At 71.9% G+C, this 230,686-nt stretch carries 183 protein-coding genes and 2 pseudogenes (1 of these 185 cut by a window edge); 100 read left to right on the top strand and 85 right to left on the bottom strand.

The window, feature by feature from the left end; all coding sequences use genetic code 11:
* The 9 genes from IE99_RS31080 to IE99_RS31770 form a co-directional block, all read left to right on the top strand.
* Positions 1-1,116, top strand: partial view of a restriction endonuclease subunit S gene (locus IE99_RS31080; RefSeq protein ID WP_084219388.1) — the 3' portion only. Its footprint begins 78 nt before the window's first position; only the last 1,116 of its 1,194 coding nucleotides appear in the window; its start codon lies beyond the left edge, outside the window; the stop codon is at positions 1,114-1,116.
* A gap of 156 nt (positions 1,117-1,272) precedes the next feature.
* Positions 1,273-1,545 carry a WXG100 family type VII secretion target gene (locus IE99_RS0109030; protein ID WP_030166584.1) on the top strand — a complete coding sequence of 91 codons (273 nt, stop codon included), beginning with the start codon at positions 1,273-1,275 and terminating at the stop codon, positions 1,543-1,545.
* 72 nt (positions 1,546-1,617) lie between these two features.
* Positions 1,618-2,973 (top strand): hypothetical protein, encoded by a 1,356-nt coding sequence (locus IE99_RS0109025; RefSeq protein ID WP_157610160.1) that lies wholly within the window; start codon positions 1,618-1,620, stop codon positions 2,971-2,973.
* Positions 2,939-3,172 carry a hypothetical protein gene (locus IE99_RS31780; protein WP_211258762.1) on the top strand — a complete coding sequence of 78 codons (234 nt, stop codon included), beginning with the start codon at positions 2,939-2,941 and terminating at the stop codon, positions 3,170-3,172. The genes IE99_RS0109025 and IE99_RS31780 overlap by 35 nt, the downstream gene beginning before the upstream one ends.
* A gap of 12 nt (positions 3,173-3,184) precedes the next feature.
* A complete protein-coding gene (locus IE99_RS31775) occupies positions 3,185-3,757 on the top strand; it encodes a hypothetical protein (protein WP_157610156.1) in 573 nt (190 codons plus the stop codon).
* A gap of 162 nt (positions 3,758-3,919) precedes the next feature.
* Positions 3,920-4,183 (top strand): prefoldin domain-containing protein, encoded by a 264-nt coding sequence (locus IE99_RS31075; protein ID WP_084219387.1) that lies wholly within the window; start codon positions 3,920-3,922, stop codon positions 4,181-4,183.
* Between the two features lie 161 nt (positions 4,184-4,344).
* On the top strand, positions 4,345-4,617 hold the full coding sequence (locus IE99_RS0109020) for a WXG100 family type VII secretion target (protein ID WP_030166575.1): 273 nt from the start codon (positions 4,345-4,347) through the stop codon (positions 4,615-4,617).
* A 218-nt stretch (positions 4,618-4,835) separates the two neighbouring features.
* Positions 4,836-6,191, top strand: a complete 1,356-nt coding sequence (locus IE99_RS0109015; protein ID WP_030166572.1) for a hypothetical protein — start codon at positions 4,836-4,838, stop codon at positions 6,189-6,191.
* A gap of 37 nt (positions 6,192-6,228) precedes the next feature.
* The gene (locus IE99_RS31770) at positions 6,229-6,765 is read left to right on the top strand and encodes a hypothetical protein (protein ID WP_157610152.1); all 537 of its coding nucleotides are present in this window, start codon (positions 6,229-6,231) and stop codon (positions 6,763-6,765) included.
* 38 nt (positions 6,766-6,803) lie between these two features.
* Here the strand turns inward: IE99_RS31770 and IE99_RS32380 are convergent, their stop codons facing one another.
* On the bottom strand, positions 6,804-7,502 hold the full coding sequence (locus IE99_RS32380) for an HAD family hydrolase (protein WP_281176513.1): 699 nt from the start codon (positions 7,500-7,502) through the stop codon (positions 6,804-6,806).
* 172 nt (positions 7,503-7,674) lie between these two features.
* Positions 7,675-8,097 (bottom strand): ATP-binding protein, encoded by a 423-nt coding sequence (locus tag IE99_RS0109005; RefSeq protein WP_030166568.1) that lies wholly within the window; start codon positions 8,095-8,097, stop codon positions 7,675-7,677.
* 113 nt (positions 8,098-8,210) lie between these two features.
* Between IE99_RS0109005 and IE99_RS30165 the strand changes: the two genes are divergently transcribed.
* Positions 8,211-9,023, top strand: a complete 813-nt coding sequence (locus tag IE99_RS30165) for a helix-turn-helix domain-containing protein (RefSeq protein WP_051712304.1) — start codon at positions 8,211-8,213, stop codon at positions 9,021-9,023.
* Positions 9,020-9,223: a DUF397 domain-containing protein gene (locus tag IE99_RS31065; RefSeq protein WP_084219384.1), complete on the top strand. Its 204-nt coding sequence runs from the start codon at positions 9,020-9,022 to the stop codon at positions 9,221-9,223. Before IE99_RS30165 ends, IE99_RS31065 begins: the two co-directional genes overlap by 4 nt.
* Positions 9,224-9,295: 72 nt before the next feature.
* Here IE99_RS31065 and IE99_RS0108995 read toward each other — a convergent pair whose 3' ends face one another.
* Positions 9,296-10,246, bottom strand: a complete 951-nt coding sequence (locus IE99_RS0108995; RefSeq protein WP_030166563.1) for a zinc-binding dehydrogenase — start codon at positions 10,244-10,246, stop codon at positions 9,296-9,298.
* A gap of 279 nt (positions 10,247-10,525) precedes the next feature.
* On the opposite strand from IE99_RS0108995, the gene IE99_RS0108990 reads away from it, so the two are divergent.
* Together IE99_RS0108990 and IE99_RS0108985 are read left to right on the top strand one after the other, a co-directional pair.
* A complete protein-coding gene (locus IE99_RS0108990) occupies positions 10,526-13,777 on the top strand; it encodes a type I restriction endonuclease subunit R (RefSeq protein ID WP_037558993.1) in 3,252 nt (1,083 codons plus the stop codon).
* 53 nt (positions 13,778-13,830) lie between these two features.
* Positions 13,831-14,562 carry a M48 family metallopeptidase gene (locus tag IE99_RS0108985; protein WP_211258761.1) on the top strand — a complete coding sequence of 244 codons (732 nt, stop codon included), beginning with the start codon at positions 13,831-13,833 and terminating at the stop codon, positions 14,560-14,562.
* Between the two features lie 29 nt (positions 14,563-14,591).
* Here IE99_RS0108985 and IE99_RS0108980 read toward each other — a convergent pair whose 3' ends face one another.
* Positions 14,592-15,803, bottom strand: a complete 1,212-nt coding sequence (locus IE99_RS0108980) for a sensor histidine kinase (protein WP_030166552.1) — start codon at positions 15,801-15,803, stop codon at positions 14,592-14,594.
* A gap of 282 nt (positions 15,804-16,085) precedes the next feature.
* Between IE99_RS0108980 and IE99_RS0108975 the strand changes: the two genes are divergently transcribed.
* Positions 16,086-18,161, top strand: coding sequence for an MMPL family transporter (locus IE99_RS0108975; RefSeq protein WP_245623120.1), 2,076 nt, complete (start codon positions 16,086-16,088; stop codon positions 18,159-18,161).
* A gap of 55 nt (positions 18,162-18,216) precedes the next feature.
* On the top strand, positions 18,217-18,591 hold the full coding sequence (locus IE99_RS0108970) for a DUF6223 family protein (protein WP_030166548.1): 375 nt from the start codon (positions 18,217-18,219) through the stop codon (positions 18,589-18,591).
* A gap of 22 nt (positions 18,592-18,613) precedes the next feature.
* Here the strand turns inward: IE99_RS0108970 and IE99_RS0108965 are convergent, their stop codons facing one another.
* The 3 genes from IE99_RS0108965 to IE99_RS30160 form a co-directional block, all read right to left on the bottom strand.
* Positions 18,614-19,303, bottom strand: a complete 690-nt coding sequence (locus IE99_RS0108965; RefSeq protein ID WP_030166545.1) for a response regulator transcription factor — start codon at positions 19,301-19,303, stop codon at positions 18,614-18,616.
* A 196-nt stretch (positions 19,304-19,499) separates the two neighbouring features.
* Positions 19,500-20,108 (bottom strand): hypothetical protein, encoded by a 609-nt coding sequence (locus IE99_RS31765; RefSeq protein ID WP_157610150.1) that lies wholly within the window; start codon positions 20,106-20,108, stop codon positions 19,500-19,502.
* 56 nt (positions 20,109-20,164) lie between these two features.
* Positions 20,165-22,003, bottom strand: a complete 1,839-nt coding sequence (locus IE99_RS30160) for an alpha/beta hydrolase (protein ID WP_051712301.1) — start codon at positions 22,001-22,003, stop codon at positions 20,165-20,167.
* Between the two features lie 165 nt (positions 22,004-22,168).
* On the opposite strand from IE99_RS30160, the gene IE99_RS0108950 reads away from it, so the two are divergent.
* Positions 22,169-22,528, top strand: coding sequence for a DUF6221 family protein (locus IE99_RS0108950; protein ID WP_037558944.1), 360 nt, complete (start codon positions 22,169-22,171; stop codon positions 22,526-22,528).
* Positions 22,529-22,544: 16 nt separating this feature from the next.
* On the opposite strand, the gene IE99_RS0108945 is transcribed toward IE99_RS0108950, so the two are convergent.
* Positions 22,545-23,093, bottom strand: coding sequence for a hypothetical protein (locus IE99_RS0108945; protein ID WP_030166539.1), 549 nt, complete (start codon positions 23,091-23,093; stop codon positions 22,545-22,547).
* Positions 23,094-23,176: 83 nt separating this feature from the next.
* A complete protein-coding gene (locus IE99_RS0108940; RefSeq protein ID WP_030166537.1) occupies positions 23,177-24,364 on the bottom strand; it encodes an amidohydrolase family protein in 1,188 nt (395 codons plus the stop codon).
* Between the two features lie 85 nt (positions 24,365-24,449).
* Here IE99_RS0108940 and IE99_RS0108935 point away from each other — a divergent pair, with 85 nt between their 5' ends.
* Positions 24,450-26,102: an ABC-F family ATP-binding cassette domain-containing protein gene (locus IE99_RS0108935; RefSeq protein WP_030166534.1), complete on the top strand. Its 1,653-nt coding sequence runs from the start codon at positions 24,450-24,452 to the stop codon at positions 26,100-26,102.
* 60 nt (positions 26,103-26,162) lie between these two features.
* On the opposite strand, the gene IE99_RS32625 is transcribed toward IE99_RS0108935, so the two are convergent.
* The 3 genes from IE99_RS32625 to IE99_RS0108920 form a co-directional block, all read right to left on the bottom strand.
* Positions 26,163-27,104 (bottom strand): J domain-containing protein, encoded by a 942-nt coding sequence (locus IE99_RS32625; RefSeq protein WP_051712300.1) that lies wholly within the window; start codon positions 27,102-27,104, stop codon positions 26,163-26,165.
* A gap of 2 nt (positions 27,105-27,106) precedes the next feature.
* A complete protein-coding gene (locus tag IE99_RS32370) occupies positions 27,107-27,841 on the bottom strand; it encodes a hypothetical protein (RefSeq protein ID WP_030166528.1) in 735 nt (244 codons plus the stop codon).
* Positions 27,842-27,923: 82 nt separating this feature from the next.
* Positions 27,924-29,045: an ROK family transcriptional regulator gene (locus IE99_RS0108920; protein WP_030166526.1), complete on the bottom strand. Its 1,122-nt coding sequence runs from the start codon at positions 29,043-29,045 to the stop codon at positions 27,924-27,926.
* 148 nt (positions 29,046-29,193) lie between these two features.
* On the opposite strand from IE99_RS0108920, the gene edd reads away from it, so the two are divergent.
* From edd to eda, 3 genes are read left to right on the top strand one after another with little or no spacing between them, the layout of a single operon-like run.
* Positions 29,194-31,005, top strand: a complete 1,812-nt coding sequence (edd, locus tag IE99_RS0108915) for a phosphogluconate dehydratase (RefSeq protein WP_030166523.1) — start codon at positions 29,194-29,196, stop codon at positions 31,003-31,005.
* A complete protein-coding gene (gene glk, locus IE99_RS0108910; RefSeq protein ID WP_030166520.1) occupies positions 31,002-31,991 on the top strand; it encodes a glucokinase in 990 nt (329 codons plus the stop codon). The genes edd and glk overlap by 4 nt, the downstream gene beginning before the upstream one ends.
* The gene (gene eda / locus IE99_RS0108905) at positions 31,988-32,620 is read left to right on the top strand and encodes a bifunctional 4-hydroxy-2-oxoglutarate aldolase/2-dehydro-3-deoxy-phosphogluconate aldolase (RefSeq protein ID WP_030166516.1); all 633 of its coding nucleotides are present in this window, start codon (positions 31,988-31,990) and stop codon (positions 32,618-32,620) included. The genes glk and eda overlap by 4 nt, the downstream gene beginning before the upstream one ends.
* Positions 32,621-32,735: 115 nt before the next feature.
* Here the strand turns inward: eda and IE99_RS31755 are convergent, their stop codons facing one another.
* The 3 genes from IE99_RS31755 to IE99_RS0108890 form a co-directional block, all read right to left on the bottom strand.
* Positions 32,736-33,260, bottom strand: coding sequence for a DUF1707 SHOCT-like domain-containing protein (locus IE99_RS31755; RefSeq protein ID WP_051712299.1), 525 nt, complete (start codon positions 33,258-33,260; stop codon positions 32,736-32,738).
* Between the two features lie 3 nt (positions 33,261-33,263).
* Positions 33,264-33,881 carry a PadR family transcriptional regulator gene (locus IE99_RS0108895; RefSeq protein WP_084219382.1) on the bottom strand — a complete coding sequence of 206 codons (618 nt, stop codon included), beginning with the start codon at positions 33,879-33,881 and terminating at the stop codon, positions 33,264-33,266.
* Between the two features lie 103 nt (positions 33,882-33,984).
* Positions 33,985-34,902 carry a phytoene/squalene synthase family protein gene (locus IE99_RS0108890; RefSeq protein WP_051712297.1) on the bottom strand — a complete coding sequence of 306 codons (918 nt, stop codon included), beginning with the start codon at positions 34,900-34,902 and terminating at the stop codon, positions 33,985-33,987.
* A gap of 173 nt (positions 34,903-35,075) precedes the next feature.
* On the opposite strand from IE99_RS0108890, the gene IE99_RS0108885 reads away from it, so the two are divergent.
* The 3 genes from IE99_RS0108885 to mug all read left to right on the top strand — a co-directional run bounded on the left by IE99_RS0108885 (position 35,076) and on the right by mug (position 39,664).
* A complete protein-coding gene (locus IE99_RS0108885) occupies positions 35,076-36,044 on the top strand; it encodes a DUF2804 domain-containing protein (protein WP_030166505.1) in 969 nt (322 codons plus the stop codon).
* 267 nt (positions 36,045-36,311) lie between these two features.
* Positions 36,312-39,041 carry an aconitate hydratase AcnA gene (gene acnA / locus IE99_RS0108880; protein WP_211258760.1) on the top strand — a complete coding sequence of 910 codons (2,730 nt, stop codon included), beginning with the start codon at positions 36,312-36,314 and terminating at the stop codon, positions 39,039-39,041.
* 74 nt (positions 39,042-39,115) lie between these two features.
* Positions 39,116-39,664: a G/U mismatch-specific DNA glycosylase gene (gene mug / locus IE99_RS0108875; RefSeq protein WP_030166498.1), complete on the top strand. Its 549-nt coding sequence runs from the start codon at positions 39,116-39,118 to the stop codon at positions 39,662-39,664.
* Here the strand turns inward: mug and IE99_RS32365 are convergent.
* The 6 genes from IE99_RS32365 to idi form a co-directional block, all read right to left on the bottom strand.
* Positions 39,615-40,256 (bottom strand): Uma2 family endonuclease, encoded by a 642-nt coding sequence (locus tag IE99_RS32365; protein WP_051712296.1) that lies wholly within the window; start codon positions 40,254-40,256, stop codon positions 39,615-39,617. The two genes, mug and IE99_RS32365, sit on opposite strands and share 50 nt — an antisense overlap.
* A 101-nt stretch (positions 40,257-40,357) precedes the next feature.
* Positions 40,358-40,789, bottom strand: coding sequence for an ASCH domain-containing protein (locus tag IE99_RS0108865; protein WP_030166493.1), 432 nt, complete (start codon positions 40,787-40,789; stop codon positions 40,358-40,360).
* A gap of 171 nt (positions 40,790-40,960) precedes the next feature.
* A complete protein-coding gene (locus IE99_RS0108860; RefSeq protein ID WP_084219380.1) occupies positions 40,961-41,770 on the bottom strand; it encodes a carbohydrate ABC transporter permease in 810 nt (269 codons plus the stop codon).
* Positions 41,767-42,657 carry a carbohydrate ABC transporter permease gene (locus tag IE99_RS0108855; RefSeq protein ID WP_245623119.1) on the bottom strand — a complete coding sequence of 297 codons (891 nt, stop codon included), beginning with the start codon at positions 42,655-42,657 and terminating at the stop codon, positions 41,767-41,769. The genes IE99_RS0108860 and IE99_RS0108855 overlap by 4 nt, the downstream gene beginning before the upstream one ends.
* Before the next feature lie 49 nt (positions 42,658-42,706).
* Positions 42,707-44,041 carry an ABC transporter substrate-binding protein gene (locus IE99_RS0108850; RefSeq protein WP_051712295.1) on the bottom strand — a complete coding sequence of 445 codons (1,335 nt, stop codon included), beginning with the start codon at positions 44,039-44,041 and terminating at the stop codon, positions 42,707-42,709.
* A 95-nt stretch (positions 44,042-44,136) separates the two neighbouring features.
* Positions 44,137-44,715, bottom strand: coding sequence for an isopentenyl-diphosphate Delta-isomerase (gene idi / locus IE99_RS0108845; RefSeq protein ID WP_030166483.1), 579 nt, complete (start codon positions 44,713-44,715; stop codon positions 44,137-44,139).
* Between the two features lie 116 nt (positions 44,716-44,831).
* Here idi and dxs point away from each other — a divergent pair, with 116 nt between their 5' ends.
* Entirely contained in the window at positions 44,832-46,748 is a 1,917-nt protein-coding gene (gene dxs, locus IE99_RS0108840; RefSeq protein ID WP_030166482.1) for a 1-deoxy-D-xylulose-5-phosphate synthase, read from the top strand.
* On the opposite strand, the gene IE99_RS0108835 is transcribed toward dxs, so the two are convergent.
* The 8 genes from IE99_RS0108835 to efeU form a co-directional block, all read right to left on the bottom strand.
* Positions 46,749-47,114: a hypothetical protein gene (locus IE99_RS0108835; protein WP_030166480.1), complete on the bottom strand. Its 366-nt coding sequence runs from the start codon at positions 47,112-47,114 to the stop codon at positions 46,749-46,751.
* 52 nt (positions 47,115-47,166) lie between these two features.
* Entirely contained in the window at positions 47,167-48,513 is a 1,347-nt protein-coding gene (locus IE99_RS0108830; protein ID WP_425423806.1) for an FAD-dependent oxidoreductase, read from the bottom strand.
* A 49-nt stretch (positions 48,514-48,562) separates the two neighbouring features.
* On the bottom strand, positions 48,563-49,390 hold the full coding sequence (locus IE99_RS0108825; protein WP_030166475.1) for an SAM-dependent methyltransferase: 828 nt from the start codon (positions 49,388-49,390) through the stop codon (positions 48,563-48,565).
* Between the two features lie 89 nt (positions 49,391-49,479).
* Positions 49,480-50,976: an amino acid permease gene (locus tag IE99_RS0108820; protein ID WP_037558943.1), complete on the bottom strand. Its 1,497-nt coding sequence runs from the start codon at positions 50,974-50,976 to the stop codon at positions 49,480-49,482.
* Positions 50,977-51,099: 123 nt separating this feature from the next.
* Positions 51,100-53,187: a 3-hydroxyacyl-CoA dehydrogenase NAD-binding domain-containing protein gene (locus tag IE99_RS0108815; RefSeq protein ID WP_030166469.1), complete on the bottom strand. Its 2,088-nt coding sequence runs from the start codon at positions 53,185-53,187 to the stop codon at positions 51,100-51,102.
* Entirely contained in the window at positions 53,184-54,386 is a 1,203-nt protein-coding gene (locus tag IE99_RS0108810) for a thiolase family protein (RefSeq protein ID WP_030166466.1), read from the bottom strand. Before IE99_RS0108810 ends, IE99_RS0108815 begins: the two co-directional genes overlap by 4 nt.
* Positions 54,387-54,634: 248 nt before the next feature.
* Positions 54,635-55,441, bottom strand: coding sequence for an RNA polymerase sigma factor (locus IE99_RS0108805; RefSeq protein WP_030166463.1), 807 nt, complete (start codon positions 55,439-55,441; stop codon positions 54,635-54,637).
* A gap of 128 nt (positions 55,442-55,569) precedes the next feature.
* Positions 55,570-56,418: an iron uptake transporter permease EfeU gene (gene efeU / locus IE99_RS0108800; RefSeq protein ID WP_030166460.1), complete on the bottom strand. Its 849-nt coding sequence runs from the start codon at positions 56,416-56,418 to the stop codon at positions 55,570-55,572.
* 114 nt (positions 56,419-56,532) lie between these two features.
* Between efeU and efeO the strand changes: the two genes are divergently transcribed.
* Positions 56,533-57,669 (top strand): iron uptake system protein EfeO, encoded by a 1,137-nt coding sequence (efeO, locus tag IE99_RS0108795; RefSeq protein ID WP_030166457.1) that lies wholly within the window; start codon positions 56,533-56,535, stop codon positions 57,667-57,669.
* The gene (gene efeB / locus IE99_RS0108790) at positions 57,666-58,898 is read left to right on the top strand and encodes an iron uptake transporter deferrochelatase/peroxidase subunit (protein ID WP_030166454.1); all 1,233 of its coding nucleotides are present in this window, start codon (positions 57,666-57,668) and stop codon (positions 58,896-58,898) included. The genes efeO and efeB overlap by 4 nt, the downstream gene beginning before the upstream one ends.
* On the opposite strand, the gene IE99_RS0108785 is transcribed toward efeB, so the two are convergent.
* On the bottom strand, positions 58,895-59,296 hold the full coding sequence (locus IE99_RS0108785) for a BlaI/MecI/CopY family transcriptional regulator (protein ID WP_030166451.1): 402 nt from the start codon (positions 59,294-59,296) through the stop codon (positions 58,895-58,897). The genes efeB and IE99_RS0108785 overlap by 4 nt on opposite strands.
* A gap of 82 nt (positions 59,297-59,378) precedes the next feature.
* Here IE99_RS0108785 and IE99_RS0108780 point away from each other — a divergent pair, with 82 nt between their 5' ends.
* A complete protein-coding gene (locus IE99_RS0108780; protein ID WP_030166449.1) occupies positions 59,379-60,296 on the top strand; it encodes a M56 family metallopeptidase in 918 nt (305 codons plus the stop codon).
* A gap of 188 nt (positions 60,297-60,484) precedes the next feature.
* A complete protein-coding gene (locus tag IE99_RS0108775) occupies positions 60,485-60,847 on the top strand; it encodes a hypothetical protein (RefSeq protein ID WP_030166446.1) in 363 nt (120 codons plus the stop codon).
* 19 nt (positions 60,848-60,866) lie between these two features.
* On the opposite strand, the gene IE99_RS0108770 is transcribed toward IE99_RS0108775, so the two are convergent.
* From IE99_RS0108770 to IE99_RS28975, 3 genes are all read right to left on the bottom strand, one after another.
* Entirely contained in the window at positions 60,867-62,105 is a 1,239-nt protein-coding gene (locus tag IE99_RS0108770; protein WP_051712343.1) for an HRDC domain-containing protein, read from the bottom strand.
* Positions 62,106-62,214: 109 nt separating this feature from the next.
* Positions 62,215-62,781 (bottom strand): DUF3000 domain-containing protein, encoded by a 567-nt coding sequence (locus tag IE99_RS0108765; protein ID WP_030166439.1) that lies wholly within the window; start codon positions 62,779-62,781, stop codon positions 62,215-62,217.
* 124 nt (positions 62,782-62,905) lie between these two features.
* Positions 62,906-63,124 carry a hypothetical protein gene (locus IE99_RS28975; RefSeq protein WP_037558942.1) on the bottom strand — a complete coding sequence of 73 codons (219 nt, stop codon included), beginning with the start codon at positions 63,122-63,124 and terminating at the stop codon, positions 62,906-62,908.
* Between the two features lie 262 nt (positions 63,125-63,386).
* Between IE99_RS28975 and hemE the strand changes: the two genes are divergently transcribed.
* Positions 63,387-64,406, top strand: a complete 1,020-nt coding sequence (gene hemE, locus IE99_RS0108755) for a uroporphyrinogen decarboxylase (RefSeq protein ID WP_425423811.1) — start codon at positions 63,387-63,389, stop codon at positions 64,404-64,406.
* A gap of 7 nt (positions 64,407-64,413) precedes the next feature.
* Here hemE and IE99_RS0108750 read toward each other — a convergent pair whose 3' ends face one another.
* Complete coding sequence (locus tag IE99_RS0108750) at positions 64,414-65,301, bottom strand: DUF4349 domain-containing protein (protein ID WP_051712294.1); 888 nt, start codon at positions 65,299-65,301, stop codon at positions 64,414-64,416.
* A 251-nt stretch (positions 65,302-65,552) separates the two neighbouring features.
* Here IE99_RS0108750 and hemG point away from each other — a divergent pair, with 251 nt between their 5' ends.
* Genes hemG through IE99_RS0108735 form a run of 3 tightly spaced genes read left to right on the top strand, consistent with a single transcriptional unit; the run spans position 65,553 to position 68,252 of the window.
* Positions 65,553-67,013 carry a protoporphyrinogen oxidase gene (gene hemG, locus IE99_RS0108745; RefSeq protein ID WP_051712293.1) on the top strand — a complete coding sequence of 487 codons (1,461 nt, stop codon included), beginning with the start codon at positions 65,553-65,555 and terminating at the stop codon, positions 67,011-67,013.
* Positions 66,970-67,668, top strand: coding sequence for a hydrogen peroxide-dependent heme synthase (hemQ, locus tag IE99_RS0108740; RefSeq protein ID WP_030166427.1), 699 nt, complete (start codon positions 66,970-66,972; stop codon positions 67,666-67,668). The genes hemG and hemQ overlap by 44 nt, the downstream gene beginning before the upstream one ends.
* Positions 67,669-67,700: 32 nt before the next feature.
* Positions 67,701-68,252, top strand: coding sequence for a hypothetical protein (locus tag IE99_RS0108735; protein WP_030166419.1), 552 nt, complete (start codon positions 67,701-67,703; stop codon positions 68,250-68,252).
* Here IE99_RS0108735 and IE99_RS0108730 read toward each other — a convergent pair.
* Positions 68,249-68,851 (bottom strand): annotated as a pseudogene (locus tag IE99_RS0108730) (TIGR04222 domain-containing membrane protein); the annotation flags it as partial. The gene IE99_RS0108735 and the pseudogene IE99_RS0108730 sit on opposite strands and share 4 nt — an antisense overlap.
* Before the next feature lie 33 nt (positions 68,852-68,884).
* On the bottom strand, positions 68,885-69,286 hold the full coding sequence (gene msrB, locus IE99_RS0108725) for a peptide-methionine (R)-S-oxide reductase MsrB (RefSeq protein ID WP_030166413.1): 402 nt from the start codon (positions 69,284-69,286) through the stop codon (positions 68,885-68,887).
* Positions 69,287-69,329: 43 nt separating this feature from the next.
* Here msrB and IE99_RS0108720 point away from each other — a divergent pair, with 43 nt between their 5' ends.
* Entirely contained in the window at positions 69,330-70,415 is a 1,086-nt protein-coding gene (locus IE99_RS0108720) for a DNA polymerase domain-containing protein (protein ID WP_030166410.1), read from the top strand.
* Positions 70,416-70,540: 125 nt separating this feature from the next.
* Here IE99_RS0108720 and IE99_RS0108715 read toward each other — a convergent pair whose 3' ends face one another.
* Both IE99_RS0108715 and IE99_RS0108710 read right to left on the bottom strand, forming a co-directional pair.
* Positions 70,541-70,888, bottom strand: a complete 348-nt coding sequence (locus IE99_RS0108715; RefSeq protein WP_030166407.1) for a hypothetical protein — start codon at positions 70,886-70,888, stop codon at positions 70,541-70,543.
* A gap of 5 nt (positions 70,889-70,893) precedes the next feature.
* Positions 70,894-71,103, bottom strand: a complete 210-nt coding sequence (locus tag IE99_RS0108710; protein ID WP_030166404.1) for a hypothetical protein — start codon at positions 71,101-71,103, stop codon at positions 70,894-70,896.
* A 284-nt stretch (positions 71,104-71,387) separates the two neighbouring features.
* Between IE99_RS0108710 and IE99_RS0108705 the strand changes: the two genes are divergently transcribed.
* Complete coding sequence (locus IE99_RS0108705; protein WP_030166398.1) at positions 71,388-71,576, top strand: DUF4236 domain-containing protein; 189 nt, start codon at positions 71,388-71,390, stop codon at positions 71,574-71,576.
* On the opposite strand, the gene IE99_RS0108700 is transcribed toward IE99_RS0108705, so the two are convergent.
* Entirely contained in the window at positions 71,577-73,955 is a 2,379-nt protein-coding gene (locus IE99_RS0108700) for a HelD family protein (protein ID WP_051712292.1), read from the bottom strand. It lies immediately after the preceding gene.
* A gap of 205 nt (positions 73,956-74,160) precedes the next feature.
* On the opposite strand from IE99_RS0108700, the gene IE99_RS0108695 reads away from it, so the two are divergent.
* Positions 74,161-75,840 carry an alkaline phosphatase D family protein gene (locus tag IE99_RS0108695; RefSeq protein WP_030166392.1) on the top strand — a complete coding sequence of 560 codons (1,680 nt, stop codon included), beginning with the start codon at positions 74,161-74,163 and terminating at the stop codon, positions 75,838-75,840.
* Positions 75,841-75,947: 107 nt separating this feature from the next.
* Here IE99_RS0108695 and IE99_RS0108690 read toward each other — a convergent pair whose 3' ends face one another.
* Positions 75,948-77,042 (bottom strand): ATP-dependent DNA ligase, encoded by a 1,095-nt coding sequence (locus IE99_RS0108690; RefSeq protein WP_030166389.1) that lies wholly within the window; start codon positions 77,040-77,042, stop codon positions 75,948-75,950.
* Between the two features lie 64 nt (positions 77,043-77,106).
* Between IE99_RS0108690 and IE99_RS0108685 the strand changes: the two genes are divergently transcribed.
* Entirely contained in the window at positions 77,107-77,799 is a 693-nt protein-coding gene (locus IE99_RS0108685; RefSeq protein WP_030166386.1) for a dihydrofolate reductase family protein, read from the top strand.
* On the opposite strand, the gene IE99_RS0108680 is transcribed toward IE99_RS0108685, so the two are convergent.
* On the bottom strand, positions 77,787-78,500 hold the full coding sequence (locus IE99_RS0108680; RefSeq protein WP_030166383.1) for a pyrimidine reductase family protein: 714 nt from the start codon (positions 78,498-78,500) through the stop codon (positions 77,787-77,789). The genes IE99_RS0108685 and IE99_RS0108680 overlap by 13 nt on opposite strands.
* A 119-nt stretch (positions 78,501-78,619) precedes the next feature.
* On the opposite strand from IE99_RS0108680, the gene IE99_RS0108675 reads away from it, so the two are divergent.
* On the top strand, positions 78,620-79,018 hold the full coding sequence (locus tag IE99_RS0108675; RefSeq protein ID WP_030166380.1) for a hypothetical protein: 399 nt from the start codon (positions 78,620-78,622) through the stop codon (positions 79,016-79,018).
* A gap of 3 nt (positions 79,019-79,021) precedes the next feature.
* On the opposite strand, the gene glgX is transcribed toward IE99_RS0108675, so the two are convergent.
* The 6 genes from glgX to pflB all read right to left on the bottom strand — a co-directional run bounded on the left by glgX (position 79,022) and on the right by pflB (position 90,290).
* Positions 79,022-81,115: a glycogen debranching protein GlgX gene (gene glgX, locus IE99_RS0108670; RefSeq protein ID WP_030166377.1), complete on the bottom strand. Its 2,094-nt coding sequence runs from the start codon at positions 81,113-81,115 to the stop codon at positions 79,022-79,024.
* Between the two features lie 173 nt (positions 81,116-81,288).
* Complete coding sequence (locus IE99_RS0108665; protein WP_030166374.1) at positions 81,289-81,810, bottom strand: GNAT family N-acetyltransferase; 522 nt, start codon at positions 81,808-81,810, stop codon at positions 81,289-81,291.
* 9 nt (positions 81,811-81,819) lie between these two features.
* Positions 81,820-82,383, bottom strand: coding sequence for a DUF4262 domain-containing protein (locus tag IE99_RS0108660; protein WP_030166371.1), 564 nt, complete (start codon positions 82,381-82,383; stop codon positions 81,820-81,822).
* 10 nt (positions 82,384-82,393) lie between these two features.
* Entirely contained in the window at positions 82,394-87,211 is a 4,818-nt protein-coding gene (locus IE99_RS30145) for a phosphatase PAP2 family protein (protein ID WP_051712291.1), read from the bottom strand.
* Positions 87,212-87,240: 29 nt separating this feature from the next.
* Positions 87,241-88,035 carry a pyruvate formate-lyase-activating protein gene (gene pflA / locus IE99_RS32620; protein ID WP_245623118.1) on the bottom strand — a complete coding sequence of 265 codons (795 nt, stop codon included), beginning with the start codon at positions 88,033-88,035 and terminating at the stop codon, positions 87,241-87,243.
* A complete protein-coding gene (gene pflB, locus IE99_RS32615) occupies positions 88,032-90,290 on the bottom strand; it encodes a formate C-acetyltransferase (RefSeq protein ID WP_030166365.1) in 2,259 nt (752 codons plus the stop codon). The genes pflA and pflB overlap by 4 nt, the downstream gene beginning before the upstream one ends.
* 386 nt (positions 90,291-90,676) lie before the next feature.
* Between pflB and IE99_RS0108635 the strand changes: the two genes are divergently transcribed.
* Positions 90,677-91,561, top strand: a complete 885-nt coding sequence (locus IE99_RS0108635) for a universal stress protein (RefSeq protein ID WP_030166362.1) — start codon at positions 90,677-90,679, stop codon at positions 91,559-91,561.
* Positions 91,562-91,580: 19 nt separating this feature from the next.
* Here the strand turns inward: IE99_RS0108635 and IE99_RS0108630 are convergent, their stop codons facing one another.
* Positions 91,581-94,004, bottom strand: a complete 2,424-nt coding sequence (locus IE99_RS0108630; RefSeq protein ID WP_051712290.1) for a glycoside hydrolase family 65 protein — start codon at positions 94,002-94,004, stop codon at positions 91,581-91,583.
* 224 nt (positions 94,005-94,228) lie between these two features.
* Here IE99_RS0108630 and IE99_RS0108625 point away from each other — a divergent pair, with 224 nt between their 5' ends.
* The 23 genes from IE99_RS0108625 (at position 94,229) to IE99_RS0108515 (ending at position 148,662) form a co-directional block, all read left to right on the top strand.
* Positions 94,229-95,239 carry an Acg family FMN-binding oxidoreductase gene (locus IE99_RS0108625; protein WP_030166355.1) on the top strand — a complete coding sequence of 337 codons (1,011 nt, stop codon included), beginning with the start codon at positions 94,229-94,231 and terminating at the stop codon, positions 95,237-95,239.
* Between the two features lie 94 nt (positions 95,240-95,333).
* Positions 95,334-97,976: a bifunctional acetate--CoA ligase family protein/GNAT family N-acetyltransferase gene (locus IE99_RS0108620; RefSeq protein WP_030166353.1), complete on the top strand. Its 2,643-nt coding sequence runs from the start codon at positions 95,334-95,336 to the stop codon at positions 97,974-97,976.
* 1,274 nt (positions 97,977-99,250) lie between these two features.
* Positions 99,251-100,267 carry a ParB/RepB/Spo0J family partition protein gene (locus IE99_RS0108615; RefSeq protein ID WP_169744407.1) on the top strand — a complete coding sequence of 339 codons (1,017 nt, stop codon included), beginning with the start codon at positions 99,251-99,253 and terminating at the stop codon, positions 100,265-100,267.
* A gap of 377 nt (positions 100,268-100,644) precedes the next feature.
* Entirely contained in the window at positions 100,645-101,409 is a 765-nt protein-coding gene (locus IE99_RS0108610) for a thioesterase II family protein (RefSeq protein WP_281176512.1), read from the top strand.
* Positions 101,406-101,642: a response regulator transcription factor gene (locus IE99_RS0108605; protein ID WP_030166339.1), complete on the top strand. Its 237-nt coding sequence runs from the start codon at positions 101,406-101,408 to the stop codon at positions 101,640-101,642. Before IE99_RS0108610 ends, IE99_RS0108605 begins: the two co-directional genes overlap by 4 nt.
* A gap of 326 nt (positions 101,643-101,968) precedes the next feature.
* Positions 101,969-102,868 carry a 3-hydroxyacyl-CoA dehydrogenase family protein gene (locus tag IE99_RS0108600; RefSeq protein ID WP_051712287.1) on the top strand — a complete coding sequence of 300 codons (900 nt, stop codon included), beginning with the start codon at positions 101,969-101,971 and terminating at the stop codon, positions 102,866-102,868.
* Positions 102,868-103,929, top strand: a complete 1,062-nt coding sequence (locus IE99_RS0108595; protein ID WP_051712286.1) for an HAD-IIIC family phosphatase — start codon at positions 102,868-102,870, stop codon at positions 103,927-103,929. The genes IE99_RS0108600 and IE99_RS0108595 overlap by 1 nt, the downstream gene beginning before the upstream one ends.
* The gene (locus tag IE99_RS0108590) at positions 103,922-104,218 is read left to right on the top strand and encodes an acyl carrier protein (protein WP_051712285.1); all 297 of its coding nucleotides are present in this window, start codon (positions 103,922-103,924) and stop codon (positions 104,216-104,218) included. The genes IE99_RS0108595 and IE99_RS0108590 overlap by 8 nt, the downstream gene beginning before the upstream one ends.
* Complete coding sequence (locus IE99_RS0108585) at positions 104,211-105,350, top strand: acyl-CoA dehydrogenase family protein (protein ID WP_030166321.1); 1,140 nt, start codon at positions 104,211-104,213, stop codon at positions 105,348-105,350. Before IE99_RS0108590 ends, IE99_RS0108585 begins: the two co-directional genes overlap by 8 nt.
* Positions 105,351-105,357: 7 nt before the next feature.
* The gene (locus tag IE99_RS0108580) at positions 105,358-115,581 is read left to right on the top strand and encodes a hybrid non-ribosomal peptide synthetase/type I polyketide synthase (protein WP_051712284.1); all 10,224 of its coding nucleotides are present in this window, start codon (positions 105,358-105,360) and stop codon (positions 115,579-115,581) included.
* Positions 115,581-116,843, top strand: a complete 1,263-nt coding sequence (fabD, locus tag IE99_RS0108575; RefSeq protein ID WP_030166315.1) for an ACP S-malonyltransferase — start codon at positions 115,581-115,583, stop codon at positions 116,841-116,843. Before IE99_RS0108580 ends, fabD begins: the two co-directional genes overlap by 1 nt.
* The gene (locus IE99_RS0108570) at positions 116,840-121,417 is read left to right on the top strand and encodes an SDR family NAD(P)-dependent oxidoreductase (protein WP_030166312.1); all 4,578 of its coding nucleotides are present in this window, start codon (positions 116,840-116,842) and stop codon (positions 121,415-121,417) included. Before fabD ends, IE99_RS0108570 begins: the two co-directional genes overlap by 4 nt.
* A 13-nt stretch (positions 121,418-121,430) precedes the next feature.
* Positions 121,431-126,092 carry an SDR family NAD(P)-dependent oxidoreductase gene (locus IE99_RS0108565; protein WP_030166309.1) on the top strand — a complete coding sequence of 1,554 codons (4,662 nt, stop codon included), beginning with the start codon at positions 121,431-121,433 and terminating at the stop codon, positions 126,090-126,092.
* 2 nt (positions 126,093-126,094) lie between these two features.
* The gene (locus IE99_RS0108560) at positions 126,095-132,823 is read left to right on the top strand and encodes a non-ribosomal peptide synthetase (RefSeq protein WP_030166301.1); all 6,729 of its coding nucleotides are present in this window, start codon (positions 126,095-126,097) and stop codon (positions 132,821-132,823) included.
* An 80-nt stretch (positions 132,824-132,903) separates the two neighbouring features.
* Complete coding sequence (locus tag IE99_RS0108555; protein WP_084219405.1) at positions 132,904-134,427, top strand: acyl-CoA carboxylase subunit beta; 1,524 nt, start codon at positions 132,904-132,906, stop codon at positions 134,425-134,427.
* Positions 134,428-134,451: 24 nt separating this feature from the next.
* Positions 134,452-134,661 carry an acyl-CoA carboxylase subunit epsilon gene (locus IE99_RS0108550; protein ID WP_030166295.1) on the top strand — a complete coding sequence of 70 codons (210 nt, stop codon included), beginning with the start codon at positions 134,452-134,454 and terminating at the stop codon, positions 134,659-134,661.
* A complete protein-coding gene (locus IE99_RS0108545) occupies positions 134,658-135,695 on the top strand; it encodes a beta-ketoacyl-ACP synthase 3 (protein ID WP_030166292.1) in 1,038 nt (345 codons plus the stop codon). The genes IE99_RS0108550 and IE99_RS0108545 overlap by 4 nt, the downstream gene beginning before the upstream one ends.
* A gap of 43 nt (positions 135,696-135,738) precedes the next feature.
* Positions 135,739-135,999 (top strand): acyl carrier protein, encoded by a 261-nt coding sequence (locus IE99_RS28970; protein ID WP_037558940.1) that lies wholly within the window; start codon positions 135,739-135,741, stop codon positions 135,997-135,999.
* A gap of 26 nt (positions 136,000-136,025) precedes the next feature.
* A complete protein-coding gene (locus IE99_RS30140) occupies positions 136,026-140,438 on the top strand; it encodes a non-ribosomal peptide synthetase (protein ID WP_051712283.1) in 4,413 nt (1,470 codons plus the stop codon).
* Positions 140,431-146,025 carry a type I polyketide synthase gene (locus IE99_RS0108530; RefSeq protein ID WP_037558939.1) on the top strand — a complete coding sequence of 1,865 codons (5,595 nt, stop codon included), beginning with the start codon at positions 140,431-140,433 and terminating at the stop codon, positions 146,023-146,025. Before IE99_RS30140 ends, IE99_RS0108530 begins: the two co-directional genes overlap by 8 nt.
* A 168-nt stretch (positions 146,026-146,193) precedes the next feature.
* Positions 146,194-147,141, top strand: a complete 948-nt coding sequence (locus IE99_RS0108525) for an ABC transporter ATP-binding protein (protein ID WP_030166283.1) — start codon at positions 146,194-146,196, stop codon at positions 147,139-147,141.
* Entirely contained in the window at positions 147,134-147,865 is a 732-nt protein-coding gene (locus tag IE99_RS0108520) for an ABC transporter permease (protein WP_030166280.1), read from the top strand. Before IE99_RS0108525 ends, IE99_RS0108520 begins: the two co-directional genes overlap by 8 nt.
* A gap of 5 nt (positions 147,866-147,870) precedes the next feature.
* Positions 147,871-148,662 (top strand): SDR family NAD(P)-dependent oxidoreductase, encoded by a 792-nt coding sequence (locus IE99_RS0108515; protein WP_030166276.1) that lies wholly within the window; start codon positions 147,871-147,873, stop codon positions 148,660-148,662.
* Between the two features lie 137 nt (positions 148,663-148,799).
* Here IE99_RS0108515 and IE99_RS0108510 read toward each other — a convergent pair whose 3' ends face one another.
* Positions 148,800-150,425: an acyl-CoA dehydrogenase family protein gene (locus IE99_RS0108510; RefSeq protein ID WP_030166273.1), complete on the bottom strand. Its 1,626-nt coding sequence runs from the start codon at positions 150,423-150,425 to the stop codon at positions 148,800-148,802.
* 147 nt (positions 150,426-150,572) lie between these two features.
* Here IE99_RS0108510 and IE99_RS0108505 point away from each other — a divergent pair, with 147 nt between their 5' ends.
* Positions 150,573-151,202 carry a DUF1707 SHOCT-like domain-containing protein gene (locus tag IE99_RS0108505; protein ID WP_245623117.1) on the top strand — a complete coding sequence of 210 codons (630 nt, stop codon included), beginning with the start codon at positions 150,573-150,575 and terminating at the stop codon, positions 151,200-151,202.
* Between the two features lie 52 nt (positions 151,203-151,254).
* Here the strand turns inward: IE99_RS0108505 and IE99_RS0108500 are convergent, their stop codons facing one another.
* From IE99_RS0108500 to IE99_RS31745, 7 genes are all read right to left on the bottom strand, one after another.
* Positions 151,255-151,506, bottom strand: coding sequence for a hypothetical protein (locus IE99_RS0108500; RefSeq protein ID WP_030166268.1), 252 nt, complete (start codon positions 151,504-151,506; stop codon positions 151,255-151,257).
* Positions 151,507-151,680: 174 nt separating this feature from the next.
* The gene (locus IE99_RS0108495; RefSeq protein WP_030166266.1) at positions 151,681-151,941 is read right to left on the bottom strand and encodes a hypothetical protein; all 261 of its coding nucleotides are present in this window, start codon (positions 151,939-151,941) and stop codon (positions 151,681-151,683) included.
* A 36-nt stretch (positions 151,942-151,977) separates the two neighbouring features.
* Entirely contained in the window at positions 151,978-152,721 is a 744-nt protein-coding gene (locus tag IE99_RS0108490; protein WP_030166264.1) for a sirohydrochlorin chelatase, read from the bottom strand.
* Positions 152,703-153,413: a phosphoadenylyl-sulfate reductase gene (locus IE99_RS0108485; RefSeq protein ID WP_030166262.1), complete on the bottom strand. Its 711-nt coding sequence runs from the start codon at positions 153,411-153,413 to the stop codon at positions 152,703-152,705. The genes IE99_RS0108490 and IE99_RS0108485 overlap by 19 nt, the downstream gene beginning before the upstream one ends.
* Complete coding sequence (locus IE99_RS0108480) at positions 153,410-153,571, bottom strand: hypothetical protein (RefSeq protein WP_030166260.1); 162 nt, start codon at positions 153,569-153,571, stop codon at positions 153,410-153,412. The genes IE99_RS0108485 and IE99_RS0108480 overlap by 4 nt, the downstream gene beginning before the upstream one ends.
* 49 nt (positions 153,572-153,620) lie before the next feature.
* Complete coding sequence (locus IE99_RS0108475; protein WP_030166258.1) at positions 153,621-155,288, bottom strand: nitrite/sulfite reductase; 1,668 nt, start codon at positions 155,286-155,288, stop codon at positions 153,621-153,623.
* Between the two features lie 277 nt (positions 155,289-155,565).
* Positions 155,566-155,715, bottom strand: coding sequence for a hypothetical protein (locus IE99_RS31745; RefSeq protein WP_157610142.1), 150 nt, complete (start codon positions 155,713-155,715; stop codon positions 155,566-155,568).
* Between the two features lie 317 nt (positions 155,716-156,032).
* Here IE99_RS31745 and IE99_RS0108470 point away from each other — a divergent pair, with 317 nt between their 5' ends.
* From IE99_RS0108470 to IE99_RS0108455, 4 genes are all read left to right on the top strand, one after another.
* Complete coding sequence (locus IE99_RS0108470; protein ID WP_051712340.1) at positions 156,033-157,004, top strand: YihY/virulence factor BrkB family protein; 972 nt, start codon at positions 156,033-156,035, stop codon at positions 157,002-157,004.
* A 38-nt stretch (positions 157,005-157,042) separates the two neighbouring features.
* Positions 157,043-158,017 (top strand): phosphotriesterase family protein, encoded by a 975-nt coding sequence (locus IE99_RS0108465; protein ID WP_030166254.1) that lies wholly within the window; start codon positions 157,043-157,045, stop codon positions 158,015-158,017.
* Positions 158,018-158,149: 132 nt separating this feature from the next.
* Positions 158,150-158,884, top strand: a complete 735-nt coding sequence (locus IE99_RS0108460) for a phosphoribosyltransferase (protein ID WP_211258759.1) — start codon at positions 158,150-158,152, stop codon at positions 158,882-158,884.
* Complete coding sequence (locus tag IE99_RS0108455; RefSeq protein ID WP_030166248.1) at positions 158,881-159,519, top strand: dienelactone hydrolase family protein; 639 nt, start codon at positions 158,881-158,883, stop codon at positions 159,517-159,519. The genes IE99_RS0108460 and IE99_RS0108455 overlap by 4 nt, the downstream gene beginning before the upstream one ends.
* Positions 159,520-159,656: 137 nt before the next feature.
* On the opposite strand, the gene IE99_RS31040 is transcribed toward IE99_RS0108455, so the two are convergent.
* From IE99_RS31040 to IE99_RS0108435, 4 genes are all read right to left on the bottom strand, one after another.
* Positions 159,657-159,953: a WhiB family transcriptional regulator gene (locus tag IE99_RS31040; RefSeq protein ID WP_021600082.1), complete on the bottom strand. Its 297-nt coding sequence runs from the start codon at positions 159,951-159,953 to the stop codon at positions 159,657-159,659.
* A gap of 186 nt (positions 159,954-160,139) precedes the next feature.
* The gene (locus IE99_RS0108445) at positions 160,140-161,045 is read right to left on the bottom strand and encodes a ferredoxin family protein (protein ID WP_030166242.1); all 906 of its coding nucleotides are present in this window, start codon (positions 161,043-161,045) and stop codon (positions 160,140-160,142) included.
* Positions 161,046-161,131: 86 nt separating this feature from the next.
* On the bottom strand, positions 161,132-162,697 hold the full coding sequence (locus IE99_RS0108440; protein WP_030166239.1) for a glycerol-3-phosphate dehydrogenase/oxidase: 1,566 nt from the start codon (positions 162,695-162,697) through the stop codon (positions 161,132-161,134).
* A 206-nt stretch (positions 162,698-162,903) separates the two neighbouring features.
* A complete protein-coding gene (locus tag IE99_RS0108435) occupies positions 162,904-163,503 on the bottom strand; it encodes a TetR/AcrR family transcriptional regulator (RefSeq protein ID WP_030166235.1) in 600 nt (199 codons plus the stop codon).
* A gap of 65 nt (positions 163,504-163,568) precedes the next feature.
* Between IE99_RS0108435 and IE99_RS0108430 the strand changes: the two genes are divergently transcribed.
* The 7 genes from IE99_RS0108430 to IE99_RS0108400 all read left to right on the top strand — a co-directional run bounded on the left by IE99_RS0108430 (position 163,569) and on the right by IE99_RS0108400 (position 172,505).
* Entirely contained in the window at positions 163,569-165,155 is a 1,587-nt protein-coding gene (locus IE99_RS0108430; RefSeq protein ID WP_030166232.1) for an FAD-binding oxidoreductase, read from the top strand.
* Positions 165,156-165,160: 5 nt separating this feature from the next.
* Positions 165,161-166,051 carry a diacylglycerol/lipid kinase family protein gene (locus IE99_RS0108425; RefSeq protein ID WP_030166228.1) on the top strand — a complete coding sequence of 297 codons (891 nt, stop codon included), beginning with the start codon at positions 165,161-165,163 and terminating at the stop codon, positions 166,049-166,051.
* 387 nt (positions 166,052-166,438) lie between these two features.
* Positions 166,439-166,816, top strand: a complete 378-nt coding sequence (locus IE99_RS0108420; protein ID WP_051712339.1) for a DUF485 domain-containing protein — start codon at positions 166,439-166,441, stop codon at positions 166,814-166,816.
* A complete protein-coding gene (locus IE99_RS0108415) occupies positions 166,813-168,471 on the top strand; it encodes a solute symporter family protein (RefSeq protein WP_051712281.1) in 1,659 nt (552 codons plus the stop codon). Before IE99_RS0108420 ends, IE99_RS0108415 begins: the two co-directional genes overlap by 4 nt.
* A 74-nt stretch (positions 168,472-168,545) precedes the next feature.
* Entirely contained in the window at positions 168,546-170,054 is a 1,509-nt protein-coding gene (locus IE99_RS0108410) for a metallophosphoesterase family protein (RefSeq protein WP_245623116.1), read from the top strand.
* A gap of 145 nt (positions 170,055-170,199) precedes the next feature.
* Entirely contained in the window at positions 170,200-170,697 is a 498-nt protein-coding gene (locus IE99_RS0108405; protein ID WP_030166216.1) for a DUF4234 domain-containing protein, read from the top strand.
* 119 nt (positions 170,698-170,816) lie between these two features.
* On the top strand, positions 170,817-172,505 hold the full coding sequence (locus tag IE99_RS0108400; protein WP_030166213.1) for a bifunctional 3'-5' exonuclease/DNA polymerase: 1,689 nt from the start codon (positions 170,817-170,819) through the stop codon (positions 172,503-172,505).
* Here IE99_RS0108400 and IE99_RS0108395 read toward each other — a convergent pair.
* The 5 genes from IE99_RS0108395 to IE99_RS0108375 form a co-directional block, all read right to left on the bottom strand.
* The gene (locus IE99_RS0108395) at positions 172,487-173,287 is read right to left on the bottom strand and encodes an ABC transporter ATP-binding protein (protein WP_051712338.1); all 801 of its coding nucleotides are present in this window, start codon (positions 173,285-173,287) and stop codon (positions 172,487-172,489) included. The genes IE99_RS0108400 and IE99_RS0108395 overlap by 19 nt on opposite strands.
* Positions 173,288-173,292: 5 nt before the next feature.
* Complete coding sequence (mdlC, locus tag IE99_RS0108390) at positions 173,293-174,897, bottom strand: benzoylformate decarboxylase (protein WP_030166207.1); 1,605 nt, start codon at positions 174,895-174,897, stop codon at positions 173,293-173,295.
* Complete coding sequence (locus tag IE99_RS0108385) at positions 174,894-175,736, bottom strand: ABC transporter permease (protein ID WP_084219374.1); 843 nt, start codon at positions 175,734-175,736, stop codon at positions 174,894-174,896. Before IE99_RS0108385 ends, mdlC begins: the two co-directional genes overlap by 4 nt.
* On the bottom strand, positions 175,733-176,467 hold the full coding sequence (locus IE99_RS0108380; RefSeq protein ID WP_245623142.1) for an ABC transporter permease: 735 nt from the start codon (positions 176,465-176,467) through the stop codon (positions 175,733-175,735). The genes IE99_RS0108385 and IE99_RS0108380 overlap by 4 nt, the downstream gene beginning before the upstream one ends.
* A gap of 94 nt (positions 176,468-176,561) precedes the next feature.
* Entirely contained in the window at positions 176,562-177,539 is a 978-nt protein-coding gene (locus tag IE99_RS0108375; RefSeq protein WP_030166198.1) for an ABC transporter substrate-binding protein, read from the bottom strand.
* A gap of 586 nt (positions 177,540-178,125) precedes the next feature.
* Here IE99_RS0108375 and IE99_RS33385 point away from each other — a divergent pair.
* The 6 genes from IE99_RS33385 (at position 178,126) to IE99_RS30130 (ending at position 187,394) form a co-directional block, all read left to right on the top strand.
* Complete coding sequence (locus IE99_RS33385; RefSeq protein WP_051712280.1) at positions 178,126-181,425, top strand: sensor histidine kinase; 3,300 nt, start codon at positions 178,126-178,128, stop codon at positions 181,423-181,425.
* Entirely contained in the window at positions 181,422-181,865 is a 444-nt protein-coding gene (locus IE99_RS0108365; protein WP_030166192.1) for a roadblock/LC7 domain-containing protein, read from the top strand. Before IE99_RS33385 ends, IE99_RS0108365 begins: the two co-directional genes overlap by 4 nt.
* 29 nt (positions 181,866-181,894) lie before the next feature.
* Positions 181,895-182,314, top strand: coding sequence for a DUF742 domain-containing protein (locus IE99_RS0108360; protein ID WP_030166188.1), 420 nt, complete (start codon positions 181,895-181,897; stop codon positions 182,312-182,314).
* Positions 182,315-182,318: 4 nt separating this feature from the next.
* Positions 182,319-182,939 (top strand): GTP-binding protein, encoded by a 621-nt coding sequence (locus IE99_RS0108355; protein WP_030166185.1) that lies wholly within the window; start codon positions 182,319-182,321, stop codon positions 182,937-182,939.
* Between the two features lie 55 nt (positions 182,940-182,994).
* Positions 182,995-183,771: an SGNH/GDSL hydrolase family protein gene (locus tag IE99_RS0108350; RefSeq protein ID WP_030166183.1), complete on the top strand. Its 777-nt coding sequence runs from the start codon at positions 182,995-182,997 to the stop codon at positions 183,769-183,771.
* A 65-nt stretch (positions 183,772-183,836) separates the two neighbouring features.
* The gene (locus IE99_RS30130) at positions 183,837-187,394 is read left to right on the top strand and encodes an AAA family ATPase (RefSeq protein ID WP_051712278.1); all 3,558 of its coding nucleotides are present in this window, start codon (positions 183,837-183,839) and stop codon (positions 187,392-187,394) included.
* On the opposite strand, the gene IE99_RS0108340 is transcribed toward IE99_RS30130, so the two are convergent.
* Positions 187,391-189,325, bottom strand: coding sequence for an ABC transporter ATP-binding protein (locus IE99_RS0108340; RefSeq protein ID WP_084219373.1), 1,935 nt, complete (start codon positions 189,323-189,325; stop codon positions 187,391-187,393). The two genes, IE99_RS30130 and IE99_RS0108340, sit on opposite strands and share 4 nt — an antisense overlap.
* A 204-nt stretch (positions 189,326-189,529) precedes the next feature.
* Here IE99_RS0108340 and IE99_RS0108335 point away from each other — a divergent pair, with 204 nt between their 5' ends.
* The 6 genes from IE99_RS0108335 (at position 189,530) to IE99_RS0108310 (ending at position 192,992) form a co-directional block, all read left to right on the top strand.
* Complete coding sequence (locus IE99_RS0108335; protein ID WP_084219372.1) at positions 189,530-190,600, top strand: LCP family protein; 1,071 nt, start codon at positions 189,530-189,532, stop codon at positions 190,598-190,600.
* Positions 190,601-190,617: 17 nt separating this feature from the next.
* Positions 190,618-190,881 carry a hypothetical protein gene (locus IE99_RS0108330; RefSeq protein WP_030166170.1) on the top strand — a complete coding sequence of 88 codons (264 nt, stop codon included), beginning with the start codon at positions 190,618-190,620 and terminating at the stop codon, positions 190,879-190,881.
* 112 nt (positions 190,882-190,993) lie between these two features.
* Positions 190,994-191,152, top strand: coding sequence for a hypothetical protein (locus IE99_RS32360; protein WP_169744405.1), 159 nt, complete (start codon positions 190,994-190,996; stop codon positions 191,150-191,152).
* A 169-nt stretch (positions 191,153-191,321) separates the two neighbouring features.
* On the top strand, positions 191,322-191,480 hold the full coding sequence (locus IE99_RS32355) for a hypothetical protein (RefSeq protein WP_169744404.1): 159 nt from the start codon (positions 191,322-191,324) through the stop codon (positions 191,478-191,480).
* Between the two features lie 35 nt (positions 191,481-191,515).
* The gene (locus IE99_RS0108315) at positions 191,516-192,004 is read left to right on the top strand and encodes a glutathione peroxidase (protein WP_030166168.1); all 489 of its coding nucleotides are present in this window, start codon (positions 191,516-191,518) and stop codon (positions 192,002-192,004) included.
* Positions 192,005-192,089: 85 nt separating this feature from the next.
* Positions 192,090-192,992 (top strand): oxidoreductase, encoded by a 903-nt coding sequence (locus IE99_RS0108310; protein ID WP_030166166.1) that lies wholly within the window; start codon positions 192,090-192,092, stop codon positions 192,990-192,992.
* A 4-nt stretch (positions 192,993-192,996) separates the two neighbouring features.
* On the opposite strand, the gene IE99_RS0108305 is transcribed toward IE99_RS0108310, so the two are convergent.
* Positions 192,997-193,539 carry a methylated-DNA--[protein]-cysteine S-methyltransferase gene (locus IE99_RS0108305; protein WP_030166164.1) on the bottom strand — a complete coding sequence of 181 codons (543 nt, stop codon included), beginning with the start codon at positions 193,537-193,539 and terminating at the stop codon, positions 192,997-192,999.
* A 171-nt stretch (positions 193,540-193,710) separates the two neighbouring features.
* Here IE99_RS0108305 and IE99_RS0108300 point away from each other — a divergent pair, with 171 nt between their 5' ends.
* The 3 genes from IE99_RS0108300 (at position 193,711) to IE99_RS0108290 (ending at position 196,375) form a co-directional block, all read left to right on the top strand.
* Positions 193,711-194,067: a hypothetical protein gene (locus IE99_RS0108300; RefSeq protein WP_030166162.1), complete on the top strand. Its 357-nt coding sequence runs from the start codon at positions 193,711-193,713 to the stop codon at positions 194,065-194,067.
* Positions 194,068-194,100: 33 nt separating this feature from the next.
* Complete coding sequence (locus tag IE99_RS0108295) at positions 194,101-194,421, top strand: DUF3817 domain-containing protein (RefSeq protein WP_030166160.1); 321 nt, start codon at positions 194,101-194,103, stop codon at positions 194,419-194,421.
* 679 nt (positions 194,422-195,100) lie between these two features.
* A complete protein-coding gene (locus IE99_RS0108290) occupies positions 195,101-196,375 on the top strand; it encodes an MFS transporter (RefSeq protein ID WP_030166157.1) in 1,275 nt (424 codons plus the stop codon).
* 31 nt (positions 196,376-196,406) lie between these two features.
* On the opposite strand, the gene IE99_RS0108285 is transcribed toward IE99_RS0108290, so the two are convergent.
* Positions 196,407-196,880, bottom strand: a complete 474-nt coding sequence (locus IE99_RS0108285) for a hemerythrin domain-containing protein (protein WP_030166154.1) — start codon at positions 196,878-196,880, stop codon at positions 196,407-196,409.
* Between the two features lie 205 nt (positions 196,881-197,085).
* Here IE99_RS0108285 and lon point away from each other — a divergent pair, with 205 nt between their 5' ends.
* Both lon and IE99_RS0108275 read left to right on the top strand, forming a co-directional pair.
* Positions 197,086-199,482 (top strand): endopeptidase La, encoded by a 2,397-nt coding sequence (gene lon / locus IE99_RS0108280; RefSeq protein ID WP_030166151.1) that lies wholly within the window; start codon positions 197,086-197,088, stop codon positions 199,480-199,482.
* Between the two features lie 111 nt (positions 199,483-199,593).
* Complete coding sequence (locus tag IE99_RS0108275; protein WP_030166148.1) at positions 199,594-200,079, top strand: VanZ family protein; 486 nt, start codon at positions 199,594-199,596, stop codon at positions 200,077-200,079.
* On the opposite strand, the gene IE99_RS0108270 is transcribed toward IE99_RS0108275, so the two are convergent.
* Together IE99_RS0108270 and IE99_RS0108265 are read right to left on the bottom strand one after the other, a co-directional pair.
* Positions 200,056-200,565, bottom strand: coding sequence for a nitroreductase family deazaflavin-dependent oxidoreductase (locus IE99_RS0108270; RefSeq protein ID WP_030166145.1), 510 nt, complete (start codon positions 200,563-200,565; stop codon positions 200,056-200,058). The genes IE99_RS0108275 and IE99_RS0108270 overlap by 24 nt on opposite strands.
* A gap of 51 nt (positions 200,566-200,616) precedes the next feature.
* Complete coding sequence (locus tag IE99_RS0108265) at positions 200,617-201,639, bottom strand: NAD-dependent epimerase/dehydratase family protein (protein ID WP_030166142.1); 1,023 nt, start codon at positions 201,637-201,639, stop codon at positions 200,617-200,619.
* A gap of 166 nt (positions 201,640-201,805) precedes the next feature.
* Between IE99_RS0108265 and IE99_RS0108260 the strand changes: the two genes are divergently transcribed.
* The 4 genes from IE99_RS0108260 to IE99_RS0108245 all read left to right on the top strand — a co-directional run bounded on the left by IE99_RS0108260 (position 201,806) and on the right by IE99_RS0108245 (position 205,731).
* Positions 201,806-202,867 (top strand): Gfo/Idh/MocA family protein, encoded by a 1,062-nt coding sequence (locus IE99_RS0108260; protein ID WP_030166138.1) that lies wholly within the window; start codon positions 201,806-201,808, stop codon positions 202,865-202,867.
* Between the two features lie 64 nt (positions 202,868-202,931).
* Positions 202,932-203,912, top strand: coding sequence for a sugar ABC transporter substrate-binding protein (locus tag IE99_RS0108255; protein ID WP_030166134.1), 981 nt, complete (start codon positions 202,932-202,934; stop codon positions 203,910-203,912).
* Positions 203,909-204,952 (top strand): ABC transporter permease, encoded by a 1,044-nt coding sequence (locus IE99_RS0108250; protein ID WP_030166132.1) that lies wholly within the window; start codon positions 203,909-203,911, stop codon positions 204,950-204,952. Before IE99_RS0108255 ends, IE99_RS0108250 begins: the two co-directional genes overlap by 4 nt.
* Positions 204,949-205,731 carry an ATP-binding cassette domain-containing protein gene (locus tag IE99_RS0108245; protein ID WP_051712276.1) on the top strand — a complete coding sequence of 261 codons (783 nt, stop codon included), beginning with the start codon at positions 204,949-204,951 and terminating at the stop codon, positions 205,729-205,731. Before IE99_RS0108250 ends, IE99_RS0108245 begins: the two co-directional genes overlap by 4 nt.
* On the opposite strand, the gene IE99_RS0108240 is transcribed toward IE99_RS0108245, so the two are convergent.
* From IE99_RS0108240 to IE99_RS0108210, 7 genes are all read right to left on the bottom strand, one after another.
* Positions 205,718-208,795 (bottom strand): chromosome partitioning protein ParA, encoded by a 3,078-nt coding sequence (locus IE99_RS0108240; RefSeq protein WP_030166127.1) that lies wholly within the window; start codon positions 208,793-208,795, stop codon positions 205,718-205,720. The genes IE99_RS0108245 and IE99_RS0108240 overlap by 14 nt on opposite strands.
* Positions 208,792-209,457 (bottom strand): DprA-like winged helix domain-containing protein, encoded by a 666-nt coding sequence (locus IE99_RS0108235; protein WP_037558964.1) that lies wholly within the window; start codon positions 209,455-209,457, stop codon positions 208,792-208,794. The genes IE99_RS0108240 and IE99_RS0108235 overlap by 4 nt, the downstream gene beginning before the upstream one ends.
* Positions 209,450-210,094: a hypothetical protein gene (locus IE99_RS0108230; RefSeq protein WP_245623115.1), complete on the bottom strand. Its 645-nt coding sequence runs from the start codon at positions 210,092-210,094 to the stop codon at positions 209,450-209,452. The genes IE99_RS0108235 and IE99_RS0108230 overlap by 8 nt, the downstream gene beginning before the upstream one ends.
* Positions 210,091-211,305 (bottom strand): hypothetical protein, encoded by a 1,215-nt coding sequence (locus tag IE99_RS0108225; RefSeq protein ID WP_030166121.1) that lies wholly within the window; start codon positions 211,303-211,305, stop codon positions 210,091-210,093. The genes IE99_RS0108230 and IE99_RS0108225 overlap by 4 nt, the downstream gene beginning before the upstream one ends.
* A 286-nt stretch (positions 211,306-211,591) precedes the next feature.
* Positions 211,592-213,025, bottom strand: coding sequence for an aldehyde dehydrogenase (locus IE99_RS0108220; RefSeq protein ID WP_030166119.1), 1,434 nt, complete (start codon positions 213,023-213,025; stop codon positions 211,592-211,594).
* 192 nt (positions 213,026-213,217) lie between these two features.
* Entirely contained in the window at positions 213,218-213,661 is a 444-nt protein-coding gene (locus tag IE99_RS0108215) for a cytidine/deoxycytidylate deaminase family protein (protein ID WP_030166116.1), read from the bottom strand.
* Positions 213,654-214,340, bottom strand: a complete 687-nt coding sequence (locus tag IE99_RS0108210) for a RibD family protein (protein ID WP_030166114.1) — start codon at positions 214,338-214,340, stop codon at positions 213,654-213,656. Before IE99_RS0108210 ends, IE99_RS0108215 begins: the two co-directional genes overlap by 8 nt.
* A 166-nt stretch (positions 214,341-214,506) precedes the next feature.
* On the opposite strand from IE99_RS0108210, the gene IE99_RS0108205 reads away from it, so the two are divergent.
* Together IE99_RS0108205 and IE99_RS0108200 are read left to right on the top strand one after the other, a co-directional pair.
* Positions 214,507-215,640 (top strand): exonuclease SbcCD subunit D, encoded by a 1,134-nt coding sequence (locus tag IE99_RS0108205; protein WP_030166111.1) that lies wholly within the window; start codon positions 214,507-214,509, stop codon positions 215,638-215,640.
* Positions 215,637-218,600: an AAA family ATPase gene (locus IE99_RS0108200; protein ID WP_030166108.1), complete on the top strand. Its 2,964-nt coding sequence runs from the start codon at positions 215,637-215,639 to the stop codon at positions 218,598-218,600. Before IE99_RS0108205 ends, IE99_RS0108200 begins: the two co-directional genes overlap by 4 nt.
* Before the next feature lie 267 nt (positions 218,601-218,867).
* On the opposite strand, the gene IE99_RS0108195 is transcribed toward IE99_RS0108200, so the two are convergent.
* Entirely contained in the window at positions 218,868-219,311 is a 444-nt protein-coding gene (locus IE99_RS0108195; protein ID WP_211258757.1) for a MarR family winged helix-turn-helix transcriptional regulator, read from the bottom strand.
* Positions 219,312-219,401: 90 nt separating this feature from the next.
* On the opposite strand from IE99_RS0108195, the gene IE99_RS0108190 reads away from it, so the two are divergent.
* Positions 219,402-220,379 (top strand): SMP-30/gluconolactonase/LRE family protein, encoded by a 978-nt coding sequence (locus tag IE99_RS0108190; protein ID WP_084219371.1) that lies wholly within the window; start codon positions 219,402-219,404, stop codon positions 220,377-220,379.
* A gap of 86 nt (positions 220,380-220,465) precedes the next feature.
* Here IE99_RS0108190 and IE99_RS28965 read toward each other — a convergent pair.
* Positions 220,466-221,189, bottom strand: a pseudogene (locus tag IE99_RS28965) (transposase family protein).
* Positions 221,190-221,925: 736 nt separating this feature from the next.
* Between IE99_RS28965 and IE99_RS0108180 the strand changes: the two are divergent.
* Positions 221,926-223,113, top strand: coding sequence for an MFS transporter (locus tag IE99_RS0108180; protein WP_169744403.1), 1,188 nt, complete (start codon positions 221,926-221,928; stop codon positions 223,111-223,113).
* A 36-nt stretch (positions 223,114-223,149) separates the two neighbouring features.
* Here the strand turns inward: IE99_RS0108180 and IE99_RS0108175 are convergent, their stop codons facing one another.
* On the bottom strand, positions 223,150-223,728 hold the full coding sequence (locus IE99_RS0108175; RefSeq protein WP_030166096.1) for a TetR/AcrR family transcriptional regulator: 579 nt from the start codon (positions 223,726-223,728) through the stop codon (positions 223,150-223,152).
* Positions 223,729-223,785: 57 nt separating this feature from the next.
* On the opposite strand from IE99_RS0108175, the gene IE99_RS0108170 reads away from it, so the two are divergent.
* Positions 223,786-225,963 (top strand): MMPL family transporter, encoded by a 2,178-nt coding sequence (locus IE99_RS0108170; protein ID WP_084219369.1) that lies wholly within the window; start codon positions 223,786-223,788, stop codon positions 225,961-225,963.
* A gap of 18 nt (positions 225,964-225,981) precedes the next feature.
* Here the strand turns inward: IE99_RS0108170 and IE99_RS28960 are convergent, their stop codons facing one another.
* The 5 genes from IE99_RS28960 to IE99_RS0108145 form a co-directional block, all read right to left on the bottom strand.
* The gene (locus IE99_RS28960) at positions 225,982-226,626 is read right to left on the bottom strand and encodes a TetR/AcrR family transcriptional regulator (RefSeq protein ID WP_037558935.1); all 645 of its coding nucleotides are present in this window, start codon (positions 226,624-226,626) and stop codon (positions 225,982-225,984) included.
* A gap of 64 nt (positions 226,627-226,690) precedes the next feature.
* On the bottom strand, positions 226,691-227,011 hold the full coding sequence (locus IE99_RS0108160; RefSeq protein WP_030166086.1) for a GroES family chaperonin: 321 nt from the start codon (positions 227,009-227,011) through the stop codon (positions 226,691-226,693).
* 27 nt (positions 227,012-227,038) lie between these two features.
* Positions 227,039-227,986, bottom strand: a complete 948-nt coding sequence (locus IE99_RS0108155; RefSeq protein ID WP_030166083.1) for a DMT family transporter — start codon at positions 227,984-227,986, stop codon at positions 227,039-227,041.
* Between the two features lie 131 nt (positions 227,987-228,117).
* Positions 228,118-228,885: an SDR family NAD(P)-dependent oxidoreductase gene (locus tag IE99_RS0108150; protein ID WP_030166080.1), complete on the bottom strand. Its 768-nt coding sequence runs from the start codon at positions 228,883-228,885 to the stop codon at positions 228,118-228,120.
* A gap of 9 nt (positions 228,886-228,894) precedes the next feature.
* Positions 228,895-230,352 (bottom strand): flavin-containing monooxygenase, encoded by a 1,458-nt coding sequence (locus IE99_RS0108145; RefSeq protein WP_037558934.1) that lies wholly within the window; start codon positions 230,350-230,352, stop codon positions 228,895-228,897.
* A 45-nt stretch (positions 230,353-230,397) separates the two neighbouring features.
* Here IE99_RS0108145 and IE99_RS32990 point away from each other — a divergent pair, with 45 nt between their 5' ends.
* The gene (locus IE99_RS32990) at positions 230,398-230,595 is read left to right on the top strand and encodes a hypothetical protein (protein ID WP_030166074.1); all 198 of its coding nucleotides are present in this window, start codon (positions 230,398-230,400) and stop codon (positions 230,593-230,595) included.
* Positions 230,596-230,686: the final 91 nt, after the last annotated feature.

Genomic DNA, 230,686 nt, shown 5'->3' with positions numbered 1-230,686 from the left:
ACCGAAGAAAGCCGATTTTGGGGCGGTGATATTCCGTGGATCAGCGCAGCCAGCCTCAAAGATTTCCATATCTCGCAATCCGACCGCCGCGTCACCCGCGCCGGTGCTCGGGCGGGCACTCGCCTGGTAGGTGACGGCGTCGTTCTTTTCGTGGTTCGGGGCATGAGTCTCAAGACTGAGTTTCGAGTCGGCGTGACTCAGCGGGTAGTTTCCTTCGGGCAGGACTGTAAGGCAATCATTCCCGCTCCCGGAATCGACGGCACATTCCTCGCCCTTGCTCTAAAAGCCCGCAGCCGTGACATTCTCGCAATGGTAGATGAGGCGGGGCATGGGACCGGTCGCCTACCGACGGACCTCCTGGCCAAATTGGAAATCGGCGTTCCGCCACTGGACGAGCAGCGCAAAATTGCGGAGACTCTCGACGCAATCGACGACCAGATCACCCTAAGTGGCAGCTACATCAGAAAGCTGGAGCAACAAGCTAAAGGTGTGATCGATGTATGCCTATCGCCCCTGGCGGAAGCGGCGATGGACCGAGTTGGGCATATTTTTGAAATAAAGCCAGGAATAACCATTGGACCTGATCGCGTTCCGCTAAATGAAGGACGCCAATACTTGCGCGTCGCAAACGTGCAGCGAGAGCGTATTCAATTTCATGATCTATTGGCCATGGAGGCTTCTGCGGCGGAAGCGAAGATGTTCTCACTGCGAAGGGGTGATCTGCTTATTGTGGAGGGGCATGCAAATCCAGAAGAAATTGGACGCTGTGCTTCAGTTCCAGAGAAGGCCACTGGACTTCTTTATCAAAATCATCTATTCCGCCTCCGGTCATCTGATATCCTGCCAAAATTTGCCGAATCCTGGTTCAATTTCGCAGTAGCTCGATCATATTGGCGACGAAATGCCGCAACAAGTTCGGGTCTCTATACGATAAATTCTCAACTTTTGAGAGCTTTGCCTTTCCCGAGAATTTCGGCTGACGAACAAATAAAGTTGGCGACAATATTCACAGCAGTCGCGGAAAATATCCAGCAGGAGCGCAACCTCGTTGCTCGCAACTCTAAGGCGAAGAGTGCACTGATGAATGACTTGTTGACTGGACGCGTGCGGGTATAAGCGTTTAGACTCGCGCCCGGTGCGGCGCATCACTGGCTCGCAGGCAGCTGCCTCGTGTCCATCTCTGGCCCGGCAGTGCCCTACCGTTCACTTTCAAGCCTCAACGCACTAAGCTGCCCCTACTTCTCCACACGTTGTCAGGAGAGAGGTTGAATCGTGACGGGTGACAAGCGTGGCGCGAACATCGGTGAGCTTGAGGAGCTCTCCCGGATCTTCAGTAAGCACTCGCGGAATCTGGATGCGCTGATCAAGGATCTGAACGGCCGGACGGTCAGTAGCACCAACGCCTGGTGGGGGCCGGGTGCCGACCGTTTCCGTGCCGCGTGGGCGGAGGCGAAGACGGCGTTCGACAAGATGGCGATCGCTCTGGAGCAGGGCGGTCAGGACATCAAGAAGTCGCAGCAGAACATCGAGGCCGCGACCCGCTGACCCGCGTCCCCCGGCCCCTCCCCGCAGGGCCGGGTCTTCTCAATGGCGATCATCCTTTGAGAACGGGACGTGATGAACCGGGCCGAGCAAGCAGCAGTACTCCTCCAGCGAGTCCGGCAGCAGGCCGAGGACTACGGACCCGCGCTCATACGCGCGCAGACTCTCCTGCATGAGGGCGCCTTGGTCGGCCCTGCGGCCGAACGCCTGGCGGCCACTATGGTGTCCGCGCACCGCGACACCCGCGCCGCGTTCTACGACGCCTTCGAGCAGGTGCGCCGTGTGGCCGCCGAGCACGGCAACCGCGTTCCCGAGCCCTACATCCCTGGCCCGCTGCCCCCGCCGCGTACTCCGCCGGGCGTCGGTAGCGGCTCACCGCAGGCGCTGACCGCGCTCAGCACCGAACTCACCCGCGCGGCCGGCACCTGGGAGAGCAGCGCACGCGTGCTGAGCGGCATCCTGTCCGGGCTGGCGCTGCCGACCACACCGGCCCGCACCATCAGCGGCGCGGCCCGCCGGGTCTCGTCCCAGAGGGCGGAGGTGGAGCGTCGGCGCGCCGAACTCCTCAAAGCCGAGCAGCAGATCACCCAGAACGCCCTCACCGGGGTCCGCACCTTCGTCGACACCCCCAAGCGCAAGCCGCCGCTTCAGGCCGCCTGGGACGCCCAGTTCAAGCACTTCCTGCCCGGCGTCGGGACGGGCGTCAAGGACCTGGGGTTGATGAGTCTGGCCTACAGTCCCGTGTCGGCTCCGGTCTACTTCGCCGTCAACCGGGACGGCTGGATGAACCGCGGCCCGGTCGGCCAGACCAAGATGATCTACCAGGCCGTTCAGCACCCTGGCCTGTTCCTGAAGTCCATCATCGACTGGGAACAGTGGAAGAAGGACCCGATGAGGGCCTACGGCGAGACCGTCCCCTCCCTCATCATCGCCGCCGCCACCATGGGCACCGGCGCCGGCAGCGGCATCACCGCTCGCTTCAGCACCCTCCTCCGCCGAAAAGAGCAAAAGCCCGAAACCCCAGCCGCCAACACCGCCAAATCCGCAGAAGCTCTCGACGAGGCAGCCAAGGAATCCCCCAAGGCTAAGAACCTCGGCGAACGATCCGCCCCGACCCAAGCGGCTCCGAAAGATCCCGCACCTGGAGCCGCCAGGCCGCCCCAAGACATAAAAGTCGCAGGGGGTAGGCCTTCACCATCCAAAGTCGCTCCTAAGACGCCTCTTAGATCGCCTGCGGAGCTCATGGCGATCGGCAACTCGGGCAGGACCCTCCAACAGATATATGATGATCTCGGCGCCGAGACTGCGGGTAGAGTGGTCGGCGAATATGTGCGCCAAAAATATGAACGAGCTCAAGGCGGGACAAGGTCAGCGAGCCTATATGATCCAGCAGTTTATGAAGCTTCAGATATCACGGGAGAAGTTAGCTGACGTCATCATGCATGCATCCCAGCAAGCATGGGGTGAAGCCGGGTGGTTCAAGTTGGCTAACGGAGATATTATCGTAGCGCCAGGTAAAGATTTCGTTCCCGATACGTTTATCATTCGCACAGACGGCAGTGTCATCACCCGCAAGACCGAGCGATGGCTCGATGAGGAAAATAGAATGCAGATCAGGTACATCGACTGACCGAAGGATGGCATGACAAACATCACACCGCTCGACTATGCACTATATGTTCTCTACACGATGAGGGATGCGCCACCTGATCGCGTCGAGTCGGCTCTCCGCCAGGCAGGAGTCGATCAGAGCAGGCTGCAACATTCTTACAGTCTGGTCAATAAACAGAACTTTACGATGAAGGCTGCCTTCGCCGACAAGAGCAAGATTCTTGCCCCTGCAATCTGGGAGGGTGTCCGCGAAATTCACGGCCGCGAATGCTTTATGCGGTCGTTCCGTCTGCCGATTTGGAACGACTTCCTGCTCGACATCTACGCGACTCCCGAGGGACGAGTGTGGGACGAGCGGTTTACTCGCGCATCGGAGAGTTCCACCACCATCGTTACAAGGCCGGAGGCCCTCGAGCCGTGGAGCGTAACAATGGAGGAAGTCGACGCACAGTTTGGCCCGCTAAGGGTAGAGGAACGATGGCCACCCTACGAATCCTTTTCGATGGAATTTTCCGAGGACGAGGGCAATATCTCAAAGTATGAGGTCATATTTTCCTGGGGATTGCTACAGAAAGTTGACTATGAAGGAACCGTTTTGGCTTAGGAGAGGGGACCCATGATGTCGGCGCGAGACATGAGACATGGAGGTCTTCCATGTGAGATGCAGGTAAGAGACCTTGAGATCTATCTCATTAACCATGTCAACTGAACAGGCATTGATTGATCGCGCACTTAAGATGCTGCAGGTATTATACAAGGAGCGCAAGTGCCCGAGATAACCTACTACGCCATCCTCGATGAAGGCTTTGCTCCTAGTCGCCCTGCGGGAATAGTTCGACGAGTACATGCAACGCCACGTCCTACGGACGAGGCGTTCACCAGAAACATGCAATGGGAACCGACCGAGTTCCTTGTACTGCATTGGCTGGGGCACAACGATGAAGACTATGTAGAAATCACTGCACAGCAGGCCCAAGAAGTGATTGATAGATGGAAGCGCCAGCGTGTAGAGCCTAACGACGGACGATGAGATCGTCGAGTCTGGGCATGGCCAGTGTAAATCCATGACTCCCCCGGGGCCTCCCGTGCCGCATGTGGCCATCTCCGGCGCGGCGGTGCCATTTTGTTCACTTTTGCTCCCTTGCGCACTAGGCTGCTCTCTCCACAAGCTGTCAGGAGAGAGGTCGAACTATGAGCGGTGACAAGCGCGGTGCGAACATCGGTGAGCTTGAGGAGCTCTCCCGGATCTTCAGCAAGCACTCCCGCAACCTCGATGCCCTGATCAAGGACTTGAACGGGCGGACGGTGAGCAGCACGAACGCCTGGTGGGGGCCGGGTGCCGACCGTTTCCGTGCCGCGTGGGCGGAGGCGAAGACCGCGTTCGACAAGATGGCCATCGCCCTGGAGCAGGGCGGCCAGGACATCAAGAAGTCGCAGCAGAACATCGAGGCCGCGACCCGCTGACTCCGCGTCCCCCGGCCCCTCCCCCGCAGGGCCGGGTCTTCTCAATGGCGAGCACCCTTTGAGAACGGGACATGATGAACCGGGCCGAACAAGCAGCAGTACTCCTCCAGCGCGTCCGCCAGCAGGCCGAAGAACACGGCCCCGCCCTCAAACGCGCGTAGACCCTCTTGCACGAGGGCGCTCTGGTCGGCCCTGCGGCCGAACGCCTGGCGGCCACTATGGTGTCCGCGCACCGCGAGGCCCGCACCGCGTTCTACGACGCCTTCGAGCAGGTGCGCCGTGTGGCCGCCCAGCACGGCAACCGCGTCCCCGAGCCCTACATCCCTGGCCCGCTACCCCCGCCCCGCACACCGCCAGGCGTCGGTAGCGGCTCACCGCAGGCGCTGACCGCGCTCAGCACCGAACTCACCCGCGCGGCCGGCGCATGGGAGAGCAGCGCCCGCGTCCTGAGCGGCATCCTCGCCGGGCTCGCGCTGCCCACCACCCCGGCCCGCACCATCAGCGGCGCGGCCCGCCGGGTCTCGTCCCAGAAGGCGGACGTAGAGCGTCGGCGCGCCGAACTCCTCAAAGCCGAGCAGCAGATCACCCAGAACGCCATCACAGGCGTGCGTACCTTTCTGAACACCCCCAAGCGCAAGCCACCGCTGCAAGCCGCCTGGGACGCCCAGTTCCACCACTTCCTCCCCGGCGTCGCGACGGGCACCAAGGACCTCACCCTCTACGGCCTGGCCAACAACCCCATGACCGCGCCGTTCTACTTCGCCGCCAACCGCGACAGCTGGATGAACCGCGGCCCGGTCGGCCAGGCCAAGATGATCTACCAGGCCGTCCAGCACCCTGGACTCTTCCTGAAGTCCATTGTCGACTGGGAGCAGTGGAAGACCGACCCGATGAGGGCCTACGGCGAGACCGTCCCCTCCCTCATCGCCGCCGCCACCATGGGCACCGGCGCCGGCAGCGGCATCACCGCCCGCTTCAGCACCCTCCTCCGCCGCCACGAGCAAAAGCCCGAGACTCCCGCCGCCGACACACGCAAGTCCGACCAATCCCTCAATGAAGCCGCTGAAGAAGCCCCCAAAACCAGAGATTTGGGCAACCATTCTCGAGGTGGAGGCCCAGCGGCGACTTCTCCCACGCAGCCGCCTGGCCCCGCGCCGCGCCCAAATGGTCCCCCCGAAGACATCAGAGTTGCCGGAAAGGAGCCAGATAGTCCCAAGCCTCAGCCTCCACAAAGGACATCGCCTGGTCACCCACCCTCGCCAGAGATTCCGTGGTTCGAAAGGCGTGCGGCTGAGATTGGGGCCGAGATCAAGAAGTTGCCGCGCGGTTCGGGGAAGCCAGATAGGTTGGCTGAAGCGCTCACGAAACTGGGCTTGCCGCATGACGAGGCGGTACGCGCCGCCGTTAAAGCTGCCGAATCCGCATTCGGTGAGGTCGGAGGAACCCCGGCTGCGGTCGGTGGAGGCACAGTAATCCTTCCCAAGATCGCAGCTCAGAACATCGTCTTGATCGTACGGCCGGACGGGTCGGTGGTGGCGGAACGCGGTAATGTCATAGACTTCATCGCACGCTGAACCGGTGGTGAAATGCCCAGAAGAGGGAAGGTGTGAGATGCAGGCAAGAGACTTTGAGATCTATCTCATTAAAACCATGTCAACTGAACAGGCATTGATTGATCGCGCGCTTAAGACGCTGCAGGTATCCGCCAGTGATGCTGAACGCATCAGGCAAGAAGTCCAAGATGCAACTCAGTTGGCGCCTGGTCAGATTCAGAGTCTCATCGAGATTCTTGGCGAGGATGCCTCGGTGCAAGAGCGCGAGGGACAAGATGCAATTGTGGTCCGGTGTGATTTTGATACCTGGCCGGGCTTAACATTTCAGGTTGATGCCAATAACTTGGGGCTATGGACGGAAGCGCGATTCTTGCGGTCTTCCGAGATTGCCCCGCCAAGGCCTGGAGATCCTGTCGAACTCAAGCCATGGATGTTCACGAAGGATGAAATCGCGACATGGTTCGGGCCTCTGGAGGAGGGAGAAGTGTGGCTTCCATATGAAGAATATGGACTTCGAGGTGGATTAGCATCTAAAGAGTCCGCGTATGACGTCGTTTTTTCTTGGGGGCTGCTGCAGCGGGTAGTCCATCGCTGATTCAACAGTCCGACGCTCTCCCGAGATGCACAGGTCATTCATTGCGAGCGCGGTCGATGGAATATTGAACATGCCGTGAGATCAGAGATGCGCTCAACAATCACGTCAGCGTCCGTGAGGTGCTCTCGATCATGTGTTGAGGCGATTGCGGCACAGGTCATGCCAGCAGCCTTGGCGGAGGTAATACCGCTCGGGGAGTCCTCGATGACGAGGCACTCATGCGGCGCACGGTCCAAGCGAGTCGCGCCGGTTAGGTAGGGCGCGGGCGAGGGCTTTCCGTTCCGCGCGTCCTCGGCCGTGACAACCGTGGTGAAGGCATCGTTGAGGTTGAGGAAGTCCAGTACTACGGCCACCTCGTGTCGAGTGGAGCTCGTAACCACGGCGAGGTCATGGCCGGCTTGATGCAATCCATTGACGAGTTCCGTCGCGCCGGGGTAGCTGCGTAGGCTGCTTGCCGCCAGATGTAGGTACAACTCAAGTTTGCGGTCGAGAAGCTCCTCTATCTCGCCAAGTCGGTCCGGACACCGGTCGGAGAAAAAGCCTTGGAAGCCTGCCCGGTCTGTTCGTCCGACGAAGTAGCGGACGTAGTCTTTGTCGGTCATCTGCGGGCTGGTCTGCCGTAAGACGTCCTGAAAGGCTTGGCGGTGGAGCTCCTCGTCGTCGATGAGAACGCCGTTCATGTCGAACAGGACGGCACGGGTTGCAGACCTAGGGGCACGATGCGATGAGGCTGACACTTGAATAGCCCTCGATGGGTTCGTAGTTGAACAGCAGTGCCCCCCGCCTCCTTGGCAAGTCAGGAGGCGGGGGTGTGTCCTGCTCCGTCCGGTGACCTTGATGGCGGCGGGAGGGTGCGTAATTCGCAGGCTCGCGAGCCTTGGCGAATACCACGCCGTCCGCGTATGACTGCTACGGGGGGAACTGGTCGTGGCCTTCCGTGGGCATGAGGGCCCAGACGATCTTGCCCTCGCCGGTGGCAGACGGACGGACGCCGGTGTCCTTCGAATAGGCCGCGATGATCGCGAGGCCTCGGCCGCTGAGAGCATCGAACTCGGCGTCGCCGGCCTGGGGGAGTTCGGGCGCCGGGTCCCAGCACTCCAGGAGAGGGGCGCCGCTTTGGACAGCGACCCGAACGCGGACCGGGCAAGAGGGTGCCGCATTGACGGCATTCGTCACGATTTCGCTCATGACGACGACCGCGTCATCGATCAGGGCTCGGCTGTAGCCCCAGTTTGCCAGGGCGTAGCGGACGAGTTCTCGGGCCAGCACTACCGATGTGCCGACTGCAAGGAGAGTCATCCGCATTTCACCCGAGTTGGGCGCTTCGTGCATTGAAGCTAGATCATTCATCTCCGCCATCCTGTTTCTCGATTCGCCTCACAGGATCGGCATCGCCGGGTTACCGTGCGTTGTATCCAGAAAAACCAGATACACAGGAGGGGCGGATGAGTGCGCGCGAATTGATCGATCCGAAGTCGTCGATGTGGGCGTGGCTGGCCCATGACCTGTGGTTTTACCGCACTCAGCGTGGGCTCTCGCTGGCTCAGACCGGACTGATCGTCAGGGCAGCCCGCGGAACTGTATCCAACTGGGAGGCGGGACGGCTAAGGCCGCACGTCGATCATATGAAGCGTCTCGATGAGGCTTGGAAGACGGGCGGCCACTTCACTCGGCTCCTGTGGTACGCGCAGACGGGGCACGATCCTGTCTGGTTCAAGCAATATGTCCAATATGAGGAGACGGCGGATGTAATCAAGATCTACAACGGAAAGAATCTTCCCGTTTTCGTTCAGACGGAAGCCTACGCCCAATCAATTCTCTGGATGGCTGGTCGCATCCGAGAAGCCGAGACAGAAAGCAAGGCGCGAATGAAGCGGCAATCCATTCTCGCCCGGCCCGAACCGCCTCACGTTTGGATTCTAATTGACCAAGAGGTCCTGGAATGCATGGTCGGTAGCCGTGAGGTCATGCGCGGTCAATTGCAACGCCTGATCGACATCGAAGACAACCCGAGGCTGGTTGTCCGGGTCGTCCCCAGAGCGGCGGGACCTCACCCTGGTCACGATGGAGCCTTCCAGGTCCTGAAGGTGGGAGGGCGTGAGGTCGCTTATGTGGCAGCCCAGATCGGCGGGCGTCTGATCGAAGCCGGTGACGAGATCGCCGGCCTCGCGATAAAGTTCGATCAAATCGGGGCGCTTGCCCTGTCTCGGGACGACTCCCGGAATCTGATCGAGCAGACTAAGAGGATGTACGAATGATCGATTGGCGGAAGAGTTCCTACACCGGTAGCGGTAACGATGATATCTGCGTCGAGGTGGCAGATCTTGGCGGCTGCATCGGCTTCCGGGACTCCAAGGATCCCGATGGTCCTCGGCTTGGGTTCAGCTCTCGGGAGTTCGGTGGGCTGTTGAGGCGCATCCGTCGTGGTGAATTGAATCTGGGCCGGGACGCCACCTGACGCCGTCCAGCGGTGTGGCCTGGGCGGCGTCCGGCATTCCAGCGGTCTTGGGCATGTGATCGAGGGACGTGGTCAGGGCAGCAGCAGCGTCTTGCCGATCGTGGCGCGGTTCTCCAGTGCCGCGTGCGCTTCGGCGGCCTGGTCCAGCGGGAACGTCTGGCCGATGATGGGTTGGATCCGTCCGGCCGCCGCCTCCTCCAGGACGAGCCGCGCCCACTTGGGCCGGTGGGGCTGGTTCTCGGCGAGCTGCTCCATACCGATCACGGTGACCCCGCGCTGTGCCTCCGCGTCCTGATCGATCTCGGTGAACCCGCCGCCCGCGAAGCCGTAGTTGGAGTAGGTGCCGCCGGACGCCACCTTGGCGAGGACAGCCCGGCCGAGGTCGCCGCCGACGCCGTCGAACGCCACGTCCACCGGCCCGACCCGGTCGAGCCAGTCGGGTGCGCTGTAGTCGACCACGAGGTCGGCGCCGAGTTCCTCGACCACCTTCACCTTGTGCGCGCCTCGGGCGGCGCCGATCACACGAGCTCCGGCGGCGTGTGCGAGTTGGACGAGCACGCTTCCGAGGCCACCGGCGGCCGGCTGCACCAGCACAGTTGCGCCGGGTCGCACGTCCACCCGGTCGAAGACGGCGAGGGCCGTCGCGCCGTCGTGCAGCAACGCCATCGCGTCCCGGGTTCCCACGCCGTCGGGGATCGGGATCAGGTTCTCTACTGCGGTGACGACTCGGTCCGCGTACGCGCCGTTCTCGACGTCGGCGAGGACGCGCCGTCCGATCCACTCCCGCTCGACGCCCTCACCGACCGCGGTGACCCGTCCGGCCGCACCGACCCCCGGCACGTACGGCGGGTGCACCGGGAAGATCTCACCGGCCCGTCCACCGCGGATCACCGTGTCGATCGACAGGACCCCGGCGGCCTCGACGTCCACGACGGCCTCGCCCGGCTCGGGCGCCCGGTCCGGAACGGTCTCCACCCGCAGGACCTCTGGGCCGCCGAACTCCGCCACTCGCACGACTCGCATCACTGATCACTGCCTTTCCGCATCGCTCCTGGAGATCATTCTGGAACCTCGACTTTGGTCGAGGTCAAGCGTCCGCAGGGCGCGAGGCGACGCCTTGTCTCGGCGTCGGTCCCTGAGATCGGCTCGACCGGCCTTCGGCGCGGCATCCCAGGACGGCCGGGAGAACTGGCAATTGAGGGGAAAATGTCCGGCTGCTTGTGAATTCCTGTGGCGTGTCGTGCGCTCCGTGAGCAAGATGGAGTGATCGGTGACGAGCGGCAGGGGTGAGCGGGGTTGTTCGTGGCGGGGCCCGAGTACACGCTGGTGGAAGAGCCGCTGCTCCGGCAGCTCGAGGACATGGGGTGGGAACACCTGGCCGGGGCGGAGAGAGGCGACTTCGCCCCGTCCGATCCCGGACGCACCGGGCGCGAGTCGTTCGCCGAGGTGTTCCTGCTCGACCGGCTGCGGACGGCCCTGCGGGAGATCAACCTCCGGCCGGACGGGGAGCCCTGGCTGGACGATCAGCGCATCTCCCAGGCCGTCGGCGAACTGACCCGTATCGCCCCCGCCGGTCTCCTCGAAGCCAACCAGAATGCGACCTCCCTCCTCCTGGACGGCGTGGCGGTCGAAGGGCTGCCCGGCTGGGACGGCGGCCGTGACCAGCGCGTCCACTTCATCGACTGGCGGCACTGGGACCGCAACGACTTCGTGGTCGCGTCCCAGTTCCGGGTGGACATCCCCGGCACGCAGGGGCGGGCGCACATCGTCCCCGACGAAGTGCTGTTCGTGAACGGCATCCCGATCGTCGTCGTGGAGTGCAAGCGCCCGGGCAGGGGCGACGCGATCTTGGAGGGCATCACGCAGATCCGGCGGTACGCGGAGCGGCGGCGGGCGCGGAAGCGGGAGGGCAACCGTCGGCTGTTCCACACCGTTCAGCTGACGATCGCGACCTGCGGCGAACGGGCCCGGCTCGGGACGTTCACCGCCGACCCCGACCACTACCTGCCGTGGCGCGACGCGTACCCGCTCACGGACGAGGGCCTCGCCGCGCGCCTCGACCGCGACGAGGCCGACCTCACCGAGCAGGACCGCCTCGCCGCCGTTGTCCTCGACCCGAGACGGCTCCTGGAGATCGTCCACGACTACGTGACGTTCATGCCGGCCGACAGCGGCGGCATCATCAAGATCGCCCCCCGGTACCAGCAGTACCGGGCGGTGGAGAAGGCCATCGGACGGCTCCTGAACGGCGACACCAAGGCCCTCGACGGGGACGCCGACCGGCGCGGCGGCATCATCTGGCACACGCAGGGCTCCGGGAAGAGCCTCACGATGACCTTCCTCGTCCGGCGGATGCGGTCCATCGACGACCTCGCCGCGATGAAGGTCGTCGTCGTCACCGACCGGACCCAGCTGCAGGGCCAGCTGCGGGCCACGATGGCGCTGACCGGCGAGACCGTCGAGACGGCGAAGAACGTCCGGGACACGAAGGCGCGGCTGTCCGAGCACGGCCCCGCCATCGTGTTCGTGATGATCCAGAAGCAGCAGGACCAGCAGGCGCGCACCGGCGAGCTGGGGGAGCGGACGCCGTCGCTGGGCGAGCTGAACGCCGACGAGTCGATCGTGGTGCTGATCGACGAAGCCCACCGCTCGCACGGCTCCGCGCTGCACATGAACCTGCTCGAGGCTCTCCCGAACTGCGCCCGCATCGGGTTCACCGGCACCCCGATCATCATGGGGAAGCGGAAGAAGACCACGCAGATCTTCGGGTCGTTCATCGACAAGTACCTGATCGCGGACGCCGAGCGCGACGGCGCCGTCGTCCAGATCTTCTACGAGGGCCACACGGTGAAGGGCGCCGTCCGGGACGGCCGTGACCTTGACGAGGTCTTCGAGGACATGTTCGCCGAACACACCAAGGAGGAGCGCCAACTCCTCCAGCGCCGCTACGCCACCCGCGGCGACGTCCTCGAGGCCGACGAGCTGATCGCCGCGAAAGCCCGGCACATGCTGCGGCACTACGTCTCGACCGTCCTACCCGGCGGGTTCAAGGCGCAGCTCGTCGCGGGCAGCCGCCTCGCCACCGTGAAGTACCGAAAGGCGCTCATGGCCGCACGGGACGAGATGGTCCGGGACGCGGAACGGCTGCCCGAACACCTCCGGAGCGTCGACCCGGCGGAACTCGACAACACGCGGAAGGCCGCCCGGGTGCAGGCGTGGAAGCACATCGACCTGCTGCGGGCGATGGACTTCGTCCCCGTCATCTCGGCGGGGACGTCCAACGACGAGCAGCGGTTCAGCGAATGGAGCGACGAGCGGCGGCAGGAAGCGCGGATCGAAGCGTTCAAGCGGCCGTTCCCCGGCGAGCCCGGTGAAGGAGAGCGGCCGATCGCGTTCCTCATCGTGAAGTCGATGCTGCTGACGGGATTCGACGCCCCAATCGAACAGGTCCTCTACGTCGACCGGTCGCTGAAGCAGGCGGAACTGCTCCAGGCCGTCGCCCGCGTCAACCGGACCGCCGAGAACAAGAAATGCGGCTACGTCGTCGACTACTACGGAGTCACGCACCACCTCGCCGAGGCGCTGAAGGAGTACGCGTCCGAGGACGTCGACGGGACGCTCAAGGAACTGCACGACGAGATCGCGAAACTCGGGCCGCAGGCGCGATCCGTCCGGGGGCTCTTCAGCGACAGGGGCGTCACGCCCGGCGCCGACACGCTGGAGGAATGCGTCCGGCTCCTCGAGGACGGAATGCTGCTCGACCGGTTCGAGGCCGAATTGAAGCGGTTCCTCGGAACGGTCGACACCGTCATGCCGAACCCTGCCGCCCGGCGATACATGGGAGACGTGCGGCTGTTCTCGGAGATCGCCCTGCGGGCGCGGCGCCGCTACCGGATCGACGGCGGTGACTTCGACCCCAGCCTGTACGGCGCCAAGGTCCGCGAGCTGATCGACGAGCACCTGGTGTCGCTCGGCATCGACGAGAAGCTGCCGCCGGTGTCGCTGACCGCCGACGACTTCGACGAGAAGGTGGCGGCCCTCCCGGACGCGCGGGCGCGGGCGTCCGAGATGGAGCACGCCGCTCGCGACCACATCGACGTCAACGCCGGACGCGACCCGCGCCTGTACCGGCAGTTCAGCGAGCGGCTCGAGCAGATCCTCCAGGAGTACGCCGACGACTGGGAGCGGCGGGCCCGCGAACTGCAGCGGCTGATCGACGACATGCGCGCCGCTGAGGAGGACGACGGTGGCCCCCTCAGCCCTCTGGAGCGCGCCCTGTACGGGGTGCTTCTGGAGGGGACGGCCGTGGACGCCGTCCAGGACGAGGAGAGCGGCCGCCATCTCATCGACATCGCCCGGGATATCTACGCTCTCGCCATCGTGGAGACCCGGCGGCGCGATTTCTGGCGCGGGCAGGTCAACCAGGAAGGGCTCAAGCGGCACATCGTGCAGAAGCTCGTCGGGTACGATATCGACCCCGGCGGCGCGGTCGCTCTGGCCGACGACCTCGTGAGCGTGATCAGCCGGAACCGGGCGAACATCCCCCGCACCTGAGGCAGGGCGGTGCGCCGATCGTGGTTGTCCGGACCGCATGGCAGGCTGGGACAGTGCACAGCTCCCGCTCGTCCCCGCCGCCCGTTCCCGGTACCGTCCACGTCGGTGACCTGGAGGTACGGGTGCGGGTCAGCGAACGGCGCCGTACCGTCCGGCTGACCGTCGAACGCGACGCCGCCGTGACCGCGACCGTCCCGCCCGGCACCGGCGAGGCGGACCTCGTCAAGATCGTCAAGAGTCGGCGGCGGTGGCTGTACGGGAAGCTCGCCGAGCGGCGCGAACTCGGCGAAGGGCGCCCTCCCCGCGTGTTCGTGACCGGAGAAGGCTTTCCCTACCTCGGACGAAGCCACCGGCTCCTGCTCGTGGACGAGGCGCCCGCGCCGGTTCGGCTCGTCCGGGGGCGGCTGGAGTTGCTGCGTGACTCGGTGCCTGACGCGTCCACGGAAATGGTCCGCTGGTACACCCGCCGCGGCCGCACCTGGCTGCCGCGCCGCATCGAGCCGTGGGCGGAACGGATGCGCGCCACCGTGACCGAGCTGCGCGTCCTGCCGCTGGGTTACCGCTGGGGGTCCTGCACGATTCAGGGCCGCGTCAACGTGCACTGGGCGACCATGCAGCTGCCGCCGGCGCTCGTGGACTACGTCCTCGTCCATGAACTGGCGCACCTGACCCGTCCGGACCACGGGGACGGCTTCTGGGCGCTGGTCGAGCGGAGCATGCCCGACTACGCGGCCCGCCGCGAGCATCTCCGCCGCCTCGGCCCCGACCTATGGCTGCCTTCCTGAGTGCTCCGGGCTGCGCGGCGGCTTGCTGGTCAGATGAGTGATCCGGTGGGGGCGAGGGGCAGACGGGCCATGACCTCGAAGCCGCCGGTCGGGGTCGGCGCCGCGTCGAGCTCCCCGCCGAGCAGCTGGCAGCGTTCGCGCATGCCCAGGATCCCGCGTCCGGCATCGCCGTCGCCGGACGGGCGGAGCGCGGCGGCGCCGTTCGAACGGCCCTGGTCGGTGACGCGGATCTCCAGATGGTCGATCCCCGGATGCACCGCTACCGTCACCCGGGTGGGTCCGGTGTGCCGGATGATGTTGGTGATCGACTCCTGGAGGATCCGGTAGGCGGCGCTGTCCACCGCGCTCGGCAGCGGCGTCGCGGGCGGGTCCATGTCGAGCGTGACGTCCAGTCCGGCGGCGCGCGCCTCGGTGGCGAGGTCGTCGATCTTCTCCAGGCCGGCATGCGGGACGGGGTCGTCGTCGGTGCCGCGGAGGACGCCGAGGATGGCCCGCATCTCCCGCAGCGTCCGCGAACTCGTCTGCTCGATGATCTGCAGCGCCTCGCGCGCGCGTTCGGGACGCTTGTCGAGCACGTGCGCGGTGACCCCGGACTGCACGTTGATGATCGCTATGGCGTGGGCGACGGTGTCGTGGACCTCACGCGCGATCCGGAGCCGCTCGGCGTCGACCCGCGCCCGCGCCACCTCCTCGCGGGTCCGTTCCGCCAGTTCCGCGCGCTCTTGGGCGTCCGCCGCGATGACCCGCCGGGACCGCACGGACTCGCCGAGGGTCGTGCTCATCACCGCGACCCCGATGCGGAAGAACACCCAGCCGATGGCCTCGCGCGGCTGCACGTCGGCCCCCGCGACCAGCCACCCGGCGGCGATGAGCGTGGTGCCCCCTCCGGCGATCGCGAGTGATCGGCGCCCGTCGCCGTAGGCGGCGAGGGTGTAGAGGGCGATGGTGAGGCCGAGCCAGCCGTAGCCGTCCGGGAAGTCGAGGACGTAATAGGTCACGCTGGCGAGCCCGGTCGTGGCGAACACCAGGACCGGCCACAGGCGGCGGACGGCCACGACGAGGCCGCCGACCGCCAGCAGCGCGAATCCGAGGTATCCGGCGTCGGTGAGCGAGCGCTGCTCCGTCCCCCTCGCGGCGGCGAGGGCGAGTGTGCCCTGCACCTGCATCGCGGTGATGAAGAGCGCGAGGAGCACATCCTGGGCCAGCGCGCGCGGCGACAACGACCCGGGGCGGAGTTCCATGCCGCGATCCTATGGTTCGGACCCGCGGACGACGCTGCGCTCATGAGCGCGACTCCGCTACGCCGAGGGACGCATCGCGGAACGGCCGGGATACGCCCGATTGCGTAGACGCCGCCATCCGTCGTCAGAGGCCGTGCCCGCCTCGCTCCCGGGACGATCGCCATTGTGACCGATCACCTTCGCGTATCGAAAAGGAGCGGATGAATGGCTACCGGGACTCCACGTGACGGAACTCTGGCGGGACTCGGGCGATTCTGTTTCCACCGCCGGGGCCTGGTCGTCGTGGCCTGGGTCATCGGCGTCGTCGCCGTCGCGTTCGCCGGCTTCGGATACGGCGCCGCGCCCGACAACGACTTCTCCGGAGGGAACTCGCAGTCGGCCAGGGCGCAGGAACTGATGGAAAGGCACTTCCCCCAGGAACAAGGCGACAGGCTGACCCTCGCGATCAGGGCCGACAAGGGGATCGACGATCCGGCCGCGAAACAGAGGATCGAGAAGGCCGTCGCCGATCTCGCCGCCTCACCCGTCACCGGTCCGGTGACGTCGCCCTACCAGGACACGACTCTGGTCACGAAGGATCGTCGCATCGCCCGGACGACCATCCCGCTGAGCGACAAGGAGGTGAAGAAGAGCGAGGTCAAGCCCCTGGTGGACACCGTCAAGGACGCCTCCGGCAGCGGTCTCACCCTCGCGCTCGGCGGGTACATGGCGGAGAGGGCCGAGACGCCGCCGCAGGGCTCGGCCGAGAGCGTCGGCCTCCTGGCGGCGGCGGTGATCCTGTTCATCGCCTTCGGGTCGCTGGTGGCCATGGGCCTGCCGATCGCGACCGCCCTCCTGGCCATCGCGGCCGGTCTCGCGCTGACGAAACTGGTGGGGCACGTGCTTCCCGCCCCCGACTTCACCCTCGTGTTCGGCGCGATGATCGGGCTCGGCGTCGGCATCGACTACGCGCTGTTCATCGTGACCCGCTACAGGGACGCCCTCCGTGACGGCGACGACCCCGAGAACGCCACGGTCACCGCCATCGCCACCGCGGGCCGCGCGGTCCTGTTCGCCGGTACGACCGTCGTGATCGCGCTGCTGGGGCTGCTGGTCATGGGACAGCGGCTGATGACCGGGGTGGCCGTCGCCACGTCCATCACGGTGCTCATCACCATGATCGCCGCGGTGACGCTGCTGCCCGCGTTCCTGGGCTTCACCGGACGCCGCATCGACTCGCTGCGCCTGCCCCGCCGCGCGTCCCGCCGGAGCCGGACGGTCGCCGCGCCGCGCCGCACGCCGGCCGAACGCTGGGCCGGCCTGGTGCAGCGCAGGCCGCTGGTCGCCGCGCTCACCGCCGGCGGGATCCTGCTGGTGCTGGCCGCCCCCACGCTGTCGATGCGGCTGGGCCAGCCCGACGCCAGCGTCCAGCCCCGCGACCGGAGCAGCCACATCTCGTACGAGATCCTCTCCGAGGGCTTCGGTCCGGGCTACGGGGCACCCCTGGTCTTCGCCGCCGGGATCGACTCGGGAGCCGCCGATCTCGGCCCCGTCGTCGAAGCGGTGAGGAGCACCGAGGGCATCGCCTCCGTCACACCGCCGCGGACCAGCGCGGACGGACGGGCCGTCACCTTCGCCGCCTTCCCCACGACCGGCTACCAGGACGAGGCGACCGCGGACCTCGTGCACGAGCTCCGCGACGACGTCCTGCCCCGGACGGACGGCGGCGCGAACGTCCTCGTCGGCGGGCCGAACGCGGGCACCATCGACGCCGCCGAGGAGTCCGCCTCGCGCCTGCCTTTGATGATCGCGGTCGTCATCGCGATGGCGGTGGTGCTGATGATCGCGCTGGTCCGGTCCGTCACGATCGCGCTGCAGGCCGCGGTGATGAACGTCCTGTCGATCGGCGCCGCCTACGGGGTGGTCGTGGCGGTCGTCCAGTGGGGGTGGTTCGGCCCGGCCCTCGGGTTCCCCGCCGCCATGCCGGTCACGACCTGGGTCCCGATGATGATGTTCCCGGTCCTGTTCGGCCTGTCGATGGACTACCAGGTGTTCCTGATCTCGCGCGTCCGCGAGGAGTACGAGCGGACCGGCGACACCCGCGCGGCCGTCGCCCAGGGACTGGCCCGCACCGCCAAGGTGATCACGGCCGCGGCCGCCATCATGATCGCGGTCTTCACCACCTCGCTGCTCGGCCCCGACATCGCGGTCAAGCAGGGCGGTCTGGGCATGGCCGCCGCCGTGCTCATCGACGCCACCCTCGTCCGGATGATCTTCGTGCCCGCCGTGATGGAGCTGTGCGGCAAGGCCAACTGGTGGATGCCCGGACGCCGCGCGCCGAAGCAGGTCCCGGCACCCCCGGTGAAGGTCGGGGTCTGACTTCGCGACCCCTGCGCCTTCTCAGAAACGCACAACTCAGCCGAAAGGAAATTCCATGCCCATCCGTCGCTTGCTCACCATCGCATCGGCGGCCGCGCCGATGCTGCCCGCACTCGCCGCACCGGCGGCCGCACAGGAGGACGGCGGCGGTGGCCGGGGCGTCTCCGCGGCGGCCGTGCTGCTGGCGCTCGCCGGCCTGGTCGCCGGTGTGCCGGCGCTCCGCTCCGCCGGCCGGCGGGGTCTGGCCCTCGCCGCCGTGGCGTTCGGGCTGATCGGCGGCATCGTCGGCTCGGTCGCACTGGCCGGCTCCGACGCGGACGTCGGCACCGGGAACGGGACGGGCGGCGCCATCGTCGCCGTTGTGCTCGCCCTGGCCGCCACGGCCATCGGCGCCATGGCGCTGGCCCGTTCGCTCCGCCGCACCCCCTGATCGCGGACCGGCCACCGCGCGGCTACGGCTTCACAAGGCCCGTCCGGTAGGCGATGACGACCAGTTGCGCGCGGTCCCGCGCACCCAGTTTCGCCATCGCGTGGCTGACGTGAGTGCGCGCGGTGGCCGGGCTCAGGAACAGCTCGGTGCCGATCTCGTCATTGCTCAGGCCCCGCCCTACCAGGGCCAGCACTTCGCGTTCCCGCCGGGTCAGGACCGCCAGCCGGTCCTCCCCGGCCCGCGCGGCGACCCGCTCCGCGGTGAACTGGGCGATCAGCCGCCGGGTGATGCGCGGGGCGAGCAGCGCGTCCCCGGCGGCGACGACCCGGATGGCGTGCAGGAGCTCGGCAGGCCCCGCGTCCTTCAGCATGAAGCCGCTCGCCCCCGCCTGCAGCGCCTCGAAGACGTACGCGTCGGTCTCGTAGGTGGTGAGGATCAGGACCCTGACATGCTGGAGCCCCTGCGTCCTGACGATCTCGCGGGTCGCCTGGATCCCGTCGAGCCTCGGCATGCGGATGTCCATGAGCACGACGTCGGGACGGGTCGCGCGGGCCAGCTCGACCGCCTCGGCGCCGTCGGTGGCCTCGCCGACGACCTCGATGTCGTCCTCGACGTCGATCAGCACCTTGAACCCGGAACGCACGAGCCGCTCGTCGTCGGCGAGCAGGACCCTGATCGGAGCGCCGGTCGAGGACGCGCCCGCCGCGTTCACGGCCGTGCCGCTCGGACCGGCGCCGGGAACCGCATGCCTCTGCGTCGCATACCGGGGATCCTATTGCCGGGACGGGCGGCGCAGAATACGCCTCCGCGCGTGATCATCTACGGTGCGGAGCGTGGTCAAAGGCCGTTCCCGCACGCAGATCCGCGTAGGCCGATTCCCCTCGGAACCCCGGCGGCGGCCGAACAGGTCACCCTGGTGAGCTGGCTGGGCCGCCGGCCGGATGGGCGTCCGGGTGCCGGAAGCAGGACGACGAGACGGTGAAGACAACCCGCTGCTCGCTCCCCGGACCCGGGATGGGTGCTCGCGCGGACGCGCCATAGCCGCCGCCCGGCGCTTCGGCCGCCAGTTCCCATAGACCTTTGGAGTCCTGTTTGAATGCGGCGATCCGCCAGCCCGATCGCTTCAACCGATCGGTGATCTTCTGCAATGCCGCGACGGCTTCCGCGATGCTCTTGGCGGTGGCCCAGGAGTGGGAGGTGAACATGTAAGGGCTGTGGTCGACATACCAGGGCTGCAGGTACGGATTGACGTCGGGCGACTCTGTAGGTCGCACTTCTCTGCGGTCTTCGTCATATCCGCAGGGTACGGGACCTGGAATGCCTGCCTTCGTCGCGGGCTCCACCGCGGCGCTGCGAAATTCCCTGTCAAGCTGTTGCTTGAATCTTTCGACCTTCGCGTGCACCTCGCGGGGATGGGCCACCGGAAGATTGTTGTTGTTTCGCAGACCGGGCACGCCGTCCCCTCCTGGATTGACCATTTTGCAACCGCCCAGCCCTACCAGGGCCAACGTCACCATCACGGTGAATGATCGCAATATCTGCTCCCAGCGTGGACGTTCTCTGCCGGCCGTGCTCAAGGCTTGGTCGTCGGATCATTGTGCCGGTACGGATCAGTGTGTGCGCCCGCCACCACCAATGCCTGATTCAGCAGGCTTCGAGTAGGTCCCTTTACGGCATCGTACTTCCAGTAGTCGCTGTGCCCTTCCGTGTCGGTGATGAGGCGCTGCGCGCCGAACTGGGGGTCGGACGGTACTACGGGAGGCCCGTTCAGGAAGGGGCCCTGCTGAGCTCCTCCGCCATGGGACGAGCGTCCGAGGTCGGCGACGTGGTCGCCCGATGCCAGCTCTGACCAAACGCGGCTGGAAGACATATGGAGTTGATCGGCTCTCCCCACCTTCATCCCGGGACTCCCCACGGCGATGATGTCGTCCACATTGAGGCCGTTCCCGCTCCGAGCGCCCGCGCCGATGACCGTGCTTCCGTAACTGTGTCCGATCAGGGTGAGGTGCCGGTGCCCATCTCCCTGAGCGGCACGGATGCCGTCGATGAACCGGTCGAGTCGGGGCCCGCCCTCGACGGCGTACTTTCCGTCGCCGGCATCCGTCAGTGAATCCGGAGCGTCGTACCCCAGCCACGCGATCGTCGACACCGGCCGGCCGCCGGCCACAGGCATCGCCGCCCGCCAGAGGTCGTCGATGCGATTGATGTCACCGCCGCTGAAACCGTCGAGTTTGGTCGTCGTCCCTGGGACGTACACGCCGGTGTGGGCAGCCTTGTCCGGGTCTCCAAGGGCGATGATGACTCGCCCATCGGGGCCCGGTGAGGAGTTGCTGACGACCTTCTTGGCATCTGGGGGTAGGTACTGCGAACCGGGAGGACCGTACCGGAGCGGGTCGGGCTTCGGACCGTATCCGTCCCATTGGCCCGCCGTTGTCGAGTTGAGCCCCAGCAGGAAGACCTGCGGGCCCCGACCGGCAGCCGCCCGCGCGTCCAAACCCTGGATCTTCTCCTGGAGGGTGCGTAGTCGCTGCAGATCGCGTTTCTCGTACGGGCTCAGCTCCGGGACGAGCAGCATTTTGGTGGAGAGCTCGTCGATGCGTTTGGCGAGGGTGAGCCGGTTGGCGCGGTCGCGGTCGCGCGCCGGGAGACCGTCGAGCCATCCGATCACCTGTGGAAATGCCTCGATATAGAGCTTGCGCTGTTCCGCCGTCAGCCCCCTCCACCATTCGGCCGTCGCTCGCGCCCCGTCCCGGAGAGGGATGAGGGAGAGGTCCACACCGGTTTTGCGCAGCCGCGCCGCCAACTCCGGGTCGCCCTTCTCCATCTGGGCGGTGAGGACGGCGAATCGGGTCTGCTGGATCAGCATGTCGGTCAGCGCCGCGATACCGGCGCCGGCCTTGTCGGATTCCAGGAGTTCGGCGCGGCGCCGCCGGAGGTCGGGTACCTGCGCGGTGAGCCACCGGCTCGCCGTGTCGAGCCTGCGGGGCGCCGCGCGATCCGCTCCCACTCCGAGCAGGACCCGGTCCAGTGCGCGAGCGGCGTCCAGCCATGCCTGCGCGGTGAGCTCGAACTCGGCGTCCAGCCGCTCGAGCAGCCGGGCGTCTCCGCCGGCGACGCCGAGCCGGGCGCGGGCGTTGCCGACCGGGGGGCGGCCGGGGCTGGGCGAGGCCACCCTCAGGGGAGCGCCCGGCTCCCGCAGCGCGCGGCACCGGACGTCCTCGAAGGCGTCCGTGAATGCCGTGCGGACGCCCCGGTCACGGTCGATCATCGCTCGTTCGAGCGCCACCGCGTGCGGCCCCACCAGTGCGCCGTCGGCGAGGATCCGGTGGGCCCGATCCAGCGCGGAGGCGTACTCGCCCGACAGCATCACGATGCCGCGCAGCGCGGATTCGTATTCGTCCCGCGTCGGCATGACGCCTCCCGGATGCCACCTGCGGCCTCACCACGTGATACGCCCGAGATGTACGCGTCCGCCGCCCCTTGACCCCAAGTGGCCACGGGGGGTCCCGCCGGACGTGGACACCCCGGGGCCGGTGAAGCTGGCCCGCCGCCGGTCACGCGGGCAGGATGGTCCGTCGTGGACACTGACCTGGCGGGATTCCTGCGAGCCCGACTCGACGAGGACGACGCGCTGGCTCGGGCGTGCGCCGGGGACAGCCACTGGACGGACGACGCGATCGCCGTCCTCGCGCCCCAGCTGGCCATCGAACCCAGGCTCCACATCGCGCGGCACGACCCCGCCCGCGTGATGGACGACGTCGCCGCGAAGCGGCGGATGCTCGACTCGCACTACAGCCACCGCGGCGTGTGCCCGACCTGCTTCGACCAGCGGAACAGGCCGATGCTGCGGGAGAGGTGGCCGTGCGAGACCGCGCGCCTGATCGCCCTGCCCTACGCCGACCACCCCGACTACCAGGAGGAGTGGCGTCCGAAGTGAACGGACCCGGGACGCCTCAGCGGCTGTCGAGGATGGCCTGGAAGACCTGAGCCAGTTCGGCGGCGTCCTCGCCCGCGTGGTGCGTGTGCGGGAGCCCTTCGATCTTCAGCTTCTCCTTGATGATGCTCTTGCGGGAGCTGACCCATTCGCAGCCGGTCATGCCCATCCAGTAGCTGCGCAGGTCGATCCCGGCGCCCGACGCGTTGAACGGGCTCTTGCCGAGGAACCGCATGAAGTACCAGTGCACGAACATGCCGTCGAAGACGGCGGGGCCGGCGAGGAAGACGGGACGTCCCGTCCGGCGGAGCCCGTTGATCCACGCGGCGGCGGCGGCCATGGCCTCCTCGGCCGGGGGCGCCTCGCGCAGGAGGCGGTCGCGGTCCAGGCCGGACACCGCCAGCGCCGCCGGCACGAAGTCATCGGAGATCGGCCGGATCTCGGTGTAGAAGGCCAGGTCGGGACGGCCGACGACGGAGATGCCGAGCGAGATCATGCTGTAGGGACCCGGGATGGGGCCGTCCGCCTCGACGTCGACGGCCAGGTAGAGCTCGGGCAACTTGGTCATGGAGAGGAACGTAGACGCCCCCGCCGGGGTGATCCAAGCGAATTACCGCGCCCGGCGCTGGATCCCGTTGCCGTGCGGACCCCTCAGCGGACGGGTTCGCCGTCGCGGGCGACGACGCGGCCCGCCTTCAACACCAGGTCGCGGGGCGGGCGGGTGACCACCGCGGCGGCGGGAGTGTCGGCGGTGACGACGACCAGGTCGGCGGGGGAGCCCTCCGCCAGGCCGTAGGCGGGCAGGCCGAGGGCGCGGGCGCCGCCGTGGGTGGCGGCGTCCAGGGCGATCTCGATGTCCTCGTCGCGGCGGAACGCGCTGCGGTACGCGACGTGCATGGCGCGCTCCAGCATGTCGCCGCTGCCGTAGGGGCTCCACAGGTCGCGGATGTCGTCGTGGCCGCAGGCGATGGTCACCCCGGCGGCGCGCAGCCGCTTGAGCGGCGGGACCGGGAAGTCGAACACGGCCGCCGTCGTCACGGTGATGCCGGCCTCGGCGAGACCGGCGGCCAGGCGGTCCTGGTGGGCGGCGTCGATCTGCCCCAGCGCGTAGGCGTGGCTGACCGTCACCCTGCCGGTCAGGCCGGTCGCCCGGGTCCGTTCGATGATCAGTTCCAGCTCGAACGCGCCCAGGGCGCCGCCGTCGTGGAGGTGGATGTCGATGCCCGCGCCGAACCGCTCGGCCAGGCCGAACACCACGTCCAGGTGGCGGACGGGGTCGCGGTCCATGCCGGCGGGGTCGATCCCGCCGATGGTGGACACGCCCGACTTGAGCGCCTCGGCCAGGAGTTCGGCGGTGCCCGGGTTCCGCAGGATGCCGCTCTGGGGGAACGCGACCTGCTCGACGGTGACCCGTCCGTCCAGGCGCCGAGCCGCTTCCTGGACGGCCTCGACACCGTCCAGCCCGGCGCCCGCGTAGACGTCGGTGTGCGTCCGGACGTGGGACGTGCCGTAGGCGACCATCCGCTCCAGCAGGGCGGCGGCGTTGTCGGGGTCGGGCAGGCCCAGTCCGCCGCGCCGGGTCCGCTCGTTGGTGATCCGGTCGGCGAGGGCGTCCCCGGCGGAATGGGGCTCCCACTCGCGGCCGTACAGGGTCTTGTCCAGGTGGCAGTGGGCCTCGACCAGGCCGGGCAGGACGAGGCGTCCGGCGATGTCGATCACTTCCGCGCCGGGCTCCGTCAACCGCGGTGCGATCGCGGTGATCGTCCCGTCGCGCACCAGGACGTCGGCCGGGCCGGGATGCCGCCAGGGTGTTCCCCCGCGCAGGAGCAGTTCGCGCATGCCTTCGAGTGTGAAGTCGGGGCCGGGGCGGGACAAGGTCCGGCGGGGCGGCGCCGGTCCCGGCGGCGGATAGCGTTGAGGGCCTATGAGCGCCACTCTTGTTGTGAAGGATCTCGCGGCCGGGCACGGGGACCGGGCGCTGTTCTCCGGGCTCGATCTCGTGGTCGCGCCGGGGGACGTCGTCGGGCTCGTCGGCGGGAACGGCGCCGGGAAGTCGTCGCTGCTGAGGATCCTGGCGGGGCTCGCCGAGCCCGAGCAGGGGGTCGTCCAGGCCAATCCGGCGTCCGCCGTCATCGGGTACCTGCCGCAGGAGCCCGAGCGGCGGCCGGGGGAGACGGTCGCGCGGTTCCTCGCGCGCCGGACCGGGGTCGCGCGGGCGCAGGCGGAGCTGGACGCGGCGACCGAAGGGCTCGTCGAGGGACGGCCCGGCGCCGACGACGAGTACGCGGCGGCGCTGGAGCGGTGGCTGGCCGTCGGCGGCGCGGACCTGGACGACCGGGCGGGCGAGGTCGTCGCGGAGGTCGGGCTGGACGCCGGGCTCGACCGGCCGATGACGGCGCTGTCGGGCGGGCAGGCGGCGCGGGCCGGGCTGGCGTCGCTGCTGCTCAGCCGCTATGACGTGTTCCTGCTGGACGAGCCGACGAACGACCTCGACCTGGACGGGCTCGAACGGCTGGAGCGGTTCGTCACCGGCCTGCGGGCGGGAACGGTCGTGGTGAGCCACGACCGCGAGTTCCTCGCCCGGACCGTGGGGAGCGTCCTGGAACTGGACCTCGCCCAGCGGCAGGTGAACCTCTACGGCGGCGGGTACGACGCCTACCTCGCCGAACGGGAGGTCGCGCGCCGCCACGCGCGGGCCGAGTACGAGGAGTACGCCGGGACGCTGACCGCGCTCCAGGAGCGCGGCCGGACGCAGCGCGCCTGGATGGACAAGGGCGTCCGCAACGCGCGCCGCAAGGCCGGCGACAACGACAAGATCGGCCGGAAGTTCCGGTCGGAGGCGAGCGAGAAGCAGGCGGCGAAGGCGCGGCAGACCGAGCGGGCCATCGAGCGGCTGGAGGCCGTCGAGGAGCCGCGCAAGGAGTGGGAGCTGCGGATGGAGATCGCCGCCGCGCCCCGGTCCGGCGCGATGGTGGCGGCGCTGCGGGGCGCGGTCGTGCGGCGCGGCGCGTTCACGCTCGGCCCGGTCGACCTGGAGATCGGCTGGGCGGACCGCGTCGCGATCACCGGCGCGAACGGCGCGGGCAAGACGACGCTGCTTGCGGCCCTGCTCGGCCGGGTCGTCCCGGACGAGGGGGACGCGGCGCTCGGGCCCGGCGTGGTCGTGGGCGAGGTCGACCAGGCGCGCGGCCTGTTCCTCGGGGACGCGCCGCTGATCGACGCGTTCGGCGGGGCGTCCGGGCTCGATCCCGAGCCGGCCCGCACGCTGCTGGCGAAGTTCGGTCTGCGCGCGGCGCACGTCCTGCGCCCGGCGGCCACCCTGTCACCGGGCGAGCGGACCCGCGCCGCCCTCGCGCTGCTCCAGGCCAAGGGCGTGAACCTGCTGGTGCTGGACGAGCCGACCAACCATCTCGACCTGCCGGCGATCGAGCAGCTCGAAGCGGCGCTGGAGTCCTATGCGGGCACGCTGCTGCTGGTCACGCACGACCGCCGGATGCTGCGGGCGGTCCGCACCACCCGCCGCCTCACCGTCGCGGGCGGCCGCGTGACCGACGACCTCGCCCCGGCGGCCGGCTGAACCGGGCGGCCGGGTCCGGCGGATCGGGCGGCCGGGGCGCGTCCCGTTCCGGAGATCGGATCATGGCCGAGGGCCGGGCTGGTCGCGGCGGAGCGTGCCGGTCGCCTTCTTCCTCTTCCCGCCCGGGTCGTAGCAGACGATGCTCGCCCTGTTCTTCTTGCCCGGGGTCAGGGTGATGTCCCCGGCATCGCATCTGGAGTGACCGCCGGAGAAGACCGGCCGGATCGTCAGCGTCCCGCTTCGCAAGCCGATCGGTACGGCCTCGCCGGTGCAGCCCTTGGGCGGATATCGAATCTTCCCGACCTTCCTGCCCGCATCGAGGGTCAGTTCCACTTTCCGGGATCCGCCCTTCGGGTCGCGCAAGTCGACCGTGCCCTTCCAGGTTCCGGCCAGGGCACGCGGAACGGCGACCTCGGCCCTCGGTTCGTCCGGCAGGAAGTCGCGCACGAGGATCGTCGCGCACCAGGCGACCGCGGTGACGCTCACCACGATGGCGAACGCGGTCGCGAGCCGCTCCTTCGTGCGGCGCGCCATCGGCATGTACGAGAAGGCGGAGCGTGGCGGGGGCGAGCCGGGACGGGCATGGGGCGGCGGGGCGGGGCGGGCATAGGGCGGCGGGGCGGGGCGCGGCGGGGGCACGCGACCCGGTGTGGCGGCCCGCCACGGATCGTGGGCGGGCGACGGCCTGCCCGGCGCCGCGACGTCCCACGGGTCGTCGATGATGACCTCTTCCTCGGGGCCGGGCGGGGGCCCGTCCTCGGCGGCGCGGCGCGCGGCGTCGTAGGTCGCGCGTCGCCTGGTGAGGACCTCCATCGCGGCGTTGAGGAGCCGGAGCCTCTCCTCGGCGGCGGGCTTGGCGGCCGGGTCGGTGACGAGGTCCGGGTGGACGGCGCGCGCGAGCGCCCGGTAGGCGCGCCGGATATCGCCGGACGTGGCGTCCGGCTCCAGGCCGAGGACCTCGTAGGCGTCGTGGCCGTCGAGTTCCCGGAAGGCGCCGGACAACGTCAGCGGCCGATGCGGCGGGCCACCGCGGCCCGGTAGCAGGTGAGGGACCAGTGCGCGGTCGCGTCGGTGTGGCCCACCGGGACGATCTTGGAGCCGGTGGCGACCGTGACGTCCCTCGCGCCCGCGATGAAGAACACGAACGTGGTGAGGTGGTGGTCGTGGCCCTCGTAGTACCACATGTTGCGCAGGATGTCCTGGCCGCCGAGGAAGGGGGTCTGCAGCAGTTCCTGCGCCTGCGCGGGCAGGTTCCCCAGCACGCCGAGGGCGCCGTCGTCCAGGGCGAGGCCGCTCGGCGGCGTGTCCCGCGTGGACGCGGCCCGCGGCCGTCCCGGGCGGGAGGCGTTCGGCGGCGGGCGGTGATCGACCTGGACGTGCCGGAGGGTGCCCGGGGCGAGTTGGAAGGACGAGATCGCGTAGACGGGGCGGTGCTCGGTGTCGACGCGCGGGTCGGCGATCGACAGGCCGCTCTCCCCGAAGGTCACCGCGTAGGGGCGGCCGTCGCCGCTGGAGGCGTCCTCGTGGGCGAACCAGGTGATGGCGGCGCCGGACAACTCGGCGAGGCGCGCCCGGGTGCGCGGCCCGATCGACGCCCAGCACTCCTCGCGGTTCGGGCTGCCGCCGAGCCGCATCTCGCCCGGCCGGTGGAGCGGAGCGCCGCCATGCCTTTCGAGCGCGGCCCGCCGCCGGACCTCGGGCCGGCCGGAGTCGAACGGAACCATCGGGAATGAGCCCATGAGACGTCCCTGACCGGTCGCTGACAGGTGGTGATCATCTTAGTGGAATCCGGCGGTTCGGGACGGCGTGTTCCGGTGATCGTTATGGGGCGGTGTCGATGGCCTCGGGGGACAGGAGGCGGTCGAGGACCATCGCGGCGCAGCCCGCCAGACCGGCCGATTCGCCCTGGCGGCTGGGTTCGATGCGGAGGCTGCGGGTGGCGAGGGCCGTGGAGCGCTGGTAGACGATCTCGCGGACGCCCGCGATGAGGGCCTCGTCGGTGCCGACCAGGTCGCCGCCGAGGACGACGACGGCGGGGTTCAGCAGGTTGACGGCGGTGGCGACGACCTCGCCGATGCGGCGCCCGGCCTCGCGGAGGAGGGCGACGGTCGCGGGATCACCCGCGCGGGCGAGGGCGGCGAGTCCGGAGAGGTCGCCGGCGGGGGAGCGGGCGAGGAGGGCGGCGCCGCCCGCGACGGCCTCGACGCAGTTGACGTTGCCGCAGCGGCAGGGCGCCTCGGAGGCCGACGGGACCGGCACGTGCCCGATCTCCCCGGCGGCGCCCAGGGCGCCGCGCTGGATGCGGCCGCCCGCGATGAGGCCCGCGCCGATGCCGGTGGAGACCTTCACGAACAGCAGGTCGTCCACGCCGGGGTGGGCCTGGTGCTCGCCGAGCGCGGCGGCGTTGACCTCGTTGTCGAGGTAGGCGGGGACGCCGAAGCGGTCGCGGATCGGGGGCCCGGTCTCCAGGCCGTTCCAGGTGCCGGTGGCGTGCTCGACGGCGTCCGGGACGCCGAGGCCGACGCCGCGGACGCTCGACGGGTCGATCCCGGACGCGCGGAGCAGGTCCGTCCAGTCGTCGAGGAGGCGGGGGAGGGTCTTCGCGGCGGACGTCTCCGGCGGCGGCCCGGCCGCGCTCGCCAGGACCGAACCAGCGAGGTCGCAGACGGCGAGCGTGCCGCGCGACTGGCCGAGGTTCGCGACGAGGACGGTGCCGCCCGCCGCGTCGAACTCCAGCCGGGCCGGGGGGCGGCCCCCGGTGGACGGGCCGTCCGCGCGCTCGACGACGAGGCCGCGCGCGATGAGGTCGGCGACGCGGGACGCGACGGCGGGGCGGGACAGGCCGGTGATGCGGCCGAGGTCGGCGCGGGTGGCGACGCCGTGCTCGCGGATCAGCCGGAGCGTGTCGCCCACGGTGGCGGGGCGGGGGACGGGGCGTGCCATCCGGTCAGTCAAGCACGCGCCGCTTAGGTGCGCCAAGTTAGCTGAAGATTCCTGCTTTTGTCAGTTTGTATCCCTAAGTGGGCTTGTCGGTGTACGGAAGGCTGGGTAGCGTGCTCGTTCAATCCCCCCGTTATCTGGAGCAGCGAAGATGGCAGTGCATCCCGTCCTGGCGCGCGTGACCGAGCGCGTCGCCGAACGGAGCGCGGAGCGGCGCGGCGCGTACCTTGACCGGATCCGCGCGGCCCGCACGCGGGGCCCCGCGCGCGGCGGCATGGGCTGCGGCAACCTCGCGCACGGCTTCGCCGCCTGCGGCGCCCAGGACAAGCTCTGGCTGCGCGGCGACGTCACCCCGAACATCGCGATCGTCAGCGCGTACAACGACATGCTGTCCGCGCACCAGCCGCTGAAGGACTACCCGGACCTCATCAAGGCGGCGGTCCGGGCGGCGGGCGGCACCGCGCAGTTCGCGGGCGGCGTGCCCGCGATGTGCGACGGGATCACGCAGGGCCGCGCGGGCATGGAGCTGTCGCTGTTCAGCCGGGACGTCGTCGCGATGGCGACGGCCGTGGCGCTGTCGCACGACATGTTCGACGGCGCGCTGCTCCTCGGCGTCTGCGACAAGATCGTCCCGGGGCTGGTGATCGGCGCGCTGGCGTTCGGGCACCTGCCCGTGCTGCTGGTCCCGGCGGGGCCGATGCCGTCCGGGCTGCCGAACGCGAAGAAGGCGAGCGTCCGCAAGCGGTACGCGGCGGGCGAGATCGGGCGGGACGAGCTGCTCGCCGCCGAGGCCGCGTCCTACCACTCGCCCGGCACCTGCACCTTCTACGGGACGGCGAACTCCAACCAGCTGCTCATGGAGGTCATGGGGCTGCACCTGCCGGGGGCGAGCTTCGTCCCGCCGGGCACGAAGCTGCGGGACGCGCTGACCGAGGCCGCCGCGCGGCGCGTCCTGGAGCTGACGAGCCTGGCGGGCGACGGCTACACGCCGATCGGGGAGCTGCTGGACGAGCGGGCGTTCGTCAACGGCGTCGTCGCGCTGCTCGCGACCGGCGGGTCCACGAACCACACGCTGCACCTGGTCGCGATGGCCTCCGCCGCCGGGATCGACCTGACCTGGGACGACTTCGACGAGCTGTCGCATGTGACGCCGCTGCTCACCCGCCTGTACCCGAACGGGACGGCGGATGTGAACCACTTCCACGCGGCGGGCGGCACCGCGTTCCTCATCGGCGAGCTGATCGACGCGGGCCTCCTGCACGAGGACGCCCGGACGGTCGGCGGCGGCACCCTCGCGGTGTACCGGCGGGCCGCCGAGTACGTGAACGGCAGGGCGGAGTGGCGGGAGCACCCGCGGGTATCCGGTGACACCGACGTCCTCCGCCCGGTCGCCGACCCGTTCGACGTCCAGGGCGGCCTCCACACCGTCACGGGCAACCTCGGCCGCGCGGTGGTGAAGGTGTCGGCCGTCAGGGGCGAGCACCGGGTCATCGAGGCGCCCGCCCGCGTGTTCGACTCGCAGGAGTCGCTGCAGGAGGCGTTCGCCGCAGGGGAACTCGACCGGGACGTGGTCGCGGTCGTCCGGTTTCAGGGGCCGCGCTCCAACGGGATGCCGGAGCTGCACCGCCTCACCCCGCCGCTCTCGGTGCTCCAGGACCGCGGCCACCGCGTCGCGCTCGTGACCGACGGCCGCATGTCGGGCGCGTCGGGCGCGGTGCCCGCCGCGATCCACGTGTCGCCGGAGGCGGCGGCGGGCGGCCCCCTCGCCCGCGTCCGCGACGGCGACGTGATCCGGCTCGACTGCGACAAGGGCGTGCTGGAGATCCTCGTCCCGGACGAGGAGCTCGCCGCCCGCCACCCCGATCCCGCGCCGCCCGGCGCGTCCGGGACCGGGCGGGAGCTCTTCCAGGTCTTCCGCGCGGCCGTCGGCCCGGCGGAGCGCGGCGCGGGGGTGCTCGGATGACCGGGCCAGGCGCGGGACCCTGGCTCGTCGCGGACGTCGGCGGCACCAACGCGCGGTTCGCCCTTGTCGACGGCCCGGACGGGACGCCCGAGCACGTCGCGTCCCTTCCCACCCGCGACCATGCCGGCCTCGCCGACGCGGCCGCCGCCTACCTCGCGCGCCATGCCGGCGTGCGGCCGTCCGCGGCGTGCCTGGCGGTGGCGGGCCCGGTGAGCGGCGGGACGTACCACCTAACCAACGCGGGCTGGCCCGCCGGCACCGCGGACGCCGTCCGCGAGCGGCTCCGCATTCCGCGCCTGGAGATCCTCAACGACTTCGAGGCCCTCGCGCTCGCCCTGCCCCGCCTGGCCCCGGGCGACCTGATCCCGGTCGGGCCGTCCGCGCCCACCGGCGGCGGCACGCTCGCCGTGGTCGGCCCCGGCACCGGACTGGGCGTCGCCGGGCTCGTCCCCACCGCCGCCGGATGGCTGGCCCTGCCCGGCGAGGGCGGCCAGGTCGACATCCCCGCCGCCACCGAGCGCGAGGTCGAGGTGATGCGGCTGCTCCGCGCGGAACGCGGCGCCGCGACCGCCGAGCTGCTGCTGTCCGGCGACGGGCTGGCCCGCATCCACCGCTTCCTCGCGGTCATCGACGGCGTCCCGGCCGCCGAGCCGCTCGACCCCGCCCGGATCTGCTCGCGCCTCGACGACCCCCTCTGCGAGGAGGCCGTGCTGATGTTCTGCGCGCTGCTCGGCTCCCTGGCCGGGAACGTCGCCCTGACGCTCGGCGCGCGCGGCGGCGTGTACCTCGGCGGCGGGATCCTGCCCCGCATCGCGGACGTCCTGTGCGGCAGCTCGTTCCGCGCCCGCTTCGAGTGGAAGCCCCCGGTCGAGGACTACCTGCGCACCATCCCGACCGCCCTGATCGTCCACCCCGGCCCCGCCCTGGTCGGCGCCGCCGCCCACCTCACCCAGACCCTCCGCACCCCAGCCCTGGAACGCGCATGAACACCGCTGAAGAACTGATGGGCCTCGCACCCGTCGTCCCCGTCGTCGTGCTGGACGACGCGGACGCGGCCGCGCCCCTCGCCCGCGCCCTCGCCGCCGGCGGCCTCCCGGTGATCGAGGTGACGCTGCGGACGCCCGCCGCCCTGGACGCCATCGCCCGCATCGCGGCCGAGGTCCCGGACGCGGTCGTCGGCGCGGGCACGGTCGTCCGGCCCGCCGACGCCGAGCGCTCCGCCGCCGCCGGCGCCCGGTTCCTCGTCAGCCCCGGCTGCACGCCGTCGCTGCGGGGCGCGATGGCGGCGACCGGGCTGCCGTTCCTCCCGGGCGTCGCGACGGCATCGGAGGCGATCGCCCTGCTGGAGGACGGCGTCACCGCGATGAAGTTCTTCCCGGCCGAGGCGGCGGGCGGCGTGCCGTACCTGAAGGCGCTGGGCGGCCCCCTGCCGGGCGTCCGCTTCTGCCCGACCGGCGGCGTGAGCCCCGCCAACGCCGCCGCCTACCTGGCGCTCCCCAACGTGGGCTGCGTCGGCGGGTCGTGGCTGACGCCGCCGGACGCGGTCCGCGCCGGCGACTGGGACGCGGTGCGCGCCCTCGCCGAGGAGGCCGCCGCCCTCCGTCCGGTCGTCTGAGCGGTGGGGGCCCGCCTGGCAGTGCCGGGGAGGACGGTGGGCGCCATGAGGGGCGTGCCGACCGGCCCTGCCGGGGTGCGCAGGCGGGCCTCCGCGCGCGGGGACCGCGCCGGGCTCACGAAGCCGACGGGATCCCGCGGTGCCGGCGCCGGGACGGGCGCCGTCCGGTGAGGATCAGCGCCGCGCGGACCAGCCACGCGACCAGGGCGAGCATCAGGACGGCGAACAGGCCCGCCGACGGCCCCGCCGTGATCGCCACCACCGCGAACACCGCGAGCAGCACCGGGAACGCGGGGTGGCCCGGCCGGTGCCGGCGGTGCGCCCGCATCGGCGGCCGGCCGGGGTGCCGTGCCGGGGGCCGGCCGCGATGCCGCGACCGTGCCGGCTCCGGGTCGGGAAGGCCGTGCGGGGCGGGCAGGTCCCGGACGAGGGCGCGCAGGTCGCCGCGCGTCTTCGCGGTGAGGGCGGGCTCCAGCCGCTCGTCGAGCTCCGCCCGGTCGAGGCGTCCGGCGGCGAAGTGGTCGTGCAGCGCGACCATGACGGCCTCGCGGTCGGTGTCGCCGACCCGCAGGTCGTCGCCCGGCGGTGCGCCGGGCGGCGCCGCGTCCAGGGTGCTCACGTGCATGGGGTTCGGCCGCATGGCCTACTCCTCGGCGTCGGGGGTCGTGGCGTCCTCGTCGTCGGCGAGGACGCGGTAGAGGTCGCGGCGCGCCTCCGCGAGGACGTCGCGGGCGCGCGCGATCTGCCGGGGGGATCCGGCGTGGACGATCTGCATCACGGCGGAGCCCGTCTGCGCCGCCTGCCGGAACAGGTCGGGGACGCCCTCGCCGAAGTCGTACGCCATCTCGGCCCACGGCTCGGCGAGCTCGTCGCGGTTCCGCTCGACGTGGGCGCGGCCTTCGCCGGTGAGGTGGAAGACGCGGCGGCCGCCGCTCTCCTCCCCGGCGATGAGTCCCTCGTCGGCGAGCTGCTGGAGGGCCGGGTAGACGGCGCCGGGGCTGGGCCTCCACGCGCCGCCGCTGCGCTCGGCGATCTCCTGGATGAGCTGGTAGCCGTTGCGCGGCTCCTCGTCGAGGAGGACGAGGATCGCGGCCCGGACGTTGCCCTTGCGCGCCTTGCCGCCCCGGCCCCAGGGGGCGCGGCCGCGCGCCCAGGGCGGGTGCGGACCGGGGCCGAAGCCGCCCTGGGGTCCCCACGGGCCGCCGAACATCCAGCCGGGGCCGGGGACGTCTCCCCGTGCCCGGAATCCACGGTGTCCCATGTTCGTCACCACCTTCTGAGATCTCTCTATGATCTCTCGCGATACGCCAACGATATATCGAAGACGTACGCAAGGGCCAGAGAGTTCCCGAAAGCGGGTGAAATCAGCGCTCCACGCCCGTCACCGCGCGGGCCGTCACGACCGCGCGCTGCCAGGGCGGCAGCGACACCCGCGAGCTGAGCGCGATGCAGGGGCGCTCCGCGATCCGCTCCAGCAGTCGGCGGTAGACGCCCGCCATCGCGGCGGTGCAGGCCGCGCTGCGCCGGTCCAGGAGGGGCAGCAGCCGCATGCCCTCCGCGTACCAGGCGCGGGCCCGCTCCGCCTCGAACCGCACCAGCCCGTTCAGCCGCCACGGCGGGTCGACGAACTCGCCCGACTCGTCCTGTTCGAGGGTGCAGCCGAAGAGCGCCAGGTCCTCCGCGGGCAGGTAGGTGCGGCCCGCCGAGCGGTCCTCCCGGATGTCCCGCAGAACGTTCGTGAGTTGCAGCGCGACCCCCAGCGAGTCGGCGAGTCCCTCCGCGCGGAGCCGCCCGCCCGCGCCGAACACGCCGAGCGACACCCGCCCGACCGTGCCCGCCATCCGCTGGCAGTGGCGCAGCAGGTCGTCGAACGTCTCGTACCGGACGCCCCGGACGTCGGCCGCGCAGCCGTCGATGAGCTCGTCGAACGCGTCGAGCGGGATCGGGTACCGGCCCGCCGCGTCCGCGAGCCCGGTGAGGACCGGGTCGCCGCCGAGCACGCCGAGCCCGTCCGGGCCGCGCGCCGCCGACCGCACGTCGGCGAGCCGCCGCCGCGCCCGGTCGAGCCGGTCGAGCCGCACGCGCATGGGCTCCGGCCCGTCCCCGATGTCGTCGACGCGGCGCGCGAACGCGTAGATCGCGCTCAGCGCGCGGCGCTTCGGGACGGGCATCAGCCGGACGCCGTGCGCGAAGTCGCGGTCGCGCTTGCGGACGACCCGCTCGCAGTGCCGGTACGCCTCCGCCACCTGGGCGGAGCGTCCGCAGGTCTCCGAAACCGACATCCCTCAATCCCCTTCGACGGGCACGCGCCCGGGGGCGGCGGGTGCCGAACGGTGATCACCATGGGGGTGATTCGCGGGCGCGGCACGGGGGAAACCCCGCCGCCGGTATGGAGCGGGTCAATCGGGGTGGGACAACCGGCATACGCGGCATCCCGCACGGCTACCCTCGGGCCATGCAAGAGATCGTCGAGCCCGTCGACCTGTGCCTTCCCGACGGCCGCCTGAACCCGGACGCCGTCGGATGGACCCGCCGCCCCCTGCACCGCGCCAACCTGCGCGGGTGGGGCCGCGCCAAGCGCTGGGAGTACTGGGGGATCGTCACGCCCCGGCACATCGTCGGGCTCGTCGCCTCGTCCCTCGACTACGCGGGCGTGCACGGCGTCTACGTCCTCGACCGCGAGACCGGCGAGGAGCTCGCGCGGGACGCGGTCGCGCCGTTCGCGCTCGGCGCCCGCTTCCCCGAGCGCTGCGGCGAGGGCGAGGTGGCGGCGCGCGGCGGCGGCGTCGCGGTCGGCGGCAGGCACGGCGCGTCCGGCACGCTGCTGCGGGCGAAGGCGCCCGGCGTCCTCGTCGACCTGGAGATCCCGCTGCCGGACGGGCACGAGTCGCTCGGCGTCGTGGTCCCGTGGAGCGAGCACCGCTTCCAGTACACGGTGAAGGACGTCGGGCGCCCCGTGCGGGGGCGGCTGACCCTCCCGTCCGGCGAGTACGAGGTGGGTGAGGGCGCGTTCGCCGTCCTCGACCACGGGCGCGGCAAATGGCCGTACCGGATGACGTGGAACTGGGCGGCGGCGTCCGGCCGGAAGCTCGCCCTCCAACTGGGCGGAAAGTGGACCGACGGGACCGGCCAGACCGAGAACGGCCTGTTCGTCGACGGCCGCCTCCACAAGATCGGCGACGATCTCCGCTGGACCTACGACCCCACCGACCTGCTCCGCCCCTGGACGATCGAGGGCCCCCGCGTCCAGGTCGGGTTCCACCCCTTCCACGAACGCGTCGCCCGTACCGAACTCCTCATCGTCGGCTCCGAGACGCACCAGTGCTTCGGCTACTTCACCGGCCGCGTCCAGACCGACGACGGCGCGTGGCTCGACGTGGAGGGCCTGGAGGGCTGGGCCGAAGAGGCTCGCCAGCGCTGGTGAGCCTGCTGCGCGGACCGCGGCGCGACCGGTACGCGCCGGGCGCGGCGCAAGTAACTCGACGTCGAGATAAATTAGAGATAGCTTGACGTCGAGAGAAAACCTGCGGAAGTTAGGCGGACCCGGATCCCGGACAGGACTCCGCCTAAGGCAGGATTCATGGTGGATGAGCGTCCGCCCCGCCGCGCGCGTACAGCCCCGGGGCGGGATTCACCGATCAGAAGAGTGTGCGCCGCGCGGTCATGTCCCGGACCCGACGCGCGGTCGTCGATGGAGGAGGAGTCCGTGTCCGCGAACAGCTTCGGCAGCCTGAGCAAGCTCCAGGTGGGCGAGAGGTCGTACGACATTTACCGGCTGGACGCGGTCGAGGGCTCGGCCCGACTCCCGTACAGCCTCAAGGTGCTGCTGGAGAACCTGCTGCGCACCGAGGACGGCGCGAACGTCACCGCCGACCACATCCGCGCCATCGCCGGCTGGGACGCAGGCGCCCAGCCCAGCAAGGAGATCCAGTTCACCCCGGCGCGGGTCATCATGCAGGACTTCACGGGCGTGCCCTGCGTGGTCGACCTCGCCACCATGCGCGAGGCCGTCCGCGACCTCGGCGGCGACCCCACGAGGATCAATCCGCTGGCGCCCGCCGAGATGGTCATCGACCACTCCGTGATCGTCGACTACTTCGGCACCCCGCAGGCGTTCGAGCGCAACGTCCAGGTGGAGTACGAGCGCAACAAGGAGCGCTACCAGTTCCTGCGCTGGGGCCAGACCGCGTTCGACGAGTTCAAGGTCGTCCCGCCCGGCACCGGCATCGTCCACCAGGTCAACATCGAGCACCTGGCCCGCGTCGTGTTCGACCGGGGCGGCGTCGCCTACCCCGACACCTGCGTCGGCACCGACTCCCACACCACGATGGAGAACGGCATCGGCGTCCTCGGCTGGGGCGTCGGCGGCATCGAGGCGGAGGCCGCGATGCTCGGCCAGCCGATCTCCATGCTGATCCCGCGCGTCGTCGGCTTCAAGCTGACCGGCGAGCTGCCCGCCGGCACCACCGCCACCGACCTCGTGCTGACCATCACCGAGATGCTCCGCAAGCACGGCGTCGTCGGCAAGTTCGTGGAGTTCTACGGCGAGGGCGTCGCCGCCCTGCCGCTGGCGAACCGCGCCACCATCGGCAACATGAGCCCCGAGTTCGGCTCCACCTGCGCGATCTTCCCGATCGACGGCGAGACCCTGAAGTACCTGCGCCTCACCGGACGCTCCGACGAGCAGGTCGCGCTCGTCGAGGCGTACGCCAAGGAGCAGGGCATGTGGCTCGACCCGTCCGCCGAGCCGGACTTCTCCGAGTACCTCGAGCTGGACCTCGGCACGGTCGTCCCGTCCCTGGCCGGGCCGAAGCGCCCGCAGGACCGCATCGCCCTCTCCACCGCCAAGGAGACCTGGCGCCGCGACGTCCAGAACTACGTGAAGAACGCGGACGAGGCCGGCCTCGAGTCGTTCCCCGCGTCCGACGCGCCCGCCATGGGCCCCGACGGAGACCGCCCCCACACGCGCGTCGACGTCGTCATGGAGGACGGCACGAAGTTCGAACTGGACCACGGCCACGTCGCCGTCGCCGCCATCACCTCCTGCACCAACACGTCCAACCCGTACGTGATGATCGGCGCCGCGCTCGTCGCGAAGAAGGCCGTCGAGAGGGGCCTGACCCGCAAGCCGTGGGTGAAGACCTCCCTCGCCCCCGGCTCCCAGGTCGTCACCGACTACCTCGAGCGCGCGAGCCTCACCCCCTACCTCGACAAGATCGGCTTCAACCTCGTCGGGTACGGCTGCACCACCTGCATCGGCAACACCGGCCCCCTGCAGCCGGAGATCTCCAAGGCGGTCAACGACAACGACCTCGCCGTCACGGCGGTCCTGTCCGGCAACCGCAACTTCGAGGGCCGCATCAGCCCCGACGTCAAGATGAACTACCTGGCGTCCCCGCCGCTGGTCATCGCCTACGCGCTCGCCGGGACGATGGACATCGACATCCTCAACGACCCGATCGCCGACGGCACCGACGGCCCCGTGTACCTGCGGGACATCTGGCCGACCGCCGAGGAGGTCGCCGAGATCGTCGAGTCGTCCATCGGCCAGGAGATGTTCGCGCAGAGCTACGCCGACGTCTTCAAGGGCGACGAGCGCTGGCGCGGCCTCGACATCCCGACCGGCGGCACCTTCGAGTGGGACCCGTCGTCCACGTACGTCCGCAAGGCCCCGTACTTCGACGGCATGGGCCTGGAGCCGTCGCCGGTCACCGACATCGCCGGCGCCCGCGTCCTCGCCAAGCTCGGCGACTCGGTCACCACCGACCACATCTCGCCCGCCGGGTCCATCAAGGTCGGCACGCCCGCCGCGCAGTACCTCGAGGAGAACGGCGTCGCCGTCCGCGACTTCAACTCCTACGGGTCCCGCCGCGGCAACCACGAGGTCATGATCCGCGGCACGTTCGCGAACATCCGCCTCCGCAACCAGCTCCTGGACGACGTCGAGGGCGGCTACACCCGCGACTTCACCCAGGACGGCGCGCCCCAGGCGTACATCTACGACGCCGCGCAGAACTACGCCGCCGCCGGCATCCCGCTCGTCGTCATCGCGGGCAAGGAGTACGGCTCCGGCTCGTCCCGCGACTGGGCCGCGAAGGGCACCGCCCTCCTCGGCGTCCGCGCCGTCATCGCCGAGTCGTACGAGCGCATCCACCGCTCGAACCTCATCGGCATGGGCGTCCTTCCGCTCCAGTTCAAGGACGGCGAGTCCGCCGCGACCCTCGGCCTCACCGGCACCGAGACCTTCGAGATCACCGGGGTCACGGCGCTCAACGAGGGCGACGTCCCCCGCGAGGTCACGGTGAAGGCCGACGGCAGGGAGTTCCAGGCCGTCGTCCGTATCGACACCCCCGGTGAGGCGGACTACTACCGCAACGGAGGCATCATGCAGTACGTCCTCCGCAACCTGCTCCGCAAGTAACCCGCACGCCGCGACGGGCCGCCTCCCCCCGGGGGGCGGCCCGTTCCGCGTCTCAGCGGCCTTAGCCTGGTCCGATGCGTCCCACCAAGGCCGATCTGGAGGCCGCGCGCGACCGCGTCATCCCCGACATCGTGCCGCCGGAAGGCGGCGTCCTGATCTGCGGGATCAACCCGGGGCTGTACTCGGGGGCGACCGGTCACCACTTCGCCCGTCCGGGCAATCGCTTCTGGCCCGCCCTGCACCGATCGGGCTTCACCGACCGGCTGCTGTCGCCCGCCGAGCAGGGCCTGCTGCCGTCCTACGGCCTCGGCATCACGAACCTCGCGCCCCGCACCACGGCCCGCGCGGACGAACTGACCGCCGGGGAACTCCGCGAGGGCGGCCTCCGCCTGGCCGCCTTCGTCGAGGAGCACCGCCCCGCCTACCTGGCGGTCGCCGGCGTCACCGCCTACCGGACGGCTTTCGCGAACCCCAAGGCTCAGATAGGTGAGCAGGACGAGATGTGCGGCCCCGCGAAACTGTGGATCCTCCCGAACCCGAGCGGCCTCAACGCCTCCTGGACGCTCGACAAGATCAGTGCCGAGTTCGCCCGGCTCCGCGCCGCCGCCCCCGGAACTCCATGAAGATCTCGGGATCGAAGGACACGGAGACGGGGACGTCCGCCTGGATCTCCGTCTTCAGCGACTGCCCGGCGATGGCCGTCTGAGTGAGGTGATAGGCGCCTGTCTCGGCGTCCAGGATGAAGACCTGTACCTGCGGGTGGGGTGAGAACTTGGCGATCCAGTACTGCGGGATGCCCAGCGCCGCGTACTCCTTCACCTTGCGTACCTGGTCGGTGCGCTCGCTGCCGCTACCGGGCGAGACCACCTCGACCACAAGGAGTAGTTCCTCGCCGGGAAGTTCGACGCTGCCTTCGAGGAAAGCGTCTTCGACGAGTTCCCCCGGCGCCACGAAAACATCCGGCTTCCGGATCCCGGACGGAGTGGTGATCTCCCAGTCCCCGCCTCGATCCGCGTAGGCGGAGGCCCCGGCCTTCTCGATGGCCGTTTCGATGGCCTCGTGGATCTTCCGGTAGATGATGTTGTGCACCGTGCTCGGAGACAACTCGATCAGCCACCCGTCTTCGAGTTCCAGGCCGCGGCCTTCGTCCTCTCGGGCATGCAGATCTTCGGCTGTGTACGGGCCAAAACCGTCATGGTCGGGCGCGACGCTCACGGTTCCGCTCCCATCGTTGGCACGACAGATCGATACAGGGACAACACTACCCCGCCCGATGTTCGCGACCCAGCGTAGCGACGCGATGACCGAAAGGAGACCTATTTCAGAGAAGCGGCGGTGAGCATGGTCTCGACCTCGGTGAGGAGGGACGCGCTCGGCTGCCAGAGGCCCGGGTGGCGGCCCAGCGCGACGATGGGGCGGGGGAGGGCTCGGACGTTCGCCAGGTGGTAGTGGTACTCGCCCCGGTTCGCCCAGGGGCCGCAGTCGCAGGGGGCGCCCGCGGCCGAGGCGCCGCAGACGTCGGTCAGGTCGGCCTGGGCCGTGACGGCGCCGATGGTGGCGAGGGGGTCGCCCGGGTCCCACCCGGCGGCGCGGACGAGGGGGGAGTCGCACGCCTTCAGGTCGACGCGCATCGACGCGTGGATGAGGAGCGGGCCGCGGTAGGCGGTGGGCATGTCCTGGTTCGAGACGGTCTTGCCGCCACGCGCGATCGCGAACGCCCAGGGCTGCTGGACACTGATCGCCTGCACGCGGTACCTCCAAGACTCCGTTGTCGCGGGGATCGGCCGGCCGGCGACCGCGCGATGCCCGTGAGGGTAGGCGCATATCGGGCGTCATGCCAATGGCGCCGGGTGATCATTGGTGTGACGCGCGAGTAAGAGGGATGGTTGACGCAGGTGGGACGAATGGGGCAGAAGTTATCAGCCTTTGAGTGCGCCCGCCATGAGGCCGCGCATGAAGAAGCGGCCGAGCAGCAGGTAGACGAGGAGCGTGGGCAGCGACGCGAGGAGCGCCGACGCCATCTGCTGGTTGTACTGGACGGCCGCCGCGCCGGAGCCCGCCGTGTTGTTCAGCATCACCGTCACCGGCCAGCTGTCGGGAGCGCCGAGGAAGACCGCGAACAGGAAGTCGTTCCACAGGGACGTGAACTGCCAGATGAGGGTCACCGCGAACGCGGGGCCGGAGACGGGCAGGACGATCGAGGTGTAGGTCCGGAGCATGCCGGCGCCGTCGACGCGGGCCGCCTCGATCAGCTCGTCCGGGATCGTCACGTAGTAGTTGCGGAAGATCAGCGTGCAGATCGGGATGCCGTAGACGACGTGGGCGAGGACGAGGCCGCGGATCGTCCCGACGAGCTCCATGTCGGTGAGCAGGCCGGCGAGCGGGATCATCACCGCCTGGTACGGGATGAACATCCCGAACAGGAACAGGGTGAAGACGGCGTCGGCGCCGGGGAACCGCCACTTGGACAGGACGTACCCGTTCAGCGAGCCGAGGACGGCCGAGATCAGCGACCCGGAGACGGCGATCTTCACGCTGTTCTCCAGGCCGGGGCGCAGGACGTCCCAGGCGGTGCGCCAGCCGGAGAGGCTCCAGGCGTCCGGCAGGCTCCAGGCGCCGGCCGGGTCGGCCTCGGCGAGCGGCTTGAAGCTCGTCACGACGAGGACGTACACCGGCATCAGGAACAGGGCGGCGAACAGCAGGAGGACGACCGGGCGCGCGATCCTCATCGGGTCCGCTCCGCCCGCACCGACCAGACCAGGTAGGGCACGACGAGGAGCGCCACGGCCAGCAGGAGGTAGGTCGCGATGGTGGCGCCGTTGGCGGGGTCGTGCCGGTCGAAGATCTCGACGTAGGTCGCGACGGCGGGGACATAGGTGATGATCTGCTTGCCCGAGATCGCCATGATCAGGTCGAACACCTTGAGCGAGATGTGCCCGAGAATGATCAGTGCGGACAGCGTCACCGGGCGCAGCCGCGGGAACACCACGTGGCGGTAGACCTTCCACTCGGACGCGCCGTCCACGCGCGCGGCCTCGCGCAGCTCCTCGGGGACGGCGCGGAACCCGGCGAGGTACAGGGCCATCACGTAGCCGGACATCTGCCAGATCGCGGGCAGCGCCATCGCGGCCATGCCCCAGGTGGGGTGCTGCCACCAGGAGTTCGCGAGGGCGTCGAGGCCGACCTTGCCGAACAGCTGGTTCAGGCCGACGGCGCGCTGCGGCGGGGCGGGGTTCATGAGCCACCGCCAGACGACGCCGCTGGCGATGAACGAGACCGCCATGGGGAACAGGTAGATCGCGCGGAGGGACGCCTCCGCGCGGATCCCCTTGTCCATCAGGAACGCCAGGAACGCGCCCAGGGCCAGGGCGCCGCCGACGAACGCGACGGTGAACACCAGGGCGTTCTGGACGGCCCCGGGCCAGGACGGCTGCGACCACAGGTCGACGAAGTTGCGTCCCTTGTCGAACCCGTACGGGGTGATCTCGTCGTGCTTGCCGCTGACCGCGACCCTGGTGTTCCAGAAGATCAGCCCGTAGACGAACAGGCCGATCGCGATGATGGACGGCGACACCAGCAGCAGGCCGGGCAGCCACCGGCGCCACCGTCGTGCCACGCGATCTCCTCCCCGACGGCCGGGGCGGCGCGCGGCCGCCCCGGGCCCGTCACTGTCCGCTGTTCTTCGCCGCCTCGACGAGCGCGGCCTGGAGCTTGGCGACGTCCTTGTTCTGGAGGAAGAGGCCCACCGCTGTGTCGATGTCGGTGTGCTGCTTCTTGCCGGCGTTCACGCCGTGCCAGAACGAGCCGGCGAGCTTGATGCCGGGCTTGGTCCACTCACCGAGTGCGTACTGGAGGTAGCCGGTGTAAAGGGCCTTGTTCCCGTCCGTGCGCGCGGGGATGGAGCCCTTCTTCGGGTTGAAGAGGTCCTGCCCCTCCCTGGAGCCCGCCACCTTCAGCCAGGCGATCGCCCCCGCGCGGTGGGGGGCGCCCTTGGGGAGGGTGAAGGAGTCCGAAAGCCACATGTAGGTGCCGTCCGTGCCCGGGGCCGCCGCGTACTTGAAGTCGGTGTCGACCTTCTTGCCGAGCCCGTTGGGGGCGGAGCCCGTGAAGTACCCGTAGGCCCAGTCGCCCATGATGTTGAACGCGGCCTTGCCGTCCACGACGGCCTTGGACGCGCCCTGCCAGTCGGTCGAGGCGGCCTCCGCCGTCGTGTACTTCATGATCTCCGCGAAGTCCGTCAGGGCCTTGCGGACGGCCGGGCTGCTCCAGTCGGCGCCGGGCTTCCACAGCGCGTTGTAGGCGTCGGTGCCGAGGCTGCCCAGCAGGACGTTCTCCAGCAGGTGGTCGGCCGTCCACTGCGCGCCGAGCGACAGCGGCACCTTGCCGGTCCTCGCCTTGACGGCCTTCAGCGCGGTGATGAACTCGGCGATCGTCTTCGGCGGCCCCGCGATGCCCGCGTCGTCCAGGATCTTCGGGTTGTACCAGAGCATGTTCGACCGGTGGATGTTCACCGGCACCGAGTAGAGGTGCCCCTTGTAGCTGATCTGCTGGAGGAGCTGCTGCGGGTAGGCCGGCCGCAGGCCGTTCTGGTCGAAGAAGGAGTCGAGCCGCTCGATCTGCCCGGCCTTGATGTAGTCGAGCAGCTCGGCGCCAGCGTGACCCTGGAAGGAGTCCGGGGGCTTGCGGTTCTGCAGCCGGCTCGCCAGGACGGCCTGCGCCTGCGTGCCGGAGCCGCCCGCGATCGCGGCGTTGATGAACTTCGTGCCCGGGTTCTTCTTCTCGAACTCGGCCTTCATGGCGGCGAGGCCGTCCGCCTCGCCCGGTCCGGTCCACCAGGAGAAGACCTCGACCTGGGAGGCGTCGTCGCCGCCGTCGTCGGTCCCGCCGCAGCCGGAGACGACCAGGGCCGCGCCCAGCGCGGTCGCGGCGATCGCCTTCCAGCGGCGGGAGACCCGTCCGGTGGTGTGTCGTGGAGCTCGTCTGGGAGTACGTCCTCGCATCGTCCGTCCCTTCGGTTCCCCGAAGAACCAAGCGTCCGTTCGGACGGCGGGACGGTCAACAGCGGGCGGGGAAAAGTGATCCCGTGGTTATCCGGCTACCAGCGGAGGGCGGGCGGGAGCGCGGCGGTGCCCGCGTCCGGCCAGTCCCGGGGGGCGCCCAGCGGGGCCAGTTCGGCGAGCTGGAGGCGGTACCAGAGCGACGACTCGGGGCGGCCGGCGAGGTCCAGGCAGCGGTCCCACGACCACCATTCGGCGTGCTCGACCTCCTCCGGGTTCGGCTGGACGGGAGTTCCCGGCGCGACCGTCGCCCGGACCACGGGGCAGCGCTCGTGCTCCACGGTCCCGTCGTCGGCGACGGCCCGGTACCGGAACCCCGGCAGGACGGACGTCAGCGCCGCGTCCGGCAGCCCCAGCTCGTCCCGGAGGCGCCGCAGGACCGCCTCCCGAAGGCCCTCGCCCGGCCCGGGATGCCCGCAGCAGCTGCCCGTCCACACCCCCGGGAAGGTCCGCTTCCCCAGCGCGCGCCGGGTGATGAGGACGCGCCCCTCCGTGTCCACCACATAGCAGGAGAAAGCGAGGTGATAGGGGGTGCTTTCATGGTGACTCTCCGCCTTCGGTGCCGTTCCCACGGCCTCGTCCTCGGCATTGAGCAGCACGATCTCTTCGACGCCCATGCGGACATCCTCCCGCATCCCCTGTGCGGCTCCCACTGGGGCGAACCGGGATTAAACTCGGATGGGCCCGAGCCCGGGGGGAGCCGGTTCCCCCCGCATGGAGGAGTTGAGAACGCGTGAGCCTGCTTGAGTCGATCAAGGGTCCGGAGGACCTCAAGCGACTGGACGCCGCTCAGCTGTCCCGGCTCGCGGGCGAGATCCGCGAGTTCCTCGTGGAGGCGGTGTCGAAGACCGGGGGCCATCTCGGCCCGAACCTCGGCGTGGTCGAGCTGACGATCGCGCTGCACCGGGTGTTCGATTCCCCGCACGACAAGGTCCTGTTCGACACGGGGCACCAGGCGTACGTCCACAAGATCGTCACCGGCCGGCACGACTTCTCCGGGCTGCGCCGCCGCGGCGGCCTGTCGGGGTACCCGAGCGCCGCCGAGTCCGAGCACGACGTCATCGAGAACTCGCACGCCTCGACCGTCCTGTCGTACGCCGACGGCCTCGCGAAGGCGTTCCAGGTGCGCGGCGAGACCGACCGGGCCGTGGTCGCGGTCGTCGGCGACGGCGCGCTCACCGGCGGCATGTGCTGGGAGGCGCTGAACAACATCGCCGCCGGGCACGACCGCCCGGTGATCATCGTGGTGAACGACAACGGCCGCTCGTACTCCCCGACGATCGGCGGCCTCGCCCGCCACCTGTCGGACCTGCGGGTCACGCAGGGCTACGAGCACGCGCTCGACCTGATCAAGAAGACGGTGCCGAGGGCGCCGGTCGTCGGCGCGGTCGCCTACGAGGCGCTGCACGGCATCAAGAAGGGCCTCAAGGACGTCCTGCAGCCGCAGGCCATGTTCGAGGACCTCGGCATGAAGTACGTCGGGCCGATCGACGGCCACGACGAGGAGGCTTTGGAACGTGCCCTGCTGCGGGCCCGCGGCTTCGGCAAGCCCGTGATCGTGCACTGCATCACGCAGAAGGGCCGCGGCTACGCGCCCGCCGAGAACGACACCGAGGACTGCATGCACGGCGGCGGCGCCTTCGACCCCGCCACCGGCAGGTTCCACTCCAAGAAGGGCAATCCGGGCTGGACGAAGGTGTTCGGCGAGGAGATGGTCGCCATCGGCCGGGAGCGCGACGACGTGGTGGGGATCACCGCCGCGATGCTGCACCCGGTGGGCCTCGCCCCGTTCGCCGAGGCGTTCCCGGAGCGGATCTACGACGTCGGCATCGCGGAGCAGCACGCCGTGACGTCCGCCGCGGGCCTCGCGATGGGCGGCCTGCACCCGGTCGTCGCCGTCTACGCGACGTTCCTGAACCGCGCGTTCGACCAGGTCCTCATGGACGTGGCGCTGCACCGGCAGGGCGTGACGTTCGCGCTCGACCGGGCCGGGGTCACCGGTGACGACGGCGCCAGCCACAACGGCATGTGGGACCTGTCGATCCTCCAGCTGATCCCCGGCATGCGCATCGCCGTCCCGCGCGACGGAGCCCGCCTGCGGGAGCTGCTGCGCGAGTGCGTCGCCGTGTCGGACGCCCCGACCGCGATCCGCTACCCGAAGGGCCCGGTGTTCGACGACATCGAGGCGGTCGGCAAGGCGGGGGAGATGGACGTCCTCGCCCGCCACGACGGCTCCAACGGCACCCGCGTGCTGCTGGTCGCGGCCGGCTCGATGGCCGCGGCGGCGGTGGACGCGGCGGCCCTGATCGCCGCGCAGGGCATCGGCGTCACCGTCGTCGACCCTCGCTGGGTGAAGCCGATCGACCCGGCCCTGCTCGACCTGGCCCGCGACCACACCCTGGTCGCGGTCGCCGAGGACAACGGCCGCACCGGCGCCGTCGGCGACGCCGTGGCCCGCCTGCTCCGCGACGCCGAGGTCGACGTGCCGATCCGCACCTACGGTATCCCGCAGGAGTTCCTCGACCACGCGTCCCGCGCCGAGATCCTCACCGACATCGGCCTGACACCGCAGGCCCTCGCCAGGGAGGTCACCGAGTCGGTCGCGCGCGCCACGTCGGTCGACTCCCGCGAGCCCGCGACGTCCGACTGATCACACGCCCTCGGCGGAGATCAGGCGCCAGAAGTGCCGGATCGAGGCGGTGGACGTACCGAGCTCGCGGCCCGCGTACGTCCACTGCCCGTTCAGCCGCCACGGGCGGCCCGTGCCGTCCTGGACGAACACGCGCAGCCGGAACGTCGCGTCGTGCGAGCGGATCACGCCCGCCGGGTCGACGGACGGCCGCAGCTCGGGGCGCGCCTCGCAGCGCACTCCCAGCACGGTGGTGCCCGGGTCCTGGCGCAGCAGGCCCTGCGTCAGGTCGTACACCAGCGCGGCGACGTAGTCCGGGCCGAGCCACCCCAGATCGGGCACCATGTCGGGTGGAGGGAACCCGGTCACTTCTGGACGACCGGTCACACGCGGCACGGTAGCGTCCGAGTCAGTCTTTAGTCACCACTTATCCGCAGGTTTATTTCGGCGGCCGACAGGCGTCGCACATCGCGTCCCAGCGGGCGAGTTTGACGCGCTCGCCGCGTTCCAGCGCGCGGGCCAGGGCGATCTCGGCGGCGTCCAGGTTCAGCCAGTCGGCGTAGGTGACGACGGGCAGGCCCCGCGACTCGATCAGGTCGTCGATGCTCCGCTTCGGCGGTGTGGAGGCGCCCGCCAGGTCGGCGAGGAGGTGGGTGACGGTCTCGGCGGCGTCGGACTTGTTCGTGCCGACCACGCCGGTGGGGCCGCGCTTGAGCCAGCCGGCGACGTACTCGCGGGGGACGGGGGCGCCGTCCGGGCCGGTGATCCGGCCGGCCTCGTTCGGGACGGTGCAGGCGCGCTCGTCGAACGGGACGCCGTCGAGCGCGACGCTCTTGTAGCCCACGGAGCGCAGGACCATCCCGACGGGGAGGGTCTCGAACTCGCCGGTGCCGGTGACGCGGCCCGCCTCGTCCAGGCGGGTCCTCTCCAGCCGGAGGCCCTCGACGCGGCCGGTGCCGATGATCTCGACGGGAGCGCGCCAGAAGCGGACGTCGATGCGGCGGGGGCGGGCGGGGGGCTCGGCCGTCCAGCCGCCGAGGACCTTCACGTTGCCGCGCACGTGCCGGTCGCTCTCGGCGAGGGCGGCGCTGGCCGGGTCGAGGTCCATGTCGGCGGGGCTGACATGGATGCCCGCGTTGGCGAGATCGCCCAGCTCGCGGGCCTCCTTCGTGGTGAACTTCGCCTGCGCCGGGCCGCGCCGCCCGATCATGTGGACGCGCTTCACGCGGCTGCGGGAGAGGGCCTCGATGACGTGCTCGGGGACGTCGGTGTCGCGGAGCTCCTCGGCCGTCTTGGCGAGGATCCGGACGACGTCGACGGCGACGTTCCCGACGCCGATCACCGCGACCTCCTCGACCGACAGGTCGAAGTCGTGGTCGGCGGCGTCGGGGTGCCCGCAGTACCAGTTGACGAAGTCGGTCGCGGCGACGCTGCCGGGCAGGTCCTCGCCCGGAATGCCCATGTGCCGGTCGACCATGGCGCCGGTCGCGTAGATCACGGCGTCGTAGCAGTCGAGGAGGTCCGCGCGGGTGATGTCGCGGCCGAGCTCGATCCGGCCGAGGAACCGGACGGCCGGGTCCTCCAGCACCTTCTGCAGGTACCGGGCGATCGACTTGATCGACTTGTGGTCGGGCGCCACCCCGTACCGGACGAGCCCGTAGGGCGTGGGCAGCCGGTCGAGGACGTCCACTCGCACGTTCCCGTCGGTCTGCTTCACGAGCGCCTCGGCGGCGTACAGCCCCGCCGGACCCGAACCGATGACCGCGACGCGCACAGGATTGACCATGCGGGACATTGTGCACACGGAGCGCGGCCAAGCATAGTGACGCCGGTCACTACGGCTTGCGCGCGACCCCCGCCCACAGCGGCACCTCGCGCGGCTGCTCGCCGTCGGCGGGGTCGGGGCGCCAGAACGGCGGCGACACGATTCCCGGCTCGACGAGCTCGAGGCCGTCGATCAGCTTCGCGACCTCGTCGCGGTCGCGGGGCCGCGCCTTCTGCACGGCGTTCTCGTTCCACATCCGGAACGCCTCGGCGACCTCGGGCCCGCCGAGCTCCGCGGTCGCGTGGGTGAACGCGAGCCAGCTCCCGGACGGGACGGCGTCCAGCAGCCGCGTGATGATCGCCCGCGCGTCGCCGAAGTCGTTGACGAAGTGCATCAGGCTCATCAGCGAGATCGCGACCGGCCGCTTCAGATCGAGGGTCTCGGCGGCCTGCGCCAGGATCCGGCCCGGTTCGCGCAGGTCGGCGTCCAGGTACGCGGTCGCGCCGGCGGGGTTCGAGTCGAGCAGCGCGCGGGCGTGCGCGAGGACGACCGGGTCGTTGTCGACGTACACCACGCGGGCGTGCGGGTGGACGGACTGCGCCACCTGGTGGACGTTCGGGTCGGTCGGCAGGCCGGTGCCGATGTCGAGGAACTGGTCGATGCCGTGCTCGGCCGCGAGGAACGCCACGGAGCGGCGCATGAACGTCCGGTCCGTGCGGACCATGGCGACGACGTGCGGGTTCGCCTGCTGGATCTGGCGGCCGAGTTCCCGGTCCACCTCGTAGTTGTCCTTGCCGCCGAGCCAGAAGTCCCAGACGCGGGCGGAGTGCGGGCGGGTCGAGTCGATCCGGTCGGAGGGGGCGGGCCCGCCGACGGGGGCCGAGGTGTCACCGGTCATGCCTGTCACCGTCCTTGGTGGGGGAGCTGGGCGTGCCGTCAAGATCGTATGACGGCGGACGGTGCAGAAGGCAGAGAAATGACGAGATCTCAGCTTTTTTCGGAAACTTGCGTCGCGGCGGCGATGCGCACGCGGCTGTGCCGATACCCGTAGCCCGCGTAGACGAGGACGCCCACCAGCATCCAGGCGAGGAACCGCAGCCAGGTGTCCACCGGCAGGTTGATCATGACGAAGAGGCAGGCCAGCACCGACAGCGCCGGCACGAGCGGGACGAGCGGCGTCCGGAACCCGCGCGGCAGGTCGGGACGGGTGCGCCGGAGGATCACCACGCCCGCCGACACGACCACGAACGCGAACAGCGTCCCGATGTTGACGAGCTCGGCGAGCTTGCCGAGCGGGATGAACCCGGCGAGCAGGGCGACGATCACGCCCATGATGACCGTCGACCGGTAGGGCGTGCCGAACCGGGGGTGGACGGCCGCGATCCAGGGCGGGAGCAGCCCGTCCCGGCTCATCGCGAAGAACACCCGGGTCTGCCCGAGCAGCAGGATCAGCACGACCGTGGTGAGACCGGCGACCGCGCCCACGCTGATGATCGTCGCGAAGGCCGGCCTGCCGACGGCCTCGAACGCGTCCGCGAGCGGCGCGCCGGTGCTGAGCTCGGTGTACCGCTGCATGCCGACGACGACCAGCGACACCGCCGCGTACAGGATCGCGGTGACGACCAGGGAGCCGATCAGCCCGATCGGCAGGTCGCGCTGTGGCCGCCGGGCTTCCTCGGCCGCGGTCGCGACCACGTCGAAGCCGATGTAGGCGAAGAACACGATGGCGACCGCCGCGAACACGCCGAGCCAGCCGTAGCTGACCGGTGTGATCCCGAACAGCACCTGCATGAGCGGGGCGTGGCCGCCCTCCACCTCGGGCGTCGACTTCGCGTCCGGGATGAACGGGCGGTAGTTCTCGCCCTTGACGTAGAACAGTCCCGCGACGATCACCAGCAGGACGACCGCGACTTTGATCGTCACGACGACCGCGTTGACGCGCGACGAGACCTTGATGCCGACCAGCAGCAGCGCCGTCACGGCCAGGACGAGGCCGATCGCGAGGACGTTCACCACCCCGCCCTGCTCGCCGGGCGGATTGACGATCTCGGCGGGCATCGTGACGCCCATGTCGGCCAGCAGGGCGGACGCGTATCCGGACCAGCCCACCGACACGACGGCCGCGCCGAGCGCCAGCTCCAGGATCAGGTCCCAGCCGATGATCCAGGCGGGGAACTCGCCGAGCGTCGCGTAGGAGAACGTGTACGCCGACCCCGCGACCGGGACGGTGGAGGAGAATTCGGCGTAGCAGAGCGCCGCGAGCCCGCAGACGGCGGCGGCGAGCAGGAACGAGATCGCGACCGCCGGGCCCGCCTTGTCCCGCGCGACCTCCCCGGTGAGGACGAAGATGCCCGTCCCGATGATGACGCCGACGCCGAACACCACGAGGTCGAGCGCGGACAGGTCGCGTCGCAGCCGGTGCTCGGGCGCCTCGGTGTCGCGGATCGACTGCTCGACCGACTTGGTGCGCAGCAGATGCTTCATCGGAGCTCCTCGTCATGGTTCGCCAAGCCCATGCCCGAAATGCCCCCGCCTATGATCGCGGTCCGGTAACGACCGCGCGCCCCCGGACGGGTCCGGGGGCGCGCGGTGCGGGTCGCGACGGGGTCAGCCCGCCAGGGACGCGACTCCCGGCTTCAGGAACCGGGCGCCCGCCACCTTCTCGGACACGCCGGCCCGGTCCAGGTACGGGGTGATGCCGCCCAGGTGGAACGGCCAGCCGGCGCCGAGGATCATGCAGAGGTCGATGTCCTCCGCGGCCGCGACCACGCCCTCGTCCAGCATGATCTTGATCTCCTCGGCGAGCGCGGCGAGGGCGCGCTCGAGGACCTGCTCCTCGGTGGACGGGTTCGTCCCGCCGGAGAAGATCTCCACGACCTCGGGGTCGACGGTGAAGTCGGGCAGGTAGACGCCCTTCTTCCCGGCGGCGACGAGCTTCGCGAACTTCTCCGACAGCGGGAAGCGGTCCGGGAACGCGCCGTGCAGCGTCTCGTTGACGTGCAGCGCGATCGCCGGGCCGACCAGGCCCATCAGCACGAACGGCGGCATCGGCAGGCCGAGCGGCGCGGCGGCCCGCTCGGCCGTCTCGATCGGCGTGCCCTCGTCCACGGTCTGGATGATCTCCGCCATCAGGCGCAGCAGGACGCGGTTGACCACGAACGCGGGGGCGTCCTTGACCAGCACGCAGGACTTCTTCAGCGCCTTGCCGGTGGCGAACGCGGTGGCGAGCGCCGCGTCGTCGGTCCGCTCGCCCCGGACGATCTCCAGCAGCGGCAGCACCGCGACGGGGTTGAAGAAGTGGAAGCCGACGACCCGCTCGGGGTGCTTCAGCTTCGACGCCATCTCCGTCACCGACAGGGACGAGGTGTTGGTCGCGAGGACGCAGTCGGCGGAGACGTGCTCCTCGACCTCGGCGAACACCTTCTGCTTGACCGACATCTCCTCGAAGACGGCCTCGATGACGAAGTCGGCGTCGGCGAACGCGTCCTTGGTCAGGGAGCCGCCGATGAGGGCCTTGAGCCGGTTCGCCTTGTCGGCGGACACGCGGCCCTTGGCGAGCAGCTTGTCGATCTCGCCGTGCGCGTAGCCGACGCCCTTGTCCAGGCGTTCCTGGTCGAGGTCGGTCAGCACGACCGGGACCTCCATGCGGCGCGCGAACAGCAGCGCCAGCTGCGAGGCCATGAGGCCGGCGCCGACGACGCCGACCTTGGTGACCTTGCGGGCCAGCGCCTTGTCGGGCGCCCCGGCGGGCTTGCGCGCGCGCTTTTGCGTCAGGTCGAACGCGTACAGGCCGGCGCGGAGCTCGTCGCCCATGATGAGGTCGGCGAGCGCCTCGTCCTCGGCGGCGAAGCCCTCGTCGCGGGTGCGGTCCTTGGCGGCGGCGACGAGGTCGAGGGCGCGGGTGAACGCGGGGGCGGCGCCGTGCAGCTTGCCGTCCACGGTCCAGCGGGCCAGGGCGACCGCGTCGTCCCACGCCTTGCCCTTGTCGACCTCGGGACGCTCGACGGCGGTCTCGCCGGTGAGGACGCGGGCCGTCCAGGCGAGGGACTCCTCGAGGAAGTCGGCCGAGTCGAACATCGCGTCGGCGATGCCGAGCTCCAGGGCCTGCCGGCCCTTGAGGGTGCGGTTCTGCGCGAGGGGGTTCTCGATGATGACCTTGAGGGCCTTCTCGGCGCCGATCAGGTGCGGCAGCAGGTAGGTGCCGCCCCAGCCGGGGACGAGGCCGAGGAACGTCTCGGGCAGCGCGATCGCCGGGACGCCCGCGGACACGGTCCGGTAGGTGCAGTGCAGGCCGATCTCGACGCCGCCGCCCATCGCCGCGCCGTTGTAGTACGCGAACGAGGGGACGTCGAGCTCGCCGAGCCGCCGGAACACGTCGTGGCCGAGCCTGCCGATGGCGGCCGCGTCCTCGCGCCTCCCGATCAGCGGGACGCCCTTGAGGTCGGCGCCGACGGCGAAGATGAACGGCTTGCCGGTGACGCCGACGGCGACGATGTCGTCGCGGGCGGCGACCTGGTCGATCGCGGCGTTCAGCTCGGCGAGGCCGTTCGGGCCGAAGGTGTTCGGCTTGGTGTGGTCGAAGCCGTTGTCGAGCGTGATCAGCGCGAGGGTGCCCGCCCCGTGGGGCAGCCGGACGTCGCGGACGCGCGCGTGCGTCACGACCTCGTCGCTGAAGATCGAAGCGATGTCGCTCACTTGGCGCCCTCCCAGTTCACGTTCTCCCACAGGACGGTCCCGCCCATGCCCATGCCGACGCACATCGTCGTCAGGCCGTAGCGGACGTCCGTGCGCTCCTCGAACAGCCGCGCCAGCTGGTTCATCAGCCGGACGCCGGACGAGGCGAGCGGGTGGCCGACGGCGATCGCGCCGCCCCACGGGTTCACGCGCGCGTCGTCATCGGCGATCTCGAAGTGCTCCAGGAACGCCAGCACCTGGACGGCGAACGCCTCGTTGATCTCGATGAGGCCGATGTCGTCCATCGTGAGGGAGTTGCGGGCGAGCAGCTTCTCCGTCGCCGGGACGGGGCCGACGCCCATGACCTCGGGCTCGACGCCCGCGAACGCGAAGTCGACCAGGCGCATCTTCGGGGTCAGCCCGAGCTCCGCGGCGACGTCCTCGGCGGCGAGCAGGCACGCGGTGGCGCCGTCGTTCAGCCCGGCCGCGTTCCCGGCGGTCACGTTGCCGTGCACGCGGAACGGGGTCTTCAGCTTGGCGAGGTCGTCGGTCGTGGTGCCGGGGCGCGGCGGCTCGTCCTCGGTGGCGAGGCCCCAGCCCTTCTCGGCGGAGCGGATCGCGGTCGGCACCAGGTCCGGCTGGATCCTGCCGGCGGCGTAGGCGGCGGCGACCTTCTGCTGGCTGCGCACGGCGTAGGCGTCCGCGCGCTCCTTGGTGATCGACGGGAACCGGTCGTGCAGGTTCTCGGCGGTCGAGCCCATGACCAGGGCGGTCGGGTCGACGAGCCGGTCGGCCAGGAACCGCGGGTTCGGGTCGACGCCCTCGCCCATCGGGTGGCGGCCCATGTGCTCGACGCCGCCCGCGATGACGACGTCGTAGGAGCCGAACGAGATCCCGGCGCCGGACGTGGTCACGGCGGTCATCGCGCCCGCGCACATGCGGTCGACGGCGTAGCCGGGGACGCTCTTCGGCAGCCCGGCCAGCACGGCGGCGGACCGGCCGATCGTGAGGCCCTGGTCGCCGGTCTGGGTGGTGGCGGCGATCGCGACCTCGTCCACCCGCTCCGGCGGGAGGGACGGGTTGCGGCGCATGAGCTCGCGGATCGCGCGGACGACCAGGTCGTCGGCGCGGGTCTCCGCGTACAGGCCCTTCGGGCCGGCCTTGCCGAACGGCGTGCGTACGCCGTCGACGAACACGACGTCGCGTGCGGTGCGAGGCACGGATCGTCCTCCCTGCGGTGGATGGGGTCGCGATGGTGTCGAGCCCCGCGCCGGCCTCGCCGGTGCGGCGCGGCCGGGCACGGGTACCCGCGGCAGCGAGGCTACTCGCTGGTAACACCAAATGCTACTCGTCAGTAACCACTGACGAAGGGACCCCGGTCCGCGCTCACCCCCGCGGCATCCGGACGATGATCGAGAGGCCGCCCTCGGCACGCGGCTCCGTCTCGGCGTCGTCCCCGTGCAAGCCCCTACCCGCGCCAGCACACGTAGGTGACGCTCACCGACCCGCCCGGCGCGAACGCGACCGCGCCGTTCCCGCCGCCCGGCAGGAAGCACAGCACGGCCGGGCGCACCGTCACGGTCACCGACGCCGACCTCCCGGCGGCCAGCCTGCCGCCGCCCGACGCCTCGACCCGCCCGCTGGTGGAGGCCACCGACCACCGCACCGGACCGCCCCGCGCCGTCACGCGGATGGAGCACGTCCGGGGGAGGGCGGCGACCCGTACGCCCCGGCACGCGGACCCGTCCAGCGACAGGCGCCCCCTGGCCGCCGGCCTCGGGGTCGCCTTCTTCTTCGGCTTGGCCGAGGGGGAGGGCTTCGGCGCCCGCTTCTGCGGAGCCGGCGGGGCCGGCGCGGACGTGGAGACCACCGCGGGCGGGGGAGCCGCGACCGGCGGGGGCCCCTCTCCGGTCGAGTCGAACAGCACCAGGACGCCGGCGGTGAGCGCGGCGCCCGCCATGATCCCCGCCACGACGAGCCGGCCCCGCACGCGCATGGGCGCCGGGCCGCGCCCCTCGTCCCGCACCCGCTCGTAGAGCCAGTCGCGGAACACCCCGTCGTCGGGCACGTCCTCGGGACGCTCGGCCACCCCGACCAGCGCCGCCTGCACCCGCTCGACGGCGGCCTCGGGATCGCCGACGAGCTCCTCGGCGTACCGGATGAGCTCGGGCGCGTACACGTTGTAGACCTGGCCGACCGCCCCGGGCCGCCGTTCCCGGAGCGCCTCGACCAGCCGGAAGTCCTCGTTCAGCGGAGGCGCGGTTCGGCTGGGCATCCCCGGATTATCGCCGCCCGCCCCGCCGAAGTGTTCAGCGGAAAACCAACTCCCCGGGCCCCTCCTTTATCAGCGGGGCGCGAATTCGCGGCCGTCCGCGCCGCGTTCCCGGGCGGCGGCGCGCGTCCTCAGGCGGCCTCGGGAGCGACGGCGCCGGGGGTCCGCGGCCGCGAGGGGCGCAGGAACAGCACCATGACCGGGACCAGGTAGGCGATCCAGACGGCCAGCTGGAGCCAGGTCACCGACGGGGTGAGGTTGCAGACGCCGTGCAGCAGCGTCTGCGCCCACTGCCCGGGGTCGCCGTACCCGGCGAAGAACTCCGCCGGACGCAGGGCGACCGATTGCAGGCCGGGGAGCACGTCCGCCTCCTGCAGGTCGTGGAAGCCGTAGCCGATGACGCCGGCGGCCACCACGATCAGCCCGGCGCCCGTCCAGGTGAAGAAGCGCTTCAGGTCGAGCCGCAGCCCGCCCCGGTAGAGCAGGTAGCCGAGCGCCACCGCGGTCGCCAGGCCGAGCAGCGCGCCGATGATGGGCGTGCTGCCGGCGTTGGAGTTGCTGGTGTTGATCCACAGGAACAGGGCGGTCTCCAGACCCTCGCGCCCGACCGCCAGGAAGGCGACCACGGCGAGGGCGACCGGCCCGGCGTCCAGCGCGCCGGCGAGCCTGCCCTCCAGTTCGGCCCTGATGGAGCGGGCCGCGGCGCGCATCCAGAAGACCATCCAGGTCACGAGACCGACCGCGATGATCGACAGCAGCCCGCCGGCGAGTTCCTGGACCTTGAAGTGGTCCTCCTGGGCGACCAGCAGGTTCAGGACGAGGGCGAAGCCGGCGCCGGCGGCGATCGCCGCGCCGATGCCGGCCCACACCGGGACCAGCGCGTCCCGGCGTCCGGTCTTGACCAGGTAGGCGATGAGGATGGTGACGACGAGCGCCGCCTCGAGCCCCTCGCGCAGGCCGATCAGGTAGTTGCCGAGCATCGCACCGTCCTCCGCCGGGGTGGGATCACCGTCACAAAGTTCTACAGGTGAGTAAAAGTAAGGTTAGCATTGGCTAACTTTCTCGCCCCGGACGCAGTCGTTGGAGACCGGAACATGCGCATTCCTTCGCACAGCCTCGCCCTGACCGGCGCGGCGGCCCTGTCGATGTCCCTGCTGGCGGCGTGCGGAGGCGACGACGGCGAGCCCGCCGCGGGCGCCGCCACCATCACCGCGGGCGACGACAAGTGCGAGGTCGGCAAGAAGGACTACACGGCCGGCGTCAACCAGTTCACGGTCACCAACACCGGCTCCAAGGTCACCGAGGTCTACGTCTACGCGCCCGGCGACAAGATCGTCACGGAGCGGGAGAACATCGGCCCCGGCACCCGCGTCTCGCTGGTCGTCCAGCTCAGCGCCGGCAAGTACCAGATCGCCTGCAAGCCCGGCATGGTCGGCGACGGCATCCGGCAGGACATCGCGGTCACCGGCGTCGCGCAGAAGGGCGTCGACCCCCGCGTCGAGAAGGCGCTGACCGAGTACAAGGCGTACGTCATCGAGCAGACCAACGCGACCATCGCCGAGACCGAGAGGTTCGCCGGCGCGTTCAAGGCCGGGGACGTCGGCCGGGCCAAGGAGCTGTACGCGTCCTCGCGCATCGGCTGGGAGCGCATCGAGCCGGTCGCCGAGTCGTTCGGCGACCTGGACCCGCGCGTGGACGCCCGCGAGGCCGACCTCCGGCCCGGCGAGAAGTGGACCGGCTGGCACCGCCTGGAGAAGGCCCTGTGGAAGACCGGCTCCACCAAGGGCGAGGAGCGGTACGCCGACCAGCTGCTGAAGGACCTGGGCGAGCTGAAGACCAAGGTCAACGCCGTGCGGCTGGACCCGCCGATCACCCAGACCTCGATGACCAACGGCGCGAAGGAGCTGCTGGACGAGGTCGCCACCGGCAAGGTCACCGGTGAGGAGGAGGCGTTCTCCCACACCGACCTCGTCGACTTCAGGGCCAACGTCGACGGCGCCTTCAAGGTCTACGAGCTGCTCCGGGCGGTCGTCCAGGAGCGGGACGCCGCCCTGGCCAAGGACCTGGACGAGGGCTTCACCAAGGTCCAGGACGCCCTGAAGAAGCACGAGAAGGGCGACGGCTACGTCTCCTACGACACCGTCGGCAAGGCCGACCGCAAGGTCCTCGCGGACGCGGTGAACGCCCTCGGCGAGCCGCTGTCCAAGCTCGCGGGGGCGGTGGCGAAGTGAGCGGCGCCGGGCTGTCCCGGCGGCGGATGCTCGGGTACTCGGGGGCCGGCCTGCTGGCCGGCGCCGCGGCCGGGGCGGGACTGGACCGGGCCGTGTCCTCGCACGGGGACGGCCGGTCCCCGGGCACCGCCATCGCGTTCCACGGCCCGCACCAGGCCGGCATCGCGACCCCCGTCCAGGACCGGCTGCACTTCGCCGCCTTCGACGTCGTCACCGACGACCGCGCGAGGCTCGTCCGGCTGCTCCGGGACTGGACGGCCGCCGCGGCGGCCATGACCGAGGGCCGCGAGGTCGGCGGCGGCGCGACCGGCGGCGTCGCGGTGGCCCCGCCCGACGACACCGGCGAGGCGCTCGGCCTGCCGCCGTCCCGGCTCACCCTGACGATCGGGTTCGGCCCCACCCTGTTCGAGAAGGACGGCAAGGACCGGTTCGGCATCAGGGAGCGCCGCCCCGCCGCGCTGGTCGACCTCCCGCACTTCCCCGGAGACGCCCTCGACCCCGACCGCAGCGGCGGCGACATCGCGGTCCAGGCGTGCGCGGACGACCCGCAGGTCGCGGTGCACGCCGTCCGGAACCTGGCGCGGATCGGCTTCGGCGTCGTGGCCGTCCGGTGGTCCCAGCTCGGCTTCGGCAAGACCTCGTCCACCACGCCCGACACGCAGACCCCGCGCAACCTGTTCGGCTTCAAGGACGGCACCGAGAACATCGCCGGCACCGACGCGGCCCTGCTGGAGCGGCACGTGTGGTCCGCGGCGGCGGACGGCGCGGACTGGATGGCCGGCGGCTCCTACCTGGTGGCGCGGCGCATCCGGATGCACATCGAGACCTGGGACCGGACCTCGCTGCAGGAGCAGGAGGACATCTTCGGCCGGGACAAGCGCGAGGGGGCCCCGGCCGGTCTCTCCCGCGAGCGCGACACGCCGGTGCTCGGTCGCATGAAGCCGGACGCCCACGTCCGGCTCGCCCGTCCTGAGACCAACGGGGGCGCCCGCATCCTGCGGCGCGGCTACTCCTTCACCGACGGCACCGACGGGCTCGGCCGGCTGGAGGCCGGGCTGTTCTTCATCGCGTTCCAGCGCGACCCGCGCAAGGGCTTCGTCCCGATCCAGCGGTCGCTGGCGGCGGACGCGCTGAACGAGTACATCCAGCACGTCGGGTCCGGCGTGTACGCCTGCCCGCCCGGCGTCCGCGGCCCCGGCGACCACTGGGGCCGGACGCTGTTCGCCTAGGGCAGGTCGTCGGGCTCGCGGAGCAGGTCGCGCAGGACCTCCTCGTCGCCCGGGTCGAGGGCGCCGACGAAGCGCCTCAGCACGGACGCCCGGTCGTCCTCCCCGGTGAGCAGGCGGTTCATCCGGTACGCGGTCAGCCCCGCCGCGTCCGCCACCGCCTCGTAGCGGTACGCGCGCCCGCGCCTGCGGCGGGCCGCGACGCCCTTGCGGTGGAGGCGGGTCAGCGTCGTCACGACCGTGCTGTAGGCCAGCCCGTCGTCGGCGAGGCGCTCCATCACCTCACCGGTGGTCAGCGGCCGGTCGGCCTCCGCCAGCACCGTGATGACCTGGGCCTCCAGCTCCCCCGAGCGGCGGCGCGGGGTGCGGTGCCCGGGTTCGTGCGGAGGGTTGCGCGTCATCCGAGAACTCTAGCCATCACCCGGCGCGGCGCCGGCGCACGGTGATGCCACACTGGTGTGCCGCCGAATGTCAGGAATGACTGTGTTCGATCATTTTGTCTGGTCCGTGCTCGTCGTCCCGCTCCTGGTCGTCGCCGCGGCCGCCCTGCTGGCCGACCGCCTGACCCCCGCGGCGGGCGCCTCGGCGCTGGCCTGGTCGGCCGCGGGCGCCGCGCTCGCCGGCACCGTCAACCTGGCGGCGTTCACGGTCGCGGCGGCCGTGCAGATCCCCGCCGTCGCGGAACGGTTCGGATGCTCGTCCCAGACGGTGGCCCGCGACACCGCGAACGTCCCGTGGGTGCCCTGGGTGTCGGCGGCCCTCCTGGCGGGCTCGGTGGCCGCCGCCGCGCGCGTCCGGCGCCGCCACCGCCGGGGCCGCGCCGCCGCCCGCGAGTTCGCCGGACTGCCCGGCGGCCAGGTGGTGGTGGTCGACAGCGCCGCCGTCGACGCGTTCGCGGTCCCGGGCCGGCCCGGCCGCGTCGTCGCCACCACGGCCATGCGGGCGGCGCTGGACGACGACCAGTTCGCCGCGCTCGTGGCGCACGAGCGGGCGCACCTGGACGCCGGGCATCCCCGCCTGGTCCTGCTGGCCGAACTCGCCGGCGCCGCGCACCCGGCCCTGTGGTGGGTCGCCTCCCGCGTCCTCTACCTGATCGAACGGGCCGCCGACGAGCAGGCCGCCGGCGCCGTCGGCGACCGCCGGACGGTGGCCACGGCCATCGGAGCCGCGGCCCTCGCCGCCTCCCGAGCGCCGGCGGCACCGGCCCCCGCCCACACCTCCTTCGCCCGCCCCCGCCGGGGCGCCATCCCCCGCCGCGTGGGCGAACTGCTGACGCCCACCCCGCACCGCCTGACCTGGCTCCTCACCGCCCCGGCGCTCCTGGCCGCCAGCTCGCTCGTCTGGACCGGCGAAGCCGTCTACGACCTCCTGCAACTCCTCCACCAGGCCCACACCAGCTGAACCGGCCCCCGGACACCCCGCGGCCTACGCGGGCGTCGCTGGCGCCGGATGAAGCGCGGCCCGAGTTCGCTCGCGGGGCTGTACCCGGCGGCGCGGGCGGCGCCCGCCGAGGCTCTGGTCAGGGTGTGACGGGACGGGGCATGATGGGGCCGACGACGTTCCGTCCCGGGGGAGGTGCCCAGTCCGCCATGCCGGTGCCACGCCCGCTGCGCGAGCGCTGCCGCGAGTTCCTCGGGATCGACGGTGAGATCCAGTACATCTTCCCCGCGATGGCGTACGGGGGCGGGGCGGGTTTCGTGTTCGTCGTCACCGACGACCAGATCTCCGTCATCTCCACCGGGTCGCTGGGGCGCGGGACGCCGAAGAGCGTCTGGGGCAGCTACCCGCGCGGGACGCGGATCGGGCCCGTGGAGGCCGGGTCCGGCGCGTCGTTCGAGTTCGCCGGCGCCGTGTTCGAGGTGGACGACGAGTACGTCCCGGTCGTGAACGCCGCCGACACCGAGGTGTTCTCTCGCGACAGCCTGCCCCGGGACCCGCTGCCCGACCTGTGACGCCAGGCCGGCCGCGCGGTCAGGCGTCGCCCTTGACCGCCAGCCGCAGGAACGCCTTCGCCAGCGGCTGCGCCGTCAGCCCCACCTGCCACTCGCGCGCGCCGAGGGCGCGGAGCGCGGCGGCGATCGCGGCGGCGGACGACTCGGCGGGCGGCGACCACGCCAGGCGCCGGACGGAGTCGGGCTGCAGGAGGTTCTCCGACGGCATCGTGTGCTCGTCGGCGAGCGCCGCGACCACCGCGCGCGCGGCGGTGAGGCGCTTGGCGGCCTCCGGGTCGCGGTCGGCCCAGCGGTGCGCCGGCGGCGGGCCGTCGCCCGGCAGGTTCGCCTCGGGCAGGGCCCGGTCGGCCAGCGCACGGGCGCGGGCGACGGCGCGCAGCCAGGCGGACTGGTGGCGGCGGGCGCCGCGGCTGCGCATCGTGGGGAGCGACTGGAGGTCGGCGGGGGTCTTCGGGGGGTTCAGCGCCAGCTCGACGATCGCCGCGTCCGGCAGGACCCGGCCGGGGGACAGGTCCCGTTCCCGCGCGATCGCGTCGCGGGCCGTCCACAGCTCCCGGACCGTCGCGAGCGCCCGCCGGTTGCGGACCCGGTGGATCCCGGACGTGCGGCGCCACGGGTCGGTGCGCGGCGGCTTCGGGGGCGTCGCCAGGATCGCCGCGAACTCCTCCAGCGCCCACTCCAGCTTGCCCGCGGCGACCAGCTCGCCGTGCAGGGCGTCGCGCAGCTCCACGAGCAGCTCGACGTCGAGGGCGGCGTAGCGGAGCCAGTCGTCCGGCAGGGGGCGGGTCGACCAGTCGGCCGCCGAATGGCCCTTCTCCAGCAGGAACCCGAGGACGTTCTCGACCATCGAGCCGAGCCCGACCCGCGGGTAGCCGAGGAGCCGCCCGGCGAGCTCGGTGTCGAACAGCCGCCGGGGGACGAGCCCGACCTCCGCGAGGCACGGCAGGTCCTGGTTGGCGGCGTGCAGCACCATCTCCGCGTCGGCGAGCGCCGCGTCCAGCCCGGAGAGGTCGGGGCAGCCGATCGGGTCGATCAGCGCGGTGCCCGCGCCGGCGCGGCGCAGCTGGATCAGGTACGCGCGCTGCCCGTACCGGTACCCGGAGGCCCGCTCCGCGTCGACCGCGACGGGACCGGTCCCGGCCGCGAACGCGGTGATCACGGCGTCCAGCCCGGTGGCGTCCACGACGACGGGGGGCACGCCCTCGCGCGGTTCCAGCAGCGGCTCGGCCTCCGGCGCGGCCGGCTCCGCGTTCTGCACGCCCTCGCCGGGGCCGGGCGCGTGCACCTCGGACACTCCCACTGTTCCCGTGTTCTCCCCCGCCGCGCTGCTCTCGGACGCTGTTGCCACGCCCTCTACCGTACGTCGCTCAACGGGCCGTTCCGCCGGGGCGGTCCGGCAGGGCGGCGACGCCGGACGGCGGCAGCCCGGCCGTTGTGCACATGACCTCGCACCACGCGGCCACGTGGCCCGCGAGATCGTCGCCGGTCGGGGACCAGGACGCGCGCAGCTCCAGCTCGGTGGTGGACGGCTCGCCGGCCTTGTCGCCGAAGCTCTCCGACACCGCCCGGGTGATCGTCCCGGACACGTTGGCGTAGCCCGCCGGCTCCAGGGCCTCGAGGAGCCAGTCCCAGGCGACGGAGCCGATCAGCTCTTCGGCGGCGATGTCGGGCTCGAGGTCGGCGCGGATGTAGGCGACGACGCGGAACCCGTTCGCCCAGCCGGGTCTCCCGTCGGGGTCGTACAGGACGATCAGCCGCCCCATGGCGACCTCGGTGTCGTCGTCGCGGTAGACGCTGCCGGACAGGGCCGCCGCGTAGGGCGCGAGGCTCTGCGGGGCGGGCATGTCCTCCAGGTCGAGCTCGGGCCGGACGCCGGGACCGGCGAGCAGGTCGCGCAGCATGTCGACGGCCCGCTGGAAGGCCGGTGGGCTCATGGGCGGACCGGCCGGCGCGCTGGGACGGGAAGGGGACCGCCGGTGCCTCGGGACAGCGGCGACGGGAGGCGAGGGAGGGGATGCGGGCACGGCACAGATGTTCTCGTTCCGGGGGCCGCGGCGCTCAGGCGACGGCCCGCTTGACCTGGCGGGGAATGATCCCCGCGCCGCCGGGAGGAGCCGCCTCGCGGGCCGCGACCAGGGCCGGTGCCACCGGCGGCGCGCCGACGAAGACCGCCGCCCCGCATTCCGTGCAGACCCTTTCGGGGCACTCCCCGCCATGCCCGTCCGGGCACGGCGGCTGCTCGAACGCGCGTTCATCGTCGCAGGTGGAGCAGTACAAGGGGGACCTCCCTCGGCTATGACACGGATCACGTTCGCATGAGCCGGTGACAGAATGCGGGACTTCGCTCGGCGTGTCCGGAACTTCGTCCCCCCGTCACACGTTCCGCGCGGCCGGATCGCAGGTCGGCGCCGTGGCCCGCGCGTCCGCGCCGCGATGTTGCGTGTTCCGGTCGCCCCGGTGCGTGAGCGGCGGGCGTCCGTGGGACGATCGCGGGGTGGCTGCTGACGTTGACGAGTCCGGGCTCGCCGCGAGCCCCTTCCTGCTGGCCTGCCGCCGGAAGCCCGTGCCCCACACGCCGGTGTGGTTCATGCGCCAAGCGGGCCGGTCGCTGCCGGAGTACCTGCGGGTCCGCGAGGGCGTCCCGATGCTGGAGTCCTGCACCCGGCCCGAGCTGATCGTCGAGATCACGATGCAGCCCGTGCGGCGCTACGCCGTGGACGCGGCCATCTTCTTCAGCGACATCATGGTGCCGCTCAAGGCGATCGGCATCGACCTCGACATCAAGCCCGGCGTCGGCCCGGTGATCGCCGACCCGATCCGGGACGCGGCGGGCCTGGACGCGCTGCGCCCGCTCGTCCCCGACGACGTCCCGTACGTGACCGGCGCGGTCCGCGGCCTCGTGGGGGAGCTCGGCGCGACACCGCTGATCGGCTTCGCGGGCGCCCCGTTCACGCTCGCGTCGTACCTGATCGAGGGCGGGCCGTCCAAGAACCACGACCGCACCAAGGCGATGATGTACGGGGAGCCGGAGCTGTGGGCGCGGCTCATGGACCGGCTCGCCGACATCACGATCGCCTTCCTGAAGGTGCAGGTCGAGGCCGGGGCGAGCGCGATCCAGCTGTTCGACTCGTGGGTCGGCGCGGTCGCCCCGGAGGACTACGCCGCGTCCGTGCTGCCCCACACGAGCCGCATCTTCGCCGAGATCGAGGCGCTCGGCGTGCCGCGCATTCACTTCGGCGTCGGGACGGGCGAGCTGCTCGGCCTGATGGGCGAGGCCGGCGCGGACGTCGTCGGCGTCGACTGGCGGGTGCCGCTGGACGTGGCCGCCCGCCGCGTCCCGCCCGGCAGGGCGCTGCAGGGCAACCTCGACCCGGCGATCCTGTTCGCGCCGTGGGAGACGGTGGAGCGGCGCGCCCGCGACGTCCTCGCCCGGGGCCGCGCCGCCGAGGGCCACATCTTCAACCTCGGGCACGGGGTGCAGCCGTCCACCGACCCGGACGTCCTGGCCCGCCTCACCGACCTCGTCCAGGAGGCGAGCACCGAAGAGGCGGGCACCTGACGCCGGGTCACGCGCCGTCGCGCGGCCCCGGCCGGTCCGGCCCGCCCGGACGGCGCCGGTTCACCCGCCGCGCGACGACCAGCGCGGGCATCCCGATCAGCGCGAGCGCGCCGAGGAACGGCAGCAGCCAGCCGAGCGCGACGCCGCCGATGCGCAGGGACGTGGTGAACGCGTCCCAGCCGGCCCTCAGCCCGTCGGCGAACGTGCCGTCGCCGCCGGGTGCCGCGGGGGGCTCCTCGATGGTGATGTTCAGCGTCGCGTAGCGGGTGCGCTGCCGCAGCGACTTCTGCCGCGCCTGCAGCGACTCCAGATCGGCCTCGCGGTTCGCGATCTCCTGCTCGATGCTCATGATCTCGCCGACGGTCTTCGCCCGTGCCAGCAGCCTGCGGAAGGACTCCAGCGACGCCTCCGCCGACCGGACCCGGCTGTCGACGTCGGCGACCTCGGCCGTCACGTCCTCCGCGTCCTGCCGCAGCGACACCTTCGTGCCGAGCCGCGTCGTGAAGCCGGGCAGCAGCCCGGTGTACTTCTCCGCGGGGATCTTCAGCTCGAGGGTGGCGGACGGCGGATCGGTCTCGCCCCGCTCCTCCTCGACGTAGCCGCCCGCGTCCGTGGCGAGCCGCTTCGCCGTCTCGGCGGACTTCTCGACGTCCTCGCTCCGGATCTTCAGATGCGCGGTGTAGACGACGGCGCGGGCGGCGGGCGGAGGCGCCGTGACGGGCCGCGCGCCCGCAGGGCCCGCGGACGGGGCGACGGCCCGCGCCGGGCCCTTGGCGTTCTCGTCCCGCATCTCCCCGCTGCTCGCGGTGCCGCCGCCCCCGCCGCTGCACGCGGCCAGCGTCCCCGCCAGCAGGAGAACGGACAGGACACCTGGGACACGCCTGATATTCCGCATGAGGGTCGGACGATGTGTCCCGTGTCACCGTTCCGGGCGCGGCGTCGCGAAGCGGGCACGAATGGGGCACGCGCGGGTCACGGCCGGGGACGGCCCCGCACCCCTCCCCGGCCGCGATCACCTGCGCACCGAGCGTATTGGTGACCAGCGTTCACTGGCAAGGTGGCGGCGGAGACCGCTGTCGCCAATCGCACATCGGCGAAGCGGCCACCCGGTGCGCCGCACCCCGCCGCATCTGCGAGGCTGGGGGCATGACCACGTCCCACGCCGTCGTCGTCGGGGGCGGCATCGCGGGTCTCGCCGCCGCCCGCGTCCTCGCGGCCGCCGGTGCCCGGGTGACCCTCCTGGAGGGCTCCCCGCAGGTCGGCGGCAAACTCCGGGTCGGTGACATCGCCGGGCTGCCCGTCGACGAGGGCGCCGAGTCCATGCTGGCGCGCCGCCCCGAGGGCATCGGCCTCGTCGCCGCGCTCGGCCGCGCCGAGACGCTCGTCCACCCCGGCACGACCGCGTCCGCCATCCTCAGCCGCGGCGAGCTGCGCCGCATCCCGTCCGGCCAGGTGATGGGCGTCCCGTCCGACCTGCGGGCGCTCGCGGGCTCGCAGATCCTGTCGCCCGCCGGGCTGGCCCGCGTCCCGCTCGACCGGATCCTGCCCGAGACGCGGCGTGGCGACGACGTGTCCGTCGCCGACTACATCGGCGCCCGGATGGGCCGCGAGGTCGTCGACCGGCTCGTCGAGCCGCTGCTCGGCGGCGTCTACGCCGGGCGCGCCGAAGAGCTGTCGTTCGACGCGACGCTGCCCGCCGTCGCCGCCGCCGCCCGCACCCACCGCTCGCTCCTCGCCGCCGTGCGGGGCGTCCGGGACGCCGCCCCGCACGGCGCCGGCCCCGTCTTCGCGACGCTGCCGGACGGCCTCGGCACGCTCCCGCACCTCGTCGCCGACGCGATCACCGCCGCCGGCGGCGACGTCCGCACCGGCGCGACCGTCCGCGAGCTGCGCCGCACCGAGCACGGCTGGCGGCTCACCGTCGGCTCCGCCCGCGACCCCGAGCACCTGGACGCCGACGCCGTGATCCTCGCGGTCCCGGCGCCGCCGGCGGCCCGGCTGCTGGAGCACGACGTGCCCGCCGCCGCCCGCGAGCTCGCCCGCATCGAGTACGCGAGCATGGCCATCGTCACGCTCGCCTACCCCGTGTCCGCGTTCCCGAGGCTCCCGAAGGCCAGCGGCTACCTCGTCCCGTCCGTCGAGGTCGGGCCGGGCGGCGTGAAGGCCGTCACGTTCGGCTCGGTGAAGTGGCCGCACCTGCGCCGCCGCGACAACGGGCTGATCATCGTCCGGTGCAGCATCGGCCGCTTCCGGGACGAGGCCGTCCTCCAGCGGCCCGACGCCGAGCTCGCCGCCGGCGCCATCGCGGAGCTCGCCGCGACCTGCGGCCTCACCGAACTGCCCGCCGAGACGCGGGTGACCCGCTGGGGCGGCGGTCTGCCGCAGTACAACGTCGGCCACGCCGACCGCGTGGCCCGGGTCCGCGCCGCCGTCGCCGGCGAGCCGGGGCTCGCCGTCGCGGGCGCGGCCTACGACGGCCTCGGCATCCCCGCCTGCATCGCCTCGGCGACCGCGGCGGCCGACCGGATCATCGATCATCTACGCAGTCGAGGAGGGTTCGACCATGGCGACGGAGCAGGCCAGGCCGAAGGCACGCGAGCTCAATAGCGTCATCCGCTACACCATGTGGTCGGTGTTCAAGGTGCGCGACACCGGCACGCTCGGCGAGGAGCACGCCGCCGAGGTCCAGGACCTGCTCGACCAGGCCGCGCAGAAGGACGTCACCACCCGCGGCGCCTACGACGTCGCGGGCCTGCGCGCCGACGCCGATTTCATGTTCTGGTGGCACGCCCCCGCCGCGGAGGACCTCCAGGAGGTCTACACCCGCTTCCGCCGGACGGCCGTCGGCCGCGCCAGCGAGCCCGTCTGGTCGCAGATGGCCCTGCACCGCCCGGCCGAGTTCAACAAGAGCCACATCCCCGCGTTCCTCGCCGACGAGGAGCCCCGCCAGTTCGCGTGCGTGTACCCGTTCGTCCGGTCCTACGAGTGGTACCTGCTCCCGGACGAGGAGCGTCGCGCCATGCTCGCCGAGCACGGCAAGATGGCGCGCGACTACCCCGACGTCCGCGCCAACACCGTCGCGTCGTTCGCGCTCGGCGACTACGAGTGGATGCTGGCCTTCGAGGCCGACGAGCTGCACCGCATCGTCGACCTCATGCGCCACCTGCGCGGCGCCCGCGCCCGCGTCCACACGCGCGAGGAGATCCCCTTCTACACAGGCCGCCGCAAGGCCGTCGCGGAGCTCATCGCCGACCTTCCCTGAGCGGCGGGTCACGGCGCAGTAAAGTGCGGCCCGTGACCAGAACTCCCGCCCCCCGCGGCCGGCACGCCAGGCCGCCGTCCGCCGTCTCGGTCCACCTCGCCCGCCTGGTGGGGGACCCGAGACGGCGGCGCCTCGTCCTCGCCGGCGCCGGAACCGCGTCCGCGGCCGTGCTCGCCGCCGCCGTGCTCCTGCCCGGCGGCGGCTCCGGCGCCCCCGCCCCCCGCGCCACGGTCGCCGCGCACACCGACGCGTCCGCCGCCCCGGAACCCGTCACGGACCCGGACGAGGTCCCCGACGCCCTTCCCTACCTCAAGACGAAGGACCCGGAGGGGACGATCGTCAAGCACGTCACCGAGATCAGGCGCAGCGGCCTCTTCCTGCGCGTCTACACCGATCTGGGCGAGAGCGACGAGAACTCGAAACCCGCCGTCTCCCTCTGCGAGTGGTCGACCCAGTACCTGCGCGACGGCGGCGACGAGGAACCCCGCGTCTTCGTCCACGGCAAGAGCAACGACAACGGCAGCGTCGTCCTGGCGAACAAGCAGAGCGACGAGGACGACTGCGAGGTCGGCGAGACCCGCTAGTCCCCGCCACCCCCTCCGCCGCCGCCGCCCCAGGTGTCGCCTCCCTCGTGGTAGAGGGAGGCTGCGCCGCCGTCGTCCATGACGGCGGCGGAGCGGCCGCTGCCCGCGCCGTACGGGGGCGGAACCCTCACCGGCTTCGGATCGGGCGTCTCGAAGACCTCCCGCAGCCGGGCCTCCGCCATCCCGGCCGGTCCGAGCGCCGCGACCCGGGCCGGCCCGCGGGGCGCCGCGTCCGCGGCGAACCTCTTCCGGAGGGCGCGGCCCGCACGGGTCGGCCGGAGCCCGCCGGCCAGGCCGCGCCGCAGCAGCCCGTCGGCCTTCAGCGCGTCCCCGACCGAGGTCACCTCGGGTGAGGCACCGGCGTCCGCGACGACCCGCCCGAGCACGCGCCCCGTGCTCGGCACCGCGTCGAGGACGGCGGCCTGCACGGGGTCATCGGCCTCCCGCCGGACGACCTCGACCCGGTGCAGCGCCCGCATGATCCGCACGCGCCGCCGCTCATGGAGGCCGTACAGCGCGGTCTGCGCCACCCGCTCCGGCCCGCCGCACAGGTACGCGATCTGATAAGGGTTGAAATCGCTCATGAGACCCCCATCCGGTCGTCTGTGGGACGCCGGACGGGGGCACCGGGTTCACTCGGCCGGTTCGAGGGTGAGGCTGATGCTGTTGATGCAGTACCGGTCGTCCGTCGGGGTCTTGTACCCCTCGCCGTGGAACACGTGGCCGAGATGCGAGTCGCACACCGCGCACCGCACCTCCGTCCGGACCATGCCGAGCGACGTGTCCTCGATCAGCACGACGTTCTCCGCGGCGGCGGGGGCGTAGAACGACGGCCACCCGCAGTGGCTGTCGAACTTCGTGTCCGACCGGAACAGCTCCGTCTCGCAGGCCCGGCACCGGTACACCCCGACCGTCTTCGTGTCGGTGTACTCGCCGGTGAACGGACGCTCCGTCCCCGCCTCCCGCAGGACGTGGAACTCCTCGGGCGACAGCTGCGCGCGCCACTCGTCCTCGCTCTTACGGATCTTCTCCATGCCGTCGACGTTACTTGTCGGACCTCTGGGTTAGCGTGCTGGCATGGCCTCGCCCTTCATCGAGATCCCGGTCGGGGATCGGCTCGTCAAGGTGACCAACCCCGACAAGATCTATTTTCCGGAGCACGGCTACACCAAGCGGCAGCTGGTGGAGTACTACATCGCCGTGGGCGAGGGCATCCTGCGCGCCACCCGCGACCGCCCGACCACCCTGGAGCGCTGGCCCGCCGGTGTCTTCGAGGGCGCCAGGCTCGCCACCCGGGAGGACTACGCGCGCGGCCAGCAGGGCATGGGCGCCGGCAAGTCCGACGCGTTCTACCAGAAGCGCATCCCGAAGGGCGCCCCCGACTGGGTCGAGACGACCCGCATCGCGTTCCCGAGCGGCCGCACCGCCGACGAGGTCCGCCCCACCGAGGTCGCCACGATCGCCTGGGCCGCGAACCTCGGAACCCTGACCTTCCACCCCTGGCCCGTCCGCGACGGCGACGTCGACCACCCCGACGAGCTGCGCATCGACCTCGACCCGCAACCCGGCACGGACTTCTCGGACGCCGTCCGCGTCGCCCTCGGCCCGGCCCGCGACCTGCTCTCCGAAATGGGCCTCACGGGCTATGTGAAGACGTCCGGCAAGGGCGGCGTGCACATCTACGTCCGCATCGAGCCGCGCTGGACGTTCACCGAGGTCCGCCGCGCCGCCCTGGCCTTCGGCCGCGAGGTGGAGCGCCGCGCCCCGTCCGAGGTCACGACCCGCTGGTGGAAGGAGGAGCGCGGCGAGCAGATCTTCATCGACTTCAACCAGAACGCCAGAGACCGGACGATCGCGTCGGCCTACAGCGTCCGCCCGGCGCCGCACGCCCCCGTCTCGGCCCCCGTGACCTGGGACGAACTGGCCGACATCGACCCGCACGACTTCACCATCGCCACGATGCCCGACCGCTTCGCGAAACTGGGCGACCTCCACGCCGCCATCGACGACGAGGCGTTCTCCCTGGACGGCCTCCTCGACCTGGCCGACCGGGACGAGCGCGACCACGGCCTGGGCGACATGCCGTACCCCCCGAACTACCCGAAGATGCCCGGCGAGCCGAAACGCGTCCAACCCAGCAAGGACACCGACAACCCCCACTGACCCCTGGCCGCGCGTCCCGCCCCGTTCACCGCACCGGCGCGGGCCGCTCGGTGCGGCCCACGCGACTCGCGGTGTCGCCCCGGAGGCTGCTGAGAACAGTCGCCCGTATGCTCGAACGGTGAGGTTCAGGCGCCCGCGAAGTCGGCCTGCCGGACCTGCGGAACCTGGGTGGTCGGCTTGTAGATGGGCCATCCCGGAGTGCCGCACCCGGCCGCATGCAGCGCCGCCCGGACGTTGGCGAGGAAGAGCCGGGAGGCGTCCGCCCTCGTGTCCGCGGTGATGCCCATGAAGATGTCGGCTCGCCGCTCGGCGATGCTCGCGGTGATGTCCGGGTCGATGATCCCCTCGTCGACCTCGGCCAGGTCGTAGAGAGCGTCGGTGACGGCGTCCGTGAAGGCGTCGAACTCCTCGTCGGTATCGCGTGCCGTATCTACGCAGACGAAGGTGAGGTCGGCCCGGAGGTAGAAGGTCATCTGGCTCACCCCTTCCAGCACGTGGCCCGGCGCAGTTCACCGAGCAGGTTCTTGACGTAGTTCGGATTCGACGGCGTGAGGCTCATCGACTTCTTGTGCTTCATCGGACACGGGCAGCGTAGCTTCCAGTACCTCTTGCCCCGGAGCACCGTCCAGCCTTGGCTCACGGCCTCTTTGCGGACCGCCCTCAGCTCCCTGCTGAGGTTGGGGGACATTCCGCCTCCGTTCGCGAGTCTAGGCGTGATACCTCATGGTGGCCTAGAGCAGGGTTCGGTGGAGAGGGTTTCACTGACAAAGTGTGACCATGTGGTGACTCGATTTTTAGAAGGTCGCCGCGTGATTTTCTCGGGGGCCGTCCGGCGGGCGGGGTGGAGGCGGTCTGGGGGTGTGTGGTTCCGGGTTGTGGTGTGGGTGTATTTGGGATGTCCGTATTGGGGTCTCCGGTGCCGGGGGAGTGGGGTGGGGCAGCCTTCCGGGGGAAGCGATCTAGGAGGCCGTCATGGGTTGGAGCTATCGCAAGTCCGTGCGTAAGGGGCCGTTCCGGCTGAACTTCTCCAAGAAGGGCGTCGGGCACAGTGTGGGCCGCGGCGGCGCCCGCTACACCCAGAGTGCGGACGGGCGCCGCTACATCACGCTGCGGATCCCCGGCACCGGCCTGACCTGGCGCCGGTCCCTCAAGAGCCGCTGATCAGCCCTCCACGCCCGCCAGCAGGGGCGGGAGGTCGCCGTTGTGGACGATCGTCAGGTGACGGGTCGCCCGGGTGAGGGCGACATAGAGGTCCTGGCCGCCCTTCGGTGACTCGGCCAGCATGCCCGCGGGGTCGACCACGATCACCGAGTCGAACTCCAGGCCCTTCGCCTCGGTGCAGGTGAGCACGACGGTGGGGGAGTCGAGGGCCTCGGGCGTCGCGCCGACGGCCGCGTCCGGGAGCGCGGCGAGGACGGCCGGGCGCCGCGCGTGGGACGTGATGACCGCGAGCCGGCCCTCGCCCATGTCGTCGGGGGCGACGTCGTTCAGCTCGGTCCGCACCAGCTCGGCGAGCGCGTCCACCGGCAGCGCCAGGGCGCGGGGCGGCGGGGCGTCGTCGCGGACGGGGACGGGGGGCGTCTGGTCGGGGGCGACGGCGGCGAGGACCTCCTCGGCCACCTTCATGATCGCGGCGGGGGTGCGGTAGTTGACCAGGAGGCGCTGCTCTCGCCAGCGTCCGGGGACGTAGGGGTCCAGCATGTCGCCCCAGGACGCGGCGCCCGCCGCGCTGCCCGTCTGCGCGATGTCGCCGACGACGGTCATGGACCGGGTCGGGACGCGCCGCATCAGCGTGCGCCACGCCATCGCGGACAGCTCCTGCGCCTCGTCCACGATGACGTGGCCGTACGCCCAGGTGCGGTCGGCGGCGGCGCGCTGCGCGGTGGTGAGCCGCGGGCCGTGGTCCTCGTGCCGGTAGGCCAGATGGGCGGCCCCGAACCCGCCCGCCTCCAGCATCTCGGCCACGCCGCTGTTCGCGAGGACCTCCCGCGCGTACAGCTCGTCGTCCGCCCGCCGCGCCAGTTCGGCGGCGCGGGCGCGGGCGCGCTCGGCGGCGTCGTCGACGCCGAGCAGCTCCGCGGCCTCGTCGAGCAGGGGCACGTCGGACGTCGTCCAGGGGGCCCCGGCGGGACGGCGCAGGAGCGCGCGCTCCCCGGGGGTCAGGACGGTCGCGACGTCCGGGTCGGCGTAGAGGCCGGCGAGGAGCTGCTGCGGGGTCGTCTCCGGCCACAGGCCGTCCAGTGCCCGGCGGACGGACGGATCGTGCCACAGCGCCTCCTTCGCGAGGCGCAGGTCGGTCTCGTCGAGGAGCGGGGCGTCCTCCGCCTCGTCGAGCAGTTCCCGCAGCCAGGGCGGCGTGCCGCCCTCCGCGATGATCTGCTCGAGGGGCTCGTCCATGAGGCGCTCGTACTGCTCGGCGCGGTCGATCGCGAGGGCCTCCAGCATGTCGTGGACGAACCGGCGCCGCTGCACGTTGTGGGGCAGGCGCAGCCCCCGGGCGGTGTCCCGGATCAGGGTGCAGGTCTCCTCGTCGACATGCAGCGTCATGCCCTCGACGTCCACTTTCAGGCCGCCCTCGGGGATCCGCTGGCGGGCGCGGACGGCCTCCTCGACGGCGTCCGCCATGCGCGGATCGCCCTTCACCACGGCGACGGCGGGCTCGTCGGACGCGCTCGCCCGCACGCCCGGGTACAGCTCGCCGACCGTGGCGAGGACGACGTCGGTCTCGCCGAGGCCGGGGAGCACCTGCTCGATGTAGCGCAGGAACGTCGCGTTCGGGCCGACGATCAGGACCCCGCGCCGCTCCAGCACGTCCCGGTGCGTGTAGAGCAGGTAGGCGGCGCGGTGCAGGGCGGCGACGGTCTTGCCGGTGCCGGGACCGCCCTGGACGACGAGCACGCCGTGCAGGTCCGACCGGATGACCTGGTCCTGCTCCCGCTGGATGGTGGCGACGACGTCGCTCATCCGGCCCGTCCGGCCCCGGCGGAGGGCGGCGAGCAGGGCGGCCTCACCGGTGATCTCGCGCCGCTGCTCCTCGTCCAGGGCGTCCAGATCGAAGACCTCGTCGTCGAGCCGGACGACCCGGCGGCCGCGCAGGTGCAGGTGCCGGCGGCGCGCGAGGGTCCCTGGCGCGACGGTCGTCGCGGTGTAGAACGGACGCGCCGCGGCCGCCCGCCAGTCGATCAGGATGGGCTCGTGGTCGGCGTCGCGCAGCCCGATCCGGCCGATGTAGAAGGTGTCGCCGGGTTCGCCGTCCGCGGGGCGGTGGTCGATGCGGCCGAAGCACAGGCCCGGCTCGACGCCGCCGAGCCGGGCGAGGCGGCGGGCCGCCTCCTCGGTGGCGACGGTGCTTTCGACCCTGGCCTGGATCACGCTGCCGCCACCCGCGACGGGGGCGGCGCGCAGGGACTCCTCGGCGGCGGCGCGCTCCTCGTCGAGACGTGCGTACAGGTGGGAGACGTACTCCTGCTCGGTGCGCAGGGCCGCCTCCCGGCCGCCGGCCGGATCAGGGTTGACAGGAGGCGCTTGACGGATTCCCATGCGTTCGGTATTCTCCTATTCATAGGATGCGGGCATCTGTATGCAACTCGTAAGTTGCCACTCTAGCATCCCTCATGCGCTCCCGGCACTCCCCAAGGGATCGTTCACTCTCGTTGTCGCGGACGTCATCTGCGCGGCGCCCTTCGGCCATCGGCCCTTGTGAGGCTTTCCGGCGATCAAGCCGGATACCTCCGAAAGGTCACAGATGGCCGACTTCGTCCGTCCGCTCGACCGCCGCTCCTTCCTCGCCGCCACCGGCCTCACCGTCGGCGCCGCCACCCTCGCCACCCCCGCGCTCGCCCAGGCCGCGCCCGGCCGCGCCCCCGTCCCGGCCGGCGACCCCTTCACCCTCGGCGTCGCGTCCGGCGACCCCGACCACGACGGCTTCGTCCTCTGGACGCGCCTCGCCGTGAACCCCCTCGCCGAGGACGGGTTCGGCGGCATGCCCGCGCGCACCCTCCCCGTCCAGTGGGAGATCTCCACCGACGAGCGGTTCCGCCGCATCGAGCGGCGCGGCACCGCCGCCGCCCGACCCGCCTCCGCGCACGCCGTCCACGTCGAACTGGGCGGCCTGCGGCCCGGCCGCGAGTACTGGTACCGGTTCCGCACCGGCAGGCACATCTCCCCGGTCGGCCGGACGCGCACCACCCCGCACCCCGCCACCTACGGTCCCGCCCTCACCATGGGCTTCGTCTCATGCAGCCAGTTCGAGCACGGCTACTTCACCGCGTACCGGCGGCTCGCGGAGGAGAACCCCGACCTCGTCCTCCACCTCGGCGACTACCAGTACGAGTACAAGAAGGGCGTCTACGTCATCGCGGGCGGGAACGTCCGCGACCACGACGGCCCCGAGACCGTCACCCTCGCGAACTACCGGCTCCGCCACGCCCAGTACAAGTCCGACACCGACCTGCAGGCCGCTCACCGGGCCGCGCCCTGGCTCGTCGTCTTCGACGACCACGAGATCGAGAACAACTGGGCCGACGACGTTCCCGAGGCGAACTCCGACACCCCCGACCCGGCGGCCTTCCGCGCCCGCCGCGCCGCCGCGTTCCGGGCCTACTACGAGAACATGCCGCTGCGCCGCCGCTCCCTCCCGAACGGCCCCGACATGCAGGTCTACCGCCGCGTCCAGTGGGGCCGCCTGGCCAACCTCCACATGCTCGACACCCGCCAGTTCCGCGACGACCAGGCCTGCGGCGACGGCTACAAGGACTGCGCCGACGCGTCCGACCCCAAGCGCTCCATCACCGGAGCCCGCCAGGAGAAGTGGCTCCTGGACGGTTTCCGCCGGCACCGCGCCCGCTGGGACATCCTCGGCCAGCAGGTCTTCTTCGCGCAGCGCGACAACACCGCCGGCCCCGTCAAGAAGACGTCCATGGACGCCTGGGACGGCTACGTCGCCTCCCGCGACCGCATCCAGAAGGGCTGGCAGTCCGCCAAGGTCCGCAACCCCGTCGTGCTCACCGGCGACGTGCACGCCCACTGGGCCGGCGACCTGAAGGCGAACTACGACGACCCCGAATCGAGGACGGTCGGCTCCGAACTCGTCTGCACGTCCGTCACCAGCACCGGCGACGGGAAGGACTCCAACCCCGCCGACCACCCGTATCTCAAGATCAACCCGCATCTGAAGTTCTACAACAACCAGCGCGGCTACGTGATGACGACCATCGGCAAGGACGAGATGAAGGTCGACTTCAAGACCCTCCCCTACGTCCGGACGCCCGGCGCCGAGATCTCCACCAAGGCGACCTTCGTCATCGAGGACGGCGTTCCCGGCGTCAACCAGACCTACCTGCGCCCGCTCATGTCCGCCAAGTCGGCCCCGCGCACGGACCAGCAGCTCATCGACGAGACCGTCCGCAACGAGACCCAGCCCTGACGCTCAGGGCCCCCGTCCCGGGTCGGGGCATCCTCTTCGCTCGCCGCGGTGGGGTGCCCTGACCCGGCGGGCCGTGGCTGAGCCTCACGTCTCCCAGGGGTGGCGGGTCAGCGGTCGGTTCGGGTGTTCGGTGCGGCGCGGCCACTCAGGATCTCGTCCAGGTCGTAGGCCGCCGGGACCTCCAGCTGCTCGTAGGTGCAGGACCCGGGGGTCCGGTCGGGGCGCCAGTTGCGGAAGCGGGCCGTGTGGCGGAAGCGGTCGCCCTCCATCGCCTCGTACGCGACCTCCACGACGAGTTCTGGGCGCAGCGGCACCCAGCTCAGATCCTTCTTGCCCGTCCAGCGGGAGATGGCGCCGGGCATGCGGTCGACGGTCGCCTCGGTCTGCTTCGCCCACTCCGCCCAGGGGTGCTGCGAGAGGTCTTCCAGGCGGTAGGGCTGGAGCTCGTCCACCAGTTCGGCGCGGCGCTTCATGCTGAAGGACGCCGCGACGCCGACGTGCTGGAGCCTGCCCTCGGAGTTGTGGAGGCCGAGGAGGAGGGAGCCGACGATCGGGCCCGACTTGTGCCAGCGGAAGCCCGCCACCACGCAGTCGGCCGTCCGCTCGTGCTTGACCTTCCACAGGGCGCGCTTGTCCGGCTGGTAGGGGATGTCGAGGGGCTTGGCGATGACGCCGTCGAGGCCGGCCCCCTCGAACTCGTCGAACCAGCGGAGGGCGAGCTCGTGGGAGTCGGACGCGGGCGTCACATGGACGGGTGCCCCCACGCCCCCGAGGGTCTCGACCAGGCGGCGGCGGCGTTCGCCGAGCGGGACCTCCATGAGGGACTCCTCGCCCAGCGCGAGGAGGTCGAAGGCGATGAAGGAGGCGGGCGTCTGCTCCGAAAGGAGCTTGATACGGGACGCGGCGGGGTGGATGCGCTGCTGCAGGCCGTCGAAGTCGAGGCGGGTGCCCTTCCGCAGCACGATCTCGCCGTCCACGACGCAGCGTTCGGGGAGTTCGCGCTTCACCGCCTCGACCAGCTCGGGGAAGTAGCGGGTGAGCGGCTTCTCGCCGCGGCTCGACAGCTCCACCTCGTCGCCGTCGCGGAACACGATGCAGCGGAAGCCGTCCCATTTGGGCTCGTACAGGACGTCGCCCTTCGGCATGGTCTTGACCGCCTTGGCCAGCATCGGAGGCAGCGGCGGCGTGATCGGCAGGTCCATGCCCCCATCCTGCTCTCCCGCACCGACAAAAGCCCGCCCCGGCGCGTCCGATAACCTGCAGGTCATGCGCCGTCTGCTGCCCGAGCCCGCCGCGGACGGCCTCGACCCGTACGAGCTCTACGGTGACCGGCCCGGCCTGCGCGTCGGGATGGTGATGAGCGTCGACGGCGCCGTCACCGACGCCGAGGGCTGGACGGACGGGCTCGGCGGCGACGCCGATTTCCGCGTGTTCCGGACGCTCCGCGCGCTCGCCGACGCCGTCCTCGTCGGCGCCGGCACCGTCCGGACGGGGCGGCTGGGCCCGGCGCGGCTGCGTCCCGATCTGCGGGAGCGCCGGGGAGGGCCGCCCGCGCCGATCGTGGTGGTCAGCCGGTCCCTCGAGCTGGACTGGACGCTTCCGCTGTTCACGGCGGCCGAGACGCCGACGATCGTGGTGACGTCCGAGAAGGCGCGCGGATCGGTCCCGCCCACCGTCCGCGCCGTGACCGCGGGGGAGGACGACATCGACCTCCACGCCGCCGTGCGGCAATTGCGCGACCTCGGTCATGAGCATCTGCTGTGCGAGGGCGGGCCCGCGCTCACGACGTCGCTCCTGCGGGCGGGACTGGTGGACGAGCTCTGCCTCAACATCGCCCCGACCCTGCTGGGCAGCCCCCGGCACACGCGCCTGCTCGGTGCCCTCGACACCCCGGCCGAGGTCGAGCCCGCGGCCGTCTACCTCGATGAAGGCGTCCTGTTCCTGCGTTACCGCGTGTAGCGCAGGAACAGGAAGTCGTCCTCCTCCAGGACGTGCCCCAGCCGCAGATGGGGCGGGATGGGAATGGGCGGTCCGTTCAGGATGCGCGCCGGATGCCCGGCCAATAGCAGCGGACTCAGCGTCAGGCACAGCTCGTCCAGCAGGCCGGCCGCCACCACCTGGGCCAGGACGGCGGGTCCGCCCTCGCACAGCAGCCGCTGGAAACCGCGTTCGCGCAGTGCCCGGACGGCGGCGGCCCAGTCGAGCGCGTCCTCGCCCGCGATGACGACGTCGGCGTGCTCGCGGGCGGCTCGCAGCCGGTCCGGGGCGGCGGACGCCGTCGCCAGCACGATCGTCGGGACGGCCGCCTCGGTGAAGATGGGGGCGTCGAAGTCGAGGTCGAGGGAGCGGGACACGACGGCGAGCGGCGGGACGGGCGGCCGCCCCTCCCGGACGTCGCGCCAGGTGTCCTGCGGCCGCACCGGGCCGTAGCCCTCCGCGCGCACCGTGCCGGCGCCGACGACGACCGCGTCGGCGAGGCCGCGCAGCAGCAGGAACAGCGACCGGTCGGCGGCGCCGCCGAGGCCGGCGCTGCGCTCGTCGCGCTGCGCCGCGCCGTCCAGGCTCGCGACCATGTTGGCGCGCAACCACGGCCCGGTGCGCGGGTAGGCGTACGCGGCGACGAGGTCGACCGGCCCGGACGCCGGTGAGAGGTTGCGCATAGGACACCCAACGTAGTCGACACCGAAACGGTGACAGATATGTGAATCCCAGCGAATCCGTCATGCCGGGGCATCGAACGGGCGACACTGGACCACGAACAGACCGAAGGGGGCACTGAGTGGAGTTCGCCGCACTCGCCGCGTGGATCCTGGCGGCCGGCGCCGGCGCCTATCTGCTGCTCATCTGGGTGACGAACGGGGGACTGTCGACGAAGGTGACGCGGTTCCCGGTGCTGCTCGTGGCCGGCCACCCGCTCGCCGCCGTCCTCGGGCTCGCCATGTGGGTCGCCTACCTGGCCACCGCGCGTTCGGCGTACGCGTGGGCGGCGTTCTACGCGCTGCTCGTCGTCGTCCTCCAGGGCTTCATGCTGTTCACCCGCTGGCTCGTCGGCCGCGGCGGACGGCACGCCCGCGGCGCCGAGCACGCGTTCCCCGCGACCGCCGTCGCCCTGCACGGCGGCATCGCCGTCACCACGGTCGTCCTGGTCTTCCTCACCGCGATGCGCGCCGTCGCCTGACCGTCACGGGAGCCGCCGCAGGACGAGCAGGGAGCGGTCCGGGACGCGGACGTCGTCGCGCGCCTTCAGCCGCGCCCGGTCCCCGAGGCCGTCCGGTTCGGCGGTGTCGAGCGTGTACTCCCAGCGCTCGCCGTACTCGGCCGCCGGCAGGGTGAACACGACCGGCTCGGCGCCCGCGTTGATGAGCAGGAGGAACGAGTCGTCCTCGACCCGGCGTCCGCGCGGGTCGGGCTCGGTGATGGCGTCGCCGTTGAGGAACACCCCGAGCGACTTCGCGAACCCGACGTTCCAGTCGTGGTCGGTCATGCTCTCGCCCGCCGGGGTGAGCCAGGCGATGTCGGCGGCCGCGCCCGCGCCCCTCCCGGTGAAGAATCGGCGGCGGCGGAACACCGGGTGGTCGTGCCGGAGCCGCGACAGAGACCGGACGAAGGAGATGTCGCCCCGGTCCCCCCAGTGCACCCAGGCGAGCTCGTTGTCCTGGCAGTAGGCGTTGTTGTTGCCGTGCTGGGTGCGGCCCATCTCGTCCCCGTGGGACAGCATCGGGACGCCTTGCGACAGGAACAGCGTCGCGAGGAAGTTGCGCCGCTGGCGCGCCCGCAGTTCCAGGATCGCCGGGTCGCGCGTCGGGCCCTCGTAGCCGCAGTTCCAGGAGCGGTTGTCGTCCGTCCCGTCCCGGTTGGCCTCGCCGTTGGCGTCGTTGTGCTTGTGGCCGTACGAGACGAGGTCGTTCAGCGTGAAGCCGTCGTGGCAGGTGACGAAGTTGATGGACGCGAACGGCCGGCGCGCGCTGTGCTCGTACAGGTCCGACGAGCCGGTCAGCCGGGACGCGAACTCCGGCATCGTGGCGTAGGACCCGCGCCAGAAGTCGCGGACGGTGTCGCGGTACTTGCCGTTCCACTCCGTCCACAGGGGCGGGAAGTTGCCGACCTGGTAGCCGCCCTCGCCGACGTCCCACGGCTCGGCGATCAGCTTCACCTGGGAGACGACGGGATCCTGCTGGACGAGGTCGAAGAACGCCGCGAGGCGGTCGACGTCGTGCAGCTCGCGCGCCAGCGCGGACGCCAGGTCGAAACGGAACCCGTCGACGTGCATCTCCAGGATCCAGTACCGGAGCGAGTCCATGATGAGCTGCAGCGCGTGCGGGTTCCGGACGTTCAGCGAGTTCCCGCAGCCGGTGTAGTCGAGGTGGTAGCGCCTGTCGTCGTCGCGCAGGCGGTAGTAGGACGCGTTGTCGATGCCCCGGAACGACAGCGTCGGCCCCAGGTGGTCGCCCTCCGCCGTGTGGTTGTAGACGACGTCCAGGATGACCTCGATGCCCGCCTCGTGGAGCGTCCGCACCATCGCCTTGAACTCGAGCACCTGCTCGCCGCTCTCCGCCGACGACGCGTACGCGTTGTGCGGCGCGAAGAACCCGATCGTGTTGTAGCCCCAGTAGTTGTCGAGGCCCCGGGCCACCAGCGCGTGCTCCGGCACGGACTGGTGCACCGGCATCAGCTCGACGGCGGTGACGCCCAGGTCGAGCAGGTGGTCGATCATCGCCGGATGCGCGATCCCGGCGTACGTCCCCCGCTGCTCCTCCGGGATGCCGGGGTGCAGCCGCGTCAGCCCCTTCACGTGCGCCTCGTAGATGACGCTCTCGTGGTACGGGACGCGCGGCGCCCGGTCGTCGCCCCAGTCGAAGAACGGGTTGATGACGATGCTCTTCGGCATGTAGGGGGCGCTGTCGTCCTCGTTCAGGGCGTCCGGGTCGGTGAACCGGTACGAGAACAGGGACTCGTGCCACCGGATGTCGCCTCCGACGGCCTTCCCGTACGGGTCCAGGAGCAGCTTCGCCGGGTTGCAGCGGTGGCCCTCCCGCGGCCGGAACGGCCCGTGCACCCGGTACCCGTACCGCTGCCCGGGACCGATACCGGGCAGGTACCCGTGCCACACGAACCCGTCCACCTCGGGCAGGTCGTGCCGGACCTCCGTCCCGTCCTCGTCGAACAGGCACAGCTCGACGCGGTCCGCCACCTCGGAGAACAGTGCGAAGTTGGTTCCCGTTCCGTTCCACGTGGCGCCCAGCGGATAAGGATCCCCGGGCCACACCTCCGGCATGCTCTCCACTCCTCGCCCGAGTCGCTCCACACTCAGCGCAAACCCCCGCCCTCCATGCGTACCCGCTCCCCATCCTCCCGGCACGGACCGATATCAGAGTGTCACAACGCTTCCCGCCGAGGTCACCCGGAAACCGCCGCGGTGGGAGGAACGGCGGTACCGAGCGGCATCGGTCAGTCCGCGCGGGGGAGGCGCCAGACCGTCTCGTCGCCGGAGGTCTCCGCGGTCGGCCGCAGGCCGAGTTTGCGGGCCACGGCCACCGACGCGCGGTTGGCCGGATGCACGGACGCCGTGACTCCGGCGACGCCGTTCGCCGTCAGCCACGACACCAGCGCGCGGGCCGCCTCCGTCGCGAACCCGAACCCCTGGTACGGCATCGCTATCACCCAGGCGACCGAGGCGACCGGGCCGGCGGACTCCGGACGCACCGTCGCCTGCACGTAGCCGACGGCCTGCCCGTCCCGGGTCCGGCGGACGATCCAGTTCAGCCACGACTCCTGGTGGAACGGCGCCGGCCCCGCGACCAGCCGCTCGTAGCGCTCCCGCAGCTCGAGCGGGGTGAGGGGCTCGCCGCCGATGTACCGGTGCAGGCGGTCGTCGTCGAGGACGGGCGCCATCTCGTCCGCGTGGTGGACGGCGAGGGGCTCCAGCACGAGGCGCTGGGTCCGGAGGGTCTCGGCGATCGGCCCGTACACCCGGCGATCCTACGCCTTCGGGCGCCCGATCCGCCCTGTCCAGGCACCGGCCGGGTGCTGCGACGGCGCGAGCCACAGCCACGGCTGGGAGTGCCGGAACGGCAGGTCGGTGCCGGGCTGCCAGGGGAAGAGCCCCGTCGGATCGGGCCGCACGGCCTGCAGGAACGGCGGTGCGGACGTCCGGTAGAAGGCCAGGGCGCCGCCGAAGAAGACCGCGGACCAGCGCCGGTCCGGGACGCGGAACGCGGCGGCCTGCCCCCGGACGATGTCGTCGCGTCGCTCGCCGTCGGCGGGGACGCGGCCCTCGGCGGCCTGCCGCCCGAGCCGGTTCAGCGACTCCTCCATCTCGTAGACGTCGCCGCCGAACATCGAGAGCTCGGGGGAGCGGTGGCTGTGCCACAGGCCGATCGTGTACGCCCAGCCGGGCCCCGTGATGTCGGCGGGCCGCAGCACGATGCTCCACCCGTACTGGGCGATGTGCACGATCGTGCGGAGCTGGAAGGTGTCCAGCCGGTCGCGGTCGCCGTAGTCGTGGCAGAGCACGCAGGCGCATGGGGGGCGGCCGTCCGACATGGCCTTCAGCCTACGGCGAGGACGGCGGGACCGACGAGATTCCACCGGTGTCCGTCCGGTGCCCCAGGTGGAAGCTGAGGGCGCCGGGCACGATGGGGAGCCAGAAGCTCGCGACCCGGTAGATCAGGACGGTCAGGACCGCTTCGGTGGGCCCCGTCCCCAGGGAGACCAGCGCCAGGACGAGCAGCGGTTCGACCACGCCCACACCGCCGGGCAGCGGGCCGAGCAGGCGCGTCGGGATCAGCAGGAGGTAGAGGGCGGCCAGGGTGACGGGCGGCAGCGGCACGCTCAGGGCGGCGGCGACGCTGAGGAACGCCAGCACCGAGCAGCTCGTCACCAGGGAGCTCCCCGCGATGAGCGCGATGAGGCGGCGTGGGCGGTGCCGACGGCGGCGCAGGGCGGCCGGAGCCCCCCTCAGCGGCACGACGATCTCGCCGCGGCGCCGCCAGGCCAGGACCGCTCCGAAGGCGGCCAGGGCCGTCACGGTCAGGATGAGGGGCTGCGACCACGACGGCATGCGGAGCGGCCCCGGCCCCCGGGCGAGGACCGACGCGATGGCGAGCGCGAGGGCGGCCAGGTGGACCAGCGCCCCGGTCAGGCGGGTCAGCGCGACGGTCTCGGCGGCCTCGTCCGGGCCCGCCCCGTGGCCGTGGAGGTAGGAGCCGAGCACGGCGCCGCCGCCCTGCCCCGCCTGCCGCTGCCGGGAGGCGTAGGACGCGGCCACCTGGCGCAGGTAGGTGCGCCCCAGCGCGAGGTCGCGCAGGGAGGCGCCCATCAGGGCCAGCGCGCCCCCGGCGTAGGAGGCGGTCACGAGCAGCGCCGCGACCGCGAGCCAGCGCGCGTGGACGTCCCCGAGGACGGCCGCCGGGGAGCTCGGACCCGTGATGCCGATGAGCAGATGGGCGGTGGCGTAGCCGCCCGCGAGGAGCAGCAGGAGCATCCAGGGCCGGGACGGCAGCCGCGACAGCGGCCGGAGGCCGGCGCGGGTCCCGCCGGTCGCGGCGATGACGGAGCGGAGCTCGTCGAGCAGGTGCGGCCGCTCCCGCAGCCCGTTGCGGGTGGAGCGGGCCAGCGCCAGCGGCTGCAGGTAGGGGACGGCCTCGTCCACCGCCGGGAGCCCGAGGACGTCCACGGCCGCCTCGACGGCGGGGCCCGTTCCCGCGACGAGGGCCGTGGAGACCAGCAGCTCGGCCACGTCCTGGGCCAGCCGGGCGTCGCTCGCGGCGTCCTCGGCGAACCCGAAGTCGACCAGTACCGGACGGCCCCGCCCGTCGATGAGGACGTTTGACAGGCGCAGGTCGCGGTGCGCGATCCGGGCGCCGCGCAGCGCCGCGACCTCGGTCCAGAGCGCGCGGAGGCGGGCGCCGTCGACCTCCCGCCCCGCGGAGCCGTCGAGGCCGGTGGCGTCCATCGACTCCTCGGCCAGGATCCAGGTGCCGGACCCGGCGGGGGCCACCCCGATGACCGCGGGGACCCGCGCGCCCGCCGCCGCCGCGCGCATCAGCATGTACGCCTCGTGCTCGACCTGGCGTTTGGGCCCGGCCATCGGCGTCTCGTCCTCCACCTCCCGGTACAGCAGGAACCGGGCGGTCTTGAACAGCAGGTCCGCGTCGCGCTGGTCGCGGCCGAGGGCCTTGACGAACACGGTCCGGCCGTCGGCGGCGGCGGTGAACGGCACCGAGCCGCGGGCGTCGGACGTGAAGGGCCTGACCCGGGCGTCCGGCAGGCCGCACCGGGCGAGACCCGCCGCGACCTGCTCGGGCGACGGGACGTGGTTGGGGGTGCCGCGCAGCAGGTGGACCGCGCCGCCGATCGCCCAGCCGAGCGCGGCGCCGGCGACGACGTCGAGCGGGAGGTGCGCCCCGACGTAGACGCGGCCCAGCGCGACGGCGGCGGCGGCCGTCCAGAGCGCCCAGCGGACCGGGCGCGCGACATGCGCGGAGGCGACCGTGGCGAGCGCGGCGGCGACGGCGGCGTGCCCGGAGACGAATCCGAGCCCGCTCTCGTGCGCGCCGCGCAGGACGGCCTCGGGCAGCAGCGCGCCGGGCCGGCCGCGGTCGGCCAGCTCCTTGACCAGCTTCGCCAGCAACCAGGCGAGGGTGCCGCCCAGAGCGAGATCGACCGCCAGCCGCACCCGGCGGACGGCGAGCGCGGCGGCCGCGGTCACCGCGACGGCGCCGAGCGCCCCCGCCTGCATCACGACGTTGACCGGGCCGAACAGCCGGTCCGGCAGGCCGTTGACCAGGCGGAAGACATCGGCCTCGACGCGGAGCAGGTAGCCGTCCGCGGCGAAGACGGCCAGGGCGATGCCCGCCCCGAGACCGGCGAGGACGCGCAGCACGTCCGCCGGATGGCGGGCGGTCGCGGGCGACTTCGGCGGGAACGGGCGGAGCCCGCGGATCGCGGGCCGTCGGCGGCGGGCGGGGCGGGCGGTGCGCCCGGGGGCCGGAGAGGCGGGGCGGGCGGCCGCGGCGGCTTCCCCCGTGCGGGGCGCCGCGGCCGCCGCGGCCATCGCGGGCTCGCGTGCCGGGGCCGTGCCGGTCGTCTCCTCGAGCCGCGCGGCGTCCTCGTCGAGGAGCGCCTGGACGGTGTCGGTCTCCGCGCGGCTCCAGCCGACGATCCACGCGCGTCCGCGCGGATCGATCAGGATGTTCTCCGGCAGCAGGGCGCGGTGGGCGATCCGGTCGCGCCGCAGCGCCGTGAGCTGCCCCCACAGGTCGTCGAGCGTCTCCGGGCCGGACTCCCCGGCCTCCGGGGCCGGGACCCCGTCGACGTGCTCCATCACCAGCGCCCAGGTCCCCGGTGTCGTCTCGGTGACGAACCGGACGTCCGGGACCCGCGCGCCCGCGCCGCGGGCGCGCATCAGCAGATATCCCTCGTGCTCGGCCAGGTGCTTCGCCGTGGCGAACGGCGGCTCGCCCGGCCTGCGCCGCCACAGCCGGCCCAGCCGGTGCAGCGCGTCCGCGTCGCGCTGGTCGCGGCCGATCACCTTGACGAAGAGCGGCCCGTCCGGCGTGGTGACGATAAGGGGGACCGCGTGCCGCATGTCGCCGGGAACGGGGCGCATGCCGGTCACGGCGATGCCGTGCCGGCCGAGGGCGTCCCGGACGGCGGCGAGATGAGGCCGGTGCCCGGGAGTGCCCAGAAGGAGGAGGACCGCGGCGCCGGCGGCCCAGCCGAGCGCCGCCCCGCCGAGCACGTCCAGGGGGAAGTGCGCGCCCGCGTACACCCGCGCCGTGCCGACGGCCGCGACGGCGAGCCACAGCAGCCGCCGGTACGGCCGGGGCACATGGGCGGAGGCCACCGTGGCGAGGGCGGCGGCGACGGCGGTGTGCCCGGCGGCGAAGCCCGTGCCCCACGCCGCGGCGTCGGCGCGCAGGACCACGCCGTCCAGCAGCGCGGCGGGGCGGGGGCGGTCCGCCACCTCCTCGACGACCTTGGCGAGCAGCCAGGCCAGAGCGCCCGCCGTGCCCAGCGCGGCGGCGGCCCGGAACCGGCGCAGAGCCGCGGCGGCGAGGGCGGCCAGGCCGGCGGCGCCGAGCCAGCCGGCCTGCGTGACCAGCCACATCGGCGCCTCGATCGCGTCCGTGAGGTTGTTGACCAGCCGGAACAGGTCGGCGTCCCAGCCGGGCAGGCCCCGGCTCGGCAGCGCGAGCAGCGCCAGCGCCGCCAGGCCCGCCGCGAGCCGGACGGCGTCCATGGGGTGGCGGAACGCCGGGCGGTGGGTCCGTTCGGCGTTCCCCCCTCCCGTGGACGCCGGGCGGACCCACCGCCACCACGCCCACAGGACCCCGCCCGCGGGGAGGTAGAGCAGGTAGGTGAAGAAGCGGAACAGCAGGACCCCCGCCGTGACGGCGGGCAGGTCCGCGCCCGTGAGGTCGAGCCCGCCGATCAGCGCCAGTTCGATCACCCCGGCGCCGCCGGGGGTGAGCGGGATGGCCGTGACCTGCCGGGCGATCGTGTAGACGGCGAAGGCCTCCAGGACGCCCACCCGGGTCGCGCCCGCCGCCTGGAGCGACACGTACAGCACGGCGAAGAGGCAGAGGTGGTATCCGAAGGCGGACAGGGTCAGCGCGGGCCAGCGCGAGCGGATCAGTGTGCGGGCCCCGGCCTGGAACCCCGCCACGTCGCCGCCGTGGTCGCGGATGTCGCGGTGCAGCAGCCGGGCGACGGGGCGGGCGGCCCGGGACGCGCCGGAGACGATCGCGGCGGCGGCCCGGTCGTGCCAGAGCATCAGGCCCGCGAGCACCACGAGCAGGAGCGCGGCGGCCAGGCCCACGACCCCGGCCGCCCGCACCTCCTCGGACACGTCCGAGGCCACGGCGAGCAGCCCCAGGGCGAGGAGCGGCAGCACCAGGCGGGCGAGGAGGTTCCAGACACCGGTCACCAGCATCTGCAGCGCGATCGGGGCGGGACGGAACCCGAGCTCCCGGGACATCGTGACGTTCAGGGCCGCGCCCGCCGCGCCACCGCCCGGCACGGCATAGGACAGCGCCGTGGTCACGACGTTGATGACGGAGGCGGGCAGGATCCTCAGCCCGGGGAGCGCCGCGCTCAGCCCGACCGCCGACAGCAGCACCGACAGCACCGTGAACGCCATGAGCAGGGCGAGCTCGGGCGCCTGCACCCGCGTCCGCAGGATGTGCGCCACGCGCTCGAGGTCGACCAGCTCGGGCAGCGCCTTGCCGAAGATCGCGGCGACGATGAGCAGGCCGAGGACGCGGCCGAACCAGACCCGGCGGGGTGACCGCCCGGTGCGGGCGGGCGGAGCGGCGGAGCCGGTGCCCGCGGGTGCAGCGCCGGATCCTCGTCGGCTCTGTTCACCCATGTTCGGTTCCTCCCGGGACCGCGCAGCCCCTATCGCGCGTCGACGCCGTGAGCCTGGAACATCTCCCGGGTCCGCGCCACGATGTCGGCGGAGGGCGGCTCCACGTCCGCGAGCGGGAACGGCAGACCGAGGCGATCGTACTTGGCGGTGCCCAGGCGGTGGAACGGCAGGATGTCCACATGCTCCACGTTCGGCATCGCGGCGACGAACGACGCGACGCCCTCCACCTCCTCGGGCGCGTCGGTGTGGCCGGGGACCAGGACGTACCGGACCCAGACCGGCTTGCCGAGCTCGGCCAGCCGCTCGGCGAACCGCAGGGTCGGCGCGAGTTCGCGGCCGGTGAGCCGGCGGTAGACGTCCGGGGTCCCCGCCTTGATGTCGAGCAGGACGAGGTCGGTGTCGGACAGCAGGCGGTCGTCGGCCCGGCCGCCGAGGAAGCCGGAGGTGTCCAGGGCGGTGTGCAGGCCGAGGGCGCGGCAGCGGTGCAGCAGCTCGCCGGTGAAGGCGGGCTGCAGGAGCGGCTCCCCGCCGCTGATCGTCACGCCGCCGCCGGCCACCGAGATGAACCGCCGGTACTTGACGATCTCCGCCATGAGCGCGTCGACGGTCGTGCGGGTGGCGTCCCGCATCCGCCACGTCTCCGGGTTCTCGCAGTACAGGCAGCGGAGCGGGCAGCCGCCGGTGAAGACCACGAACCGGGTCCCGGGGCCGTCGACGCCGGTCGACAGGTCCCAGGAGTTCACCGCTCCCGTGAGGCCGCCGGGGTCCGCCCGGAGGAGCAGCTCCTCGTCGGCCTCGCGCAGGACGCGCTCGCGGGCGCTCACAGCGAACCGTGGAAGGTGCGGTGGACGACGTCCTGCTGCTGCTCCCGGGTGAGCCGCACGAAGTTCACGGCGTACCCGGACACGCGGATCGTCAGCTGCGGGTACTTCTCCGGGTTCTCCATCGCGTCCAGGAGCGTCTCGCGGTCCAGCACGTTGACGTTCATGTGGAAGCCTCCGGCGTCGGTGTAGCCGTCGAGGATCCCGGCGAGGTTGACCGCCCGCTCCTCCGGCGTGCGGCCGAGGCCGGCCGGGGTCACCGTCTCGGTCAGCGAGATCCCGTCCCGGGCCCGGTCGTAGGGCAGCTTGGCGATCGACAGGGCGGCGGCGACCATGCCGTGCCGGTCGCGGCCGTTCATCGGGTTCGCCCCCGGCGCGAACGGCTCGCCCGCGCGGCGCCCGTCGGGCGTGTTCCCGGTGTGGCGGCCGTACACCACGTTGGAGGTGATGGTCAGCACCGACAGGGTGTGCTCGGCGCCCCGGTAGGAGGGGTGCCGGCGGATCTTCTCCATGAACGACTCGACCAGTTCGACGGCGATCCGGTCGGCGCTGTCGTCGTTGTTGCCGTAGGCGGGGTAGTCGCCCTCGATCCGGTAGTCGACGGCGAGGCCCGTCGCGTCGCGGATCGCCGTGACGTTCGCGTGCCTGATCGCGGACAGGCTGTCGGCCGCGACCGAGAGGCCGGCGATGCCGCAGGCCAGCGACCGCATGACCGGGTGGTCGTGCAGGGCCATCTCGATGCGCTCGTAAGCGTACTTGTCGTGCATGTAGTGGATGATGTTGAGCGCGTCCACATAGGTGGCGGCCAGCCAGTCGAGCATGACGTCGTAGGCGGCGCGGACCTCGTCGTAGTCGAGGCGCTCGGCGGTGACGGGCGGGCGGGCGGGCGCCACCTGGACGCCGGTGATCTCGTCCCGGCCCCCGTTGATCGCGTACAGCAGCGCCTTGGCGAGGTTGACGCGGGCACCGAAGAACTGCATCCGCTTGCCGGTCTCCATGGCCGACACGCAGCAGGCGATGGAGGTGTCGTCGCCGAAGCGCGGACGGATCAGGTCGTCGTTCTCGTACTGCAGCGAGCTCGTGGCGATCGACACCTCGGCGCAGAACCGCTTGAACGGCTCCGGCAGACGCGGCGACCACAGGACCGTCAGGTTCGGCTCGGGGGCGGGGCCGAGGTTGTAGAGGGTCTGCAGGTAACGGTACGAGGTCCGGGTCACCAGCGTCCGGCCGTCCTCGCCCATGCCGCCGATCGACTCGGTCACCCATGTCGGGTCGCCCGAGAACAGCTCGTCGTACTCGGGGGTGCGCAGGAACCGGATGATCCGGAGCTTGATGACCATGTCGTCGACGAGCTCCTGCGCGCGGTCCTCGTCGATGCGCCCCTCGGCCAGGTCGCGGCTCAGGTAGATGTCGAGGAACGTGGACGTGCGCCCGAAGGACATGGCGGCGCCGTTCTGCTCCTTCACCGCGGCGAGGTAGCCGAAGTACAGCCACTGGAAGGCCTCCTGCGCGGTGGCCGCCGGCCCGGAGATGTCGAAGCCGTAGGAGGCGGCCATCCGCTTCAGCTCGGCGAGCGCCCGGAGCTGCTCGGCCAGCTCCTCGCGGTCGCGGACGACGTCCTCGGTCGACGGCCGGGAGTCGAGCCGGGCCCGCTCGGCGCGCTTGCCCTCGATGAGCCGGTCGACGCCGTACAGCGCCACCCGGCGGTAGTCGCCGATGATGCGCCCGCGCCCGTAGGCGTCCGGGAGCCCCGTGATGATCCCCGCCTTGCGCGCCCGCAGGATCTCGGGCGTGTAGGCGTCGAAGACGCCGGTGTTGTGGCTCTTGCGGTACTCGGTGAAGATCTTCCGGACCACGGGGTCGATCTCGTACCCGTAGGCGGCGAGCCCGCTCTCCACCATCCGCAGCCCCCCGGCGGGCATGATCGCCCGCTTGAGCGGCGCGTCGGTCTGCAGGCCCACGACCAGTTCGCGGTCGTGGTCGATGTACCCGGGGGCGTGCGAGGTGATCGAGGAGGGGGTCGACACGTCCACGTCGTGGATCCCGCGGCGGCGCTCCTCGGCGAACATCCCGCTGACCTTCGCCCAGACCGCGGCGGTGCGCTCGGTCGGTCCGGTCAGGAAGGCGCCGTCCCCCTCGTAGGGGCGGTAGTTCCGCTGGATGAAGTCGCGCACGTCAATGCCCTCGCGCCAGGCACCGTCCTGAAAACCCTGCCATGCGGCGGGGGCGGTGGTGCGCTCGGCCTCGTTCACCGTCATCGTTTCCTCCGGGACGGCCCCCGGACCCCGGTGGGCGGGGGCGCCACCTCCACTGTCGGCGAGCGCGCCGGGGAGATTAGTCGGCCGGAGGTCCGCACTCTCCCGGCGAAGGTCCCGCGTCCGCTCCGCGGGTGGGGCGGACGGGCTGGGAACGGCCGATGCTGGGGGCCTCCGGCCGCAGACGGGCACGGGAATCCGGCCTGGCTTCGAAGAGGGAGGCTCCGGACGACGAAGGGACCCTCCGCGTCTCCGATTTGCGCGCGGGCCGCCCCGTCGCGACCGTCTCCGCGCCCAGGGGCACCGAGGGATGGCCCCGAGTCCGGGCTGAGACCGCCATTCGAGGGAAGGGGTCCCCTCGCTTCGGAAAAACAAAAGGGGGCCGGCCCGTGAGTGGTCAGGCGGGAGTCCAGCGGCCGCACATTCTGTTCGGCTTCGACGGGACCGAGGAGAACGAGCCCGCCCTCCGCTGGGCGGTCGAGGAGGCGCGGCTGCGCGGGCTCGAGGTGGTGATGTGCCATTGCTGGCACTGGCCGTACCAGGCCGGTCATGTGGATGCCGCCGTCGAGGCGATCGTCCGGCGCGCGGGGGAGAACCTCCTCGCGTGCGGTGTGCGGCGCGCTCGAGAGATGGACGCGCGGGGAACGGTTCACACGCGGCTGCGGCCCGAGCCGATCGCCGAGGCGCTGGTGCGCGAGTCCGGCGACGCGGAGCTGATCGTCGTCGGGTCGCACGAGCGGGAGCGGCTCCAGCCCGGGTCGACGGCGGTGCGGCTGCCGGCGCTCACGCGCCGTCCGGTGGTCGTCGTACGGCGGGCGGCGGCCCGGAACGGGCTGATCGTGGTGGGGGTCGACGGCTCCGCGCGCGCCGACGCGGCGCTGGGTTTCGGCATCGAGGAGGCGGAACTGCGCGGATGCGCTCTGCGCGTGGTGTGGGCGGCCTGGGAGCCGCAGGCCGTGCCGGAGGCGGAGCTGCCCATGTTCGGCGACAGGGCGCGGCTCACCCGGACGCGGACGGCCATGCTGGAGCGGGTGGTCGCCCCCTGGCGCGACCTCCATCCGAAGGTCGACGTGGACGTGTCGCTCGTGCTCGACCGGCCCCGCGAGGTGCTCCTGGCGGCGGCGGAGGGGGCCGACCTGCTGGTGGTGGGGGACCGCGGCACCGGCGGCCTCGACCCCCTGCCGCTCGGGGCGACCAGCTCGGCGATGCTGCACCACGCCACCTGCTCGGTCGCGATCGTGCCGCCCTCGGGCACCGCCCTGGGCAACGGATGATCCCTCCGGGGCGGCTGCTTCAGCCGGGCGAGCCGGGCGGGGGCGTCCTGCCGTGCTCCAGCGCGCTCTCCCAGGACGCGCCCGGCTGGATGACGACCTCTTGCGTCCCGTAGACGATGTGCACGGGCGACGCGACCCCGGGACGGAGCGTCACTCGGACGCGGTCCTGGTGGAGGTTCAGGTCGATGCCCCAGTGGCCGCGGTACCGGAGCCCCAGGCGCAGCTCGCCGATCGCCGCGGGCAGCCTCGGCTCCAGCCGGAGCGATCCGCCGCGGGTGCTGAGCCCCGCGTAGCAGCGCTGCACGAGATCGACCGTGCCGGCCATGGCACCCAGATGGACGCCTTCGGCCGTGGTGCCGTGCTGGACGTCCGTGACGTCGCCGGCGAGGGTCTCCAGGAAGAGCCGCCATGCCTCCTCGCCGTCCGTGCGCGCCAGGAGCCAGGCGCGGACGAGCGAGCTCAGCGTCGACCCGTCGCAGGTGCGCGGCAGGTAGTACGCGATCGTCCGGGCCGCGAGCCCGGGGCCGTGCTCGTACCCCAGGTGCCGCAGGACGTCGTCCAGCTCGTCCGGTGACAGCACGTAGAACAGCATCAGGACGTCGGCCTGCTTGGAGACCTTGTAGCGGTTGGGCGTGTCCCCCTCCGCCTCGAGGATGCGGTCGAGCCTGCGGATGTCGCCGTACCGCTCCCGGTAGCCCTGCCAGTCGAGCTCCTCCAGATCGGCGTAGCCCTCGAACTGGCTGATCACGCCGTCGTGGAACGGGACGTGCATCCTGCGGGCGACGTCCTCGAAGGCGGCGATCTCCTCGCGGGTCAGCGCGAGGCGCTCGCGCAGCTCGGCGCGGCGCTCCTCGGGCAGCAGCGCGAGCGCCTCCAGCGCCCGCTGCAGAACCCACGAGGTGAGGACGTTGGTGTAGGCGTTGTTGTCGAGGCCGGGCTCCTCCCGGCCCGGATAGGCGTCGTGGTATTCGTCCGGCCCCATCACGCCGCGGATCTCGTACCGGTCGGTGGAGTGGTCGTAGACGGCCAGGGCCGCGAAGAACCGGGCGATCTCGAGGATCAGCTCCGCGCCGTACTCGGCGAGGAAGTCCTCGTCGCCCGTCGTCTCGTAGAACCGCCACACGTTGTGCGCGATGGTCAACCCGACGTGCCGCTGCAGCCGCGAGTGGTCCACCAGCCAGCGGCCCGAACGCGGATTGAGATGGACCTTCTGGGTCTCCTCGCGCCCGTCTCCCGCGCTCTGCCACGGGAACATGGCCCCCCGGTGCCCGCCCTCGGCCGCCGCGCGGCGCGCCGCGGGCAGCCGCCGCCACCGGTACATCAGCAGCCCGCGGGCGATCTCCGGGAACCGCATGGACAGGAACGGCAGGATGAACAGCTCGTCCCAGAAGACGTGGCCCCGGTAGGCCTCCCCGTGCAGGCCGCGGGCGGGCACGCCGGCGTCCAGGTCGACGCTGTTCTCCGACACCGTCTGCAGCAGATGGAAGATGTGCAGGTTGAGGACGCGCTGGACGTCCGGCCGGTCCAGGCCGAGCTGGCAGCGGCGCCAGAGCCGGGTCCAGGACATGGCGTGCCGCTCCAGCAGCGCGTCGAAGTCCGGCGCGCGCGCGGCGGCGGCACGGGCGGCCCCTCCGCACTCCTCGATGGCGTGGTCGCGGGACGTGTGGACGGCGGCGACCTTCTCGACCGTCACCGGCGTCCCCTCCCGCACCTCGACGGCGAGGTCCTGCGCCGTCCAGTCGTCCTCGACGTGCCGGACGCGCCCGACCGGCACGGACGCCCGGGTCCGGACCGCCGTCGCGACCCCGATCCTCGAGGAGACGGTCGTCGCGCGCAGGAAGAGCAGCTCGGGGTCGTCCGGCGCGGACGGCTCCGCGAAGGAGAGGTGGTGTCCCGGCAGGGCCCGGTAGCGCGCCACGCCCGCGTTGGCGACCCGCCCGTCGAGCGCCGACCTGATCTCCAGGGTGCCCGTGTAGTTCTCGGGGGTGATCGTGGTCTGCAGGGCGGCCAGGTGCGGGTCGTCCATGGACACGATCCGGCGCTGCGCCACGCGGAAGGTCCGCCCCTGCCCGTCGGTGAAGCGCAGGAGCCGGGTCAGGACGCCGCGGCGGAGGTCGAGCTCCTGCCGGTAGGACGACAGCGTTCCGGCGTGCAGGGCGTGGTCCGGATGGAACCACTCGCCGCCCGCGGCGCGGAACGTCAGCGGCAGCCAGTTCGGCATGTTGACCAGGTCGGCGTTGTCGATGCCGCGTCCGGAGATCTCCGTGGCGAGCCGGTCGTAGCAGCCGGCGATGTACGTGCCGGGGTAGTGGACGCCGTCCGCCGACGTCTCCGGAGCGGCGCCCCTGGAGGCGAAGTAGCCGTTGCCCAGCGTGCACAGGGCCTCTCTCAAGCCCTCGTTCGCCGGGTCGTACCCGTCGTAGCTCAGGACCCAGCGGTCCATGGCGCACTCCCTCGTGCCGTAGCCGTTTCCCGGCCCACCGTCCAACAGGTTCTCACCGGCGGCCGGAAGGCGTCACGTTCGTCCCCCCGTCCGCATGTCTCCGGACCCGGCATCGGGGCATGAGAAGAGCGGAGGCGAACGCCCCAGGTGGACCGGACCTTCGGCCCGTGCCGGGAGCGCACGGCGGGGGATGAGCTGAAGGAAGCGGATTCGGGAGAGCGATCATGCGAACGGATCGGGACGTGTTCAAGGATCTGCACGAGGCCGTGGCGGACGCCGTCTGGGCGCCCTCGGTGTACAACACCCAGCCCTGGCGCTTCGGCGTGCACGAGGCGCGGATCAGCGTGCGCGCCGACGCCGACCGCCGCCTCGCGGTCGCCGACCCCGACGGCCGGGAGATGCTGATCAGCTGCGGAGCCGCCCTCTACAACCTCCGGCTCGCCCTGCGCGCCCTCGGCCACGAGGCGGCGGTGAACCTCCTGCCCGACCCGGACCGGCCGCATCTGCTGGCCGACGTCGAGGTCGGCCCGGGGGAGACCCCGGACGAGTACACCCGCCGGCTGCACGCGCAGATCCGGCACCGCCGGAGCCACCGGGGCGGGTTCCGGCCCGTCCCGGTGCAGGCCCCCGTCCTGTCGGCGATCCGGTACGAGGCCGAGCAGGAGGGCGCCCGGCTCGTCCTGGCCGCGGACGCCCATGTCCAGGGAGCGCTGGCCGCGCTGAACAACGCCGCCCAGCACATCCAGGCCGCCAGCCCGGAATACGAGGAGGAGCTCGTCCGGTGGGCGCCCGCCCCGGGCAGCCGCCGCCTGGACGGCGTGCAGCAGGGGGCCTACCCGCAGAGGGTCCCGCACACGGAGCCGGACTTCTCCGCGCGGGACTTCGCCCGCGGGCACGGCTGGGGGATCGGGCCGCCGGACCCCGAGGCCGCGTACGGTTCCGACTCGCCTTCGGTCGGCACGGTGATGCTGCTGGTCACCGACGGCGACGCCCCGGCCGACTGGCTGCGGGCGGGGCAGGCGCTGCAGCGGTCCCTGCTGCGCGCGGCCGAGCACGGCCTCGCCGCCGCCTACAACACGCAGGCCCTGCAGATTCCGGACCTGCGGGGGTTCATCCGGCTCCACTTCTGCGGCAACGCGCATCCGCAGCTGCTGCTCCGGTTCGGCGTGCCCGACACCGAGAACCTGACGAGCGTCCGCCGTCCGGTCGAGGAGGTCCTGACCGAAGAGGACTGAGGATCCACCGCCGTCGCGGGGAGGGGCCGGAGGTCCCGGTCCCGGGTGACCTCCGGCCGCTGATCTCCGTCGGCGGCGGGCGAAGGCTGGGAGCATGACGGAACGAGTCTCCGGCGCGCGCGCGTTCGCGTTGCTCATCGACGGTGCCCAGGTCGAGATCAGGCGGTTGGCCGAGGCGGACCGGGAGGCGGTCTGCGCGCTGCACCGGGAGCTGTCGGACGAGAGCCTGTACCTGCGCTTCTTCGGGGTGAACCGGAAGTACGGCGACCGTCTCGCCGAGCGGATCTGCCGGGACCCCGAGGAGGGGCACGCGGCGCTGGGCGCGTGGCTGCACGGCGAGCTCGTCGGCGTCGCGCAGTACGACGCGGCCGGGACGCCGGGGGAGGCGGAGGTCGCGATGGCCGTCGCCGACCGGATGCACCACCGCGGCGTCGGAACCCTGCTGCTGGAGCACCTCGGGTCGCTGGCCCGCGAGAACGGCATCGTGACGTTCCGCGCGGACACGCTCGCCGACAACAGCGCGATGCTGGGCGTGTTCAAGGGCGTCGGCATGCCGGCCCGGCGCACCGTGTCGGGAGGCGTGGTCGAGGTGACCATGCCGCTCGGCCCGGACGAGGGCTACCTCGACGCGGTCGCCGAGCGGGAGCGCCGCGCGGACGTGGCCAGCCTGGTCCCGCTGCTGCGGCCGCGCTCCATCGCGGTGGTCGGCGTGAGCCGCCGGGACGCGACCGTGGGGGCCGCGATCCTGGCGAACATCCTGGCCGGCGGGTACGAAGGCGCCGTCCACGCGGTGAACCCGCACGCCGCCGGGCGCACCCTGCACGGCGTGCCGTGCGTGGCCGCCCCGGCCGATCTGCCCGAGCCGCCCGACGTCGCGGTCATCACGGTCCCCGCCGCCGCCGTGGTGGAGGCGGCCGCCGACTGCGGCCGGTGCGGAACGTCCGCGGTCGTGGTCATCTCCTCCGGTCTGACCGCCGAGCAGGGCCGCGACCTCCTGGCCGTCTGCCGCGAGCACGGCATGCGCCTGGTCGGGCCCAACTGCCTGGGCATCGCCGACACCGGGATCGGGCTCGACGCCACGTTCGCCGCCGCCCCGCCCGCGCCGGGCGAGGCGGGCGTCGTGGTGCAGTCCGGAGGCGTCGGCATCGCCCTGCTCGCACAGCTGTCGCGCCTCGGCATCGGGGTGTCGTCGTTCGCCTCCGTGGGCGACAAGTACGACGTGAGCGCCAACGACATGCTCATGTGGTGGGAGTCCGACGAGACGACCCGCCTGGGGATCCTGCACGTGGAGTCGTTCGGCAACCCGCGCAAGTTCGCCCGGACGGCCCGTCGGGTCGCCGCGCGGATGCCGCTGCTGACCGTGCTGGCGGGACGGTCCGCGCCGGGAACCCGGGCGGCCGCCTCGCACACCGCCGCCGCCGCGACGCCCGAGCTCACCCGGCGGGCTTTGTTCCGGCAGGCGGGGATCGTCGCCACCGACGACCTCGGCGAGCTGGTCGACGCCGCCGCGATGCTCGCCCGCCGGCCCCTTCCCCGGGGCGCCCGGGTCGCCGTGGTCTCCAACGCCGGGGGAGCGGGGGTCCTGGCCGCCGACGCCTGCGCCGACGCGGGCCTCACCGTCCCGGTGCTCGGCGAGGGCGTCCGGCAGAGCCTGCGGCGCCTGCTGCCGCACGGCGCGGCGATCGGCAACCCCGTCGACACCACCGCCGCGGTCCGCCCGGACGTGTTCCGGCGCGCCATCGACACGGTCATGGGAGACGACGGCGTCGACGCCGTGCTCGCGGTGATCGCTCCCACCGCGCTGGCCGATCTGGAGGTCGACGTGGCGAACGCCGCGAAGCCGGTCGCGGCGGTCCTGCTCGGCCAGCCGGAGACCGTCACGATCACCCGGCACGGCGTGCCGTCCTACGCCTACCCCGAGAACGCCGCGCGGTCCCTCGCCCACGCGTGGGCCTACGCGTGCCGCCGGGCCGAGGCGCCCGAGGCGCCGCCCGTCCTCGCGGACGTCCGGCCGGAGGCGGCGGCGGGCATCATCGGGCGCTTCCTGGCCGGGAACCCCGAAGGCGGCTGGCTGCCGCCCGCCGACACCTTCCACCTGCTGGAGGGCTACGGGCTGCCGCTCGTCCCGTGGAGGTGGGCGGAGGGCGAGGAGGACGCCGTCCGCGCGGCCGCGGACCTGGGCGGCCCGGTGGCGCTCAAGGCCGACGTCCCGGGCGTCGTGCACAAGGCGGCGGGCGGGGCCGTCCACCTGAACCTGCGCGCGGACGAGGAGGTGCGCGGTGCCTACCGGCGGCTGTCCGACCGGTTCGGCGACCGGCTGCGGGGCGTGGTCGTCCAGCGCATGGCGGCCGAGGGCGTCGAGGTCCTCTGCGGAGCCGTCCAGGAGGACATCTTCGGGGCGGTGGTGGTCGTCGGCGCGGGCGGCGTCGACACCGACGCCCTGGCCGACCGCGCCGCCCGCCTCGCGCCGGTGACCGGCGGGGAGGCCGACGAGATGGTCCGGCAGCTCCGCCTGGCGCCGCTGCTCCTCGGGCATCCCGGCCGCCCGCCCGGCGACCTGCCCGCCCTGCGCGACGCGCTGCTCCGGCTGTCCAGGCTGGCCGCCGACCACGCCGAGATCGCCGAACTCGACCTCAACCCCACCATCGTCCGCCCGGACGGCGTCGTGGCCGTGGACGCCCGCGTCCGCCTGGCCCCGCGCCGGACCTGGGACCCCTACCTCCGCCGCCTGCGCTGACCGCCGCGCAGAAGGCGTCGGCGACGGCCGGGTGGCCGTGCCGGGCCGGCAGCGAACCCGCAGGACGTGGGCGAGGCGCCCGGTGATGCGACGGGCGCGCACGTCGATATGCCGGCGATCCGCGTCGAACTCGCAACGCGATCTTGGAGAACATCGAAGGGTTCCACAAACGCGTCCTCCGGCCGCTTCGTCGGCAGGGCGGCCGCGTCATGTCTCCCGGCCGCCATGCGTTTGTTCATCGGCAACATCTGCCCGGCACATGCGCTCGGTCCGTCGATAGGCACGAACATCGGTTCCGGCTCGGATTGTCAAGTCCTCGACAGGCCCCGCATTCATCGGCAAGTCCATGTGAAAGCGCACCGCGATCCCGAGAGGCGCGCCGCCAGGTTCACGGGCTCGTCCGCAGCCAGTAGAAGGCGGGTCCTTGTGATCACCCGGGTTGTCCTCGGCTGTCATTGGACATTCGGTTTGGAAATTGAATTTTCACTCATGTGCAGGGTCGTCCGCTGCGAAGCCCGTCCTGCCCTGCTCAGAACCCGCGGTGAGCAGTTCCCGTTCGTGTCGACCCTCTCTCGGTCTTCTGGGCCGAAGGTTGTTCGCAGTCTCGTCTCGCCGGTGTTCCCGCTGTTCACACAAGGTTCGTCAGGTGGATGCCGACCTGCCTTGAGGCCGGCCGGCACACGGACTGACCTCGGGAAATCCTCTGTCGACGTGATGGCGTGACCGGGGACCCGCGTCTCAACATCCGGGAAACGCCGGCGGCGTGAGAGATGCCGGCGCATGCATTGACGCCCGTGCGTGATCACAGAATGTGAGTCTGTGACCCATTTCGGTCACCGATCTGTGCGACGCTTGACAGTGTTCTAATTGAAATGGAGTCTGCTCCGTAAGAAGTCGAATCGCTGAGGCTGTCTCCATGAACCAGTGGGTCCAGCAAGGCGAACGGTCTGCCGAAGCTACCCGTGTACGCTTCGAGGGAAGGGGCGCCCGTGCACCCGGAAGGTTGCTCCCACTGGGGTGCGGGCGTCATGGATAATCGGCCGGGACGGGTCTCCGAGCGGAGGAATCACCGCCGGCGCGAAAGACTGTTCGTGGTAAAGGATGAGGTCCGGTCCACGCTCCTCGCCGATCCTGGATCGCTTCATGATCCACCGGACACGGCGCTCTGGACACCATCAAATCCAATCGTCCGGTTCGCCGGATGTTCCTGATCGGAGTCAGCGCAAGCGGTAGCTTGATCGTTTTTCTTTGTCCAGAGGATCGTGCAGGGACTGGTGGCGGTGCAAGAGGACTCCTCTCATGTGCCGGCCGTCGCCATCGAGACGGCCGGAAAACCGAACCTCATCGAAGTCGATTCACTGCTTCCCGCGGACTCGCCCAGACTCGCCGGGGAGGTCGAGGGGCACACGCGGGCGCTCGTCGAGACCGACGACAAGATGCCGCCCATACTGGTGCACCGGGAAACGCTGCGGGTCATCGACGGGATGCACCGGCTCCATGCCGCCAAGCTGAAGGGGCAGCGGTTCATCGAGGTCGAGTTCTTCGAGGGCAGCGAGAAGGAGGCCTTCGTCCGTGCGGTCGAGACCAACATCAAGCATGGGCTGCCGCTGTCCCTGGACGACAGGCGGGCCGCCGCGGCGCGCATCGTCGCGACCATGCCCGAGATGTCGGATCGGGCGATCGCCAAGAGCACCGGGTTGACGGCCAGGACGATCGGCGTGATCCGGCGGCGCACGGGCGCCGCGCCCCGGCGGGACGAGGTGCGGATCGGGAGTGACGGCCGGCGCCGTCCCGTGAACGGCGCGGAAGGACGGAGGCTGGCCGCCGAGGCCATCGCCGCCGACCCGAGCGCGCCGCTCCGGCAGATCGCCAAGGTCGCCGGAGTCTCGCTGGGAACGGCGCATGCCGTCCGCGAGCGGCTGAACCGAGGGGAGGGCTCGGCCGAACGCCCGGCTCACGGCGGGTCGCGGGAACCCGTGGACGGGGCGTCGAGCATCACTCAGGGGGTGCAGCGGCGCAAGCGGGGGAACAACCGGGCGGGGTTGCAGATCGTGCAGAAGGACCCGTCGCTGCGGCTCACCGATGTCGGCAGGGAGCTGCTCCGCTGGTTCCGGGTGCAGGAGGCGGTCGCGTCGGAACGCTCCCGGATCGCCACGGCGATACCACCGCATCTCGTGCCGATCGTGGCCGAGATGGCCCTGTACTACGCCGAGACCTGGCAGGCGTTCGCGCGCGACCTGCAGACCCAGGACCGTGCGAGCACGCAGCGGCGCCGGGATTCGTCGGCCTAGGCGTTCGGAGAGACGTGCGGCAGATGTTCAACTGCGGAACCTCCGCAGTTGAACACGCCACAGACGCTCGGCGCATTGGGGCTCGATTCGCCGTGCTCGGCGGGAAGGCGACCCGGGCCTGATGTTCAGCCATATTGAACAAGCCGGCACCGGGTATTCGAAGAACCGCGCCAAGGGAGCGCCCTGCGATGTATGACCCGTGTCACCGAGCGTGAGGTGGGGCCGGTCGTCTGCGGTTCTATTGACTAGCGTTGGCGGGCCGTCGATTATCTGACCGACGGGAGATCCGCAGATGATGGAGCCTGGCGGCGATCGGGGGAGCGGGGGAGATCTGCTGTCCGCCTATCGGTGGCTCATGACCCCAGAAAGGGGAACTGGTGGGGGATGTAGCGAGGACCCCGATCGTCTGCTTTCCGCACGCGGGTGCGGGAAAGATGTACTACGGCAAGTGGCGCTACGAATTCGGGGACGCCATCGACTTCCGCATCGTTCAGTACCCGTTTCGGGAGCAGCGGATGAACGTTCCCATGCCGGCGTCGCTGCCGTCGCTGGCGGAGGACGTTTTCGCTGCTTTTATCGGAACGTTCCGAGGGCCGTACGCGATCTGGGGCCACAGCATGGGCGCCATCGTCGGATACGAGGTTGCCAAGCTCTGCCAGCGGCGCCTGGACAATCCGCCCATGGTGTTCTTCGGTTCCGCCTCGGCCGCGCCCAATGAAAGCAGATTCAAGCGGGCCGCCATGCTCGACGACGAAGAAGGGCTGAACGAGATCCTGCGGCACTATGGCGGGATCGGCGAGGAGAATCTGCGCGATGCGGAGTTCATGAAGTACTTCTCGCCCATCATCTCCGCGGATTTGCAAATGCTCGCTACCTACGAGGAGACGGGCATTGAACGGCTGCGGTGCCCGCTCGTCCTCATGAAGGGCCTCGACGACCGAGCGGACATGGACGGGTGGAAACTCTATGCCGGAGATCCGCCGGAGTTCATCGAGTTTCCGGGCGGGCATTTCTTCCTGGAGGACTGCAGGTCTCAGATGGCTTCGATCATGGAGACCAGGATCCGTCTGCTCCGGCAGTCCGGCGACGCGGCCGCGGACAGGTGCGAGCGCGATGATCCGCAGGTGCGCGACCGCGGGTGATCAACGGGGGAACATTGCTCCACGATTCTTCAGATCCCACGGAGTTGACCGTCCGTGAGTTGGAAGTGCTGATACAGATCGCCAATGGCATGGATTATTCCGAGATCGGCCGCCGGCTCTGTATCTCCCCGCGCACGGTCAAGCATCATACGGCGAGCATGTTCCGCAAGCTCGAAGCGCGGAACCGGGCCCACTTGATCGCCATCGCCTTCAGGTCGAACTACCTGCGCTGAGTGGTCGATCTCCTGCCGCACCGTCGATGTGTGGGGCAGGTCGGACGGCCTGGAATCACCGCTGCGCTCCCGGGCCGGCCATCCGTGCGACCTGCGCCGACACCCTCCCAGTCCGGTGTCGCGGCAACGTGCTCAGGTGCAGATTCCAGATGTCAAGTAATGGCTGGAATTGGAACTGTACGTCATCGGGCCGGACTGTCCCGCCGGACAGTTCACGACGCCGAGGCGGGTCCCGTAAGTTGCTGCATAGCAAATGCGTTCGAAGTGGCCATGCATGCGACAACGTGGTCACGGCATCCGGCATGCGGTGGGGAGGGAGACCGGACATGACCACGGTAGGCGTTATCGGGGCCGGCCTGATGGGCAAGGACGTCGCCATTACCTGCGCCGGACACGGTTACGACGTGATCCTGTGCGACCGGGATCCCGATGTCCTGGCGTCCGTGCCGCGCGATATGCGGCGGTTGCTACGGCAATATCGACTGACGTCTCCCGCAGTGGCCGGGTGGAGCGCCGATGAAGTCCTCGGCAGGGTTCGCCCCAGCAAGAACTACGAAGAATTCGCCGACGCGGATTGGATCGTGGAGAACATCGTCGAGGACTACGCCGCCAAGGAGCAGGTCTACCTGGGCCTTCGTGAGGTGTGCGGCGACGACGCGCGGATCGCGGTGAACACGAGCTGCGTGTCCATCACGAAGATCGCCGGCCTCATGCCGCGTCCCGACCGGGTCGTCGGCATGCATTTCATGAACCCGGTGCCGTTGATCGAGGCGGTCGAGGTGATTCGGGGCCACCACACCTCCGACGACACGGTACGGGAGGCCGAGGTCTTCACGACCTCGCTGGGAAAGCAGCCCATCGTCGTGCAGGACACGCCGGGATTCGTGTCGAACAGGCTATCCCATCTGTTCATGAACGAGGCGGCCTTTCTCGTCCACGAAGGCGTCGCGGAGCCGGGGCAGATCGATGCTCTCTTCAGGCTCGGGTATGGACACAAAATGGGACCGTTGGAAACGGCGGACCTCATCGGCCTGGACACCGTCGTGAACTCCCTGGCCGTCCTGTACGACGATATGCAGGACCCCAAGTTCCGGTGTTGCCCGCTGCTCAAGAGGATGGTCGCCGCAGGCAGGCTGGGACGAAAGAGCGGTCAAGGCTTCTACTCGTACGCGAATCGCGCCGCCATCGGATCGCCGGAGGCCCTGCCGAGCGGGGGTTCAGCGTGATGCCACGTCTGCCCGCTCAGGACGAGGAACGATCCACGAAGATGGCGAAATGCGTCGTGTGGGACCTCGACGACACTTTGTGGCACGGCACGCTGGCCGCCGGCGACGACGTCGCGCCGAAGACGGGCGTCCCCGAACTCATCAAGACATTGGACTCTCGCGGCATTCTCCAGTCGATCGCCAGCAAGAACGACCACGACGACGCGCTGCGCAGGCTCGAGGAGTTCGGGCTCGCCGAGTACTTCCTGTATCCGCAGATCAACTGGAACAGCAAATCCAGTTCGATCGCCGTGATCCAGAAGAAGCTGAACATCGGGATGGACACGATCATGTTCATCGACGATCAGGCGTTCGAGCGCGACGAGGTCGCGTTCGCGCACCCCGAGGTGCAGACCGTCGACGCGGCGAGCTGCCTCGCGCTCCGGACGCTGCCCCGGCTGTCGCCGAAGGTGGTGACCGACGATGCGAGGCGGCGCCGGTCCATGTACCTGGAGGACGAGGTCCGCAGGACCTCGGAACGGGCCTACGAGGGGCCGCGGGAGGAGTTCCTCGCCGCGCTCGACATGCGCTTCGCGATCTCCCATGCCGCGGGGGACGACCTGCTGCGGCTGAAGGAGCTGACGGAGCGGACCAGCCAGCTGAACTCCACCGGCGTCCACTACTCGTACGAGCAGCTCGAGAAGCTGATGCGCGATCCGGGGCACGACCTGTGGGTGTGCGAGCTCACCGACCGCTACGGCTCCTACGGAAAGATCGGGATGGCGCTGGTGGAGAAGCGGTCCGACGCGTGGACGATCAAGCTCCTGCTCATGTCGTGCCGCACGGTCTCCAAAGGGGTGGGGACCGTGCTCCTGTCCTTCCTCATCAAACGGGCCTCGGACGAGGGCAGGCGCCTTTTCGCGCGATTCCGCCGCACCGACCGCAACCGCCAGATGCTGCTGACCTATCAGCTGGCGAACTTTCACGTGGTCTCGCACGACGGCGACGACTACCTCTACGAGAACGATCTGTCCGTCCGCCAGGACTACCCGGACTACATCAAGGTGGAAGTCGATGCATAGCGAAGCGGTCGAAAACAGGAAGGACGCCGCCGCGGCGGCGGCCGCGGCCAGTATCCGGTCCTATGTTCGCGGGAATGTGACCGGGCTGGACGGGGCCGGCCTGCGGGACGACGACAACATCTTCGAAAAGGGGTTCGTCGCGTCCATGTTCGCCATGCAGCTGCTGCTCTACATCGAGTCGACATTCGATGTCGAAGTGCCGGACGGCTACATCACACTCCGGAATTTCAGTTCTGTCGAACGGATGGCCGAAATGGTTGGCGAGCTGAAAGCGGCGGCAGGTGACTGAGCGGCGTCGTGCGGATGTCCTCGCCTGGGCCAGGTCGTTCGCCGAGGGGCTGGCACCCCGGGCCGCGGACTTCGACCGGAACGAACGGTTGCCGCGGGACGTCATCGAGCGCCTGGCCGAGGCGGGCGTCCTGGGAGCGACAGTTCCGACCGCCTGGGGCGGCATGGGACTGGATCCGCTCGCGTACGGCGAACTGACCGAGGTGATCGGAAAGGTGTGCTCGTCGACCCGGGCGCTGCTGACCGTGCACACCTCGCTCGTCGCCGAGACCCTCTCGGACCGGGCGTCCGACCGGCTGAAGAGAAAGTACCTGCCCGACCTCGCCTCCGGAACCAGGATCGGCTGCTTCGCCCTGTCCGAGGCCGAGGCCGGCTCCGACGGCGCGTCGGTCACGACGAGCTACGTCCGGAAGGGCGACGTGTTCGTCCTCAACGGGCGGAAGAAGTGGATCTCCTTCGCCGGGATCGCCGACCTCTTCCTGGTGATCGCGGCCGACGGTGACGCACTGAGCGCGTTCGTCGTCGAACGGGAGACGCCCGGCATGGAGATCCACCCGATGACCGGTCTGCTGGGGAACCGGGCGACCCACATCGCATCCGTGACCTTCACGAACGTGGAGGTGCCCGCGGAGAACCTCGTCGCGGGCATCGGCGTGGGCTTCAGTTTCGTCGCGAACACGGCGCTCTTCCACGGCCGGTACAGCATCGCCTGGGCGGGCGTCGCGATCGGCCAGGCGGCACTGGAGGAGATGTGCGATTACGCCCTCCGGCGCGAACAGTTCGGAGTCAAGATCGGCACCCATCAACTGGTGCAGCGGATGGTCGCGGACGCGGTCACGAACATAGGGGCCGCCAGGGAGTTGTGCCGTCATGCGGGGCGGTTGCGCGGGGATCGCGCCGCTGACGCGGTGATGCAGACGAATATTGCGAAGTACTTTTCGTCGACGGTCGCCCAGCGGGTCGCCTCCGACGCCGTTCAGGTGCTCGGCGGAAACGGCTGCTGGTCGCGATTTCCGGTGGAGCGACTCTTCCGTGAGGCGAAGATTCTCGAAATCATCGAAGGCACCTCGCAGCTGCAGCAGCTGATGATCGCCGACTACGGCTACAAGGCGTTCGCCAGGAGAACCGGGTGAGTGCGTGATGACCGGCATTTCGACCCTTACCGACGCGCTTCTCGGGCACCGCGATCCGGAGCGGGGAATCGCTTTCATCGGCGATGACAACTCTCTCGAACGGGTGCCGTATCCAGAGCTGGCTCGGCACGCGCGGTCCTACCTGGCCTTCCTGCAGGCGCAGGGGGCACGGCGGGGCGACGAGCTCGTCATCGCCTTCGACTCCAACAGGAACGTCATGATCGCCTACTGGGCGGCGCTCCTGGGCGGCATCATTCCGGTTCCCATGCCCGGCCTGAAGAACGACGCCGAGGTCCGGAAGGTCGTCGGCGTCTGGTCCGTGCTCGGGAGTCCCTGGCTCGCGTTCGACGATCCGGGCGCGGTCGGAAGGCTCGGCGAATGCCCGGACGGCTCCGCGTCCCCGGAGGACGTCCTCGGCCGCGGGCTGCTCACCGAGGACTGCACGGTCCGGCTGGTCGAGGACGAACCCGCCCTGGCCGACGTCGGACCGGACGACATCGCGTTCATCCAGTTCTCGTCCGGGTCCACCGGCAGGCCCAAGGGCGTGACGCTCACCCACCGCAACCTGTTGTGCAACATCGACGGCTTCGTGGGCGTGTCGGCCATCGACGAGGACGACGTGTTCCTCACCTGGAAGCCGATCTCCCACGACTTCGGGATGATCGGGTTTCATCTCGCCCCGTTGGTGGCCGGGTGCGCGCAGTATTGGATGACGACCAAGCACTTCGTCTGGAACCCCACCGACTGGATGTCGGCGGCGAGCCGGTACGGCGCCACGATTCTGGGGACGACGAACGCGGGCGTTCAGCACCTGCTGACCCGCTACGAACGGGGGAGCGCCGCCGGCGCCGCCTGGGACCTGAGCCGGGTCCGGATCATCCTCAACGGCGCCGAGATGATCAGCGCCCGGTCGTGCCGCGAGTTCTCGGACGTCCTTCGCGACCGCGGGCTGCGCGAGGACGCGGTCAAGCCCACCTACGGGCTCGCGGAGAACACGCTCATCATCTCGCAGTTCCAGGACGACGCGCCGGTGCGGTCGATCGTCGTGGACCGCGGTCACCTGGACGTCGGCTCCACGGTCCGCCCGGTCTCCGCGGACGATCCCACGGCGGTGGAGTTCGTGCTCTGCGGCACCCCCCACGGCCACTCCGAGGTCAGGATCGTCGACGACGCGGGGAACGCGCTCGGCGAGGGGCGGGTCGGCCGCATCCACGTCCGGGGCGGATGCGTCACCGGCGGCTACTACCGGAACGAGGAGACGACCCGGGAGATCATCCGCGAGGACGGCTGGCTGGACACCCAGGACCTCGGGTTCCTGCACGACGGCCAGCTCGTGATCGTCGGCCGGAGCAAAGAGGTCGTCATCGTCGGCGGCGTCAACCACTATCCGGCCGACATCGAGGACGCCGTCCTCGACGAACTGGGACGGCGGAATCTCAACAGGTACATCGCGTGCGCCGTGCCGAACGCCGACACCGCGGCCGACGACCTCGTCGTCTTCGCCTACTTCAAGGGCCGCAAGGAGCGGTTCCGGTCCATCGAGGCCGCCGTCAAGCGGGCGGTGATGACGAGGCTGGGTCTGAAGGTCGCCGAGGTCGTCCCGGTCCGGAGCGTGCCGAAGACGACGAGCGGCAAGGTGCAGCGCCACCGGCTCGTCCAGGACCACCTGGCGCAGCGGGAACGACGCGCCCCGGAGCGCGCGGCCGCGGGGACGGCCGAGCGGATCGACCGGGCGGCCGTGGTCGAGAAGATCGTGGCGGTCGTCGACGACCACGTCAGGATCGGTCGGGACGATCACGACACGAGCCTGTTCGACCTGGGCTGCAGTTCGGTTCAGCTGATCGGGCTGCAGGAGGAGATCCAACGCCGGCTGGGTGTCGAGCTCGAGCAGACGTTCATCATCGATCACCCGACGGTCAACGCGATGGTCGCCGAGGTATCGCGCAGGGCGGAACGCGGGGAACGCGAACGTCCGGCCCCCTCCCCGGCCCGGACGCGGGCGCACGCGTCGGAGCCGATCGCGGTGATCGGGATGGCGTTCAGGCTGCCCGGCGGCATCGGGAACAGGGAGCGGTTCTGGAGCGCGCTGAGCCGCCGCGCGGACGTCATCGAGGAGATCCCCGCGGACCGGTGGCGGCACAGCCCCCTCGACACCGGCGAGGTGACGACCACCGAGGGCGGCTACCTCCGGGACGTGGACCGGTTCGACCCGCTCTTCTTCAACATCTCGCCGGCCGAGGCGCGGCTGATCGACCCCCAGCAGCGCCTCCTCCTGGAGCTCACCTGGGAGGCGTTCGAAGACGCCGGGATCGCTCCGAACACCATCGGTGACAAGGCGAAGGTGGGAGTCTTCGCAGGCATTTCATTGGACGACTACCTCCAGGTCGGAAAGGACCTGGGCCATTCCCCCGACGCCTATACCTATACCGGCAACATGGCCAACGCGGCGGCCGGGCGGATCTCCTACGTCTACGGGTTCCGCGGCCCCAGCGCGGCGATCGACACCGCGTGCTCGTCGTCGCTGTACGCCGTGCACCAGGGCTGCCGGGAGCTGAAGCAGGGGGGCTGTGACCTCGCCGTGGCGGCGGGCGTGAACCTGATCCTCAGCCCCGAGGCGCACGTGTCGTTCAGCAGGCTCGGGGCGCTGTCCCCCTCCGGACGCTGCCGGAGCTTCGACGACGCAGCCGACGGCTACATCCGCAGCGAGGGCGCGGGGGTCGTCGTCCTCAAGAGGCTCGCGGACGCCGAACGCGACGGCGACGACGTCCTGGCCGTGATCACCGGCTCCGCGGTCAACCACAACGGCCGCAGCGGCGGGTTCACGGTGCCGAGCGGTGACGCGCAGAGCAGGGTGATCGAGGACGCCATGGCCGAGGCGGGTCTCGGGATCGACGACCTCTCCTACCTCGAGGCCCACGGATCCGGCACGCCCATCGGGGACCCTCAGGAGATCAACGCGCTGGCGCGGGTGTTCGCGGGGCGTGCGACCAGGCTCCGCGTGGGCAGCGTCAAGTCGAATCTCGGGCACCTGGAGGCCGCCGCCGGCATGGCGGCACTGTGCAAGGTCCTGGTCTCGCTGGCGCACCGCCGTATCCCGGGCACCCCGCATTTCCGGAAGGGCAACCGCCTGGTCGACTGGGAGAACGTCCCGATCGAGGTGGTGGCCGAGGAGATCCCGTGGGAGCCGGCCGCAGGACGGCGCCGCGCCGGCGTCAGCTCCCTCGGGATCAACGGAAGCAACGCCCACGTCATCGTGGAGGAGTACGACCGGGCGGCGCCGGACGCCCGTCCGGCGCCCGGCCTGCCGCGCCTGCTCACCGTCTCCGCGAACTCGGCACCCGCGCTGCGCACGGCCCTGCGGAGCCTGGCCGAGTGGAGCGCGGACGCGCGCGCGGATCTCGCCGACGTCTCCCACACCCTGACGGAGCGGCGGGCGGCCCTGCGGTTCCGGGAGGCGCTCGTCTGCGACTCCCCGGCCGCGATTCCGGCGGCCGTCGAGCGCGCCCTGGCGTCCCCCGGCGGCCCCGGCCGCGACGCCGCGCCGGCTCGCGCGGGCATCGCGTTCGTCTTCTCCGGACAGGGCACCCAGTACCCCGGCATGGCGCGCGAACTGTACGACCACGCCGACGCCTTCCGGCACGAGCTGGACGAGATCGACCGCGAGTTCCGGCGCGCGGGCGACATCTCCCCGATGGAGATCATGTTCGGTGACGACGAGTCGGCGTTCCGCTCCCCGCTGCGCGCGCAGCCGATGATCTTCGCGGTCGAACTGGCGCTCGCCCGCTACTGGCGGGCGCTCGGGATCACGCCCGCCGCGGTGATCGGGCACAGCATCGGTGAGTACGCGGCGGCCTGCTTCGCCGGTGCCGTCGGGGTCGAACGGGCGGTGGCCCTGGTCACGCACCGCGCCCGGGTCATGGAGGACACGCCGCGGACCGGCTCGATGGCCACGCTGCTGTGCTCCCGGGACCGGGTGGAGCGGCTGCTGCGCCCGTTTCCGGACGTCTCCGTGGCCGCCGTGAACGCCGCCGAGAACATCACCGTCTCCGGGCCGGCCGAGGCGCTCGACCGGCTGGCGAAGGACGCCCGCGGGCAGCGGATCTTCATGGAGCGGCTCGACGTGTCGCACGCGTTCCACTCCGCGCAGATGGCCGAAGGCGCAGAGCGGCTGTACGAGCGCATCCGCGATCAGTGGTTCGACGCCCCGGAGATCCCGTGGATCTCCGCGATGACCGGCGAGGTACTGACAGGGGAATCGACGATCGACGCGGCGTACTGGAGCCGGCACCTCGTCGAGCCGGTCCTGTTCAGGACGGCCGTCGCGGCGGCGCTCGAACGGGATTGCCGCGTGTTCGTCGAGATCGGCTCGATGGCGACCGTGGGCGGCCTGATCGCGCAGGAGTTCGGCGACGAGGTCGTCGTCCTGCCGAGTCTTCGGAAGGGACGTTCCGACGTCCGGCAAATGCTGGAGAGCATCGGTGAACTGTGGAAACTCGGCGGCAGCCTGGAATGGAGCCGCCTGCCGGGGAGCGGCGGAAAGCTGGTCCGCGAGGTGCCGCACACGCCGTTCGACAGGCAACGGATCTGGTACGGAGATCGCACCTTTGACGAGGCGGAGATGACGACCGAACCTGTGCGGCCGGGCGAACGTGAGGCGATCGGCGGGTTTCTCCGGCAGGCCCTCAGCCAGATCACCGGCGTTTCCGCCGAGTCGATGGACGATTCGCTCCAGCTCTTCTCCCTGGGGCTTGACTCCCTCATGCTCGCCCAGCTGGGACAGCGGGCGGAGAAGGAATTCAACGTCCTCATTCCCATCAAGGTCTTTTTCGAGTCGCTGCACACGCTCGGGCTGGTGACGGACTTCATCCTCGAGAACCGCCAGGCCGATCCGGTGCCCGCGGCCGGCTCCGCGACACCTGGCGAGGCCGCGCCGCCGGCACTTCCCGTCGTGCCGTCCCCGTCATCGGCGGCGCCCGCGTCGGCACCTCCTTCCTCGGGCGTCGAGGGCATCGTCGCGACACAGCTCGCGGTGATGCAGCAGCAGCTCAGCCTGCTGGGGGGCGCACCCGCCCCGGCACCCGCCCCGGCGGCGCGACCGGCGCGCAGCCCCGCACCCCCGACCACGCGGCGGGTCGGCGCGTACACCAACAACATCGTGCTGACCGATGCCCGGACGACCGACCGCCAGGCCCGGTTCATGCGCGACTTCGTCGCGAAGTACACGGCGAAGACCCGCAAGTCCAAGGAGTACGCCGACGCGCACCGCGAGAAGCTGGCGGACTGGATCGCGTCCCTGAACTTCAACCCGGGCATCAAGGAGACGGTCTATCCGATCGTCTCGTCACGGTCGCGCGGAGCGACCTTCTGGGATCTGGACGGCAACGAGTACGTCGACACCGCCATGGGGTACGGCGTCCACTTCTTCGGCCACCAGCCCGACTTCGTCGTCGACGCCGTGAAGGCCCAGCTCGACCTGGGATACGAGCTGGGCCCGCAGAACAAGATCGCCGGCGAGGTCGCGGAACTCGTGCACCGGCTGACCGGCGCCGAGCGGGTGACCTTCTGCAACACCGGATCCGAGGCGGTGATGGTGTCGTTGCGGCTGGCGCGGGCCTCCAGCGGCCGCGACAAGGTGGCGAGGTTCACCGGCTCCTACCACGGCGGTTACGACGGCGTGCTGGCCGAGGCCGACGGCGCCGGCAGCATCCCCATGACCGTCGGCATTCCGCAGGCGATGGTCGACAACACGATGGTGCTCACCTACGACAGCGCCGACGCCCTGGACCGGATCCGGCGCCACGGCGACGAGCTGGCCGCCGTTCTCGTCGAACCCGTGCAGTCGAGGAACCCGTCGTTGCAGCCCAGGGAGTTCCTGCACGAACTCCGGAGGATCTGCACCGAGCACGGGATCGCGCTGATCTTCGACGAGATGATCGTCGGGTTCCGGGTCGCCGTGGGCGGGGCCCAGGAGCACTTCGGGGTCGAGGCCGACATCGCCGCGTACGGCAAGCTCGTCGGCGGCGGCATGCCGATCGGGATCGTCGCCGGTAAGGCGAAGTACCTGGACGCCGTGGACGGCGGCGCCTTCTCCGATCTCGACGATTCCAAGCCGGCCACCCCGACGACGTTCTTCGGCGGCACGTTCTGCAAGCACCCGCTGGCGATGGCGGCCTGCAAGGCCGTCCTGACCCACCTGCGCGACTCGGGGGCGGAGCGGCTCGCGGAGATCAACCGGTTCACCGCGGAGTTCGCGCGTCGCGCGAACGACTACTTCGAGGCGGAGGACGTCCCGCTGAAGGTGGCGCACTTCGCGTCGATCTACCAGTACGAGTCCCTCGTCCCCCGCGACCTGGCCGACAGGTCGCTCGCCCTGAACCTGTTCTTCAAGCTCATGGCGTACCACGGCGTCTACGTGTGGGAGAGAAGGGGCTGCTTCTTCTCGCTGGCGCACACCCGTGAGCATCAGGACCGCATCCTCGAGGCGATCAGGAAGAGCGTCGAGGCGCTGCGCGAGGGCGGATTCGACTTCCGGCGCGCGACGTCCGCCGAACCCGCGCGGGAGACGACTCCGCTCTCGTCGCAGGAGAAGCGCATCTACGTGCTGTCGCGCATGCGCGGCGGGAACGAGGCGTACCAGATCATCTGCGGCCTCCGCTTCGACGGCGCGCTCGACCTCGAGAAGATCGACGGCGCGTTCCGGGCGATCGCCCGCAAGCACGACAGGCTGCGCACCCGCTACGAGATCGATTCGACCGACGTGAGGGCCCGCGTGGTTGCGGAGGTCGCTCCAGAACGCCATGTGTTCGACCGGACGCGGAATCCCGACCTGAGCGACGACGACGTCATGGCGGTGATGAACAGGCCCTTCGACCTGGCCGCGGCTCCGCTGTGGAGATACGGGATCGTCATCGACCGGGACGGGACCCATCGCCTGGTGATCTCGCTGCATCACATCGCGGCCGACTTCACGTCCCTGGAGATCATCTACAGGGACCTCGCCCGCCACCTCGAGAAGGGCGCCCTGGACGAGGCCGGATCCGACGACTACGCGTCGTTCGTGCGCGTGCAGTCCGAGGTCGTTCACCGGCCCGTGTACGAGGAGCACCGGCGGTGGTGGATGCGCGAGTTCGCGACCCTGCCGACGCCACTGAGCCTCCCCACCGACTCGCCGTACCCGCTGGTGAACGACTTCAGCGGGAGCCATCACTACTTCCAGATCGACGAGGACGTCCACCGGGCGGCCAGAGCGCTCATCGAGGAACACAAGACCACGCCGTCCGTCTTCTATCTGTCCTTGTGGGCGGTGTTGCTGGCGAAGGTCACGGGCGACGACGACCTGTGCATCGGCATCCCCATGGACCAGCGGATGCTGGGCTCGTTCGAGCACACCGTGGGGATGTTCGCCCAGTCGCTTCCGCTGCGCATCCGGCCGGCGGCGGACCTCCCGGTGCCGGATCTGCTACGGCGGGTCCGGGACACCTGCCTCGAGGCGATGGAGCACTCGCTCTACTCGTACGACGTGCTGGTCGAGGAACTGGACCTGGAACGCGACTTCGGCCGCAACGCACTGTTCGACGTCATGTTCACGTTCCAGAACGCCCGGGGCCGGGTGCTGCGCTTCGGTGACCTCGAGGCCGCGACGGAGAATTTCGCTCCTCCGCGGTCCACGGTCGCGCTCTCGCTCGACCTCACCGAACGGGACGGCGGCCTGTTCGGCGACCTGAGCTTCTCGAACGTCTACGGCGAGGAACGCGCCGCCGGGTTGATGGACCTGTTCCAGGGCCTCATCGAGCGGGTGGTGAAGGAGCCCGGTCGGACCGTCGGGGACCTCTCGCTCCTCGACGACGAGTCCCGGGAACGGCTGATGACACTGGGCACGGGGCCGGTCGTCCCGGACGTGCCGTCCATCGCGGAGCTGATCGAGGAAGCGTTCCGGCAGAACGCGACGAGGCCGGCGATCCGATTCCGGGGCGCCGACCTCACGTACGCGGCGCTGGCCGAGCGGGTGGACCGGTACGCCGCCATCCTCCAGGAACAGGGTGCGGTCAAGGGAGACGTGATCGGGCTCCTGCTGCCGCCGTCGCCCGAGCTCATCACGCTGATGCTCGCCGTCAACCGCGTCGGCTGCGCCTGGCTGCCCATGGACGTGAAGAACCCGGTGAAGCGGCTGCGCTACATGATCGAGACCGCGGCCCCGAGGAAGGTCGTCTCCTCCGCGGAGGCGGCCGCGAGCCTGGAGCTCGGCGATCGGGCGCTCTCGATCCGGGAGGAGGACCTGGGCGGGGGAGCGCCGCCCGCCGCGGTCGCGGCGCGCCCGGACGACCTCGCCTACGTCATCTTCACCTCCGGGTCGACCGGTGACCCCAAGGGGGTCATGGTGACGAACGGGTCGCTCGCGAACTTCCTGCACGGCATGCCGGAGGCGCTCCGGTGGGGCCCGAACAAGGCGGTGGCGTGCCTCACCACTCCGTCCTTCGACATCCACCTCCTGGAGACCCTGCTGACCCTGGTGCGGGGCGGGACGGTCGTCGTGGCCGAGGAGAAGGACGCCCGGACGCCGGCGGACATCGCCGACTTCGTCACCCGCGGCGGCGTCGAGTACATGCAGATGACACCGACCCGGCTGCGCCTGCTCTGCACGGATCCGCAGGCGGCTGCCAGGGCGCTGAAGCCGCTGAAGAAGCTCATCGTGGGCGGGGAGGCGTTCCCGGAGAACCTCCTCCCCGAGCTGGGGTCGTTCCCGTCGCTGGAGATCTTCAATGTCTACGGCCCGACGGAGACCTGCATCTGGTCCAGCGTCAAGGAGCTGGCCGGGGACGCGGCCGTCAGCATCGGCAGACCCATCGCCAACACCACCTTCTACGTGCTGGACGACAATCTCGAACTCGTTCCCGAAGGCACGTCCGGGAACCTGTGGATCGGTGGTCACGGGGTCTCGCCCGGCTATCTCAACAGGCCCGAGCTGACCCGGGAGCTGTTCCGGGACGACCCGTTCGGGAAGGGCAGGATCTACCTGAGCGGCGACCGGGCCCTGTGGAAGGACGGCGAAGTCCACTGCCTCGGACGCATCGACAACCAGGTGAAGGTCCGCGGCCACCGGATCGAACTCGAGGAGATCGAACTCGCGATCGCCGGACACGACCTGGCGGCGGGCGCCGCCGTGGTCGTCCAGGAGCTGCCCGGAGGCAATCAGCTCCTCCGCGGCTTCTACCAGGTGAAGGACGGGGCGGAGCTCACCCCGGACACCCTGCGGGCCCGGCTCGCCGAGTGCCTGCCCGACTACATGGTCCCGGCGACCCTGACCGAGGTGGCGGACCTCCCGCTGACGACGAGCGGGAAGGTCGATCGCAAGGCGCTGGAGAAGGCGTTCCCGCAGCCGGTGGGAGACGACCTTGGGGAAGGCGCGGCGGCCGCGGTCGACCAGCGGCTGATCGCGGCCTGGAAGAAGATCCTCGGCGATATCCCGATCGGCTACGACGACAGTTTCTTCGATATCGGCGGCAATTCCTTCAGCCTGATCCTGCTCCTGGAGGAACTTAACCGGTCCTTCCCGGACGCGCTGGACGTGAGCGACCTGTTCGCGAACCCGACGATCGGCAAGCTCGGCCGGTATCTGAAGGCGCGGTCGGCGGGCCGGGAAGCCGGTGATCCCCCGGCGGACCGCGGTGTCCGGTTGCCCGAATCGTGGTTCGTGCGGGACGGGACGGCCGACGGCCGGGTCGAGACGACACTGCCGGAACGCACCCGGGCGACGCTGGAGGCGCTGCGGGAGAGCGCGGCGCACGAGATCGGGGATCTGCTCAACGCCGCGTTCGCCCTCACGCTCGGCAGGGTCCTCGGACAGGACGAGATCACCCTGTGCGTCGTCGGCGGCGACGACGGCGTCACGCCCGTCCGGTTCGACTTCGCCGGCAAGACCGACCTGACCGAGATCCTGGACGACTACCGCCGCCAGGCGGGCGGGTCCGGCGGCCGGCCGGACGTCGCGCGGTTCGCGGCCGGGCGCCGCGCCGGCGGCACCGTGTCCGTCGCGTGCCGCACCGGACGGGGGACGGACGGGGCGCGCCTCCTCCGGCATTTCGACCTCGTGTTCGGGATCGAGGTGGCGGCGGACGGGATCACGATCGGAATCGACCACGCACGGGACGTCGATTCCGCGGCGCTGGCGGAACTGCTGAGCGGAAATGTCAAGCTCCTGGGAATGCTGGGCATTCCGGAAAGGGTCGGATGATGAATGAGCTCGTGATCGTGTTTCCGGGTCAGGGATCCCAGTTCGTCGGGATGGGGAAGAAGTGGTTCGCCGCGCATGAGAGCGTCCGGGAGCGTTTCCGGCAGGCGTCCGACATCCTCGGGTACTCGCTGGAGGACCTCTGCTTCGAGGCCGAGCCGAAGGAGCTGACGAGGACCCGCTACGCCCAGGTGTCGCTGCTGGTCGTGAGCTACGCGATGTACGAGGCCGCGATGCGCGAGGTCGCGAGCCGGGGGCGGAAGGCGCCGGTCTCGGCCATGACCGGGCACAGCCTGGGGGAGATCACCGCGCTCCTCGCGGCGGGGGCGGTGTCCTTCGAGGACGCGGTCCGCCTGGTCAAGGTGCGCGGCGAGGCCATGGAGGTCTGCGCGGCCGACGGCTCCACCGGCATGATCGCCGCGATGGGGATGCCGGTGGCCGATCTGGAGAAATGCGTCGAGGACTTCAACGCCGAGGGCCACGACGTGCAGGTCTCCAACTACAACACCGATACGCAGACCGTTCTGTCGGGCACGCTCGACGACCTGAAGAGCATGACCTCCTACCTCGAGGAACGCGACTGCCGGGTCGCCAAGCTGAACGTGGCGGGCGCCTTCCACAGCACGTTCATGGCCACCGCCGTCCCCGCCTTCGTGGAGGCGATCGAGAAGGTCGGGTTCACCGAGCCGGACGTCCCCGTCTACAGCGGTGTCACGGGCCGGGCGTACGGGAACGCGTCGGAGATCAAGGACGCCCTCGCGGTGCAGCTGACCAGCCCGGTGCGCTGGAGCGGCGTCGTCTCGGCGCTGGCGGACCGGGACGTGCGCCTGTGGATCGAGGTCGGGCCGAAGCAGGTGCTGAAGAAGATGATCGCGGGGGTCGTCGGCGAGGAGGACGTCCTCGGCCTGGACGAGGATCCCGAGCGGGCCTACCAGGCGATCGACCGGCTGATCGAACGCAGGAGGAGCGAACCCGGCCTCGTGGGGCTGTGCATGGGCGCGGTCGCCGCGACCAGGAACCGCAACTTCGACGACGACGCCTACACCGAGGGCGTCATCGTCCCCTATCGCCGGCTCCAGGAACTGGACCGGATCGACAAGGACGAGTTGACGGACGAGCAGAAGCGGACCGCGCTGGACCTCCTCTTCACGATCATGAAGACGAAGCAGGTCCCCGAGGCGGAGCAGCAGGACCGCGTCCGGTCGATCCTGCGGCGCACCGGCGACTCCGGTCTCCGGCCGGCCATGGGGGCCTCCGCGACATGAGCTCCCTGCTCGATCTGAGCGGTCTCGACCTGACCGGACGCCCGGACGACGCCGAAGTGCGGATCACGCGGGCCGGCCCGCGGACGAGCGCGGCGCCGGTCGCGATCATCGGGATGAGCGGGCGCGCGGGCGAGGCGGAGAGCCTCGGCGAGTTCTGGACGATGCTGCTGCGCGGCGAGGAGACCTACCGCGCCCTGTCGGAGGAGCGCAGGGCGGACGTCGACGCCTACCTCGCGGCGAAGAACGCGCCCGTACCGCGCTCGCCGGAGCGGTACATCGGCGGAACCCGCCTGCGGACCCTCGCCGACTTCGACCACAGGTTCTTCGGCCTCTCCCCGCAGGAGGCCCGGCTCGTCGACCCGAACCAGCGGATCTTCCTCGAGACCGCCTGGGCCGCGCTGGAGGACAGCGGCCGCCTGACCGAGGAGATCCGCGGCGAGAAGGTCGGCGTCTACGTGGGCATGTCGGCCGACTTCGGCGAGGACTACCGGGCGATGATCCAGGCGATCGCGCCCGACGCCCCGGAGGTCTCCGTGGCCGGCAACGTCAGGTCGATGATCGCCGCCAGGATCGCCTACCTCCTGGATCTGCGCGGCCCGTCGATGCTGATCGACACGGCCTGCTCGTCGGGCCTCGTGGCCGCGTACACGGCGTTCAGCGCGATCCGGAACGGCGAGTGCGCGATGGCGCTCGCCGGGGCCGTGAACTGCGACCTGCTCCCGCTCGACGCGGACGGTGACCCGGACGCCGGCATCGGCATCAAGGACATCCAGGACACATCATCCGCCGACCACAGGACCCGGACGTTCGACCGCAGGGGCGACGGCACCTTCGCCGCCGAGGGGTGCTTCGTCTTCGTGCTCAAGTCGCTCGACCGGGCGCTGAGGGACGGCGACAACGTGCACGCGGTGATCATGGGCGGGGCCGTCAACCAGGACGGCGCGTCGAACGGCATCACCACTCCCAACGTCGAGGCGCAGGCGGACCTCATCGACGCCGCGCTCGCCGACGCCCGGGTCGGGGCCGAACGGATCGGCTTCATCGAGGCGCACGGGACGGCGACCAGGCTCGGCGACCCGATCGAGATCGGCGGCATCGAGCGGGCGTTCGCCCGGCGGACGTCGCTCCGGCAGTTCTGCGGCATCGGCTCGGCCAAGACGAACATCGGCCACATGGACAACGCGGCGGGTCTGGCGGGCCTCGCCAAGCTGGTGCTGTCGCTGAAGCACCGGACCCTGCCGGCCAGCCTGAACTTCGAAGAGCCCAACCGCAACATCGTCTTCCCGCAGAGCCCCGTCTTCGTGAACGACCGCACGGTGCCCTGGTCGGACCGTCGCGACGAGACGCTCTACGCGGGGATCAGCAGCTTCGGGCTGAGCGGGACGAACTGCCATCTGATCGTGCGCAGCGCGGACGCCGCCCCCCGACGGGAGGCCGGTCCGGAGCCGCCGGGATGCCTCCTGTTGCCGCTGAGCGCCCGGGACGCCGGTGCCCTGGCGAGGCTGGCGCAGCGCTACCTCGACTTCCTCGCCGGCGCCGAGGCGGACCTCGCCGATCTCGTCTTCACCGCCTCGGCGGGCCGCCTGCACCACGGGGTCCGCGCCGCGTTCGTCTTCGAGGGCCGCGAGGAGCTCCTCGCGCATCTCGAGCGGTTCGCCGACGGCCGGGCGGCGAGCGAGGACGTGTGCGGCGGGGAGTTCCGGCTCGTCCTGGAAAGCGGCGAGAAGCGCGACCCGCGAGACCTCACGCACGCCGAACGCGACGAGCTGAGCCGGGAGGCAGCGGCGCTCGTCTCCGGCCCCGCGCCGGTGGACCGGGACACGCTGCGCCGGGTCGCGTCCCTCTACGCGCGGGGCGCCGAGATCGACTGGCGGCGCGCGGCGCCGGACGGGGCGCGCAGGATCTCGCTGCCCACCTACCCCTTCGAGCCGATCCGATGCTGGATCGAGCCCGACGGCGAGGCCCGTCGCGGGGGCCTCCTCGACGGAGCCGACTTCCTGCGCACGCTGGACCGGGACATCTGCGCGGCCCGGATCAGCTCCCGGGACCGCTGGGAGCTGGCCGAGCACCGCATCCACGGGGTCGGCGTCCTTCCCGGCACGGCGCTGGTCGAGATGATCGTGTCGGCGGCCCGGAGCCTCGGCGTCGCCGGGCCGGGCATGACGCTCCGGGACATCGTGTTCGCGACTCCGCTCGCGGTCGCCGACGGCGAGGACAAGGACGTCCACGTCATCTTCGAACCGCGGGGCGACATCGACGAGATCACCGTCGTCGGCCGGTCCGGGGACGGCGAGTGGGTGCGCAACGCCAGGGCCGAGCTCGTGCGCGGAGCCGTCCCGCAGGCCGCCGAGCCGCTCGACCTCGACGGTGTCCGCGGCCGGACGGAACGCCGGATCCGGGAGCCGGAGGATCTCGACAGGTCCAAGGGGTTGGAGATCGGCGAGCGCTGGACCGGGAGCCTGCTGAACGGTCACGCCGACCGGGAATCGGGGGAGCTCTTGTACGAGTTCCGGCTGCCGGCGCGGTACACGCCCGAGATCCGCGACTACGTCCTCCACCCCGCGTTGCTCGACGCGCTGATCAACGCGCCCAACAACCTCTACGACACGGAACGGCTCTACCTTCCGCTGTCCTATGGCGTCCTGACCATCCACGGCCCCCTGCCCGCCCATGTCTTCGCGCACTTCGAGAAGCGGGCCGAGTCCATCGACGGGGAGCTGTACAGCTTCGACGTGACCGTGGCCGATGCGACGGGCCGGGTCGTCCTGACGGTGGAGAACTACTGCATCAAGTCGGCGGTCGACCTCGACATGGCGGGAGTCGGGGAGTTCGGCCACGTCCAGGCGTACCGGGAGGTCTCCCCGCCGTCGCCACCGCGCCGGGGGACCGGCGCCGTCCTGCTCTGCGGCGGCTCCGGGGAAGCGCTCGGTGCGCTGGAACGGACGATCGAGGCGGCCGGCTACGACTGCGTCCACGTGCCGGACGGGATGGACGATGCGGCCGCCGAACGGCTCGGAGAGGACCGCACGTTCGCCTTCGGCGTCATGCTGTGCCCGCCCACGGGGGATTCGGGCGAGGAGCCGGCCGAGGAACCGGTCCGGCGGGCGTTCGCCCTCCTCAAGCTCATCTCGGACAGGCGGCCGACGTCCGGCGGCCTGCTGGTCCTGACCCGCAACGCCTTCGCCGTCACCGGGGACGAGCCCGCGATCGAGCCCGGCCAGGCCGGCGTGCTCGGCCTCATGAGGGTGGCGGCCCTGGAGTACAAGGGCCTGCGGATCCGCTGCGTCGACTCCGACGGGCACACTGATCCGGCCCTCCTGGTCGCGGAGGCGCAGAACCCCGAAAGACCGCCGCTCCTGCACTACCGCCGCGGGCGGCCGCACGAGCCGTACATGAAGAAGTGCGCCGTTCCGCTCGGCGGCGGCGCACCGGCGGGCCCCGCGAACGACGGCGTGGTCGTCGTTTCGGGCGGCACGGGCGAACTCGGCACGGCCGTGGCGCGGCACCTGGCGCGGCGGGGGGCGCGCAGGCTCGTCCTGCTGGGCTCCCCGGACGGCGGCACGACGAGGGAGTCCTGGTCCGACCTGCGGGATCGGCTCGACGTGTTCGAGGTCCTCAGGCCGGACCTGGGGGATCGGCGGGCGGTCGAGCGCGTCCTCCGCGACCTCCGTGAGCGGCATGGCCGGATCGCCGGAGTCCTCCACCTCGCGGCGCGTCCCGGGGCCGGGTTCCTGCACACCAAGGACTACGACGAGTTCATGCGGGTGTACCGGCCCAAGGCGCTGGGAGGCGTCCACCTCCACGAGGCCACGCTGTCGGACGACCTCGAGTACTTCATCGCGTTCTCCAGTGTTTCCGGCCTTCTCCTGCACCAGGGGCAGGCCGACTACACCGCCGCGAACCTGGTGCTGGACAGCCTGGCGCAGCACCGGAGCCGCGCGGGGCTGCCCGCGCTGAGCGTCCAATGGCCCGCATGGCGTGAGATCGGGATGGCGCGGCGCCTGGACGCGGTGGACGAGGAGGAGATCTTCCCGCCGCTGGACACCGGCGAGGCCATGACCCTGCTCGACGCGCTGGTGGCGTGGGAGGGACATCCGCCCGTCATCATGCCGGGCCGGATGAAGAGGAAAGGGCGAGCGGCCGCGACTTCGGACGCCCGGCCGACGCCGAGGGGCGCGGGCGGGCGGGACGTCACGCTCTTCGGCATGGACGAGCCCGGTGACATCGAGCGGGCCGTCGCGGAGATCTGGGCCGAAACGCTCGCGATGGACGAACTCGACGCCCATGACACCTTCGCCGCCCTCGGCGGGAATTCGCTGCTCACCTCGCAGATGTTGAAGCTCTACGGTGAGCGTTTCCCCGACGCCATGGACATCACGGATCTGTTCCGGTACACGACCATCGCCGAGCAGGCGGCCTGCCTCAAGGAAAGGCTGCACGTCGACGAACCGCGCGTCGGCGAGGCCGGCCCGCCGTCTCTCGGCACGACGGACATCGACGGCGAAGACGTCGACCGGCTCCTGGACCTGCTGGAACAGGGGGCGATCACGGTCGACGAGTCTCGAGACCCTTAGAAATGGACGTCATATGGACAACCTGAAGACTTTCGTTCTCGAGCAGTTCGCCGCCAAACGCATCACCAGGGAGCGGGCGAAGAGCCTGCTGTCCGAACTCTCGGGCGCCCATCTCCACCAGGACGTCGCGATCATCGGAATGGCCGGGCGCTTCGCCGCCGCGACGAACATCCAACAGTTCTGGGAGATGCTCCAGAGCAAGCGCAACTGCATCCGGGACTTTCCGCAGGCGCGGAAGAACGAGATCTACGAGACGCTGAGGAATCCGTACTACACGGAACTGATCCTCGGGGCGCCGGTCGACGAGGCCGACCTGGACCGGATCTATGCCATGAGCGGCTACCTGGACCGCATCGACCACTTCGACGCCCGGTTCTTCGGCATCCCGCCCCTCGAGGCGGACTACATGGACCCGTACCAGCGGATCGCCCTGGAGGTCGCCTACGAGGCGCTGGAGAACGCCGGGTACGGAGGTGACGGCGCGAAGGGCACCAGGACCGGCGTCTTCCTGGGACGGGACCAGACGAACTTCTCGTACTACCGCATGGTCTCCGAGGGCAGCCCGATGCAGCTGTCCGGCTCCTGGGAAGGCATGGTCGCCAGCCGGATCTCCTACCAGATGGACTTCAAAGGCCCCTGCGTCATGACCGACACGGCGTGCTCGGCGGGTGCGGTCACGATCCACCAGGCCGTCCAGTCGCTGGTGCTCGGCGAGTGCGACATGGCGCTGGCCGGCGGCCTCAACCTCACGATGGGCGGTGAGGCGAAGTCCGACTTCATGTCCGGGATGACGATGGACAGCGTCGTGTCGGACGACAGCACGGTGCGCACGTTCGACGCCCGCGCGAACGGGACCCAGTGGGGCGAGGGCGCGGGGATCGTCGTCCTGAAGCCGCTCGCCCGCGCGCTGGCCGATCGCGACCACATCCGCGCGGTGATCAAGACGTCCGCCATCAACAACGACGGCACCTCCAACAGCATCACCGCGCCCAACGCGCTGATGCAGGAGCGGGTGATCCTCGACGCGTGGGCCAAGGCGGACTTCTCGCCGGAGACGATCACGTACGTGGAGGCCCACGGCACGGGAACGGTGCTCGGCGACCCCATCGAGGCCAAGGGGCTGACCAACGCGTTCCGGCGGCACACGAAGCGCAGGCAGTTCTGCGGGATCGGATCCCTCAAGACCACCATGGGGCACATGGTCGCCGCGTCCGGCGTGGCGTCGGTGGGCAAGGTCGTGAAGGCCCTCGAGACCGGACTGCTGCCGCCTTCGGCGAACTTCGAGGTGCCCAACCCGTACATCGACTTCACCGACGGCCCGCTCTACGTCAACGACCGGCTGACGGAGTGGGAGACGAACGGGGAGCCCCGCCGCGCCGCGATCAACTCGTTCGGTTTCATCCGGACGAACTGTCACATGGTGCTCGAGGAGGGCCCGCGCTACCGGAGCGAGGCCCAGCGCAAGGACCGCTACTGCCTCACGGTCAGCGCCAGGTCCGAGTCGTCGTTGCGGGAGCTGGTCGACGCGTACGCGTCACTGCTCGCGGACAGTCCCTGGTCGCTCGCGGACATCTGCTACACCTCCAACGTCGGCCGTGGCCACCACGACCACCGCCTCCTCATCGTCGCGACGACGAAGGAACGGCTCGCGGAGTCCCTCGCCCGCGCCAGGGAGCACGGCCCGCACGGCGACGCGGAGCACGGGCTCTTCTACGGCGTCCACGCCGTCGTCAGCGACCGGAAGACGGAACTGGAGCCCGGGGACATCACCGTCCAGGAGAGCGAGCGGCTCTCCGGCGAGGCGAACGCGAGGCTCGCCGCGTACCGCGCGCACGGCGACGACGCGGCGCTCACCGAACTGGCCGAAGCGTACGTCCGCGGCGCCCGGGTGGAGTTCGGGAAGTACCACGAGGACGAGGGCAGGCGGAGGGTTCCGCTCCCGACGTACCCGTTCGAGAAGACGCGCCACTGGGCCAAGCCGATGAGGACGCGCGTGCGAGGCTTCGGCGGCGTCCGGGAGCACCCCCTGCTGGGCAACGAGATCAGCAGATTCGAGTCCCAGGTCGTGTTCGAGAACACGCTTTCGGTGGACCGGCACTGGGTCCTGTCGGATCACCGCATCCGGCACAGGGCCGTCGTTCCGGGAACGACCTACCTGGAGATGGCCCGCGCGGCCTACAGCGCCGTTGAGAACACGCAGAGCATGCGGTTCGAGAACGTCTTCTTCCTCTTCCCGCTCTCAGTGGAAGAGGGCGCGGGCGCGGTCGTGCGAACCAGGCTCGACCGGCTCGACGAGGGCGGCTACGCGTTCGGTGTGTCGAGCCGGCGCGACGGCGAGTGGATCGCCCACGTCGAGGGGCGGGTGGGCCCCGTCGGCGAGGCCGCCGCGCCCCCCTCGGCCGTCGACCTCGAGGCGCCGAAGCGCGCCGCGACCGAGGCGGCCGACCCCTACGACGGCGAGACCGACACCGGTGTCTTCCAGTTCGGGCCGCGCTGGGACTCCGTGCGGGCGTTCTGGAGGAACGACGCGCAGGCGCTGGCCCTGCTTCGCCTCCCCGAGGGCGTCGACGCCGAGACCGCGGACTACGGGCTGCACCCCGCCAAGCTCGACAACGCGGTCAACCTCACCTCGCAGACCAGCGGGCGGACGTTCCTGCCGTACCTGTACAAGAGCTTCGTCCTCCACCGGCCCATGCCGGAAACGTGCTATTCGCTGATCCGGACCGTCCGCGACGACGGCCGGGACGGCGAGACGATCACCTACGACGTGGACCTTCTCGACGAGGACGGCCGGATCTTCGCGCAGATCACCGGCTACACCGTCAAGAGGGTCGACTGGGAGCGCTTCAGCCTGGACGGCCCCCGGCGGTTCCTCGAGTCCGCGTGGGTGCCCGCTCCCCGCCTCGGCACGGCGGTGGAGGAGGACTCGGCGTGGGCCGTGCTGACGCTGGACTCCCGGGCGGGCGGGCGGCTCGTCGACGAGGTCGAGGCGCGCGTCCGCCGGGTCGTCCCCTGCCGCCTGGGCGAGAAGACGGATCCCGCCCGCGACGTGTTCGCTCCGGACGAGGAGGGCGTGCGGCTCCTGTGCGAACGGCTGCTGCGAGAGCAGGTGGAGGGCGTCCTGTTCGCGACCGACTTCACCGCGGACGCCGGGCTGTCCCACGAACGGCGCCGCGCGTACGGCGCCGACGCTCTGTTCGAGCTCTACCGGGGCATGCTCGCCGCGCGGCTCAAGCCCGCGCGGGGCCTGAAGGTGCTCGGCACGGGAGCCTGGCCGGTGGCCGAGGGCGGCCCCGGCATCGATCCGTACTACGCCGCGACCGCCGCGCTCGCCGTCGTGATCGGTCAGGAGCACCGGCATCTCCTGGTGGACGCGGTGGACGCGCCCGCCGACGCGGACATGGAGCTCGTCCTGCGCGAATGCCTGGGCGGCCACGGTGCGACGCCGCGGGCCGTCCGGGGTTCGGACATCCATGTGCGGGAGTTGCGGTACCGCGAGGCGGAGGAGGCGGCCGGGCCGCGCTACGCGGGAGGGACGTTCCTCATCACGGGCGGCGCCGGGGGCCTCGGCCTCGCGATCGCCGAGGAGATGGCCCGGGAGGGGGCCGAGAAGGTCGTCCTGCTCGGCCGGCGGCCCCTCGACGAGCGGACGGCGCGGCGCATCGAGGGGATCGGGCCGGCCGAGTACGTCCCGTGCGACGTGTCGCGCGCCGCCGACGTGGAACGCGTGGCCGGATGGCTGCGGGACGAGGGCGTCGTCCTCACCGGCATCGTCCACGCGGCGGGCGTGGCCGGCGCGGGCTTCCTCGCGACGAAGGAGCGCGGGGTCTTCGGCACCGTCCTCGCCCCGAAGGTCGACGGCGGCGTCGCGCTGCTGGATCTGGCGAAGGGGCACCCCGGTGCCTTCCTGGTGTTCTTCTCGTCGATCACCGCGATCACGGGTGGCCAGGGGCAGGGCGACTACTGCTGCGCCAACGCCTTCATGGACGCCCTCGCGGCCCGGGCGAGGGACGAGGGGATCCCCGCGCTGTCCATCAACTGGCCGACGTGGACCGAGGTCGGGATGGCCGTCGACCACGGCATGGGGACCGATGACGCGCCCTTCACGGCGATCTCCGTGCGCGAGGGGCTGGACTGGCTGGCGTACTTCCTGCGGAACCCGGCCACGGGCGGCGTCATCCCGGCCGCGTTCAACCTCTCCGTGATCCGGGACGCCCTGGACGAGCTGCCGTTCCGGCTGCAACCGGAGCTCCGGTCCGAGGCCGCCGACGCGGGCGCCGGTCCGTCCGGAGATGTCGTGTCCGATCTCCGCCTCACCGGGCTGTCCGATCCGACCCCGACCCAGCATCAGGTCGCCGTCCTGTACGCGACCGTGCTCGGGCTGGGCGAGGTCGACGCCTACACGACCTTCCAGGACATGGGCGGCAACTCGCTGATGACGTCCCAGCTGCTATCGAAGCTCGACGAGCTGTTCCCGGACACGGTCGACATCGCCGATCTGTTCTCGTACTCCACGGTCGCCGACCTCGCCGCCTACATCGACGAGCGGCGGGGGCCCGCGCGGGCCCCCGCGGACGCCCCGGCGGCGGACCAGCCGCTCAGGGAGGTCCTGGAGGAGATCGGGGACGCGGAACTGACCGGCATCTTCGGCGACGCGGACGGCGGAGGGAGGTAGCGGTGGCGTCGGATCCGGAGATCAGGAAGGAGCTCCTGAGGTACCTGCTCATGCAGGTGAAGCAGGAGCGGCTCGACGTCGGCCGGGCGAAGGAGTTCATCAAGGCGATCGTCGAGCCCGAGCGGGAGAGGGACGAGCCGTTCGCCGTCGTGGGGATCGCCTGCCGGTTCCCCGGGGCCCGGGACAAGGAGGAGTTCTGGAGCAACCTGGTGGAGGGCCGCGAGTCGATCGGCGCGTTCCCGCCGATCCGCCTCGAAGACCTCCAGCGGGTCGAGGGCGGGGCGGTGTCGACCGTCAAGGGCGGCTACCTGGACAGGATCGACCTGTTCGACCCGGAGTACTTCGGCCTCCCGCCGCAGGTCGCACGGCAGATCGACCCGTACCACCGCAACCTTGTGGAGGTCCTCGTCGAGACGATGGAGGACGCCGGGTACGCCAAGAGCGAGCTGGACGGGACGAACGTCGGCGTCTTCGTCGGCAACGACCACACGCACCGGCTGCGCGTCTCGTATCTGCCGTTCCTCTCGGAGGCGGACTTCTCGGCCATGACGGGTTCGTGGTCCGGGATCCTGGCCAGCCGCCTGTCGTACCTGCTGAACCTGCGCGGACCGGCCGTCGTCGTCGACACCGGCTGCTCGTCCGGGCTGGTCGCGCTGGACGCCGCGATGAAGTCCATCCGGCAGGGCGACTGCGACACGGCCTTCGTGGCCGCGATCAACCTCCTGCTCGCCCCCACGGGACTCGGCGACGAGACCGAGTCCGGCGACTGCCGCGTGCGGGCGTTCGACGAGGCGGCGAACGGCACGGTGTGGAGCGAGGGAGTCGCCGGCGTCTACCTCAAGCCGCTCTCGCGCGCGGTCGCGGACGGGGACCACGTCTACGGTGTCGTCCTCGGCGGCGCGGTGAACAACGACGGCCGCAGCAACGGCCTGACGGCCCCGAACGCGCGGGCACAGGACCGGTTGCTCGTGAGCGCCTGGCGGCGCGCGGGCGTCGAGCCGGAATCCATCTCCTACATCGAGGCCCACGGCACGGGAACGCCCCTGGGCGACCCCATCGAGATCAAAGGGCTCACGAGCGCGTTCCGCGCGTTCACCGGCAGGCGGCAGTTCTGCGCGCTGGGCTCGGTGAAGACCAACATCGGCCACACGGTCGGCGCCGCCGGGCTGGCTTCGCTCATCAAGGTGCTCCTGAGCCTGCAGCGCGGAGCCATTCCGCCGTCGCTGCACTTCGACGCCCCGAACCGGTTCTTCGATCTCGCCGAATCGCCGGTCTATGTGTGCGACCGGCTCACCGAGTGGACCGCCGCCGGGACGCCGCGCCGGGCGGGCGTGAGCAGCTTCAGCCTGAGCGGGACGAACTGCCACGTGGTGCTCGAGGAGGCGCCGCCGCTGCCCGGACGGCCGGACCCCGGCCGGGGCCCGTACCTCTACCCGATCTCCGCGCGGAACGAGGAGCTGCTGGCCGGGACGGCGGCGCGCCACCTGGAGTTCCTCGATGGCCATCCCGAGTACCGCATCGACGACGTGTGCTTCACGATGCAGGCGGGCCGTGAGCATCAGCCCGTCCGCGCCGTCGTCCTGTGCGACGGCCGCGACTCACTGCGGGACGGGCTCGAGCGGCTGCTGGGCCGCCGGCCGGCGGGGGAGGGCGCCGCCGTCGTCCGCGAGCCGCGGGGGACTCCGCCCCGGTTCCGGCTCCTGGCCGAAGCGGTCGACGACTTCCTCGCGGGCGGGGCGCACCCGTTCGCCGGCCTGCGCCGGGACGCCGACGTCCGGCGGGTGCCGCTTCCACCGCAGCTCTTCCACCGCGTACGGCTGTGGGACGAGAGCGTGCGCCCGCGCAACGACGCCGGACCGGCGGCCGGTCCCGGCGACGACGTGGAGAGCATCCTGGCGCAGCCGTCATGCCTGCACGGCGAGGAGGACGCGTCGCCGTCCCGCAAGGTGATCGCCCGGGTCTGGAGCGACGTCCTCGGCTACCCCATGCTGCACGGCACGGACGACTTCTTCGGGCTCGGCGGCGACTCCGTCGCGTCCCTCAAGATCACGCAAATGCTCAACGCGGAGTTCGATCTGGAGATCTCCGCGTCGGCCCTGCTGGCCAAGCCCGTGTTCGACGATTTCGCGGACGCGGTCGCCGGCGAGTTCGGGCTCAGCGACGCGCGGGTCCTGGCCGGGTCGAGGGGACGGCGGCCGGCGGAGACCGCCGAGGAGAGGGCCGTCGAGGAGTACGAGCTTCCGCTGACCGGCTCCCAGCGGAGCATGTTCCTGTCGAGCCGGCTCCATGAGGACTCCACCGCCTACAACGTCACCGGACTGACGATCGGGCGGGGGCCGCAGGACACGGCCGTCCTGGAGAAGGGCCTGCGCGCACTCGTCCGCCGGCACGACAGCCTCCGCTCGACGTTCCACATGGTCCACGGAGAGCCGTTCCAGCGCGTCCACGCGGACGTCCCGGTGACGGTCGAGCACCGCCGGCTCGGCGCGCCCGGCGACGGCGAGACCCACGAGGACCGCGCCCGGGAGCAGATGAAGGAGTTCGTCAGGCCGTTCCGGCTCGACGAGGCACCACTGTTCCGGGTCGGGTGCTTCGAGTTCGATGACGGCGCCACCTGCGTGGCGATCGACATGCACCACATCATCACCGACGGCACCTCGATGGGGATCGTGTTCCGCGATCTCGCCGCCGCCTCGCGGGGCGAGGCGCTCGCGCCGCTCCCGCGGAGCTACCGGTCCGCGATCCGTGAACTGCTCGAACGGCAGAACGGCGCGAACCTGCTACCGCACCGGAACTACTGGGTCTCCCGATTCGAGGACGGGGTCCCGACGCTTCGGCTCACCACGGACCGGCAGCGGTCGGACGTCGCGACCCGCACCGGCGCGACGTTCTTCACCGCCGTGGACGCGCGGACGCTCGAGGCGGCGAAGCGCTACGCGCGCGAACACGACCTCACCCTCTACATGTTCCTGCTCGGCGTGTTCCAGCAGTTGCTGTCCCGGCTGAGCGGACAGGACGACGTCGTGATCGGCGCCCCCGTCATGGGGCGGCCCGATCTCGCCTACCAGGACCTCGTGGGCATGTTCGTCAACACGCTGCCCATCAGGATCGCCGCCGGGCCCGGCACCGGCGTCGGCGCGTACTTCACGGCGCTCAAGTCGACCGTCCTCGACGCGTTCGAGCACCAGGACTACCCCCTCGAGTCCCTGATCGAGGAACTCGGGCCGCGGCACGAACCCGGACGGCGTCCGCTGTTCGACGTCTGCTTCGTGCACCAGAACACCGACATGGGGCTGGAACACGACGACGCGCGGGTCATCACGTTCGACGACGGCAGCGCCAAGTACGACATCACCCTCAGCACCAGGGAGTCCGGCGGCGAGTTGCTGGTCGAGTGGGAGTACTCCACGGCCCTGTTCCGGGAGGAGACCGTACGGCTGTTCGCCGAGCGCCACCTGACGCTGCTGCGGTCCGTGCTGGCCGCCGGCGACCACGACGAACTGGGAGCGCTCCGGCTGATGCCCGAACGCGAGGCCGAGCTCATCCGGCGTTACGCCACGACCCCCGCGCCGCCGCTCGAATCCGAGAGCGTGGTCGGGCTGTTCGAGCGGCACGTCGCGGCCGACCCGGGCCGGACGGCACTGATCATGGACGATGACCGCCTGTCCTACGGCGAGCTCAACTCCCGGGCGAACCGGGTCGCGCGCGGCCTTCTGCGGCTGGGAGCCGAGCCGGGGACGCCGATCGCGCTCTTCACCGACCGGTCGTTCGACATGATCGTCGCGATCCTCGGCGTCCTGAAGGCGGGGTGCTTCTACGTCCCGCTCAACACCGAGTTCCCCGCCGAGCGCCTGCGGATGATCGCGGACGACTCGGGCGCGGCGATCCTGCTGTCGGCGCCGGCGCGGATGGAGCGGGCCGCGCGACTCGCCACCGACCGCCTCCGGGTCGTGGACCTCTCCGCCTGCATGGAGCTCGCGGAGGACGACACCGACCCGGCCGTCCCGACCGGCGGCGACGACGAGATCTACATCATGTACACGTCGGGGACGACCGGCGTCCCCAAGGGCTCGACGATCCGGCACAAGAGCGTGCTGCGCGTCGTCCGCAGGTCGGTGTTCTACGAGGCCGATCCGAGCGACGTGTTCCTGCTGATGTCGGACTACTCGTTCGACGGCTCGGTGTACGACATGTTCGGCGCGCTGACGAACGGCGCCGCGCTCGTGATCCTGGAGAAGGCCGCGGTGCTGGACCTCGACCGGCTCGCGTCCGCGATCGAGCGCCACGGTGTCACCACCTTCTTCATCACGGCGGCGATGTTCAACGCGCTGATCGACCACGCCCCCGGCTCGCTGGGCGGAATCCGGCGGATGATCTTCGGCGGCGAGATGGCGTCCCCGGTCCATGTGCGCAGGGCGTTCGACCTGCTCGGCCCCGGCCGGATCGCGAACGGCTACGGCCCGACGGAGAGCACGGTCTTCGCGGCCGTCCACAACTTCGACGACTTCGACGAGAACGACGCCGTCCCCATCGGCAGGCCGATCAACGACACGTCGCTGTGGGTGCTCGATGACCGGCTGGAGCCGCAGCCGATCGGCGTCGGCGGCGAGCTGTTCATCGGCGGCGAGGGCCTGGCCGACGGCTACCTGAACCGGCCCGAGCTCGACGCGGAACGGTTCGTCCAGAGCCCCGCCGTCCCGGGCCGGATTCTCTACAGGACCGGCGACCTCGTCACGCTCAAGAGCAACGGCCGCTTCTACTACACCGGCCGGATCGACCGGCAGATCAAACTGCGCGGCCACCGCATCGAACTCGCCGAGATCATCCACGTCGCCATGGCGGAGCCGTACGTGCGGTGGGCGCACGCGGGCGTGCACGTGACCGAGGCGGGCGGCAAGAGCCTGTGCCTCTGGGTGCGGTACGAGGAGGACGCCGGGACCGCGGAGCCGAGGCTGCGCGCGGCGCTGGCACGGCGGCTGCCGAGTTACATGGTGCCGGCGTTCGTCGTCGAGACCGCCACCGTCCCATGGACCGCGAACGGCAAGCTCGACGAGACGGCGCTGCCGGGGCCGGACCTCTCCGCCGGCGCCTCGGCCGCCGCCCCCGTGACCGAGCTGCAGCGGCGGATCGCGGCGGCCTGGTCCGACGTGCTCGGCGCCGCGGTCGAGGACATCGACGCGAACTTCTTCGCGCTCGGCGGCGACTCGATCAAGGCGATCCAGGTCGTCTCCCGGCTCAAGGCCCACGGCGTCCACGCCCAGGTCGCGGACCTACTGGAGGCCCAGAGCATCCGTTCGCTGGAAGAGAAGGCGTCCGGCGCCGCAGGCCCGGCCGAGACGCCCGAGTACGACCAGGCGCCGTTGACCGGACCGGTCGTCCCCGGCCCCATCCAGCACGCGTTCCTCGGTGATGCCGCCAACCGGGTGCGCCTGTTCAACCAGAGCCTGCTCGTCACGACCGGGGGGCCCTGCCCGCCGGAGCGCCTGATGCGCGGCATGGAACGGCTCGCGAGGCATCATGACCTGCTGCGCGTCGCGATGGACGAGCAGGGGGGCCTTCACCTGCGGGACGTCGACGCACCGTCGCTGATCCACGCCGAGGAAGCGCCGGAGGGCCTGTCGGACGCGGAGATGACGGAGTACGTGACGGCCCTCCAGGCGAAGGTGGACGTGGGCGGAGGACCGGCCGTCGCCCTCGGCGCCGGGCTGGGCCAGGACGGCAGGACGTTCGCGATCGCGATCCACCACCTCGCCGTGGACGTCGTCTCCTGGATGATCCTCCTGGAGGACCTGCTGACCTGCGTGGCCGACCCGGACGCCGATCTTCCCGCCAAGACGATGCCGTTCCCGGAATGGACGGCCGCGCTGAAGCGGCACGCGGAGGGCGGGGGCTTCCGCTCGCAGCTGCCCTACTGGACCGACCTCGCCGAGAACACGGGCGAAGACCTGTTCGACACGGTCAAGGTGGCGCGCGGCGAGACCGACGCGGACGTCGTCCGCATCGAGGAGACGGACGGCTTCTCGCTCCTCGACGCCGCGCGGGAGGTCCACGGCGCGGAGCCCGCCGAGACCCTGCTCACCGTCGTCGCCCGTGCGGTGGCGACGATGACCGGTCGCGACCGGATCCTGTTCGACCTCGAGGGGCACGGCCGGGAGTCCTTCGCCGGCGACCACGACCTCAGCCGGACGGTGGGCTGGTTCACCAGCACGTTCCCGCATCTGGTCCAGGTCGAGGACCGTGTCGACGACACGGTGAACTCGGTGCGGCGCTCCTTCGAGCGGCTGCCCGCCAAGGGCTTCGGGTTCGGCCCGCTCCTGCGGTTCGATCCCGCCCTCGGCGACGACGCGAACGTGCTCGGGCGGCTACGTCCCCAGATCGGCTTCAACTATCTGGGAGAGCAGGACGGCTTCGGCGACATCACCGTCACGCATCTTCCGGCGGACATCACGACCGGCGAGGGCTACCGGACGCCGTACGTCCTGGACGTCATCGCGTCCCGCGGCAGGGACGTGGTCGTCATCGAGGTGCGCCGTCCGAAGGACTGGCGGGGCCGCGGCGACCGCGACATCGCCGCGCACATCGAGGCGGCGTTCCACGAGGTCCGCGAGGCCGTGCGGGCCACCGGCCGGCGGGGCTTTCGGACCTCGCCGTCGATCTCCCATGACGTCCTCGAGGACATCCTCGTCGACGTCGCGGGCGAACTCCAGGTGGAAGAGGGGAGCCAAGCGTGACGATCAGCAGAGAAGCGGCGCCTCCGCCGGCCCCTCCCGGGGGACGGCCGGCGGCCACGCTTCGCTCGCGCGTGGCCGAGATGGCCGAGCGCAAGCGGGCGGCGTCCGAGGGGCCCGGCCCGCACGCCACGCGGCAGCAGCACGCCAAGGGCAAGCTGACCGCCCGCGAGCGGCTCGAGGTCCTGCTCGATCCCGGCTCGTTCAGGGAGATCGAAGGGATGCGCAGGCATCGCGCCACCGGATTCGGCATGGAGCGCAAGCGTCCCGACGGCGACGGGGTGATCTGCGGCTGGGGCGCGATCGACGGCCGCCGGGTCTTCGTGTACGCGCACGACTTCCGGGTCTTCGGCGGTTCGCTGGGGGAGGCGCACGCGGCCAAGATCCACAAGGTGATGGACCTCGCGGAGCAGACCGGTGCGCCGCTGATCGGCCTCAACGACGGGGCCGGCGCGCGCATCCAGGAGGGCGTCGTCGGCCTCGCCGGGTACGGCGGCATCTTCCGTCGCGCCGTCCGCTCGTCCGGGGTGATCCCGCAGATCAGCGTCATGCTCGGGCCCTGCGCGGGCGGCGCGGCGTACTCGCCCGCGCTGACCGACTTCGTGTTCATGGTCCGGCGGACGTCGCAGATGTTCGTCACGGGGCCCGACGTGGTGGCGACCGTGACCGGCGAGGAGATCACCCACGAGGAGCTGGGCGGCGCGGACGTGCACGCGAGCCGCTCCGGCGTCGCGACGTTCGTCCATGACGACGAGGCGACCTGCCTGGCCGAGGTCCGCTACCTGGTGGGCCTGCTGCCGGCGAACAACCAGGAGTTCCCGCCGCCCGTGCGTTCCGGGGACCCGGCCGACCGGCCGTGCACCGGGCTGCTCGACCTGGTCCCGGACAACCCCAGGCACGCGTACGACATGCACCGGGTGATCGAGGAGATCGTCGACGACGGCGACTTCTTCGAGTTCCACGAGGGGTGGGCGGCGAACGTCGTCTGCGGGCTCGGCCGGATCGACGGGCGGGTCGCCGGGATCGTGGCCAACCAGCCGATGGTGCTCGCCGGCGTGCTGGACATCGGCGCCGCGGAGAAGGCGGCGAGGTTCGTGCAGACCTGCGACGCGTTCAACATCCCGCTCGTGACGCTCGTGGACGTGCCGGGCTTCCTGCCCGGGACGGCGCAGGAGCACGAGGGGATCATCCGGCACGGGGCCAAGCTGCTGCACGCGTACTGCGCGGCGACCGTCCCGCGCGTCCAGGTCATCCTGCGCAAGGCGTACGGCGGCGCCTACATCGTCATGGACTCGCGCTCGATCGGCGCGGACCTCTCCTTCGCCTGGCCGGGCAACGAGATCGCGGTCATGGGGGCGGAGGGGGCGGTGAACGTCCTGTACCGCAGGGAGATCGCCGCCTCGGACTGCCCGGAGCTGACCCGGCTGGAACGGATCGAGGAGTACCGCGACACCCTGATGCACCCCTACCACGCGGTCGAACTCGGGCTGGTGGACGACGTGATCCATCCGGAGTCCACCCGCGCGGTCCTCGCCGACGCACTGGCCGTGCTGCACACCAAGCGCGCGGCATTGCCGCACCGCAAGCATCCGAACCCACCGTTCTGAGGGCGACGCCCGGAGGAGCACGGCATGGACATCAAGATCATCCGAGGATCCCTCGGCGACGACGAGCTCGCCGCGCTGGTCGCGGTGCTGGCCACGTCCCGGCCGTCCCGGCGGGCCGCGGCCCATGACCCGGTCCCGGAGCCGACCGGCAGACCGGGATGGCTCGACGTGACCGCGCCCCCCGGCCGGTTCACCGTGACCGGCTCGTGGCCTGGCTCACGGAGGTGGAGATGAACGGAGCGCGCATGGCCGGCGCGGCGGTGATCCAGTCGATCGGCCACTACATTCCGGCCGGACGGCAGACCAACGACGATCTCGCTCGCGTGCTCGACACCGATGACGAGTGGGTCCGGACCAGGACCGGGATCCGCGCGCGAGCGAAGGCCGCCGACGGCGAGCCCACGTCGACGCTCGCCTCCCACGCCGGGAAGGCCGCGCTGGCGGGCGCGGGCCTCACCGAGGTCGACACCGTCGTGGTCGCCACGACCACCCCGGACATGAAGTGCCCCGCCACCGCGCCGCTGGTGGCCGACGGCCTCGGGCTGACCGGGGCGACGGCGTTCGACGTCAACTCCGCGTGCGTCGGCTTCCTCGCCGGTCTCTCGATCGCCTCGGGCCTGATCACCACGGGGAACGCGCGGGGCGTCCTGCTGATCGGCGCGGAGCACTTCTCCTCGATGGTCCACGGCGGCGACCGCGCGACCGCGCCCATCTTCGGTGACGGGGCGGCCGCGGTGGTCGTCCGACCCGGTGACGCGGACGAGCCCGGCGCGATCGGCCGCGTCCACCTCGCCACCGACGGGGCCCTGCGCGACCTGGCCCATGTGAAGGCGGGCGGCAGCGGACGGCCGACCACGCCGGACACCGACCCGCGGGATCTCTACCTGCGGATGGACGGCCGCGCCACGTACCGGCACGCGGTCGCCAAGATGGTCGGGTCGTGCGAGCGGACACTGCGCGACCGCGGGATGACCAGCGACGACGTCGACCTGCTCGTGGCCCATCAGGCCAACGCCCGGATCCTGCGAGAGGTCGCGCGGCGGCTCGGCGTCCCGGCGGACCGGGCGCTCGTGGATCTCACCGACATCGGGAACACCGGTGCGGCATCGATACCGATCGCGCTGAGCAGGGCGCACCACGGCGGCGGGTTGAACGGCGGCGAGACGCTGCTGCTCACCGGGTTCGGCGCCGGCGCGAGCTGGGGTTCGACGGTGCTGCGCTGGCCGGCGCTGCCGCCGGGATCGGACCCGTCGCATCCGCCGGCCTGAGAAGCCTCTTCCGCCAAGAACCCTTCGAGCACGGGAGCATCCGATGAGCATCGTGGACCTCGACACCATCGCACGGGACCTCCGCGACCCGTCTCTTCAGCTGGAGGCCGAGATCGACGGCCGGGAGATCACCGAGTCGACGTCCCTGCAGCAGGACCTGCAGATGGACTCGCTCGCCGTGATGGACTTCCTCACCTTCCTCGAGGAGAAGTACGGCGTGAGCGTCACCGACGACAGCCTCGGCTCGGTCGAGAGCATCGGCGACATCATCACGCTGGTCAACGGTCTCGTCGAGACGCAGTGACGGGCGTCCGGGAGAGGGGGCGGGCCATGGTCGACAGACAGAACATCGAGTCCATTTTCGGACTGGCGCCGATGCAGCAGGGCATGCTCCTCAGCCATGCCATGGACGCCGGGTCCGACGCCTATGTCGAGCAGTTCGACTTCACCGTCACCGGAGAGATCGACGCCGGGCACATGCGCACGGCGCTCGCGGCCCTGTCCCGGCATTTCAGCGTGCTGCGGTCGATCTTCTCGTTCCGGAACACCGACGAGCCGTACCAGATCGTGCTGAAGGAATGGTCACCCGAACTCGATGTCCTGGACTACCGCCACGAGACCGACATCGGCGAACGGGTGGAGGCCTTCAAAGCGGCGGACCGTGCCAGGGGATTCGACCTGAGCAAGGACGTCCTGGTGCGGGCGACCCTGCTCAGGGTCGCCGAGGACAGGTGGCACCTCGTCTTCACGTTCCACCACATCATCATGGACGGATGGTCGCTGGGGCCGCTGTTCGGCACGCTGTTCGGCTACTACGACGAGCTGGCCCGGACCGGGACCTTCCGGCAGCGGAAAGAAGTGCATCCCTACAGCGAGTACATCGGATGGTACGGCTCGCAACACGGCGATGACGCTCGGCGCCACTGGACCCGGCTGCTCGACGGCTACGAGAACGAAGCCGTTCTTCCCGCGGACCGGAGTGCGGACGGCTACCGGAGCGCCGTCCATCGATTCCGATTGCCCGGGGAACTGCGCGAGGGATTGAAGGAGTTCGCGCAGCGGGAACACGTGACGCAGAGCGCCGTCTTCCAGGCCGCCTGGGGCGTCGTCCTGCAGAAGTTCAACCACACCGACGACGTCGTGTTCGGCAGCGTCGTATCGGGCCGGAGCATCGAACTCGACGGGATCGAGGACATGCTCGGCCTGTTCGTGAACACGCAGCCGGTCCGCGTGACGACGCCGAAGGACGGCGATTTCGCCGACCTGTGCCGGGCCGTGCAGGACGCGTATCGGGAGTCGAATCCCTACGAGTACTACCCGCTCTACGAAATCCAGGGCCTCACCCCGCTGAAGAGCAGGCTCCTCGACCACCTCATCGCCTTCGAGAACTATCCGCTGTCGGAGCGGTTGCGTGATTTCGGCGGCGACGGCGAGAAGGGCCTGCGGTTCGAAGGCGTCGAGGTCTTCGAGCGCACGAGTTACGACTTCAACATCATGGTGAACCCCGAGCCGGAGTTCACGGTCACGTTCACCTACAACGAGAACGCGTACTCGCCCGATCTCATGGAGACACTGGAACGCTGCCTCCTCCGGGTGCTCTCCGCCGCCGCCGGGGATCCGCGGATCCCGGTCCGCGACATCGCGATCGCGGAGCCCGCGCCCGGGCCGCCGGCGGACGCGTCCATCGCCGACGTCTTCAAGGGGCTCGCCCGCGCTCACGGCGACGGGACCGCGCTGGTGTGGCGCGGCAGGGAGTACACCTACCGGATGATCGATCGCTGGTCCGACGCGGTCGCCTGGCGGCTCCGGGAACGCGGGGTCGCCCCGGGGGACGGGCTCGGCGTCCAGATCGACCGCCGTCCCGAGCTGGTCGTGGCGATGCTCGCCCTGATGAAGAACGGGAACCACCCCCTTCCGCTCTCCACGGGCCCGGGGGGCGTCTCCGCCCCGAACGCCGCGCGACGCCTCCTCGTCGCGCGTGGCGCGACCGAACCGGACGGCGGGAACGGCACCGCGCCCGGCGACACCGCCCCCGCCACCGAATCCGAGCTCGCCCTCCTGCTCGGGGAGTGGAGCACGTCGGGCCACGACACCGGGCCGGAGGCGACCCTCCCCGACCTGTTCGCCCGCACCGTCGCCCGGCACGCCGACCGGGTCGCCGTACGGTTCGGCGACGTCGTGCTGACCTACCGGGAACTGGACGAGAGGTCGTCCCGGCTCGCACACGAGCTGATCCGCATGGGCGTCGGCCCGGAGACACTGGTCGGCGTGGCGCTGCCGCGCTCGGCCGACCTCGTCGTCGCGCTGCTGGCGGTGCTCAAGGCCGGCGGCGGATACCTTCCGGTGGACCCGGACTATCCGGCCGACCGGATCGCGTACATGCTGGCCGACGCGCGGCCCGTCTGCCTCGTGACCACCTCCGGCGGAGGCGTGCCGCGGCCCGGCGGTCTCACCGTCGTCGAACTCGACCGTCTGGACCTGAACCGTGCGGACCGTGATCACATGGACCGGGCGGGTGCGGACGGGCCGGTGACCGACACCGTGCGGACGGCGCCGCTGCGGCCGGGCAACATCGCGTACGTGATCTACACGTCCGGCTCGACCGGGCGGCCGAAGGGCGTGCTGATCCCGCATCGCAACGTGGTGAAGCTGTTCGCCAACACCGCCTCGTCCTTCGGGTTCGAGCACACCGACGTGTGGACGCTGTTCCACTCGTACGCGTTCGACTTCTCGGTGTGGGAGATGTGGGGAGCGCTGCTGCACGGCGGCTCGCTGGTCGTCGTCGACTACGAGACGTCCCGCTCGCCCGAGGACTTCCTCGAGCTGCTCGCCCGGGAACGGGTGACGGTGCTGAACCAGACCCCGTCGGCGTTCCACCAGCTGGACGCCGTGGACCGCCGATCCGGCGCGGCCGGCGGGCTCGCCCTCCGGTACGTGATCTTCGGTGGCGAGGCGCTGGATCCGCACCGGCTCGAGGACTGGTACCGGCGCCATCCCGACGACGCGCCCCGTCTGGTCAACATGTACGGCATCACCGAGACCACCGTGCACGTCACCCATCGCGCCCTGGACCGGGCGACGGTGACCGCGGCGTCGGGCAGCTACCTGGGCAGGGCGGTCGCGGGCCTGCGCGTGCTCGTGCTCGACGCGCGGCTCAGGCCCGTCCCGCCCGGCGTGCACGGGGACGTCTACGTCAGCGGCGCGCAGCTGGCGCGCGGATACCTCGGGAATCCGGCGCTGACCGCCGGCCGGTTCGTGGCGGACCCGTTCGGCGAGCCCGGGTCGCTCATGTACCGCACCGGTGACGTGGCCCGATGGACGGCCGAGGGCGAGCTGGAGTACGCGGGCCGCGCCGACGACCAGGTGCAGGTGCGCGGCTTCCGGGTGGAGCCGGGCGAGGTCGAGGCGGCGGTGTCCGCGGCCCCCGGGGTCGGCCAGGCGCTGGTGATCCTGCGCGAGGACGTCCCCGGAGACCGGCGGATCACGGCCTACGTGGTCCCCGGACCGGGGCACGAGATCGACGTGCGCGCGCTGCGGGACCATGTGGCCGGGCGGCTGCCCGCCTACATGGTCCCCGCCGCGTTCCTCGTCCTCGACGAGATCCCGCTGACCGTCAACGGGAAGCTGGACCGCCGGAGGCTGCCCGCACCGGCCGTGGGCATGGGAGGCGTGAAGCCCGCGCCCGAGGCCGTCCTCGCGGAGGCGGGGGCGCGGTTCGTCTGCACGGTGGCGGATCTCGCCGACCGGGCGCCCGATTCGGCCGAGGTCGTCCTGATCGACGAGCCGCCCGAGAGGGTGCCGGAGTTCCCCTGCGAAGGCACGCATCCCCACATCGCCCGCCTGCTCGCCGATCGGCCGTCCCATGACTTCGGGAAGGGGCACGTCGGCCTGCTGACGGGGGCGCCGGACTCCGAGGCGGCCGCCTTCGAGATCTGGGGAACGCTGCTGTCCGGCGCGGCACTGGTCCTTCCCGCCGAGGCCGACGTCCTGGACGGTGACCACCTGCGCGGCATGATGGAGCAGTACAGGGTGACGAGCCTGTGGCTCACACCGTCGTCGTTCCATCGGCTGTGCGACGACCACCCGGAGGTGTTCTCTCCGCTCCGGAACCTCGTCGTGGGAAGCGGCGCGTTGTCGGCACGGCACGTCGCCGGGGTGCGGAACGCCTGCCCGGACCTCACGATCGCCCACGCGTACGCCTCCACCGCCCGGGTCCTCGATGAGGGGCTCAACCCCCTGCCGCCGGGTGCGATCGGTGAACTCCACCTGGACGGGCGGCCCACGGGCGACCTGGCGCGTGAGTCACCGGACGGATTCCTTGAGCTCGTCGACATCGGCGAGGTCCCCGCGGTGCCGGGGGACGCGGGCCCGGCGACAAATCTCGACGGACTCTCGGACGTGGGGCGCGTGCTCTTCGAGATCGTCGCGGGTCTCGTCCCCGCCGACACCATCGACGTGCACCGGAACTTCTTCGATCTCGGGATGAACTCGCTGAACCTCCTGACGATCAACAACCGGCTGCGCAAGGCCCTGGACCGCGAGGTCTCCCTGAAGTGGTTCTTCGAACACACCACCATCGCCGACCTGGCCGCGCATCTCGAGACCTCGGACGGCGAGGAGGAGATCGCGGGGCCGGAGGTCGCCACGTCCGAAGAGGAAGCGGAGCAGGCCGCCGTCACGACCAGCATGCTGCTGCTCGGCCGGCTCGCCGACGACCCCGAAGGAAGCCCCGACCATGCCTGAGGCCAAGGACCCCGAACGCCGGTACATGGGATTGGAGATCGCCGTCATCGGGATGGCCGGCCGGTTCCCGGAGGCGGAGGACCTCGACCGGTTCTGGACCAATCTCGTCGCCGGAGTCGACGCGATCTCGCACTTCAGCGTCGCCGAACTGCGCGGGACGGGCGTGTCCGAGGAGGCGCTCGACCACCCCGGCTACGTCCGGGCGAAGGGGGCGTTCCCCGGCATCGAGTTCTTCGACTCGGCGTTCTTCGGCTACACGCCCGCCGACGCGACCATGCTCGACCCCCAGGTGCGCGCCCTGCACGAGGAGGTCTACCACGCCCTGGAGGACGCGGGTTACTCGGCCGAGGCGCGGACCGAGTCCATCGGCCTGTTCCTCGGCGCGACCAACAATCTCGCCTGGGAGTGGCACACGCTCAGCAAGTACGTCCGGGAATCGGAGCTGTCGTTCAGCGGGACGCAGCTGAACGACAAGGACTACGCGGCCACGAGGATCGCCTACGCGCTCGGCCTCAAGGGCCCGGCCTTCACCCTCCACTCGGCCTGCTCGACCTCGCTCATCGCGATCGACTCGGCGTGCCGCCACCTCTGGACCGGCGCGTGCCAGATCGCGGTGGCCGGCGGGAGCGGGCTGACGCTGCCGCACAAGAACGGCTACCTCTACCAGGAGAACATGATCCATTCCCCGGACGGCCGCTGCCGGGCGTTCGACCGGGAGGCCGGCGGCACCGTGGAGGGCAACGGCGCCGGAGTGGTGGTGCTGAAGCGGCTGGAGACGGCGCTGCGGGACGGGGACCGCGTCCATGCCGTGATCCGGGGCTCGGCCGTCAACAACGACGGCGACCGCAAGGTCGGCTACACCGCGCCGAGCATCGAGGGGCAGGCCGAGGTCATCCGGAAGGCGTACCGGGTCGCGAACGTCTCCCCGGCCGACGTCTCGTACGTGGAGACGCACGGCACCGGAACGTCGCTCGGCGATCCCGTCGAGGTCGAGGCCCTGCGCAAGGCGTTCGGTTCGGCGTCGCCGGCCACCTGCGGCATCGGCTCCCTGAAGGCGAGCGTCGGGCATCTGGACACCGCCGCGGGCGTCGCCTCGTTCATCAAGGCGTGCAAGATCCTCGAACACCGGACCGCCCCGCGGAGCCTGCACTTCACCGCGCCGAACCCGAACATCGACTTCATCGACGGCCCCTTCTACGTGGTGGACCGGACGCAGAGGCTCGAACGGAGGCGCACGGCGGAGCAGGCCGTCCTCCCGCTCCGGGCGGGCGTGAGCTCGTTCGGGATCGGTGGCAGCAACGCGCACGTCGTCCTGGAGGAGCCGCCCCGCGCGGACGCCGCCGCCCCGGCCGGAGGGCGCGAGTACAACACGTTGGTCGTGTCGGCGACGTCAGCGGAGGCGATACGGCGGATCAAGCGGAACCTCGTCGACCACCTCGCCGCACATCCGGACGTGGACGGCGCGGATCTCGCCTGGACGATGCAGAACCGGCAGCGGCGCCTCGCGTACCGCTACGCCGTGGAGTTCCGGGACACCGGGCAGTTGGCCGAGCGCCTCCGGGCGTCGCTGGACGCGGACCAGAGGCCGGCGCGACTCGTGAAGAACGCGCGGGCGGACGTCCATTTCGTCTTCAGCGGAGCGGAGGCCGCGCACCTGGGGATGGCCCGTGGCCTCTACGCGGCCGAGGAGTCCTTCCGCTCGCACCTCGACGCCTGCTTCTCGATCCTCGAACCGGACGAGGGCACGCAGACCCTGCTGTTCATGGTCGAGTACGCCCTGGCGCGGACGCTGATCGGGTGGGGGATCAAGCCGAAGGGCATGATCGGACACGGCGTGGGCGAACTGGCGGCCGCCTGCGTGTCCGGTGTGCTCTCGCCGGAGGACGGCATCCGCCTCGCGCGGGCGAGGGACGAGCGGAGCGCCGCGCCGCCCGCCGGGATCTCCCTCCGTCCGCCGAAGATCCCGTTCGTGTCCGGTGTCACGGGCACCTGGATCACCGCGGAGCAGGCCACGGACCCGGCCCACTGGACGCAGGCGCGCGAAGCGGTCCGGTTCGAGGACGGCGTCGAGGTGCTCCTGGAGCGGGGGAGCGCCGTCATCGTCGAGGTCGGTCCGGGCAGGTCGCTGTCGTCGTTCATCCGGGGAGGCGACCGGGGCGCGCGCATCACCGCCGTGAACGCGCTGCCCGGGACCCGCGCGGAGATCGAGGACGACGAGCACGTCGCGAGAGTCGTCGGGGAACTCTGGGAGGCGGGCGTCGCCCTCGACTGGAAGGCGTACCACCGGGGCCGCGAGCCCCGGAAGGTGTCCCTGCCGCTCTATCCGTTCGACAAGATCGAGTACCCGGTCGACGTGACGGGGTTCCAGCGGCTGTACTCCGACCCCGGCGAGGTCGCGCCGGCGTCCGCGGCCGGAGCCGACGCGGTCGCGGCCCCGGCGCTGCGCATGGTGTGGTCCGAGCTGGCCCTCCCCGAGGGGAAGGAGCAGCAGAGGACGCTCATCGTGTTCACCGACGACGCGGTGAAACTCAGGTCCGTTCTGGAGCACGTCCCGCACTGGCGCGCGATCTACGTGGAGTTCGGCGCGCGGTACGAATTCCGCGGCGGCCGGGGCGCGACCGTCCGTGACCACGACCAGGACGATCTGGCGAGACTCGTCGAAGATCTGCAGGACCACGCCTTGGCCGGTGACACGTTCGTCGTCCACCGGACGAGCTACTCGTCGACGATCACGCTCATGCGCCGGCTCCGCGATGCCGCCTCCGCGATGCGGCGGCCGTGCGTGCGGGACCTCGTCGTGCTGGACACCGGCGATTTCCTGCGACGCCGCGCCGACTTCCTGCCGCGTGTTCTCGGCCTGAACCACGAGGCCCCGGATCTCCGGATCACCGCCTTCCGCGGCGACCCGCGTCGCAGGGGCCCGGACGCGCCGGAGGCGTGGGCCAGGTGCCTTCAGGCGGAGCTGGAGGCCCGGCGGCCCGACGCCGTCGCCGTCCGTTACGAAGGCGGACTGCGGAGGGTCCCCCTGATGGTGCCCGTTCAGGAACGTCACGATCCGAGGCACGACCGGGCCCGCCGGACGGTGATCGTGTGCCGTGCCTGCATCGCCGACGATGTGGCCGGGGAGCTGGCGCACGGCGACCCCACCCGCGCGATCCAGGTCCTGCCGGTCGAGCTGCGGCCGGATCCCGTACCCGCCTCCGAGAGCGCGGCCGGGGGCCGCGTCACCGTCCTGCCCGCCGTCGTCGAGGGATCCTGGAAAGCCCTGCGGGCGGCGCTGTCGGCGCGGCTGCGCGACCTGACGCCCATGAACGAGCTGGTCCTGTGGGACGAGCGCGTTCCCGAGGGGACCGGCGGCGACGGGACGGTCGATCGGCGCGCCCTGCACGGCCTCCTCGGGGAGCTGAGCCGGGAGCTGAGGACAACCTGCCACGTCCTGGCGCGGCCCCGTCTCGACCGCGGCGGCTGGGACGGCGAGGTGACCCGCTGGTTCGCCGAGACCGAGGTGAGCGGCACCAAGGCCGGCTTCACCAGGCTCTATTCGTTCGGCCGGGCCGCTGAGGGCGATCGGTCGGTGCTGGACCTGCTCTCGCGGATGTCCGAGGCCGGTATCGATACCGCCTACCACGGACTCGACCCTTTGCGGGCGCAGTCCGCCGCCAAGACGGTGGCCCCGGTGGGCGAGGGCGCGACCGGTGCGGAGCGCGATGCGATAGCGGCCGTGATCGAGCGTGAGCTCGCGAGGCTGCTCGGGTACTCCGAGATCGACCCGAGTGCGGACATGATGGATATCGGGCTCGACTCGGTGAAGCTGGTGCAGTTCACGAACGCCTTGGAGCGCAATGGCCACAAGGTGCTGCACGGCGACGTCTACAACCATCCGACCGTCGACAGCCTCGCCGGGCTGCTGGCCGGACGCACCGCCGAGCGGACCGGCGGGGACGCGGACTCCTTCGAGCGCATCGCCGAGCGGCTGCGGGCGAATCTCGGGCGCGAGTGCGCCTTCCAGGAGTTCAGTCCGGCGGCCGGCGCCGACCCTCTCGTGCTGCTCTTCGTGGAGGGTCTGGACGACGATCTCCGGAAGCGGGTCGTACGGGAGCTCAACGCCCTTCGACCGCCCGGCGCTCTGCAGCCGCACCACATCCTTCCTCGCGCGCTGGAGGAGAGGTTCCTCGCGGACCGGGACTTCGCCTCACTGGGCATCGGCGCCGGCCCGGACCCGCGTGGCGCCGAACTGAAGGCGATCTTCGACGAGATCGACCGGCGCCAGGAGAACCTGCGCACCTCGATCGCCGCGCAGCCCGTGAAGTGGACCTATCCGATCAGCGGAATGCAGAAACGGCACTTCGCGAGCGAGGCACGGCTCCAGCTGTACCTGATCCGGTTCGAACGGCTCCTCGATGTCGACGTGCTCGAGCGGGCCTTCGCCGACGTCGTCGGGCGCCACGGGCTCATGCGGAGCTTCCTGTCCAGGTCGTTCCGCCGATTCAGGTGGCGCGAGTTCGAGGCGCCGGACACGATCGCGCTGCCGCGAATGGACCTGTCCCACCTGGACCCCCCGCAGCAGGAGGAGCTGCGGGCGGAGCTGGTCGATCGGGAACTGGAGACGGACTTCAAGGTCGTCGACAGGCCCATGTACCAGGTCGTCCTGCTGAAGTACAACGAGCGCTCCTACGACCTGCTCTTCCAGTTCGACCACTCGATCTTCGACGCGACCTCGGGGCAGACGCTCCGGGGGGACCTGCTGCGGCGGTACGAGGAGCTGCTCGGCGGGAGCGTCCGGGCGATGCCCGCCGCCAAGAGCTACCGGCATCTGCAGGATCAGATCCGCAAGGGCCCCGTCGGCATCACCCCCGAGCAGATCGTCGAGAGGTTCGAGCTGGAGCGCTACGCGCGGCACACCAAGATCATCCAGGAGAAGGCGGCGCCTTACGCGGACGCCCGGATCCAGGCCGTCCGCCATTCCATCGACCTGAACGGGTTCCGGGCGGCGGACGGGGGCGAGCTGGAGACGTTCTCCCTCGTCGTGCACCTCTACGCGCGCGTCGTCGCCCGCCTGATGGACGTCGACGAGGTGGCGCTCAACATCCTGTTCGGGTCGCGCGTCTTCGAGGACGAGGACTACTCCGAGGTCATGGGGATGGTCCTGGGCGGCCTGCCCGTGGTGGTCTCCGGGAGGCGCGGCGCGCGGGACGAGCTGAACGCCGTCATCCGGGACAAGGTCCGGATGATGAACAAGAACAACGTCAGCTTCCTGGACCTGGTCCACGACCTGAAGTCGCTGGTCAGGTACCGGGAGGTCCTGTTGGCGGTGAAGGACGTCCTCGGCGGGTCGGCCGGCCTGACCTGCCTGGTGAACTTCGTCGGCAACGTGGAGGCCGAGTACGACGCCGTCTGGGATCTGATGCTCGAGCAGCTGGCCGGCGACCAGTCCAAGCTGGACTACGCGGACTGCTACTGCGTGTCGAAGATCAACGACGGGCGGCTCGACCTGCTCATCCTCTGCAAGTGGGTGCAGGCCCCCGACGAGCTGGCCGCGATCCTGACCGAGGAGGTCGAGCACCTCAGGCCGGAACCACTCCGGTGACCGCCATGGGCCGTGGGACGAGACCCCGGGTGACGGTTTCGACTCCTCCTCGAGGACGAACTTCTCGACACCCATTGGCGCGCGGGATATTGAGATATATCTTGTTCATGACTCACGTCGCGATGTATCTCGATGACGGATCCAACGGCGAACGGCGGAGGATCAACGATGGCAGTGATCGAAATGGATCACGTGACGAAGACCTACAAGTCCAGGGGCAAGCGGACGGTGGCCAACGACGACGTCAGCCTGCGCGTTGACGGCGGCGAGGTGCTCGGGCTGTTCGGGCACAACGGCGCGGGCAAGACGACGATCGTGAACCAGTTGCTGGGTCTGCTGAGGCCCGACAAGGGCTCGCTCGTCATCGCCGGGGAGGACATCGTCAAGAACCCGAACCGGGGACGCTACCTGTGCTCCGTCCAGCCCCAGTCGAAGACCCCGCTGGGCGAGCTGACCCCTCGCGCCGCCACGCGCATCATGGCGAAGTTGCGCGGCGTGAGCGCCCATGAGGTGCGGGAGCGAACGGACGAGCTCTTCGAGAAGCTCGACATCATGGAATGGGCGGACGTCCCGGGCAAGGAGCTGTCCGGCGGGGTGCTCCGCCTCACGGGGTTCTGCATGGCGGCGATCTGCCCCGGCAAGGCGGTCATCCTGGACGAGCCCACCAACGACGTCGATCCGGTGCGGCGGCGCTACCTGTGGAACGCCATTCGCGGCCTGACCCGCGACGGCACGGCCGTGCTCCTGGTGACGCACAACATCCGCGAGGCCGAGAGCGCGGTCGACGAGGTCGCGGTGCTGGACAAGGGCAAGGTCCTCGTCCAGGGCAACGTGCAGCAGATCAAGGCCGAGACGGCCCGGAACCGGATGAAGCTCGAGGCCACCGCCGCGGCCGGCGAAGAGGAGTTCGCCAAGCCGGACTGGGCGGAGGACATGAAGATCGCCGAGGCGGAGCTCACGCTCACGTTCGACCGCACGCTCGCCTCCGAGGCCCTGAAGTGGGCCGCCGAGCAGCACAGGGAACGGCGTCTCGGCAGGTACGCACTCACCGAGATCACTCTCGAGGACAGCTACATCGAACTCGTCGGCGCGACGAAGGCGGTATCCAATGCCTAGGGGTGGCCAACTCGCGTACGTGGCCGAACTGCAGTTGCGGAAGCAGGCCAGCTACCTGGTGGTGTTCACCCTGATCATGGTGCTCATCGCCCTCGGGGTGGCGATCGGCTTCTCGTACCTGATCCCGTCGCCGGAGAAGTCCGAGATGCTCTATCTCGCGACCGGCGCGCCCACCATGGTGCTGATCATGACCGCGCTGGTCACGGTCCCCATGCAGAACGCCGGCGCGCGGCTGGCCGGCTACCTCGACTTCGTGAAGTCGCTGCCGGTCAGCCGCAAGTCCTTCCTCATCGCGGACGTCGGCATCTGGGCCATGGTCACGGTTCCGGCGATCATCATCTCGGTCTTCGTGGCGCACCTGCTCTTCGAGCCCGGATACGCGGTGTCCTGGATGGTCGTGCCCGGCTTCGTCCTCATGGTGCTGTCGAGCTTCGCCATCGGCTACGGCTACTCGTTCGTGATGCAGGCGGAGCTGGCGATGGCGCTGTCGCAGCTGATCGCTTTCACCGCTCTGATGTTCTCGCCGATCAACTTCCCGATCGACCGCCTGCCCGGATGGCTGGAGGCCGTGCACCAGGTGCTGCCGATCTACCACATGGCAGAGGTCATGCGGGCCTCACTGGCGCATACGACGTTCGACGCCGATCCGATGAGCTACATCATCCTCGCCGCGTGGTCGGTGATCGGATTCTTCGGTGCGATCCGTTTTCTGGAAAGGGCGTGATGGGCATGAAGATCGCTGGAGCGACCGTTCTGCTGACCGGTGCCACGGGCGGTATCGGCCAGGTGCTGGCGCGGCGGCTGATCGATCTGGGCGCCGACCTCGTCCTCACCGCCAGGGAGAGCGAGGCTCTGCACAGCCTCGCGAAGGATCTGGGAGCGCGGTGCGTGCCGGCCGACCTGGCGGACCCGCTGGACGTCGCCGACCTGGCCGAGACGTGCGGGGACGTGGACATCTTCGTGGCGAACGCCGGCAAGCCCGCCAGCGGGGAGCTGTTCGACTACACGCCCGAACAGGTGGACCGGGCCCTGATGGTGAACCTCCGCGCCTCCATCATGCTCACCCGGCTGCTCACCCCCGCGATGGTGCGGGCGGGAAAGGGCCACCTCGTGTTCATGGGGTCGGTCGCCGGGATGCTCACCACCCCGTACTCGTCGCTGTACAGCGCGACGAAGTTCGGGCTGCGCGGCTTCGCGCACGCGTTGCGGCAGGACCTGCACGGCACCGGGGTCGGCGTCTCCATGATCCAGCCCGGCATCGTCGGCGACGCGGGCATGTTCGCGAAAACCGGCGTGCCCGTGGCGAAGGGCATGCGCACCGTCAGCTCGGACCAGGTGGCGACGGCGGTGATCCGGGCGATCGTCCGCGACCAGGCCGAGATCAACCTGGCGCCCATCGAGCTCCGCCTCCTGTGCGCCCTCGCGGTGCAGTTCCCCGCCGCCGCGGCCTGGATCCAGCGGCAGCAGCCACCGGACAACACGGTCCAGCGGATCGCCGAAGCGCAGCGCGCGTACCGCTGAGACGTCGGCGCCGGCCACCCGCCGCCGCGTGCGAGGGACCGCGGACCGGGTACCCGTCCAGGCGGGAGACCCGTCCGCGGTCCGGCGTTCGCGATCGAGGCCCTCTCAGAACCGGCCCGAGCGTTGCCGCAGGGCGGCTAGCCGATCTTGGGGGTGGCGCGTTCGATGATGGGATCGAGGTCGAGGCCGGATGGGAGGGTGCCGAAGGCGGTGCCCCAGTCGCCGGCGAGGCGGGTGGCGCAGAACGCGTCGGCCACGGCGGGGTGGCCGTGCCTGACCAGCAAGGATGCCTGAAGCGCAAGGGCGAGGCGCTCCGCGATGCGGCGGGCGCGCTGCTCGGCGGTCGTGACATCGGTGAAGTCGTCCTTGGCCTGGCGGACGGCGGCGTCCAGGCGCGCGTCCGCGCCGCCGGCGAGCTCGACTTCGGCGAAGAACGCCTCCAGCGTCTCGGGATCCCTCGCCACTGCCCGTAGAAGATCGAGAGCCGCGACGTTCCCGGAACCCTCCCAGATGGAGTTCAGGGGGCTCTCGCGGAAGAGGCGGGGCATTGCCGACTCTTCCACGTAACCGTTGCCGCCCAGGCATTCGAGGGCCTCCGCCGCGTGGGACGGCCACCGCTTGCACACCTGGTACTTGGTGACGGCGAGGCCCAGCCGCTTGAACGCCGACTCCGCCGCGTCGCCGCGCGCGGACCGGTCGGTGGCGCCCGCCAGCCGCAGCATCACCGCCGTCGCGGCCTCCGACTCGATGGCGAGGTCGGCGAGGACGTTGCGCATCAGCGGCTGGTCGATCAGGTACGCGCCGAACGCCTTGCGGTGCGCGGCGTGGTGCGCGGCCGTGATGAGGCCCTGGCGCATCCCGGCGGCGGCGCCGATCACGCAGTCCAGCCGGGTCATGTTGACCATCTCGATGATGGTGCGGACGCCGCGGCCCTCGTCGCCGACCCGCCACGCGACGGCGTTCTCGTACTCGACCTCGGACGACGCGTTGGACTTGTTGCCGAGCTTGTCCTTGAGGCGCATCAGCCGCAGCGGGTTGAGGGTCCCGTCCGGCAGGACGCGGGGGACGAGGAAGCAGGTGAGCCCGCCGGGCGCCTGCGCCAGGGTGAGGAAGACGTCGCACATCGGCGCGCTGGTGAACCACTTGTGCCCGACGAGGCGGTAGGTGCCGTCGGCCGCGGGCGCCGCCTGAGTGGTGTTGGCCCGGACGTCCGATCCGCCCTGCTTCTCCGTCATCGACATGCCGGCCAGGAGGGCGTTCTTCGTCAGCGGCGCGCGCAGGCCGAAGTCGTACTCGCGCCTCACCAGCAGCGGCTCGTAGCGCGCGGCCAGCTCGGGTTCCTGCCGCAGCGCGGGAACGGCCGCGTACGTCATCGAGATCGGGCAGCCGTGCCCGGCGTCCACCCGCCAGGTGTAGAACTTCGCGGCCCGCGCCACGTGCGCGCCGGCGCGGTCGTCGGCCCAGGGCGCGCCGTGCAGGCCGTTCGTCACCGCGACGTTCATGAGCTCGTGCCAGGCCGGATGGAACTCGACCTCGTCGATCCGGTGCCCGTACCGGTCGTGCGTGCGCAGGACGGGCGGGTGCTCGTTGGCGAGCCGCCCCCACTCCTGGGCCTTCGCGGTGCCCGCCAGCCGGCCGATCTCGTGCACCTCGGCCGCCGCCCACCCGGCGCCCTCCCGCTCGAGCCCCGCCAGCAGGACGGCGTCGTCCGCGACATCGTGCCCGGTGAGAGGGGGAACCTGGTTGAACACCTCGTGCGTCACAGCGCCGCTCCTTCCGCTGCCCGCAGAATACAGAGCGGGGTTCGGGTCCACACCCGGCCACGAACTCAGACCATCCTCCTCAGGGGTGGGGCGATCTCGTCCGCGCGGCGGATTGCCCGGCGGCGCGGGGGGCATACCTTCGAAACCATGAGTCAGTCCAGCCCTCAGCCGCTCCCGGGCGGGCGGCCCGCCCCCCAGGACGTGCGGGCGTCCGACGCCGAACGCGAGGCCGTCATCGAGCGTCTCCGGGTCGCGTCGGTGGAGGGAAGGCTCACCTTCGAGGAGCTGACGGAGCGCACCGAGGCCGCGTTCCAGGCCGTGACCCGCGGCGACCTGGAGCACATCACCGCCGACCTGCCCGGCATGGGCGCCCCCGGCGCCGACCCGGCGCCGGCCCAGGTCAAGCGCCGCTTCACCGCCGTCATGGGCGACTGCAAGGAACGCATCGTCGGCCGCATCGACGGCCCCCTCGAGGCGCTCTCCGTCATGGGCGACGTCGAGATCGACCTGCGCGGGGCCCAGGTCCCCACGGGCGAGGTCGTCATCCGCGCCACCGCCGTCATGGGCGATGTGAAGATCATCGTGCCGGACGGAATCGACGTCCAGCTGACCGGCTACGCCTTTCTCGGTGACCGCAAGGTGAAGGTTCGCGAGGCCCGTCCGGGGGCGCGCGTCCCGGTCGTCCGCGTCGCGGCCCAGGCCGTCATGGGGGACGTCAAGATCGTGGACGAGGAGAACCTGACCCCGCTGCGCCGCTGGCGCCGCAACAGGCACTGACCGCCTCCGCCCCACGCCGCCGTACCGCGAGCGCGGGGCCGGAGAGCGCGGCTCAGCGGTTCATCGCGGTGCGCGCGCCCAGCCAGACGGTGTACGCGGCCAGCCCGGCGAGGCCGGCCTTGCGGGTCCTCTCGGCGGTCAGGGCCAGGCCGAGGGCGAGCTCGGTGGCGCCGTTGCGCTTGATCCAGGCGTCGGTGTCGGTCGGGAACGCCTGCTTCGTGATCGAAGCGAACGCCTGCGGGGCGGCGAAGTGGGCGGCGCCGGTCGCGGCGAGGGCGAGCCCGGCGGTGCGGAGAAGGGCCATCGGGATTCCTTTCAACGGGTGAGATCGCGGTTGCTGAGACCGAAGGTACGGCCGCGGCGCCGGACGCGCAGGCCGGACCGCGCTTCCACCCGGACCCCCTCCGTCTCGGGAGCGACGGTAGGGGGACGTTGGATTGATCGTCAACAAGTCGCGACCGGAATCACGTGCGGCCCGTCAGCGGCTGTCGTCGTGGGCTTCGGCCTCCTGCACGCCGCGTTCGGTCGGCGGCAGCGAGTCGGGGTGCTCCCTGGTGACCGAGGGGGTTCCGGTGCCGCTGAGGGGCTCGTCCTCGTCGTCCGGTCGCGCTCCCGGGACGTTCCGGGGGCCGGAGGTCCCGGTGGTGCGGCCCCGGGCGTCGGAGCCCTGGTTCACGGGGGCGAAGTCGCGGTCGTGGGTCACGGCGGGCTCGTGGCCCGTGTCCTCTCGCTCGTCCATGCAGGGGCGCATACCCGGTGGCGCCGGGGCCGAACGTCACACGGCGGTGGCCCGGAGAGGGGCCGCCAGGGTCTCGCCGTAGCGGTGGACGATCAGGTCCGCGACCTCCGGGGCGGCGCCCAGGGGGTCGGTGACCGCTGTCGCGCCGGCGGCGAGGGACGCGGTGCGGACCTTGTCCGTGAAGTAGCCCGGCGCCAGGAAGTAGGACGCCACCGCCACGCGGGGGGCGCCCGCCGCGCGGAGGGCCGCGATCGCCTCCGCGGGGGTCGGGGAGGCCGCCGAGGCGTAGGCCGGGGCGGTGCCGTACCAGCCCCGGCCGCGCCAGTCGCGCGCCAGGCGCGCGATGGTGGCGTTGGCCGCGGGGTCGCTGGACCCGGCCGACACCAGCACGACGGCAGTGTCGGGGTCGCCGGCCTGGACGCCCGCCTCCGCCAGGCGGCGCTCCAGGGCCGCCATCAGGAGGGGGTGCGGGCCCAGGGTCGGGGTGGTGTGCAGGCGGAGGCGCGGGTTGCGGACGCGCCGCAGCATGCCGGGGATGTCGGTCTTGCTGTGGTACGCCGCGGTGAGGAGGAGGGGGAGCACGACGGCCTCGTCCGCGTCCAGGCCGTCCAGGACGCGGTCGGGGCTGGGCGCCGCGTGATCCAGGAAGGACGCGTGGACGGGCGCGTCCAGACGGGTCCTGACGGCGGCCAGGAGTTCGGTGACGGTCGCGGCGGCGCGCGGGTCCCGGCTCCCGTGCGCCACCGCCACCATGGGGACGCTCACAGGTGGATACCGCATTCCACCTTGCCCATGCCCTTCCAGCGGCCGCTGCGGGGGTCCTCGCCGGGCGCGACGGGGCTCGTGCAGGGGGCGCAGCCGATGGACGGGTAGCCGTCGTAGTGCAGCGGGTTGACGAGCACCCCGTTGTCGGCCATGTAGTCGTCCATCTGCTCCTGGGTCCAGTCCAGGATGGGGTTCACCTTCACCATGCCACGCTTGCGGTCCCACTCGACGACGCGGCGGTCGCGGCGGGTGCTGGTCTCGTCCCGGCGGATGCCGCTGAACCACGCCATGTAGCCCTCCAGGGCGCGGCCGAGCGGCTCGACCTTGCGGAGGTGGCAGCAGAGGTCGGGGTTGCGGCGGTGGAGGCGCGGACCGAGCGCCTCCTCCTGCTCCGCCACCGTGCGGGACGGCTGGACGTTGATGACGTTGACCGGATAGACCGCCTCGACGGCGTCGCGGGTGCCGATCGTCTCGGCGAAGTGGTAGCCGGTGTCGACGAACAGGACGTCGATGCCGGGCTTGACCTTCGACACGAGGTGGATCAGGGCCGCGTCCGACATCGAGGACGTCAGGCAGATCCGGTCGCCGAACGTGGCGACCGCCCACCGGATCACTTCCAGGGTGGGGGCGCCCTCCAGCGCGGCGGCGGCGGATTCGACGATGTCCTCGAGGTCGAGTGTCGGTCTGTCGGTCTCCAGGAGCGTCACTGGTGGGTCTCCTTTGCGCGGGGGGCTCCGACACCGAGGAACTTCAGCTGGAACGAGCGGACGCAGTCACGGCAGAACCACGCCCCCGCCTGCTCCAGCGGTTCGAGGTCCTCCTCGCCGCAGTAGGGGCAGTAGAACGGTGCCGCTCGTTCGGACATGCTGTGCTCCCGGTGCCGGGGGCCGCCCGGGGGCGGCCCGGGCGGCTCGTTACTTGAGGTCGGCTTCGTCGGCGCGGTTCACCCAGGCGGCGAACGTCTCGCCGTCGGCGCGCTGCGCGTCGTAGTTGCGGACGACCCGCTCGACGTAGTCGGTGAGTCCGGCGGAGGTGGTCTTGAGGCCGCGGACCTTCTTGCCGAACGTGGCGCCGAGCTGCCCGCCCAGGTGGACCTGGTAGCCCTCGACCTGGTCGCCGTTCTCGTCCATGACCAGCTGGCCCTTCAGGCCGATGTCGGCGACCTGGACGCGCGCGCAGGAGTTCGGGCAGCCGTTCATGTTGATGCTCAGCGGCTGGTCGAAGTCGGGCAGGCGCTTCTCCAGCTCGTCGACCAGGTCCATCGCGCGCTGCTTCGTCTCGACGATCGCGAGCTTGCAGTACTCGATGCCGGTGCAGGCCATCGTCTGGCGGCGGAAGATCGATGGGTTGACCTGGAGGTCGTGCGCGGCCAGCGCGTCCGACAGCGCCCGCGTGTTCTCCGCGGGGACGTCCAGGATGACCATCTTCTGCTCGGCGGTGGTGCGGACCCGGCCGGACCCGTACCGCTCGGCGAGGTCGGCGATGACGCCGAGGAGCTCGCCGTTGACGCGGCCGACGCGGGGCGCGAACCCGACGTAGAAGTTCCCGTCCCGCTGCGGGTGCACGCCGACGTGGTCGCGGTGGGCGAGCGGGGCGGCCGGCTCGGGGCCGTCCGGAAGCGCGCGCCCCAGGTACTGCTGCTCCAGAACCTCGCGGAACTTCGCCGCGCCCCAGTCCTTCACCAGGAACTTGATCCGGGCGCGGCTGCGCAGCCGCCGGTACCCGTAGTCCCGGAAGATCGAGATGACGCCCTTCCAGACCTCGTGGACCTGCTCCGGCGTGACGAAGACGCCGAGGCTCTGCGCGAACATCGGGTTCGTGGACAGCCCCCCGCCGACGTACACCTGGTAGCCGGTCTCGCCCTCGTCGTTCACCACGCCGACGAACGCCACGTCGTTGATCTCGTGGACGGTGCAGTGCGCCGTGCAGCCCGAGATCGCCGTCTTGAACTTGCGCGGCAGGTTGGAGAACTCCGGCGAGCCGATGTAGCGGTCGTGGACGTCGCGCAGCTGCGGGGTCGCGTCGATGACCTCGTCCGCGGCGATCCCGGCCAGTGGACAGCCGATGATCACGCGGGGGGTGTCGCCGCACGCCTCGGTGGTGTGCAGGCCGACCGCCTCGAGGGCCTCCCAGATCGCCGGGACGTCCTCGATCCGGATCCAGTGGTACTGGACGTTCTGCCGGTCGGTGATGTCGGCGGTGCCGCGCGCGTACCTGACGGACAGGTCGGCGATCGTGCGCAGCTGGGGACCGCTCAGCTGCCCGCCGTCGATGCGGACCCGCAGCATGAAGTAGCGGTCCTCGAGCTCCTCGTCGGTGAGCGAGCCGGTCTTGCCGCCGTCGATGCCGGGCTTGCGCTGCGTGTAGAGGCCCATCCAGCGGAACCGGCCGCGCAGGTCGGCGGGGTCGATCGAGTCGAAACCGGTCTTCGAGTAGATGTCGATGATCCGGCGGCGGACGTTGAGTCCGTCGTCGTTCTTCTTGTTCTCCTCGTTCTTGTTGAGCGGTTCCCGGTAGCCGAGGGCCCATTGGCCCTCGCCCTTCTTGGGCTTGATCGCGGGTGGCACGGCGCGCGTCCTCATCTGTGGGGCGGGGACGCGTGGCGCACCGGCAGTCCAAGACGGCCGGCTCGGCACTGAGCTGGAGGAAGTCGAAGGCGACGCCGATGCGCCACGCGCCCGGGTGGCAGAACCTCAGGGGCGTGGTCGGGGCGTCACCGACAGATCGCGCTGCGGACGCGCAGGAAGTCGACGTGCCGGCGCTTGGCCAGCAACGGGTCCGCAGCAGTCATACCTGAACTGTGACATGCCGTCTCGCGGGCTGTCCAGTGACGTCCGGCATGCGGACGCGTGAGAAGCGTCATCCCTGCCGCCTCCAGTTGACCCGGGGCTCGCCGGACGGGGCGCCGTCGTCCTTCTTCTCCTCGCGGGCGGGCTGGTGCTGGCAGTCACACCAGGAGCCGCCACGGCACTGGTCGTGGCGGCGGTCGCGGCACGGCTGGCAGATCACCCCTCCATTGTCGCCGATGAAGGCAAACGGCGTCTCCGGATAGGGGTGATCTTGGGCTGGGCGACGTTCCCGCGCGTCTGACCGGGTATGGCCGCACCCGGACGGGCTTGTGCCGGTGAACCCGTGCGGGCACCCGGCGAAAGGGAAGATCATGGAGCCGCGACGCACGGAAACGGATCACGGAATGGGTCGAGCGGCATGTTCCGGCGGGTGACGCTCTACGGTGGGGCGGTGTGACGATCGTCTCGGACGCAGCGGATGGCCCCCCGGCGGGCGAGCCGGCCGCGGGGGGCGGCCCGGGGCGGCCCGGGGCCGGCGTGCCGTCGCGCGCCCGTGCCCTCGTCCGCACCGCCGGCCGGACGTCCTGGGCCCTGACCAAGGGCACCGCGATCACCGGGTTCCGGTACCGGGTGACGGGCCTGGCGGCCGAGGCGGCGTTCTTCGCGCTGCTGTCCCTGCCGCCGCTGGTGATCGGGCTGATCGGCACGATGGGGCACTTCCGGGGCGCGTTCGGCGCGGACACGGTCGCCGAGGTCCGGAGCTGGCTGATCGAGCAGGCCCGCACGGCGCTGACCGGCCCGGCGGTGGAGTCGGTCGTGATCCCGCTGATCGACGATGTGATCGAAGGCGGCAGCCCGGACATCGTGTCGGCCGGATTCCTGCTGTCGCTGTGGGCGGGGTCCCGCGCGACGAACGTGTACGTCGACACGATCACGATCGCCTACGGGCTGTCGGGGGTCCGCGGGGTGGTCCGCACGCGGCTGCGGGCGTTCTTCCTGTACCTGGTCGGCCTGCTGGTCATGCTGTTCCTCATCCCGCTGCTGGTGGCGGGCCCGACGCTGGTGCACGACGTGCTGCCGGAGAGCGCCGGGCTGGTGCGGCTGCTGTACTGGCCGGTGGTCGTCACTCTGTCGATCATGTTCTTGGCGATGCTGTACCACATGAGCGTCCCGGTCCGGACGTCCTGGTGGCGCGAGGTGCCCGGCGCGGTCTTCGCGCTGCTGATGTGGATCGTCGGCAGCGTCACGCTCCGGCTGTACCTGAGCGGGTCGCTGAGCGGGGTGTCGGTGTACGGCTCGCTCGCGGCGGCGATCGCCGTCCTCGCCTGGCTGTACGTGGCGGCGCTCGCGGTGCTGATCGGCGCGGCGCTGAACGCGGAGATCGACCGGCTGTGGCCCAGCGGCGACACGGCGCGGGCGCGGGCCGTCCGGGAGAGGGCGGGCGGGGACGGCGAGCAGGACGCGGGCGGCGCGGCGGGGGAGACGCCGGGTAAAAAGTCCGCCGCGTAGCGGTATAGGTGGTTTGAACATGTCGTAACCTCGGCGTCATGACCCCCCGGGATGAACCGGCGCGGCTGCGCACCGTCACCGGAATGATCGAGGCGTCCGAGATCACCGGCACCGTGCTCGCGCACGAGCACCTGCGGCTCGACCTCCGCTGGCCGGAGCGCCCGCGGCTGCTCGACTCCGACGCGCGCCGGTTCCTGGACGAGGAGAAGGCCGTCCAGCGGGAGCTCGCCGAGCTGCGCGCCGAGCACGACCTCGGCCTCGTGATCGACCTCACCTGCGCCGGCATGGGGCGGGACGCCGCCGTGCTCGCCCGGATCAGCGCCGGCGCGCGGGTCGCCGTCGTCGCCGGGACGGGTGTGTTCGCCGAGCCCTTCCACCCGCCGTACGTGCGGGAGGCCCTGGCCGGTGCCGGCGGCGTCGAGAAGCTCGCCGAGCGGTTCCTCTCCGAGATCGGGTTCGGGCTGGACGGCACGGGCTCGCTGCCCGGCGTGATCGGCGAGATCGGCACCTGGGGCGAGGCGCCCGGCGAGGCCGAGGAGGCGTGCCTGCGGGCCGCCGCGCAGGCCGCCCGGTACTCGGGGCTGTCGATCGCCACCTACGGCCGGGCCGGGCTCGCGCAGCTGGAGATCCTCACCGGCGCGGACGTCGACCCGGCCCGGGTCGCGATCGGCCGCCAGGACCGCGTGGACGACCCCGCCCAGCACCGCAAGATCGCCGAGTCGGGCGCCTATGTCTCGTTCGGGAGCCTCGTCCTCGCCGGGGAGGACCACGCCGCCATCGGCGCCCAGGTCCGCGCCGTCATGGACCTCCTGGAGGCCGGGCACGCCGACCGGGTCCTGATCAGCACCGGCGTGTCGCGGATGTCGCACGTCGCCCGCTACGGGGGCGTCGGGTTCGGCCACCTCTTCGACGTGTTCGTGCCCGCCCTCCGCGCGGCGGGCGCCGACGACGCCACCCTCCGCACGATCCTGCACGACAACCCCCTCCGCTGGCTGACGGGCACGGCCGGCTGACGGCGCCCACCGGCTGACGGGCTGATCGGTGCCCGAGGGGGTGCGGATCCGTCCCGTCACGGGATCGGCGGGCGTGAACCGGGTATGGACCGGACGAGTGCTCCACGCGACCCCGGAGGGGGGTGCGGTCCCATGCCCTGGAACAGGCCCGCGGAGGGCGGACAGGGGAACGGCGAGCCCGTCCGGTTGCCGTACGCGGATCGGGCCGAGGCGGGACGGGTGCTCGCCGAGCGGCTCGTCCCGCTGTTCGCGCGGGACGCGGACGTGCGCGACGCGATCGTCCTGGCGCTGCCGCGCGGCGGCGTGCCGGTCGGGCACGAGATCGCCCGCCGGCTCGGCGCGCCGCTGGACGTGCTGGTGACCCGCAAGATCGGATACCCGCCGCAGCCGGAGCTCGGCGTGGGCGCGATCGCGGAGGGCGGCGAGCCCGTCTTCGACCGCGACCTGCTGGACCAGCTCGGCCTGACCGAGGACGACCTGGCGGACACCGTGGCGGCGGAGCGGGCCGAGCTGGAGCGGCGGGTGTGGGCCTACCGCGCCGGACGCCCGCTGGCGGACCCGGCGGGGCGTCCGGTGATCGTGGTGGACGACGGGCTCGCGACCGGCGGCACCGCGCGGGCGGCGCTGCGGGCGCTGCGGGAGCGCGGCCCCTCTAGGCTGGTCCTGGCCGTGCCGGTCGGGGCGGCGGAGACCGTCCGGGCGATGGACGCGGAGGCGGACGAGGTGGTCGTCCCGGCGGCGCCGTGGGAGTTCCGCGCCGTCGGCCAGTGGTACCGCGACTTCGACCAGCTCACCGACAGGGACGTGCTGACCTGGCTGGAACGCGCGGCGGAACCGGCCGTCGGCGGGCCGGGGCCGGGTCGATGACCGGTCTGATGCTCCCGGCGGGAGACGTCGATCTCGAAGGGGAACTGCTGGAGCCCGCCGGCGCGCGGGCCGCGGTGGTGTTCGCGCACGGCAGCGGCAGCGGCCGGCGCAGCCCCCGCAACCGGCAGGTGGCGGCGGCGCTGAACGGGGACGGGTTCGCGACGCTGCTGTTCGACCTGCTGACGCCGGAGGAGGAGATCGCCGAGCTGCACACCGCGCACCTGCGGTTCAACATCCCGATGCTGGCCGGACGGCTCGCCCGGGTGGTGGCGTGGCTGCGCGCGGAGCGTCCGGAACTCGTGGTCGGGCTGTTCGGGGCGAGCACGGGCGCGGCGGCGGCCCTGGTCGCGGCGGCGGAACGGCCCGACGACGTGGCGGCGGTGGTGTCGCGCGGCGGGCGGCCCGATCTGGCGGCGCAGGCCCTCGACGCGGTGCGGGCGCCGACGCTGCTGATCGTGGGGGAGCGCGATCCGGAGGTGCTGGCGCTCAACCGGCGGGCGCTGGAGCGGATGGGCGGCGCCGGGCACGAACTGACCGTTGTGCCGAACGCCACACATCTGTTCGAGGAACCGGGCGCCCTGGAAGAGGTCGCGCGGCTCAGCTCGGAATGGTTCGGAAACAATTTGGTGGAATAGGCCACGGCGCGCTGCGCCATGGAGTAGTGCCGCGCGATGTCCGCCCGGAAAACGCAAACGGCCCCGCATGCGCGGGGCCGTGACGTTTGGTGGCGTGCCGGGGTGCGTTTCGGGAGCTTTTTCGTGCGACCGGTCGGCTAGGCGGCGTTGGCGCGGCGCATCCGACGACGGCGCTCGGACGCGCGCTCGTCCTCGTTCAGTCCGCCCCACGTGCCGTACTTCTCGGGCCGGGACACCGCGTAGTCCAGGCACTCCGTGCGGACCGGGCACCCCATGCAGATCTGCTTGGCCTTGCGCTCGCGGATCTCGCGCTCGGGCTGGCGCTCGCCGTCGGGACCGAAGAAGAGGACGAGGTCTTCCCCCCGGCACGCCGCGGCGTCCTGCCAGCCCCAGCTGGGACGAGGGAGGTTTGCCTGCCGACGTACCTGAGCCATGGAACACCCACCTTGATTGGTTTCGAACAATTTCGGGACATGGACGCTCGACATGCTTCGGATGACAAGCGTCAGAAGCGCCGAATGGTCCAACGTCTGGAGTTGCCGCTCTGTTCCCCGCCCGGTTCACATCCGGGATCCTGGGGCCGCGCGACAGGGAGACCCTCGAATGGGGCCTCCGGAAGATTACACGAGGGCCGCCTCGTTGAGAAGGGTGAGGTCCCTAACAATGTAGGTGCCCGCGTTCTCCCGGCAGTCCGGGCCACAGGGACCGGGTTGCTCGATCGCCTCCATGCTGACCTGGTATCGACGTTCCTGTACGGCGACGACCGCCTCGTACCGGTCTGTGCCGGTGACCGAGGTCACGGTCACCGCGTCCACCCCGAGGACGCCCGTGTGCGCGCGGACGAAGTGCTCCGCGGCCTGGGCCGGCTCGGGGAGCCCGGCCCGGCCGCGCAGGCGCTCCAGCGTCACGTCCCCGCGCCGGTAGGCCTCCACCGCGCGCACGGCCTCGGTCTCGTTGAGGTCGCCGTAGTAGAGCCCGTGGGGAAGACATACGAGGTTCGCTGCGTAGCGGTCACCGCCGACGTGTGTGGTTTCCCAGACGGGGTCGCCGAAACGTGCCGCGAGGGACCGGGCCAGCGGCGCGCCGGTGCGTGCGCAGCACGTGTTGCGCCGCCCGTGCGTGCACACGAGCAGGACCGGCTCGGCGACCGGCTCGCCGAACCCGGGCCGGCGGCCCGCCGCGAGTGCGCCGAGGTCGATGCCGGACAGCTCCTCGGCGTCGGCCAGCCGGCGCCCCTCGATCCAGACGTCCGGGCCGTACGAGTACGCGAGGTAGACCTGGACGGACGCGGCCGCGCGCCGCCGGCCGGTGCGCCGGATCAGCTGGGGCCGGACGCCGGCGGCGGCCGCGGCCCGGACGGCGGCGGCGATCGGCGGGGGGCCGACGAGGTCCTCGATGCGTTCGGGCCAGGGGCCCGGGTGCTCGATGAGCAGCCAGGACCGCGGCTTCACGGTCGCGCTGGCGAAGCACGACCGCTCGCCGGTGTGGCTTCCCGGGCAGTGCCCGCAGCCCTTCCCGCGCGTCAAACGAACAACCCCCGACTCGGACCTGGTGAATTAGGTAAGGGTAACCTAACACTGCCCTCTGAGGCGAGGATCGAACGTGAGAGGTGTCACGGGCGTGTCGGGCCCGTCGCGGCGCGTCCGACCAGGGCCTCCGCCAGGGGCAGCGCCGCCGCGCGGTCCGCGGCGACGAGGCCGACACGGGTCCGGCGGTCCAGCACGTCGGCCGCGTCCAGGGCGCCCTCGTGCAGCACCGCCCATGCCAGCTCCACCCCCAGCACCGGCAGGCCCGGCAGGACCGGCTCCAGCAGGGACGCGTCGTCCTGGGCGAGCGCCGCGACCAGCGGAGCCTCCGTCCCGTACCGCCGGACGAGGCGGCGCGGCGCGTCCACCTCCGCGAGGCGGTCCCGCGGGGCCGCGCCGACCAGCGGCAGGCGGGCCGTCCGGCACGGCCCGGCGGCGAGCCCCCGGGTGGCGACGGCCGCGTCCACCGCGTCCTGCGCCATCCGCCGGTAGGTGGTGAGCTTGCCCCCGATGACGGTGACGACACCCTCCGGCGACGTCAGGACCGCGTGCCGCCGGGAGATGTCGGCCGTCTCGCCGTCCCGGCCCGTGTCGAGCAGCGGGCGCAGCCCCGCGTACGCCCCGACCACGTCGGCGGACCGGACGGGCGTCTCCAGGACCGAGTTCAGGATGTCGAGCAGGAACCCGATCTCGCCGGGCGCCGGTTCCGGGACGTCCGGGATCGGCCCGTCGGCGGGCTCGTCGGTGAGCCCGACATGGACGCGCCCGTCGTCCTGCGGCAGCACCAGCAGGAACCGGCTGGTGGAGCCCGGCACGGGGATCTGCATCCCCCACCTGCACCGGAGCGTCTCCCCGCTCAGCACGAGGTGGGTGCCCCGCGACGGCCGCAGCCGCACCCCGGGCACCAGCCCGCCCGCCCACACGCCGGTCGCGTTGATCACGGCCCGCGCCCGCACGGTGTGCTCGCGCCCCGTCAGCTCGTCCCGGACGACGGCGCCGTCCCCGGCGAGGGCCGTCGCCCGGCAGCGGGTGAGGATCCTCGCCCCGTGGGCGGCCGCGGTGCGCGCGATCGCGGTGACGAGCCGCGCGTCGTCCGCGGCCTGGCCGTCGAACGACAGCAGCCCTCCGCGCAGCCCTTCGGCGCTCAGGGCGCCGAAGGCCCGGCGCGTCTCGGCGGCCGACAGCCGGCCGGGCGGCGGCAGCACCGTGCCCGGCGTGCGGGCGGCGCGGCGCAGCGCGTCCCCGGCGGCCAGCCCCGCCCGGACCAGCGCGGCCTGCCGGCGCGAGACGAGCGGTGTCAGCGGCAGCACGAACGGCAGCGCCCGCACCAGGTGCGGCGCCGTCCGGGTCATCAGCACGCCCCGTTCGGCGGCGCTCTCGTACGCCACGTCCACCTGCCCGGACGCGAGGTACCGCAGCCCGCCGTGGATCAGCTTGGAACTCCACCGGGACGTCCCGAACGCCAGGTCGTGGGCGTCGACGGCGGCGACCGACAGCCCTCGCGACGCGGCGTCCAGCGCCACCCCGGCGCCGGTGGCGCCGAGCCCGACGACCAGCACGTCCACGATCTCGCCGGAGAGCCCGGCGAGCTCGCGCTCGCGCCGCGCGGCGTTCAGCGACGTGCCGGCCGATACCGGCGCGCATGCGAACATGTGTGCTACTTTTCTCGGGCTCGGCCGGGGATATCCAAGCCGGCCGGACCTACCGCCGGGCAGGCGGGAAGTGACGTCTGTGGAGACGATGTAAGACCGATGGGCGGCACTCCGTCCCTCGCCGGTGATCCGGGTCGGCTGTGGTCGGTGAAGCAGAAAGCTCAACCCGCGAGGGCTGAATCCCCCTGCTTCAGCTGGGGGAGATGTCAAGGTGCGAGCGTCCTTTCGAGGATGTGGCGGAGCTCGGCGTCGAAGGCGTCCGCGCTCAGCTCGGGGTCGTCGGGTTCGATCATCGTCTGGGCGGACAGGGCGAACGACTGGACGACCAGGAGCAGTGCGCGGGCGAGGCGCACCGGGTGGCCGGCGCGGATCGTCCCGTCCGCCTGGCCTGCCTCGACGGCCTCCTCGAAGACCGCCAGGAACGCCTCCTGGCTGGCGCCGCACCGGTCCAGGACGTAGGGCAGCAGGAGCTCGGGATCCACTTCGATGATCTTGCGCAGCAGCGGATGGTCGCGGAACGTCCGGACGCCGCCGGCCAGGCCGTCGACGAGGCGGTCCCGGACCGGTCCGCCGTCGTCCGGCGGCTGCGCGGCGGCGCCGAGCGCGACCCATTCGCGCGTCATCAGGTCGGCGACGATGGTGCGGACGTCGGGCCAGCGGCGGTAGAGCGTCATCCGGGAGACGCCGGCCCGGCGGGCGATGTCGGTGAGCGTCGTGCGGCGCACCCCGACGGCCAGCACGCACTCGCGGGCGGCGTCGAGCACGGAGTCGTCCGGGGTCCGGGAGTTGTGACGGTTCGACGTCATATGTCACAGTGTAAACGCATTGAGGACGGACGGACGGACGAGGAGGCGCGGTGGAGACGCGGGACATGCTGTGGAGTGGCTGGGGGGACCCCGCCAAGGCCGCCCCGCTGCCCGAGCCGGTGGTCGGGCTGCTGCGCGACCTGCTCGGGGTGAAGCCCGCGGCCGCGCCGCCGGTCGCGCTCGACGCGGTCGCGGTCCCGGCGTCCCGGCTGGTGCCGGAGGACCTCGGCGCGCTCGCCGGGGCGGTGGGCGCCGGACACGTGCGCACCGACGCCGAGACCCGCGTCCGGCACACCCGCGGCAAGTCCACCCCCGACCTGCTGCGCATCCGGGCCGGCGAGACCTCCGACGCGCCGGACGCCGTCGTCCTGCCCGCGACCCACGACGAGGTCGGCTCCGTCCTGCGGGCCTGCTCGGAGCGCGGCATCGCGGTCGTGCCGTTCGGGGGCGGCACGTCCGTCGTGGGCGGGCTGGCCCCGCGGGGGGCCGAGCGGTTCATCGCGCTCGACCTGCGCCGGATGGACGCGCTGATCGAGCTGGACGAGGTGTCCCGCACGGCCGTCCTCCAGCCGGGGCTGCGCGCCCCGGCGGCGGAGGCGCTGCTGAACGAGCGCGGCTACACCCTCGGCCACTTCCCGCAGTCGTTCGAATGGGCGTCGATCGGCGGGTTCGCGGCGGCGCGCTCCAGCGGGCAGGCGTCCGCCGGATACGGCCGGTTCGACGACATGGTCGTCGGCCTCACCGTCGCCACGCCGGCGGGCGACCTCGACCTCGGCCGCGCCCCCAAGTCGGCCGCCGGGCCCGACCTGCGGCAGCTCGTCCTCGGCTCCGAGGGCGCGTTCGGCGTGATCACGTCGGTGACCGTCCGGGTCCGGCCCGTCCCGTCGGCGACGGAGTACGAGGGCTGGCGGTTCGCGACGTTCGCCGACGGCGCCGCGGCGCTGCGCGGGGTCGCGCAGGATGGGCCGCTGCCCACCGTGCTCCGCCTGTCGGACGAGGCGGAGACCATGGTCGGCCTCGCCGACCCGGCCGCCATCGGCGGGGCGTCGTCCGCCGGGTGCCTCGCGATCGTCGGGTTCGAGGGCGAGCCCGGCGAGATCGCCGGCCGCCGCGCCGCGGTCGCGGACCTCCTGCGGGCGGCCGGCGGGGAACCGCTCGGCACCGCCCCCGGCGACACGTGGGCGCACGGCCGCTTCAACGCCCCCTACCTGCGGGACTCGCTGCTGGACGCGGGCGCGTTCGTCGAGACGCTGGAGACCGCGGCGTTCTGGTCCGGCATCCCCGCGCTGTACGAGGCGGTGCGCGCCGCGCTCACCGGAACCCTGTCGGACGCGGGCACCCCGCCGCTGGTCATGTGCCACATCTCGCACGTCTACCCGGCCGGCGCGTCCCTGTACTTCACCGTCGTGTCCGCCCAGGGCGCGGACCCGGTCGCGCACTGGGCGGGGGCCAAGCGCGCCGCCTGCGACGCCATCGTCGACGCGGGCGGGACGATCAGCCACCATCATGGGGTCGGCACCGACCACCGCGACGCGTACGCACGGGAGATCGGACCGCTCGGCGGCGCCGTCCTGCGCGCCGTCAAGGAGCGCCTCGACCCCGCCGGGATCCTCAACCCGGGCGTCCTCGTCCCCCCGGCCACCGAGGAGTGACACCCGTGCGTCCACCGAGATCCTTCACCGCGGTCGTGAACCCGGCCGCCGGCGGGTCCGCCGCCTCGGCCACCCTGGTCCCGGTCGCCCGCCTGCTGCGGGACGCGGGCGCCGACGTCGAGGTCGAGTACAGCCGCGGCCTGCCGCACGCGACCGCGCTGGCCCGCGCCGCCGCCCGGACCGGCCGCGTCGTGCTCGGCGTCGGCGGGGACGGCATGGTCGGCTGCGTCGGCGGCGCCCTCGCCGGGACGGACGCGACCCTCGGCCTCGTCCCCGCGGGGCGCGGCAACGACTTCGCCCGCCAGCTCGGCGTCCCGTCCGGCCCGCGGGAGCTGGCCCGGCTGCTGCTGGACGGCGAGCCCCGCCCCGTGGACTGCATCGACGCCAACGGGACGCCGGTCCTCGGCAGCGTGTACGCGGGCATCGACGCGCTCGCCAACGACAACGCCAACCGGACGCGGCTGCTGCGCGGGTCCGCCGCCTACTACGTCGGGGCGCTGCGGGCCGTGGCGACCTGGCGTCCGGCCGACTACCGGATCACCGTGGACGGCACCGAGCACCTGCGGCGCGGCTACACGGTCGTCGCCGCCAACTCCGGCTTCTACGGGTTCGGCAAGCGCATCGCCCCCGATGCCCGGGAGGACGACGGGCTGCTCGACGTCGTGATCGTCCGGCACGCCCCGAAGCCGCTGTTCTTCGCGGTGATGAGGGAGCTGGAGAAGGGCACGCACGTCCGGCGCCCCCAGGTGGAGGTCCTGCGGGGCCGGGAGGTGCGGATCGAGCTGACCGGGCCGCCCGGACGGACCCTGCCGTACGGGGCGGACGGCGAGCTGCCCGGCGTCCTGCCGGTCACGGCGCGGGTGATGCCCGGGGCGCTGAACGTTCTCGCGCCCTGAACAGGGCACCGCGGATTTGGCCGGCCCGGGAGCGCCGGTTTACGTGGCCATTACGACGTTCCGGATAGCGTCATGAACGTCCCGCTTTCGGGGCCATATGGGCCGTCTGCGGAGGCATCATGGGAGGCGACTCCGCTCGCCGTTCTGGGGGGACTCATGAAGCCCGCAGGCGCCCTTGACATGGCGGCGCCGGTGTTCCCGGGGGTGACACCGGCGTCCGCCATGTGATCTAGATCACGATCCCGCATCGGCGTCGCATCGGGCCGGTATCCGTTCGCCCAGCACGCGCGCCAATCCGCCGCCCGGCCGTGTCCGGCCGTCCGCGCCGGGGCATCGTGTCCGCAACCTCGACGAGGTTCAGGCACAACCCGTCCGGCGGAGGTGGACGTGACAACCGGATCATCAGAGTCGGGACACCCCGATGAGGGGCTCGACAACGCGGCCTACGTACGGCTCAGGCAGAGCCCCGAGTTCGAGCGGCTCCGCGGCGCCTTCCGCGGATTCGTCTTCCCCATGACGGCGGTGTTCCTCGCCTGGTACCTGCTCTACGTCGTCCTGTCGGCCTACGCGCGCGACTTCATGGGCCAGAAGGTCGTGGGGGAGATCAACGTCGCCCTGGTCTTCGGCCTGCTGCAGTTCCTCTCGACGTTCCTCATCGCCTGGGCGTACGAGCGGTACGCGCGCCGCCGCCTGGAGCCCCTCGCGGCGGCGGTCACCGTCGGAGGGGGCGCGGCCCCCGCGCACGGCGAGGAGGACGGCGAATGAGCGCCCCCGAGTTCGCGGCCCCCGTGCTCGCGGTCTCCGAGACCGAGAGCCGCACCTTCTCCCTCATCCTGTTCGGCCTGTTCGTGGCGCTGACCCTCTACATCACGATCTGGGCGTCCCGGCACAACAAGACGGCGGCCGACTACTACGCGGGCGGGCGGGCGTTCTCCCCGCTGCAGAACGGCCTCGCGATCAGCGGCGACTACATGTCGGCCGCGTCGTTCCTCGGCATCGCGGGCCTGTTCGCGCTGTCCGGCTACGACGGCTTCCTGTACTCGATCGGCTTCCTCGTCGCCTGGCTGGTGGCGCTGCTCCTGGTCGCCGAGATGCTGCGGAACTCGGGCCGGTTCACGATGGCGGACGTGCTGGCGTTCCGGATGCGGCAGCGTCCCGTCCGGGCCGCGGCCGGCATCTCCACCATCGTCGTGTCGATCTTCTACCTGCTCGCCCAGATGGTCGGCGCGGGCGCGCTGGTCGGGCTGCTGCTCGGCGTCTCCGGCGAGACCGCGAAGATCCTCACGATCGTGGTCGTCGGCGCGCTGATGATCTTCTATGTGACCGTCGGCGGGATGAAGGGCACCACCTGGGTGCAGATCGTCAAGGCCGTCATGCTGATGACGGGCGCGCTGATCATGACGGTCTGGGTGCTGTCGAAGTACGGCTTCAACCTGTCGGAGCTGCTCGGCGACGCCGCCGCCAAGAGCGGCAAGGGCGACGCGTTCCTGGAGCCCGGCCTGAAGTACGGCGCGACCGACCTGTGGTCCAAGCTCGACCTGCTGTCGCTCGGCCTCGCCCTCGTGCTCGGGACGGCGGGCCTGCCGCACATCCTGATCCGCTTCTACACCGTCCCGAACTCCCGGGCCGCCCGCACGTCCGTCAACTGGGCCATCGGCATCATCGGCTTCTTCTACCTGATGACCCTCGTCATCGGGTTCGGCGCCGCGGCCCTCGTCGGCGGGTCCGCGATCGCGGCGCAGGACAAGGGCGGCAACACCGCCGCGCCGCAGCTCGCCGAGGAGCTCGGCGGCGGCTCCGGCTCGACCGGCGGCGCGATCTTCCTGGCGGTGATCGCGGCGGTCGCGTTCGCGACGATCCTCGCGGTCGTCGCGGGCCTCACGCTCGCCTCGTCCTCCTCGTTCGCGCACGACCTGTTCGCGAACGTCTTCCGCAGGGGCCGGGCGACCGAGCGGGACGAGGTCGTGACCGCGCGGTACGCGGCCCTTGTCATCGGCGCCATCGCGATCGTGCTGTCGATCTTCGCGCGCGGGCTCAACGTGGCGTTCCTGGTGGCGCTCGCGTTCGCGATCGCGGCGTCCGCGAACCTGCCGACCCTGCTGTTCTCGCTGTTCTGGAAGCGGTTCAACACCGCGGGCGCCGTCGCCGGCATCTACGGCGGGCTCGTCTCCGCGGTCGGGATCGTCCTGCTCAGCCCGGTCGCGTGGGGCGGCAAGTCCGACACCATCCCGAAGGGCAACCCGGACGCGCTGTTCAGCGCCGACACCGTCGCCCCCATCCCGCTGTCGAACCCGGGCCTCATCTCCATCCCGGTCGGGTTCCTCTGCGCCTACCTGGGCACGGTGCTCTCGAAGGAACGAACCGATGACGAGTACGCCGAACTGGAGGTGCGCGCCTTGACCGGGAAGGGCGCTCATTAGGCGTTCGGCTTGACGAGTGGATCACCTCCGGGACAGGGTGTGAGCACCCCCTCACGCCCCCCGGAGGTGATCTGTTGCGCGCCGACAACTCACGGACCTCGGAGGCGGGCGCGGGCTGGACCTGCGGCTCGCCCGGCACGTTCGAGGAGTTGGTGCCCGCGCGCGTCCCGCCGTTCTCCTGGCGCCGCCCGAGCGTCCTGTGGCGGTCCCGCAACGACGTGCTCGCCCGGCTGTTCGGCGACCCGTCCAACGCGATCCGGCGGCGCTGCGTCGCGGCGCTGCGCGAGCGCGGGACGCCGGCCGCGTTCACCGTGCACCGCTCCGCCCCCGAGTTCTCGTTCATGCTGCTCGGCGACACCGGCGAGGGCGACCGGTCGCAGTACGCGGTCGTCCCGCCGCTGCTGAACGCGGCGGCCGGCACCGACTTCATGGTCATCGCCAGCGATGTGATCTACCCCGCCGGGGACGCCGCGGACTACCCGGACAAGTTCTTCCGCCCCTACGGGGGCTATCCCGGGCCGATCTACGCGATTCCCGGCAACCACGACTGGTACGACGGGCTGCGCGGCTTCCTGCGGGTGTTCTGCGACCTGGACGCCGACTACGCGCCGCCGCCGTGGCGGGGCCCGCTCGGGATCGTGCCGCGGCTGCTGTGGCGACGGCCGGGGGAGGTCGACCAGAAGGTGCTCGACGAGGCGCGCGCCCGCTATCGGGGCGCCCCCGGGCAGCGGTCGGTGCAGCCCGGCCCGTACTGGGCGATCGACACCCCGTCCCTGCGCATCGTCGGCGTCGACACCGGCATCACCGGGACGCTCGACCGCGAGCAGGGCGCGTGGCTGCGCGAGGTGTCGGCGGGACCCAAACCGAAGATGCTCATCACGGGCAAGCCCATCCACGTGGACGACACGTGCCGGCCCGGCAGGATCGAGGGCGGCGGCACGGTGGACGCGATCGTCCGGGACCCGGCGCACAACTACGTGCTGGCGGTGGGCGGCGACATCCACAACTACCAGCGCTACCCCGTCCGGCTGGACGACGGCCGCACGATCCAGTACCTCGTCGCGGGCGGGAGCGGCGCGTTCATGCACGCGACCCACATCATCCCGCGCACCTCCGCCGTCGAGGAGGACGCGTTCCGCTGCTACCCGCTGCGCGGCGACTCGCTGTCGCGCTACAGCAGGCTGTACGGGCGGTGGCTGCGGATGCCGGGCCTGTTCGAGCTCACCCCGCAGGAGGCGACCGCGGCCGTCCGGCACCGGCTCGGGATCCGGCCGGGCCGCGGCTACGACGCGACCGAGCCGTCCTTCCGGGCGCGGTTCGTCGCGGCCGTGCTGGGGGTGCCGCGCGGGAGGCGGGCGCGGCCGCGCTTCCTGCGGCTGCCGGTGCGACGGCTGCCGCAGCGCTTCCGCTCCGAGCTGGCCGACTGGGACGAGCCGCCGTTCTTCAAGAGCTTCCTGCGCGTGGACGTGACGGAGGACGAGCTGCGGGTGCGCTGCCACGCGGCGACCGGATGCGGCGATCACGAGGCGGACCCCCCGGTCGAGGACGGGGTGACGATCGCGTTGCGGCACCGGGGACCGTAGGTCTCAAATAGGAGAATTTGCCGGGATCGGCCCTATTAGGCGGCGTTGACCTGCTCCTCTTCGTTACAGTCGTCCCTCACCCTCCACGGGTGAACGGTTCAGGACGGTCGGCCGGAGAACGACCGCGTCCATCAGGAGTGACTCGATGAGCAACCCCCAGCAGGGTCAGGGCCAGTACCAGCAGGCGTACCAGGGCGGGAACGCGCCCGTCGCCGCGCCGCAGCACGCTCCCGTGCCGGCCGGCACGGGCTACAACATGAAGCGCCGCAACCCGGCCGCCGCCTGGCTCGGCCTGCCGATCATCACGTTCGGCATCTACGGCCTCGTGTGGTTCTACAAGGTCCACGCCGAGCTCTACAACTACGACCGCCGCACCGGCGACGCCGCCACCAGCGCGCTGCTGTCGATGCTGCTCGGCGGCATCACCCTCGGCATCTGGCCGCTGATCATGTACGTCAAGCTGGGCGGCCGGATCGCCCAGGCGCAGCGCGCCGCCGGCCTGCAGCCGTCCTGCAGCGGCGGCGTCGCGTTCCTGCTCGGCCTCATCGGCTTCGGCGTGCTGTACTACCAGCTCCAGCTGAACAAGGTCATCGAGCGCTACGGCGACACGCCCGCCGGGCAGCAGGTCTCCCTGGCCGCCTGACCCGAACTGGGGCGACCCGCAGCGGGGCCGCGGCCCTGGCCCCTCTGAAGACCCCTCCGCCCAGCGGAGGGGTCTTTCTCGTGGACGGAAGTGTCGGCGGCGGGCGCGACACTGGGCGGGTGCGCATCGCGGTGGCCGCCCGCGCCGGGGGCGGGGGAGAGCTGCTCGTCCTCACCGAGGACGGGACGCCGAGCGGTCCCGCGGAGACCGTCCCCGACCTCGCCGCGGCGATCGCCCGGCATGAGCGCGCCGACGCGCCCCGCTGGGTGTGGGCGTCGACGGCCCGGCTGTACCCGCGGCTGCTGCGCGCGGATGTGCGGGTCGCGCGCTGCCACGACCTCGAACTCGTCGAGAACCTCCTGCTCGGCCATGCCGGACGGCACGGCGAGCCGCGTTCGGTCGCGGCGGCCTGGGCGCGGCTGGCGGGCGAGCCCGTCCCGTCCGACCGGGCGCCGCACCGCGCGTCGGCGCAGGCGTCCCTCTTCGGGGACGATGGCGACGACGGGCCCGGCGACGACCTGCGGCGGATCGTGGCCGTGCACGCCGAGCAGCGCAAGGGCATCGCCGCCCTGGACGGCTTCGCGCTGCTCGCGGCGGCGGAGTCGGCCGGGGCGCTGGCCGCCGCCGAGATGGGGCACGACGGGCTGCCCTGGTCGGCCGCCGAGCACGACGCCCTGCTCTCCGGCATGCTCGGCCCGCGCCCCGCGGGCGGCCTGCGCCCGCGCCGCCTGCAGGACCTCGCCGACCGCATCGACGCCGCGTTCGGCGGCGGTCCGGGCGGCGCCCCCGGCGGGCGGGTGCACCTCAACCCCGATTCGCCCGCCCAGATCCTCAAGGCGTTCGCGGCGGCCGGGCTGCCGATCCCGTCGACGCGCGCGCACGTGCTGAAGGGCGTCGACCACCCGGCCGTCCCGCTGCTGCTGGAGTACAAGGAGCTGGCCCGCCTGCACACCGCCCACGGCTGGGCCTGGCTCGACACGTGGGTGCGGGACGGGCGGTTCCGCCCCGAGTACGTCGTGGGCGGAGTCGTGTCCGGGCGCTGGGCCACCAGCGGCGGCGGCGCGCTGCAGATCCCGCGCGTCCTGCGGCGGGCCGTGGTCGCCGATCCCGGCTGGTCCCTGGTCGTCGCGGACGCGGCGCAGCTGGAGCCCCGCGTGCTCGCGGCCCTCGCCGGCGACCGCGCCTTCGCCTCCGCCGCCGCCCACGGCGACCTCTACGCCGCGCTGGCCGGGGCGTTCCGCACCGACGACGGCCCCGGCGGGCACAGCGCCCGCGACAAGGCCAAGATCGCGCTGCTGTCGGCCATGTACGGCGGGGGGACGGGCGAGGCCGTGCGGTTCCTCGCCGTGCTCAGGAACCGGTTCCCGGACGCGTTCGCGTTCGTCGAGGCCGCCGCCCGCGAGGGGGAGCGCGGCGGGCTCGTCCGGTCCCTGCTCGGCCGCACCTGCCCGCCGCCGTCGGCCGACTGGCGGGAGCTGACATCGGAGGGCGAGGCGGAGACGGCGGGCCGGGCCCTGCGCGGCCGGGGCCGGTTCACCCGCAATTTCGTCGTCCAGGCGACCGCGGCCGACTGGGCGCTCGCGCTGCTCGCCACGCTCCGCCGCCGGCTCACCGCGCTGGGCGCGCCCCGGCTGGTGTTCTTCCAGCACGACGAGGTCGTCGTGCACACCCCGGCGGAGCTCGCCGCGGCCGTGACCGAAGCGGTCCACGCGAGCGCCGACGAGGCGCGCCGCCTGCTGTTCGGCGGCACGCCCGTCGTGTTCCCGATGGAGGTCGCGGTCGTCGACCGCTACTCCGACGCCAAGTGATCCGCCGGCCCGCCGTCCGCCGCGCCACCGTCCGCCGCGCCGCCGCGGACGAGGCGGCCGACCTCCGCCCGCAGCCGGACGAAGGCGGGGTCGGCCCGGGTCGCGATCTGGTCCCGGTCGGGCGGCAGCGTGACCGTCAGCTCCTTGCGGATCCGCCCGGGGTCGCGGGCGAGCACCACGACCCGGTCGCCGAGGTACACGCTCTCGTCGATGTCGTGGGTGACCAGCAGGATGGTCATGCCCTCGTCCCGGTGGAACCGCAGGACGAGGTCCTCCAGGTCCTCGCGGGTCTGCGCGTCCACGGAGCCGAACGGCTCGTCCATCAGCAGCAGGGACGGGCGGTAGGCGAGCGCCCGCGCGATCGACACGCGCTGCTGCATGCCGCCCGACAGCTGCCACGGGTACTTCGCCGCCGCGTCCTCCAGGCCGACCGACCGCAGCGCCCGCAGGGCCTCCGCGCGCCGCTCGCCCTTGCCGAGCCCCCGGCGCCGCAGCGGAAGCGCGACGTTGTCCCGCACCGTCAGCCAGGGCATCAGCGAGCGGCTGTAGTCCTGGAAGACGACGGCGAGGCCGTCCGGGACCCCGTCGATCGCGGTCCCGTTCAGCACGACGCTCCCCGCGGTCGGCGCGATGAGGCCGGCGATGCAGCGCAGCAGCGTGGACTTCCCGCAGCCGGACGGCCCGACGATGGTGACCAGCTCCTTCTCTGCCACCGTCAGGTTCACGTCCCGCAGGACGTGGTGGTCGCCGTAGGAGTGGCCGAGCCCGGTGATCTCGAGCATCCCGGTCACCGCGCCCACGGCTCGTAGGCGGGGGAGTCGTCGGGGACGACGCTCACGTCCAGGATGAACGGCCCGTCGTGCGCCATCCCCTCGGCCAGGGCCGCGTCGAGGTCGGCGGCGGCGGAGACCGTCCGCCCGGGGACGCCGAGGCCCTTGGCGAGGGTGACGAAGTCGATGCCCGGGATGTCGGTGCCGGGGACGGTGTCCATCTCGATCCTGCGGCCGAGGGCCTTCACGGCGCCGTAGCCGCGGTTGTTGAGCACCAGGACGGTCATCGGGACGTTCTGCTGGGCGGCCGTCCACAGCGCCTGCACCGAGTACATGATCGAGCCGTCGCCGATGACGCAGACGACGCGCTCGCCCGCCCCGGCGACCGCGCGGCCGACCGCGACCGGCAGCCCCCAGCCGAGGGCGCCGCTGCCGGTGGTCAGGAAGCCGCCGGAGCGGGTGATCGGCAGCCGGGCGTGGAACAGGTCCCGGTGGCTCGGGCACTCCTCCACGATGACCGCGTCCGCGGGGAGGTGGTCGCGGAGGGCCTCGATGACGAAAGCCGGGTCCATCGGGTCGGCGGCCCCCGGCCGGGCGAGCGCGGCGCGCGGCTCGGGTGCGGGCCGGTCCGCCTTGTCGACGAGGTCCAGCAGGCCGGACACGCCGGCGTCGATCGTCGTCAGGACGCTCGTGCCGACGGGCGCCCACGCGGTCTGCGCCGGGTCGCAGTCGAAGTGGAACAGTTTCGCGCCGTCCGGGATGAACGGGCCCTCGCTGTGCACGTGGTAGGTGAACACGGGGGCGCCGAGGACCAGGACGACGTCGTGCCCCTCCAGCCGCGCGGCGAGCTGGTCCCTGACCGGGGGCAGGAACCCCTGGAACAGGCGGTGGTCCTCGGGGAAGCCGGACCGGCCCGACAGCGGGCTGATCCACACCGGGGCGCCGGCCTTCTCCGCCAGCTCGACGACGAGGGGCAGCGCGCCCTCGTCCTCCACGCCGGGACCCACGACGATCACGGGGTTCGCGGCGCCGTTGAGGGCGTCGGCCACCTCGCGGAGCGCGGCGGGCTCGGGGGCGAACCCGGTCCGCACCGCGCGGTGCGGGACGGGCTCGGCGGGCCGGTCCCAGTCGTCCTCGGGGACCGACAGGAACACCGGCCCGCACGGCGGCGTCATCGCCACGCGGTACGCCTCGGCGAGCGCGGCCGGGACGTCCTCGCCGCGCTCGGTCTGGCGGGACCACTTCACGTAGGGACGCGGGAAGAGGGCGGGCTCGTCCGCGCCGAGGAACGGCCGCGTCGGCAGCATGGCGCGGGACTGCTGGCCCGCGATGATGACCACCGGGACGCGGTCGCGGTGGGCGTTGAAGACGGCGCCGAGCGAGTGCCCGACGCCGCCCGCGGAGTGCAGGCTGACGAGGGCGGCGTTGCCGGTGCCGAGGGCGTGGCCCGCGGCGGCGGCGACCGCCACCGTCTCCTGCAGGGCGAGGACGTAGGAGAAGTCGTCGGGGAAGTCGCGGAACATCCGCAGCTCGGTCGAGCCGGGATTGCCGTAGACGGTGGTCATGCCCGCGCGCCGGCAGAAGTCGAAGAAGGCGTCCCGGACGGTGAACTCCGTGGTCATGCGTCTGCCTTTCGCGCCCCGCGGTGCCAGCCGAGGACCCGGCGTTCGACCGCGAGCAGGATGGTGTTGAACAGGTAGCCCAGGATGCCGAGCAGCACGATGACCGCCCAGACGGTGGGCAGGTCGGACTGGCTCTGCGCGTTGGTCAGCTCGAACCCCAGCCCGTCGGACGTGCCGGGGAGCAGCTCGGAGAAGATCATCAGGATGAGCGCGAGGGACAGGGCGAGCCGCAGTCCCGCGAAGATCTTCGGCAGCGCCGAGGGGATCACGATGTAGCGGATCCGGTCGGGACCCGACAGCCGGAACGTCTCGGCCGTGTCCATCTGCAGCCGGTCGACGCTGCGGGCGCCGTCGGCGGTGTTGAGCAGGATCGGCCAGACCGCGCTGAACACGATCGAGGCGACCTGCATCTGCGTGCCGAGGTTGAACAGCACGATGAACACGGGAACGAGCGTGGGCGGCGGGATGACCCGCGCGAACTGCACGAGCGGGTCGAGGTAGGCGAACGCCCGCTCGGAGCGGCCGAGCGCGAGGCCGACGGCGACGCCGGCCACGGTGGCGATCGCCAGTCCGAGCGCCATCCGGCCGAGGCTCGGCCCGATGGCGTCGCCGGCCTGCTCCGTGAGGAACAGCCGGCCGACGGGCCCGGAGAACCAGATCTCGTGCATCCACCGCACGATGTCGGAGGGCGGGGGGAAGAAGACGCTGCCGGCGATCCGGGTCGCGGCCTCCCAGCACGCGACGAGGACGGCCAGTGGCAGCCAGCGGTGCAGGACGCCCAGGGCGAGCCGGGCGGCCACGCCGCGGCGCCGGGGGGCGGTCGCGGTGGCGGTGGTCACGACGCACCACTCCTCAGGGCCTTGTGCCAGCGGAACATCCGGTTCTCGCCCTGGACGAGGACGGTGTCGATGATCAGCCCGATGCAGCCGGCCCAGACCGTCCCGGCGAGGACGTCGAGGTTGCCGTCCGGGGCGGCGCCGGCCTGGGCGATGAACATGCCGAGGCCCTCGCCGAAGCCGGACAGGATCTCGGTGCCGACCGCGAGGATCAGCGCCACGCCGGCGGCGATCCGCACCCCGGTCGCGATGAACGGGGCCGCGCTGCGCAGCGACACCCGGAGCAGGACCTGGCCGCGGCCGAAGCCGAACGAGCGCAGGGTCTCCTTCGCGACCGGGTCGACGTCCTTCAGGCCGTACATGGTGTTGAACAGGATCGGCCAGCTCGCCGCGTAGACGATCAGCGGCACCTCCATCTCCAGGCCGGAGCCGAGCAGCAGCCCGGCCAGCGGGATGAGGGCGACCGACGGGATGGGGCGCAGGAACTCGATGATCGCCTGCACCGCGGTGTTCACGGCCGGGACGCTGCCGAGCAGCAGCCCGAGCGGCACCGCGACGGCGGTGGCGATGAGGAGCCCGAGCGCCCAGGCGGTGAGGGTGACGCGGACGCCGTGCAGGAAGACGGGGTCGCCGAACAGCTCGAGCGCCCGTGCGGTGATGGACGAGGCGGGGGGCAGATAGGAACGGTCCACAACGCCTGCCCTGCCGAGGATCTCGCTCGCCAGGAACAGCATCGCCACCCCGGCGGCCCCTCGCGCCCAGATGCCTGGGCGCGAGAGGCCGCGGGACGGCGTCGACTCGTGTGCCATGGGTGTCGGTGCCCGGCCGTCAGGAGGTCGGCTGGAAGAGCACCGGCTTGATGTCCGTCTTCTCCTTGAGCAGCCCGGCCGAGTTCATCAGGTCGACGACCCGCTGCATGCGGGTGGCGTTCAGCGAGGTCGGGTAGCCCGGCAGCGTGATCACCGAGGCGACCTGCTTGTCGATCCTGGCGTAGGTCGGCAGGACCTCCTCGACGCGCTTGCGGTCGCCCGCCGCGAGCGCCTGGGCCTTGAGGATGGCCCGCTGGAACGCCGCGCTCGTCTTCGGGTTGTCGCCGGTGAACTTCTGGGTGGCCACGTAGCCGCTGATCGGCACGCCGGTGACCGGCTGGCTGCCGCCGTCCACGACCACCCGGGCGCCGAGCTTCTTCTGGGTGTCGGAGAGGAAGGGCTCGACGACGTGGATGGCGTCGACCTGCCCCTTCTCCAGCGCCGTCGCCATCTGCGGGAACGGGATCGCGGTGTAGTTCACCTTGGTGGGGTCGACGTTGTTCGCCTTGAGGATGGCGTTGAGCGTCAGCCCCTGGATGTTGTTGAGGATGTTGACCGCGACCTTCTTGCCCTCGAGGTCCTTGGCGGTCTTGATGTCCGACTTCGGCAGGACGAGGACGTTCATCATGTTCGAGGTGAGGGTGGCCCCCTCCGCGAGCACGCTGAGCTTGAGCGTGCCCTTGTCCTGCGCCTGGAGGAACGTGACGTAGTTCGCGCCGGCGATCAGGTCGACGTCGCCCTTGATGAGGGCGGGCATCGCCAGGGTGCTCTGCGCGACGGGCTTGATCTGGACCTTCAGCCCTTCCTTCTCGAAGAGCTTCTGCTTCTGGGCGATGTGGAGGGCGGCGCCGTCCACGAGCGGCAGCGAGGCGACGGTCAGCGTCGTCTTCTCCAGGCCCTTGCCGCCTCCGTCGGAGTCGGAGCCGCCGCAGGCGGCGAGCGGAAGGGCGAGTGTGAGAACGCCGAGTAGAGCCGTAAGCCTTCTGGATCGCCTCATGGCACTCCTTATTCGCGGGGGGAGGGGTCCGGCGTGGCGAGGTCGCCGGATGTGCGTCCGGGCGGGCCGGGCCGGTCAGGGGCCGGCGCGCCTGATGATCACGAGCACCGGAGCGTAGCGCGGACTGGCGCATTTAGGGTGATCGGTCCCGAATTGCGTGACTGTCTTGTGTCCTGCCGCGGGGCGGTCCGCGCCCGGCGGCCGGACGGCCCGCGCGCCGCCGTAACGATCGATCGCCGGGCCATCGCGGAACGTGAACATCGGGATGCGGCCGCACTGGCGGCCGATAAATGCGATCATGTGGAGCGAAGTGGCCAAACAGCGGACATCACTGTTCGCGGAGAAAGCAGTCGCCCCGGAAAGTACTCACTCAGAGTGAGCGGTTGTGTGCGAGAAATCGGACAAATGTGACGAACGGGCGACCGTCGGAATAGGCGGTATGGACTCGTCTAGGGTCCTTTGCGGCCCCACCGGGGATGTGCTGCAATGTCTCGCGCCGGAGGCGGACGATGGTGCATTTGACCCTTCGTGGCGGTTCGACCACCGAGGATTCCGCCCATCGTGATGGAGAGGGTGTAAACGCCGCATGAAACCAGGCGACGCAGGTCGCGACCATCCTCAGCCTCAAGGCGTCGAGGCGTGGCAGGCCCCTTCGACGCGGGCGGGCTCCAGGCTGAGCCTGCGGAACTGGCGCGTCCCCCAGCGGCTCATCGTACTGATCCTCGTCCCGACGGCCGCGGCCGTCCTGCTCGCCGGGCTGCGCATCTCCAGCTCGGCGGAGACGGCGGCGGCCTACGGGCGGGTCGAGCGCATGGCGGAGCTGGGCGAGACGCTCACCCGCTTCGTGCACGAGTTCGCCGCGGAGCGCGACCTCACCATCGAGTACATCGCCACCGGCCGGGACGCCGCGCTGCGCCGGACGCTGCGCGACCAGCAGGAGAAGACCGACGCGCAGCTCGACTCCGCGCGGGGCGCGGCCCAGCGGATCGACGCCTCCCACGGCAGCGAGGCCGTCCGGGACGCGACCGCCGTGCTCGGCCGCCTCGACGGCCTGGCCGCGCTGCGCTCGCTCTCGGTCGACACCAAGGTCCCGGCGTTCACCGTGCTGCAGAAGTACTCGGAGTCCACCGGGGAACTGGTGGAGATCCTCGACGGTCTGTCGCAGAACGTCGCCGACGCCGAGCTCGCGGAGTCCAGCCGGGCCCTCGGCTCCCTCGCCCGCGCCAAGGACGCCGTCTCCCGCGAGCGGGCCCTGCTGCTCATCGCGGCGCGCTCCCGCCGGCTGGCGTCCGACGAGCTGAACGCCCTCACGGCCGCCCGCGCCCAGGAGGACTCCGAGCTCAACGCCTTCGGCGGCTCGGCGTCGCTGGCCCAGCGCCAGCTGCTGGAGGACACCGTCGTCGGCACGCAGATCGACCGGGCGCGCGACCTGCGCCAGCGGGTGATCGCCTCGGCGAGCGCCAACGGCGGGCGGCTGCCCGCCTCGCTCGGCACCGCGCAGTCCGCCCTGGTGATCCGCACCGCGATGACCTCCATGATCGACCAGATGCGCGCCGTCGAGCAGCGCATCGCCGCCGACATCCGCGCCGACAGCGACCGCGAGAGCGGCGCCGCGACCACCTCCACGATCATCGAGGCCGTGGTCGCCGGGCTGCTGCTGCTGATCGTCCTGGCGATCACCGCCGTGATGGCCCGCTCCCTGGTGCGCCCGCTGCGCCGGCTGCAGAGCGGCGCGCTGGAGATCGCCGGCGCCCGGCTGCCCGGCCTGGTCGACCGGCTCCGCGATCCCGAGGCCGCCGCCGGCGGCATCGAGGTCGAGCCGATCGACATCGACTCCACCGACGAGATCGGGCAGGTGGCGCGGGCGTTCGACGAGGTCCACCGGGAGGCCGTCCGGCTCGCCGCCGACGAGGCCGTCCTGCGCGGCAACATCAACGCGATGTTCGTCAACCTGTCCCGCCGCAGCCAGTCGCTGATCGAGCGGCAGCTGAAGCTCATCGAGGAGCTGGAGCAGAGCGAGCGGGACGAGGAGCAGCTCGCCAACCTGTTCCGGCTGGACCACCTCGCCACCCGCATGCGCCGCAACAACGAGAACCTCCTCGTCCTCGGCGGCCAGGAGCAGGTGCGCCGGTGGAACCGGCCGGTCCCGCTCATCGACGTCGTCCGCGCCTCGCTGTCGGAGGTCGAGCAGTACGAGCGGGTGTCCCTGCGCGTCCAGGGCGACATGACCGTCGGCGGCCCGGTCGTCAACGACCTCGTCCACCTGCTGGCCGAGCTGATCGAGAACGCCACGGTGTTCTCGTCCGACCACACCAAGGTCACGGTGTCCGGGCAGATGCTGACCGGCGGCGGCGCCATGCTGCAGATCACCGACAGCGGCGTCGGGATGGCGCCCGAGGAGCTGGAGCAGGCCAACTGGCGGCTGGTCAACCCGCCCGTCATCGACTTCGGCGCGGCCCGCCGCATGGGCCTGTTCGTCGTCGGCCGCCTCGCCGTCCGGCACGGCATCCGGGTCGAGCTGCGCGCCGCGCAGGGCGGCGGCCTCACCGCGTTCGTCGTGCTGCCGGACGCGGCCGTCAGCCCCGGCGAGCCCGCCGGCGTCGGCACCCGCGGCTTCGGCACCCGGGAGAGCCCGCAGCTCGCCGCGCTCACCGCGATGACCGAGCCGCCCGCGATCGGCGGCGCGTTCCGGGACGAGCCCCCGGCGATGGCGCCGCCCGCGCGCGCCACCGGCGGCAACCCCATGGTCGGCGGCAGCGGCGCCCACCGCATCCTCGGCGGCGAGGGGACGGGCCGTCCCGGCCACGGCATCACCGGCCCGCAGCCCGTCCTCGGCGGGACGGGTCCGCTGCCCGCGGTCGGCGGTCCCGGCACCGGTCCGCTCCCGCGCGTCCCGGAGGAGCCGGCGGGGCCGGCGGTGCCCGAGCCGCGCACCCCGGCCGACCGGCGGCCCGCCCGCGGACCCGGCGAGCTGCCCGTCCGTCAGCCGGGCGCCCAGCTGCCCGGCCGCCCGTCCCGGTCGGACGACGGCCCGAACGGGCTGTTCCAGCCGAGCGAGGACCGCGAGCGGGAGCCCGCCGTCCGCGACGAACCGGTGCGCGACCTGCCGGCGCACGACGTACCGGCCTACGAGGCGCCGGCCCACGAGGCACCGGCGCAGCCGGGCGGCCTGTACCGGCGCGATTCCCGCACCGGGCCGCTGCCCGTCGTGCCCGAGGCGCAGCCGGCGGTCCCCGAGCCCGCCGGGAACCGGCAGATCTCCTGGGAGACCGGTCCGTTCCAGCAGGTCGCCGACATGGCCGCGCACGCGGAGCCGGCCGGCCGGGGTCCCCTCCCGCCGGACGCCGGCCGTCCCGACGAATTCGGAACGGAGCCGCCCATGCCCGACCCGTCCGGCTACGACGGCGCGCCCGCGCCGGCCCGGCAGGACCCCCCGCGCGTCCCCGCGCGATCCCCGATCTTCGACGCCATGCAGTCGGAGTGGTTCCAGCGCCGGACCGACGGCGAGCCCGGCGGCCGTGAATGGGAGTCCCCGGCGGACGCGGGGTTCCGCGCCGCCGAGGCCGCCCGGGAACCGGTGGCCGAGACCCGCACGTCCGTCGGGCTCCCCAAGCGGGTGCCCGGCAAGAACAGGGTGCCGGGGGCGGTGAACCGGTCGCAGGCCGGACCGGCCCCGCAGGCGCGGCCGCCGGCCGCGCCGGACCCAGGTCGGGCCGTTCCCGGTCAGGCCGTCCCCGGAGCCCCGGGACAGACGGCCGATGTCGTACGCAACCGTTTCGCGAGCCTGCAGCGCGGCGTCCACCGGGCCCGCACCGAGGCACGCGACGGGGGCACGTCAGGTGAGGCGCCGTCGCAGGGCGACGGCGAGACAGGAGGCACCCGGTGAGCGGGCAGGATCTGAACTGGCTGGTGACGAATTTCGCGGACCGGGTCCCGAAGGTCGCGCACGCCGTAGTGGTCTCCTCCGACGGGCTGCCCATGGCCTACTCGTCGGGGTTCCCGCCGGAGCGGGCGGACCAGCTGTCGGCGATCGCGTCCGGGCTGATGAGCCTGACCCAGGGCGCGGCGAAGATCTTCGACGCGGGCGGGGTGAACCAGACCGTCGTCGAGATGGACCGCGGGCTGCTGTTCGTCATGGCCATCGCGAACGGCTCGGTGTTCGCCGTGCTGGCGGCGCCCGACTGCGATCTCGGACTGGTGGCGTACGAGATGACGCTGCTGGTCGAGCGGGTGGGCCGGGTGCTGACCCCGGCGCTGCGCGCCCAGGAGCAGCCGCCCTACGGGCCGCCGGTGACCGGGATGGGCGCCGGCCCCGCCCGCTTTTGACGTGACTGACTCTGACGGAGGTCGGCGACATGGATCGAGGCAGTCCCTACGGCGGCGGTCACGGGGGCTGGTCGGGAGACCCCGGCCCCGGCGGGCCCCAGGACGAGGCGAGCTCGCTGGTGCGGCCCTACGCCGTCACCGGCGGGCGGGTGAAGCCGCGCTACGACCTCGCCATCGAGGCGCTGGTCACCGCGGCCGCCTACCCGCCCCGTGACGTCGCCGTGCTGACCCCCGAGTACCGGGCGATCATGGACCTGTGCCGGTCCGCCCGGTCGGTCGCGGAGGTGTCCGCGCTGCTGCGGCTGCCGCTCGGCGTCGCCCGCGTCCTCATCGCCGACATGGCCGTCGAAGGGCTGCTGCGCCTGCACCAGTCGCGGCCCGCCACCACCGGCGGACAGCCGGACCTACGTCTGTTGGAAAGGGTGCTCAGTGGCCTTCGGAAGCTCTGACCAGATGGTGCCGTCCGGCCCGGACGCCGAGCTCACCTCGGTCAAGATCGTCGTCGGCGGGGGGTTCGGCGTCGGGAAGACGACCTTCGTCGGCTCGGTGTCGGAGATCATGCCGCTCACCACCGAGGCCGTCATGACCGCGGCCAGCGCCGACGTCGACGACCTGTCCGCGGTCCCGGACAAGACGACCACCACGGTCGCGATGGACTTCGGCCGCGTCTCGCTCGACAGCGAGCTGATCCTGTACCTGTTCGGCACCCCCGGTCAGCACCGCTTCTGGTTCATGTGGGACGACCTCGTCCGCGGCGCGATCGGCGCGGTGGTGCTGGTCGACACGCGCCGGCTGGAGGACTGCTTCGCCGCCGTCGACTACTTCGAGGAGCTCGGGCTCCCGTTCGTCGTCGGCGTCAACGGGTTCCACGGTGAGTTCCAGTACGCGGTCGAGGACATCCGGGACGCCCTGTCGATCAGCGCCCATGTCCCGATCGTGCAGTGCGACGCCCGCAGCCGCGAGTCGACGAAGCGGGTGCTCATCACGCTCGTCCAGCACGCGATGACCGTCCACGCCCAGGCCGCCCCACCCGCCGCGCCCGGCATCGGCACCGCCTCCCCTAGCTGGACGTAGGCGCCCGGTGACTACGGTCGCGTAGGAATGTGTGCAGGATGCATCATTTCGTGGCGTGAACGACCTACCGCATCCCATCTCGACCTATGTCGCCCTCGGCGACAGCTTCACGGAGGGGCTCAACGACCCCTACCCGGGTGAGGACGACCGCTTCCGCGGCTGGGCGGACCGGCTCGCCGAGCACCTGGCCGCCGCGAACCCCGGCCTCCGGTACGCGAACCTCGCCGTGCGCGGCAAGCTCGTCCGGCAGGTCCTGGACGACCAGGTCCCGCGGGCCGTGCGGCTCGCGCCCGACCTCGTGACGATCTGCGCGGGCGGCAACGACATCATCCGGCCCGGCGCCGACCCGGACGCCCTCGCGGTGGTGTTCGACGAGGCCGTCCGGGCGCTGCGGGGCGCCGGGGCGCGGGTCGTCGTGTTCACCGGCTTCGACACCCGCGGCCTGCGCAGCGGCGGACGCGTCCGGGGCCGGGCCGCGACCTACAACATGCACCTGCGCGCGATCGCCGACCGGCGCGGCTGCGCGGTCGTCGACCTGTGGTCGCTGCGGATCTTCAACGACCCCCGCGCCTGGCACGAGGACCGGCTGCACCTGTCGGCGGAGGGCCACCGCCGGATGGCCCTGTTCGTCGCGGAGACGATCGGCGTGCCCACCGAGGGCGACTGGCGCGAGCCGTGGCCCCCGGCCGACCCGGTCGACTGGCTCACCCAGCGCCGCGAGGACGTCCACTGGGCCCGCGCCTACCTCCTCCCGTGGATGGGGCGCCGCGCCACCGGCCGCTCCAGCGGCGACGGCCGCGACCCGAAACGCCCCACTCCTCTGCCGCTCTGAGCCTCGCGACGCAGGATGGGGGCCGAGGGTTGTGCGGTCCGCCGCGTGCGGGAAGGATCGCGAGCGTGAACGCTCCCCGGCTGCCCGACCATCTGGAACTGCTCCTCACCGACGAACCCGTCCTGGACGTGTACGCGTACGGGCCGTGGCGGGTCCCCGACGGGCTGTACGAGGAGCTCCGGGAACGCGCCGTCGCGTACAACGACGACCCGCGCGCGGTCGTGCTGAAGCGGCGGCTGAGCGACTTCTACGGGGAGGGGACCGGCACCGCGGGCGCGGAGCAGTGGTCGCTGCTGACGTTCCTGCTGGGGGCGGCGGCCGTCCGCGGCGGGTCGCGCGGGGACGTGGACTACGAGCTGCTGTCGGACTTCCTCGCCGTGCCGGAGACCGCCGTCCGGGACCCGGAGCAGTGGTTCACCCAGGGCGGCCGGTGGCGCCCGCCCGGCCTGTGGCTGCCCGAGCCCGCCGGCGACGACCCCGACCGGCGCGCCGTCATGTTCGAGGTCGCCCGCGCGGGCCTCGACGTGTTCGAGGGCCTGGAGCCGCTGGAGACCCGCCGCGGGGCGCTGGCCGGGCTGTTCGACCGGCACGCCGCCGACCCGGTGCTGCGGGAGCGCGACCTCGCCGTCCCGCGCGACGGGCTGGAGGCCGCGTGGGCGGACGGGCTGACCGACGGCGAGCTCGCCGCGCTGCCCGAACTCGGCGGGCCGGTCGCCTACCTCGGCTGGGCGTGCGACGGGCTCGCCGCCGCGCACGAGGCCCTCGCCGGCGCGGTCGCGGACGGCGACGACGCCGACACCGCCCTCGCGCGGCTGCTGCTCGCCGCCGGCGTCGCGGTCGTCCCGGCCGAGCTCGCGGTCGTCCTCGGCACCGACCGCTACGAACGCGTCGAGGAGCGCCTGCGCGCCGCCCGCGACGCGTTCGAGCCGGAGTCCTGGCAGGAGCACGTGCGGACCTGGCTCGCGCGGGGCCTCGTCGCCGGGGAGGCGGACGCCTCGCGCGCCTGGGTCGACATGGCCGTCCGGATCACCGGTGCCGTGCAGGGCCTGCCGGACGCGGCCACGAGCCCGCGCTGCCTGGTGCCCGTCCGGCGTTTCCAGGCCGACCTGCGGCGCCTGTTCGCGCCGCGCCGCGTCATCGCCAACCCGATCGCGTTCCGGCGGCCCGTGCGGGACGAGGCCGCGGGCCCGGTCCCCGCCGACCACGCCGGTCCCGCGCTGGTGGGCCAGCCGGAACTCGCCCGCGCCGTGCAGGACGCGGTCGCCGCGCGGCTGGCGGGGGAGCGGCCCGTCCGGCTGCTCATCGCCGGCCCGGAGGGCACCGGCAAGGGCACCGCCGCCGAGCTCGTCGAGGCGCGGCTCGCCGCCGCCGGCCTCGTCCACGAGGCCATGTGGATCTCCGACCAGGTCTTCGCCTCGCTCGGGGTGAGCGACGCCGTGCTGTGGCTGCAGGGCCGGGTCCGCGACTGCCGGGAGGGGCGGCGGCTCCTCGTCCTGGACGACCTGGAGCGGCTCGTCACCTACGAGCGCTGCGGCGCCGCCGCCGTCGAGGAGCTCCGGCGGCTCATGGCGCGCTTCCCCGACCTGGACGTCGTCGCGCTGTGCCGCCCCGGCGGCGCCCGTCGCCTGTTCGACGTGAACCCGGCGCTGGTCCGCGCGTTCGACACCGTCCGGACCCGCGACCTCACCGCCGCCGACTTCACCGAGCTGTTCACCCGGGCCGTCGCCCGGCGCGGCGCCCGCGCCGGCGGCGACGTCGCGGCCACCGCCGGGCTGCTGCTCAGCCGCACCCCGCCGCTGCTCAACCTGCGCGGCGCCCGGCTCGTCGAGCACCTCGCCGCGCAGTGCGCCGCCGCCGCGGCCGCCCGGGGCGCGGCGCCCGGCGAGGCGCCCGAGGTCACCGCCGCGGACCTGCCGCAGCGGCTGCTCACCGGCCGGCACGCCGAGACCGACCCGCGCGCCGAGCTCGCCGCCTGCCCCGGCATCGAACCGGTGAAGCGGGAGGTGGACGCGCTCGTCGCGGAGGCCCGCGCCGCCCGGATGCGGCGGGAGGCGGGCATGGCCGTCGCGTCGCGGCCCCCGCACCTCGTGTTCGCGGGCGACCCCGGCACCTTCAAGACGCGCGTCGCCCGGATCCTCGGCCGCCTCTACGCGGACGTCGGCGTCCTGTCGTCCGGCCACATGATCGAGGTCGACCGGGCCGACCTGCTCGGGGAGTACGCCAGCGAGACCGTGCTGCGGGTCCGGCGGGCGGTCGAGCAGGCCCTCGGCGGCGTCCTCGTCGTCCGGGACGCGCACACGTTCGCCCCCGCCGGGACCGACGCCGCCCGGGGGCGCGAGGCCCTCGACATGCTGCTGACCGCCGTCCAGGCGCACGAGGGCGACCTCGTCGTCGTCCTCACCGGGCCGGAGGCGGAGCTGAACGGGCTGCTGAAGTCGGACGCCGGCCTCGCCGCCCGCTTCCCCCGGACGGTCCGGTTCCCCGACCTCACCGACGACGAGCTCATCGAGGTCTTCGCCGCCAAGGCGGCCGACGCCGGGTTCGCGCTCGCCCCCGGCGTCCTCGACCGGGTCCGCGGGCTCCTCCAGGGCGCGTCCCGCGACCGCGCGTTCGGCAACGCGCGCCTCATGGCCAACCTCCTCGACCGGGCCGTCGCGATGCAGGGCCGCCGTGTCCTCGCCGACGGGATCGTGAACGAGGACGAGTCGCTCGACGAGATCCTCCTCATCGACGTCCCCGACACTCTCGCGCCCGGCCGCGACGAGGTCCCCGGCGACCCGCTCGCCGAGATCGACCGGCTCATCGGGCTCGACCCGATCAAGCGGGAGGTGGCGGCGCTCGTCGCCGAGGCCCGCGCCGAGCAGATGCGCCGGGACGCCGGGGTCCCGCTCGCGTCCCCCACCCGGCACATGGTGTTCATGGGCAATCCCGGCACCGCGAAGACCACCATCGCGCGGCTCGTCGCCGCCGTGTACGCGCGGCTCGGCCTGCTGTCGTCCGGCCACCTGGTGGAGGTCACCCGCGCGGACCTGGTCGCCGAGTTCGTGGGGCAGACCGCCCCGCGCGTCCGCGCGGCGGTCGAGCGCGCCCTGGGCGGGGTCCTGTTCGTGGACGAGGCGTACGCGCTGTCGGCGGCGGGAGGGGACCAGCGCGACTTCGGCCACGAGGCCGTCTCCGAACTCCTCCGCCTGATGGAGGAGCACCGCGGCGACCTCGTCGTCATCGTCGCCGGCTACGACGCCGAGATGGAGCGCTTCCTGAAGTTCAACCCCGGGCTGGACTCCCGGTTCCCGAAGATGCTGCGCTTCCCCGACTACTCCGACGACGAGCTCGTCACGATCTTCGAGTCGATGGCGACCGCGGCCGGGTTCACCGTCGCGCCCGGCGTGCTGGAGGCACTGCGCGCCCGGCTCGCCGCCCATCCGCGCGGGGCGTCCTTCGGCAACGCCCGGCTCGTCCGCAACCTCCTGGACGCGGCGATCTCCCGGCAGGCCCAGCGCATCACCGCCGCCCACGACGACGGCGACACGCCGGAGGCCACCGAGGTGCGCCACCTCCGCCCGGAGGACCTCCCGGAGGCGCCCTCCGCCGACCCCGGTCCCTCCTTCGGCCACTACATCTAGGCCGCGTAGGCGTCCGCCTGGAGGGAGTACAGGTCGGCGTAGAGGCCGCCCTGGGCCATGAGGGCCGCGTGGTCGCCCTCCTGCGTGACCTTGCCGTGCTCGAGGACGTAGATGCGGTCCGCGTAGCGCACGCTCGCGAGGCGGTGCGTGATGAGCAGGACCGTCCGCCCGTCCGCGTGCGTGCGGATGCGCTCGAACAGCAGGTGCTCGGCGCGGGCGTCCAGCGACGCGGACGGCTCGTCGCAGATCAGCAGCGGCGCGTCCCGGTAGAAGCCGCGCGCCGCCGCGAGCCGCTGCCACTGGCCGCCCGACAGCTCCGCGCCGCCCTCGAACCGGCGGTCGAGGAGCGTGTCGTAGCCGCGCTGCAGATCGGCGACCACCTCGTCCGCGCCGGCCGCGGCGGCGGCGGCGAGCAGCGGCGCGTCCGTGGCGGGCTCCCGGCCCATGGTGATGTTCTGCCGGGCGGTCATCGGCCAGTGCGTGTACTCCTGGGCGATGACGGCGATGCGGTCCCACACGTCCTCGGGCGGGACGGACGCGAGATCGACGCCGTCCCAGCGGACCTGCCCGCCGTCCGGCGCGTACAGGCCCGCGATGATCTTCGAGAGGGTCGTCTTGCCGGACCCGTTCTCCCCGACGAGCGCGACCACCTCCCCCTTGCGGAGAGTGAGCGAGACGCCGTTCAGGGACGGCCTGTCCGCCCCCGGGTAGGTGAACGCGATGTCCCTGACCTCGATGCGGGCGAAGTCGTCCGGCAGCGGCCCGGCCGCGACCGCCCGCCTGGGCGGCACCTTCTTCTCGGCGGTCGCCAGGAAGTCGAGGTAGTCGCCGAAGTAGAGGCCCTCCTCATAGCACTGGTTCACCGCGAACACGAGGTTGGCCAGGGCGGTCTGCCCCGTCCGGATCGTCAGCACGGCCGTCCCGGCCACGGCCAGCGGCACCCACCCCTGCCACAGCATCAGGCCGAGCGCCGCGTACACGCAGGCCGTCGCGACACCCTTCAGCACGTCGCCGCCGGCGCGCGCGAGCGTCTGCCGGCGCGCCAGGTCCAGCTCCACGCTCCGCTGGTGGGCCGCGAACCGGTCGTACTCGCCGAGCAGGAACGACCGCATGGTGAACGACCGCACCTCCGCAGCGTGCCGCCGCTCCGTCATGAGGTTCGACAGGATCCACTTGCGGCGCGTCACCCCCACCATCGCGAGCATCGTCAGGTACTGCATCCGCGCCGCCCGCACCGACGCCCAGCCCTCCGGCAGGGCCGTGAGCAGCAGCAGCGGCAGCAGCACCGGGTGCAGGACGCCGAGCGTCCCGGCCGCCGCGACCACCCCGACGACGCCGGTCAGGACGTCCACCGCCGCCTGGACGACCCGCGGCGCCGAGGACATCCCGCGCGTCTCCGCGCGCTGCAGCTCGTCCAGGAAGTCGGAGTCGTCGAGCGCGGTGAGGTCCACCGCCGTGGTCGTCTCGTACAGCCGCGTCTCGACCAGCCGCTGCACCTGCGGGCGCAGCCGCGCCTGTGCCCAGCCCGCCGCGGTCTGCAGTCCCGCCCGCAGGGTGATCGCCCCCGCCACCAGCGCCAGCGACGGCAGCGCCGCCCGCACCCGTTCCGGCGTGGGGCCCGCGCTGAACAGCGCCGTCAGGACCCCCGTCGTGGCGAGCAGCCCGAAGGCGGTGAAGATCCCGGCGAGCAGGTTCAGTCCGATCGTCACCGCGGTGTCGGCCCGGTTCGCCCGCCAGGCCAGCCCCGCCGCCCGCGCGATCACGGAGGGCAGCCGCCGCGCCATCGTGACCATCCCGGTCTCGGCGACCTCACGGTCCTTCGCGTGCCAGATGTGGGCGCTCAGCTCCGGCAGCTGCGACCCGCCCGGATCCGCGGCCGCCGGCCGCCTCTTTCGCCCTGCCCTCCAGCGGAAACGGCGTCCTGCTCCCATCGGCGTCCTCCGTGCCTGTATGCGACCCCAGGTGGAGTGTGCGACGCGAGTACGACATTGTCCCCTTCGAATGTCACAAAGAGCGGTGATTGAGACCGTTGAGCAATCATGCGCGGGATGGACGTGGAAGTGTCCGGAAGGTTCTAAGGTCTACGGCAGGACCGGCGGCCGGACGAGCGGCCGGACAGGCGAGGAGGGCGACCGGTGACGCATGGTTCCGTGCCCGCGGGCCACTACGAGCGGGACCCTTACGGCGACCCGTACGACGGTGACCGGCTCGCCGGCGGCCGCATCCATCCCGAGGACGCCCCGCCGCGCCGCCGCCGCAGGCGCCGCTGGCCGCGCGTCCTCGGCGGGCTGCTCGTCGTCGCGCTCCTGCTGACGGTCGGCGGGTACTTCTACCTCGACTCCCGGCTGCAGCGCGAGAGCGTCCTGGTCGACTATCCCGGCAGGGTCGCCGACACCCCGGGCACCACCTGGCTCATCGTCGGCTCCGACAGCCGCGAGGGCCTGTCCGCCGCGCAGCGCAGGGAGTTCGCGACCGGCAAGGCGGCCGGCCGCCGCACCGACTCCATGATGCTGCTGCACTACGGATCCGGCGGCACCACCCTCGTCAGCCTGCCGCGCGACTCCTATGTCGCGATCCCCGGCCGGGGCCGCAACAAGCTCAACGCCGCGTTCGCGTTCGGCGGGCCGAAGCTGCTCGTCCGGACCGTGGAGCAGGCCACCGGCCTGCGCGTCGACCACTACGCCGAGATCGGCTTCGGCGGGTTCGTCGGGGTCGTCGACGCCATCGGCGGCGTTGAGATCTGCGTCAAGGAGCGGATGCGCGACCCCAAGGCGGGCATCGACCTGTCGCCGGGCTGCCAGACCCTCGACGGCGGCCAGGCCCTCGGCTACGTCCGGTCCCGCAACTACGCGCGCGCCGACCTCGAGCGCGTCGAGAAGCAGCGGCAGTTCTTCGGCGCCCTCATGAAGAAGGCCTCCGGCCCCGGCGTCCTGCTCAACCCGTTCCGCAGCGTCCCCCTCGCGCTCAACGCCACCAGCAACTTCCTCGTGGACGACGGCGACCACCTCCACCACCTCGCCCGGATGATGTGGGCGATGCGCGACGTCAGCGGCGGCGACGGCGTCACCACGACCGTCCCGATCGGCGGCGGTGGGTCCGCGGCGGGCGTCGGCTCCTACATCAGCTGGGACAGGACGAAGGCCGGCGTGCTCTTCGGCGCCCTCAGGGAGGACCGGGCCGTGCCGCGGAACGTCATCACGAAGTGAACGGCTAGAGTCGGATCATGCTCGACGACCTGACGTCCAAGGAACTGCACGACCGCGCCATGGCCCTCGCCAGGCAGCGGCGGGACGTCGGCTTCCTGTGGGATCTCCTGCGCGCGATCCCCGCCGCGGCGGCGGCCACCGGCGACGTCGACCGCGCCGAGTTCGACCTCCTGCACGGCTTCTCCCTGCTGGAGGAGTTCACCCACGCCGGGGAGGGCGAACTCGCCGACGCGCTGCGCCCCTTCTACGCCGAGTACCTCCGCTCGCACGGCACAGAGTGATTTCAGTCACCTGCAAGCGCCACTGACCGTCTCTTTGCCGCTTCTTGCTCTCCGTTCCGCCACCCTCGGGAATCACCCTGCGTAGGCAAGTGACCTCAGAAGGTGGTTGATCGTGAACAAGAAGTACGTGAAATTGGCGGCCATCGCCTTCACCGTGTGGTACATCATCAGCAGGCCGGAAGGGGCTGCTGATCTGGTCGGCGATGCACTGCGCGGTCTCGGCGCCGCGGCGGAGTCCATCTCGCAGTTCATGAGCGCGCTGCCCACCTGACTCGGGATCCACCGGCCCCGTGCCTCGCGGGCGCGGGGCTCTTTCGCGGCCGGACACCAAGCGGTGGCCCCGCCGTCACAGTAAAATCCCGCTTTGCGGGCACTCGCGGCTGGGCACAATCGGATCGGGTCATTGTGTCGCTGCGCTAAACGACAGGGACGGCGTACGGATGAAGAAGAACCTCCGCTATGTGGCGATCGCCTTCGTCATTTTCTATCTGCTCAGCTCCCCGACGGACGCGGCGGGAGTCGTGAACAACGCCTTCGACCAGCTCGGCCAGGCCGGCAGCCAGCTCGCCGCCTTCGTCAACGCCCTGGGCGGCCAGTAGGCCGCGCCCGGGGCCGATCTCCTAGGATCGGCCCCATGTCAATCTTCGATGTGGAGATCGGAGGTCTGCGGGACGGCTCCGCGGACCTTCCCCGGTACCGGGGCACGGCCGTGCTCATCGTCAACGTCGCCTCCAAGTGCGGCCTCACCCCCCAGTACGCCGGCCTCGAACGGCTGCAGGAGCGCTACGCCGAGCGGGGTTTCACCGTCCTCGGCGTCCCCTGCAACCAGTTCCTCGGCCAGGAGCCCGGCACCCCCGACGAGATCGCCGAGTTCTGCTCGGCCACCTATGGCGTCACCTTTCCGCTGACCGAGAAAGTCGAGGTCAACGGCGAGAACCGGCATCCGCTCTATGACCGGCTCGTCGACGCCCCCGACGCGGAAGGGCACACCGGCGACATCCGCTGGAACTTCGAGAAATTCCTGATCGGTCCGGACGGCGCCGTCGCGGCCCGTTTCGCCCCCCAGGTCGAACCCGAATCCGCCGAGGTCATCGCCGCGATCGAGAAGTCGCTCCCCGCCTGAACAGCGCCGGTGCGGAGGGTGCGTCCGCACCCCCGCACCGACGATTGTTCTAGTGTGCATGCACGCTCTGACGTGGAGGTTGCGCATGACCCGCTGGACGGCGTCCGACATTCCCGCATTGAACGGCCGGCGCGCCATCGTGACCGGCGCCAACAGCGGCATCGGCTACCACACGGCCCTGCAGCTGGCCCTGCACGGCGCGTCCGTCGTGCTGGCGTGCCGCAGCGCCGAGCGCGGCCGGGCCGCCCTCGACCGCATGCGGGCCGCCGCCCCCGATGCCGACCTCGCCCTGGACTCCCTCGACCTCGCCGACCTGGCATCCGTCCGCGGCTTCGCCGAACGCCACGCCGGCACGGCCCTCGACATCCTCGTCAACAACGCCGGCGTCATGGCCCTCCCGCGCCGCACCACCGCCGACGGCTTCGAGATGCAGTTCGGCACGAACCACCTCGGCCACTTCGCCCTGACGGGGCTCCTGCTCCCCGCCCTGAAGGACGCCCGCGTCGTCACCGTCACGTCCGGATTCGCCTGGACGGGCCGGATCCGCTTCGACGACCTCCAGGGCGAGCGCCGCTACAACAAGTGGACGGCCTACGCCCAGGCCAAGCTCGCGAACCTGCTCTTCGCCAAGGAGCTCGCCCGCCGCGTCCCGACCCTGGTCAGCGTCGCCGCCCACCCCGGCTACGCCGCGACCAACCTGCAGCAGGCCGGCCCGCGCATGCAGGGCAGCCGCCTCATGGACCGCGCCGCCGCCCTGGGCAACGCCCTCATGGCCCAGTCCGCCGCGGCGGGCGCCCTGCCCACCCTCTACGCCGCGACGTCCCCCGACGCGAAGCCGGGTGCGTGCTACGGCCCCCGCCTCCTCCAGTACAGGGGCGCCCCCACCGAGGTGGTGACCCCGCCCCAAGCGGACAAGGCGCCCCAGGCCGCGCGCCTCTGGGAGATCTCGGAGACCCTGACCGGCGTCACCTACCCCACCGCCCCGTAGGCGGTCACGGAGGGAGGGCGAGGTCCCAGTCGAGGGTGGCGGGGACCGAACCCTCGAGGGTGAGCAGCCAGCGCTTGACCTCGATGCCGGAGCCGCCGCTGTAGCCGCCGAGCCCGTTCGCGGCGACGACGCGGTGGCACGGCACGATCAGCGGGATCGGGTTGGAGCCCATCACCTGACCGATGACCTGCGCGTGCAGCCCGGTGCCGCTGCGCTCGCCCAGCTCACCGTAGGTGACGGTCTCTCCGTACCGGACGGTGCTGTAGAGGGTGCCGAGGACCGCGCGCTGGGCGTCCGAGGTCAGGCGCCAGTCGATCGGCAGGTCGAACGTCTTCGGGTCGCCGTCGAAGTACGCGCGCAGCGCGTCCAGCGCGGGGGCGAGGCGTTCGCGGTCGTCCACGACGGGCAGGGCGGCGGCCTTCGCGGTGCGGGCGCGCGCGGCGGGGGAGTCGTGGAAGCCGAGCGAGACGATCCCCGCCTCGGTCGCCGCCACGAGCAGGTCTCCGAGGACGGTCCCGGCCGTGCCGAACGCCACGGTCTCCTCCATCACCTGTCTCCCTTCGCCCCGGCCGAGCATATTGGCCGGGGCCGACACCCCTCGGTCAGGCGGCCGGATCCGCCGCGGACGCGGGCCGGGGCGGACGCCGCCGGCCCGCGTTCCACTCCTTGGGACGGGGGTGTGCCCGGCGCGCGGGGAGGCAGAGGTACGCTCGTGGACGTGCGACGGTTCCTCACCCCCGGCTGGCTCGGCCTGCATGCGCTGGCGATCGTGCTCTTCGGCGCCTTCCTGGGCTTCGGCTGGTGGCAGTTCGACCGCGCCCAGGCGGGCAACGACCGGTCGTGGGCCTACACGTTCGAATGGCCGATCTTCGCGATCTTCGTGGTCATCATGTGGGTCAAGATGATCCGGGACGAACGGGACGGTGTGGCACCGGCGCCCAAGGTCATCGAGGAGCCCGCGGAGTCCGCGGTCACCCGAGAGATCATCCGGCAGCAGGAGGAGGAGGACCCCGCGCTGGCGGCCTACAACCGCTACCTCGCGCGCCTCAACTCCGAGAGCCACCGGCGCGACTGAACCGCGCGATCGTTCCCTGAAAGGGTGTGAGCTGTGAAAGGCGCGGTGACGCGGTACCGCATCCTGGCCATGGTGGTCGGCACGCTGCTGGTCCTCCTGGTCATCGGGATGGTCCTGAAGTACGGGCCGCCCGACCGGCCGGAGATGGCGGGGATCGTGGCGCAGATCCACGGCTTCCTGTTCATGGTCTACCTGGCGGCCGCCTACGACCTGTGGCGCCGTGCCGGCTGGCCGCTCTCCCGCATGGTCCTGATCGTGTTCGGCGGGATCGTCCCCTTGATGACCTTCTTCGTGGAGCGGCGCATCGTCCGCGACGCCCGAGCCCTTCCGGAGCCGGTCGAGGCGAGCGCCTGACCCGCGCCCCCGGTCCGGAACGAGCCGCGGCCCGTGAAGGCGGCGCCTCCACGGGCCTGGCCCCGCAGCGATCCCTTTACTGCGTGGACGGCGGCCGGGACGGGGGTCGGACGGAGTTCCGGCCGCCTGTTTTCCGGCGTGCAGCCGGAGTCGGAAGAAAGCGATTCCCACCTCCCTTCGCGGCTCGGCCGGTCGTCCGGGGAAGGGTCCGTCCGGCGGATGCGATGTGACGGTGAGTGACCGGGCCGGCGGTGCCGCCGTCCGGTGGCGCCGGCGTCCGGCGGCGGTCCGGTGACGCCCCCGGACGGCCGAGGACCCGAGGTGTGTCGCCGCGCGGCGCCTGCGCGGCGCCGCCGGGAACGCCCTCGGCCGCACGGTCCGGGCGGTGCGGAGGACGGCCGGCTCCGCGCAAGGTGCACCGCATCCGGGCCGCCCCCCTCCGTTCGAAGCGGGGCTTTGTCGCCCCGAGAACCAGTCGTTCACTGTGCGTCACGATCTCGTAGCGGTAGGTACCCCACCGTCATGCGGACGTAAACCAAGGTCAATCCCGAGAATCGGGAGCGGCGCGAACCTTTGCCGGGGCTCGGAAACGACGTATAGCGATATGTCGGGTATTGCGGGCGGGGCGCGGGGCGGCGAAGGTGATCGGTAACGATCCGCGCCGTCGAACGGACCCCGCATGGCCACGACCGTGACCGCTCCCGCCGTCTCCGCCCGCCGCGCCTGGACGACCGTCGCGCTGCTCGTCCTCTTCATGATGATCAACTTCTTGGACAAGGCGGTGCTCGGCCTCGCGGGCGACGACATCCGGCGCGACCTGCGCCTGTCCGGCACCGAGTTCGGCTCCGTCGGCACCGCGTTCTTCCTGCTCTTCAGCGTCGCCGGGATCGCCGCGGGGTTCGTCGCCGACCGGGTCGGGACCCGCCGGCTGCTCGCCGTCCTCGTGGTGCTCTGGAGCGCGTCCCAGCTCGTCGCCGCCCTGCCCGCCGCGGGCCTCGGCACCCTGCTGATCACCCGGGTCGTCCTCGGGGCGGCCGAGGGGCCGTCCTTCGCGATGGCCACCCACACCGCGTTCGGCTGGTTCCCCGACCGCGAGCGCGCGCTGCCCGGCAGCCTCCTGTCGGTCGGCGCCGCCGCCGGCGTCGTGCTCGGCGCGCCGGCGCTCGCCGCCGTCATCTCCCGGTACGGGTGGCGGACGGCCTTCGCCGTGACGGGCGTCCTCGGCGTCCTCTGGCTGGCCGCCTGGCTGCCGCTCGGCGGCGAGGGGCCGCACGCGCCGGGTGCGGCGGGGACGCGCGGCGAGCCGCGCGTCCCGTACCGGCGCCTGCTGACCCGCGGCACCGTCCTCGGCGCTCTCGCGGCCGGGTTCGCGGCGTTCTGGACGATGGCGGTCGCGATCACGTGGCTGCCGCAGTTCCTGCAGCGCGTCCACGGGATGACGCTGGAGACCGCCAGCGTGATCGCCGCCGGGACCCAGGTCGTCGGCATCGGCGTCATGCTGGGCGTCGGCTACGCGTCCACGCGCCTGACCCGGGCGGGCCGCTCGACCCGGACGGCGCGCGGTGTGCTCGGCGGCGCCTGCGTGGTCGTCTCGGGGGTGGGCTGCCTGCTCGTGCCGCGGTCCGGCGGGGGAGCGGCGCTCGTGCTCGTCATGATGGTCGCGTTCACCGCCGGCAACGCGTTCTTCGCCCTGATGCAGGCCGTCATCGCGGAGCTCGCGCCGACGCGGCAGCGGGCCGCCCTGCTCGGCACGGTGACGGCCCTGGCGTCCACGGCCGGCGCCGTCGGCCCGCTCCTGTCCGGCGCGATCGTGGACGCCGCGTCCACCGAGCCCACCGGGTTCCGGCACGTCTTCGACCTGGCCGCCACCCTAATGATCATCGGCGGGCTGCTCGCCGCCGCGCTGATCCGCCCCGCCCGCGACCGCGCGTCCCTGCCGCCGAACGATCTGTGACCTCGGCGTTCCGCGATGTCGCGACCGGACGTCAGGCGGCTTCGGCCTGGCCCGGGAGCAGGGTTCCCACACGGGCGCGGACCGCCTCGATCGCCTCCCACTGCGGCGTGCCGAGGTTCGCCAGCGCGGCCGGGAAGACGCCGTCCTGTTCGGCCAGGATGTGCTGCCGGAGGACGCCCAGCGCGTCCAGCAGCCGCCGCTCCCACCCCGGTGCCGTGCCCGCGGCGGCCTCCGCCAGCGCCGCGTCGATGACGCGGTGCTCCTCGATCAGGGCGTCGATGTGCTCGTGGAAGTCGCCGTCCAGGGCGGGGAACAGGCCCTCCTCCTCGACCGCGGTATGCGGGACGAGGACGGCCGAGATGCGGCGGGCGAGGTCCCGCATCAGCTCACGATCGCCGGCCCGGTGGGCGGACCTGACATCGCCGATCAGGTTCACCACGAGCTCGTGCTCGTCCGTCAGCTGTCTGATCGTCTCCACCGCCTGGCAGCCGCAGTACTCGCACATGCCCGATGCCCCTCGTCGCTCCGCAATGCCCGTTCCTCCAGCATCGGCCGCGGAGGAGGCCGACTTAAGGGGCGAACGTCCCGACGCCCGGCCCGGCAGTGGTGATCGCTGAGAGCGAACGTTGCTGAGGAAACAAAATTCTGCTCCGTTTTCTTGAGTGGATATGACTCAACTTCCGATTGGGTCGTCTGACGAGGAGCTGAGCATGAGCGAGACGCTGACGTTGCCGGTGCTGCCCCTGGACGAGGGGGTCGTCCTGCCCGGCATGGTCGTGCCGCTGGATCTGTCCGGGAGCGGCGAGGTGCGGGCGGCCGTCGAGGCGGCCAAGGCGGGGGTGCGGGAGAAGGGGCCGGAGGTCCGGGCGCAGGAGAAGCCGCGGGTGCTGCTGGTGCCCCGGCTGAACGGGCAGTACGCCGGGATCGGCACGCTGGGCGTGATCGAGCAGGAGGGACGGCTGCCGGACGGGGGGCCGGGGGCCGTCGTGCGCGGCGTCTCGCGGGTGCGGATCGGGACCGGGACGACCGGGCCGGGCGCGGCGCTGTGGGTCGAGGGGACCGTCGTCGACCCGGGCCCGGCGGGCGGGCGGGCGCTGGAGCTCGCCAAGGAGTTCAAGGGGCTCGTCGGCGCGATCCTGCAGAAGCGGGGCGCGTGGCAGGTCGTGGACGTCGTCCAGCAGATCGACGACCCGTCGGTCCTGGCCGACAACGCCGGGTACGCGCCCTACCTGTCGGACGAGCAGAAGACCGAGGTGCTGGAGACGCCCGACGTGGTCGAGCGGCTCAACCTGGTGATCGGCTGGGCGCGCGACCACCTCGCGGAGCTGGACGTCGCGGAGACCATCCGCAAGGACGTCCAGGAGGGCATGGAGAAGACGCAGCGGGAGTTCCTGCTGCGGCAGCAGCAGGAGGCCATCCGCAAGGAGCTCGCCGAGCTGAACGGCGACCCCGCCGACGAGGAGGACGACTACCGGGCGCGGATCGAGGCGGCGGAGCTGCCGGAGAAGGTGCGCGAGGCCGCGCTCAAGGAGGTCGACAAGCTGGAGAGGGCGTCGGACGCGTCGCCGGAGGGCGGATGGATCCGCACGTGGCTCGACACCGTCCTCGACATCCCCTGGAACGAGCGGACGGAAGACTCCTACGACATCGCCGGGGCGCGCAGGATCCTCGATGAGGACCACGCCGGGCTCGATGACGTCAAGGAGCGCATCGTCGAGTACCTGGCCGTGCGCAAGAGGCGCGCCGACCGCGGCCTGGGGGTCGTGGGCGGCAGGCGAAGCGGGGCCGTGCTGGCGCTCACGGGTCCTCCCGGGGTCGGCAAGACGTCGCTGGGCGAGTCGGTCGCGCGGGCGATGGGCCGCGAGTTCGTCAGGGTCGCCCTGGGCGGTGTCAGGGACGAGGCGGAGATCCGGGGCCACCGGCGTACGTACGTGGGGGCGCTCCCGGGGCGGATCGTGCGCGCGATCAGGGAGGCGGGGTCGATGAACCCCGTCGTCCTCCTGGACGAGGTCGACAAGGTGGGCGCCGACTACCGGGGCGACCCCACGGCGGCCCTCCTGGAGGTGCTCGACCCGGAGCAGAACCACACGTTCAGGGACCACTACCTGGAGGTCGAGCTCGACCTGAGCGATGTGCTGTTCCTCGCGACGGCGAACGTCGTGGAGGCGATCCCCGGGCCGCTGCTCGACCGGATGGAGCTCGTCCAGCTGGACGGATACACCGAGCACGAGAAGGTGACGATCGCGCGGGACCACCTCCTGCCGCGCCAGCTCGACAAGGCGGGCCTGGAGGCGGACGAGGTCGGGTTCCGGGACGACGCGCTGCGCCTGCTGGCGGCGGAGTACACGCGGGAGGCGGGCGTCCGGTCGCTGGACCGGTCGATAGCCCGGGTCCTGCGGAAGGTCGCGGCGAACGTCGCGCTGGAGAAGGCGGAGCTGCCGGTCGTCATCGGCGCCGACGACCTGAAGGAGTACCTGGGGCGGCCCCGGTTCACGCCGGAGGTCGAGCTCAGCCGGTCGGAGCGCCGGACGAGCGTCCCCGGCGTCGCGACGGGGCTCGCCGTCACCGGGGCGGGCGGTGACGTCCTCTACATCGAGGCGTCGCTGGCCGACCGGGAGACGGGCGACACCGGGGTGACGCTCACCGGGCAGCTCGGCGACGTCATGAAGGAGTCGGCCCGGATCGCGCTCAGCTACCTGCGGTCGCGGGGCGCGGAGCTGGAACTGCCGGTCGGCGACCTGAAGGACCGGGGTGTGCACGTCCACGTGCCCGCCGGCGCCGTCCCGAAGGACGGGCCGAGCGCCGGGATCACGATGACGACGGCGCTGGCGTCGCTGCTCACCGGACGTCCGGTGCGGCCGGAGGTGGCGATGACCGGCGAGGTCTCCCTGACCGGGCGCGTGCTGCCGATCGGCGGGCTCAAGCAGAAGCTGCTCGCGGCCTCGCGGCTGGGGATCACCACCGCGATCGTCCCGAAGCGGAACGAGCCCGACCTCGAGGACGTCCCGGACGAGGTGCTGGAGAAGCTGACCGTCCACACCGTCAGCGACGTCCGGGAGGTGCTGGAGCTGGCCCTGGAGCCGGCGACCACACCCGTCGCCGTCTGAGCCCGCACGGGGGTGCCGCCCTCTCCGGAGGGCGGCGCCCCTGCGACGAGGTAAGCCCCGCGTCCCCATATTCGTCGGCATACTCCCTAGCGGAGTGGGGATCGGTGCGGTGTGTCGGTCCCACTGCTGCATCCCGCCGAACGCGGCGCGCCCGCCCCCTGGTACGTCATCGTCTTCCGGGCGGTGGCGGCGCTCGCGGCGCTCGCCCTGCTCGGCGTCTTCTTCTACTACGCCTTCCGGCTCACGCTCACGCCGGTCCGGGACCACGGGCAGGCGGGCGGGAACACCGATCCCGGACGGTCCCTGCGCTTCTACCTGGACCGGCCCCCGAGCGAGGCGGTGCGGCAGCTCGGCGGCAACCTCGCGCTGCTCGCGCCGCTCGGCGTCCTGCTCCCCCTGGTCACGGCGGGCCTGCGCGGCCCGGTGCGGCTGATCCTGCTGACCGGCCTGATCTCCCTGGCCATCGAGGCGGTGCAGGGGCTCTTCGTGATCGGCCGCGCCTTCGACGTCGACGACGTCATCCTCAACGTGACCGGTGTCGTCCTCGCCTACCTGCTGCTCGGGCGGTACCTCTCACGCCGCGTCCACGGAGTCTGAGGGCGTCAGGCGGAAGATGCGCAACTGCCGGTGCGCGCGCTCCTCGTAGCGGTCGTAGACCGGCCACACCCTCACCAGCCGCGACCACACCGCCTCCCGTTCCTCCTCGGTCAGCAGATGGGCGGTGACCGTGCTGCGGCGCCCCTCGAAACTGACCTCCGCCGCCGGGTGCTTCAGCAGGTTCCCGGTCCACGCCGGGTGCTTCTCGCGCCCGAAGTTGGAGCCCACGACGAGCCACGTCCCGTCCGGCTCGGGCAGGCACGCCAGCGGCGCCTGCCGGGGCTGCCGGCTCACCGCGCCGGTCGTCGTCAGGACCAGGCTCGGGACGAGGGCCTGGCCGATCGACCGCACCCGGCCGCGGGTGATCCGGTGCAGCCGCCTGTCGAGCGCCGGCACGATCTTCGGCCCCACCTTGGCGAACCACGCGGAACCGGAGATCCGCTGGAAGACCGGTCCGAGCGTGCGCTGGACGAGTGGTACGGGCATGGCTGTCTCCTCCGTGGTCCGGCTCTGTGGTGATGCTCGTTTCGAAGGGGTTCAGTCGGCGGCGAGCAGGCGGCCCGCGCGGCGGGGCGCCAGGTGACCGGACTCGGCCAGCCAGCGGAGGCCGTCCTCCACCGTCTCCTCCACCGGGCGCGGCGCGAGGTCCAGCGCGTCCAGGATCGGGCGGTCGTCGGTCGGCACCAGCGTGACCATGAACTCGGCGGCGTCGCGGGTGAGGGGGTAGTCGAAGTCGCGGACGCGTTTCGCCGCGTCCAGCAGGGAGCCCAGCGCCAGCATCACCGCGCTCGGCACCCGGAGGGTCCGCGGGCGGACGCCCGTCAGCCGGTGGCAGAGCCGGGCGTACTCGGGCCAGGTGAGGTAGTGGCCGCCGAGCAGCCAGCGGTGCGCGCCGCCGTCCGCCCCGGCCGCCCGTGCCAGCGCCGTGCCGAGGTCGCGGACGTCGATCACGGAGACGCCCCCGCCGGGCAGCGGCCATACCTTGCCGAGCGCGGCGGCCAAACCCTCCATCAGCGCGTCGAGGGTGGGCTGGTGGGGGCCGCACACCCCGCCCGGATAGACGATGGTGACGGGCGCGCCGTCGTCCTGGAGCCCGCGCACGTACCGCTCGGCGGCGAGCTTCGAGCGGCCGTACCCGGTGCGCGGGTTCGCGAGGGGCCCGTCGGCGGTGATCACGGGGCTGGACGGCGGGACGAACACGCCGATCGTCGAGACGTGGACGACGCGGCTCAGGCCGTGCGCCACGGCGCCGCCGACCACGTTGCGGGTGCCGGTGACGTTCACCTTCACCAGGTCGCCGGCCGATCCGGTCACGCCGATCGAGGCGGCGGTGTGGATCGCGGCGTCGCAGCCGTCCAGGGCGGTCCGCACGGCCCCCTCGTCCAGCATATCGCCGGTGACGACCTCGACGGCGCCGATGTCGACGCCGAGCGCGCCGAGGACGCGGGCGGTCCTGTCCCGGTCGCGGACGAGGGCGCGAGGCCGGTGCCCGGCGGCGAGCAGCGCGTGGACGGTATGGGAACCGACATACCCGGAGGCGCCGGTGACGAGGACCCGCATGGTGGACAAACTAGCGCTTGGGCGGCCCGCCGCGACACTCGCCCGGCCGGTGGTCCGCCGGGTTTCGGACCGGCGCATATCCCGGGCGCGCAGGGCCGGGTGATTGACGCCTCTGGAACGCTCCATCACACTCGGGACTCACCTGACCGCCGACCGGGAGGGACCCATGAGGATCGGACTGGCCGGCGCGGGGCGCATCGGTGCGCGCCACGCCGCCGCCCTCAGCGCGCTGCCCGAGGTCGATTCGCTCGTCATCGCGGACGTGGACCCGTCCCGGGCCCGCCTTCTCGCCGACTCCCTGACCGGTGACGACACGGGCGCCCCCGCGTCGCCCGACGCGCCGTCCGGGCAGGCCGGGACCGCGAGGCTCGCCGTGCTGGACGAGGTCGCCGGGCTGTTCACCGCCGGGCTGGACGGCCTGGTCGTGGCGGCGGCCACCGGAGCGCACGCGGAGCTGGTGACGCGGGCGGTGGCCCGCGGGCTGCCGGTCTTCTGCGAGAAACCGCTTGCCGGGGATCTTGATGGAACGTTCCAAATCGTGTCCGCGGCCGAGTCCGCCGGAGTGCCGGTGCAGGTGGGCTTCCAGCGGCGGTTCGACGCCGGGAACCAGGCCGCCCGCGAGGCGGTGGCGTCCGGCCGGCTGGGATGGCTGCACACCGTGCGGTCATGCAGTTTCGACCCGGCGCCCCCGCCCGCCGCCTACGTCGCCACGTCCGGCGGCCTGTTCCGCGACTGCGTCATCCACGATCTGGACCTGATCCGGTACGTGACCGGACGGGATGCCGTGAGCGTGGCGGCGTCCGGGGCGAACAGGGGCGACGCCTTCTTCCGCGAACACGGCGACATCGACACGGGCGGCGCGCTGCTCGTCCTGGACGACGGGACGCTCGCCCAGGTGGCCGCCACCCGGTACAACGCGGCCGGATACGACGCGCGCCTGGAGCTGTTCGGGTCGAAGGACAGCGTCGTCGCCGGGCTGGACGAGCGCACCCCCATCACTCCTCTGGGGGCGTCCGGCGGCGAGCAGCGGCACGCCTACAGCGGTTTCATGGAACGGTTCGCCGACGCCTACGACGCTGAACTGAGAGCGTTCGTGGACGTGGTGGCGGAACGGCGGGCCAATCCCTGCCCGCCCCGAGCGGCCCTGGAGGCGTTCTACCTCGCGGAGGCCTGCGCGCTCTCCCTCCGGGAAGGGCGGATCGTCGCCGTCGCCGAGGTGCGGAGATGAGGGAGGCGCCGATCCGGCCGCGCCCTTTATGATCGACTCGCTCGGGGGAGAAACGGAGCGTCCGATGAGACGTGCGACCACGCGCGCGACGGTGACCGTCCTGGCCGCCGCCACGGTACTGGCGCTGGCAGGCTGCAGCGACTCCGGCGGGAAGAAGGCCGAGGAGACCCCAGGCGCGGGCGGGCCGCGCCTGAAGATCGCCATGGTCACCCATTCGGGGGCGGGCGACACCTTCTGGGACATCGTCCAGAAGGGGGCGAAGGCCGCCGCCGCCAAGGACAACGTCGAATTCCTCTATTCCGCGGACCCGGACGGCGGGAAGCAGGCGCAGCTCGTCCAGGCGGCGATCGACAAGCGGGTCGACGGCATCATCGTCACGCTCGCCAAGCCGGACGCGATGAAGGACGTGCTCGCCCGCGCGGCCGCCGCGAAGATCCCGGTCGTGTCGATCAATTCGGGTGCGACGGAATCCGCCGCGCTCGGAGCGATCGCCCATTTCGGGCAGGACGAATCGATCGCCGGTGAGGCCGCGGGCGCCGAGCTCAAGAAGATCGGTGCGAAGAAGGCGCTCTGCGTCATCCACGAGCAGGGCAACGTCGGCCTGGAGGACCGCTGCGCCGGGGCGAGGAAGACGTTCGGCGGGCAGCTGCAGAACCTCTTCGTGCAGGGCACCAACATGCCGGAGGTCAAGTCCTCCATCACGGCGAAGCTCCAGGCGGACAAGGGCATCGACGGCATCCTCACCCTGGGCGCCCCCTTCGCCGCCACCGCCGTGGACTCCGTCGAGTCGACCGGGAGCAAGGCCAAGGTCGGCACCTTCGACCTGAACAAGGACCTCATCGCCCAGATCACGTCCGGCGCCATCTGGTTCGCCGTCGACCAGCAGCCCTACCTGCAGGGGTACGGAGCCGTCGACCAGCTGTGGCTGCAGAAGACGAACGGGAACGTCCTCGGCGGGGGACGCCCCGTCCTGACCGGCCCCGCGATCGTCACCAAGGACAACGCCGCCGCGCTGGAGGGGTTCGCGAACCGGGGCACCCGGTGACGACCCCGGCGGTCGCGGCCGCGCCGGACGAGCGGCTCGCCCGGCGGTCGCCGCTGCGGCGGCTGCTCGGCCGGCCGGAGCTCGGGGCGCTCCTCGGCGCGGTCGCGCTGTTCGTGTTCTTCTCCCTGGCCGCGGACGCCTTCCTGCGGACGGGGTCGTTCTCGACCGTCCTGTACGCGAGCTCCACGTTCGGGATCATGGCGGTCGGGGTGTCGCTGCTGATGATCGGCGGCGAGTTCGACCTGTCGGCGGGTGTGATGGTGACGACGTCCGCGCTGGTCACGGCGCTCACCGCCTACCAGCTGACGCTGAACCTGTGGGTCGGGGCGGCGATCTCGCTGGCCGTCACCCTGGCCCTCGGGCTGCTGAACGGGCTGCTGTGCGTGCGGACGCGGCTGCCGAGCTTCATCGTGACGCTCGCGACGTTCTTCATGCTCGCGGGCCTGAACCTCGGCGTGACGAAGGCGGTCACGGGGAACGTCGCGTCCGACTCCGTCCGGGACATGGACGGGTTCGACTCGGCGCGCGCGGTCTTCGCGTCCGACCTGGCCGTCGGGGGCGTCACCGTGGACGTCACCGTGCTGTGGTGGCTGCTGCTCGTCGCGGCCGCGACCTGGCTGCTGCTGCGCACGCGCGCCGGGAACTGGATCTTCGCGGTCGGCGGAGCGGCCGACAGCGCCCGCGCCGTCGGGGTCCCCGTGGCCCGGACGAAGATCGCGCTGTTCATGGGGGTCGCGTTCTGCGCGTGGCTGTCCGGGATGCACCTCGTGTTCGCGTTCGCCACGGTGCAGTCGGGCGAGGGCGTGGGGAACGAGTTCTACTACATCATCTGCGCCGTCATCGGCGGCTGCCTGCTGACCGGGGGCTACGGGTCGGCGATCGGCGCGGCGGTCGGCGCGTTCATCTTCGGCATGACGAACAAGGGCATCGTGTACGCGGAGTGGAACCCCGACTGGTTCAAGTTCTTCCTCGGCGCGATGCTCCTCATCGCGACCGTGGTGAACCTGGTCGTCCGGCGGAGGGTGGAGCGGTCGTCATGAGTGACACGCCCTTGGTGAGGCTCGACGGGGCGGGCAAGAGCTACGGCAACGTCATCGCGCTGCGGGACGTGGACCTGGAGGCGTCCCCGGGGGAGGTGACGTGCGTCCTCGGCGACAACGGCGCGGGCAAGTCCACCCTCATCAAAATCGTCGCGGGACTGCACCGGCACGACACCGGCACCTACACGGTGCAGGGAGAGGAGGTCGCCTTCTCCTCCCCGCGCGAGGCCCTCGACCTCGGCATCGCCACCGTCTACCAGGATCTCGCGGTCGTCCCGCTGATGCCCGTCTGGAGGAACTTCTTCCTCGGCTCGGAGAAGCGCAGGCGACTCGGACGCCTCGACATCCCGTTCATGCGCGCCACCACCCGGGACGAGCTCCACGCCATGGGCATCGACCTCCGGGACGTGGACCGGCCCATCGGCACCCTCTCCGGCGGTGAACGGCAGTGCGTCGCGATCGCCCGTGCCGTCTACTTCGGGGCCAAGGCCCTCGTGCTGGACGAGCCGACGGCCGCCCTGGGCGTGAAGCAGGCCGGGGTCGTCCTGCGGTACATCGTCCAGGCGCGGGAACGGGGGCTCGCGGTCATCTTCATCACGCACAACCCCCACCACGCCTACCCGGTCGGGGACCGCTTCCTCATCCTCGACCGGGGGCGGAGCATCGGGTACCACACCAAGGACGAGATCTCCCGGGACGAGCTCACCGGCCTCATGGCGGGCGGTGCCGAACTGGAGCAGCTCGCCCACGAACTGGAGCGCGGCCTCAGGAAGGAGTGACGTCCTCCCCGTCCGGGACCCTGGCGGCGGTGATCTGCTCGGCCAGCCTCCTCACCCGCGGCTCGTGCTCGTCGTACCCGACCACGACCGGGGGCTCGTTGTACGGCATCGTGTCGGACGAGCGGCGCAGCTTCACGTACTGCCCGCACGCGTCGATCGCGTACGGCTCCATGTCGTCCTGGAGGGCGCCGATCACCGTGATGCCGTGCGTCTCACCTATCTTGCGGAAGAGGGCCACGGCCTCTCGGCGGTGCTCCTTCCCGAGGTTGCGCCCGAGTTCGTCCAGGACGAGGCAGAGGCGTCCCCCGCCCGAACTGGCGAGCGCGGCGGCGCACACCAGTTTCACGGCCTTCTCGTCCATCAGCGCGGTGTTCGCCCGCCGGTTGTAGGGCACATACCGCTGCCCCTCCGAACGGCGCCACTTCGGGGTGACCCTCCAGCGCCACTCCTGTTCGGGGTCGCCCGGCTGCTCCGGGGTGGGGAACTCCAGCGTCGCCCCGTAACCCCCGTACGCGACGTCCAGTTTCTCGAACTCCTCCGAGACCCGCTGGAGCCGGGCACGGATCGCGGCGGTCAGCGCCGTGCGGTGCGCCTCCGCCGCCCCCGCCGCCTCGTCCGCGCCCCGCTGGGCCTTCTCCAGGTCGGTGCGGCGGGCCGCCAGCTGCACCTCGATCTGCCGGCGCTGGTGCCGCTCGTAGTCCTCCTGGTGGCGCAGGTACATCTCCATCGCCTTCACCAGTCGCGGGAACGTGGCCTGCTCCCGGTCCGTGCGGCGCCCTTCGCCCTCCGCCCGCTCCCGGAGGAGGAACCGCATCTCCTCCGGCATGTCCTCGTCGGACGGGCCGTCCGGGAAGACCCCGCGGAGCGCCTCCGACAGGTGCTTCTCGGCGCTGTGCCACCACTCGGCGGGAGTCCATGTCCGTTCGTCGTCGTCGAGACCCGACAGCCACTCGGCGGCGCTCTCCCGGGATCCGCCCCACTCCTTCTCCAGGACGTCCAGGCCCAGCGCGGCCCGCCTGTCGGCCAGCTCCGCCGACCGGTGGCGGACCCGGTCGCGTTCCCGCTCGCTCTCCTCGCGGCGGCCCCGCAGCCGGTCGACCTCCAGCGCGCACGTGTCGGCCTTCGCCTGCAGCCGCCGCAGCGCCTGCTCCGCCGCGGCCAGGCGCGGCCCGAGCTCCGCCTCCGCGCCCCCCAGCTCCTCCAGCCGCTCGCGCAGTCCGGTCATGCCCTCCCGGACGTCCTCCAGCTCATCGGCCGCACGCGCGCCCCCGAGCCTGCGCCCCGCCAGAGTCACCTCGCAGGCCGCGTCCGACGTCTCCCGCCGCGCGTCCTCCAGCACCTCCTGCGCGCCTTCCAGTGCCGCCGTCGCCGCTCGCACGCGCGCGACGCGTCCCGTGACGGGCTCGGCGAAACCGCCGATGACGCGGACACCGGTGCGGTCGTCGGCCAGGGCGTTGAAGAAGCGCGCCAACGGCCACGAGCACCGGACGCCCTCAGGCGGCACCTCGCCTTCCGGGACGTCGCCGTCCGCCGGGACGATCACCGACCCCGGCAGCCCCGCGAGGACCCCGGCGGCCGCGTCCAGGTCCGCGGCCCCGACGACGACCGCCTCCCGGTAGGGCCAGAGGGCGGCCTCCCAGCGTTCCCTGACCTCCTCGGCCAGATCCACCGCGTCCAGCAGACCGACGGCGGCGACCCCGGCGGCGGACAGCGCGCGCATCTGCGCGGGCGCGCTGCTCTCACCCGCCTCCGCCTCCCTGAGCGCCCGTTCCGCACGCGCGACCTTGCCCTTCGCCAGCCCGAACGCCTGCTGCGCCTCGTCCCGCCGGGCCTCCGCCGCGGCCAGCTCCGCGCGCGCGGCCGGCACGTCCCGGCCGTCGGCCTCCCGCCGCCGGTCCTCCAGCGCCGACGTCCGCCGGCGCAGCTCGTCGAGCCGGTTGCGGGCCACGGCGCGCTCGGCGGCGAGCTCCTCCGCGCGTGCCTTCAGCTCCGCCAGCGCCGCCCCCGCCGTCCGCAGCCCGTCGTCCAGGGCACCGCCCGTGAGCTGCTCGATCTCCCGGTCCGCGGCCTTCGCGGCGGCCGCCAGCCCGTCGCTCTCCGCCCGCAGCCGCTCCTGCTCCGCGGCGTGCGCCGCGTCCGCCTCCGCCGCGTCCACGAGCAGCCTCGCCCGCCGGGTCCGCCAGTGCCGCAGCGCCGCCGCGATCTCGTCCCGCGCCCGGTCCCGGCGGTCGAACGCCGCCAGCAGCGCCGCGGCGTCCCGCTCCCACCCGGCGAGGCGCTCCGCCGCCTCCGCCGCCTTGGCGCGCTCCCGGTGCTCCTCCGCGCGCGACGTGCGCTCCGCCTCCAGCTCGCGGTCCAGGCCGGTCAGCGCCGCGATCGCGCTGAAGATGCGCTCGGGGCCGATCTCGTTGAGCGGCTGCGACAGCAGATTCGTCGCGACCTTCGACCGGACGGACGTGGACAGGAACGACACGCACCGCACCCGCCCCCCGTACAGGACACTGCCCAGATCCTTCGCGACGAGATCGCGCCGTCCCGCGCTGCGCGGAAGGCTCGCCCACAGCGCGTCCGCGAGCGTCACCCGGTCGGCCTCCGACGGGGCGGACGCCAGGTACACGCCCTCGCGCCACCGGATCTCCAGGTGCGGCGCGTCCACGTTCACCCGCAGCCACACCGTGATGGGGGACTCGCCCTCCACCGGCTCCGGATGGTCGAAGACGCCCACGATGTAGCCGTGGTCCGCGCTCGCCCAGCGGCTGTCGCCCTGGGCCGCGAGCTCCGCGTTGAACAGCAGCTCCGCCACCGCACGCGCGCCCGACGCGAACCGCCACTGCTCGTCCCCGAGCAGGGCCGTGATCGCCGCGATGAAGGACGACTTGCCGGCGCCGTTGGAGTCCTTGGGCCCCTGCCCCGCAACCACGATCAGCGTTCCGGGCACCGTCGGCACCGGGTGGGTGGACAGGCGCGAGATGTTGACGGCCTGGACCGCGACCAGCGTCCGGTCACCGACCACGTTCTCGCTCGTGACCCTCGCCATGGCCCCCGGTTCGAGGACGGCCGTCATGCGTTCCCCCTCTGTTCCCTCTGCTCCCGTTCCCGGCTTCTCCGGCGGGCGCGGATCGCCCCGGCGAGAGGCGACTCGGGCCCGGCGGCCAGGATCAGCTCCTCCTGCAGCCGGCGCCGCGCGTCCGGCGTCAGCCGGTGGAACTGCGGCCCCGGCACGAACCCGCCCGCGTCATCCGCACCGGCCTTGACCTGCGCGATGAGCCCGGCCATCCGGAGCCGCCGCAGGGCGGCCTCCAGGTCCCCGATCGGCAGCCGCGTCCGACGCCGCAGCTCGTCCAGGGGCGTCGGATGGGGCGAGACCCACGTGTCGTCCTCGAGCAGGCCCGCCGCCCGCGGGATCGCCACCGAGTGGATCAGCACCAGCGCCAGGACGGCCCGCTCCCGGACCGGCGGGACGCACTCGGGATCCCTCGCCAGCTCGGCCGCGACATCGTCACGGAACCCGGACGTCCACAGGTCGCGTCCGGCCTTGACGAGCGTGCGCCCGCTCAGGCCGAGCATCTCCTCGACCGCCCGCCGCGGCGCGGGCTCCCGCAGCGCCGCGAACCGCACCTCCGGGACCGGCTCGGCGGCGTGCTCGACGGCCATGTAGGCGGCCACGACCTCCGCCCGTCGCCGCTCGTCGAACTCCCGCAGCAGCGGCTCGAACACCTCATCCATCGCCGGGCTCCGGCGGAAGGTCATCCACAGGCGCGGATTTCTCCGCGGCGCGTCCGCGCGGCACGGCAGGGTCGTTCATCGATGGATGTTCCGGGTTTTCGGGAGGCGGCGATGACGGTGAAGATCGGTGCGGCGGCTGGGGGAGCGTGTGGAGGAGCGCGCGCAGGGAGGTCAGCGACCCGTCCGCCCACAGCGCCACGCGGGGGCCGGGCCGGACGGTCCCGGACGCCTCGTCCAGGAGCAGCCAGCCGGTCTCGGACAGGCGGCGCAGCTCGCCCGTCGCCCAGCGGCGCGCCAGTTCGGTGCCGCGCGTCATGCCGGCGTACACCTCCAGGACGTCGGCCACGGCCGCGGGCGACCCCGGCCACGGGGCGTCGTCCGGACGCGTCCAGCAGCAGCGCAGGGCGGCGGCCAGAACACGGCGGGCCTGCCCGCCGCGCTCGAACGGCATCGGCGCCGTGTCGTACTCCTCCAGCAGCGCGGGCGTCGCGCCGTCCGGCCACCGGGGGAGCAGCCACACGCGCTCGCCGTCGGACGCGGTGGCCGCGCCCGCCGGCACGGGCTCGCGCACCGAGACCGACGGCGTTCCGAGGACGCGGGCACGGGCGCGGGCCAGCACCCGCGGATCGATGCTCACGCTCCCGTCCTCTCGAACCAGCCGGGCGACAGCCACGTCGGCACCCCTCCCGGGCGGACCTCGAGCGCGTCCGACCAGCGCAGCCGGTAGGGCAGCTCCGGGTGCAGGTGCACGGACGCCAGGTCGGCGAGCCGGCGGCGCGCGGTCGCCCAGTCCTCCGCGAGGACGTCCGCCACGGCGACCCGGTCCCGGCCCCGCAGCACCTGCTCGGCCGTCTCCCTGAGCCGCTCCGTGGCCGCGAGATCCGACCCGGTGTCGGCCGACAGCCCGGCGTCGGGCACGGACGGCCGCGGCGGCGCGGGCCGGGGCGGCGTGACGCGCGGCCCGTCCTCCACGGCCGCGACGACGGCCGACGGCTCGTGCCACGGCGCGGCCGCGTCGAAGACGAACCCCTCCAGCACGGCGGCGAGGTCCTCCGGCGCGGCGGTGCGCGTGAACGTGCGCCATGTCTCCGGCGGCAGCAGCGTCAGGTTGCGCGTGGTCCCGGCGGAGTCCGACAACCGGGCCGCCGCCCGGCGGGACGCGTCGCCGTAGGCGTAGATCGCGGCCCTCAGCTCCGTGCAGGCGCGGTCGAGCAGCGGCCACCGGCGCAGGATCGCGCCGTGCAGCCGCTCCGCCCGCAGCAGGATCTCCTCCGTGCCCCACAGCTTCGGCGCCTGCTCGCGCAGCTCCTCGATCGTCCCGTTCGTCAGGGTCAGCAGCTCGACGCTCCACAGCCGGAACGCGCGGGCCAGCCCTTCGGCGCCCGCGCGCGCCTGCTCGGGCGTCATCCGCGGATCGGCCACGTTGAGCTGCTCCAGCGCCAGCAGCCGGTGCATCTCGCTCTGCCCGCCGTCCAGCATCATCCGCCGGACGAACATCAGCCCGACCACGCTCGTGAACGACGCCCGGTACCGCAGCTGGTTCGGCTTCGGGAAGACCTCCCGGATCGCGCCGAGACCTTTGAGGACCCGCAGCCGGTTCTCGAACACCTCGGCGGGGTAGCGGCGGCACACGTGCCGCATCTGCTCCCGGCTCAGCCCGTCCTCACCCGCGTCGGCGAACGCGGCGAGGAGCGTCTCGGCGACGTCCACCAGCGCGGGATCGTCGACGACCGCGCCGCTGTCGCGCGCGAGCGCCGCGAACATCTGCCGGTACACGCCGAGCACGGCCTCGCCGACCAGCACGTCGTCGAGGCCGGCGGCGGACGCGTTCTCGGAGGCGGTGGACACGGCGCACTACGGTACGGCCACGAGCACCCCAACGCGGAATCGATCACGACCGCCCGACCAGACGCCACAGGGGAGCAGCGACGCTCACCGCCATCGCCCAGGCGGCATTCTCGACCGAGCCGAGGGGGCCCACGCCAGACCCGGACCATCGGGCACCGTCGCGACGGCGCAGGGCCGTACCGGCCGGGCGCCCGTCACGGACGGCCCCGGGCCGTACCACCGGACACCGGCATACCGCCGGGTCGTGCCGGCCGGGCACCGCTGCGACGGCGCCCGGCCGGGGAGATCAAGCGGGGTGGGGGATCGACTTGTGCTCGACGTAGGCGGCCAGGCCCTCGGGGCCCAGCTCGCGGCCGAGGCCGCTGTTCTTGTAGCCGCCGAAGGGGGTGTTCGGGTCGAGGGTGTACATGTTGACGCCGCAGCTGCCGGTGCGGATGCGGCGGGCGACCTCGACGCCGTGGGCGGGGTCGGACGTCCAGACGGAGCCGCCGAGACCGTAATCGCTGTCGTTGGCGATCCGGACGGCGTCGTCCTCGTCGTCGTAGGCGATGAGGGCGAGGACCGGCCCGAAGATCTCCTCCTGGGCGATCCGCATGTCGTTGCGGACGTCGCCGAAGACGGTCGGGGCCACGTACCAGCCGCGGTCGTGGGGGCGGTTCAGGCCGCCGGTGATGACCTTGGCGCCCTCGTCCTGGCCGATCCGGATGTAGTTCTCGACGCGCTCCTGCTGGTTGCGGGTGACGAGGGGGCCGACCTCGCTGGCGTAGTCGGCGGGGTCGCCCACGGTGAGGCCGCCGACCATGGCGGCCAGGGCGTCGGCGACCTCGTCGTAGCGGGACCGCGGCGCGAGGATGCGGGTCTGCGCGGCGCACGCCTCGCCGTTGTTCATGAGCGAGGCCAGCTTGAAGCCCTCGATGGTGGACGCGAGGTCGGCGTCCTCCAGGATGACCGCGGCGGACTTGCCGCCCAGCTCGAGGGTGACGCGCTTCAGCTGCTCGCCGCAGACCGCGCCGATCTTGCGCCCGGCGGCGGTGGAGCCGGTGAACGACACCTTGTCCACGTCCGGGTGCGCGACGAGGTAGGCGCCGACCTCGCGGCCCGCGGGGACGATGTTGACGACCCCGTCCGGGATCCCCGCCTCCTTGATCCACTCGGCGAGCAGGTAGGAGTCGAGAGGAGTCTCCGGGGACGGCTTGGCCACCACGGTGCAGCCGGCGATGAGCGCGGGGGCGAGCTTGAGCATGAGGGTGAACTGCGGGACGTTCCACGGGACGATCGCGGCGACGACCCCCACGGGTTCCTGGGTGACGGTGACGGGGCCGAGCATGCCCTGCCGCTCATCTTCCCAGGGGTGGGTGCGCGCCAGATCGGTGTAGTACTGCAGGACCATCTGCGGGATGGCGGCCTGGCCGAACACCGAGAACAGGATGGGGGAGCCCATCTCGGCGGTGACGAGGTCGGCCATCTGCTGCTGCCGCTCGGCGTAGATGGCGGACAGCCGTCCGACGATGTCGGCGCGCTCGGCGGGCGTCATCCGGGGCCAGGGGCCGTGGTCGAAGGCGCGGCGGGCGGCGGCGACGGCCGCGTCGATGTCGGCCTCGGTGCCGTCGGGGACCCGCCCGATGACCTCCTCGGTGTGCGGGGAGATGACCTCGATGGTGCCGGTCCCGGCCGGTGCCGCCCACTCGCCGCCGATGAACAGCCGATCGTGCTCGCGCATGCTGCCTCTGCCTCCTGCCCGAGGGCCCTTCCATGACCGAATGCTTGCTTGGCGTCAGCATGACACGCGCCCCCCTGGCGTTGGCAAGAGCAAATGAGACGGGAGTCTCATCTGATCTCGGGGCGTCCGTCTGGGACGCGGCGGCCGGTTCCCGCCGGAGAGCGCGGACGGGCCGCGCCGAGCGGATCGGTCTCAGACCTCGGGGCGCCCGAGGAGGTGGGCGTTGGGCGCACGGGCGAGATCGGCCAGGTCGGGAAGCTCGACCAGTTCCACGCCCGCGTCCGCGAGCACCTCCGCGCCCGTGCCCTCCACGAAGATCGACGGCTCCCGCCACGCGAACACGACCCGGGACGCGCCGGACGCGGCGATCAGCTCCGCGCAGGTCCGGGGCCGGGACGCGCGCCGCCCGCACGGCTCCAGCGAACTGTAGACGGTCGCGCCGCGCAGGTCGCCGCCCGCCTTCGCGAGCGCGGCCTCCTCCGCGTGCTCGTTCTGGTCCCGCTCGCGGGAGTGGCCGCGCGCGATCTCCCGTCCGTCACGCCCGACGATGACGGCACCGACGGAGAACGCGCTGCCGGAAGGGGGGCACAGGGCGGCGAGCTCGCAGGCGAGCCGCAGCCAGTCCGCGTCAGGCACGTCCGGCTCCCGTGAGGTAGCGCAGCAGCGCCAGGTCGCCGATCCGGGTGATCTCCGCCAGCCGCATGGGGTGCGCGGGCGACTGCGGGAACACCCCGGACCGCACGAACCGCGGCCCGGCCGGGTCGCCGAGGAAGAACGGAGCCACCACGACCTGAAGCTCGTCCACCAGGCCGGCGGTCAGGAACAGCGTGTGGACGGCGCCGCCGCCCTCGACCATCAGCCGCCGGACGCCCCGCGCAGCGAGGTCGGCGAGGACGGTCTCCGGCGTCAGCGGGTCGCCCGTGTCGACCACCTCGGCGTGCCCGTCCAGCCGCCCGGCGAGCGCGGCGGCGGTGCCGGACGGCGCGTACACCAGCTTCGGCGCGGTGCCCGTGGTGAAGAACCGCGCGCCGGGGTCGAGGTCGCCGCTCCATGTCAGCGTGACCTTCGTCAGGTCGGCCGGCAGCCCGCGCGCGACCCGCTGCTCGCGCCGGGACGGGGACCGGATCAGCAGCTGCGGATCGTCGGCCCGCACGGTGCCCGCCCCGACGAGGATGGCGTCGCAGCCGGCCCGCACCGCGTCGACCCGGTCGAAGTCGGCGGCACTGGACAGCCGCAGCCGCTCGGGGCTCGCGTCGTCGATGTACCCATCGACGGACATCGCGCAGCTCAGCAGCACATAAGGACGCTCGCTCACGCGGCAAGCCTAAGGGCCGCCGCACCCTGCCGGCCCACCCCGGGCCACCGCCCCGACACGACCACTGGCGGATGGGGTGCGGGTGGGAAACGGGGAAGATCGTTTGGTATGGGGCGGCGTTTCCGTTCCGGATGTGTCGGAGGCGGCCTCTAGGGTTTGCCGTGACATGAGAATCCTGCACACGTCCGACTGGCATCTCGGCAGATCGTTCCACCGTGAGGACCTGCTCGCCGCGCAGGAGCGGTTCGTCGACCACCTGGTCGAGACCGTCCGGGCCGAGCGGGTCGGGTGCGTCGTGGTCTCCGGCGACGTCTACGACCGGGCGCTGCCGTCCGTGGACGCCGTCCGGCTGTGCGACGACGCGCTGCGGCGGCTCAGGGAGCTGACCCGCGTCGTGCTGATCGCGGGCAATCACGACTCCGCGCACCGGCTCGGGTTCGGGTCGGCGCTGATGGACGATTCGGGTGTCCACGTCCGCACGGACTTCAGGCGGGTGGGGGAGCCGATCCTGATCGGGGACGCCGCGTTCTACGGCGTCCCGTATCTGGAGCCCGAGATCGTCCGGCATGAGTGGGAGCTGGCCGAGCGCGGCCATGCGGCGACGCTCGGCCAGGCGATGCGGCGCGTCCGGGACGACATCGCGCGGCGGGGGCCGGGGACGCGGTCGGTCGTCCTGGCGCACGCGTTCGTCACGGGCGGCGAGCCCAGCGAGAGCGAGCGCGACATCTCGGTGGGCGGTTCGTCGCACGTGCCGGCGTCGGTGTTCGCGGGCGTCGACTACGTGGCGCTCGGCCATCTACACGGCGCCTGGGCGGTGACCGACCGCGTCCGGTACTCGGGGTCGCCGATCGCCTACTCGTTCTCCGAGGAGCGGCACGTCAAGGGCACGTGGCTGGTCGACCTGCGGGAGGGCGGGGTCGCCGCCGAGTTCGTCGAGGCGCCGGTGCCGCGGCGCCTCGCCCGGATCCGGGGCCGCCTCGACGCGCTGCTCACCGACGCGTCCTTCGCCCGGTACGAGGACCACTGGCTGCAGGTCACGCTGACCGACGCGCGCCGCCCGCCCGCGGCGATGGAGCGTCTGCGCGGCCGGTTCCCGCACGCCCTCGTCCTCGGTTTCGAGCCCGAAGGGGGCGGCGCGGACGGAGCCCCCGCGTGGGCCGAGCGCGTCCGCGAACGCTCCGACCTCGACATCGCGGGCGATTTCGTCGCCGAGGTCACGGACGGGCCGGCGTCCGCCGCCGAACGGGTCCTGCTGCAGGAGGCGTTCGAGGCGTGCCGCCGCAAGGAGGCGCTCACGTGAGGCTGCACCACCTGGAGGTGAGCGCCTTCGGGCCGTTCTCCGGGACGGAGACGGTCGACTTCGACGCGCTGTCCGACGCGGGCCTGTTCCTCATCCAGGGCCGGACGGGCGCGGGCAAGACGAGCATCCTCGACGCGGTGTGCTTCGCCCTCTACGGGCAGGTCCCGGGCGCCCGCAGGGCGGTGAAGGGCCTGCGGAGCGACCACGCGGCACCGGGCGACGTCCCGCGCGTGGTGCTGGAGACGACGATCCGGGGCCGCCGGCTGCGCATCACCCGGACGCCGGAGTGGGAGCGGCCGAAGCTGCGCGGGTCCGGGACGAAGAAGGAGCAGCACAAGGTCGTCCTGGAGGAGTTCGCGAACGGTTCCTGGACGGGCCTGTCGATCCGCATCGATGAGACGGCCGACCTCGTCCAGCGGCTCCTCGGCATGGACGCGACGCAGTTCTGCCAGGTGGCGCTGCTCCCGCAGGGGGAGTTCGCCGGATTCCTGCGGGCGAAGGCGGACGACCGGCGCAAGGTCCTGGAGAAGCTGTTCGCCACCGAGGTGTTCGCCCAGGTGGAGAAGTGGCTGGCCGAGCGGCGCGCCGCCGCGGGCCGCGACGCCGACGGGCTGGCGTCGGACGCGATGGCGATCGCGGGACAGATCGCGGAGAGGGCCGGCGGGCGGCCACCGGAGGACGTCGACGCGCTGCCGGCGTGGGCGGCGGAACTCACGGGGGTGCACGACGACGTCCTCGCGGTGACCGAGGCGCTCTCCGCGGAGGCCGTCACGGCCGAGGACGCGGCGCGCGCCGCGCTGGAGAGCGCCCGGGGCGTGGCGGAGCGGCGGCAGCGGTACGCGCACGCCCTCCAGCGCCGCGACGCCCTGGCCGGACGCGCCGAAGAGCATTCGCGGGTCGCGTCCCGGCTCGACGCCGCCGCGCGCGCCGACCGGGTCGTCCCGCTGCTGCGGGAGGTGCGGCAGCGGCACGCGACGGAGCGGCAGGCGCGCGCGTGGGCGGCCGAGACCCGGTCGCGGGTCGCGGAGCTGCTGCCGCCCGGCGCGTCCGAGGACGTCCTGGTCAAGGCCGAACGCGACCGCCGCGACGAGATCGCCGCACTGGACGGCCGGCGCGCCGACGCCGCGCGCCTGAGCGGCCTCGACGACGAGGTCACCGCGCTGGCCCGCGAACTGGCGCGGCTCGAACCCGAGGAGGCGCGGCTGGCCGCGGCCCTCGCCGACCTGCCCGGCGTCGCCGAGCGGCAGCGGGCCGAGTTGGAGGAGGCGCGGGTCGCCGCGGCGGGGCGGGCGGGCGCGGCCGCCGCGGTCGCCGACGTCCGGCGGCGCCTCGACGCCGCCCGGCGCCGCGACCAGGTGGAGGACCTCCTCGCGGCGGCGGAGGACGCGCACCGCGCCGCGGTCGACGCCGCGCAGGACACCCGGCAGCGCGTCCTCGACCTGCGCCAGGACCGGCTGAACGGCATGGCGGCCGTCCTCGCCGAGGAACTCCGTGACGGGGAGCCGTGCCGGGTCTGCGGCTCGCCCGAGCATCCCGCGCCCGGCACGTCACACGTCCCGATCCCCACGGAGGACGACGTGGAGGCCGCGCAGGCCGCCGCCGACGCCGCCCAGCACGTCCGGGAGCGAAGCGGCCAGAAGGCGGAGGGCCTTCGCGCCGAACGCGACGGCCTGCTGGAGGCGGCCGGGGAGCTGACCGTCGAGGCGCTCTCCGACGAACTCGCCGAGGCCGGCGAGAACCTGCGGGCGCTGGAGGCCCGCGCCGCGGAGGCCGACCGCCTCGAAGGCGTCGTGCACCGCGCGGAACAGGAACTCGACCGCGTCCGGGACACCCATCAGGTGGTCGCGCAGGCCCTCACCGCGAACCGGGCGCGCCAGGATGAGCTGGACTCCGAACGGACCCGTCTCCGCGCGGCCCTGGACGAGGCGCGCGGCACCGACCCCACCCTCGAGGCCCGTGTCGACCGCCTCGGCGGGGAGGCCGCCGGGCTTGCGGAGGCCGCCGAGGCGCTGCGGGAGGCGGGACGGGCCGGCGCCGAGCTGGCCGCCGCCCGCGCCCGCGCGAAGGCCGCCGCCGTCGACGCGGGCTTCCGCGGCCCGGACGAGGTCGTCGCCGCCGAGCTGCCGGACGAGGACCAGGCCGCCCTCCGCGACCGGATCCGCAGGCACGAGGACGAGGAGGCCCTCGTCCGCGACCTGCTGCGGGACCCCGAACTCCGCGCCGCCGCGGCCGCCCCCGCCCCCGGCCTGCCCGCCCTGGAGGCGGCCGTCGCCGCGGCGGAGGCCGCGCGGACCGGTGCCGCGTCCGCCGCCGACCGCGCCCGGCACCGGCGGGCACGCCTCGCCGAGCACCGCGTCCGCCTGGACACGGCCGTCCGCGCCTGGCGTCCGGCCGCGGAGGCGCACGCGGTCGCGGCGCGCCTCGCCGGGCTCGCGTCCGGCAGGCACCCGGAGAACCGCCACGCGATGTCGCTGCCGGCGTACGTCCTGGCGGCGCGGCTGATGCAGGTCGTCGCCGCCGCGAACGAACGCCTCACGCGCATGTCCGGCGGCCGGTACGAGCTGGTCCACACGACCGACAAGTCGGCGGGCGACCGCACGCGCGGCGCCGGCGGCCTCGGCCTCCGCGTCGTCGACGCCTGGACGGGCCAGGAACGCGACCCGGTGACCCTGTCCGGCGGCGAGTCGTTCATCACGTCGCTGTCCCTCGCGCTGGGCCTGGCCGATGTCGTCACCGCCGAGGCGGGCGGCGCCGAGATCGGAACGCTCTTCGTCGACGAGGGCTTCGGCACCCTGGACGAGGAGACCCTCGACGAGGTCATGGACGTCCTGGACGCCCTCCGCGACGGCGGCCGCGCCGTCGGCATCGTCAGCCACGTGGCCGAACTGCGCGCCCGGGTCCCCGCCCAGTTACGCGTCCGCAAGAACCGCGACGGCTCCACCATCACGATCGCCACCTGACCGCCCGCCCCACGGACACCTGACGCCCGCGCCGGACCCCGGACCCGACGCGTGCGCCCAAGGGCCATACCCGGATGGACGGGGCGAAAGGCGACTCGGGGCGTGTGACTGCTGAGCGTGCCGGGCCGGGCGGCCCGACGGGGCGTGTGGGTCAGGTGGGCTGACGGCGTAACGGGTGGGCCATGGGTTGCGGCAGGGGGCCCGCTTCCGGCCCGATGGGGTTGCCGCTTCGGCCGGGTGAAAGGGGCGGTGGCCTTTGCCCGTTCGTCAGGGGGTGCGGGTGCCGTCCAGGTAGGTGATGCAGCGGCTGAGCAGTTCGACCAGTGCCGCGTGCTCTGCGGGCGTGAACTCGGCGGCGAGGCCGCGTTCCACGCGGACGGCACGGGTGTCGGCGGAGGTGAGGAGCTCCTGGCCCGCCGAGGTCAGGCGGGTCTCCAGGATGTTCCTGTGCCACTCGTGGGGGGTGCGCTCGATCAGGCCGCGTTCACCGAGGTTCTTCAGGACGGTGTTCATGGTGGGCGGCGTGACCGCGCAGGCGCGGGCCAGCGCGGCGGCGGAGATGCCCGGGTTGTCGGCGAGGTGGAGCAGCGCGGCGTACTGCGGCACGGTGAGCCCGCTCGGCTTCAGGGCGGCGCTCTTCGCCGCGCCCAGGGCCTGCTCGGCGCGCTTGATGTGCGAGCCGAGGCGTTCGGAGACGGGCATCGAGGTCATGGCCGCATGGTAGCCGGATCGAAACGAACGTTGACGAGTATTAGAGTTCTAACTATCGTTCGTATGCATTCTAATGATCGAGGAGGGTTCATGAACTTTCTGCGTCGTTCCGTCACCGTCCTCGCCCTGGTCCTGCCGTCCGTCTCGCCGGCGCCCGCGGCCGTGGCGGCCGTCCGTCCGGACGAGGTCCGGATCACCGCCGCGTACGCGCTGCCCGGCCCGCGCGTCCATCCCGAGGGCATCGCCGCCGACCCGCGCGGCCCCGCCCTGTACGCGGGGTCGTTCGCGGACGGCACCGTCTACCGGATGACGCCCGGACGCCGGACGGCGGAGGTCTTCCTGCCCGCCGGCACCGACGGCCGCCGCACGGCCAACGGGCTGAAGGTGGACCGTGCCGGGCGGCTCTGGGTGACCGACTCCTCGTCCGGCGTCATCGTGTACGACACGCGGAGCCGCCGCGCGCTCGCGCGGTTCACGGTGCCCGGTGACGGCGGGCGGTTCGTCAACGACCTCGCGCTGGCGCCGGACGGCACGGCCTACCTCACCGACAGCGTGCGGGCCGTCGTGTACCGCGTCACGGCGCGGGACCTCGCGAAGGGCGGCGGTGCCCTCGTCCCGTACCGCGACCTGCGCGGTGCGCTCGAGCCCCACGCGCCGGACGCGTTCACCCTGAACGGGATCGTCGCCGACCCGGCCGGCCGGTACCTGCTCACGGTCGACATGACCGGCGGGGACCTCTACCGGATCGACCTCGCCGGCGGTGCGGTGCGCAAGGTCGTCCTGCACGGGGGCGACATGCTGCACGCCGACGGGCTGGAGCTGCGCGGCGGGCGGCTTTGGGTCGTCCACAACGTCGACAACGCCATCAGCCGGTGGCGGGTCGCGCCCGACGCGCGATCGGCGCGCCGGGAACGGCGGGTCGCGGACGGAGCGCTCGGGCTGCCGACGACGCTGGTCCGCGAGCGGGGCGTGCTCTACGTGGTGCGGTCCCAGTTCGACCGGGGCGGGCCGCTCGGCTCCGGGGTGCCGGAGACGCCGTTCACCATCGCCGCGGTCCGGGGGATCTGAGCGGTCGGACGGCACGACGCCGGGTGGGGTGAGGCCCCGTCCGGCGTCGCCGCGTTTTCAGGCACTTTCCGCTGAGTGAACCCTTTTCATCCTCGGACGAGCTGGTAGTTCTGTAGGACGGCGATGGCCTTGACGAGGTGGCCGGTCTTGCTGGGGCTGCAGCGGAGCTTGCGGAGCGGCTTCCATGACTTCAGCTGGGCGTTCGCTCGTTCGCCGGGTCCGCGGAGCTGGGCATGCGAGCGATTGGCCTGCTTCTGGGACTCGGGCTTGTCGCGGCCCTTGTCGGCCAGCGTGAGGATCCCGACCTTGTCCAGCTCCCGCGAGTTGCCCCACACGCGGGCGGCGGTCAGATCATGGGTGCTGCCGGGGCATGGCACCCGACGTCCACAGGATCGTCCCGTCGGGTTCGGCGATGACCTGCACATTCATGCCGTGGTGGCGGTGCTTGCCCGAGTAGTGGGGCCGGTCGGCGCGGACCCGGTCGCAGGCGATGAGCGTGCCGTCCAGCACCAGCAGGTGCATCCCGTTGCGGGTCGCCGTGCGCAACGCCGTCGTCAGCTTCGGTGACCGGGCCGCCAGCAGCGCTACGGCCTCCTGGACGTACCGCCAGGCCGTGCTGGTCGACACCGCGAAACCCGCGCCGAGTTCGGTGAACGTTTCGCCTTTGCGCAGGTGAACCGGGACCAGCAGGGCTTGGCGACCGGGGTTGAGCAGCCGCCAGGGCGACCCGATCATCGTGCGGTGCCGGCGGATCACTCCGGCCAGGTGGTTCAGCGTTGCACGCGACAAATCGACGGCGGCACGGTACAAAAGCTTGCGAAGCCCCTGGTTCGGACGCGGTGGTTGTGGTGATCAACCCGTCTACCAGGGGTTTCTTCGCATCACCCGCCGAACTCCCACATCGCGATCATGCTGTGATCGACGTCCGCCCAAACGGATGAAAAAGGGTCAATGTCTTAGCTGCCCTGAAGGCGACATTTGTCGGTGATCGCGCTTTGAGAGCAGCGGTATTTCGGCGGGGTGATTCGGCGTGTCTTTGCCTGCTTCCTGGTTTATCTCGCTGCGGTGACATCGGGTAACGGTCTTGTTCCCCAGTGTGGATACCGGCTGGTATATCAACTCCCTTACGATCGACGTCCAAGCCGAGTTCGGTGAAGTTTCGGTATTCACTTTTCCTCCGGAAGGGCTGTTGTGGGTCATTTTCCACGGTCGTTACCGCAGGTGAGGGGGCTGGGCGAGTCCGGTGCGCCGATGTCGGCGGCCGACTGGCGGAACCGTCGCATTTTACGTCTCCACATGGCGGTGGTTCCGGCCGAGATCCGAGAATCCGTGATTTCGTGCGGTCGCCACGGGTGGCCGCCGCGGGGTTCTGTGCTCTTTCTGCTCGGTCCTTTCCCGGTGGATTTGGTGATGTGCGGAGCGGTTCCCCGTCCCCATGCGTCGGGGGGCCTGCTGACGGACGGCGATGCGTCCGCGTGCGCGCGTTTCGGAACGTTCCAAAATCGGCGCGGCCGTCGCGTGCGCGCACCCCAGGAGGGAGTCGACCGTGACCAGAGGAGAATCCGGTGGTGCGCGCACCGCGGCGGGCGGCGCGGGCGCGCCGCCCGTCCGCCAGGTGGTCCGGCTTCGGGCCGCGCGGGCGGCGGTCGGCGCGTTCTTCTTCGCGAGCGGCGCGGCGTCCGCCACCTGGGCGGCGCGGGTGCCCGCCGTCCGGGACGCGCTCGCCCTGACGCCGGGCGGCCTCGCCACCGCGCTGACCGGGCTCGCCGCCGGGGCCGTCGCGGGGCTGCCGCTCGCCGGGCTGCTGGTGTCGCGATGGGGGAGCCGGCGGGTGCTGGGCGCGGCCGTCCTGTACCTGTCGGTGCTGCCCGTCATCGCGGCCGCTCCGCGGCTGTGGTGCCTGACCGGGGCGCTGTTCGCGTTCGCGGTCGGCAACAGCATCGTCGACGTCGCCATGAACACCCAGGGGGCGCTGGCCGAGCGGGCCGGGTCCCGGCCGGTGATGGGGGGCCTGCACGCCCGGCTGAGCCTCGGCGGGGTGGTCGGGGCGGCGGCCGGCGGGTTCGCCGCCATGGCCGGTCTGGCGACCGCCGTGCATTTCCTGATGATCGCGCTCGTGCTGTCCACGGTGTGCGCGGTCGCCGCGGCGTTCCTGCTCCCGGACGAGCCGGGTGCGCCGCAGCCACGGCTCGGGCTGCCGACCCGCGGTCTCTGGATCCCCGGCCTCATCACCTTCTGCGCGCTCATGGGGGAGGGGATGATGAACAACTGGGGCTCGGTCTATCTGCGCGATGTGGCCGGAGCGTCGCCGTGGATCGCCGCGGTGGGCTTCGCGGTGTTCTCCGCCGGCATGGTGACGGGCCGGCTCGCCGCCGACCGGATCCGCGGCCGGATCACCCCCGGCGCGTTCCTGCTCGGCTGCGCGATGCTCGCCGTCACCGGTGCGCTCACCGCGATCGGGCTGCCGTCGCGCTGGACGGCTCTCACGGGGTACGCGCTCATCGGCCTCGGCCTGTCCGCCATCGTGCCGGTGACGTTCAGCCGCGTCGCCCTCCGCGAGCCGCACGAGCCGGGTCCCGCGATCGCGGCGGTGTCGACGGTCGGCTACCTGGGCTTCCTCGCCGGCCCGCCGATCGTGGGCCTGCTCGCGGAGGCGGCGGGCCTGCGCGCGGTCATGCTCATCATGCTGGCCCTGATGGTGACCGTGATCTGCCTGGCGGCGCGCCTGAGGTGACGGCGAGGCGGCACGCGGCGGACGCCACGGCGACCGTCACCGCTCCTGGTCCCGGATCAGCGCCGCGACGGCGCCGGTCGTGAAGGCGGTGACGTCGGACGGGTCGCGCCCGCGGTCGATGGCGCGGACGGCGGCGTCGACCAGCGCCTGCACGGCACCCTGGAGAAGATCGGGATGGCGGGCGTCCAGGTCGCGGACGGCGTCGGTGAGCAGCGTCTCCAGATCGCGGTGCAGGGCCATGATCCGCTTCATGGCGGCAGGGGACAGGGACGTCCGCGCGAGTCCCGCGTACCAGCCGTGGTCGCCGCTCGCGCCCTCGGCGATGTTGGCGCGCGCGTAGGCCAGCACGCGCTGCGCCGGATCGGCCTCGGCGTCGACGGCGCGGCGGACGGCCTGCGTCCAGCGCGGGAAGTCGCGGGCGACGACGGCCTCGATCAGGTCGTCCACGCTGGTGACGTACTTGTACACGCTGGAGCGCGCGATGCCGACGCGCCGGGCGACCGCGCCGGCGGTGAGCTCGCCGCCCGCGCGGAGGACCTCCTCGGCGGCGTCGGTCAGCGCCGCCTCCATCCGGACGCGGTGCTCCCGGACGGTCGGTGCGTTGATCTTCGGCATCGCCGCTATGCTACCGAGCGATGTTAGCGACACCCTGTTTCTAAGTTGAAGGGTCCCATGTCGGCTCTCCTGCGGGCCATGCTCGCCTCCAAGCGCTCGGCGGCGCTCACCGTCGCCCTGTGGATCGCCCTGACGTTCGTGCTCGCCGCGATCGCCCCCGATCTGAAATCCGTCGAGAGCACCTCGTCGAGCGGAACCCCGGGGGACAGCCCCTCGGCCGCCGCGCAGCGCGAGCTGGAGCGGGCGTTCCCCGGCAGCGACGCCCTGCCCGCGATCGTGGTCGTCAAGGGGAGGACCCCCGCGGAGACGGCCGCCGCCGTCGCGGCCGTCACCCGCGCGGTTCCCGACCGGCTCGGCGTCCCGGTGTCCCCGGCCTGCGGGACGGACGGCACGCGGCCCGGCACCGACTGCGTCCCCGGCGGCGCCGGGCTGTCGTCCGGCGACCGCGGCACGCGGCTGGTGATCGTCCCGGTCGGCGGCGACCCCACGAGCGACGCCTTCCGGGACGCCGTCACCGGCCTGCGGGACGCCGCCAAGGGCGCGGCGCCCGGCGCCACCGTCGCCGTCACCGGCCCGGCGGGGATCATCGTGGACACCGTCAAGGTGTTCTCCAGCGGAGACAAGGTGCTGCTCCTCGGCACCGTCCTGCTCGTCCTGCTGATCCTCCTCGCCGTCTACCGGGCGCCCCTGCTCGCCGTCGTGCCGCTGCTCGCGGTCGGCGTCGCGATGCGGATCGCCCAGGCGCTCGGGGCGCTGCTCGCCGACGCGGGCATCATCACGATCAGCGGGCAGACCGCCTCCATCATGACCGTGCTGCTGTTCGGCGTCGGCACGGACTACGCCCTGATCATCACCAGCCGCTACCGGGAGGCGCTGCTCGACGCCCCCGACCGGTCCGCCGCGATGCGGGACGCCATGCGCGGTGTCGCCGAGTCCGTGCTGAGCAGCGCCGCGACGATCGTGCTCGCCATGTTCGCGCTGCTCGCCTGCGTCACCCCCGCGCTGCGCGGGTTCGGGCCCTACCTCGCGCTCGGCGTCGCCGTGATGGCCGTCGTCGCGTTCACGTTCATCCCCGCCGCCGTGCTGCTCGCCGGACGCGCCGTGTTCTGGCCGTTCCCGGAGGCGACGATGGCCCGCCGCGCGACCGGCGGCGCGGTCTGGCGGCGCGCCGCCGACCTCGTCGTGGACGCCCCGCGCCGCGTCCTCGCCGCGACGCTCGCGCTGCTCGCGGTGCTCTGCCTCGGCATGACCGGGTACGAGGAGAGCTTCGACTTCGTCAGCGGGTTCCGGGTGCAGACCGACTCGGCGACCGGGCAGGAGCTCATCGACCGGGACCTCGGGCCCGGCGAGGTCGCGCCCGCCACCCTGCTCGTCCAGGGGCGGGGCGTCACGCCCGCACGGGCCGAGGCGGTGGGCGAGGCGGTCGCGGGGACGGACGCGGTGGCGCGGACGGCGTTCGACCCGCGCCGCGACCTCGCCGGCGGCGCCGCGAGGATCACCGTCGTCCTGAAGGAGCACCCGTACGCGCCCGCCGCGATGGACGCCGTCGGACCGGTGCGCGACTCGGCCGCGAAGGCGGCGCGCGACGCCGGGATCGCGGAGCCCCGCGTGCACCTCGCGGGGCCGACCGCCGAGACCGCCGACAACAGGACGGCCCTGGATCGGGACCTGCGCGTCATCGTCCCGCTCGTCCTGCTCATCGTCGGGCTCGTGCTCGCCGGCCTGCTGCGGTCGCTGCTCGCGCCGCTGTACCTCCTGGCCACGCTGCTGCTGTCGTTCTTCGCGACGGTCGGGCTGACCGTCGTCCTCGCCCTGGAGATCGGCGGCGACCTCGGGATCGGCAACCGGGTCACCGCCTACGTGTTCATCTTCCTGGTGGCGCTCGGCGTCGACTACAACATCTTCATCATGAGCCGCTACCGGCAGGAGACGGGGCACCTGCCGCCGGTCGAGGCGCTGCGGGCCGCGATCACCCGCACCGGCGGGGTGGTGTCGTCGGCGGGCCTCATCCTCGCGGGCACGTTCGCGGTGCTGATGACGCAGCCGATCCGGGAGCTGTACCAGTTCGGCATGGCGATGGCCATCGGCATCCTGCTCGACACGTTCGTGGTGCGGCCGCTGCTGGTGCCCGCGATCGTCCGCCTCCTCGGCGACCGCGCCCTGTGGCCCCGCCGCGCCGCCGCGGGCGCGGGGGAGGGCGCGGGCGACCGGGTGGCGGAGCACACCGGCCGGTGACCGCCGGGCCGGGCGGCGTCAGAGCAGGTCGCGGGTGGCGGCGGAGACCGGTGCGGTGAGGACGGCGACGCCCGCGTCGACCAGGTCGGCCGCGAGCAGCTCGCGGTCGGCCGCCGCCCGGCCCCGGTGGCCCGCCTCGATGAGCCCCTCGTGCTGGGCGAGGGTGTGCAGCAGCAGGCCGACGAAGAAGTCCCGCCGGTGCGACCGCACCGGCGGCGGGAGGTCGGCGATGCACCCGTCGATGCGGGTGAGAAGCCGGTACAGGGCGCGGGTCCAGTCCTCGGCGCCGAGATCGTAGGGCGCGATCCGCGCGACGTAGAGGGCGTTCGCCACGAACCGCAGGAACCGGCTCGGCCGGTCCGGGGTGCCGAGCCGCTCGATCATCGGGCGGACGAACACCTCGACGAGCGCGCGCAGGTCCCCGCCCCGGCCCTGGTCGTCGAGGTCGGCGAGGCGCCGCAGCTGCACCTCGTTGGTCGGCCCGAGGCGGTGCCGGTAGATGGCGGTGACCAGTGCCTCCTTGGTGCCGAAGTGGTAGGCGACGGCCGAGGTGTTGCGCTGCCCGGCGGACGCGGCGATCTCGCGCAGCGACACGGCGTGGACGCCGCGCTCGGCGAACAGCCGCTCGGCCTCCTCGATCAGCCGCGTCCGCGTGTCGGTCACGGGATCAGTGTGGCACCGCCCGGCGCGACGCGGGTGCGATGGACCGCGCCGGCCGGCGAGCGCGTCAGAGGTAGAGGCCGGTGCCGTACTCGGGCCGCTCGTTCGCGATCGCGTGCAGGTCGCGCTCGCGCATGACCAGGTAGTCCTCGCCGCGGATCTCCACCTCGAACTGGTCGCCGGGGTGGTACAGGACCCGGTCGCCGACCTTGACGGTCCGGACGTGGTGGCCGACGCCGCAGACCTCGCCCCACACGAGGCGGTTGGCCTGCTCGACCGTCGCCGGGATCACGATGCCGCCGGTGCTGCGGCGCTCGCCGCTCTCCTTCTCGACTCTGATCATGACGCGGTCGTGGAGCATCTGGACTTCGAACCTGGGGTCGGACACGCCCGGGAGTTTATCCGTTCGCCCGGGTCAGGACGTCGAGCGGACGCCCTTGCGGGCGAGCACCGGCGCGTCCGCGAGGGAGGGGTCCTCGTAGCGGGGGAACGCCACGAGCGCGACGAGCGCCAGGGTGAACCCGGCGGCGCGCAGCAGGAACGGCAGCGTGTCGCCGGGCCAGTCCTCCCCGAACAGCACCGTGCTGCTCACCATCAGGTAGGAACGGCCGATCACGGTGAGGACGACCGCGACGATCGCGACGCGGCAGCGCTGCAGCGCGACCTGGAGCTGGCCGAGCGAGATCGCGGCCAGGCCGATCGTCAGCCACGGGTACGCCGACTCCAGGACGGCCTGGACGCTGCCGGTGTCCTGGTAGACGATCGAGATCCCGCGGATGCCCGCCTCGGCGAGGCCCGCGCAGGCGCCGGCCCCGATCCCGTACGCGACCCCGGCGAGCTTGCGCGCGTGCCGGCCGCCCGCGCGGCGGTCGCCGACCAGCCACACCAGCCCCGCGATGATCACGGCGGGGGCGCACACCGCGATCATCGTCCAGGGCTCGCGGAGCACGTCCATGAGCGTGGCGTCGGCGCGCAGGTCGCCCTCCGACCCCGCCGACAGGCCGATGAGCATCGTGGCGAGGACGAACAGCGTGATGCTCGCCCATTCGCGGGGGCTGAGCCGCTCGCCGAGGAAGCGGACCGCGTACGCGACGAGGAACACCAGGCTGACCGCGAAGATCGGCTGCGCCACCGACAGCGGCAGCGCGGTGAACGCGATCACCTCGTAGCCGAGGCCGAGGAACAGGATCAGCCCGCCGGCCAGCCAGATCGGGTCGGTCAGCATCCGGAACGCGACCTCGAACGGCCGGCTGCCGCGCAGCGGCGGCATCCGCCGCGCGGACGCCCGGAAGACGAGGAACGCGATGTAGTACGCGGTGGTCGCGATCAGAGCGAGGGCGGCGTGGCCCAGGTCGTGACCCATCGGGACGGCCTCTCGGAGACGGCATCGGGGGGCGTCTCGTTCGGGCGCGCCCCCGAACCGACTTGCGTTTTCACACTGCCCTGTGACCGCAGTGGTGACAAGGGCGTGGCCGCAAGGAGAACGCCGGCCCGCTAGTCGTAGCGGCGGCCGGTACCGGCCGACAGCCGGGAGACCAGCCGGCGGGGCAGCAGCCGGGTCGCCCCGACGAGCGCCTTGTACTGGACGCTCGGGACGCTGACCGTCACGCCGCGCCGCAGGTCGCGGAGCGCCGCGTCCACCACGGCGTCCTTGTCGAGCCACATGAAGCCGGGCACGCCGGACACGTCCATCTCCGCGCGCTCGTGGAACTCGGTGTGGACGAATCCGGGGCAGAGCGCCATGACGCGGACTCGGCCGTCCGAGCGGGCGGCGATGTCGGCGGCGACGCCCTGGCTGAAGCTCACCACCCACGCCTTCGACGCCCCGTACGTGCCGCGCGTCGCGAACGCCGACACCGACGACACGTTGAGGACGCCGCCTCGCCCGCGCTCCAGCATCCACGGGAGCGCCGCGTGGGTGAGCCGCAGGACGGCCTCGCAGTGCACCTTCAGCATCGTCAGCTCGTCCCGCACGGGGACGTCCAGGAACAGGCCGGTGTGGCCGAACCCGGCGTTGTTGACGAGGAGGTCGACGCCCGCGCGCACGCGCTCCTCGGCGGCCAGCAGGCCCTCCTCCGCCGACAGGTCGGCCCGCAGCGTCTCCGCCTTTACGCGGTACCGGTCGTTCAGCTCGGCGGCGGCCCTCTCCAGCCGCTCCCCGTCGCGGGCCAGGAGGACGAGGTCGAATCCGTCGGACGCGAGGCGGCGGGCGAAGGCGGCGCCGATGCCCGCCGTCGCGCCGGTGATGAGTGCGGTCGGCATGGAACGAGCCTAATCGTCCCGGTGCGCCCGGACGCGGAAGTGGCGCGGGTCGGGCCGGCGGGTCGCGCGGCGGTACGCGAAAGTGAAGCCGGGCCAGTTGTTGACGACCTTGCCGTCCTCGGTCTTGTACCAGCTGTCGCAGCCCGCGTCCCAGACGGTCGAGCGCAGGCGCTCCTGCATGTCTCGGGTGAACGCGTCGAGCACGTCCGGCCGCACGTCGATCCAGTCGAGGCCGTGCCGGCGCAGCGCCTCCACGCAGCCGAGGACGTACCGGAACTGCGACTCGAGCATGTAGATGATCGAGTTGTGGCCGAGGTTGGTGTACGGCCCGTACAGCACGAACAGGTTCGGGAAGCCGCTGACGGTGATGCCGAGATGCGCCGTCGCGCCGTCCCGCCACGCGTCGCCGAGCTCCCGCCCGTCCAGGCCCGTGACCTTGATGGGGGCGAGGAAGCCGGACGTCTGGAACCCGGTCGCGTAGACGATGACGTCCACCTCGTACTCGCGTTCCGCGGTGCGGACCCCGGCCGGGGTGATCCGCTCGATCGGGTCGGTGACGAGGTCGACGTTCGGCCGGGTGAGCGCCGGATAGTAGTCGTTCGAGATCAGGATGCGCTTGCACCCCATCGGGTAGTCGGGGACCAGCTTCGCCCGCAGCTCCGGATCGCTGATCGCGTCGTCCAGCGTCCGGCGGAAGCGCTTCTCCAGCAGCCTCATCAGCCCCGGGTACCGGATGAATCCCAGCGCCCGCGCCTCGTACAGCGCGTACGTGCGGGCGCGGTTCAGCGCCTGCAGCGGCGGCAGCGCCTTCAGCGCGGCCTGCTGCCACGCCCGGTAGGGGGCGTCCGGCTTGTCGATGACGTACGGCGCCGACCGCTGGAACAGCCGCAGCTCCTTCGCGTCCCGCGCGATCTCCGGGACGATCTGGATCGCGCTCGCGCCCGTCCCGATCACCGCGACCCGCTTGCCCCGCAGGTCGGTGCCGTGGTCCCAGCGCGCCGAGTGGAAGCTCGTCCCGGTGAAGTCGCCGCACCCCTCGATCGGCGGCGGGACGGGGCGGTTCAGCTGGCCGCACGCCGACACCAGCACCCGCGCCTCGAGCTCCCCGCCGCTCGTGGCGACCCGCCAGAGCGCCGCGTCCGCGTCGAAGCGGGCCTCGGTGACCTCGGTGCCGAACCGGATCCGCTCCAGCACCCCGTACGTGCGCGCGCAGTGCCGGAGGTAGTCGAGGATCTCCGGCTGCGGGGGGAACCGGCGCGTCCAGTCCGTCTTGCGCTCGAACGAGAACGAGTACAGGTGGGACGGGACGTCGCACGCGGCTCCGGGGTAGGTGTTGTCGCGCCAGGTTCCGCCGAGCCCGTCGGCCTTCTCCAGGACCACCACGTCGCGGATCCCCGCCTCCAGCAGCCGGATCGCCATCCCGATCCCGCCGAACCCCGCTCCGATGACCACCACGCTGTGCGGCATATCCGAACCTCGTTCTGTCGCCGTAGGACCGAGCGTAAGTGACCTGTGAGTCACGGGGAAGGGCGTCAGCCGGAGTTCGCGGGCGCGCAGATCCGCCATCTCGGCCTCAGCCACGTCGACGCCGCGCAGCTCGCGAAGGCCCGCGCGATTCCCGGCACGTCGTCCCTCGCCCACCTGGAGGAGAACACGGCCGCCGCCGCCCTGGAGCTCACCCCGCAGGACCTGGCGGACCTCGCGGCCTAGATCGTTGATGGGGGTTTGCTGAACCGGCCGCGGGCATGGCGAAGGGCGCCCATGATCAGTGTGTGAAGACAAACCTGGACGCCCTTCTGAC

It is taken from the genome of Spirillospora albida (genome assembly GCF_000718255.1).
In the GTDB taxonomy this organism is placed as follows: domain Bacteria; phylum Actinomycetota; class Actinomycetes; order Streptosporangiales; family Streptosporangiaceae; genus Spirillospora; species Spirillospora albida.
This window is presented reverse-complemented; position numbering and strand designations above follow the sequence as displayed.

Coding starts and splice junctions, on each gene's coding strand:
- IE99_RS0109025 (WP_157610160.1), top strand. CDS start 1,618: ATGAACCGGGCCGAGCAAGCAGCAGTACTCCTCCAGCGAGTCCGGCAG.
- IE99_RS31780 (WP_211258762.1), top strand. CDS start 2,939: ATGAAGCTTCAGATATCACGGGAGAAGTTAGCTGACGTCATCATGCAT.
- IE99_RS31775 (WP_157610156.1), top strand. CDS start 3,185: ATGACAAACATCACACCGCTCGACTATGCACTATATGTTCTCTACACG.
- IE99_RS0109020 (WP_030166575.1), top strand. CDS start 4,345: ATGAGCGGTGACAAGCGCGGTGCGAACATCGGTGAGCTTGAGGAGCTC.
- IE99_RS0109015 (WP_030166572.1), top strand. CDS start 4,836: ATGGTGTCCGCGCACCGCGAGGCCCGCACCGCGTTCTACGACGCCTTC.
- IE99_RS31770 (WP_157610152.1), top strand. CDS start 6,229: ATGCAGGCAAGAGACTTTGAGATCTATCTCATTAAAACCATGTCAACT.
- IE99_RS0109005 (WP_030166568.1), bottom strand. CDS start 8,097: ATGCACGAAGCGCCCAACTCGGGTGAAATGCGGATGACTCTCCTTGCA.
- IE99_RS30165 (WP_051712304.1), top strand. CDS start 8,211: ATGAGTGCGCGCGAATTGATCGATCCGAAGTCGTCGATGTGGGCGTGG.
- IE99_RS31065 (WP_084219384.1), top strand. CDS start 9,020: ATGATCGATTGGCGGAAGAGTTCCTACACCGGTAGCGGTAACGATGAT.
- IE99_RS0108995 (WP_030166563.1), bottom strand. CDS start 10,246: ATGCGAGTCGTGCGAGTGGCGGAGTTCGGCGGCCCAGAGGTCCTGCGG.
- IE99_RS0108980 (WP_030166552.1), bottom strand. CDS start 15,803: ATGGAACTCCGCCCCGGGTCGTTGTCGCCGCGCGCGCTGGCCCAGGAT.
- IE99_RS0108970 (WP_030166548.1), top strand. CDS start 18,217: ATGCCCATCCGTCGCTTGCTCACCATCGCATCGGCGGCCGCGCCGATG.
- IE99_RS31765 (WP_157610150.1), bottom strand. CDS start 20,108: ATGGTGACGTTGGCCCTGGTAGGGCTGGGCGGTTGCAAAATGGTCAAT.
- IE99_RS30160 (WP_051712301.1), bottom strand. CDS start 22,003: ATGCCGACGCGGGACGAATACGAATCCGCGCTGCGCGGCATCGTGATG.
- IE99_RS0108945 (WP_030166539.1), bottom strand. CDS start 23,093: ATGACCAAGTTGCCCGAGCTCTACCTGGCCGTCGACGTCGAGGCGGAC.
- IE99_RS0108940 (WP_030166537.1), bottom strand. CDS start 24,364: ATGCGCGAACTGCTCCTGCGCGGGGGAACACCCTGGCGGCATCCCGGC.
- IE99_RS0108935 (WP_030166534.1), top strand. CDS start 24,450: ATGAGCGCCACTCTTGTTGTGAAGGATCTCGCGGCCGGGCACGGGGAC.
- IE99_RS32370 (WP_030166528.1), bottom strand. CDS start 27,841: ATGGGCTCATTCCCGATGGTTCCGTTCGACTCCGGCCGGCCCGAGGTC.
- IE99_RS0108920 (WP_030166526.1), bottom strand. CDS start 29,045: ATGGCACGCCCCGTCCCCCGCCCCGCCACCGTGGGCGACACGCTCCGG.
- edd (WP_030166523.1), top strand. CDS start 29,194: ATGGCAGTGCATCCCGTCCTGGCGCGCGTGACCGAGCGCGTCGCCGAA.
- glk (WP_030166520.1), top strand. CDS start 31,002: ATGACCGGGCCAGGCGCGGGACCCTGGCTCGTCGCGGACGTCGGCGGC.
- eda (WP_030166516.1), top strand. CDS start 31,988: ATGAACACCGCTGAAGAACTGATGGGCCTCGCACCCGTCGTCCCCGTC.
- IE99_RS31755 (WP_051712299.1), bottom strand. CDS start 33,260: ATGCGGCCGAACCCCATGCACGTGAGCACCCTGGACGCGGCGCCGCCC.
- IE99_RS0108895 (WP_084219382.1), bottom strand. CDS start 33,881: ATGGGACACCGTGGATTCCGGGCACGGGGAGACGTCCCCGGCCCCGGC.
- IE99_RS0108890 (WP_051712297.1), bottom strand. CDS start 34,902: ATGTCGGTTTCGGAGACCTGCGGACGCTCCGCCCAGGTGGCGGAGGCG.
- IE99_RS0108885 (WP_030166505.1), top strand. CDS start 35,076: ATGCAAGAGATCGTCGAGCCCGTCGACCTGTGCCTTCCCGACGGCCGC.
- acnA (WP_211258760.1), top strand. CDS start 36,312: ATGGAGGAGGAGTCCGTGTCCGCGAACAGCTTCGGCAGCCTGAGCAAG.
- mug (WP_030166498.1), top strand. CDS start 39,116: ATGCGTCCCACCAAGGCCGATCTGGAGGCCGCGCGCGACCGCGTCATC.
- IE99_RS0108860 (WP_084219380.1), bottom strand. CDS start 41,770: ATGAGGATCGCGCGCCCGGTCGTCCTCCTGCTGTTCGCCGCCCTGTTC.
- IE99_RS0108850 (WP_051712295.1), bottom strand. CDS start 44,041: ATGCGAGGACGTACTCCCAGACGAGCTCCACGACACACCACCGGACGG.
- idi (WP_030166483.1), bottom strand. CDS start 44,715: ATGGGCGTCGAAGAGATCGTGCTGCTCAATGCCGAGGACGAGGCCGTG.
- IE99_RS0108830 (WP_425423806.1), bottom strand. CDS start 48,513: ATGGTCAATCCTGTGCGCGTCGCGGTCATCGGTTCGGGTCCGGCGGGG.
- IE99_RS0108825 (WP_030166475.1), bottom strand. CDS start 49,390: ATGACCGGTGACACCTCGGCCCCCGTCGGCGGGCCCGCCCCCTCCGAC.
- IE99_RS0108820 (WP_037558943.1), bottom strand. CDS start 50,976: ATGAAGCATCTGCTGCGCACCAAGTCGGTCGAGCAGTCGATCCGCGAC.
- IE99_RS0108805 (WP_030166463.1), bottom strand. CDS start 55,441: ATGCCCAGCCGAACCGCGCCTCCGCTGAACGAGGACTTCCGGCTGGTC.
- efeU (WP_030166460.1), bottom strand. CDS start 56,418: ATGCTCGGCAACTACCTGATCGGCCTGCGCGAGGGGCTCGAGGCGGCG.
- efeO (WP_030166457.1), top strand. CDS start 56,533: ATGCGCATTCCTTCGCACAGCCTCGCCCTGACCGGCGCGGCGGCCCTG.
- IE99_RS0108785 (WP_030166451.1), bottom strand. CDS start 59,296: ATGACGCGCAACCCTCCGCACGAACCCGGGCACCGCACCCCGCGCCGC.
- IE99_RS0108775 (WP_030166446.1), top strand. CDS start 60,485: ATGCCGGTGCCACGCCCGCTGCGCGAGCGCTGCCGCGAGTTCCTCGGG.
- IE99_RS0108765 (WP_030166439.1), bottom strand. CDS start 62,781: ATGAGCCCACCGGCCTTCCAGCGGGCCGTCGACATGCTGCGCGACCTG.
- IE99_RS0108750 (WP_051712294.1), bottom strand. CDS start 65,301: ATGCGGAATATCAGGCGTGTCCCAGGTGTCCTGTCCGTTCTCCTGCTG.
- hemG (WP_051712293.1), top strand. CDS start 65,553: ATGACCACGTCCCACGCCGTCGTCGTCGGGGGCGGCATCGCGGGTCTC.
- hemQ (WP_030166427.1), top strand. CDS start 66,970: ATGGCGACGGAGCAGGCCAGGCCGAAGGCACGCGAGCTCAATAGCGTC.
- msrB (WP_030166413.1), bottom strand. CDS start 69,286: ATGGAGAAGATCCGTAAGAGCGAGGACGAGTGGCGCGCGCAGCTGTCG.
- IE99_RS0108720 (WP_030166410.1), top strand. CDS start 69,330: ATGGCCTCGCCCTTCATCGAGATCCCGGTCGGGGATCGGCTCGTCAAG.
- IE99_RS0108715 (WP_030166407.1), bottom strand. CDS start 70,888: ATGACCTTCTACCTCCGGGCCGACCTCACCTTCGTCTGCGTAGATACG.
- IE99_RS0108710 (WP_030166404.1), bottom strand. CDS start 71,103: ATGTCCCCCAACCTCAGCAGGGAGCTGAGGGCGGTCCGCAAAGAGGCC.
- IE99_RS0108705 (WP_030166398.1), top strand. CDS start 71,388: ATGGGTTGGAGCTATCGCAAGTCCGTGCGTAAGGGGCCGTTCCGGCTG.
- IE99_RS0108700 (WP_051712292.1), bottom strand. CDS start 73,955: ATGGGAATCCGTCAAGCGCCTCCTGTCAACCCTGATCCGGCCGGCGGC.
- IE99_RS0108695 (WP_030166392.1), top strand. CDS start 74,161: ATGGCCGACTTCGTCCGTCCGCTCGACCGCCGCTCCTTCCTCGCCGCC.
- IE99_RS0108690 (WP_030166389.1), bottom strand. CDS start 77,042: ATGGACCTGCCGATCACGCCGCCGCTGCCTCCGATGCTGGCCAAGGCG.
- IE99_RS0108685 (WP_030166386.1), top strand. CDS start 77,107: ATGCGCCGTCTGCTGCCCGAGCCCGCCGCGGACGGCCTCGACCCGTAC.
- IE99_RS0108680 (WP_030166383.1), bottom strand. CDS start 78,500: ATGCGCAACCTCTCACCGGCGTCCGGGCCGGTCGACCTCGTCGCCGCG.
- glgX (WP_030166377.1), bottom strand. CDS start 81,115: ATGCCGGAGGTGTGGCCCGGGGATCCTTATCCGCTGGGCGCCACGTGG.
- IE99_RS0108660 (WP_030166371.1), bottom strand. CDS start 82,383: ATGTCGGACGGCCGCCCCCCATGCGCCTGCGTGCTCTGCCACGACTAC.
- IE99_RS30145 (WP_051712291.1), bottom strand. CDS start 87,211: ATGGGTGAACAGAGCCGACGAGGATCCGGCGCTGCACCCGCGGGCACC.
- pflB (WP_030166365.1), bottom strand. CDS start 90,290: ATGACGGTGAACGAGGCCGAGCGCACCACCGCCCCCGCCGCATGGCAG.
- IE99_RS0108630 (WP_051712290.1), bottom strand. CDS start 94,004: ATGGACCGCTGGGTCCTGAGCTACGACGGGTACGACCCGGCGAACGAG.
- IE99_RS0108625 (WP_030166355.1), top strand. CDS start 94,229: ATGCGAACGGATCGGGACGTGTTCAAGGATCTGCACGAGGCCGTGGCG.
- IE99_RS0108620 (WP_030166353.1), top strand. CDS start 95,334: ATGACGGAACGAGTCTCCGGCGCGCGCGCGTTCGCGTTGCTCATCGAC.
- IE99_RS0108600 (WP_051712287.1), top strand. CDS start 101,969: ATGACCACGGTAGGCGTTATCGGGGCCGGCCTGATGGGCAAGGACGTC.
- IE99_RS0108595 (WP_051712286.1), top strand. CDS start 102,868: ATGCCACGTCTGCCCGCTCAGGACGAGGAACGATCCACGAAGATGGCG.
- IE99_RS0108590 (WP_051712285.1), top strand. CDS start 103,922: ATGCATAGCGAAGCGGTCGAAAACAGGAAGGACGCCGCCGCGGCGGCG.
- IE99_RS0108580 (WP_051712284.1), top strand. CDS start 105,358: ATGACCGGCATTTCGACCCTTACCGACGCGCTTCTCGGGCACCGCGAT.
- fabD (WP_030166315.1), top strand. CDS start 115,581: ATGAATGAGCTCGTGATCGTGTTTCCGGGTCAGGGATCCCAGTTCGTC.
- IE99_RS0108570 (WP_030166312.1), top strand. CDS start 116,840: ATGAGCTCCCTGCTCGATCTGAGCGGTCTCGACCTGACCGGACGCCCG.
- IE99_RS0108565 (WP_030166309.1), top strand. CDS start 121,431: ATGGACAACCTGAAGACTTTCGTTCTCGAGCAGTTCGCCGCCAAACGC.
- IE99_RS0108555 (WP_084219405.1), top strand. CDS start 132,904: ATGGCCGAGCGCAAGCGGGCGGCGTCCGAGGGGCCCGGCCCGCACGCC.
- IE99_RS0108550 (WP_030166295.1), top strand. CDS start 134,452: ATGGACATCAAGATCATCCGAGGATCCCTCGGCGACGACGAGCTCGCC.
- IE99_RS0108545 (WP_030166292.1), top strand. CDS start 134,658: ATGAACGGAGCGCGCATGGCCGGCGCGGCGGTGATCCAGTCGATCGGC.
- IE99_RS28970 (WP_037558940.1), top strand. CDS start 135,739: ATGAGCATCGTGGACCTCGACACCATCGCACGGGACCTCCGCGACCCG.
- IE99_RS30140 (WP_051712283.1), top strand. CDS start 136,026: ATGGTCGACAGACAGAACATCGAGTCCATTTTCGGACTGGCGCCGATG.
- IE99_RS0108530 (WP_037558939.1), top strand. CDS start 140,431: ATGCCTGAGGCCAAGGACCCCGAACGCCGGTACATGGGATTGGAGATC.
- IE99_RS0108525 (WP_030166283.1), top strand. CDS start 146,194: ATGGCAGTGATCGAAATGGATCACGTGACGAAGACCTACAAGTCCAGG.
- IE99_RS0108520 (WP_030166280.1), top strand. CDS start 147,134: ATGCCTAGGGGTGGCCAACTCGCGTACGTGGCCGAACTGCAGTTGCGG.
- IE99_RS0108515 (WP_030166276.1), top strand. CDS start 147,871: ATGAAGATCGCTGGAGCGACCGTTCTGCTGACCGGTGCCACGGGCGGT.
- IE99_RS0108505 (WP_245623117.1), top strand. CDS start 150,573: ATGAGTCAGTCCAGCCCTCAGCCGCTCCCGGGCGGGCGGCCCGCCCCC.
- IE99_RS0108500 (WP_030166268.1), bottom strand. CDS start 151,506: ATGGCCCTTCTCCGCACCGCCGGGCTCGCCCTCGCCGCGACCGGCGCC.
- IE99_RS0108495 (WP_030166266.1), bottom strand. CDS start 151,941: ATGGACGAGCGAGAGGACACGGGCCACGAGCCCGCCGTGACCCACGAC.
- IE99_RS0108490 (WP_030166264.1), bottom strand. CDS start 152,721: ATGCGGTATCCACCTGTGAGCGTCCCCATGGTGGCGGTGGCGCACGGG.
- IE99_RS0108480 (WP_030166260.1), bottom strand. CDS start 153,571: ATGTCCGAACGAGCGGCACCGTTCTACTGCCCCTACTGCGGCGAGGAG.
- IE99_RS0108475 (WP_030166258.1), bottom strand. CDS start 155,288: ATGAGGACGCGCGCCGTGCCACCCGCGATCAAGCCCAAGAAGGGCGAG.
- IE99_RS0108465 (WP_030166254.1), top strand. CDS start 157,043: ATGACCCCCCGGGATGAACCGGCGCGGCTGCGCACCGTCACCGGAATG.
- IE99_RS0108460 (WP_211258759.1), top strand. CDS start 158,150: ATGCCCTGGAACAGGCCCGCGGAGGGCGGACAGGGGAACGGCGAGCCC.
- IE99_RS0108455 (WP_030166248.1), top strand. CDS start 158,881: ATGACCGGTCTGATGCTCCCGGCGGGAGACGTCGATCTCGAAGGGGAA.
- IE99_RS31040 (WP_021600082.1), bottom strand. CDS start 159,953: ATGGCTCAGGTACGTCGGCAGGCAAACCTCCCTCGTCCCAGCTGGGGC.
- IE99_RS0108440 (WP_030166239.1), bottom strand. CDS start 162,697: ATGTTCGCATGCGCGCCGGTATCGGCCGGCACGTCGCTGAACGCCGCG.
- IE99_RS0108435 (WP_030166235.1), bottom strand. CDS start 163,503: ATGACGTCGAACCGTCACAACTCCCGGACCCCGGACGACTCCGTGCTC.
- IE99_RS0108430 (WP_030166232.1), top strand. CDS start 163,569: ATGCTGTGGAGTGGCTGGGGGGACCCCGCCAAGGCCGCCCCGCTGCCC.
- IE99_RS0108415 (WP_051712281.1), top strand. CDS start 166,813: ATGAGCGCCCCCGAGTTCGCGGCCCCCGTGCTCGCGGTCTCCGAGACC.
- IE99_RS0108405 (WP_030166216.1), top strand. CDS start 170,200: ATGAGCAACCCCCAGCAGGGTCAGGGCCAGTACCAGCAGGCGTACCAG.
- IE99_RS0108395 (WP_051712338.1), bottom strand. CDS start 173,287: ATGCTCGAGATCACCGGGCTCGGCCACTCCTACGGCGACCACCACGTC.
- mdlC (WP_030166207.1), bottom strand. CDS start 174,897: ATGACCACGGAGTTCACCGTCCGGGACGCCTTCTTCGACTTCTGCCGG.
- IE99_RS0108380 (WP_245623142.1), bottom strand. CDS start 176,467: ATGCTGTTCCTGGCGAGCGAGATCCTCGGCAGGGCAGGCGTTGTGGAC.
- IE99_RS0108375 (WP_030166198.1), bottom strand. CDS start 177,539: ATGAGGCGATCCAGAAGGCTTACGGCTCTACTCGGCGTTCTCACACTC.
- IE99_RS33385 (WP_051712280.1), top strand. CDS start 178,126: ATGAAACCAGGCGACGCAGGTCGCGACCATCCTCAGCCTCAAGGCGTC.
- IE99_RS0108360 (WP_030166188.1), top strand. CDS start 181,895: ATGGATCGAGGCAGTCCCTACGGCGGCGGTCACGGGGGCTGGTCGGGA.
- IE99_RS0108355 (WP_030166185.1), top strand. CDS start 182,319: ATGGTGCCGTCCGGCCCGGACGCCGAGCTCACCTCGGTCAAGATCGTC.
- IE99_RS0108340 (WP_084219373.1), bottom strand. CDS start 189,325: ATGGGAGCAGGACGCCGTTTCCGCTGGAGGGCAGGGCGAAAGAGGCGG.
- IE99_RS0108330 (WP_030166170.1), top strand. CDS start 190,618: ATGCTCGACGACCTGACGTCCAAGGAACTGCACGACCGCGCCATGGCC.
- IE99_RS32355 (WP_169744404.1), top strand. CDS start 191,322: ATGAAGAAGAACCTCCGCTATGTGGCGATCGCCTTCGTCATTTTCTAT.
- IE99_RS0108315 (WP_030166168.1), top strand. CDS start 191,516: ATGTCAATCTTCGATGTGGAGATCGGAGGTCTGCGGGACGGCTCCGCG.
- IE99_RS0108310 (WP_030166166.1), top strand. CDS start 192,090: ATGACCCGCTGGACGGCGTCCGACATTCCCGCATTGAACGGCCGGCGC.
- IE99_RS0108305 (WP_030166164.1), bottom strand. CDS start 193,539: ATGGAGGAGACCGTGGCGTTCGGCACGGCCGGGACCGTCCTCGGAGAC.
- IE99_RS0108290 (WP_030166157.1), top strand. CDS start 195,101: ATGGCCACGACCGTGACCGCTCCCGCCGTCTCCGCCCGCCGCGCCTGG.
- IE99_RS0108285 (WP_030166154.1), bottom strand. CDS start 196,880: ATGTGCGAGTACTGCGGCTGCCAGGCGGTGGAGACGATCAGACAGCTG.
- lon (WP_030166151.1), top strand. CDS start 197,086: ATGAGCGAGACGCTGACGTTGCCGGTGCTGCCCCTGGACGAGGGGGTC.
- IE99_RS0108270 (WP_030166145.1), bottom strand. CDS start 200,565: ATGCCCGTACCACTCGTCCAGCGCACGCTCGGACCGGTCTTCCAGCGG.
- IE99_RS0108265 (WP_030166142.1), bottom strand. CDS start 201,639: ATGCGGGTCCTCGTCACCGGCGCCTCCGGGTATGTCGGTTCCCATACC.
- IE99_RS0108260 (WP_030166138.1), top strand. CDS start 201,806: ATGAGGATCGGACTGGCCGGCGCGGGGCGCATCGGTGCGCGCCACGCC.
- IE99_RS0108255 (WP_030166134.1), top strand. CDS start 202,932: ATGAGACGTGCGACCACGCGCGCGACGGTGACCGTCCTGGCCGCCGCC.
- IE99_RS0108245 (WP_051712276.1), top strand. CDS start 204,949: ATGAGTGACACGCCCTTGGTGAGGCTCGACGGGGCGGGCAAGAGCTAC.
- IE99_RS0108240 (WP_030166127.1), bottom strand. CDS start 208,795: ATGACGGCCGTCCTCGAACCGGGGGCCATGGCGAGGGTCACGAGCGAG.
- IE99_RS0108235 (WP_037558964.1), bottom strand. CDS start 209,457: ATGGATGAGGTGTTCGAGCCGCTGCTGCGGGAGTTCGACGAGCGGCGA.
- IE99_RS0108220 (WP_030166119.1), bottom strand. CDS start 213,025: ATGCGCGAGCACGATCGGCTGTTCATCGGCGGCGAGTGGGCGGCACCG.
- IE99_RS0108205 (WP_030166111.1), top strand. CDS start 214,507: ATGAGAATCCTGCACACGTCCGACTGGCATCTCGGCAGATCGTTCCAC.
- IE99_RS0108195 (WP_211258757.1), bottom strand. CDS start 219,311: ATGACCTCGATGCCCGTCTCCGAACGCCTCGGCTCGCACATCAAGCGC.
- IE99_RS0108190 (WP_084219371.1), top strand. CDS start 219,402: ATGAACTTTCTGCGTCGTTCCGTCACCGTCCTCGCCCTGGTCCTGCCG.
- IE99_RS0108175 (WP_030166096.1), bottom strand. CDS start 223,728: ATGCCGAAGATCAACGCACCGACCGTCCGGGAGCACCGCGTCCGGATG.
- IE99_RS0108170 (WP_084219369.1), top strand. CDS start 223,786: ATGTCGGCTCTCCTGCGGGCCATGCTCGCCTCCAAGCGCTCGGCGGCG.
- IE99_RS0108155 (WP_030166083.1), bottom strand. CDS start 227,986: ATGGGTCACGACCTGGGCCACGCCGCCCTCGCTCTGATCGCGACCACC.
- IE99_RS0108150 (WP_030166080.1), bottom strand. CDS start 228,885: ATGCCGACCGCACTCATCACCGGCGCGACGGCGGGCATCGGCGCCGCC.
- IE99_RS0108145 (WP_037558934.1), bottom strand. CDS start 230,352: ATGCCGCACAGCGTGGTGGTCATCGGAGCGGGGTTCGGCGGGATCGGG.